The organism is Stenotrophomonas sp. SI-NJAU-1 (genome assembly GCF_020883215.1).
GTDB lineage: Bacteria > Pseudomonadota > Gammaproteobacteria > Xanthomonadales > Xanthomonadaceae > Stenotrophomonas > Stenotrophomonas indicatrix.
This window is the reverse complement of the sequence record NZ_CP086598.1, coordinates 2,314,779-2,545,464: the sequence shown is the minus strand read 5'-3', so window position 1 is coordinate 2,545,464 and position 230,686 is coordinate 2,314,779. Positions and strand designations below refer to the sequence as shown.

Below are 230,686 nucleotides of genomic sequence, written 5' to 3'. Positions count from 1 at the left end.
GCTGGATGGTGCGCAGTGCGATCAGCCATTGCAGTTGCTGCGCACGCTGCCGTGGGCGCCGCTACGTTTGTTTGATGGCCTGCTGGGCGACGGCACGGACGACGCCAGCGTGTTCCTTGCGCGGCTGCCGCGTGACACGGATATCGACCGTTTCCTGCAGCGGGCGGCGGCGCACGCGCGCTCGCCGGGCCTGCTGAGCCTGATCGACACGACATTGAGCGCGGACGCGCTGCTGCAGCGCCTGCAGCGGCGCCTGGACGCCAGCTACCCCAATGGCAAGGAGTTCCTGGCGCGCTTCTTCGATGCCCGGGTCCTGCCCTGGTGGGTGCAGGTCCTCGATGCGCCACAGTGCCGTTCCTTCCTGGCGCTGGGAGAGCGCTGGTGGTACCTGCGGCATGACCTGCAATGGGCGCACCTGGAGCTTGAGGACACCGCGCTGGATCCGCACGACCCGCCCTGGGTGCTGGCGGCGCCACAGCGGCGCGGACTGATCGACGCCAGCTATCCCTACACCCTGATCGACCACTTCCAGCTGACCGACCCCGAATTGTTGGCGCGATTGCCGCGCGCGCGCTGGTACACCTTCTTCCGGCGCGTGGTGGCGACGGCCGCTGCGGCCGGCATTGAAGACAGCCGTCGTGTGGTGATGGTGGCAACCTGGTCGCTGCTGGCCGGTGTGGATCTCGGCGAGGATCCGGCATGGCGACTGCGCCTGCAGGAGTTCGCCAGCGGGAGGCGCAGCGCGGCGGACATCGGCGACGAGGTCTGGCCATTGGAAGAAAGCTGGGATTGAACGGAGCGAGGCGGTGATGATGAGCAACAAGTACCTCTGGTGGATCGCGCTGGCGGTGATCGCGCTGCTGGTGACGGGCGTCGGCTGCAGCCGGGCGCTGGCGCGAGGCAAGACGCCGATCCTGTCGTTGTTCGCGTTCAACTACAGCCCGTACTACCTCGCCGATGTGCGGGTCGATGAGCAGTTTCTGGGCGGGCTGGACGGGTACACCAACGGTGGCTCCGGAATGGGGCCGCGCGCGCCGCGCGGCAAGGGACCGGACAGCGTGCGCGTGCGCTGGATCGAGGCCAACCGCTATGACCTGGCGACCAACCGTTATCTGAGCGAAGGCCACCGGGTGCCGCGCGAAGCCGTGGTATCGCTGAAGACGCCCTATCCGCCCAATCCGGCCACCTTGCTGCTGCACTTCTATCCAGACGGTCACGTCGAGGCCGAGCTGCTGGAAAAGGGAGTGAACAAGTGGGATGTGCGGCGCATGCCGGTACCGAAGGAGCACAAGGACCATGACCAGTACTGATCCGACCGCGATTCCCGGACAGGTCGATCTCGAACCGGGCACCCCCGATCCGATCGCCCGGGCCGAGGGCACCGCACGCACGGCGCGGTTGGCACGGGGCACGCGTCCGTTGAGTGATGCCGAGCGTCGCCGCCGCCAGGAGGCGATGTGCAAGACCGTCCCGGACAAGGAAGCGGCTACCACGGGCTGTACGCAAAGTCTGCACCTGAGCGTGTTCTTCGATGGCACCGGCAACAATCGCCAAGAGGAGCTGGCCAAGAGCGAAGGGGAGCGGGCGCTTTCCAACATCGCCCGGCTGTACGACGCGCATGTAAGGGATCGTCGCAACAGCAAGCGCCAGTATCTGTCCGGCGTGGGAACGCCATGCCCGGAGGTCGGTGACAGCGGTGGCCTGCTCGGGCTGTCGATCGGCAAGGGCGGGCGCGAGCGCATCGACTTCGCACTGCAGGCGCTGGACGAGCTGATCGATACCCAGCCCGAGCCGATGCGCATCCTGGTGGTCAGCGTGTCGGTGCTGGGCTTTTCGCGCGGTGCGGCCTCTGCACGCGGGTTCGCCCGTGATCTGGCCGCGCGCTGCCGGCGGCAGGCCGATGGCACCTGGCTGTACCGGGAACGCATCCCGTTACGTATTGGCTTCATGGGGGTGTTCGATACGGTGTGCTCGGTGTGGCCCAGCCTGGCAGCGGCAGCAGTGAACTACCGCAATGGGCATACCGGCTGGGCCGAAGGGATGACTGTGCCGGAGATCGTGGAACAGTCGGTGCACATGACCGCTGCACACGAGTTGCGCGGTCAGTTCCCCCTGGATTCAACCCGCGAGCACGCCCAGTACCCCGCCAACACGGTGGAGATCTGGTTCCCAGGGGTGCACTCGGACGTGGGGGGAGGCTATGACCCCCAGCATCAGGGGCGCCGGAACAGCATCGCGCGCTTTGCCCTGAACGAGATGTACGACATGGCGCAGGCCGGTGGCGTGCTGCTCAACCCGGTCAGCAGCCTGGAAGATCAGGTGAAGGCCGAATTCGACAAGCAGGATCCGGAGCTGCAGGCAGTGTTCAATGCCTACCTGCAGGCGGTGCGCGTCAAGCGCGGGCGCATGGAAGACGTGCAGGCTTCGCATATGGAACTGCTGTATCGCTGGATGCGCGTACGCGTTGCGCGCGGCGACAGGCTGCCCTCGATGCAGCGCCTGGCCGCACGCGAAGACGCGCTGCGCGAGCAGGTGCGGACCCTGCGACGCCGCCAGTCGCAGCTGCCGTCGCCGTGGGACAATGACAACCTGCATCTGGCTGACCAGGGCAATGCGGACAAGACTGCCGAATGGAACCGGGTTTCCGATGAGCTGAAGGCCCGTGACGACGAGCTCTCGGCCGTTCGCAAGCAGCGCCGCGGGCTGGAGAAGGAGAACGATACGATGCTCGGCAAGATCGTGAGCCTGCGCCGGCGCCGCGAGCGGGGGGCGACGCTGACGATGGCCGAGCGGGTGACCCTGGAGTCCTGGGACAACACCACGCTGTTGCCGCCGGAAGTGGAGACCTTCTTTGATGGCTACGGGCATGACTCGGTGGCGCACTGGTTCATCGGCAACCTGAGCCAGTGGCGCGTGTTGTACTTCGGCGCGACCAAGTACACGCCGGGCAAAGTGGAGGACAAGGCAGAGGCCGGAGCGCTGGAGGCGGTGCCTGGCTGAGCGGGCAGGCTACACTGCGCGGCGCGGCCGTTGGCCGTGCCATCGAAGTGAGTACCGTGCCCCGCCTGTTGCCGTTGTTCTGTCTTTCACTGTCCCTGTCTGTTCTGGCCGGCTGCGCCAGTGCGCCGCCTGCGCGCTCCGATGCGCTGTGGCGGTTGATCGAACGTGACTGCCGTGGCCCCGATGCTCCGCGCGGCGCCTGCCTGCAGGTGGAGACGGCGGCGGACCGGCGCAATGTACTGGTCAAGGACGCGCACGGCCACTACCAGTTCCTGCTGATGCCGATCGACAAGGTGAGCGGCATCGAGAACCCCGGTCTGTACCGGCGCGGCGCACCGAACTACTTCGCCGCGGCGTGGAAGGCGCGCCGCCTTACCGAGCAGGCCTTGGGCCAGACGCTACCGCGCGAGGTCGCCAGCCTGGCGCTCAATTCACCCCACGGCCGCTCCCAGCACCAGCTGCATATCCATGTCGACTGCCTGCGCGCGGACGTGCTGGAGGCGCTGGATGCGAACACTGCAGGGCTTGGCCAGAGGTGGGCGCCGCTGCCGGTACTGTTGCGGGGGCATCGTTACCAGGCGCGCGTGCTGCCGGGTGCAGAACTGACCGCCAATCCGCTCAATCTGCTTGCCTACGACCTCAGTGGCGTGGCGGCGGTCGGCCAATGGAGCCTGTTGGTGGCAGGCCGGGCGGACGTGCAGGGCGCGCCGGGATTCATCCTGCTGGCCACGCAGCTGGATCCCGGCAGCGACAACGATGCCAGCGCCGAGGAGCTGCAGGACCATGCCTGCAGCGTGTTGACCGGCGCGGATGCTTCGCTGGAGCGCGTGCGCTAGTTCTGCGCTGGCTGCCGCTGCCGCCAGACAGGGGCTGTCAGGGCGTAGAGCTGGCGATCCTGCCAGCCCTCGACATCCAGATGGTGATCGCGCAGCAGACCTTCGTGCTCGAAGCCGACCGACTGCAGCGTAGCGACAAGTCCGCTGCCTGCATCGCACGGCAGCAGAACGTACAGGCGACGGATCCCCACCTGTTCGAAGAGGAACGTGCCCAGCGCCTGCAATGCAGGGCGCAGCAGCCGCTGCTCGGGGCAGCCCGCTGCATGCAGCCAGTGCAGTTCAACGCTGCGGGCATGCGAACAGCGCAGGTGCAGGCTCACCTGGTCCAGCAGTTCACCGGCGGCATCGAAGCTGCCCAGCAGCAGACGATCGTTGTCGTGCTGCAGCTGCGATCGCTGCACCGCGCAGAGGAAGCTGGCTTCGGCATCGAAATGCGCAGGCAGGTTGCAGGCGCGCTCGATCCGCTGATAGTGGCGCCGCCAGAGCGCGAGGTCCGACCGCTGCAGAGGGCGGAGCACGACGGGGCCGTGCTGGAGAAGCAGGAGATGGCGGCGCAGCACGGGCCGCAGCGGAGGCAGGAGAGTCGGGGAGTACAGGTGCATGGGGAGGACGATGACCCACGCCGGCGAAGTGGAACAATAAAAGAAGTTGCAAAGGTGATGCGGTCGCTGGCTGCGGTCTGATTCGGTTCAGGCATAACGCCATCAAGCCTGGTCATTTCCGTTGCAACCATCCGTTCAGGACACTTTCGTTACGGGATCGTTATGCGCACACCGTCGCCAGCGCCCCGGACCACCCGCCCAACTCCCCCAGGAAGCCCATGTCCGCCTCTTCCCTGGCGCTGCGCCCGCGTCCGCTGGTGCTTGCCTTGTCGTCCCTGATGCTGGCCTCGTCGCCGGCCTTCGCGCAGGAAAGCGCACCCACCTCATTGCAGGAAGTGAAGGTCACCGGCTCGCGCATCCCGCGTGCCAGCGTCGAGGGACCGTCGCCGGTTACGGTGATCAGCCGCGAGCAGATCGATGCGCAGGGCTACCGCAATGCATTCGATGCGTTGAGCGCGCTCACCGAGAACACCGGCAACGTGCAGGGCGAGGACTTCGGCAATACCTTCACCCCGGCGGCGAACACCATCAACCTGCGTGGCCTGGGCCCGAACCGTACGCTGGTGCTGGTCAACGGCCGCCGCCAGGCCGACTATCCGCTGGCCTACGAAGGCTCGGTGAACGTGGTCAACCTGGCCAACATCCCCAGTGCGCTGATCGAGCGCATCGAGGTGCTGGCCGCAGGGGCATCTGCGGTGTATGGCTCCGATGCCATCGCCGGCGTGGTCAACATCATCCTCAAGGACCGCTTCGACGGTGTGGACGTCAATGTGCGTGCCGGCGGCACCCAGCAGGGCGGTGGTGACAACCAGCGCGTGCAGGTAGTGGGCGGCAGCTCGGGCGAACGCTGGGAAGGCCTGTTCGGCTTCGAACTGGACGTGCGCAAGGCGATCCATGCGCGCCAGCGCGATTTCATGGATTCGCTGGACGATGACCCCACCGGCAAGGCGCCGCAGCCGACGGCCGTCGCCTATCGTCGCAATGCAGCCACCGGTCGCAACATCGATCCGGGCACCGCCGGCTGCGATGCGGCTTCGTCCATCTACGGTGGCAGCGTGCTGCGCGCCAACAACCCGCGCCAGGGCTGGTACTGCGGCAGCAACGAAGCCGCTGCCAGTTACTGGACCGTGCAGACCGAGAAGCGCAACCTCAACGGTTACGGCCTGCTGACCTTCCACGTCAACGACACCACCGACCTGTTTGCGGATGTCGCGCTGGGCAGCGCACGGATCAACAACAATACCCGTGCGCCCACCTGGACCTCGTCACGCAACTACTTCTACAACCAGAACACGGGCAACCTGGAGAGCTGGTACCGCCGCTTCGCGCCGGAGGAAATCGGCGGCCTGCCGCGCAACGCCAACCGCTTCCTGGAGAGCTCGTGGTCGTTCAACGTCGGTGCGCGGGGCCAGATCGGCGACAGCGGCTGGGACTACGAGGCCGTCTACAGCCGCTCGCGCTACGAGAACCGCACGCGCCGCCCGGTGCTGCTGGCCGGCATCAACGAGTACCTGCTGGGCCCGCAGCTGGGCGTGCGCAACGGTGTGGAGGTCTATGCACCAGACCCTGCGCGCCTGTTCCAGCCGTTGACGCCCGATGAGTACGGCCGCCTGTCCGACTACCAGGAGAGCCGCAATGCGGCGTGGCTGCAGACCTTCAGCGCGACGGTCAATGGCCGCCTGTTCGCGTTGCCAGGTGGCGATGCCGCATTGGCCGCAGTGGTCGAGGCGGGCAGCCAGGGCTACCGCAACCGCCCGGACCCGCGCTTGGGCACCGGCGAATTCTGGAACACCAGCGCCGGCATCGGTGCCGGTGGCGAACGTGACCGCTACGCGGCCGGTGTTGAACTGCAGCTGCCGTTGCTGCAGTCGCTGACCACCACCCTGGCAGGTCGCTACGACCAGTACCGCGCCGGCGGCGAGCATATCGGCAAGGCGACCTGGAGCTTCGGTGTCGAATTCCGTCCGATCGAAAGCCTGCTGATCCGCGGCACCGCGGCCACCAGCTTCCGTGCGCCGGACATGAACTATGTGTTCGCCACCGAGACCCGAGGCTACAACCCCGGCATGACCGACTACTGGCGCTGCCGCACCGCCGGCCAGTCGTATGACAACTGCGACTACAACGGCCTGTCGATCGACTACAGCAACCGCGCCAACCCGCAGCTGCAGCCCGAGTCGGCCAAGTCGTATGGCTTCGGCGCGGTCTGGTCGCCACTGTCCGGGCTGGATTTCAGCGCCGACTACTACGACATCCGCATCGACAACGAAGTGACCAGCCTCGACACCAGCCGCATCCTGCGTGATGAGGCCGATTGCCGACTGGGCCGCACCCTCGGTGGCGAATCGCGCGACATCAGCTCGTCGCTGTGCCAGGACGCGTTGTCGCGGGTGATCCGCAACCCCTCCACTGCCACTGTGCAGCCGGACCAGGTAACCCGCGTACTGATCAACCCCATCAATGCGGCGTCCGAATCGGTGCGCGGCATCGACCTGAAGGGCAACTGGCGCTTCGATGCGGGCCGCTATGGCCGCTTCACCACGCGCCTTGCCTACACCCTGGTGCTGGAGCATGAGTACAAGCAGTTCGCCGACGACGAAGTGCGCGACATCCGCAATTCGCTGGATGACTACCAGTGGCGCAGCAAGGCCAATGGCAGCATCACCTGGAACCAGGGCGACTGGACCACGACGCTGTATGGCAACCGTTTCGGCTCGCTGCCCAAGACCGATGGCAGTGGCCGCATCGCACCGTACATGACCTACAACGCCAGCGTGTTTCGCCAGTTCGGCGAAAACCTGTCGGTGGGCGTGATCGTCAACAACCTGCGCGACAGCCGCCCGCCGGCAGACAAGAACGGTGGCGGTTGGCCGTTCTATCCGGTCGGCAACTACGACCCGTATGGCCGTCAGTTCTGGGTGCAGCTGGATTACCGGTTCCGTTAAGCGATGCAAAACGAAAGGCCCGGCATTGCCGGGCCTTTCTCTATCTGCGGGTGGATCAGGGCAGTGCCTGTGTGAGGTACGACTCGATGACATAGCTGAAAGGCTGCTGCTGGCGGTCGCGCAGCAGCGCGCGCACTTCCAGGATCACACCATGGTCGCCTTCGCCGCGCGGCGGCCAGAACGTCTGGTCGGTCACGGTCTGGCGCTGGAAGCCGAGCGGACCGACCACGCGGCCGAATGGCTCGTCGGTGGTGTCGAGCACCTGGTTCATGGCCGGGCTGAGATGGTCGGGCAGGTACCAGTTGTCGGCCTCGGACAGCACGCGGCTGCCGCAGGCCAGCTGCACGCGCCGGTAACGCAGGGGCGTGGAGGCAGTGGCGCCCAGGGCCTGCAGCACGTCGGCCGGCGCGGCCTTGTCCTGGCCGTGCACACGCACGGCACGGACCCGGGCCTGCTCGGCCAGGCCGTGCTCGGCGCACCAGCTTTCCAGGGTGGCGGTGGCGCTCTGGCCGGCCAGCACGCGCTGGTGCAGTACCTCCACCAGCGCGGCGGAGGCAATCCGCTGCTGGCCCGGCGGCGCCTGCAGGGGCGCGCTGGCGCTGGCATCGGTGGCGGACAGGCTGGCGATCGGGGCAGCGGCCAGCAGGGACGCGGCCTGCCAGCGGCGAAGACGATCGTGGCGGTCGGACGGGCCCATGCGGCATCACAGCGGAAACAGGCGCCCATGTTACCCGTTCAGGCGTGTATCCGGCGTCCCTGCGGTGCATGGGCGCGGACGGGATTCATCGTGCCGGTGAATGCATGGCATGCAGATATTTCGTTGGCCGATGGACGCGGCGGCGGGCAGGATGGCGCCAGTGTTGGCTTTCCGGGATAACCTGATGACCCTGCAGTTCGTCCATGGTGGCGTCGATCGCGACGGTGCCCCGCTGCATTTCCACATCCGTGATGGGCGGTTTGTCGGCATCAATGGCGACGATGCAGCCGTACAGGGAGCCGAAGGCGTCGATCTGACCGGCTTTACCGTGCTGCCTGGACTGGTCGACGGCCATATCCATCTGGACAAGAGTTTCGTCGGCGACCGCTGGCATCCGCATCAGCCGGTGAACAGCCTGCGCGAGCGTCTGGCGGTGGAAAAGGCCGCGATTGCCACCGCCGCACCCATGGCCGATCGTGCCGAGGCCCTGATCCGCCAGTGCAGCGGATTCGGTACGGTGGCGATGCGGTGCCACGTCGACATCGATGGCAGCACCGGCCTGCGTCACCTGGAGGCGGTGCGTGAAGCGGCGCTGCGTTGTGCTGACATCATGCGCATCCAGTGGGTGGCATTCCCACAGGCCGGCGTGATGTCGTGCCCGGGTACGGCGGCCATTCTGGAACAGGCGATCGCTGCCGGGGTGGAGGTGCTTGGAGGCATCGACCCGAGCACGCTGGACGGGGATGCCGAAGGCCAGCTTGCGCTGTTGTTCGGGCTGGCCGAGCGCTATGGCGTGCGTCTGGACATCCATCTGCACGAGCCGGGCGAGACCGGGCTGGCGCAGCTGCTGCGGATCGCCGCGCGCACACGCGCGGCGGGCCTGCAGGGCAGGGTGGCGGTCAGTCACGCCTATGCGCTGGGCGAGGTGCCGTTGGCGCGGACGCTGCAGGTGGGTGAGGCCTTGGCTGCCGCAGGCGTAGCGATCATGAGCAATGCGCCGGGCGACCATCCGTTCCCGCCGCTGCGTGCTCTGCACGACGCTGGTGTGCGCGTGTTTGCCGGCAACGACAACATCCGCGACTGCTGGTGGCCCTATGGCAATGGCGACCTGCTGCAGCGGGCGATGCTGCTGGGCTATCGGTCGGGCTTCTACACCGACGCGGACCTGATGCTGGCGCTGGACATGGTCACCACCCATGCGGCGGAGGTGATCGGGTTGCCGCAGTACGGCATTGCAGAAGGTCGTCCGGCTACCTTCGTGGCGGTGCGTGCCGACCATGGCCCGGCGGCGGTGGCCGCAGTGCCGGCCGAGCGACGCGTGGTGGTCGACGGCCGTTGGCTGTAGCGGCCGGGCCGTGCCCGGTAGCACCTGGTAGTGCCGGCCGCTGGCCGGCTACTTCAACAGCAACAGCCGAAGCAACAGGGGCATTCTGAGGTAGGGCGGTGCGGTGTCGGATTGCGGGGACGCCGCAAGTACCCCTCCGGGGCCCGGCCCAGCCGCTGGCGGCTGTGCGTTCGGGCGCTTGCGAAGCAGTGCTTCGCAAACAAAGCGCCCTCACCCCTGTAGGCTCAGCCGCGCCATCCATGGCGCGGATGCCCCGCAATCCGACACCGCACCGCCTTCGACAGTTTTCCCGGAAACTAGTAGATCCACGCCATGCGTGGATGAATCTCCATTGGAAATCGAATATCTCGAAAAGCATCCACGCGTGGCGTGGATCCACCTGTCGACCAAGGTCGACACCTACCAACAGCATCACAGAGCGCCGTCCAACGGAATGCCAGCTTCTGCTGTTGCTGTTGCTGCTGCCGTTGAGGTTGCCGGCCAGCGGCCGGCACTACCAATGCGGTGCAGGGCGCAGCCCTGCCGACTATTCCGGCTCGCGCTGCACCTGGCGCCACAACTCGCTGGCCAGCGCACGCACCGCATCATCGGCATCGGCGCGATGCAGCAGGCCGATCTCGTAGTTGTCGACAAGGGGCAGGTCGCGCTGCCCATCGATGATGCGGTGTTCGCGGTTGACCGCGCGCCGTGGCAGCAGGCTGATGCCGATGCCGTCGGCCACCGCGCCCTGGATGCCGCTCAGCGAGGAACTGGTGAACGCGATGCGCCAGCGCAGGCCCAAGGCCTCGACGGCCTGGATCATCTCGTCGCGGTACAGCCCGCGCGGCGGGAAGGTGACCAGTGGCAGCGGGTCCTGCTGCAGGCTGCTGCTGCGCAGGCTGTCGATCCAATGCATCGGTTCGCGCCGGCAGTGCACGGCCTGGCGGGTGTTGCGACGCTGCTTGACCAGCACCAGGTCCAGCTCGCCATGGTCGAAGCCATGGGCCAGATCACGGCTGAGGCCGCTGCTGATTTCCAGCTTGACCTGCGGGTGGCGGCGACTGAAGGCGGCCAGCATGCGCGTGGTCTGCGGGTTCACGAAGTCCTCCGGCACACCGATGCGCACCGCGGTCTCCACGGTGGCGCCGGCCAAGGCCTGGGCCAGTTCCTCGTTCAGATCCAGCATGCGCCGGGCATAGCCCAGCAGGGTGTGCCCGGCGTCGGTGGGATGCACGTCGCGGTGGCCGCGTTCAAGCAGGCGGTGGCCGGCAAGCTCCTCCAGGCGGCGGATCTTCTGGCTGACCGTGGACTGGGTTGAATGCAGGCGGGTAGCCGCGGTGGTGAAGCTGCCACAGTCGGCGACCATCACCAGGGCCCGCAGCAGGTCCAGTTCGAACACTGTTCTATTCGATTTGGCACTGTCTTGCATTTGAACATTTCACTTCTGGATACCCGTGCCGACTTCTACCATGCAGGGCAGGGGCCGGCAATGGCCGGCGCCATTGCGCATGAGGAGAGTCACGATGCACCACCCTCGCTCCCGGCAGCGCCGTTCGGCATTGGCCCGCATGCTGCTGATGTGCCTGCTGGCCATGGTCATCCCGGCGTGTACGGCGACGTCCCGAAGCGGCGCCGATGCGCAGCTGCGCGATGCCGCCAGCCGCGGTGACGCCCGGGCCGTGCGCGAGGCACTGGATGCGGGTGCCGATCTGGAGGCGCGTGACGGCCAGGGCCGCACGGCCCTGCTGCTGGCCACCCACGGCAACAACGTGGATGTGGCGCGCGAACTGATCGAGGCCGGTGCCGATGTCAACGCCAAGGACGCGTTGCAGGACAGCGCGTACCTGTATGCCGGCGCGCGCGGCCTGGATGAGATCCTGGCGCTGACGCTCGCCCACGGTGCAGACCTGCGCAGCACCAACCGCTATGGCGGTACCGCGCTGATTCCTGCCGCCGAACGCGGCCATGTCGCCACCGTGCGTACGCTGCTGCGCGCCGGCGTGGCCGTGGATCATGTCAACCGCCTGCACTGGACTGCACTGCTGGAGGCGATCCTGCTTGGCGATGGCGGCCCGCGCCACGTGCAGATCGTACAGCTGCTGCTGGACGCCGGCGCCAACCCCGAGCTTGCCGATGGCGACGGCGTAACGCCGCTGGCGCATGCCAAGCAACGCGGCTACACCAACATCGAAACCCTGCTGCGCCAGCATGGCGCGACGCGCTGACACCCGCCCCTTCCACCCGCACGCTGCCGTGCCCACCAGGATGCCGTCCATGTTCCGTTCCCATCCGTTGTCCCTTGCCGTCCTTCTTGCCGTTGCACCGCTGTCGGCGTCTGCCGCCGAGCGCGCCGATCTGCTGATCCGCAACGCCACGGTGGTCGACGTCGAGCACGCACGCAGCGTGCCCGGGCAGAGCGTGGTCATCCGTGGCGAGGACATCGTCGCGGTCGGTCCCGATGCGCAGCTGCGCAGCCAGTGGAGCGCCAGCCAGCAGATCGACGCCAAGGGCAAGTACCTGATTCCAGGCCTGTGGGACATGCACGTGCACTTCGGTGGTGGTCCGGCGCTGGTGGAAGAGAACAAGGCGCTGCTGCCGCTGTACATCGCTCATGGCATCACCACGATCCGCGATTGCTCAGGTGATCTTCCGCAGCAGGTACTGCAGTGGCGCGGCGACATCGCCAACGGCACGCTGTTCGGTCCGCGCCTGCTGACCTCCGGTGCGAAAATCGAAGGCATCAAGCCGGTCTGGAAGGGCACCATCGAAGTGGGCAGCAAGGCCGACGCGGACAAGGCGATCGAGCGCCTGCAGCACGACAAGGTCGACTTCGTGAAGATCACCGACAGCACGCTGACGCCGGAGCTGTTCCTGTACTCGGCCAGCGCGGCGCGCAAGGCGGGTCTCAAGGCCTCGGGCCACATTCCGATGGCGTTGACGGTGGAGCAGGCCGTGGATGCGGGCCTGGCCTCGATCGAGCATCTGGACTATGCCTTCAAGGCTGGCAGCAAGGACGAGGCGCAGATCGCGGCCGATTTCGGCGCCGGGCGCATCGATCGAGCCGAAGCCAACCGCCGGCTCGACGCCAGCTTCGATCGCGAAACCGCGCTGCATGCCTACCGTGATTTCGCCAAGCGTGGCGTATTCGTGACGCCGACCCTCAACGGTGGCCGCATCCTCGACTTCCTCGACCAGAACGACCACGCCGATGATCCGTATCTGGCCTATATCGGCCCGGGCCTGCGCGCGACCTATACCTGGCGCATCGAGCGCGCGGCCAAGGCCACCCCGGCCCAGATCGAGGCGCGCCATGCGCAGTACCACCAGGTGGCTGCGGTGCTGCCGCTGCTGCAGGAAGCGGGAGTGACGATCATTGCCGGTACCGATGCCGGCTTCCTCAATTCGTTCAACTACCCGGGCATCGGCCTGCACCAGGAACTGCAGCTGTTCGTGAAGGAGGGCCTGAGCGCAGCGCAGGCGCTGTCGGCCGCGACCCGATCGGGCCCGGCCTGGTTCGGCCAGATGCAGCGCTATGGCGGCGTCGCCACGGGCAAGGCGGCCGATCTGGTGTTGCTGACCGCCAACCCGTTGCAGGACATCGCTGCCACCGAAAAGATCGACAGCGTGATCCTGCGCGGTGATGTGTACGATCGCGCAGCGCTGGACAGGATGCTTGCCGACACCAAGGCCAGAGTCGCTGCATGGAACGCCGAATCAGCGGCCACGTCCGCGCCATAACCGGTTTCCGGCAGCACGCCAGTGGGGGCGGGATGCGGCGTGTAGGCACGCGCGCATGCCCGCCTCTTTTGTGCACTGCGCAATTTCGACCGGGCCGCGCAGCAACCTTGCGTTGGCGGGCTCAGTCAAGGCGTGACGCAATTCACACAACTGATGTGAAGTGCTCTGGATACACGCGCTCTACACGGAATTTCCATGCGGCGTTCACCTGTCTCCCATGTAAATCGACTTCATCGGGCGGGGGAAATGATGGTCGACGTCCGACAGCCCTGACCGCGTTTACACACGCGCTTCGGTGATTCCAGACAAGAGGATTGTCGTACATGCATTTCGACCACGCGCCCAGACCGTAATCCACCTTGGGGGCCTCGCCGGGCGCGCACGTTGCTGCCTCCGGACCCCAGCCTTTCCTGAAGTTCCGTTCGACCAGTCGCGCTCTGCGCAGGCTGCGGGCGGCTTCGTCCAGACATTCATCGAACTGCCGTGTCAGCGCCATCGCTGTGCGTGTCGTTGTTCTGCGCATGGCGGGGCCCCATCGATCAGAGGACCGTCCCATGGCTATCCGCGTCAAGGTTGTTCCGGTCAGTGAAACCATCACCGCCACCACCCCGGCCACCACTGTTGCCAACAACGTGGTGGTGTTGCAACAGAGCAGTGACGTCGCACTGGACATCGACCCGGACCAGGTGGCCGGCTACGTGAAGGATGGCCAGGATCTGGTGGTCCAGCTCAAGAACGGCGACAACGTGCGCATCGCAAATTTCTATGTCGATGGCCAGGCCCCGAGCCAACTGTTCCTGGTCGACAAGGAAAAGCTCGTCGCCGTTGACCTTCCAGCAGCAGCCAGTGACGGCCCGTTGGCCGCGAGCTACCTGCCGCAGGACACCCTTGCCGGATTCGATTCGATGACCGCTGCTGGCGCTGCCACGACCGCTGGCGGTGTCAGTGGCGCGATGATCCTGGGCGGGCTTGCGGCGGTGGGTGCGGCGGTCGCTCTGGCCAGCAGCGGCGGCGATGGCGGCGGTGGCGGCGAAACATCACCTCCTCCGCCCGCGCCACCGCCGCCGGACACCACTGCACCTTCGGCACCGACCGCACTGGCAGTCAGTGCGGATGGCCGCACCTTGACCGGGCGCGGTGAGGCGGGCACCACCGTGCGTGTGGACAGCAACGGCGACGGACGACCGGATACGACCGGCACCGTAGGTGCCGATGGCCGCTTCAGCATCACGCTGTCGCCGCCGCTGACCAACGGCGAGCAGATCACCGTGACCTTGGCCGATGCGGCTGGCAACGTGAGCGGACCCGGGCAGGTGACCGCACCGGATACTACGCCGCCTGCGGCTGCCACCAACGTGGTGGTGTCCGACGACGGCAGCAGCGTCAGTGGCAATGGCGAGCCCGGCGCGACTGTGGGTGTGGATACCAACGGCGATGGCCAACCGGACATCACCGGTGTGGTGGGCAGCGATGGTCAGTTCACGCTTCCGCTGGACCCACCGCTGACCAATGGTGAAACCGTCAGCGTGGTGGTTACCGACCCGGCCGGCAACAGCAGTCCGCCGGTTTCGGTGCAGGCGCCGGACTACCCGGACGCCCCGCTGCTGGACGCCAGCAACGGCAGCGTCATTTCCGGTACGGCCGGCGCTGGGCTGACCATCGTGCTGACCGACGGCGATGGAAATCCGATCGGTCAGGCCGTGGCCGATTCCAATGGCGACTGGAGCTTCACGCCGTCCACACCGCTGGCCGATGGCACGGTTGTGAACGCGGTTGCACAGGACAGCGCGGGCAACAGCAGTCCGGTGGCCTCGATCACCGTGGACGCCGTGGCCCCCGCTGCGCCGGTGGTAGATCCGAGCAACGGCGTGACCATCAGCGGTACGGCCGAAGCCGGCGCAACCGTGACGCTGACAGACGGCGGCGGCAACCCGATTGGCCAGGTCACCGCCGATGGCAGTGGCAACTGGAGCTTCACGCCGGGCACGCCGCTGGCCGACGGCACGGTGGTCAACGCCACCGCGACCGACGCGGCTGGCAATACCAGCGGGCCGGGCAGCGCTACCGTGGATGCGGTGGCGCCGCCCTTGCCGACCGTCAACCTGAGCAACGGCAGCAGCCTGAGCGGTACCGCCGAACCGGGCAGCACCGTGACCCTGACCGACGGCAGCGGCAACCCGATCGGGCAGGTGACCGCTGATGGCAGCGGCAACTGGTCGTTCACCCCCTCCACACCGTTGGCCGATGGCACGGTGGTGAACGTGGTGGCCGAGGATGCGGCCGGCAACACCAGCCCGCCAGCAACCGTGACGGTCGACGCCAGCGCGCCGGCGGCACCGGTGCTCAACGCGAGCAATGGCACTACGATCAGCGGCACTGCCGAAGCGGGCAGTACCGTGACCCTGACCGACGGCAGCGGCAATCCGATCGGCCAGGTGACGGCCGACGGCAGCGGCAACTGGAGCTTCACGCCAGGCACGCCGCTGGCCAATGGCACCGTGGTCGTCGCCACGGCCACCGATCCCACCGGCAACACCGGCCCTCAGGCTGCCACCACGGTGGACGCGCTGGCACCCGCTGCGCCGGTGGTTGATCCGAGCAACGGCGTGACCATCAGCGGTACGGCCGAAGCCGGCGCAACCGTGACGCTGACAGACGGCAGCGGCAACCCGATTGGCCAAGTCACCGCCGATGGCAGTGGCAACTGGAGCTTCACGCCGGGCACGCCGCTGGCCGACGGCACGGTGGTCAACGCCACCGCGACCGATGCGGCTGGCAATACCAGCGGGCCGGGCAGCGCTACCGTGGATGCGGTGGCGCCGACCTTGCCGACCGTCAACCTGAGCAACGGCAGCAGCCTGAGCGGTACCGCCGAACCGGGCAGCACCGTGACCCTGACCGACGGCAGCGGCAACCCGATCGGGCAGGTGACCGCTGATGGCAGCGGCAACTGGTCGTTCACCCTCCACACCGTTGGCCGATGGCACGGTGGTGAACGTGGTGGCCGAGGATGCGGCCGGCAACACCAGCCCGCCAGCAACCGTGACGGTCGACGCCAGCGCGCCGGCGGCACCGGTGCTCAACGCGAGCAATGGCACTACGATCAGCGGCACTGCCGAAGCGGGCAGTACCGTGACCCTGACCGACGGCAGCGGCAATCCGATCGGCCAGGTGACGGCCGACGGCAGCGGCAACTGGAGCTTCACGCCAGGCACGCCGCTGGCCAATGGCACCGTGGTCGTCGCCACGGCCACCGATCCCACCGGCAACACCGGCCCTCAGGCTGCCACCACGGTGGACGCGCTGGCACCCGCTGCGCCGGTGGTTGATCCGAGCAACGGCGTGACCATCAGCGGTACGGCCGAAGCCGGCGCAACCGTGACCCTGACAGACGGCGGCGGCAACCCGATTGGCCAGGTCACCGCCGATGGCAGTGGCAACTGGAGTTTCACGCCGGGTACGCCGCTGGCCGACGGCACGGTGGTCAACGCCACCGCGACCGATGCGGCTGGCAATACCAGCGGGCCGGGCAGCGCTACCGTGGATGCGGTGGCGCCGACCTTGCCGACCGTCAACCTGAGCAACGGCAGCAGCCTGAGCGGTACCGCCGAACCGGGCAGCACAGTGACCCTGACCGACGGCAGCGGCAACCCGATCGGGCAGGTGACCGCTGATGGCAGCGGCAACTGGTCGTTCACCCTCCACACCGTTGGCCGATGGCACGGTGGTGAACGTGGTGGCCGAGGATGCGGCCGGCAACACCAGCCCGCCAGCAACCGTGACGGTCGACGCCAGCGCGCCGGCGGCACCGGTGCTCAACGCGAGCAATGGCACTACGATCAGCGGCACTGCCGAAGCGGGCAGTACCGTGACCCTGACCGACGGCAGCGGCAATCCGATCGGCCAGGTGACGGCCGACGGCAGCGGCAACTGGAGCTTCACGCCGGGCACGCCGCTGGCCAATGGCACCGTGGTCGTCGCCACGGCCACCGATCCCACCGGCAACACCGGCCCTCAGGCTGCCACCACGGTGGACGCGCTGGCACCCGCTGCGCCGGTGGTTGATCCGAGCAACGGCGTGACCATCAGCGGTACGGCCGAAGCCGGCGCAACCGTGACGCTGACAGACGGCGGCGGCAACCCGATTGGCCAGGTCACCGCCGATGGCAGTGGCAACTGGAGCTTCACGCCGGGCACGCCGCTGGCCGACGGCACGGTGGTCAACGCCACCGCGACCGATGCGGCTGGCAATGCCAGCGGGCCGGGCAGCACCACAGTGGATTCCCTTCCGCCCGCCGCGCCGGTGGTCAACCCGACCAACGGCAATGTGCTCACCGGCACTGCGGAGGCGAACAGCAGCGTCACCTTGACCGACGGCAGCGGCAACCCGATCGGCCAGGTCATCGCTGATGGCAGTGGCAACTGGACGTTCACTCCGGCGACGCAGCTGGCCGACGGCACGGTGGTCAACGCCACCGCGACCGACGCAGCCGGCAACACCAGCCCTCCCGGCAGCACTACGGTCGATGCTTCGTTGCCGTCGATCCCGCAGGTCGATCCGAGCAATGGCGCGGTCATCAGTGGCACGGCCGACGCCGGCAATACGATCATCATCACTGATGGCGGTGGCAATCCGATCGGGCAGGTTACCGCCGATGGCAGCGGCAACTGGTCGTTCACCCCGGGAGTACCGCTGCCGGACGGCACGGTGGTCAACGTGGTGGCGCGCAGCCCCGGCGGCACTGACAGTGCGCCGGCGGTGATCACGGTCGATGGTCTGGCTCCGGCCGCGCCGGTGATCGACCCGAGCAACGGCGCGGAGATCAGCGGCACCGCTGAAGCGGGTGCCACCGTGATCCTGACCGACGGCGGCGGCAACCCGATCGGCCAGGCCGTCGCCGATGGCACTGGCAACTGGAGCTTCACGCCGGGTACGCCGTTGGCCGATGGCACGGTGATCAACGCGGTGGCCCAGGACCCGGCCGGCAACACCAGCGGCCCGGCCAGCGTCACCGTTGACGCGCTCGCACCTGCGGCACCGACCATCAATCCCAGCAATGGCGTGGTCATCAGTGGTACCGCTGAAGCCGGTGCGACGGTGCTGCTCACCGATGGCAGCGGCAACCCGATCGGCCAGGCAACTGCCGATGGCAGTGGCAACTGGAGCTTCACGCCAGGCACGCCGCTGGCCGATGGCACGGTGATCAACGCAGTGGCCCAGGATCCGGCCGGTAATACCAGCGGCCCGGTCAGCACTACGGTGGATTCGGTTGCGCCGGCCGCGCCGGTGATCGACCCGAGCAACGGCGCGGTGATCAGCGGTACCGCCGAAGCGGGTGCCACCGTGATCCTGACCGACGGCGGCGGCAACCCGATCGGCCAGGTGACGGCCGACGGCAGCGGCAACTGGAGCTTCAGCCCAGGCACGCCGCTGGCCGATGGCACGGTGATCAACGCGGTGGCCCAGGATCCGGCCGGTAATACCAGTGGCCCGGTCAGCACCACGGTCGACGCGCTGGCACCCGCTACGCCGGTGATCGACCCGAGCAACGGCACAGTGATCAGCGGCACCGCTGAAGCGGGTGCCACCGTGGTCCTGACCGACGGCGGCGGCAACCCGATCGGTCAGGCCGTCGCCGATGGCACGGGCAACTGGAGCTTCACGCCGGGTACGCCGTTGGCCGATGGCACAGTGATCAACGCGGTGGCCCAGGACCCGGCCGGCAACACCAGCGGCCCGGCCAGCGTCACCGTTGACGCGCTCGCACCTGCGGCACCGACCATCAATCCCAGCAATGGCGTGGTCATCAGTGGTACCGCTGAAGCCGGTGCGACGGTGCTGCTCACCGATGGCAGCGGCAACCCGATCGGCCAGGCAACTGCCGATGGCAGTGGCAACTGGAGCTTCACGCCAGGCACGCCGCTGGCCAACGGCACGGTGATCAACGCAGTGGCCCAGGATCCGGCCGGTAATACCAGCGGCCCGGTCAGCACTACGGTGGATTCGGTTGCGCCGGCCGCGCCGGTGATCGACCCGAGCAACGGCGTGGTGATCAGCGGTACCGCCGAAGCGGGTGCCACCGTGATCCTGACCGACGGCGGCGGCAACCCGATCGGCCAGGTGACGGCCGACGGCAGCGGCAACTGGAGCTTCAGCCCAGGCACGCCGCTGGCCGATGGCACGGTGATCAACGCGGTGGCCCAGGATCCGGCCGGTAATACCAGTGGCCCGGTCAGCACCACGGTCGACGCGCTGGCACCCGCTACGCCGGTGATCGACCCGAGCAACGGCACAGTGATCAGCGGTACCGCTGAAGCGGGTGCCACCGTGATCCTGACCGACGGCGGCGGCAACCCGATCGGTCAGGCCGTCGCCGATGGCACGGGCAACTGGAGCTTCACGCCGGGTACGCCGTTGGCCGATGGCACAGTGATCAACGCGGTGGCCCAGGACCCGGCCGGCAACACCAGCGGCCCGGCCAGCGTCACCGTTGACGCGCTCGCACCTGCGGCACCGACCATCAATCCCAGCAATGGCGTGGTCATCAGTGGTACCGCTGAAGCCGGTGCGACGGTGCTGCTCACCGATGGCAGCGGCAACCCGATCGGCCAGGCAACTGCCGATGGCAGTGGCAACTGGAGCTTCACGCCAGGCGCACCGCTGGCCGATGGCACGGTGATCAACGCAGTGGCCCAGGATCCGGCCGGTAATACCAGCGGCCCGGTCAGCACCACGGTCGACACGGTGGCGCCAACGGCACCGCTGTTGAGCATCAGTGCCGATGGCGCACTGCTGACCGGCACCGCCGAACCCAACAGCCAGGTACGCATCGTTGTGAATGGCGACACCGCCAACGCGGTCACGGTGAACGTCGACGGCAGCGGCAACTTCACCCTGCCGTTCACGCCAGCGCTGGTCACCGGCGAACTGATCGTCGGTGTCGCGGTGGATGCTGCCGGCAACATCAGTGGTCCGGCAACCCTCAATGCCCCGGACCTCGCACCGCCGGTCATCAGCGTGCCCGAGTCCGTCGACACCTGGATCAACGCCGCTGAAATCGGCGACGGGATCCAGGTGGATGTCACGGTGCGCCCGACGATGCAGGCCGGGCAGGTCGTGACGGTCAGGTTCGCTGGCCAGAACGGCTACGAGGCCGAGGTCAGTCACACCCTGACCGCCGGTGATATCGCGGCCGGGACGGTGACCCTGACCCTGACCCCGCCCGGCGGGCAAGGGCCGTTCCCGCAAGGGGCATCGACGATCACCGCCGATATCAATGGCGGTGCCGACTCCACGCCGGTGGCGTTCACCATCGACACCGTGCCGCCGGCCACGCCGGTGCTGTCGCTGGTGGGCAACCTGCTGACCATCTCCGCAGAGCCCGGTACCGAGCTGACCGTCACCGTGAACGTGGGCGGGGTGACCGCAACCGCCACGGTCACCGCCGACAACAGCGGATTGGCGTCGCTCAATCTGCTCACCGACCTGGACATCGACTTCGGTTGGGACCAGCTGCTCAATGCCCAGGTCGGCGTGGTTGGCCGCGATCCGGCCGGCAACCCGAGCAATGTCGCCAGCATCGGCGTGGGTACCAGCATCGAGCAGCCGGTCACGATCGGCAACTTCGGTGTTGATGTCAGCCTCAACCCGCTCAACCCGCGGTTCGGCTTCAGCGGAACCACCGAACCCAACTCCAGCGTGGTGATCCGCGTGATCACGCCAGCGTTGAATGTGGAGCTGCTGCCGATCCAGGCCGACGCGAGCGGGAACTTCTCGTTGAACCTGCTCAGCCCGACCGTGCTGACCCAGCTTGGGTTGAACATCACCGACATCCTCAACCTCGGCTCGCAGATTTCGTTCAATCTGGTGTCCACCGATACCAATGGCAACGACAGTGCCGCCTATGGCATCACCCTGAGCCCGAACGGGCTGTCGTTGAACATCGGCGAAATCGACGTCAATGGCACCTCCGGCGACGATGTGCTGTCCGGTGCGGACGGCAGTTCGGAGCAGATCAATGGCGGCGCCGGCAGTGACCTGGTCTTCAACGTGGGTACCGGTGACCAAGTAGTGGCGGGCACGGGCAACGACACGGTCCAGATCACCGCGACCAACTTCGTCAGCATCGACGGCGGCGACGGGTTCGATACGCTGCTGCTGGCCAACGGCATCGACCTGGACTACAACGCGGTCGGCGTCGGCACGCTCAGCAACATCGAGCGCATCGATCTGGGCACGGGCGATCCGGGCAGCGTGCTGACCCTGACGGCTGCAGAGGTGGACGCCATTACCGACGGCAACAACACCCTGCAGATCACCGGCGAGAGCAATGACACCCTGAACGTGGCCGGCGCAGTGGACACCGGTACCACACAGCTCATCAACGGCATTACCTACGACGTGTACACCTTTGGCAGCACGACGCTGCTGGTTGAAGACAACACGGTGCAGGTGGTGGCCTGATGCAGCAACGCCGGTGTGGGAGGCGGTGGGTGGGAGGAGCGTTCGCGCTCCTCCTGCTGGCGGGGGTTCCCGCAGGAACCTGTGCAATGAGCGTGGAGCAGGCAGTACAGGTGGGGCTGGCGATCCATCCCAGGGTTCGCGCAGCGCTGAGCGAGGCCGAGCGTGCCGGGACCGATGTCAAGATCGCGCGTGGCGGCTATTTTCCCGCCCTGCAGGTGTCGGGCGGCCCGCAGGCCGGGCACATGTCGGAAATGGTGTATGACGTGACGCTGTCGCAGATGCTGTTCGATTGGGGACGCACCCGCAGCCAGGTTGCTGCAGCTTCGGCCACCGAGCGGCGCCATCTGGCGGCGCTGGAGGTTGCCCGCGACGACGCGGCGCTGGACATCATAGAAACGTATCTGGACGTCCTGGTCGCACGTGAACGGGTAGCGGCGGTGCGCGGTTTCCTGCAGCGCATCGAGGGCGTGCGTGGCATGGCCCGGGATCGCAGCGGCAGCGGCTATGCTGACCGCACCGAGCTGGACAGGGCCCAGCTGGAATTCGCGCGTGGCCAGGACCAGCTCGCGCTGGAAGAGGGCGCACTGCGCGATGCCGACAACCAGCTGGCGTTGCTGCTGGGGCAGCCCCCGGGGCAGCTGCAGGTGCCGGTGCTGCCGGCAGGCGCTCGCCCCTGGCAGCAGGAACTGGAAGCGGCGATCGATGCGGCGCCACTGCTGCGCGAGTCCAGCGAGGACGCCGCCGCGGCCGAGGCGGAACTGGCAGAATCGCGCGCCGCGCTGAAGCCGCAGTTGAACGTCGAGGCGTCGGCGCTGCGCAGGGAGATCGGCGGCCAGATGGAGAACGACTCGGTGGTCTCGCTGCGGCTGCGGATGGACGTGGTGAGAGGATTCAGCAATTTCCAGCGGCCGGCGGCGGCGCGGCAGCGCCTGGAAGCGGCGCGCTGGTCGGCCGATGCCACCCGTCGCGACCTTCGCCGCAAGATGCGCACGTTGTTCGACAACGCAGATGCGCTGGGGCTGCGTGAGCAGGCACTGCAGCAGCAGGTGGACGAGTCCAGCCGTATTGGAACCCTTTACCACGATCAATTCCAGGTCGGGCGTCGCGACATCATCGATCTGCTCAGCGTGCAGCGTGAGCGGATGGAAGCCGAACGCCAGCTGGCCACACTGCGCATGGAGCGCGTCCGCATCGATTACCGCGCGGCGGCCCAGGTCGGGCAGCTGGGCGAACTGCTAGGAGGGAGGACCCATGCAGACGCCGCGCATTGAGGTGGCTGGTGGCAGCAGCAACCTGCCACGCGACCCGCTACAGGATGGCCTGTTGCTGCTGTGCGCGCGGCTCGGACGACCGCTGGGGGCCGCAGAACTGGTCGATGGCATTGCCCTGGAACAGGGGCGCCTGCCGCTGCCGCGGGTGCCGCGTGCGCTGCGTCGCGCCGATCTGAATGCCCGCGTCGAGGCGTTCGACCTGGCCGACATTGACGATTACCTGCTGCCGGCACTGCTGCTGTTGAACAACGGCAACACCGTGCTGCTGACTGCGCTGGAAGGCGGCCAGGCGCGAGTGGAGGTACCACAGGCCGACGGCGGTGCGCAGGCAATGGCAATGCCCGCGCTGCAATCGCTCTACAGCGGTACGGCCGTGTTCGCCAAGCCGCGCTTCCGCTCCGACGGACGGGTCGGCGGTTTTGCCGCCGGTGATGACCAGCACTGGTTCTATGGCCCGTTGCGGCAGTTGTGGCGCTCCTATGCGGAAGTGGGTGCTGCCGCGTTCGTCGCCAACCTGCTGGCCATCGCCACGGCCATTTTCGCCATGCAGGTCTACGACCGCGTGGTACCCGTGGCAGCATTCGACACGCTGTGGGTGCTGGCCAGTGGCGTTGCCGTGGCCGTGGTGATCGAAGGCGTGCTGCGGGTACTGCGCGGCCAGTTGCTGCATGTGCTGGGCAAACGCATGGACCTGCAACTGGGCACGCTGTTGTTTGCCCGCGTTCTGGGTACCCGTGTGGCTGCCAAGCCCGCTTCGATGGGTGCGTTCAGCACCCAGGTGCGCGAGTTCGAGGGCGTGCGCGACTTCTTCACCTCGTCCACGGCGGCCTTGCTGAGCGATCTGCCGTTCGTGTTCGTGTTCCTGCTGCTGATCGCCCTGATCGGCGGCCACGTGGTCTGGGTGCCGATCGTGGCCTGCGTGCTGATGGTGTTGCCGGGTTTGCTGGCGCAGCGGCGGCTTGGCGAACTTTCCCGGCAGAACCTGCGCGAGGGCGCGATGAAGAACAGCGTGCTGCTGGAGGCCTTCGAGCACCTGGAGACGGTCAAGGCCACGCGGGCGGAAGGCCGCAGCCTGAAGCACTGGGAATCCCTCACCGCACAGTTGGCCGGTACGGCGCTGAAGTCCAGCACGCTCACGGCCAGCATCAGTCATGGCGCTGCGGTGGTGCAGCAGCTGTGCTATGTGGGCGTGGTTGCCTTCGGCGTATACCGCATCAACGACGGTGCGATGACGGTGGGTGCACTGGTGGCATGCTCGATCCTGGCTTCGCGCGCCATCGCGCCGCTGTCGCAGGTGGCGGCCGTGCTCGGCCGCTGGCAGCACACCAAGGTGGCCATGGAGGGGCTGGACCAGTTGATGGGCGCTGAACAGGAACGGCCACAGGGTGCCCGCTTCGTGCACAAGCCAAGGTTGCAGGGGGCCTACCAGTTGCACGAGGTGCGGCTGGCGTTCGGCGAGGGGGCCTGGGTGGTGGACGTTCACGGGCTCTCCATCGCGCCGGGGCAGCGGGTGGCGTTGCTCGGCGGAAACGGCGCCGGCAAGTCCAGCCTGTTGCGTCTGTTGTCGGGCCTGGTCACGCCGCAGCAGGGGCGGATGCTGCTCGATGACGTGGCGTTGTCTCAGATCGATCCGGGCGACCGTGCACGCAACATCGGCTACCTGCCGCAGGATGTGGCGCTGTTCCATGGCACGTTGCGCGAAAACCTCAATCTGGAGGGGGCTGCCTGGCGCGACGAAGAGCTGCTCGAGGCGCTGGACGCGGTTGGCATCGGGCCGTTCGTGCGCGGCAACCCGTTGGGCCTTGACCAGATGGTGCTGGGCAACGGCAGCCTCTCCGGTGGCCAGCGCCAGGCGATCGGCCTGGCCCGGGTGATCCTGCAGGACCCTCCCATCGTGTTGCTGGACGAACCCACCGCCGCGTTCGACCAGCAAAGCGAAACGCACGTCGTGCAGTTCCTGCAGCGCTGGCTTGGTCAGCGCACGCTGGTGCTGACCACGCACAAGCGCAGCATGCTGGCGCTGGTGGAACGGGCAGTGGTGATGCGTGATGGCAGGATCGTCATGGACGGGCCGTTGGACCAGGTAGTGCAGGGCAACCAGGTTCAGCCGATCGCCGCCGTCGCCGGAGGACACCATGGCTGATCACGCGAAGAACGCGCAACGGCTGCGCCGTGACCTTGCCGACCCGCTGCTGGCGGCCACCCATCCGGTGTATCGGCCACTGCTGTGGGTGCTGCTCGCGACCGTGGCGATCGCCGTGCTGTGGGCGGCGCTGGCCCAGCTGGACCAGGTCACCCGTGGCGAAGGACGTATCGTGCCGTTCAGCCGCATGCAGAAGATCCAGAGCCTTGAGGGCGGCATCCTCGATCGCTTGCTGGTGAAGGAAGGCGATCTGGTGGTGGTGGGACAACCGCTGGTGCGGCTGGAAGAAACCCACTTCCGCACCAATTACGAAGAGTCGGCCAATCAGTCGCAGGTGCTGCGCGCGGCCATCGCCCGCCTTGAGGCCGAGGTGCTGGGCAAGGGTACCATCGCGTTTCCGGCTGACATCCCAGGCGACAGCGCGCTTGCAAGATCCGAACAGGAGCTGTTCCAGTCGCGTCGCGCCACACTGCACCAGAGCTCGGCCGCCATCGGCCAGCAGCTGGCCATTGCCCGCGACCAGCTACGCATCGTCCGTCCCCTGGTTGCACGCAACGCGGTCAGCCAGATGGAGGAACTCAAGCTTGCGCAGGAGATTGCTACGCTCACCGGCAAGCTCAGTGAGCTGCGCAACACCTATTTCCAGGATGCTTATACCGAAAGGTCCAAGCTGAAAGCGGAGCTGTCATCGCTGGAGCCCATCGTGCACCAGCGCCAGGACCAGTTGCGGCGCACCGAGATCCTGTCCCCGGTGCGTGGGCGGGTGAACACGGTGCTGATCAACACCCGCGGAGGTGTCATCCCGCCGGGAGAGCCCATCATGGAGGTGATTCCGGTGGAGGAGCGGCTGTTGGTGGAGGCGCGCATCAAGCCGCGCGATGTGGCCTTCCTGGTCCCGGGCATGCAGGCGAAGGTCAAGATCACCGCCTACGACTACACCATCTATGGCGAGCTCAGTGGCACTGTCGAGCAGATCAGCGCCGATACGATCGAGGAGGACACGCCACGCGGCAAGGAGTCCTTCTACCAGGTGCTCATCCGCACCGACGGCAGCCAGTTGCGGCGGCATGGCGAGGTCCTTCCGATCATTCCCGGCATGGTGGCCGACGTGGATATCCTGACCGGCAAGCGCAGTGTGCTGAACTACCTGCTGCGACCGCTGATCAAGGCAAGGCTGAACTAGGCGGCAGCTTCATGCGCCGGCAGGCTGTCACTTTGCTGCCGGCCGCATCCCATGCAGCTGCGGCAGCGTGGTTTTCATCGCGTCGATGAAGGCGCGCAGGCGCAACGGTTGCTGGCGCGCAGCCGGGAACACCAGATGCACCGGCAGTGGTGGTGCCTGCCAGTCCGGCAAAAGCTGCACCAACCGACCTTCGGCCAGGTCCTCGGCTACCAGCCAGGCCGACACCACTGCGGCCCCCAATCCCGCACGTGCGGCCTGCTGCACCACGAACAGGTTGTCACTCAGCAGGCGTGGCGTGATCGACAGCGTGTGCGCACGGCCCCGCGCGTCGTGCAGCAGCAGACGTTCGCGGTAGTAGGTGACCAGCGAGATCCACGGCAATGCCTGCGCCTGCTCGGGCGTGGTGACCGACTCCGCATGGGCCAGTGACGGTGCGGCCACTACAATGCGCGGCACTTCGGCCAGCGGCAGGGCGACCACGCGCGGTTCATCGACCGGGCCGACCCGCACCGCGCAGTCGATGCCTTCGGCGATGAAGTCCGGGCGGCGGTCCTCGAGAATCCACTCCAGGCTCAGTTGTGGATGCTGGGCCAGGAAGTCGAGCATGGTGGGCAGCAGCTGCGCCTGGCCGAACGCATGCGGCACCATCACCCGCAGGCGGCCGCTGAGCCTCTGTGTCTGCCCATGCAGCTCGGCCTGCAGCGCTTCCCATTCGTCCACCACCCGCTGCGCATGTCGTTGGCAGCGCTGGCCGTCCTCGGTCAGCAGCAGGCCGTGGGTAGACCGCTGCAGCAGGCGCAGGCCCAGCTGCCGTTCCAGGGCTTGAAGCCGACGGCTGACGGTGGGCTGGGTCGTGCCCAGCTGCACAGCGGCAGCAGAAAGGCTGCCGCTGTCGACGATGCGCAGGAAGGTACGCAGCAGGTCCAGGCGGTCGCCGCCCGATGCAGGATCGTTCATGCGAATGGCGTATGTAAAGTATGTAGGTGAGCCTACTACAGACGTCTGGCGAATGCGGGCACGCTACGCTTCAATTCCCTCCCTGGTGCCCTCCATGCCCACTCCCTCGCTCTCAACCGTCGTCTCTGCGCCCAGCGCTGCGCCCGCCCCATCCCTGGTGCTGGCCATGGCCGCTGGCGCGGGCTTTTCGGTGGCCTCGCTCTATTACAGCCAGCCGATGCTGGGCCTGATCGCGCAGGATCTGGCTGCGGGCGAGCGTGCCGTGGGCCTGGTGCCGACCCTGACCCAGCTGGGTTATGCGCTGGGCATCCTGCTGCTGGCTCCACTGGGCGACCGCTTCGACCGGCGCAACCTGATCCTGCTGAAGTCGGTGCTGCTGGCGTTGGGCCTGGGGGCGGCGGCCCTGGTCGGCCAGTTGCCGGGGCTTCTTGTTGCAAGCCTGCTGGTGGGGCTGATGGCCACGCTGGCGCAGGACATCGTGCCGGCCGCCGCGGTGCTGGCACCGGATGCGCAGCGTGGGCAAGTAGTGGGCAGGGTGATGACCGGCCTGCTGCTGGGCATCCTGCTGTCGCGCGTGGTCAGCGGCGTGGTGGCCGAAGCCTGGGGCTGGCGCGTGCAGTTCGGCCTCGCAGCATTTTCGGTGCTGGCGATGGGGGCGGTGATGGCGCGCGCACTGCCGCACTTCGCTGCGACCAGTACGCTGCGTTATCCGGCGCTGCTGGGTTCGTTGCTGGCGCTCTGGCGCGAGCAGCCGCAGCTGCGTCGCGCCGTGGCCAGCCAGTCGCTGCTGGCGGTGGGTTTCAGCGCGTTCTGGTCGACCCTGGCGCTGATGCTGCACGCCCGGCTGGGCCTGGGCAGTGCCGCCGCGGGTGCGTTCGGTATTGCCGGTGCTGCGGGTGCATTGGCAGCACCGGTTGCCGGTCGTTTTGCAGACCGGTTGGGCAGCCCTGCGGTCGCGCGGTTGGCGATTGCTGTCGCTCTGGTTGGCTTTGCGCTGTTGCTGGTCGATTCGTGGCTGCCGGCCGTGGCGCTGCTTCCGCTGCTGGTGATCAGCGCACTGCTGTTCGACTTCGGTTTCCAATCGGCGCTGGTTGCGCACCAGACGCTGGTCTACGGCCTGGTGCCGCCGGCGCGCAGCCGCCTCAATGCACTGCTGTTCACCGGCATGTTCATCGGCATGGCCGGCGGCGGTGCCTTGGGCAGTATGGCGCTGGCGCAGTGGGGGTGGCACGGCGTGGCGTGGCTGGCGACGATCTGTGCCGGTGGCAGCCTGCTGATCCGTCTGCGTTGAGGGTGGTTCGGCAGGGCTGCGCCCTGCACCTGCCGTAGTGCCGGCCCGCTGGCCGGCAACCGCAACAGCAACAGCTACAGCGGGTATTCCGTGGGGGGCGGGGCGGTGTCGGATTGCGGGGACGCCGCAAGTACGTCCTTGTAGGTTCAGCCGCGCCATCCATGGCGCGGATGCCCCGCAATCCGACACCGCCCCGCCTTCGACAGTTTTCCGGTGTCTGATGGATCCATCCCATGCTGGATGAATCTCCATCAAAGTCCAATATTTCGACAATTGAACGTAGAGCATCCACGCATGGCGTGGATCTACGTGTCGACCAAGGTCGACACCTACCAAAAGCAGGCCATGTCATCCAGACAGATTGCGGAGATCTGTCGAAGGCGGGGTGGGTCCGGTGGCAGGGGCGTGAGCCGCATGGATGCGGCGACCGAGCTTACATGGACGTACTTGTAGCGGCCCCGGCCACCGGACCCACCCCGCCATCCCGCAGAAAACCCGCTGTTGCTGTTGCAGTTGCCGTTGCTTCGGCCGTTGATTCGGCGGGTGCCGGGCGCAGCCCGGCCGAAACCCTTCACTCCTGACCGGTGTCTTCCAGGCTGATGATTCCGCGGCGCAGCGCCTGGGTTACCGCGTGCGTCCGGTCGCCAACACCCAGTTTTTCCATCAGGCTCTTCATGTGGGCCTTCACCGTCTGCTCGGAAATCTGCAAGCGTTCGCCGATGCGCTTGTTCGACAGGCCGCCGGCCACATAGCGCAGCACTTCGGTTTCGCGTGGCGACAGCCGGTCTTCCACCACGTGCGCGGCGATGCTGGCCGCCACTTCCGCCGGTATCGGTGCGCGGCGGCCACTGGCCACGGTGCGGATGGTGGCCACCAGTTCGTGGCGCAGCATGTCCTTCAGCAGGTAGGCGCTGGCACCGGCCTGCAGCGCGCGCACGGCGCGCACGTCGCCGCGGTAGGTCGTCAGCACGATGATGCGCGCGCGGGGATCGAGCGCGCGGATCCGCACGATTGCTTCCACGCCATCCATGCGTGGCATCTGCAGGTCCATCAGCACCACATCCGGGCGCAGCTGCTGGTAGCGGGCAAGGGCTTCCTCGCCGTCGGCGGCTTCGCCGAGCAGGCGCAGGTCGGCATGTGCGCCGAGCAGTGCGGCCAGGCCATCGCGCAACAGCGGATGGTCATCAACCACCAGCACGCCGATGGGAGGAAGGGATTCAGTCATGGGCGGTTCTGCTCCAGGGCCAGCGCCAGCGCGGTGGATGTCGGTGATACAAGCGACGGGCCGGCACGGACAGCGCGACTTCGGTACCCAGGCCGGGGCGAGTCCACACCTGCAGCTCCGCACCCAGCCGGTGTGCGCGCTCGCGCATGCCCTGCATGCCCCAGTGTCCGCCGCCGGCGTTGTCATTGGCGATGCCGACGCCATCGTCGCGCACATGCAGCAGGAAGCCGCGGGCACCGTAGGACAGCTCCACTTCGATGGCACTGGCCTGCGCATGCCGCAGCGCATTGCGGATCGCTTCACGCCCGATCAGGAACACTTCCTCGGCGGCTTCGGCCTGCAGCGGCGGCGGTGTGCCTTCCATGGTCAAGCGCAGTGGATTGGTGCCTTGGCCTGCATATTCGGCATGCACGTCGGCCAGCGCAGAGGCGAGATCGCGGCCGGCAAACGGTGCGTCGCGCAGCGCGTTGACCCGTTCACGGCCTTCGGCCAGATTGCGCTCGGCCAGCAGCATCGCCGACTCCAGCTGGGTGCGTACCGGCTCTGGTGTCTGTGCCGATTGGCTGATGGCGTGCAGGCGCAGGATGAGTCCCTGGCTGCCCTGCAGCAGGGTGTCGTGCAGATCGCGCGCAATGCGCTCGCGCTCGCCGTTGCGTTCCTGCAGGCGGGCGCGGAACAATGCCGCCAGCTGCCGGCTGCGGACCCGCACGGCCAGCGCCAGCGCAGCCATCACCAGGCAGACGCACAACAGTTTGAACCAGGCGGTCTGCAGGAACGTCGGTGCGATGTGGAAGCTGCGGCTGGCTGGCGTGCTGCTCCAGATGCCATCTTCGTTGGCTGCTTCCACCTCGAAGCGGTAATGGCCCGGTGCGAGGTTGGTGTAATAGGCGCGCGTGCTCGCGCCGGCCTCCTGCCAAGCGTCGTCCACGCCGGACAGTCGATAGCGGTAGCGGTTGCGCTCCGGCCGCGCCAGCGACAGCGCGACATAGTCGATCTGCAGCTGGGTAGTGCCGGCCGGAAGGCGCAGTCCCTCCTGCAACGGGGCCTGGGTACTGCCATACAGCACGTCACCGATGCGCACGCCAGGCGCCATGGTGTTGATGTGCGACTGCCGCGTGTCCAGCCACGCCAGGCCTTGATTGGTGGCAAGCCACAGCAGGCCATCAGCCGCCAGTACCGCAGTGGGGATGGGGCCGCTCTGCAGGGCGATGCCCGGCATGCCGTCAACCGCGTCGAACAGGCGGGGGGCTATCGCCTGGTCGTTGCGCAGCGCGCTGCGCAGGGTGGCAACCTGCAACCGCACCAGGCCGCGGCTGCCATTGAGCCAGAGCAGCCCGTTCGCATCGGCGACCATGCCGGTGATGCCTTCCAGTACGCCGGCCATGTCGGTGCGCACCGGCAGGAAGCGGCCGTTGCCGGAACGCGCGGCCAGGCCGGCCTCGCCGGCGACCAGCAGCAGGTCCTTGTGCTGCAGCAACGCGGTTACCGGGCCTACCGACAGTCCTTCGGCGGCGCCGAAGGTGTTGACCGTGCCGCCGTGCAGGCGGCGCAGGGTGCCATCGGCGTAGCCCAGCAGCAGCGCACCGTCATCGGTACGCGCCAGCGACGAACAGGCCTGCTCGGGAAGCCGGGTTTCGCGTCGCCAGCGGTTGTCCGTGTAGTGCAGCACCGCGCGCTCGCCGGCGCAGGCCCAGGCCTGGTCCGCATCGGCAAACAGCAGGGCGTGCAGTGGCTGCCCGGTGAACGGTGCCGGCAGTGGTATGAGGGTGGTGTGGCCGCTGACGGTACGCGCCAGATTGATCCAGTCGAACTGCCACACCGGCGTGGGTGCCTGCCGTGCCGCGGCCTGCAGCTGCGCAGCACTGCCGTCCAGCAGCAGACGCCGCAGGTCGAACAGCTTCAGGTCTTCGCCATAGCCATACACCCGGCCATCACTGGCGCGTACCAATGATCGGTACGGATCGGTAGGGCCCACGGCCAAGGTCTGCACACTGTGCGCGCGGAAGCGGTTGAGGCCGAGGTTGGTGCCTACCCAGATGTTGCCTTCGCGATCGGCAAGGACCGGCACTGCCGACGTCGCGGTCAGGCCCTGCGCGGCATCGAAGCGCTCCATGCGCACAGCCTGTTGGCCGTCGAAGGTGACCCGGGCCACGCCACCGTGCGGGCTGAGCGTGGCCCACAGGGCCCCGTCGGCCGTGAACTGCAGGCGCGAGGCGACCAGCCCGGGCAGCCGCCGTGCTTCACGTTCCTCGGCGGGCAACAGGCCATGCGCGTTGGCCAGCGGCGACGTGCCGCGCACGCGGTCGGCCAGCCAGATTTCGCCGCGCGGGCTCTCCACCAGCGAGGCCATCTGCGAGACCGCGATGCCGGTGGCTTCGAAGCGGGTCGCGCCAGGAGGGCGACGCCATATCTGCAGGTCCGCCAGCACCCAGAATGTGCCGTGGCGGTCCTGCAGTACCCATTGCACGCGTCTCTGCGGCAGGCCGAAGGAAGCCGGCGGCTCCTGCCAGCGATGTCCATCGAACCAGCGCAGGCCGCCATTGACGGCAGCCCACAGGCGGCCGTTGCGGTCATGCGCGAAGCGTGGGACCACCCCCACCGGCACGCCCTGCGGGCGGCCGAAGCTGCGCAGCCGTTCCTGCGTGAACTGGCTGATGCCTGCCTGGAAGTAGCCGATCCACAGGCCACCGTTGTCGCCATCGAGGCCGAGGGTGACCATGTTGGTGGAGGGAAAACGGGCGCCTGCCGGTGCGGCCTGCCGCTCGAAACGCCGGCCGTCGAAGCGATACAGGCCCGAACCCGTCGCCAGCCACAACATGCCTTGGCGGTCCTGGGCGATATCCCAGATATCCCCCGGGGCGCCCTGGCCGACGCGCCAGGCGGTGTGCTGATAGCCGGGCATGCCATCGCTCACTGCCGGCTGCTGCACGGCGAAGACGGGCAGGGCAGTCAACAGCAGCAGGCACGACAGCAGCGCCGGCAGGCGACGCAGGAAGGGGAAGGGGCGGCCACGCATGCGGTCATTCTGGCAGGTGCGGGGCAGGCCTGGGTGACCCGTTCGGGGTAGGCGTACCGGTTCGGTGTCCGCTATCACGCCGTGATGGATGACGGAGCCCGGCGATGCAGCGCTTGTATGTGATGTTCCCTGACCGCGGCCCCGGCCTGGGACTGCTGTGGCTGCGCCTGTGCGTGGCAGGGGGGCTGTTGGCGGGCGCAAGCCCGGCCGCTGCGCCCGGACTGTTGTGCCTGGCGGCAATCGGCCTGCTGCTGCCAGGCCTGCTGACCCCGCTGGCAGTGCTGCTGGCAGTGTCGGGTCTGTACGGGCAGGGCGCGGCGCTGCCCTGGCTGCTGCTGCCGTTGGCACTGCTCATGCTGGGGCCGGGCGCGTATTCGCTGGATGCGCGGTTGTTCGGCCGCCGCCTGCTGCAGCGCCGGCCTCCCCCGAACGGGTGAGCGCCGGCCTCGACCGACGGGGGTACGGCGATCGCAGCCGGCGGCACACCATGGGGGCTCCCGTCGCGGCGCTCCTTCATGGCTACCGTCCAGCCTCCTGCCCTGTCCGCAACCTCGTTGGCACCGCACCAGCGGGCCGCCCTGCAGCGTGCACTGCGCTATATCGACGAGCACCTGTCGCAGCCGCTGCGGGTGACCGAGCTGGCCGAGGTCGCCTGCGTGAGCCGTTTCCATCTGGTGCGGCTGTTCCGTAGTGGCACCGGTGCCAGCCCCCTGCGCTACGTGCGCCGTCGGCGTATCGAGCGTGCCCGGCAGTTGCTGCCGGCGGCCGCGCAGTCGATGACCTGCCTGGCCCAGCACCTTGGCTTCTTTGACCAGAGCCACTTCGTCCGCAGCTTCCGCGCCGAGACCGGCTGCAGTCCCGGCCAGTATCTGGCCGATGGCGCGGCCCGTTCCCAGCCCCCTGTTGTTTCCTCCACCGGAGTCCACCCATGAGCCTCGCCAACGCCACCCCCGCCAAAGCACTGCTGTCACCGGCCGACCACGCCCTGATACTGATTGACTACCAGTCGCAGATGGCATTCGCCACCCACACCATCGACATCTCCGCGCTGCGCAACAACGTGTCGTTGATCAGCAAGGGCGCCAAGGGTTTCAAGGTGCCGGTGCTGCTGACCACGGTGGCCGAGAAGTCGTTCTCCGGCCCGATGTTCCCGGAGCTGCCGGCGATCTTCCCCGGCCAGGCGGTGTTCGATCGCACGTCGATGAACACCTGGGAAGACCAGCCGGTGATCGATGAGGTGAACCGCATCGGCAAGCGTCGGCTGGTGCTCGCCGGTTTGTGGACCAGTGTGTGCATCGTCGGCCCGGCGCTGTCGGCGCTGGAGCAGGGGTTTGAGGTCTACGTGATCACCGATGCCTGCGGCGATGTGAGCGAAGAGGCGCACGAACGTGCGATCGCCCGCATGGTGCAGGCCGGTGCCGTGCCGATCACCAGCGTGCAGTACCTGCTGGAACTGCAGCGCGACTGGGCGCGTTCTGAAACCTACGACCTGACCACCGGCATCGCCCGTGACCATGCGGGTGGCTATGGCGTCGGCATCCAGTACGCCAAGACCATGTTCGGCGCGCAGGAAGGCGGGCACTGAGCGTGCGCGATGGCCATGGTCTCGACCTGGCCTTGTTGATCCTGCGTGTGGCGGCGGGAGGATTCCTGCTGCCGCATGCGCTGGGCAAGTTGTTCGGCTGGTTCAACGGGCCGGGCCTGGCAGGTTTTGCCGGCGAACTGCGTGGCTTCGGTCTGCCGTCGTCGGCGCCGCTGCCACTGCTGCTGGCGCTGCTGCAGGTGGTGGCCGGTAGCGCTGTGATGCTGGGCTGGCAGGCCCGGATCGCTGCGCTTGTCGCCGCCGCCTTCATCGCCTTCACCGCCCTGCTTGCGCTGCGCAACGGGTGGTTCTGGATGCGCGGCGGTGCCGAGTATCCGTTGTTGTGGACGCTGGCACTGCTGGCCATCGCCCTGGCCGGGCCCGGTGCATGGGCGGTGGATGGTCTGCTTCTTTCTGGAGACATCGCGTGAACAACGAACCTCTCGATCCTGGCCGCCGCAATGTGGTGCTGGCCACCGGTGCCGCGCTGGCGCTGGGCCTGGCTGGCGGTACCGCCGCGGCCATCCAATCCCCTTCCAAGGAGCGTCGCATGAGCACACTGGTCATCCGCAACGCACGCATCACCACGCTTGATCCGCAGCAGCCGCATGCGCAGGCACTGGCCGTGCAGAACGGCCGTATCGTTGCCGTGGGAAGCGACGAGGACATCATGCGCGGTTGGGGCAGCGAAGCCACGATCGTCGATGCGCAGGGGCGGCGCATCGTGCCCGGACTCAACGACAGCCACACCCACCTGATCCGCGGTGGCCTGAACTACAACCTGGAACTGCGCTGGGATGGCCTGCGTTCACTGGCCGATGCGATGGCCATGCTGAAGGCGCAGGTTGACCGCACGCCCGCGCCGCAGTGGGTGCGTGTGGTCGGTGGATTCACCGCGACCCAGTTCACCGAAAAGCGCCTGCCGAGCCTGCAGGAGCTGAACGACATCGCTCCGGATACGCCGGTGTTCCTGCTGCACCTGTACGACCGCGCGCTGCTCAATCGCGCCGCGCTGCGTGCCTGTGGCTATACCAAGGAAACGCCGGACCCGCCCGGCGGACAGATCGTGCGCGATTCGCTGGGCAACCCGACCGGCCTGCTGCTGGCCAAGCCGAATGCATTGATCCTGTATGCGACCCTGGCCAAGGGGCCGAAGCTGCCGGTCGAGTACCAGGCCAATTCAACCCGCCATTTCATGCGCGAGCTGAACCGCCTGGGCATCACCTCGGTGATCGACGCCGGAGGCGGTTTCCAGAACTACCCCGAGGACTACCAGGTCATCGAGCAGCTGCATCGCGATGATCAGCTGACCGTGCGCATTGCCTACAACCTGTTCACCCAGAACAAGGGCAGCGAGGTCAGCGATTTCCGCGGCTGGAGCGAGATGCTGCAACCGCGCCAGGGCGATGACCTGCTGCGCCACAATGGTGCCGGCGAGATGCTGGTGTTCTCTGCAGCCGACTTTGAACTGTTCAACGAGCCGCGCCCGGAACTGCCACCGGAACTCGAGCCGGAGCTGCACGATGTGGTGAAGCTGCTGGTGGAGAAGCGCTGGCCGTTCCGCATCCATGCGACCTACGACGAAAGCATCAGCCGCATCCTCGACGTCTACGAGCAGGTCAACCGTGAGGTGCCGTTCGATGGCCTGCACTGGTTCATCGACCATGCCGAGACCATCACCCCGCGCAACATCGAGCGTATCCGCGCACTCAACGGCGGCATCGCCGTGCAGCACCGCATGGCCTACCAGGGCGAGGCATTCGTGCAGCGCTATGGCGTGCAGGCGGCGCGGCACACGCCACCGGTGAAGCGGATGCTGGCCGAGGGCGTGCCGGTCGGCGCCGGCACCGATGCTACCCGCGTGGCCAGCTACAACCCGTGGGTGGCGCTGTCGTGGCTGGTGACGGGACGCACCGTCGGCGGCCTGGCCCTGTACGGTGATGAGAACCTGCTGGAGCGCGAGCAGGCCCTGCGCCTGTGGACACAGGGCAGCGCCTGGTTCTCCGGCGACGAAGCGGTGAAGGGCACGCTGAAGGTGGGCCAGCTGGCCGACTTCATCCTGCTGTCGGCCGACTTCTTCCGTGTCGATGAGCAGCAGATCGCCGACATCACCAGCCTGCTGACCGTGGTGGGTGGCCGCATCGTGCATGGCGACGGCGACTACGCCGGGTTGGCGCCGCAGCTGCCTCCGGCGATGCCGGACTGGTCGCCGGTGAACCGCTTCGGTGGTTACCACGTCGGAGGAGCGGCGACCGGATTGGCTGCGGCGCACCGTCATCACCACCATGGTGTGGCCTGCAGCACCCACGGTGCGCATGGCCACGCAGTCCGTCATCCGGCGCCAACCGATGACCTGACCGCGTTCTGGGGCGCGATGGGGTGTTCGTGCTTCGCGTTCTGACCTTGGCATCGCTGGTGTTGCCGTCGTTGGCGCTGGCCTGCGACGGTGGCGCCTGTACCACGGTCGGCGACGGCCAGTTGCAGTGGGATGCATCGCTGCGCCTGCGTGGCATGTACTACGCACCGACCCGGTTTGGCGTCGGTGCTGGCGACGATGGCTACGGCCTGCTGCGTGCGCTGGCTTCTGCCTCCTTCGCGCAAGGTGACTGGCAGGCGAAGCTGCAGCTGGGTACGCATGCCGAGCGCGGCAAGGCCGGTGGCCCAGGTCGTACCGATCGCGGCGCGCTGGACGTGCAGCAGGCGTACTGGCGCTGGGCCGGCGCTGGCATGCACGTGCAGCTGGGCCGGCAGGAAGCGGGCTATGGCAGCTCGCGCCTGTTGTCGGTGCGCGACGGGCCGAACATCCGCCTGGCCTTCGATGGTGCGCGGGTGGGGTGGCAGGGCAGGCTGGGCGCACTGGACCTGATGGCGCTGCGCCCGGTCGAGAACCGCCCGGGTGCTTTCGATGACCGCGGTGAGCGCGGTGCACACCTGCTCGGCGCGTATGCGACCACGGCCAAGGGCGCGGGCATCAGCCAGTGGGACCTTTACCTGCTCGACTATCGTCGCGAGGGCGCGCGCTTCGCCGCGGGCAGCGGCACCGAGCGGCGGCAGACCCTGGGCGCGCGCTGGTTCGGCCAGTCGGGTGCGCTGGACTGGAATACCGAAATGGTGGCGCAGGGCGGTGAACTGCGGGCTGTGACCGGCGATCTGGACATCCGCGCCTGGACCCTCGCCACCGATACCGGTTGGCGCTGGAGTGCGCTGCCGCTGCAACCGCGGCTTGGCCTGAAGGCCGACATTGCCAGCGGCGACGCAGAACCAGGTGATGGTCGGCTGGGTACGTTCAATGCGTTGTTTCCCAAGTCCGCCTATTTCAGCGAAGCCAGCCTGTTGGCACCGGCCAACCTGATGGATCTGCAACCGACACTGGCACTGCGCCTGCATCAGGCGGTGACGACCGAGCTGGGTGTGCAACTGGCGTGGAAGCATCGGCGCGCCGATGCGGTCTATACCACGCCGGCACCGTTGGCAGCGTTGCCCGGCAGTGCCGGAGGCGCACGCCGCATCGGTACCCAGTACAAATCCGAAACCCGCTGGCAGGTCAATGACCACTGGCAATGGCAGCTGCAGCTGGCCTGGGTCGACGCGGGTCCTGCACTGAAGCAGGCTGGCGGCCAGGACACGTTTTTCGCCTCGATCGTTGGAGCATGGCAATGGTGAACGCATCCGCGTCACAGCACGCATCCCAGGCCGCAGGTGCCTGGTCCCCTCTGAAGATCCGCATGTTCCGCTCGATCTGGCTGGCGATCCTGGCCAGCAACATCGGTACCTGGGTCAACGACGTGGCTGCGGCCTGGGTGATGGCCGAACGCACCGGTTCGGCGTTGATGGTGGCGCTGGTGCAGTCGGCCACCACCGTGCCGATCGTGCTGCTGGCGCTGGCGGCCGGCACCCTCGCCGACATCGTCGACCGCCGCAAATACCTGCTGTTCACCCAGGGCTGGATGCTGCTGGTGGCGGCAGCGACCGCCGTGCTCACGGCATTGGACCTGCTGACCCCGCAGCTGCTGGTACTGCTGACCTTCTGCATGGGCTGCGGTGCGGCGATGGCGATGCCGGCACAGGCCGCGATCGTCTCCGAGCTGGTTCCGCAGCCGATGCTGGCCTCGGCCGTGGCACTCAACTCCATCGGCATCAACATTGCCCGTTCCATCGGGCCGGCCATCGGCGGGGTGATCGTGGCCCAGCTGGGTGCGGTGTGGGCCTTCGGGTTCAACGCCATCACCTTTGCCGCCATGCTGTTCGTGGTGTGGGGCTGGAAGCGTGATCCGAAGGCGTCCAGCCTGCCGCCCGAAGGGTTCGGCGCTGGCCTGAAGGCGGGTCTGCGCTATGCCAGCCGTGCCGGTCGCCTGCAGGCGGTACTGATCAAATCGGCCGGCTTCTTCTTCTTCGCCGCGGCGATGAACGCGATGCTGCCGGTGGTGGTGCGCGGGCAGATGCAGGGCGGAGCGGGGCAGTACGGCGTGCTGCTGGGTTGCATCGGCATCGGTGCGGTAGGTGGTGCGTTGCTGCTGCCGAAGCTGCGGGCCAGGCTTGATCGCGACCTGCTGGTGCTGCTGGCCACCCTGTCGCTGGCAGCAAGCCTGGCCGGCCTGGCGCTGACCCGCAGCTGGTACGTGTTGCCGCTGGTGATGCTGGTCAATGGCTTTGCCTGGATCACCGTACTGTCTTCGCTGCAGATTGCAGCACAGACGGCGGTGCCGGCCTGGGTGAGGGCGCGTGCGCTTGCCCTGTACATCATGGTGTTCTCTGCCGGCATGGCGGCCGGTGGCCTGAGCTGGGGTGCACTGGCGCAGCGCACATCGCCCGAGCTGGCACTGCTGGTGGCTGCTGCAGGTGCGGTCATCGGCGGCCTGCTGGTGTGGCGGGTACGCATTGCAGGCGCCGAAGATCTGAACCTGAGCCCGGCCGGGCACTGGCCCGCACCGGAACTGTCGGTGCCGGTGTCGAATGATCGCGGACCGGTGCTGGTGACCATCGAATATCGCATCGATGCCGCCGACCGCGCCGCGTTCCAGGCGCAGATGCGCACGCTGGGAACGATCCGTCGGCGCGATGGCGCCGTGGTCTGGGGCGTGGTCGAAGATGTGGCAACCCCGGGCATCCATCTGGAGTATTTCGTCGCAGCATCGTGGTTGGAGCACCTGCGCCAGCATGAACGCATCACCGCTGACGACAAGGCGATCCAGGAGGCGCTGCGCGCGCTGCATCGCGGCGAGCGCGCGCCGGTGGTGCGTCATTTCGTCGGTGGGCACGATCCACTGCCGGCGGCGGCGCCGCATCACCACAGCGATATCTGATGGTCCTGTGATGGAGCCGGCCGCTGGCCGGCTCCAGGCAGGAGCGGCGGCGCCGGGGCGCCGCCGCGATACGTCATCTGCGTGCGAATGCCAGCAGGTCGGCGTTGAACTGATCGGCATGGGTCAGGGTGAGGCCGTGCGGTGCACCGGCGTACACCTTCAGTTCTGCGTTGCGGATGATCTGCGAGGACAGCTTGGCCGAGGCGTCGAACGGCACGATCTGGTCGTCATCGCCATGCACCACCAGAGCCGGCACGTCGATCTTCTTCAGGTCGTTGGTGTAGTCCACCTCCGAGAATTCGTGGATGCAGTCGTACTGGCCCTTCACGCCGCCCAGCATGCCCTGCAGCCAGAACGAATCACGCATGCCTTCGGTGACGTTGTTGCCATCACGATTGGCGCCGAAGAACGGCGTGGCCAGATCCTTGAAGAACTGCGAACGATCGCCACCGGTGCCCTTGCGGATGCCGTCGAACACTTCCAGCGGGGTGCCGGCCGGATTGCCTTCGGTCTTCAGCATCAGGGGCGGCACCGCGCCGACCAGCACCACCTTGGCCACGCGCTTGCTGCCATGGCGGCCGATGTAGTGCGCCACTTCGCCACCGCCGGTGGAATGGCCGACCAGGATCGCGTCCTTCACGTCCAGCGCATCCAGAACGGCAGCCAGGTCATCGGCGTAGGTGTCCATGTTGTTGCCGTCCCAGGTCTGGCTGGAGCGGCCATGGCTGCGGCGGTCATGGGCGATCACGCGGTAGCCGTTCTGGCCCATGAACAGCATCTGCGGGTCCCAGGCATCGGACGACAGCGGCCAGCCATGGGCGAATACGACAGGCTGGCCGGTGCCCCAGTCCTTGTAGAAGATGCGGGCGCCATCATTGACGGTCACGAAATTGCTCATTGCAGGTTCCTTGGCGGAAGGGAGGGAAGACGCCTGCGGGTTGGCCGGCGCCTGCGGCAGTACAGCGCACGATGGGCCATGTGCATTGCACGGCTGTGCCGGATTGGCGTGGTCGTCGCGCTGACGCGACTCGCTCTGGCGGGGAGCCCGTGCCGATGGCAACCATGGCCATCGGACGCGCGAGGGCCAGTCATGAAGATGCCGGGATGGGGAGTGCTGCCTGCACTGCTGTTGGCTGCTGTGGCGACGGCACAGACCAACGTCTACAAGTGCACCGGAGGTGAGAATCCGGTCTACCAGCAGACGCCCTGCCAGGGGCGTGCGGAGTGGCGCTGGGAAGTGCCCGGTGCCGAGTCGGAGGCACGCGGACCCACACCTGCAGTCGTGCAGCCTGCCCGCAACGGTAGCAGGCGGACGCCACGGCGCGGGCGCGCACAGGGCGCGCTGATATCGATCACGGCTGACCCGCGTGGCTGCGAGCGGGCGCGGCAGCGGCAGGTGGCAACGCTGGCCAGGCCGCGCAGGCTCGACTACCTGCAGCGCAGGCAGCTGGATGACGCGGTACGCGAGGCCTGTCGTTGAGCACAACGAAAAACGGCACCCGAAGGTGCCGTTCTGGTCTACAGGCCCGGAAGACCTCAGCGGCCGTCGCTGGCGGCCGCCGGTGCCGTCGCCGCATCCGGCTTGGGCAGGCTCAGCTCCGGGTTGCCCTGTTCGGCCTGCAGGATCTGGATCCGTCGCTGCAGCGCATCGAGCTGGCTGTTGGTGCTCTGCACATCGGTGCTCAGACTGACCGCCTGCTGCTGTGCCTGCTGCAGCGCTGCGCTGACCTGCGCCGACTGCGCCTGCTGCTGTTCCATTTCCTGCTGCAGGGTGCGCAGGCGTTCTTCGTTGTAGGCCACCAGGCGCTCGGTGTAGCGCTTGCCGGCTTCCAGCCGGGTGGTGTCGATGTAGACCTGCGCCAGCTGTTCGGACTGCTGGGCGAAGGTGCGGTAGACACGCTCGGCGTTGTCGACGGCATCGGTCTTGATCACCCGCCAGAAGTTCTTCTCCTGGAACAGCGCCACGTAGTAGGTCAGGGTATTGGCATTGAACAGCAGGCTGGCACCGTAGTTGCCGTTGTAAGTGGTACGCAGCTCGGTGAGCTGCTGCGCATCCATCAACTGCTTGAGTTCGTCGACGGTGTTGCGTACCACCGGTGCGCCCTTGGCCGGTTCGACCGCGGCAGTGCGATCACCACGTGCGGCCAGCGCCGACGGCGCCACCGCCATCATGGCCACGGCCAGCAATGCTGCGCCGCGGCGATACCGGGCGAAGACGGTGCCCCCTGAAGTTTCTCGCATGTCTAGACCATCCACGGATGTAGTGTGGGTTGAGTTGAAAGTGGTTCCCCGCCGCGAGTCTAGCATGGGCACGGACGCCGCCAAGCGGCGCCCGCGCGGGTCAGAAGACCAGCTGCGCCGAGCTGCACTGGATCGACTGCATGCTGACATCGGTGCGGCCCAGTTCCAGCCCGAGCAGGCTGGCCAGGGTGTTGGTCAGCAGGGTGCCGACGCTGTTGAGCACGGGCTTGAGCGCCGCCAGCACCGGGTCCAGCAGCGCACACAGCAGCCCGCTGCAGGTGACGTTGCTGCCGGGGGTGGTCACGCCGCCGCCGTTCTGGCCATCAAGGAATCCGTCCGGGGCGGTCTGGATGTAGGAGGCCAGGTTGTTGCGCACGCAGCCGTTGTAGTCGATCAGGTTGCCCAGCAGGCTGTCGCAGCGGTTGATCAGCAGGCCGCCGACCAGCGAGCCGAGCAGGCCATCGAGCAGGCCCAGGCCCTGGCCGGTCACGGTGGTGCGATAGCCCGTCCACACCGAGCCATCTTCCCAGCAGGTGGTCAGGCCAAGCAGGCAGGGCTTGGGTACGCCTTTGGTAACGGTCCAGTTGCCCAGCGGTGCGAGGTTGCGTGACGGATCGCCATCGCGCAGCAATGGAATCACCTGGTCCACGTTGTAACGCCCGCCGCTGGGGAAGGCCGCCTGCAGGTAACGGTCTGCCAGAGCTTTGGCGGTGTCATTGGCGCTCATGCCCTGCTTGGGTGAACTGAGCATGCCTGACAGCACCCGCAGCAGTTCGTTGACCAGGTCCGACACGGCGGTGCCGACGGCCAACGGGTTGATCCGGGTCGAGCCGGTCTCGCCTGCGGCCAGGGTCAGGCTCTGCGTGCTGGTCAGCGCCGGCAGGGTGACCTTGTCGTTGATCAGGGGCTGCCCCAGCAGCTTCAACAGCTGCTCGTTCTGCAGGGTCGCGTCACAGACGTTGCTCTTGGAGAAGCGATCGGCCGCGTTGACCTTGCCGACGCAGGCGCGCAGTACCGAGGAATCGACCTGGACGGTGGCCGTCGGCGGCGCCGCACCGCACTGGATGCTGGTCAGTGTCCCCATCGCATTGGCCACATCCACGTGCAGTGGCAGATGCAGGCGGGTGCCGAGCAGGTTCAGCAGCGGACCAATCGCGAACAGGCGGTCGCTGTCGACGTCCAGCATCAGCCGCACCTGCGCGTTGTATGCGCGTGCGCCGACGCCACCGATGGCGATCGACGGCGGCTCCACCACGCCGGCCGTGACGTCGATGCCCAGCAGGTTCAAACCCTGCACCTGCACACCATTGCCATCGTTGGCGATGGAGATCGCGGCGGTGACAAGATCCAGCACGTTGACCCTCGATTCCAGTGCGCTGCCGATGGTGCCGTCCGGTGAGATCACCTGCGCGAACAGCCCGCCGCCGCCGTTCTGGCTGCCCAGCAGAATGTTCAGCTGGTTGATGTCCAGCCGGGTGCCGACCAGGTTGGACAGCGCCTGCAGCTGTACGCCGACGGCGGTCTCGCGGCCCACCACCGTGGCAGTGGCATTGACCAGCTGTGCCAGTGATATGCGGTTGACCGACAGCAGCCGGTTGAAGTCGGCCACGCTGAGGTCGGCGGTGACCGGGATGCCCAGTGCCGCCAGCAGCCCCGACGGGGTGACGGTGGCCTGTGCCAGGCCGTCGTAGGACAGCACGGTTGCGTTGGTGACGTCCAGGCCGACCAGCCGAAGGGTCGCCATCAAGGGGGAGTTGCCATTGGTGCGCAGCAGCTGCGAACCCACTGCAAACACGGCGCTGGGTTCCGAACGCTTGGCCACCGCCTGCACGCGCAACGTGGGCAGCGTGCTGTTCTGGCCGAAGAACGGCAGCACGCCGCGTTCGGCAATGACCCGCACCGCGTTGCGTGGATTGCCTGCGTCCACGCTTGGGCTGAAGTGGTCAGCCGTTCCGCGGGTGGCATTCCAGTTGCCGCACTGGATCTGCACCTGCCCAGGGAAGGTGTTCTGTGCGAGCGCGTTCTGCCGGGCCGCGCTGTTGTCGGCGTTGTCGGGCCGGCACAGGTCCAGCCGTTGTGCGCCTGCCAGCGCAGCCAGATCGACCACCTTCTGCGCATCGCGCTTGGCCCAGAACAGGAAGCCGATCTCGATCAGGCCGAGCATGGCCAGCAGCGCGATCATCACCAGCATCATGGTGACCGACATACCGCCGCGCGGGCGACTGAAGCTGATGTGGCGTGCTCGGTTCATGGCGGGCCTCAGCGTCCGGATCGGGAGGATCCTGCGGACTTGGCGACGTCGGTTTCGAAGAATTGCGGAATGTCGTACTGGAAGCTCTTCAGGTAACGCGCGTAGCTGGATGTGGCCTGGTCGCCGAGGATCGGCAGGCGGGCACCGGCCACCTCGCCGGACGCCTGCAGGCGGAACAGGCTGCGAGTGGTGTCGCCGATCTGCGAGGTGTTGGGTCGCAGCGGAGTGCCACCGGAATCAGGCCTGGTTTCAGGGGCTGCGGGGGCTGCGATGGGCGCTGCGGCTGGTGGCGGCGATACGTCCACGGTAGCCACCGGCCCGCTGTGCAGGGGAGCGGCTGCCGGCGCGGGCGCGGCACCACCCAGCATCTGCCCGGTCAACGGTTGCTGCGGCGTTTGCGCCTGCACAACCGCAGCGAAAGACAAGCCGGCAAGCACCGGCAGCAGGCAGCGGATCAGCGGCGTCGAGGTCATGGCGTGTTCCCGGTGGGATGGTCGGTGGAGCCAAAGCGTTCCAGCATCGAGGGCGGCAGTCGTGGTGGGTCGCGTTGGTCGCGGCCATCGCGGCGCGGTTCGGCGGCCAAGCGTGGGCCTGCGTTGGCGGGGGTGGCAGCTACCGAAGCAACTGGCCGTGCCGCTGCCGCCGCTGCAGCAGTGGCAGCGGCCTGGCGTTGCTGCAGCCGCGCGCGGATCTGCTGCGCCTGCTGTTCCACGCTGCGGCGGGTCTCCTCGCTGAAGCTGGCCTGCTGGGCCAGCCGTTCGACGGTGGCAGTGTCGCCACGCAACAGCGCCCACAGGGCAAGATTGGCGGTGGCCTTGGCATTGCCTGGCGACAGTTCCAGCGCCTTGGCCAGTGGCTCGCGTGCCTGTTCGAAGCGGCCGGCACGAAGCCGTGCATAGCCCAGGTCGCCGAGGTAATCGGTGTTCAGCGGGCTCAACTGGGTGGCACGTGCCAGCGCCTGTTCGCCGCCCTGGTCGTCGTCGCGGAGGGCAGCGATCAGGCCCATGCCGTGTGCAGCGGCCGCGGCCTGCGGGCCATTGCCGAGTTCGCGGTACAGCGCCAGCGCCGCATCGATCTGGCCGGTCTGGCGCAGTGCGTCGGCCTGCAGCAGGCGCAGTGCCGGGGTATCGCCGTAGCGTTGGCGGAACGCATCCACGTGCGCCAGCGACGCGTACCAGGCGCCCTGCTGCTGCATCCGCTGGATCAGTTCCAGGTAGGCGTTGCGGCTGTCCTGCGGGGCCGGCGTCGGCTCGGCCAGGCTCGGCGCACGCAGGTACTTCGGCGTGGTGGAGCTGCAGCCGGCAGCGGCGGCAACCAGGGCAAGCAACAGGCAGGCAGGGCGCAGGACAGGCATGAAGGTCATCCCATTTTCGACAAGGTAGTGGCCAGCGCGACCAGCGCCGGTCCGGCCAGCACCAGCATCAGTGCCGGCAGCAGGGTCAGCATCATCACCACGGTCATCTTCACCGAGAGCTTGCCGACCTTTTCCTTCAGCGCGTTGCGGCGCTGCTCGCGCAGGCGGACGCTGAACTGGCGCAGCGGTTCCTGCACGGCACCGCCGTGGGCGTGCACCTGCAGGATCAACTGCACAAGGCTGGACAGATCGTCATCTCCGTACACATCGCTCAGCCGTCGCAGCGACTGCGCGCGCGTGCGCCCATGGGTGTAGGACACATTCGCTTCCTGGATTTCCCCACCCAGCACCGGCAGTGCGTCGCGCAGCTTGTCGCCCAGTGTCTGCAGGCTCTGATCCATGCTGTAGCCCACGCCCTGCAGCAGGCGCAGCAGGTCGATCAGCAGCGGCAGCTCATTGTTCACCGCGCGTCGCCGCCGCTTGACCCACGCACTGAGCGCGAACTTCGGCAGCAGCAGGCCAGCAGCCAGCGCGCCGATCACCACCATGATCCTCGACAACCCCGTGACGTCACTCAGCGTCAGCGCAATACCCAGTACCAGCACCGCCAGCAGCAGCCGCAGGCCGAGGTAGATGGAGGTGCCGCGGCGGGTGTTCCAGCCGGCCAGGTCCAGCAGCAGGCGATCCTCACCGGCCAGCAGCGCCGCTTCCAGGCGTCCGCCACTCAGTCCGCGGCCGAACTGCTCCAGCCAGCCGAGTGAGTCCTTGCGTGCGTCGGCCGCTGTGTCTTCGCTTTCGCGCGGACGTAGCGCTGTTTTCAACGTGGCCTCGCTGCGATCCTCGCGATGGCTGCGCACCCAGCTGCCAAGTCCCAGCAGGGCCACGCCGGCGGCCAACACCAGCAGGGCAGCCACGAACCAGATGCTGGCGCTCATTGGATGCCTCCTGCGTGGACGGGGATGTTCATAGTGATTTGGCCAGGCGGTACAGCAGGAAGGCGCCGGTCAACTCCAGCGCCAGCGCGATCAGCAGGATCTTGTGGCCCAGTGGGTCGTGCAGCACCGGCTGGAAGAATTCGGGGCTGGAGATCGCCATCAGCACGGCGCTGGCCGGTGGCAGAAGGCCCAGTACCCACGCCGACATGCGGGTTTCAGAAGTGGTTGCGGCCAGTTCCTGCTGCGCCTGTTCCAGGTCACGCATGAAGTCGCCCATGCGCTGCAGGATCTGGTCGGCACGGCCACCGATGCGCACGCTCACGCCCATCACCACCGCCAGCACCTTCAGCACCTCCATGCGGTAGGGCTGTGCGGCCAGGTTGAGCGCACGGTCAAGGTCCATGCCGCCACGTGCATAGCGCACCGTGGTGTCGAGCAGGCCGCGCAGCGGCGCGTTGGTCTGCGTCGACGCGACCTGGAAGGCGGCCTGCAGGCTGTTGCCGAGCGCGGTAAGGCGCACCAGGTTGTCGAGGAAGTCCGGCAGCTGGTGCAGCAGCTGCGCCTGCAGCTTGCCGATACGGCGCATAAGCCACAGCCAGCAGCCCAGCACGTACAGCAGCAGGGTCAACGGGAACATCCAGAAGGTGCCCAGGCGCAACACCGCGAACGCGGACAGGGCGATTCCCGGCAGCAGCATCAGCAGCGGCAGCTTCCAGCCCGGTGCCAGGCCGGCACGCTGCAGCAGCCCGTTCCAGGGCAGGGTGCGGCGATCTGGCGCAGGCAGCGGCGCCTGCCGTGCCGTATCGGCCGGCGTGGCGGCAGCGCCGGTGCCGCGCGCCAGCTGCTGCTCGGCATGCTGCAGCGAAGCCTGGCGCTGTTCTCGGCTGCCGGCCGTCCCCCACAGCCACACCGCCAGCGCCAGCAGCACCGACACGATGCTCAGCACACCCAGCAGCAGGCCGGTACCCATGCTCAGAAGTCTCCGTACAGGGATTCGCGCAGCAACTGCCGGAACGGCTCCAGCTTGTGCGAATGTGGCTGGAAGCCGAGGCCGATCCAACGGTCGATTTCCTTGCCGCTGCCATCGATCTGCACTTCGTGGCGGAACATCTCCTGGGTGGTGATCAGGTTGTCGCTGACGCCGGTGATTTCAGTGATGGACACCAGCACCCGGCGGCCGCTGCCCAGGCGCGAGATCTGCACGATGAAGTCGATGGCACTGGCGATCTGCCGGCGCAGGCTGTCTTCGCTGCCCTGGAAGCCGGCGAAGCCGGCCAGCATCTCAATGCGGTACAGGCAGTCGCGCGGCGAATTGGCGTGGATGGTGGCCATCGATCCGTCATGGCCGGTGTTCATCGCCTGCAGCATCTCCAGCACCTCGGCGCCACGCACTTCGCCGACCACGATGCGGTCCGGGCGCATGCGCAGGCTGTTGCGCACCAGGTCGCGGATGCTGACCGCGCCCTGGCCTTCGGCGCCACCGATGCGGCTCTCCAGGCGCACCACATGCGGGTGGTTGAGCGAGAGCTCAGCGGTGTCTTCCACGGTGATGACGCGTTCGTTGGCCGGCACATAGCTGGCCAGCGCATTGAGCAGCGAGGTCTTGCCCGAGCTGGTGCCACCCGACACCAGGATGTTGCAGCGGCCCAGCACCATCGCCTTCAGCAGCGCCTGCATCGGCGCATCGAAGGTGCCCTTGGCCAGCAGTTCGTCGGGGGTGAACGGATCCTTGCGGAACTTGCGGATGGACACCATCGGCCCGTCCACCGCCAGTGGCGAGATGATCGCGTTGAGGCGGCCACCATTGGGCAGGCGTGCATCGACCATCGGATTGGAATCATCCAGGCGGCGGCCCAGCGGGGCGATGATGCGGCGCAGGATGCGCAGCAGGTGGGTGTCGTCGGTGAAGCGCTGTGGCGCGCGTTTGAGCTGCCCGCCCTGGGAGACATGCACATCCTTGAAGCCATTGATCAGGATGTCTTCGATGGTGGGGTCATGCAGCAGGTCATCGAGCGGGCCGAACCCGGTCAGCTCCTTGATCAGGCCTTCGGCCACCACCTGCATTTCTTCTTCGTTGATGGGAATGCGCCATTCCTGGATGAAACTGACCGTCTGCACTTCCACCCAGCGGGCGATGGTGTCGGGGGCCCAGGAATCGATGTCGATGCGCTCGTCTTCGATGCTGTTGAGCAGATGCTCGTGCGCGGCCGACAGCACCTTCTGGTACTGCTCGGTCTGTGCGAACGGCAGGCTGCCCGGTGCATGCTCCGGCACCGTGCTGCGGGCGACAACGTGCGGGAACGGGGTCACTTTGTCTTCCATTGCGATCCACCCAGGGCAAGGGCAAGTCTTTCCCGCAGGCCGTGCGCCTGGACCGGGCAGGCAGCCGGATCCAGGCGTTGCACCAGCGGGGCGAGGGCACGCAGGTACGGGTCGCGCGGCGCATCCTGCAGCAGCAGATGGCCATGGCTGGCGGAGGCGCGTACCCGCGACCGCTCGGGCAGGGTGGCCAGCAGCGGCAGCTCGAAGCGGCGCGCGATCTGTTCGGGGCTCATGCCACTGTTGTCGTCGTGGCGGTTGATCACCAGCTGCAGTCGCTTCTCGCGGTCGCGCTGGCCGGAAAGGTGCTTCAGGGCGTGGTCCAGCGACACCAGGGTGGCGATCGATGCGTCGGCCACCAGCCAGATTTCATCAGCCTGGTCCAGCAGCAGCGGCGGCAGCTGCCGCAGCGGGCAGCCACCGGCATCGCACAGTACGCTGGAAAACACGCCGCGCAGTCGTTGCAGCAGCGCACCAGGATCGGACGGCGGCAGGGCGTCGCTGCCGCTGGCACGGTCGAGCAGGACCAGCCCGCTGGTGTGCCGGGCCATCGCCGTGCGGGCCAGGGTGGCATCGATGCGGCTGGCATTGCGCAGCGCGTCTTCGTAGTGGAAGCGGCTGTCCAGGTTGAGGTACAGGGCGAGGTCGCCGGCCGGCTGCGCCAGCTCCATCAGCAGCCCGTCCTGCACGGCGGCATCGCCCTGGGCCAGGGTGCGGGTCTGCTGTGCGAGCACCGACAGGTGCGCGGCCATCGTGCTGGTGCCCACGCCGGCGCGCACGCCCAGCAGCACGATCAGGCGCGCCTTGTGCGCCTGCTGTGCGCTTGCGGCCGGGCGCGGTGAGAGGGCGCGACGCAGGGCGGCTTCGATGCCGGTGTTGTCACTGTCCAGGTCCAGGACATCGCGCAGGCCGGCGCGCAGCGCCATCACTACGCCTTCCACCTGACCGGCGCTGGTGGCGCCCACGGCCACCAGGGTCAATTCGGGTTGGGTCTGCTGCAGCTGCTGCGCCAGTACCGTCGATGCCGAGGCATGCTCCGGGCGGAAGTCCAGCAGTACCAGGTTCTGCGGGCCACGCTGCAGGTCCTGGGCCGAGGTCGGCTCGCTGCTGTCCTGCCAGTGCAGTGCCGTGGCCGGCGGCAGCTTGGCAGCCAGGCGCGGCAGCAGTTCACGGTCGATCCCGTACAGGACCAGGTTCATCGGTGGTCCTTGCGGGTGCAGCGGCAGGGCAGTGGCGTAGGGCATGGGCGTAGTACCGGAGACGTCATGCAGGTCAGCGCGAGAAACCGGGAACCGGATCGCGGCTGATCGGGCCAAGCAGCCACGCGCCCCATTCGGGCATGTTCGGCTTGGCTTCGCGATCGCCGGGCAGCGGCAGTTCGGTATTGCGGGCAATCGGCTGTACCAACCGCGGGGTGACGATGATCACCAGTTCCTTGTCCTGGCGCTTGTAGTCGAAGTTGCGGAAGAACGTACCGATGATCGGCAGATCGCCGAGCAGCGGAATCTTGTTGACCGTCGAGGCCACGGTGGAGCTGACCAGACCGCCGATGACGAAACTCTCACCATCGCCTAGCTCGACGGTGGTGTCGGCGCGGCGGGTGGTGATCGAAGGGATCTGCACGCCGTTGAGCGCGATCGCATTGGTGTAGTCCAGGTCGCTGGCTTCCGGGGCAACCTTCAACGCAATGCGGTTCGGTGAGAGCACCGTGGGGGTAACGGTGAGGCCGATGCCGAAGGGCTTGTAGGTGACCGTGGTCGTGCCGAGCCCCTGCGGCTCCAGGATCGGCAGTTCGCCACCGGCCAGGAAGCTGGCGCTCTGCCCGGACAGCGCGACGAGAGTGGGCTCGGCCAGCACGCGCGCCATGCCGTTGGCCTGCAGCAGGTCGACATCGGCGTTCCACAAGCCCTTGGTCGAACCGAACACCAGCCTGAACGCCGAGGAGATCGGTGACTCGCTTTCGTTGCTCGACTCACCTTCCTTCATGCCAGGCAGGATGCCGGTGTTGCCGGGCAGCTGCCCGCCCGGCCGCGCGAATCCATAGGCGAAACCACCGTTGCGGTTCTGGAAGCTGATGCCGATCTGCTTCAGCGCGGTCTTGTTGAACTCGACCACCTTCACCTCGACCTGCACCACGCCGCCGCTGCTGATGGTGGAGGCATCGGCCAGGCTGCCGTCCTTGCCAAGCGCCATCACCGCGGTCTTCTGCTCCTGCATGTGCGCCAGCACGCTGTCGCTGCTTCCCTGCAGCAGCCCCTGCTGGTCCTGCTGGGTGAACACCAGTCCGCTGGAGCCGGCATCGGCGGCGCCCTGCACGGCACTCTGCACCCGCACCTGCACGCGCTGCGGTTCGCTCTGCTTGCGATGCCAGAGCAGCAGGGTGGTGGTGCCGGGGGCCTTGCCTACCAGCAGCGCCTGGCGTGCGCCGCGCAGCATCACGATGTCAGCTACGCCGGGGTCGGCGATGGCAACCCGTTCCAGGTCGGCTGGCAGCGTCCACGGCCGCTGTTCGCGGGTCTGCAGCAGCAGATCGTCGGCAGCCACGCTCGCACCGGGTGCCAGCAGCACCAGCAGCAGGGCCAGCCAGCGCTGGCGGACAGTGGAGCGTAGGCGGTGGCGACGTTCAGTCATGTGCGCTCTCGGCAAGGGTCAAAGGGAGCCACGGGGGGCAGCAGTGTCACCGCGGATGATTTCGATGCCCGCCGGTCGCGGCGTCGAGCGACGCTGCACCGGTGCACGCGCCGGCGTTTCGTGAACGCTGCGCTGCACGCTGCGGCTGCGGCCAGCCAGCGCATCGCCATCCAGGCCGGCGTAGGCGTTGTTCTCCGGTCGCTGCAGGGCCTGCTGTTGCTCATTGTCCAGGCCGCGCACCGGGTCCAGCACGCCGCGCGCCTGTGGGAACAGCGCCACATCCGGCAGGCCGGTATCGGCGGGATTGCGCAGGGCGAGGAACAGCTTGCCCTGCTGTGCGCCGAGCAGCAGGCGGTTGGCGTCGGCCACCGGCACCGCCAGCACCGCGGTGCGCGCCGGCTGCGTGGCATCGCTACCGTTTGCGTTGCTGGGGGCGCTGCTGGAACCGCTGGTGATATCGGCTGCACGTGAGTCGTTGCCTGCCGTGGCCGGGGCCTGGCCCTGGCTGCTCGTCGGGGCTGCCGCGATGTCCTGCTGTCCGTAGCTGAGCACGCGCAGGCGTGACAGCAGCAACCGCGTCTGTGCGATGTCCTGCTGGCCGTTGTAGCTGGTAGCGGCGCTGCGCAGGTTGAGGAAGACGTCGACGAAATCACCGGGCAGGATGCGGTTGCCTGCCGCGACCAGCTCATCGACCGGCACCGCCAATGCCCGTTCACCCGGCCGCAGCTGCAGCGAGAAGCCCTGTGCCAGCAGGCTGGCAGCAATCGCGCTGCCTTCGCTGATGTCCTGCACCGGCACCTTGCCGACCACCGCTGCCAGGTCGGCAACGGCCCCCGGCACTTCTGCGGTGCGTTGTGTCAGCCGCACGCCATTGGCGCTGATCGGCTCGCCGGCGGGTAGCCGCGCGGTGGCTTCAACGACACTGAAGGTCTGCGCATCGGCCTTCACGATCGTGCTCGGGTTGTCCGCCGAGGCCGCAGGCTTCCGCCCGATCACGAAGGCGACCACGGCCAGCAGCACGGCGAGCGCGATCAGCGCGATGGCGGCGATGCGGGTCAACTTGAGCATGAAAATCGTCTCCTGTACCGATCGTCAGTTGCTGCCGAGGTCCAGCTGGGCGACCGCGACGCTGCGGATGGGGGCCTGCATCACCCAGCCATAGAGCGTGGCGGTGCCGGGCAGGAAGGGATGGGACGCATAGTCGTAGCTCACCGTCACGGTCATGCATTGCACTGTCGCCAGGCCGGCGCAGGGCGCCTGCGGCGAGACCACGATGGCGCCGGTGCCGCCGCCGCTGCAGTCCGGGTTCTGCCCGGAAAACTGCAACAGCCATTGCATGGAGCGGCGGGCCGCCAGGCAGGCGGCGGTGCGCCGCTCGCCGGCGTTGCCAAAGCGCAGCGAAGCACGCGCGCCCTCGGCCGACGCCGTCGCCAGCGTCTGCTGCGCGGCCATGATCAGCACGCCGGAAAAGGTGAGCAGCAGCAGCGGTACCAAGCCGAGCAGCAGCATCAACGCGAATTCGATGCTGGCCACGCCGCGTTGGCGTTGGCGCGCGAACGCTTTCATGCGACGCCTCCATAGGTGGTTGCCAACACCCAGCCGATCGCCGCGAAGGCCAGGTAGGCTGCGTAGGGAATGCCCTGTCGCCCCTCGCGCGCGGCATGCAGTTCGCGCAGGGCGGGGTGACCATTCAAGTGCGCGCTGGCGCGGTTTACCTGCATCTGCAGGCGCAGCGGCAGGTGGCCGGCCAACTGCCGTCCAGCCAGCACCAGCACGGCGTGGGCGCCTGCGGCCAGGCTGGCCAGCACCCAGGCCGGCAACAATGCCTTCCAGCCCAGCAGCAGGCCGAGCACGGCGAAGAACTTCACATCGCCGGCGCCCATCCAGCGCACCGCATAGAACGGCAGCAATGCCAGCAGGCCAAGGGTTGCGCCCAGCAGGTGTGCCGCCCAGGCCATGCGCGTGGCATTGAACTGGCTGGCGATGATCAGGGGCAGGGCGATTGCGCACGCAGCCAGCAGCCAGGAGTTGGGCACGCGGCGGGCATACAGATCGCTGATCGCAATCCGCAGGCACACTCCCATGGCCAGCAATCCCAGCAGTGTCATCGCACACCCTCGTTGTCCGTCACTGGACAGTTGCAGAACCCCTCATCAGCCACCGCGGCCGCCATCGAAGCGACCGCAGGTGCTGCACCCTGCGCGCTGCCTAGGTGGTGGTGGCGTCGGTGGCAATGGCCTGCAGGCGGGTGAACAACGTGGTGAAGAACGCGGTGATCTGGGTTCTGCCCACCACGATCAGGATGCCGGCGATCACGGCGGCCAGCAGCCCGTACTCGAGCGCGGTCACGCCATCTTCTTCTTTCAGGAACTTGCGGATCGATGCGTTCATGACGGTTGTCTCCCTGTACCTGTCAGTTGCTGCAGTAAACCTGCATGGCCGGTGGCCCGGCTCCGCCGGGACCGTCCGTAGGCCCCCGCCATCCTGGCGGAGGAGGCACGGCGGGCAATCCCGCTGCGCTCAAGCAGGGTGATCATTCCCGGGCAGGACAGAGGCCGCGCAACCACGACCACTTGGCGCCATGCCGGTGGCCGAAACGGTATCCCGTAAGTGCATGCTCATGCTGTCCCCCTGGGGTGTGGCCGCCACCTGCGCGCCCGATCACCGCGTATCCCGACTTTGCCTGAATGGCGGTTCCCTGCAACCGGAACCTATATGCAAATTCGGCAGATTCGATCAATTCCTGAATATTCCAATGCTGATCTGTGACCAAAATCCGTTCCTGCACAAAACGATTCATGGTCGTGCAGATAATGTGAGATCGTTCTGCGCGCATGCGAAAACCGTGCCATTCATGCGAACACTTTCTTCACGCGGTTGATAATTCGACAGCGTCGAAACATCCTGTTTACGACTGCAGATTATCGGGCATACTCGCATTCAAGGTTTTGCATTTCAGGGGTGGGCGCGTGCTTTGCAGCGGCCATCACGGCAATGGACGATGCTCTTGGAAGCGGCGTGCGCCCTGTCAGGCAGTGGGGGCGGGGTCGTGTGGCAGACCAAACGGGGGACGACACTGTCATGGTCGATGGTGGGGTGGAAGACAGCGACGACGGCGATCTCAGGTCGATCGACCTGGCCACGCTGAGCGGCGTGCTCCGCGTGTGCGACGTGGAACTGTTGTTGTTGGATGGCAATGGTCCGCGCGCGGCATTCGCTTCGCGCGTTCACGAGGAAGCCCTGTTCTGCAGCATCACCTGTGGCTTCCACTGCCGCGGCCGTTTCATGCTGCCGCCGGACTGGGCAATGCTCGGCTACCTGCACACCACCGATGATGCATTGAGCTGGTGCCATGGCGTGCCGCTGACGCCGAGCATGGCCTTGACCGTGATGCCCGAAGGCATCAGTGAATTCACTCTCAGCCCTGGTACCCAGATGACGCTGATGCTGGTGCCGGTCGCGCGCGTGCAGCGCAAGTTGACCGAGCTGAGCCTGCGCAGCACGCCACCGGCGGGGCAGGCGCTTTCACTGTTCAACCTTGGCGATGATGCGATGCCGCTGGTACGCCATTACCAGCAACTGCACGCGCAGCTGGGGCAGGGTGGTGGGCTGCAGCCGGAAGAAACCGAGCGCCTGCTGCACGAGCATGTCCAGGCGCTGCTCGGTGCCGGCCCAGCCGATCGGCCCAGTTGCAGCCGCGCCCGCCGCACGCATTACCTGATCGCGCAGCGGGCGGAGAACTTCATGCGCCTCAATCTTCGCCGCAATATCTACATGAATGAAATCTGCGACGCCGCCGGCGTCAGCGAGCGTGGCCTGCGCTATGCGTTCGAGGATCTGTTCGGCACCTCGCCCAATCGCTACCTGTCGATGCTGCGGCTGTGCGCGGCCTGCCGCAGCCTGTCGATGGCCGATTCCAACCGGCGCTCGGTCAAGGCCATCGCCCTCAGTTGCGGGCTGTGGGATCTTTCCCGCTTTGCCGACAACTACCGGAAAGTGTTCGGCGAACTGCCGCGTGACACGCTGATGCGCGCGCCGGCACAGCTCGGCCAGCCAGCCTGAGGGGTGTCGGCCGGGCTGCCGCCCGGCGCCCGCCAAAGCCAAAGCCAAAGCCAAAGCCAAAGCAACAGCCGGCGCTGGGCTTTCTGTGGGTTGGCGGGGCGGTGTGGGCTTGCAGGACACGCCGTAAACCCCTCCATGGGGGCTCGATGGCGCCATCCATGGCGCCAACGGTCCTGCAAGCCCACACCGCCCCACCCCTGACAGTTTCCCGAGGGCGGTGGGATTGGGCGTCATGCATTCACCCTGAGCGTAGTGAAACTTCGATTTTCAGTGATTATTTCGATCTAAATCGAAATTGATGATCCGACTTTCCCCGGTCGGGCCTGGCCGGGCGCTACATCTAAAGTGCGCGGGAAACTGTCGAAGGCGGGGTGGGTCCGGTTGCGGGGGTGTCCGCGGCATGGATGCCGCGGCCAAGCCCCCAAGGATGGGTTTACGGCGTCCCCCGCAACCGGACCCACCCCGCCATCCCGCAGGAAACCCGCTTTTGCTTTCGGCTGTTGCCGTTGCCGTTGCCTCTGCGGGTGCCGGGCGGCAGCCCGGCCAGCCCTCCCTGCCGGATTTGCATATGTGGCTGCCGAATCCGGCCGTGGATTTGCCGGAATGCGCGATTGCCCTGCCGGAATGAAGTGCTCAGCCCTCGCTGAAAGGCGCGAAATGTCAGTCACCTGCCTAACGGCAAGTCCACTGACATTCAAGTTGTCCGCCTACGGGGGAAATGCTCATGAACCGCATCTACCGGCGTGTATGGAACCGCCAGCTCAATGCTCTGGTTGTGGCCTCGGAACTGGCCACCGGCGATGGCGGTGGTACCGCACCGCGCGACCGTCGTGCCAGCCTTCTGGTGCCCAGCACCCTGGCCATGGCACTGCTGTGCGTGCTGGCCAGCGGACCTGCGGCGGCGACAGAGGCCAATCAATCGCTGCGCGACCTGCAGGCGCTGGCGGCCAAGTACACCCAGCCGATGCCGGTGAAGGTCGATGCTGAAGTGGCGCTGGCCGCAGCTGCACGACAGGCCCAGGCGAACCCGGCGATCAGTGCCAACGCACGCGTCGGCCTGCAGCTGAGCACAACGTCATTGCCGGTGGTGCGAGACGTGCTGCCGGCCACCGTGCAGGTCAAGCTGGCGGCCGGCGCCGCGCCGCGCCAGGTGCCTGCACCGGCGCTGGGCGCAGACGTGCGCGCCAACATAGGTGTTGGCACTGCAGCCGCTACCCGTGTCGATGCCGCGCTTGCGGCGAACGTCGCACCGGCCGCACAGGCGCCGTTGGGTCTGGCCGCCAACGCGGCAGCAAAGGCCGATGCCGGCATCGCCGGCAAGCCGGTTGCCAGCGTTGACGCCGGCACCCAGGTTGCCGCGGCAGCGGGTGTAACGCCGTCCGGCTTGAAGGCGGCCGTGGATGGCAAGGTCGATGCGCAGCTGGTCGTGGCCGGCAATCACATTGAAGGCCAAGGCCAGGCCGGGGCCACCGCAGCGGTCACACTACCGGCCAAGGAAGAGCTGCCGGGTGACACCGATGACCGCGCGATCACCGCAGCGTTCGATACCGGCGTGGCAGGCAAGGTACGGGTGCAGGGCAAGGACGGCGAGGAAATCGTCGCCGATCGCAATCTCAAGCTGGCCAGCACCGCAGCCGTCGCCGCGCAGAACAGCGCGCTTGGCCTGGGCGGCCTGCTCAACGGCGTCGGCACTGCGCTCAACGGCGTTGGCAGCGCGGTCGGCAGCCTGCTCAATGGTGACCTCAACGGCACCGTCGGCAACCTGACCGGCGCCGTCGGTGGCCTGGTCGGCAATACCCTGGGCAGCCTCGGGCTGACCTCGCCGTCGGCCATTCCGCCGACCAGCCCGAAGGCGCCCGCCGCTGCCGACCCGAACGCGGGCCTGGTGATCGGTACCGGTGGCCTGGTGGGCGGTGTCACCGAACTGCTCGGCCCGACCACCGCCAGCCTGTTCGGCGGCACCGGCTACCTGTCCAACGGCAACCTGAAGCTCAGCACCGCCAACGTCATGCAGACCTATTCCACGGTCAACGTGCTCGGCCTGCCGGTGGTCAATGCAACGCCGGTCGGCACCACGCTCAACGGACTGGGTGGCGCGGTCACCGGTGGCAGCTCGCACCTGACCCTGATCGGTGGCGTCACCTCCGACAGCTACATCTACAACATCAACAACGGCAACCCCGGTGGCCTGCTCGGCCTGCTGCTGCCGACGGACTCGCCGGCCTGGGCGGCCAAGTGCCTGGACATCGCGCTGGCGGACATCTCCTGCTGGGCGGTCAACGCAGCTCAGGACTACCAGGTGCTGATGGGCGATGGCGCCTATGCCAACGGCTCCAAGGAAGTGGTGATCGGTGCCAACGCCCGCCATGAACTGCCCAAGGTCGATGCCAACGTCGCCTTCCCGGGCGCGGGCGCCAATGATCCGAGCGATCCGACCGGCGTTCCCACCGCCGACTATGCAGCACGCATGGGGCACTCGGTGGTGGTCGGCGACAGTGCCAGCGGCACTGCCAACGGGCAGACCCTGCTCGGCGCAGAGAGCACCTCCAACCAGGCCAACTCGGTGGCGCTGGGCTATCGCTCGGCTGCACTGCGCGGCGCGCAGGCCAGCTACAGCGCTTACGGCCTGACCACCGCACAGGTGTCGGCGGGCGAAGTGTCGGTGGGCACCGCAGGCGGTGGCGAGCGGCAGATCACCAACCTGGCGGCCGGCAGCGCCAACACCGATGCCGTCAACGTGGCCCAGCTGAAGGGTGCGATCAGCCAGATCGATGCGGTCGGCGCGGCGGCGGTCACCTATGACCTGGATGGTGCAGGCGACCCCGACTACCGCCGTGTCACCCTCGGCAATGGCACCGGCACCACCACCATCGGCAACCTGGCCGCCGGCGCGGTCAGCGCCACCAGCAGCGAGGCGGTCAATGGTGCGCAGTTGTTCGCCAGCAACGACACGATGGCAAAGTTCTTCGGCGGACGCGCAGCGTTCGATCCGCTCACCAGCACTTTCACCGCACCGCTGTTCGAGATCAGCACCATCTCCACCGGTGGCGCCGTGGCCCCGGGGCTGTATGACAACGTCACCGACGCCTTCGATGCGGTGGATGGTTCGCTGGTCAACCTCAACACCCAGATCAACGACATCCGCAACACCGGCACCCGCTACCTGCGGGTGAATTCGACCGGTGCCGACGCCGTGGCCAGCGGCGCCGAAGCGATCGCCGTCGGTGCCGGTGCCAGCGCAACCGCCGCCAACAGCATCGCGGTCGGTGCCGGCAGCCTGGCCGACCGTGCCAACAGCGTGTCGATCGGTGCCGCGGGCGCCGAGCGCCAGGTCACCAACGTCGCCGCCGGCACCGCCAGCACCGATGCGGTCAACCTGGGTCAGTTGCAGGCTTCAGAAGAGGGCGCGCTGCGCTACGACCTCAACGGCGACGGCAGCGTCAACTACGCAAGTGCGACGCTCGGCCAGTCCGGCACCGCCACCACGCTGCGCAACCTCGGCCCGGGCCAGATCAGCGCGGCCAGCAGCGAAGCGATCAACGGTGCACAGTTGTTCGCGGCCAACCAGACGGTGGCCACCCACCTCGGCGGCGGCGCTGCAGTGGATGCCAGTGGCGTGGTCACCGCGCCGACCTACACGCTCAACAACGTCGCCGCCAATGGCACGGTCAGCCAGGGCAGCTACAACGACGTCGGCACGGCTTTCGATGCGGTCAGCAATTCGCTGGCCAATGTGGCCGAGCAGACCGATGACCTGGACGCACGCGCCGTGAAGTACGACGTGGACGGGAGTGGCAACGTGGTCGATACCGTGACCCTCAGCGGCACCGGCGGTGCACCGGTGAAAGTCACCAACGTGGCCGCCGGCAGCATCCTGGCGGGCAGCAGCGATGCCATCACCGGCGACCAGCTGTTCAGCACGCACCAGACGGTGGCCAGCTACTTCGGTGGCAGCACCGTGTACAACGGCAGCACCGGGCTGTGGACCGCGCCGACCTTCAACATCTCCACCATCGCCACCGATGGCACCATCACCGGCAACGACTACAGCAACGTCACCGCTGCGTTCTCTGCAGTGGACGGCTCGCTGCGGGTGCTCAACCAGCGCATCAGCAGCGGCGGCGGCAGCCCGTACCTGGCGGTCAACTCCACGGCTGCCGCAGCCACGGCCACCGGTGCCGAAGCACTGGCGGTCGGCCCGCAGGCCAGCGCAGCCGGTGCGGGCAGCGTAGCAGTCGGCAACGGTGCCAATGCCAGCGCGGGCAACAGTGTTGCGCTGGGTGCCGGTTCGGTGGCCAGCGTCGGTGCGCAGACCGGCTATACCGGTGCCTATGGCCAGGCTGGCGCCAGCAACTCGTCCGGTGAAGTGGCGGTGGGCAGCAGTGGCAGCGAGCGCAAGATCACCCACGTGGCCGATGGCTCCGACGACCACGATGCGACCAACGTCGGCCAGCTGAAGAACGGCGTGAACTACGCCATCGACCAGTCCAAGGCCTACACCGACCAGAAGATCCAGAACATCACCAACGTTGCCGGCAGCTTCCGCGCCAACAACAGCAACAACCTGGCCGATCCGGCCGCCACCGGCGCCAACTCCGCCGCGGGCGGTGCCGGCTCCACTGCGGCCGGGGCCAACTCGACCGCATTGGGCAACGGCTCGCAGGCGCAGGCAGACAACTCGGTGGCGCTGGGTGCGGGCTCGGTCGCCAACCGCGCCAATACGGTGTCGGTGGGTGCAGCCGGTGCCGAACGCCAGGTGGTCAACGTGGCCGATGGTTCGCAGGCGACCGATGCGGTCAACGTGCGCCAGCTGCAAGCTTCGCAGCAGGGCACGATCCGCTATGACACCACCACCAACGGCACCACCAATTACAACAGCGTGACCCTGGGCAGCACCAGCAGCGGCCCGACCACGGTGCGCAACGTCGCTGCCGGCACCGCCGGTACCGACGCGGTCAACGTCGACCAGCTGAAGTCGGGCATGGCGCAGACCCTGGACTGGTCCAAGGCCTACACCGATGAGCGCATGGGCGGCTTCGAACGCGACCTGCGCAAGACCGACAACCGCGCCTCGGCCGGTATCGCCTCGGCGATGGCAACCGCATCGCTGCCGCAGCCCAGCGAGGCTGGCCGCAACATGGCCTCGATCGCCGCCGGCAGCTACAACGGCGAATCCGGCGTGGCCCTGGGCATCTCCGGTGTCTCCGAGGGCGGTCGCTGGATCTACAAGTTCAGTGGTTCCACCAACAGCCGCGGCGAGGCCGGTGTGGCCGTCGGTGCCGGCATCCAGTGGTGATCGCCTGCGCCGGGTCGCATTCGCGGCCCGGCGCAGCGGGCAACGTCTACAGGGGGAATGACATGAAACCGCATCGCATCGCTCGCAGTGGCCGCGTCGCCGCCACGCTGGGCCTGATCCTGGCCGCGGGGCTGCTGGTTGCCTGCCGCAGCCACGCACCGGCCGCCGACGGCCCCGCCGACAGCACCGCCGTCACCTTCCCGGAGGCCAGCAAGGCATCGCTGAAGGAAGGCATCTATCCGGATATCGCCGACCTGCGCCGGTTCGCACCGGGCATGAGCAAGCGCCAGCTGTACACGTTGCTCGGCACCCCGCACTTCAACGAAGGCATGTGGGGCGTGCGCGAGTGGAACTACCTGTTCAACTTCCGCACCGCACAGGGCGCGGAGTACTTCACCTGCCAGTTCCAGGTGCGCTTCGACAACAAGGGCATCGCCCAGGGCGGCTACTGGAAGCCTGAATCGTGCGCAGCGGTCCTCGACCCGCCGCGTCCGCCGCCACCGCCGGCGCCCTTGCCGGAGCAGCCGCTGCGGCTGGCTGCCGATGCACTGTTCGGCTTCGACAGTGCCGTACTCAGTGCCAGCGGCCAGCAGGCCGTGCAGGGTGTACTGGCGCAGGTGCGTGAGGCCAGCCAGGTGCAGTCGATCCAGGTGGTCGGCTACACCGACCGCATCGGCAGCGCTGCCTACAACCAGACGCTGTCGCAGCGACGTGCCGAGGCGGTGCGCATGGCGCTGGTACAGGGCGGCGTATCCGCAGCGAGCATCAGCGCTGAAGGGCGGGGCGCGGCCGAACCGCTGGTGCAATGCGACCAGCGCAACCGCCGCGAGCTGATCGCCTGCCTGGCGCCCAACCGCCGGGTGCAGATCGCGGGCGTAGCCCGATCACACTGAATCCCCGCGCCGGGGCGTGCCCCGGCATCCCGAGTCCCCCCTGTTCTGCCGGCAGGACGTGGAAACGTCTCCCCCGTTTTCCACGCCTGCCGGTGGGCAGGTCTGTTCCCTGGTGCACCTGATGAATGCCCAATTCCTGCCCCTGTCCATGAAGACGGAAGCCACTCTCAGCGTGTACGGCCAGCTCGGCAACCATGCGGTCGTGCGCATTCCCGGGCGCCGGCTGCCGGGCCTCATCCTGCAGGCCGACACCGTTGCCGGCTTCCTCACCCAGCTGCAGGAAGCACAGGCGTCCCTGCGCAGCGGCCGCGCGCAGCGTGCCGACGCCGAGCTGGACATGCTGGTCGACATGCTCGAGCAGTGGTACGCGCTCATCGAATCGCGCCTGGCTGATGCCGGCGAGGCCTTGTAGAGAAAAGAGGGGACGGAGGGGATCAGGTCGTTTCCCGCACAACCGGGGCATGAACGACTTGATCCCCTCCGTCCCCTTTTCTGTTGCTATGCGCGGGCGCGGATCATCCAGCAGGCGGTTTCCACCCGCACACGATCACCGTCGATGAACGGTGCGAACGCGGTCAGCGCCTGCTGCAGCAGCGCTTCGGCGCGTGCGGCCGGCAACGCACGCAGGGCCAGACCCACAGGTCCGAGCTGGCCGACGTAGCTGGCCAGCGCATCACGGCTGAGGAAACAGGTCAGGTCCAGCGGCGCGATGTCCACGTCCTGCCATCCGGCACGCTGCAGCAGCTGGCGCACCCGTTTGCCATCGGCGAAAGCGAACTGCCCCGGTGCACCCGGTACCCGCGCCGGCAGCACCAGCTGGTCTGCAAGGGCGCGCTCGGCGGTGGTCATGAACGGATTCTCCTGCGCGCTGCGCCAGGCGATGCAGCGCAGGCCCGCGCCCGTTCGGGCGGCACGGTGCAGGTTGGCGAAGGCGGCCTGCGTGTCCTCGAAGAACATCACCCCGAAACGCGACTGGATCCAATCGTAGCGCGCCGTTGCGAAGGGATGGCGCTGGGCATCGGCAACGATGAAGTCGATCCCGCGCCCGATCGCTGCGGCGCGCTGGCGGGCCAGGTCAAGCATCGGTGCGGAGATGTCCACGCCCGTGCAATGGGCGTCAGTGCGTGCTGCGGCGGCGCTCAGCGTACTGGCGCCGGTGCCGCAGCCCACGTCCAGCAGTTCCGTGACGGCAACCGGCAGCTCGTCGCGCAGGGCATCGGCCATCGGTTGGAACAGGCCGTCCAGCAGGGTCTGCTGCGCGACCCAGTTCTCGCCGGCGGCGCCGTTCCAGAGCGTGTTCTGATCGAGCGGGAGTGAATCGTCCATGGGCTTGCCTTGCGCGGGGAGTGCGGCCATGGTGGCGCTTGAAGCCCACTTGAGGTCAAGCGCGATGCAGGAACTGGATATCGGTGAGGTGGTCCGCCGCAGTGGCGTGCCGGCCTCGACGCTGCGCTACTACGAGCAGCTCGGCCTGTTGCAGGTACTGGGGCGTCGCGGCCTGCGCCGGCAGTACCACGAGCAGGTGCTGGAACGGCTGGCACTGATCGGCCTGGGGCAATCGGCAGGCCTGTCGCTGCAGCAGATCGGCGCAGCGATGCCGCAGGGGGCAGGGCTTGCACTGGATCGCACGGCATTGCTGGCCCGGGCCGATGCGCTGCAGCAGCAGATCCGCAGATTGCAGCGGGCGCAGGATCGGCTGCGGCGGGCTGCCGCCTGTCCACACGCCGAGGATGCTCGGCGCTGCGTGTCGTTCCGCAGGTTGCTGCGAGCGCAGCAGCGCGTAGCGCGCGGATGAACTGCCGACACCCGCTCAATCGCGGGTGCTGACTTCCCAGGTGGCATGCAGCACGCCCGGCACCTGTTCCATCCGCGCCAGCACCACGTCCAGTTCGTCGGCGCTGACCGCGGTGCTGACCAGCACTGCGATCACATCAGTGGGGGCATCGGCGTGCTCCACCAGTTGCACGTCGCCAACGGGGTACTGCGCGGCTTCCAGCGCATCGACCAGGCGCTCGCGCACGCGCGGCACCGCGTCGGCATCCACGCTCAGGCGCACTTCGTAGGTCGCTTCGCTGGCGGCTTCGTTGATCGGGATGCGGTTGATCGCGTTCACCAGTGGCCGCAGCAGGGTGTTGCCGGCGATGATCAGTACGGTCAGCAGCACGCCTTCGGCCAGCATGTCCGCGCCGGTGCAGCTGCCCACGGCAGCCGAGCACCACAGCGTCGCGGCGGTGTTCAGGCCGCGCACGTTCATGCCTTCCTTCATGATCACGCCGGCGCCGAGGAAGCCGACGCCCGAGACGACGTAGGAGATGACCCGCACGGCCTCGGCGCTGCCGGCGATGCGCATGCCCAGGTCAACGAAGGCGGCAGCGCCGACCGCCACCAGCACGTTGGTGCGCAGGCCAGCGGTGCGTTGCCGGTACTGGCGTTCGGCGCCGATCAGGGTGCCGAGCACGAACGCCGCCAGCAGGCTGACCACGGTGTCGGCGAAGGGGCCGGGCTGGAAGGTTTCAATGAAGCGCATGGCCGCAGTCTACCTCCCGCAGGTGACAGTAGATCCACGACACGCGTGGAGGGGCAGGGGACCTCATCCGCGCATGGCGTGGATCTACTCGTCGACGCGCTCGCCCATCATTTCGCGCTGGCGCTTGTCCAGCTCCTCCGCATAGCGCTTGCGCACGAATGCTTCAGACACCACGCCCAGCACCTGGCCATCATCGGCCACCACCGCCAGCTCGTCGGCCTGGGTCTGGTCAAACCGCTGCATCACGCTCACCACGTCCGCGCTGGCGGCAAGGGCCACGTCGCGGTTCTCGGCGAACGTACCCACGACGTCCTCGGGCTTCACGCCGTCGCCGAACAGGCGCGGAATCTGCACGATGCCGGCGTAGTGGCCTTCACTGTCGATCAGGATCGCCCGGCTGCCCGAGCCCAGCGGGAAGCGCTGGCGGAAGGCGGCGGCATCGAGGTCGGCCGGGGCGGTGGCCACGCCCTTGCGCATCATCCGCCCGGCATTGAGGTTGTGCACCCAGCCGATGTCACGCGCGCTCTTGATGGTTTCCCCGCGCAGGTGCATGCGCCAGGTCGAGAAGGAATAGCCGAACCACTGCCGCACCAGGGTGCTGGACACCAGCACGGCGCTCATCACCACGCTGGTCAGCAGGAAGTCGTGGGTGCCTTCCAGCACCAGCATGGCCATGGTCATCGGTGCGCCAACCACCGCCGCGGCCAGTGCAGCCATGCCTGCCAGCGCTGCCGAGGTGGCGTCGACCACCGGGACGCCGGTGGCCATCGCCAGCAGCCCGGCAAACAGCGTGCCGACCAGGGTGCCCATGAACAGCGAGGCGAAGAACAGGCCGCCGCGGAAACCGAAGCCCAGCGAAATGCCGGAGGCCAGGCATTTCAGCGTCAGCAGCCCGCCGATCCAGATCAGCGGCAGATGGGTGGTCAGGTCCAGGTGCAGCGCTCCGTGGCCGGACGACAGTACCTGCGGGCTGGCCAGCGCCAGGGGAATCAGCAGCAGGCCGCCCACCACCGGGCGCCCCCACAACGGCAGCGGGCTGCGCTTGACCGTGCCTTCGATGGAGGCGATCAGGCGCATCACCACGATGCCGACCATCGCACAGCAGCAGCCGAGCAGGCCGTAGATCGCATAGTCGGCAGCGCGCACGTCGATGGTCGATGCCGCCGGCAACAGATAGGCCTCCACGCCGGCCTGGTCGGCAACGAAGGCGCCGGCCAGCGCGGCCACCGCAACCGGCGCCAGTGCCGCCGGCGTATAGGCACCGATGACGATCTCGAAGGCGTAGAACGCCCCGGCCAGCGGTGCACCGAAGGCCGCGGCGATCGCACCGGCGGCACCAGCACCGACCAGGATGCGCACGTCGTTGCGGCGCAGGCGCATCACCCGCCCGAGCTGCGAACCGCTGCCGGCGCCCATCTGCGTATACGACGCCTCCAGTCCGACCGAAGCACCGCAGCCATTGGAGACCAGGGTCTGGGTCAACACGATCAGGTTGTCGCGCATCGACATGCGGCCGCCATGCAGTGCATTGGCTTCCACGGCATCCAGCAGGGGGCGTTTCAGGCGCGTGGCAGCCAGGCTGACCAGGCCCACCACCAGGCCACCCAGCGGCAGCACCAGCAGGGCAGTCCAGGTCAAAGCGGGCAGCGAGCTCAGGCGCATGCCCTCGTCCAGCCCATACAACGCCGTCTGCAGGGTGCGTGCCAGCCCAGCCTGCAACAGGGTCAGGCCGCCGGCGATCAGCCCGACCACCAGCGCCAGGGCGATGAACCACAGGTCGCTGCCGCGCAGGCGCAGGCGCAGGCCCTGGAAGGCCAGATGCAGGCGCGATGGCGAAGCGGTGGAGGACATGGTGGCGGCATGATACGCCGCCACCGTGAGCGCTACCGTCACCGCATCGGGCGGTTGCCATGCTCAGAAGCGGTAGCGGCCCTGCACGTAGAACGTGCGCGGCGCGGCCACCATGCGCCCGGCGTTGCCATCCACGTTGCGGGTGTACCAGCGCTTGTCGGCCAGGTTGTTCACGCCCACCGCGACCTCGCTGTCGGCCAGCCAGGGCAGCTGCCAGGCGGCCTGCGCGTTCCACAGGCGTACGCCGGGTACACGGCCTACGCGCGCGTCGGCGGCTTCTTCCCAGGTGTTGGCGGCATCGGAGAACTGGCCGCTCTGGTGGGTGCTGGACACGTTGAAGGTCCAGCCGGCCAGCGCATAACGGGCGCCGACGCTGTCGGTATCGCGCGCATAGAACGGCACATCCAGGCCGCGGTTGTCGCCGGACTGCTGGATGGCCTTGGTCCAGGTGTAGTTCGCGTACAGTTCCAGCCCGGCCAGCGCGCTGCTTTCGGCAAAGCGGTACTCGATCGCGCTTTCCACGCCCTTGTGGTCGGTGGCGCCGATGTTCTGGAAGGTGGGCGGGGTGATGCCCGGCACCTGCAGGATCTGGTTGTCGAAGCGCATCTTGAACACGGTCACTTCCGCACGCAGCGCGCCATCCTGCCAACGCGCGCCCAGCTCGGTGGTCCTGGCGATTTCCGGGTTCAGCGGATTGGTCGCGCTCTGCGAGTTCAACTGGATGTTCTGCACCGGCCCGAACGAGGTGGTGTAGTTGCCGAACACGGTCAGCTGCGGGGTCAACAGGTAGGCGACGTTGAGCGAGGGCAGGGCCTTGTCGTTGCGGCTGCTGAAGGTCGCGCCGCCGCCGGCCTGGCGGCGGTCCATGTCGATCCACTCCATGCGCACGCCGGGCGTGATCCGCCACCGACCGATGGCGATGCGGTCATCAAGGTAGAACGAGTGCGCATCGGTGGCGTTGTCGAAGCGGGTGGCCGCGCCGGTCGCACCGGTACGGCGGGTAACGGTGTAGCTGCGGTCGTTGCCGCGCTCGCGCAGGAAGCGGTAGCCGGCGGTGATGTCGTGCGCGCTGCTGCCCCAGTGCAGGCGCTGGGTGTAGCGTGGCTCGATGCCGAGCACACGGTAGTCGCGCGGCTGCACCGTGATCTGTGTGTTGGCCGCGTTGATCAGCGAACTGGCCCGGTTGCTTTCGTTGTAATACGCCAGCACCTCGAACTCGCTGTTCTCCGACAGCGTGTTGGTGTAGCCCAGGTCGATGCCGGTGCGATGGCCCTTCCAGAAGTCGGACGGGCGGGTGTTCTGGAACGGATCGGCCTGGTACTGGGCACGGGTCACGCCGCCCGGAGTCAGGGAGCGCACGTCGTAGTACGACAGCTTGGCGCGCAGTTCCTGCTGTGCGTCGATGGCATAGGCGAACTTCAGCGCCAGATCATCGAAGCGGTCATCGCTGCCCTGGCGCCAGCCGCGGCCGTCCTGCCCCGAATACAACAGGGCCATGCCCAGGCCGTTGTCGGCGGTGCCGCCGAGGAACGCGTTGTACTGGGTGCTGTCGCCGCCGCCGTGGTCGTAAGCGCTGTAGCGCACGCCGGCCTCACCATGCAGGCCAGCCTCGGTCGGAATCGCGCGGGTACTGAAGTTGATGATGCCGCCGACATTCTGCGGCCCGTAGCGCACCGCACCGCCGCCGCGTACCACGTCGATCGACTCGATGTTGGCCAGGCTGGCCGGGGCGAAGGAGAGCTGTGGCTGGCCGTACGGCGCAACTGCCAGCGGTACCCCGTCCAGCAGGACGGTCGAGCGCGGCGAGTAACGGCCGGTCAGGCCGCGCACGCCGATGTTGAGCGAGACCGAGCTGCCAGCGGTGCCGGAGTTGTCGGTGACCTGCACGCCGGGAATGCGGCGCATGGCATCGCCCAGGCTGGCGGCGCCGCTGGCCTCGATGCGCTGGCGATCGACCACGGTACGCGCGCCAGCGAAACTCTTGACGCTGTCGTGCAGGCCGGTGCCCAACCAACTGCCCGACACCTGGATGCTGTCGAGCGTGGTGGCGCTGTCCTGCGCGAGCGCGCTGGTGACCGGAAACACGCACAGGGCGAGGGCGGCAGCCAGGGGCAGGTGGGCCGGTTGCGGGGCAGGAATGGGCATCGGTGCAGAGTGTGGAAGGCCGTAAATGAGAATTATTGCTGATTCCATTCGCCATTGGAATCGGTCCTCCGTTCAGCGCTTTTGCCCGGTGGTAAAGTGGCCGATTGCCTCCTGACCCGCTGAGAACTGCCATGTCCACTGCTGCTTTCTACCCCGTCGGTACCCCTGGCCAGCCGTGGGGCGTTGCGGAAAGGGAGCAGTGGCGTGCGCGCCAGCAGCGCCTGCGCCGTTACGACGAGGAGGTGCTGCCGCGCATCGATGCACTGGCCGGGCACTTCGACAAGGTGGCCTACGGCCAGCTCGACTATGCAGGCGAGACCTACACGCTGTTCGCCCTGCGCAGCCACGACTGGAACCCGGCGTTGCCGGCCGCGCTGGTGACCGGCGGCGTGCATGGCTACGAGACCAGTGGCGTAATGGGCGCGCTGGAGTTCCTCGAAAAACATGCCGCCCACTACGCCGGCAAGGCCAACCTTCTGGTCGCGCCGTGCGTGAATCCGTGGGGCTTCGAGCGCATCAACCGTTGGAACTTCGATGCGATCGACCCGAACCGCAATTTCCGCGCGGACGGCCCGGCCCGTGAATCGACGGCGCTGATCGAACTGATCGCACCGTTGAAGGGCCAGTTCGTGCTGCACATCGACCTGCACGAAACCACCGACAGCGACGAGAGCGAGTTCCGTCCCGCACTCGCCGCGCGCGATGGCAAGCCGTTCGAACCGGGCCTGATTCCCGATGGCTTCTACCTGGTGGACGACAGCGGGAATCCGCAGCCGGCCTTCCAGCAGGCCGTGGTCGCCGAAGTGGAGAAGGTGACCCATATCGCACCGGCCGACGACAAGGGCGAGATCATCGGTTCGCCGGTGGTCGCGCATGGTGTGATCGAGTACGCGCTGGTGCAGCTGGGCCTGTGCGCCGGCATCACCGGGGCGAAGTACACCACCACCACCGAGGTCTACCCGGACAGCCCCCGCGCGACGCCGCAGCAGTGCAACGACGCGCAGGTGGCGGCGGTGTGCTCGGCGCTGGATTACGCGCTCGCCCATCGTTGATCGGTAGTGCCGGCCGCTGGCCGGCAACCACGGGGCAAGGGGATGCCGGCCAACGGCCGGCACTACCTCACCCCAACGCCTGGGCCCACCACAACGCTGCCGGTCCCGGTGGCGTATCGCGGCGCCACACCAGGTCGCTGTGGATGCGGCGCGGCCAGCCCGGCACGCGCAGTTCCAGCAGGCGGCCCCGGTCGTAGCGCTGCACCAGCGCACGCGGCAGCTCGGCCCAGCCGATGCCGTCCTCGGCCATCTCCATCACCATCAGGTAGTCCGACGCGGTCCATGCCGGCCCGCTGATCGGCGGCGCGTGGTCGACCAGCGCGCTCAGCCGCACCTGCCGATGCCGGGCCAGTTGCGCCGCTGCGCGCACGCCCGCCTGTGCAAGCGGATGATCGCTGGCCACGTACACCGCCAGTTCGCTGTGGTGGGCTAGGGGCTGGGCCACCAGCGCATCGGGGTACTGCGCCTGGCGCGGCAGCAGGCCCAGCCCGGCGCGGCCAGCATCCACCAGTTCCAGCACGTCGCGCCCCTCGGCATCCAGCCATTCCAGCTCGATCTCGGGAAATGCGTCGGCAAACCGCTGCAGCACACGTTGCGCCGGATCGAGCTGGTAGACATCGGAGAACACCACGGTCAGGCGTGGCTCCACGGGTGCGGCCAGGCGCACGCTCAGTTGCTGCAGGCGCGCGTCGGCGGCAAGGATTTCCTGCGCGTGGCCCAGCACCTGCCGGCCGGCGTCGGTCAGCTGCGGATAGCGGCCGCTGCGGTCGAACAGAACCATGCCCAGGTCCGCTTCCAGATGGGCAATGGCAGTGCTGACCGTGGACTGGGTCTTGCGCAGCCGGCGGGCGGCCGCCGAGAACGAGCCCAGCGCGGCGGCCTCGACGAAGGCCTGCAGGGATTCGGGAGAATAGGGCATTGATCCATCGCTCATGTCGATGGAATCCATTTTGATACCACCGTAAAAGACGATGATACTGGCCGCCGTCGCCCCTGTCTGCGGGGGCGTTCCGGATCATCCACGCACGGCGTGGATCTACTGGCGACGGGGCGCGGTACCCGTTGCGCAAGGAGCTTCACATGTCCCGACCTGTTCCCGCCCGTGGCGCCTACGTCGCCTGGGCCTGCCTGACCGTGGCGATCGTCGCCGAAGTGGTCGGCACTTCCTTCATGGCCCATGCCGCCCGCGATGGCGGCTGGACCGGCTATCTGGTGATGGCCGCCGCGCTGGCGCTTTCCTATTACTTCCTGGCGCTGTCGGTGCGCCGCATCGCCGTCGGCGTGGCCTATGCGGTGTGGGAAGGCCTCGGCCTGACCCTGCTGACCGTGGTCGGCATCAGCGTGTTCGGTGAGAGCCTGTCGCTGCAGCAGCTGGCCGGCCTGGTGCTGGCGGTGGTCGGCATCGTCTGTGTCACCCTCGGGGAGGCGCACTGATGAACATGATGGCCCTGTTTTTCGTGATCTGCTCGGCGCTGATCGATGTGGCCGCCAACATGATGGTGGCCAAGTCCGATGGCTTCCGTCGCTGGCGTTGGGGTGTCGGCGCCATCGTGCTGGTCTGGATCGCCTTCGCCCTGCTGGGCCAGGCCGTGCGCTACATGGACCTGGCGACCGCCTATGCGATGTGGGGCGCGATCGGCGTGATCGGTACGGCCACCTGCGGTCGCCTGCTGTTCGGCAACCGCCTGCGCCCGATTGGTTGGATCGGCATCGGCCTGGTCACGGCGGCCGTGCTGCTGCTCAGTACGGCGTGATCCCGGCTTGATTGCGGCGATCAGTGAGGTGGCCGACACTTGGGCTTTCCCGCAACGGAGTGCCCGCATGTTCAGTCACGTCACTGTCGGAACCAACGACATGGCGGCTTCCCGCCGCTTCTACGATGCCTTGTTCACTGCCATCGGCGGTCGCGCAGGCGTGTTCGATGACGAGGGCAAGCTGGTCTATATCAAGGATGGACGGATGTTCATGGTCATCCCGCCCATCGATGGCGAGGCGGCGTGCCATGCCAACGGCGGCACCATCGGCTTTGCGCTGGCAGACCCGCAGGCGGTGCATGCCTGGCAGGAAGCGGGGGTCGCCCACGGCGGTACCGCGGTGGAAGACCCGGCCGGCGTGCGGCACAAGGCCGGGCGCCAGTTGTACCTGGCCTACCTGCGTGATCCCGACGGCAACAAGCTGTGCGCCGTGCATGTGATGGGGTGAATCGTCGGTGCCGGACGCGGCGTGTCGTAATCGGACCAAAGTGACAACGCCGCCCGGCACGCCCGCCGGTCTGCAGGCGCGCGCGTAGCACGGAACACCGGCCGTTCAAGCCTGCGCGGTGCCACGACTTCATCCTGTGTCCACTGCGATTCAGCCAGAATCGGTCGGCTTACTCTTTGATCGATCCGGAGATGGCTGCCCATGGAAGCACTGGAGCCTCAACATCAGCCGGTGCGAACCCTGCGGCCCGTCTTCGCCTTCGCGGCGATCGTTGTCGTTGCCTTCGCACTGTTCGTCAGCCTGTATCCGATCGGCGCCGGTCGCCTGCTGGTCAAGGCGCAGGACTGGGCCGCGCTCAACGTCGGCTGGTACTACCTGCTGGCGATGACCCTGTACCTGGTGTTCGTGGTCGGCGTGGCGTTGTCCAAGTACGGCGGCATCAAGCTCGGTGCCGACCATGACGAACCGGAGTTCAGCTACCTCTCCTGGGCCGGCATGCTGTTCGCTGCAGGCATCAGCATAACCCTGTTCTTCTTCTGCGTTTCCGAACCACTGACCCACTACCTGCAGCCGCCACAGGGTGATGGCGCAGCGGGCGAGGCCGGTGCGCGCCAGGCAATGCAGCTGCTGTTCCTGCACTGGGGCCTGCATGGCTGGGGCGTATTCGCGCTGGCGGCGATGGCGATGGCCTACTTCGCCTACCGGCACAACCTGCCACTGGCGCTGCGCTCGGCGCTGTATCCATTGATCGGCAAGCGCATCAATGGCCCCATCGGCTACACCGTCGATGCCCTGGGCATTGTTGCCACCGTGTTCGGCATCGGTGCGGACATGGGCTTCGGCGTGCTGCACCTCAACGCTGGGCTGTCGCACCTGTTCAACGTGCCGCACTCGAACATGGTGCAGATCCTGCTGGTGGTGGCGATGATGGGCGCGGCGGTCGCGGTGGCCGTGTCCGGCGTGGAGAAGGGCGTGCGCTGGATGGCCAACATCAACATGCTGCTGGCGATTGCGCTGGTGCTGTTCATGCTGTGCGCCGGCCCCACCCAGTACCTGCTCAGCACGCTGATGCAGAACCTGGGCGACTACCTGGGCAGCGTGGTGGGCAAGAGTTTCGACGTATACGCCTATGGCGGCCGGCCGGAATGGCTGGGCGGCTGGACGGTGTTCTACTGGGCCTGGTGGATCGGCTGGGCGCCGTTCGTCGGCCTGTTCATTGCGCGCATCTCGCGCGGCCGCACCATCCGCGAGTTCGTGTTCGGCGTATTGCTGATCCCGCTCGGCTTCACCCTGGCGTGGCTGTCGATCTTCGGCAACAGCGCGCTGGACCAGGTGCTGCACCATGGCCAGCAGCAGTTGGCGCAGCTGGCGGTGGACGACCCACCGACGGTGCTGTATGCGTTGCTGGATGGCTACCCGTGGAGCAAGGTGGTGATCGGGGTGACCGTGCTGGTCAGCTTCATCTTCTTCGTGACGTCGGCCGATTCCGGGGCGGTGGTGCTGTCCACGCTGTCCTCGCATGGTGGTGCGCCGGAGGACGATGGCCCGCGCTGGCTGCGCGTGTTCTGGGGCACGGTGATCGCGGTGCTGACCGCCGGCCTGCTGCTGGCCGGCAGCATCGATGCGCTGAAATCAGCGGTGGTGCTGGCCTCGTTGCCGTTCTCGGCGGTGCTGCTGTTGATGATGTGGGGCCTGACCCGCGCCTTCAGTGACGAGTCGCACCGCAAGCGCGCGCAGCAGTTCAGGCCATCGCCGCTGATCGGCGATGACCGCCACCACCAGGGCTGGCGCCAGCGCCTGACCCAGGCCATGCACTTCCCGGTACGCGACCAGGTGTACCGCTTCATGGATGACACGGTGAAGCCGGCGATGGAGGCGGTGGCCGAGCAGCTGCGCGAGCAGGGCTGGGACGTGCAGACGCGGTTCGAAGCGGGCGACATGGAGTTGTCGGTCAACCACGGCGAGCAGCAGGACTTCCAGTATCGGGTGATCCTCAGTGGCTACCTGACCCCGTCCTTTGCCGCGCAGCAATTGCGCAACCAGCGCTACTACCGCGCCGAAGTGCATCTGTACGAGGGTAGCCAGGACTACGACCTGGTCGGCTACAGCCGCAAGCAGATCATCAACGACATCATCAGCCAGTACGAACGGCACCTGCAGTTCCTGCACTTGAGCCGTTGATGCAGCCACGCCGGGCATGGCCCTTGTCTTTGGAGGGTGCGGACCGTTGGTCCGCACCCACCTGCACGGTCAGAGCCCTTCCCTTTCGGAAAGGGATCCGACCCCGTTGGCATCACGCGCGCAGCAGCACCTTGCCATTGCGGCCCGAACCGGCGCCGGCTTCTGCCGCCTGGGCAATGTCGTCCAATGCGAAGATCTGCTCCACCGGCAGGGTGAGTTCACCCCCGGCCGCACGCTTCAGCAGTTCACCCACCAACCGCCGCTTGTCTTCCACCGCCATTGCCTGGCTGACCTTGCTGCCCCAAAAGCCCTTCACCGTGGCTTCCTTGTAGATCAGGCCACCGGCGGGAATGCGCATCGGTTCGCCGCTCATCACACCGAAAGAGACCAGGGTGCCGTGGTGGCCGAGCAGGTCGACTAGGTCGCCGCTGGCATCGCCACCGATGGAGTCGACTGCAGCAGCGGCCTGCGCTTCGCCGGTGGCTTCGCGCACGCGGTCCTTCCAGCCGTCCACCGAGGTATCGAACACGTGATCGACGCCCAGTGTCTGCAGTTGCGCCACGGCCTCGGCATTGCGCACCAGGTTGGCCACGTGCACGCCGCGCGCCTTTGCGAGCATCGCCAGCGATTTGCCGACGGCACCGTTGGCGGTGTTCTGCACGATCCACTGGCCCGGCTCGACGTGCAGGAATTCCAGCAGCATCAACGCGCTCAGCGGCATGGCGATCAGCTGTGCGGCCGTTTCATCGGCGATCGCGTCCGGCATCGGGATCACCATCCGCGCCGGTGCGATGAACGCTTCGGCCCAGGTGCCGTGCACCGAGGCGGCGGCAACCCGCTGGCCGATCTGCAGGCCGTCGACGCCTTCGCCGAGCGCATCGACCACGCCCAGTGCTTCGCTGCCGCCGATCGCCGGCAGCGTCGGCTTGTAGCCATACAGGCCACGCACGGTCAGCAGATCGTGGTTGTGGATCGAGGCCAGCATGGTGCGGATGCGTACTTCGCCGGGACCGGGTTCGGGCAGGGGGGCATCGGCAACGGCGAGGACCTGGGCTGGATCGCCGAAGGAGGGGTACAAGGCAGCGCGCATGGGCGGTGTTCCAATGAAAGTTGACGTTGTACCGAACTGGGGATGCGCCCGGCGTCGACAAGGCCGCGCACGTGCAACACGGCATCCTGCGACCGATGGTCGCGTTGGCGCGCGATCACCGCATCTTGTGTTGACGTCTCGGAATATCCCCACTATGTTGTGGCTGTCACTCCCGGTCAGCCGCCGCCGCCGGACATGCAGCAAACGTCCCGCGGCCCGCCCCTGAAGGCTTGCCGTGTCGACGCGGCCGCCACCGTGCGGACGCAGGTCGCCCCCACGGCCCGGATACCGGCCGCAGGCGCAGGCAGATGCCGACGACCTGTGTTCCCGCCCCTTGGCACTTCACCCGTTCGCCCCGTGCGCCGGTATCGCGTGCAGGGCCGCCATGGCATCGGGCGCCGACGCGCGCACGAGCCTGGAGTTCCACCACCATGACCGACAGTACCTTCCGCGTGGCCGACCTGGCCGGCGCCGGCGACGCCATGCGCGCCAGCGGCGAGCGCGTGCCGACCTGGATCACCAAGGAAGCCGGCAATCGTCGCCTGCCGTTCGATGCGGCGCGCCTGCTGCGCAGCATCGATACCATCCACGCCGAGCTGCCGCAGCTGGATGTGGCCGACTATCGCCGCGTGGTGCTGGCGATGGTCGAACGCAAGCCCAGCATCAGTGCCGATGATCTGGTGGACCTGCTGATCCGCGAAGCGGAATCACGCGTCGACCTTGTCGCGCCGCAGTGGGAACAGTTCGCTGCACGCCTGTACCTGCGCCGGCTTTACAAGCGCGCCAGCCGCAACCGCTTCTACGATGTCAGCCTGAAGTACGGTTCCTACGTGGGCCTGCAGGAAAGCCTGGCCGACCGCGGCATCTACAGCAACGACATCCTGCGCTGCTATTCGAAGGAAGAGCTGCAGCAGGCCGGCGAGATGATCGACCCCGAGCGCGATCGTCTGTTCGCCTACAACGGGCTGTACCTGCTGGCCACGCGCTATCTGGCTACCGATCGCAGCCGCGAGGTGTATGAGCTGCCGCAGGAACGTTGGCTGACCATTGCCCTGTACCTGATGCAGAACGAGGGCGGGGCTGGTGAGAGCGGCCGCGTGCGCCGCATGCAGCTGGTGGGCGAGGCGTACTGGGCGTTGTCCAACCTGTACATGACCGTGGCCACGCCGACGCTGGCCAATGCCGGCAAGGTCGGCGGCCAGCTGTCGAGCTGCTTCATCGACACGGTGGACGACAGCCTGCAGGGCATCTATGACTCCAACACCGATATCGCCCGCGTGTCCAAGCACGGTGGTGGTGTGGGTGCGTACCTGGGGTACGTGCGCAGCAGTGGCGCGCCGATCCGCGGCGTGCCCAACTCGTCCGGCGGCGTGGTGCCGTGGATCAAGCAGCTCAACAACACGGCGGTGTCGGTCGACCAGCTCGGCCAGCGCAAGGGTGCAGTGGCGGTGTACCTGGACATCTGGCACCGCGACATCGAGGCGTTCATGGACCTGCGCCTGAACAACGGCGACCAGCGCCTGCGTGCGCATGATGTGTTCACCGCCATCTGCGTGCCGGACCTGTTCATGGAGGCCGTCGAGCGCCGTGCCGACTGGTACCTGTTCGATCCGCACGAGGTGAAGCAGGCCAAGGGCTGGTACCTGCAGGATTTCTACGACGAGAAGCGAGGGCAGGGCAGCTTCCGCGACCGCTACGCCGAGCTGGTGGCCGACGAGCGCATCAGCCGTCGCACGGTGAAGGCGATCGACCTGTTCAAGCGGATCATGCTCAGCCAGCTGGAAACCGGCAACCCGTTCCTGTTCTACCGCGACGAAGTGAACCGGAAGAACCCGAACAAGCATGCGGGCATGGTCTATTCCAGCAACCTGTGCACCGAGATCCTGCAGAACATGAGCCCGACGCGGATGATCCAGGAGATCGTCAGCGGCGACCAGATCGTCACTACCCGCCGCGCGGGCGACTTCGTGGTCTGCAACCTGTCGTCGATCAACCTCGGCCGTGCCATCACCGCCCCCGAGGATCTGCTGGCCAAGGATGTGCTGGAACGGTTGATTCCGATCCAGGTGCGCATGCTCGACAACGTGATCGATCTCAATGCGCTGCCGGTGCCGCAGGCCACCATCACCAACCGCAAGTACCGCGCCATAGGCCTGGGCACGTTCGGCTGGCACCACCTGCTGGCACAGCAGGCGATCCATTGGGAATCGCCCGAGGCCGAGGAACTGTCCGATCGCCTGTTCGAGCGCATCAACTTCCTGACCATCCAGGCCAGCGCGCAGCTGGCCAAGGAGAAGGGCAGCTATCCGATGTTCGCCGGCAGCGACTGGCACAACGGCAACTATTTCCGTGACCGCGATTACAGTGGCGCGGCCTGGGACAGTCTTGCGCGCGAGGTGGCGACCAACGGCCTGCGCAATGGCTGGCTGCTGGCGGTGGCGCCGAACATGAGCACCGCGCAGATCGCCGGCTCCACCGCGTCGATCGATCCGATCTACAGCGCGTTCTACTACGAGGAAAAGAAGGACTTCCGACGACCGGTGGCCGCGCCTGGCCTGTCGCTGGACACCTGGCCGTACTACGAGAAGGGTGCCTACAAGGTCGACCAGTTCGCCAGCGTGCGGCAGAACGCACGCCGCCAGCGCCATGTGGACCAGTCGATCAGCTTCAACCTGTACGTACCGAGCACGATCCGCGCCAGCACCCTGCTGGAGCTGCACCTGAGCGCCTGGCGGGAAGGGTTGAAGACCACCTACTACGTGCGCTCCAACGACATCGACATCAGCGAATGCGAGTGGTGCTCGAGCTGACCAGCCCGACCCCTCGGTGGTAGTGCCGGCCGCTGGCCGGCAACCCGTCAGCAGCAGAACGAAGGCAGAAGACCATGGCAACACCCCTGGACCGCATCAAGATCCTCGAACCGCGCCACCCCAACCGCAGCACCGGCATCATCAACGGCCGCACCAGCGGCATCCTGAACTGGAACGACATTCCGTACCCGTCGTTCTATCGCGCCTACAAGGAGCTGTCGACCAACTTCTGGATCCCCGACGAAGTGGACATGAAGGTGGATGCACGCCAGTACGGCGAGCTCAACGCGCGCGAGAAGAACGCCTACGATTCCATCATCGGCCTGCTGGCCACGCTGGATTCGCCGCAGACGCGCTTCATCTACAACGTCGCCGAGTACATCACCGATCCGGCCGCGCACGCCAACGCGGCGATCATCGGCCAGCAGGAGGTGATCCACAACGAGAGCTACAGCTACGTGCTGGCCTCGATCACCGACCTGCCCAACCAGAACCGCATCTTCGAGATCGCCCGCACCCATCCCACCATCATCAAGCGCAACGCGCCGATCATGGGGGCCTATGACGATTTCATGCGCGAGAAGACTGCCGAAACCCTGCTGAAGTCGTTGATCCAGTCCTCGATCCTGGAAGGCATCAACTTCTATTCCGGCTTCGCGTACTTCTACAACATGGTGCGGCAGAACCGCATGAACGGCACCGGCAAGATCATCAGCTTCATCAACCGTGATGAGCTGGCCCACACCAAGTTCATCAGCGAGCTGATCCGCGCCATCATCGGCGAGAACCCGGAACTGCAGACCAACGAGCTGACCGCCTACGTGCACCAGTCGTTCGAACACGCCATTGAACTGGAAACCCAGTGGTCGGCGGAGGTGCTCGATGGCATCGATGGCATCGACGTGGACGAGATGGTGCGCTACGTGAAGTACCGCGCCAACAAGATGGCCGGCATGCTCGGCATCGAGCGCCTGTACAGCGACACCACCGACAACGTGATGCCGTGGATCAAGGCCTACGCCGACAACTTCACCGAGACCAAGACCGACTTCTTCGAGATGCGCAATGCAAGCTACAAGAAGACCAACGTCGACAACGGCTTCGACGACCTCTGAGCGCGGCCCGGCGCTGCGCATCCTGATCGTGGTGGCGTCGCTCAGCGGCAACACCCGTGAGCTCGGCCGCCACATCGCCGCGCGTTGCCGGGCCGCAGGCCACGCCGTGCACTGGCAGGAGGCCGACGACCTGCGCCAGGGCCCGCCGCTGCCGGTGGACGAGGCCGACCTGGTGCTGCTGGGCTGCTGGACCGACAACGCCGGGCGCACGCCATCGGAGATGAAGGCCTGGGTGGCAGGCATCGCCGAGCGCGGCCAGCGGCCGCGGCAGGTGGCGGTGTTCGGCACCGGTGAAACGCAGTGGGGGCAGGAGTATTACTGCGGTGCAGTGCACCGGCTGATCCGCTATTTCCACAGTGGCTACCCGCCGCTGGAGATCGAACAGATGCCACATGGTCGGCGGCATGCCGCGGCCATCGATACCTGGACCGATGCGGTCCTGGATCACTACTGGAGTACCACCGATGCAGATCATCGACGCCACCACGCCTGAGCAGTTCCAGCAGTTGCTGGCCGACCATCCACGCGTGCTGGTGGACTTCCACAAGGACCAGTGCCCGGGCTGCCGGATGCTGGACATGTCGCTGCAGCGGGTGGCCAGCGGCACTGCAGGGCAGGGCACGACCCTGCTGCGGGTGCAGCTGGAGGTGGTGGGCGAGGCGTTCTTCCGCGAGCTGGGCCTGCGGCAGACCCCTACGTTGTCGCTGTTCCTGGACGGTGACGAGCGCATGCGCATGCCGGGTTTCCAGTCGCCGCAGCAGATCGAAGCGGCCATCGCGGAGTTCCTGTAGCGCCGTAATGCCAAATCCAGGCATGGCGTGGATCTACTGCAGGTCGCCAGCGGTAGCGCCGGGCCATGCCCGGCGGATTCCCACCGCGCGGATCAACCGGCTGCGAACGTATCCACCAGCAGCTTCACGTTCAGCACCACGATCACCAGCGCGATCACCCACGCAATGCCGCCCAGCCAGCGCGGTGCCACCAGCGCGCCCATCGTCACCTTGTCGGTCACGATGCGTACCAGCGGGATGATCGCGAAGGGCAGCTGCATGGACAGCACCACCTGGCTCAGGACCAGCAGCTTCACCGCGCCCTGGTCGCCGAACAGCATGATGACCACCACCACCGGAATGATCGCCAGCGCGCGGGTGATCAGCCGCCGCAGCCACGGCGGCAGGCGCAGGCGCAGGAACCCTTCCATCACGATCTGCCCGGCCAGTGTCGCGGTCACCGTGGAGTTCAGGCCGGAGGCGAGCAGTGCCACTGCGAACAATGTCGAGGCCAGGCCGACGCCCAGCATCGGTGCCAGCAACTGGTGCGCCTGCTCGATGTCTTCCACGTCGAAGCGGCCGTTGGCATGGAATACCGCCGCCGCCAGGATCAGGATGCTGGCGTTGATGAACAACGCCAGGGTCAAGGCAAAGGTGCTGTCGGTCACCGCCCAGCGCAGCGCGCTGCGACGGCCTTCATCGGTGCGTGGATAGGCACGGGTCTGCACGATGGAAGAATGCAGGTACAGGTTGTGCGGCATCACCGTGGCACCGATGATGCCGATGGCGATGTACAGCGCGTGCGGATCAGTGACCACCTGCGCGCGCGGAATGAAACCGCCCAGCACCTGCATCACCGGCGGCGCGGCCAGCGCGATCTGCACCATGAAGCAGCCGAAGATCACCAGCAGCAGTGCGATCACGAAGGCTTCCAGCGCGCGGAAACCGCGGTTCATCAACAGCAGCACCAGCAGCGTGTCCAGCGCGGTGATCACCGCGCCCCACAGCAGCGGCAGATCGAACAACAGTTTCAGCGCGATGGCCGTGCCGATCACTTCGGCCAGGTCGCAGGCGATGATCGCCGCTTCGCACAACGCCCACAGCGCCAGGTTCACCGGCTTGGGGTAGCGCGCACGGCAGGCCTGCGCCAGGTCCATGCCGGTGGCGATGCCCAGCCGTGCCGACAGCGCCTGCAGGATCACCGCCATCAGGTTGGAGATCAGGATGACCGACAGCAGCAGATAGCCGAAGCGTGAGCCACCTGCGAGATCGGTCGCCCAGTTGCCCGGATCCATGTAACCCACCGACACCATGTAGCCGGGGCCCAGGAAGGCCAGCAGCCGGAACCACCAGTGGCCCTTTTCGGGTACGGCGATCGACGCGTTGAGCGCACCCAGGCTGGCCGCGGTGGAGGCCGGAGAGTCGGTGGGCGCGACAGTGTTCATGGCCGCCAATATAGCCACTGCTATATCGCATAGCAATATGAAACAATCGTCTTTACTGCGTCACTGGTCCAGAATTCAGGTTCGCACCCGGATGACAACTGCAGGACAGGCACACGCGTGGGCAAGACGGACGATTCGACATCGCTGAAAAGCACCCCCTTGATCGAGGCCGAGCGCCAGGTCGAGAGCTTCCGGCAAGTGCGCGAAGCACACCGGATGGAGCTGGTGGAGGATTATGTCGAGCTGATCTCCGACCTGCTGGCCGACGGCGGCGAGGCCCGCCAGGTCGACATCGCCACCCGCCTCGGTGTGGCCCAGCCGACCGTGGCGAAGATGCTGCGCCGGCTGGCCCGCGATGGCTGGGTGGTGCAGCGCCCGTACCGCGGCGTGTTCCTGACCCCGGAGGGCGAGGCGCTGGCCCATGCCAGCCGCCAGCGCCACCAGACCGTGGAGCGCTTCCTGCTGGCGCTGGGCGTGGACCCGGATACCGCGCGACGTGATGCCGAGGGCATCGAGCACCACGTCAGCGAACAGACGCTGGCACTGTTCGACGCATTCGTGCGCAAGGCCGAGGGCGGTTCCGCCGAACGGTAGCGCCGGGCCATGCCCGGCGGAGGCGTTGCCGTCTCACGCATTTCGCCGGGCATGGCCCGGCGCTACCAGGGTTGAACGCCTGGCGCTGGGCGTGGACCCGGATACCGCGCGACGTGATGCCGAGGGCATCGAGCACCACGTCAGCGAACAGACACTGGCACTGTTCGGCGCATTCGTGCGCAAGTGCCGAGGGCGGCTGAACCAGGTTTGCTGGGGAGACCAGCCAGGCGCGGCCTGGCTCTACGTTACAGCTGACTCGACATTACACGGTGCGCACACAACTGTGCCGGTGGTCATGCACCGGAAGCGGTCAGCCGCGGCGGAAGGCGGCGGGAGTGCGCGCGCCGACGATGATCATGCGGATCATCGTGGAGATCTGTTCGACCAGTTCCGGATCGTTCTCAGGGGGCTGGTCCATGGCCGAAGCGCCCATCGCAAACACCAGCCGGGTGATCGCCATCGACACCAGTTCCGGCTTGTACAGCACCGCGCCATCCAGTGCGGCCAGGCGCACCAGGTCATGCTGCAGTTCTTCTTCGAAGTAGTGCAGTTCGCGTTCGACTGCGTGCTTGAAATCGTCCGAGCCGACCGCGCCTTCGCGCAGCAGTACGTGCAGCAGCTTGTCGTCGGCACGCAGCTGTTCCATGAAGGTTTCCACCGACACGCGTACCACGCTGGTGGCGCTGGACGTAGCGCGCTGGCGGGCTTCGCCGATGATGGTGCGCAGCGAGCGCCCAGCCACGTCGATCAAGGCGACGGCCAGTTCGTCCATGTCGCGGAACTGGCGGTAGAAGCTGTTGGGTGCGATGCCCGCCTCGCGTGCGACTTCGCGCAGGCTGAGGGTGGAGAGGCTGCGATGCGGGCCGATCAGTTTCAACGCGGCGGCCAGCAGATCTTCGCGGCTCACCGTACGGCGGGCCGGGCTGCTGGCATCTTCAGGCGGAGACAGAACGGTGGCGGCGGCCATGGTACTTCCGGAGGGGCAAGGCTGAATCATACCCAATCCGGTGCAATATACACATGTATACACAGCTGTGTGTGCGGCCGTATAGTGCATCCATGAGCGCTGTCGTCCGTCCTTCCCTGTTTTCCCCGTACCGCTGGCTGTCGCCGTCGCTGTTCGACTTCTGGGCGGGCCAGCTGAATCCGTTGTGGACCCTGCGTGAGCCGATGGCCCGCCTGGTACGGCGCGAGCCGGCCGGCGAGGGCGCCGCTACGCTGGTCCTGCGCTGCAACCGGCACTGGGCCGGGATGCGCGCCGGCCAGCACGTCACCTTGGGCGTCGAGCTTGAGGGGCGTGTATTGCGCCGCAGCTACAGCCCGACCCGCCTGGGCCGTCGTGAGCTGGCCATTACCGTCAAGGCGGTGGAAGGCGGCAAGGTCAGCCAGCATCTGGTCGCGCATGCCAAGCCGGGCGACCTGTTCCGGCTGGATGCGGCCTTCGGTGATTTCCACATGCCCGCCGCAGCGCCGGTGCTTCTACTGGCCGCCGGCAGCGGCATCACACCCATGCGCAGCCTGCTGCGCGACGCCTGCCAGCGCCCGCTGGCTGCGCCCGTCGACCTGTTCTACTGGGAGCGCAGCGCCGCAGCGTTCCAGTTCCGTGATGAGTTGCAGGCGCTGGCCGCAGCGGACCCGAACCTGCGCGTGCATCTGCTGACCACCCGCGAAGGCGAGGTGCCGGCCGCGCGCATCGACAGCCACACGTTGGCCGTTGCCGGTGACGACACCCCGCTGGCGCAACGCCATGTGCTGGCCTGTGGCCCGGATGGCTTCGTTGCCGCTGCGCGCACGCGGCTGGCGCAGCAGGTGGCCGGATTCCAGGCTGAAGCCTTTACGCCGCCTGCGGCACTCAGTGATGCCGACAGCCTGGGTGAGGTCGCCTTGACCCTGGCCCGCAGCGGCCGGCGGCTGATCGTGCCGCGTGGCCGCTCGCTGCTGGAAAGCCTGGAGGCGCAGGGCATCGCGCCCAAGCACGGCTGCCGCATGGGCATCTGCAACAGCTGTACCTGTGAACGCGTCAGTGGCACCACCCGCCACCTGCGCACCGGCGATACCCAGTCCGAAACGGCCGTGCCGGTACGGATCTGCGTGAGCGCGCCGACCACCGACCTGACCCTGGATCTCTGAGGACTCCGCTGCCATGACCCGCGCTACCGACCGTGCCCTGAGCCCTGCCGAGATGCAGACGTTTGGTGAGGAACTCGATGCGATCCGCGACCGTGTGATCGGCAGCCTCGGCGCCTCCGACACCCGTTACATCCGCCGCGTCGCAGCGGCTGTGCGCTGGTCCGGCGTGCTCGGCCGCAGCCTGCTGTTCCTGGGCGCGTTCTCTCCGTTGTTCTGGGCGCCGCTGCTGTGGCCGGCCTGCATCGCCGGCACGCTGCTGCTGGCGCTGGCCAAGATCCTGGAAAACATGGAACTGGGCCACAACGTGATGCACGGCCAGTACGACTGGACCGGCGATCCCAAGCTCAACGGCAACACCTACGAATGGGACATCGTTGCCACCGCCGACAACTGGCGCAAGACCCATAATTTCCGCCACCACACCTACACCAACGTGCGTGGCATGGACGATGACATCGGCTATGGCCTGCTGCGCATCTTCCCGGAACAGCGCTGGAAGCCGTTCTACCTGCTGCAGCCGATCATCGCACCGATCTTCGCGCTGCTGTTCCAGTGGGGCGTGGCGGCGCAGGACCTGCGCCTTGGGCGCTGGTTCAAGGGCCGCATCAGCAGCCGTGCGATGTGGCTGCAGACCCGTCCGGTGGCCCGCAAGATGATCCGCCAGGTGCTGAAGGACTACGTGTTCTTCCCGCTGCTGGCCGGTCCGTTCTTCCTGCCGGTGATGCTGGGCAACATGGTGGCCAACGGCCTGCGCAACATCTGGACCTACGTGATCATCTTCTGCGGCCACTTCACCGCCGAATCGGAAACCTTCCCGAAGGAATGCCTGCGCAATGAATCGCGTGGCCACTGGTACCTGCGCCAGCTGCGCGGTTCGTCCAACATCAGCGGTGGTTTCGTGATCAACGTGCTGTCGGGCAACCTCAGCCACCAGATCGAGCACCACTTCTACCCGGACCTGCCGGCCAACCGCTATGCGGCCATCGCCAAGGAAGTGAAGGAAATCTGCCGGCGCTACGGCCAGCACTACAACAACGGCTCGCTGCCGCGGCAGTTCACCCAGGTGGTCTGGCGCATCCTGCGCCACGCGTTCCCGAGCAAGCCGCGCCGCCTGCCGATGCCGGACATCATGCCGGCACCGGCGTCGGCCAACGCCGGCTGAGTCTTCAGCCGGCCTTCGCCAACAGCGCAGGTGAATCGCGATCGAGCCTGCGCAGGAACACCTGCATTTCCTTGCGGGCCTGCTGGTCGCCCTTGCTGCCGGCTACGCTGAGCCCGCGCTGCCACGCTTCGCGCGCCGCCTGCGGCTGGCCACCAGCCAGCCAGGCCTTGCCCAGCAGCTTCCACGCCGCCGAATAGTCCGGGTCCAGCACCACGCAGCGGCCCAGATGGGTGGCTGCGCGCACCGGGTCGCCGGCATCCAGCCAGCTCTTGCCCAGGCCGAAGCGCAGCAGTGCGCTGTCCTTGCCGGCGGCAAGCATCCTCTCCAGCGTTTCGATGTCCATCAGCGCACCTCCAGCAGGGTTTCCACCGGTCCCGCCTGGAAGCGGCCGCGATGGAACAGCAGTGGTGCACCGCCTGCTTCCTGCACATCGACAATGCGCCCGGCCAGCAACAGGTGATCGCCGACCGGCCACTGCGCGTGGCGGGTGCAGGTGAGGTGGATCACGGCGCCGGCGATACGCGGTGGCGTGTCTTCGCCGTCGTCCAGCAAGGGCACATCGGTGAATCGATGGCGCACCTGCGGATCGGCGAACCGGCGCGCCAGGGCTTCCTGGCCGGCGCCGAGCACGCTGATCGCAAAGCGGGTGGCGCGCTGGAACGCGGACAGGCTCTGCGCATGCAGGGCGAGGTTCCACAGCACCAGTGGCGGCTGCAGCGAGATCGGCACGAACGAGTTGATGGTCAGGCCCTGCGGTTTTCCCTGTGCGTCGCGGGCGCAGACGATCGCCACGCCGGTAGGGAAATGGCCGAGCAACCGCCGCAGCGCACGCGGCGGCAGACTGACCGATGGCACCGGTGCCGGAGCGGGGAACACCCCCGCCCACGGCCCGGCGTATGCACCGGAGTCCGCGTTCATGCGGCCCTGGCCTGGCGGTAGCGCCGGCCGACCTCGGCCCAGTTGATGAGGTTGAAGAACGCGCCGATGTAGTCCGGGCGACGGTTCTGGTAATGCAGGTAGTAGGCGTGCTCCCAGACATCCAGGGCAAGGATCGGGGTGTTGCCGGAGGCGCCCACCGCCGCGCCCATCAGCGGGCTGTCCTGGTTGGCGCTGCTCTCGACCTGCAGGCGGCCCTGGTGATCGACGGTGAGCCACGCCCAGCCGCTGCCGAAACGGGTCTGCGCGGCTTTGCTGAAGGTTTCCTTGAAGGCGTCGTAGCCACCGAGGTCGCGATCGATGGCCGCGGCAAGCTCGTCATCGGCGGTGCCGCCATTGGCGCTGAGCACGGTCCAGAACAGGCTGTGGTTGGCGTGGCCGCCGCCGTTGTTGCGCACTGCACCGCGGATCGATTCGGGCAGGGCGTCGAGGTCGGCGATCAGGATTTCCACCGGCTGTGCCGGCAGGGCCGCCTGTTCCAGCGCGGCATTGAGGTTGTTGACGTAGGCCTGGTGATGCTTGCTGTGATGGATTTCCATCGTGCGCGCATCGAAGTGCGGCTCGAGGGCGTCGTAGGCATAGGGGAGGGCGGGAAGCGAGTACGGCATCGAGACAGTCTCCGTGGGGAAGGCCAGGGGTATGGCCGTGGGGAGACTGTTATCGCACCTCAACATTGGTTGAGGTCAAGCGGGGTGGTTGAAAAGAGGGCGCTGTCGGCGCGTTGACTGTCCCGGGATCGCGTGGGCGGATGGGCCCATGCAGGTCCGCCCACGCAGGACAGGTCCACGCGCCGGCGCGGAGGCGACGTCAAAGGCGACATCAGAAGCAGCAGGGTAGTGCCGGCCGCTGGCCGGCAGCGGGTGATGGTCGGGGCTGCCGGCCAGCGGCCGGCACTACCTGTATCCGTCGAATCCTGCGTCTGGCGTCAGCTCAACCATTCCCTGCAACCGCTATCAACCTGCTCACCACAGGCCGCCTGCATCCGCTGCTGCAGCCGCGCCAGCGTGTCCGCACCCTTGTGCTTGGCGCTCCACGCCTGCAGTTGCCCGGCCAGCCGTTCGAAGCGCTGGCGCGTGCGCTGGTGGTAGCCGGACGGCTGCTTGTCCAGCTCGGCGATCAAGGCCTCGGTGGCCTGCTCGATACGCGGTGCATCATCGGGCGCCAGCCGTAGCAGGCCTTCCACGTACAGCACGCCCCACTGCACGCGCGTGGCAGGGCCCTGCGCGCCTTCATAGGCACGCTTCAGCCATTCCAGGGCGCCGGCGGTATCACCACGCTGCTCGGCCAGCTCGGCCAGCTCCGGCATGTAGTAATAAGGCTGCTCGCTGCGCTTCAGCTCTGCCAGCAGCAAGGCCTCGGCGCCTGCATCATCATCGACCTGACGCAGCGCGTAGACGGCACTGCTGATGGTGGCCTGGCGCGCGTGTGCATCGGTGGCTGCGGCATCGGCGGCGGCCACGCGCTGCTTTACGCGCTGCACCAATGCTGCCGGCAGCGCGCCTTCAGGCTGCTGCTGGCGTGCCAGCGCCAACTCGGTCAACACACGTGACAAGGCATCGTCTGCGCGATCACCACGCGCGGCGTCGGCACGTTCCAGCGCGACCAGCAACTGCTGGCCGAGGGCATTGCTGCTGGCCGGACCAGCGCTGGCCTGCTTGACCAGCCCGGCGCCGGCATACCCCAGCAGTTCGCGGTTGCGACGTACCTCCGCCGGTTGTGCCAGCACCGCCTGCAACAGTTCGCGTACCTGGGTGGGCGCTGCCGTCGGCTTCTCGGCGGTAGCCAACGCGAGCAGCGCGAAGCGACGCTGCAGCCCAGGCTCGGGTGCGGCCTTGGCCAGCTGCTGCAGCACGTCCTGGGCGCTGCGCTTGCCAGCCAGGCGGTTGGCATCCACCTCCCAGCCGTAATCGCCCAACACCTGCCAGTCTTCGGCGCCGAGCGTGGCCGGCGTCGCCAGCGCGGTCGCAAGTGTTTCGGCGACAGCGCTGCGGCGGCTGGCGGCGACGGTCAGGGCCCGGGTCAGTTCGGCCGCGTCGTTGCCGCCGGCCACGCGGGTGATTTCGTTGCGCTGCGGGTCGAGCACGATCAGGGTTGGATAGCCGCGCACGCCGAAGCGTTCGCCCCATGCCTGCGCGCCTTCTTCGTCGCCGTCCAGGTAGACCGGCACGAATTTGCCGGTCAGTGCGATGAAGGCAGGATCCTTGAACAGCCCCGCCTTGAGCTGGTTGCACGGCGGGCACCACACCGCGCCCCAGTACAGCAGCACCGGCTTGCCACTCTCGGCGGCTTCGTTGAACGCATCATCCACATCGCCCTGGCGCCAGGCGATGGCGGAGGCCGGGGCGGTCGATGCCGCCTTCGCCGTCGGTACCGGCGCGGACGCGGGGGAGCAGGCGCTCAGGGCCGAGGCCAACAGCAACAGGGAAAGCGCGACGCGCATCGGCAGCATCTCGAAGGACAGGGTGGTGGGCCATTGTAGGAACGGTCGGGGTGCTGGCTGATGCAGTTTGCTTATGTCGCACGCGCAGCACGGCATGTGGGCGGGGTATCAGTGCGGACTAGGGGGCGCAGCCACCTCAGCGGGCACCGCCAACACCAACGGCTGGTAGATCAGGCCGTGGTACTCGCCGACGTCGCCATCCAACACGAACCCATAGTGTTCGTAGGCCGGCACCGCGTTGAGCGAGGCGCGCACGGTCATCTGCGGGCCGCGTACCTGCGGCAGCACCGCCTGCAGCAGGGCACGACCGATGCCTTGCCCCTGCAGCTCCGGCGCGACGAACAGCATCGCCAGGTGCTGGCCCGCCTTCAGTTCCACCACGCCGACCACACGGCCCTCCTGTTCGGCCACCAGGATGTGGTTGTCGCCCTGCAGGCGCTCGGCGAACGCGCTGGCTGCGGCCACGTTGCCGAAGGTGGCGATGCCCTCGGCGGTAAGCATGGGCGCAACGGCTGCAGTGAAGGCGGCCATGCACACCGCGCTGATCGCGGGCAGGTCATCGACGTGGGCGGGACGGATCTTGGGCATGCGCTGTACTTCCTGTTGTGGGACGCCATCAATGCCCCACGCTAAGCTGGCGGCATGACTGATTTCAATCCTGCCCATGCACGTCTGTTTCCAGAGCAGGGCTTGAGCCTTGGCCTGATGACGCCGGTGGCCGCACATGGCCTGGCCGATCCGCATGAGGCGCGCCGCGTCGCGCGGCTGGCCGACGATCTGGGTTTTGCCGCGTTGTGGACCCGCGATGTGCCGTTGATGGTGCCGCAGGGGCCGGATGCAACCGCCAGTGCGTTGGATGATCCGTTCCTGTGGCTGGGGATGCTGGCCGCGGCGACCGAGCGCATCGCGATCGGCACTGCGGCCATCGTGCTGCCGTTGCGGCAACCGCTGCAGGTGGCGAAATCGGCGCTGACGCTGGACCGGATCAGCGGTGGACGCTTCGTGCTGGGGCTGGGCTCGGGTGATCGACCAGAAGAGTTCGCGGCCTTCGGCGAAGATCTACAGGGCAGGGCGGGCACCTTCCGCGAGCGCTGGTCGCTGCTGCGTGCGGCGCTGTCCCCCGAACCCTCCGAGCGCGCGCCGGTGTTGCAGGCAACCGGTGGATACGACGTACTTCCCGCGCCGGCAAGGCGCATTCCGATGCTGGTGGTCGGTACTGCGCGGCAGAGCCTGCAGTGGATCGCACGCGAGGCCGAAGGCTGGGCGACCTATCATCGCGAAGAGACCGCGCAGGAAGGGCGCATCGGTCTGTGGCAGCAGGCGCTGGCCCAGAGCGGCGGCGCGCCCAAGCCATTCGTGCAGTCGATGCTGCTGGACCTGCAGGCCGATCCAACTGCGCCGGCGGAGCCGCTGCCGCTGGGCCTGAAGGTGGGCCGCGATGGCCTGCTCGCGTACCTGCAACGCGTACACGCGCAGGGTGTGGCGCATGTGATGTTCAACCTGGTGGACAACGGCCGGCCGGTGGACGACGTACTGGGCGAGATCGGCGAGCACGTCCTGCCCGATATGCTTCGGTAGGTGTCCACCTTGGTGGACACGCCGCAGGTATCCGGCATGTTCGCATCTGCGTATCATTCGCATTTGATATCCAGCGCTGGAGCCCTGCGTGACCCACCGTAACCCGCTGCACCCGACCGGGCGCCTTTTCGCCGTCGTCGCCTTCATCGAGGCCATCACCTGGGCCGGTCTGCTGGCCGGCATGTGGCTCAAGTACGGCCCGCAGGCCAACGTGGCGCTGGTGAAGCTGTTCGGGCCGCTGCATGGCGTGGCGTTCCTGGTCTACGTGGCGGTGACTCTGTTTGCGGCGCTGCGCCTGCGCTGGCCATGGTGGGCAACGGGGCTGGCCTTGCTGGCTGCGATTCCGCCGCTGGTGACCCTGCCGCTGGAGTGGTGGTTCAAGCGTCGCGGCCTGCTGTCGGTGCGCGCAGGGCAGTGATGCACCCGCAGGTGCGTGCCCGTTAAGCGAATGGGTATCAAATGCAAATGCGAGCCGTTATCATTTAAGGATGGCGTCGCCGCCTGACAGGGCGACGTCGCGCGGGGTGCGGATGCGCCCGGCGTTCCCTCCTTGGTTACGGTTGGTGTTCCATGCATGCACGTCCCGTGGTTCCCGGCTTGCCGGCGCTGGTGTTGGCTGCCCTGATCGGCACCATGGCGATGATGTCCTTCGTCGCCGTCATCGGCCCGGTGGTCCGCCTGCTGGGCCTGTCCGAATGGCATGCCGGTCTATCGGTGACCGCTGCAGGCGTGTTGTGGATGCTGGCCGCTCGCCCCTGGGGCCAGCTCAGCGACCGCATCGGCCGCAAGCGCGTGCTGATGCTGGCGATGAGTGCCTACACCGTGGTCTACATCGCGCTGGCGGTGTTCATCGATGTCGCGCTGCAGACGATACCGCCGGTGCTGGTCTCGGTGCTGGTGCTGGTCGGTGCGCGGGGCCTGATCGGCCTGTTCTACGCGGCTGTGCCGCCAACCGCTGCCGCGCTGATCGCCGACAAGGCACCCACCGGCCAACGTGCGAAATTCCTCGCCCGTCTTGGCAGCGCCAACGCGCTGGGAATGGTGCTGGGTCCGGCTGCTGCCGGATGGCTTGCCTACAAGAACCTGCCGCTGGCGCTGTATGTGGCTGCGCTGTTGCCGCTGCTCGCGCTGGGCCTGCTGGCCTGGCGCCTGCCGGCCACGCCGCCGGTGGCCGCCGCACACAGCCGTAACCGCGTACCGCTGTCGCGCCTCGACCCGCGGCTGCGCCTGCCGCAGATGGCCGCGTTCGTGGCGATGGTGTCGGTGACCATCGCCCAGGTCACGGTCGGCTTCTTCGCCATTGATCGTTTCGGCCTGGATGCAGCCGAAGGTGCGCGCATGGCCGGCATCGCACTGACTGCAGTCGGCGTGGGCCTGATCCTCGCGCAGGGGCTGGTGATGAAACTGGAGGTGCATCCCCGGCGCTGGATCATCCTCGGCGCACTGATCGCAGGCATCGGCTTTGCGTCGGTGGCGGCGGTCCAGCAGACCTGGCAGTTGCCGGCGGCCTACGCGCTTGCAGCGTTCGGCATGGGCTTCGTGTTCCCCTCGTTCCAGGCGTTGGCCGCCGATGCGGTGCAGGCGCACGAACAGGGCGCGGCGGCCGGCACCGTCGCGGCGACGCAGGGGCTGGGCATGGTGGCCGGGCCGATGCTCGGCACCCTGTTGTATCGCGGCGGCGCCAGCCTGCCTTACCTGCTGGTCGGCGTGCTGCTGCTGGTGCTGTGCGTGCTGGCAGCAGCGTATCGGATGAAGGAGACCCCATGAACGATTCCCTGATGCAGGGCGCGTGGCCGGAGGCTGCGTGGTTGCTGCCCGAGCCCACCGCCGAAGCGTCGCTGTTCCTGCTGCGGCAGGCCGATCAGCAGATGCACGCGCGCGGCTGCCGCGCACCCTTGCCGACCGGTGCGCTGGCGACGCTGGCCGAGCGCGTGGCGACGTTCTTCGCGCAGCAGCGCGGTGGGCCGGGCCTGCTGGTCGGCGCGGTGCCGTTCGAGCCGCGCGCCGATGATGCGTTGTACCAGCCCGAGCGCCTGCTGCCGGCGTTGCCCGTGCAGTCGCAGGCGGCGCCGACGCTGTCCGGAGCGCTGACTGCCGAGCCCTCGGCGCAGGCGTATGCAGCGGCCGTGGCCGACGCGGTCAGCGCGATGCGCGCGCCGGACCCGGAGCTGCACAAGGTGGTACTGGCGCGCAGCCTGTTGGCGCACACGCAGCAGGCGCTGTCACCGGAAATGCTGCTGGCCCGCCTCGGCACCGATCCTTCGGTGGCGACCTACGCCGTGCCGCTGCCGGTGGACGTTGGCCAGGCGCCGGCATGGCTGGTGGGGGCGACACCGGAGCTGCTGCTGCGCAAACGCGGTGCGCAGGTGCTGTCGCATCCGCTGGCCGGTTCGGCCAGGCGCAGTGCCGATCCGGTTGCGGACGAGCGCGCCGCGCAGGCGTTGCTGGCATCGGCGAAGGATCATGACGAACACCGGCATGTGGTCGACGCCATTGTCGATGGCCTCTCGCCCTGGTGCAGCCACATCGAAGCGCAGCCGCGCCCGGTGCTGCACGCCACCGCCAGCATGTGGCATCTGGGTACGCGCATCCACGCCACGCTGAAGGACGATGCTACGTCGGCGGCGACCCTGCTGGCCGAGCTGCATCCCACCCCGGCCGTCTGCGGTACCCCGCGGCTGCAGGCACTGCAGCGCATCCGTGCGCTGGAACCGGTGCCGCGCGGCTTCTATGCCGGCGCGGTGGGCTGGCTGGATGCACAGGGGGACGGCGACTGGTATGTGGCGATCCGCTGCGCGCGCCTGCAGGGCACCCAGCTGCGCCTGTATGCCGGCGCCGGCATCGTCGCCGACTCGCAGCCCGAGGCCGAAGTGGCCGAAACCGCCGCCAAGTTTGCTGCCCTGCTCAACGCATTGGGTGTGCAGGACCCGCTGTCCCTGATCGAGGTATCCGCATGACGCCGTCCACCGTTGATTCGCGCCTGCCGCTGCAGCAGCAATGGCCTGAAGCGCTGGTCGCGCGCTATCGGGCCGCAGGTCATTGGCGTGGCGAAACCTTCCCGGGTTTCCTGCGCGAACGCGCCGAGCGCCATGCCGATGACATTGCGGTGGTGGCTGGCGATGTGCGCCTGAGCTATGCGCAGCTCTGGCATGAAGCCGGGCGCATCGGCGCCGGGCTGCTGGCGCTGGGCCTGCAACCCGGCGAGCGCGTGCTGGTGCAGCTGGGCAATACGGCCGGTTTCATCGCAACGGTCTGTGGCCTGTTCCGCGCCGGGCTGGTGCCGGTGTACGCGCTGCCGGCACATCGCATCACCGAGCTGGCCCACTTTGCGCGCAAGGCCGAGGCCAGTGCCTACATCAGTACCGATGTCCATGAAGGCTTCGATCATCGTGTCCTGGCGCGCGCGCTGCAGGCGGAAGTGCCGGCGGTACGCCACGTACTGATCGACGGCGATGCGGCCGAGTTCGTCGCGCTGGAATCGCTGCAGGGCGATCGCAGCCAGCTGCCGGCCGATCCTGATCCGCAGTCGGTGGCGTTCCTGCAGATCTCCGGTGGCAGCACCGGGCTGTCAAAGCTCATTCCGCGCACGCACGACGATTACATCTACTCGTTCCGCGCCAGCAACGAAATCTGTGGCATCGACCGCGACAGCGTGTACCTGATTGCGCTGCCGGCAGCACACAACTTCCCGATGAGCTCGCCGGGTTTCTTCGGTGCGCTGTACGCCGGCGCCCGCGTGGTGCTCAGCCCGGGCCCTGGCCCGGATGCGGCATTTCCGTTGATCGCGCGCGAGAAGGTGACCTGCTGTGGTCTGGTGCCGCCCCTGGCGCTGCTGTGGGCGCAGGCGGCGGCGACCAGCAGGCACGATCTGTCCAGCCTGCGGGTGCTGCAGGTCGGGGGAGCGAAGCTGGTGCCGGAAGCCGCGCGGCGGGTCATCGATGGCCTCGGTTGCACGTTGCAGCAGGTGTTCGGCATGGCCGAAGGCCTGGTCAACTACACCCGGCTGGATGACCCGCAGGAGCTGATTGTCGCTTGCCAGGGCAGGCCGATCAGCGAGGATGATGAAGTGCGCGTGGTCGACGACCACGACCAGCCCGTTGCCGAAGGCGAGGTTGGTCATCTGCTCACGCGCGGTCCGTACACCATCCGCAGTTACCACAATGACGCGGCGGCCAACGCGCGCTCGTTCACCGACGACGGCTTCTACCGCACCGGCGACCGCGTGCAGCAGCTGCCCGGCGGCTATCTGGTGGTGCAGGGCCGTGCCGGCGACCACATCAACCGGGCGGGCGAGAAGATCTCCGCCGAGGAGATCGAAGACCATCTGCTGGCCCATCCCGGCGTATTCGACGCCGCCGTGGTCTCCATTCCTGACGACTACCTGGGCGAGCGCAGCTGTGCCTTCGTGATCCGGCAGGGCGAGGCCATCAAGGCGCCGGCGCTGAAGGCGTGGATGCGCGGGCGTGGCCTGGCCGCGTTCAAGGTGCCCGATCAGATTGTTTTCGTGGACAGTTTCGACACTACGGCGGTTGGCAAGATCAGCCGCCGCGAACTGCGCGCGCAGCTGCGCGCGCGTCATCTGCAACAGACAGGAGGAACGCGCTGATGGCGCTGCCCCGCATTACCCCGTATTCCCTGCCGACCGCTGCGGAACTGCCGCAGGCGCGAGGCGCCTGGCGCCCCCGGCGTGATCGTGTTGCCTTGCTGGTACACGACATGCAGCGCTATTTCCTCGCCGCATTCGACGCCGGCAACGCGCCGCTGCAGCCGGCGGTGGACAACATCGCGCGCCTGCTGGGACATTGCCGTAGGCACGGCATTCCGGTGTTCTACACCGCCCAGCACGGCGACCAGGACCGCCGCGACCGCGGCCTGCAGGCAGACCTGTGGGGCCCGGGCATGGGCCGGCGTGCCGACCACGAGCCGATCATCGACGCACTCGCGCCGCAGCCGGGCGAGCATGTGCTGGTCAAGCACCGCTACAGCGCGTTCCAGCGCAGCAATCTGGAAACGCTGATGCGCGTGCGCGGCCGCGACCAGCTGCTGATCACCGGCGTCTACGCGCATATCGGATGCACCGCGACGGCGGTGGAGGCATTCCAGCGTGACATCGAGACGTTCATCGCTGCCGATGCCGTAGCCGATTTCTCGCGTGCCGAGCATGACCAGGCGCTGCACTGGATCGCCCGCACCTGTGGCGTACCGATGACCACCGACCAGCTGCTGGAGGCAATGTGATGAACGCGACGACCGAAACCTTGACCCTGGAGCGCATGCGCGCCGACGTCGCCCGCGTGCTGGATTGCCACGCGGCGGACATCGGCGATGATGACAACCTGATCGATCTGGATCTGGATTCGATGCGCATGCTGGGGCTGGTGCTGGCCTGGGGCAACACCGGGCTGCCACTGGAGTTCGCGCAGCTGGCTGAGCACACTACGCTGCGCCAGTGGTGGGCGGTGGTGCAGCAGCTGCAGGCCGCGCAGACGGCATGAACGGATCGCCGCTGCCGCTGACCGAGGCGCAGGCAGGGCTGTGGTTTGCCCAGCGGCTGGCACCGCAGAATCCCGCATTCAATACCGCACACGCGGTGTGGATCGAGGGTTCGCTGGATGTGCCGGCGTTCACCGCTGCCGCCAACCAGGCCGCCGTCGAGGCCGAGGCGCTGGCGTTGCGTTTCGCCGAAGCCGAGGACGGCCAGCCCGTGCAATGGCACGAGCCCGCGGGGGTGCCATTGCTGCAGCTTCGCGATGTCGCCGCGGCCGACGATCCCCAGCAGACGGCGCGTGCGGCGATGCTGGCTGATCGCTCCAGCGCGGTCGACCCGACCCGCGACCGGCTGAGCCAGCAGGTGCTGTTCGACCTGGGTGACCAGCGCTGGGCCTGGTACCTGCGCGTGCATCACCTGGCCACCGATGGCTATGGCATGGCGCTGTTCACTGACCGCGTCTGCGCCCTGTATGCGGGCCGCACCGGTAGTGCGCTGCCAGGGTTGGCGGGCGTGCTGGCCGATGATGCCAGCTACCGCAGTGATGCGCGCCGCGACGTCGACCGGCAGTGGTGGTTGCAGGCATTGCAGGGCGCCCCGGCCTCCACCGGCCTGGCCGGCACCGCCGCGGCCAGTGACGATGCACTGCGCTGGGTGCAGCCGGTGGACCCCGCCTTGCGCGAGCGCCTGCTGCAGGTCTCGGCATCGTGGCTGCAGCCGTGGCCGGATGTGCTTGCCGCGTTGGCCGCCGAGTATGTGCGTCGCATGAGCGCGTCCGAGGAAGTCGTGCTCGGCGTGCCGTACATGGCGCGGCTGGGCAACGCGGCGGCGCGGGTACCGGCGATGGTGATGAACGTGCTGCCGCTGCGGGTAGCGGGCGGCGAGGGCGGCGTCGAGGAATTCTGCCGGCGCATCGGGCGCCAGCTCAGCCAGAGCCGCAAGCATGGGCGCTACCGTGGCGAACAGCTGCGTCGTGACCTTGGCCTGGTCGGTGCACAGCACCGTCTGCATGGGCCGTTGATCAACGTACAGCCGTTCTACAAGCCGCTGGCGCTGCCAGGTGTGCAGGCCTCACTGGAAGTGCTGAGCACCGGCCCGGTTGACGACCTGACACTGGGCTTCCGTGGCGATGGACAGACCCTGCTGGATCTGGAGATTGAAGCAAACCCGGCCCTGTATGGGCTGGATGACATGAAGGCGCATGCCCGGCGGCTGCTGCATTTCGTGTCGGCCGCGCTGCTGGCCGAAGACATCGCGACGGTGCCACTGGCCACGCCGGAAGAATCGAAGCAGGTCGTGCATGGTTTCAATGCCACCACGCATGCGCTGCCTGACACCACCCTGGTCGAACTGCTGCAGCAGGGCATGGACCGCGATCCGTCGGCAGCGGCGCTGGTGTTCGGCGATACGACGCTGGACCATGCTGCGCTGGAGGCCCGCAGCTTCGCCCTGGCCGCGCAGCTGCGCTCGCTGGGCGTGGGCCCGGGCACGGTCGTTGCCGTGGCGCTGCCGCGTTCGCTGGAACTGGTGATTGCGTTGCTGGCGGTACTGCGTGCAGGCGGCGCGTACCTGCCACTGGACCTTGCCCATCCCGCGGAGCGCCTGGCGCGCATCCTGGCGTCGGCGCAGCCGGTCTGTGTGCTGGCAGAGGCCAGCGTGCAATCCCGTCTTTCAGATGTGCCGGTGCTGCCACCGGAGCAGTGGACCGACGTAAGCTTTGCCGCACCCTGGCCGGGCCCGATGGGTGGCGATGCGGCCTATGTGATCTATACCTCCGGTTCGACCGGTGAGCCCAAGGGCGTGGTGATCGAACACCGCGCCATCGTCAATCGCCTGCTGTGGATGCGCGAGCACTATGGCATGGGTGCCGACGACCGGATTCTGCAGAAGACCCCGGCAACGTTCGACGTATCGGTCTGGGAATTCTTCCTGCCACTGCTGTGTGGCGCGACGCTGGTGTTGGCGGGGCCGGACGCACACCGCGACCCGACCGAGCTGGCGCGGTTGATCCGCGTCCATGGTGTCACCACCGCACATTTCGTACCGTCGATGCTGGATGCGTTCCTGGCTGCACCGGCCTCACAGAACCTGCGGCTGCGGCGCGTGTTCACCAGTGGCGAGGCGCTGGATGCCGCGCTGCGCGACCGCTTCCATGCGCAGGTGCATGCCGAACTGCACAACCTGTATGGGCCGACCGAAGCGGCAGTGGATGTGAGCTGGTGGCCAGCCTCGGCCGATGACCGCTCGCGCCCGGTGCCGATCGGTTTCCCGGTCTGGAACACCCGCCTGTATGTGCTGGACGCACGGATGCAGCCCGTGCCGGTGGGCGTGGCCGGTGACCTGTACCTCGGCGGTGTGCAGTTGGCGCGCGGCTATCTCGGCCGCGACGACCTGACGGCCGAGCGCTTCCTGGCGGATCCGTTCCTGCCGGGTGAGCGCATCTACCGCACCGGCGACGTGGCACGCTGGCGGGGCGACGGTGCTGTCGAGTACCTGGGGCGCAGCGACCATCAGGTAAAGCTGCGCGGCCTGCGCATCGAACTTGGCGAGATTGAAGCAGCGTTGCGCGAGCTGCCTGGAATGGACCGGGTGGAAGTACTGTTGCGCGATGATCTACCCGGCGAGGCGCGGCTGGTCGCCTATGTGCCGACGGCGCTGCTCGATGCAGCGGCGCTGCGCAGCCATCTGCTGACGCGGGTGCCGGACTACATGGTGCCGTCTGCGTTCGTGGGCGTGGATCAGTGGCCGGTGACCGCCAATGGCAAGCTGGACCGGTCTGCGCTGCCGAAACCGCCGCAGCAGGACGTTGTGGGGCGGGCGCCGCGCACGCCGCTGGAGCAGGAACTGGCCGGGCTGTTCGCGCAGGCGCTGGGGCGCGAATCGCCGGTGGCCGTCGACGTGGATTTCTTCAGCATCGGTGGCGACTCCCTGTCGGCCGTGCACCTGCTGTTGGCCATCGAGCAGCGCTGGCGTTGCGAGCTGGGCCTGGGCGCGCTGTTCGCGCAGCCGACCGTAGCCGCGCTGGCGGCACGCATCGCCGAGCCGCCCGCACGCGCCGATCACGCGCTGGGGCCGGTGATTGCGCTGTCGGCATCCGACGAGGCAACCGCAGCCCCCCTGTTCGTGCTGCACCCGGCAGGCGGCATTGCCTGGAACTATCGCGCACTGGCCCGGGCGCTGCAGCCAACGCGCGCGGTGTACGGGCTTCAGTCACCCGCGCTCGATGCCACGCAACCGCTGCCAGGCAGCATCGAGGCCATGGCCAATGACTATGTGCAGCGGGTGATCACGCTGCAGCCACAGGGGCCGATCCATCTGCTCGGCTGGTCGGTGGGGGGCATCCTCGCGCAGGCGATGGCCGTGCGCCTGCATGACATCGGCCGCGAGGTCGGCGAACTGGTGCTGCTCGATGCCTATCCCAGCGAATGCTGGCGTGCCGAACCGGAGCCCGACCCGATCGCGGCGCTGCGGGCGCTGTTGGCCATCGCCGGGCATGACCCGGACGCGCATCCGGAACTGGACGATCGCGAGCGCATCCTCGCCTTCCTGCGGCGCGGCGGCAGCGCGCTGGGCAGCCTGCCCGAGGTGGTGCTCGACGGCGTGGTACGGGCGGTGACCGGGACCAATCGACTGATCCGCGAACACCAGCACCGACCCTTCGTCGGAACGCTGGCGCATGTGCGGGCCGGACGCGATCATCAGGCACGGCCGCAGTTGCAGTCCGCGCTGTGGAAGGCACATGCGCTGCAGGTGGATGCCATCGAGCTGCCGTTCCTGCACGCCGAACTGACCGGGCGCGATGCGGTGGCGCAGCTGGCACCGTGGTTGTCGGCGCGGCTGCAGCAGTGGGACAGGCAACAGGAGAGTGCAACATGCAGCTGACGGGTTTTGAAGGAAATGTGGCGCTGGTGACCGGCGCAGCGGGCGGTATCGGTGCGGCGCTGGTCGGGCAACTGCTGGACGCAGGGTGCCGGGTCGTGGCAACCGATCGCGAGCGACCTGCGCTGGTGACCGACGATGGGCGCGTGCAGGCTTTCGCACTGGATGTCACCGACGGCGCAGCCGTGGACGCACTGGTAAACCAGGTGGAAGCCACGGTGGGACCGATCATGTTGGCGGCCAGCGTGGCGGGCGTGCTGCATGTCGGCGAGGTCGTGGACACCCGTGACGAGGATTGGCGCAGGGTGTTCGCGGTCAATGCCGATGGTGTGTTCCATGTCGGCCGCGCATTGGCACGGGTGATGTCGCCGCGCCGGCAAGGTGCCATCGTGACCGTCAGTTCCAACGCGGCGGGCGTGCCACGGCATGGCATGGCCGCCTATGCCGCCTCGAAGGCGGCGGCGACGATGTTCACCCGCTGCCTGGGCCTGGAGCTGGCGCCGCTGGGCATCCGCTGCAACATCGTTGCGCCGGGCTCCACGCTGACCCCGATGCAGACCGGCATGTGGGAAGACGAGCAGGGCGCGGCACGGGTGATTGCCGGCAATCCGGCCACCTACAAGGCGGGCATCCCCTTGCGCAAGCTGGCCACGCCGGAGGACATCGCGCAGGCGGTGATGTTCCTGCTGTCCGAGCAGGCCGGGCACGTGGCGATGAGTGACCTGTATGTGGACGGTGGCGCCACGCTGCGCGGGTGACGGGGCCGGGCACACCGCCGGGCGGGGTTCATGGGTTGCCGGCCAGCGGCCGGCACTACCACGGGGCGGACGTGACGGGCTCTGCGTTGGGTAGTGCCGGCCGCTGGCCGGCAACCCCAGCAGACTGTCAGCAACATCCTCATGGAATCTCGCGCTGTTCTCCGACAGCCAGCGATGTCTGCCTGATCCACGATGGGCCATGAGCAGCGATCTCCTGCGCCACGGGCGGCGCTCCATCATCGGTCAGGTATATGTGCTGACCACGACAACATGCCAGCGCCGCCGACGCTTTGAATGCGGCGCTACCGCAGGCTGCGTCTCCAGCCAGTTTGAGGAACTGGAGCGACAAGGCCTGGTCCAGTCACTGGCATGGGTGGTGATGCCGGATCATGTGCATTGGATGTTGCAACTGCGTGCGTCGGAGCTGTCGGGCATCGCCCGTCGGTTCAAGTCATCCAGCGCGTTGGCCTTGAATCGGCTGGTCGGTCGTCGCGGCGTGGTCTGGCAGTCCGGGTACTTCGATCATGCGGTCAGGGCAGAGGAATCGTTGCATCGCCAGGCCCTGTATATCCTGGGAAATCCCATTCGGGCGGGCCTGGCCAGGGAGATTGGCCAGTATCCCTATGCGTGGTCGATCTGGTAGTGCCGGCCGCTGGCCGGCAACCAGGCGGTGTTTCCGGAGATTCATGAGGCTGCCGGCCAGCGGCCGGCACTACCATGGGGCAGGCGCGCGGGACTTTCCTGTCGGGTAGTGCCGGCCGCTGGCCGGCAACCAGGCGGTGCGTCGGGAGGTTCATGAAGTTGCCGGCCAGCGGCCGGCACTACGGCAGGGTGAGCCGATACACCAGCACCCGGTTGTCGTTGTCGTACGCACTGTCGCAGTGCTCGCCCTGCATGCGGCAGTTGCGGGCGGTGAAGTCGTTGTCGTTGCCGATCAGCAGCAGTACGTCGTTCGGGTGCTCTGGATCAAGCGCCGGCAACACGTCCATTGCTTCCCACTTCTCCGACAGCAATCCCGGGTGAGGGCCACGCCCTGTGTCCAGGTCCAGCCCGGCCCGGGCCAGCTGCGGCCGGTCGAGCAGGTTCAGCACCTCATTGACCTTGGCGGGCACGATGCCGGTCTTCAACATGGCGTCAGCGGGATCGGCCAGCACCGATGCCGTGCCGGTCTCATAGGCCGTATCCACCAGATTGGAGGCCTGCGCCACGTTCACCAGCAGCACCGACTTATAGACGATCGGGTCGTCGCCCTCCTTGCCCAGTCCATTGCCATCGCGCGCCAGCATCAGGAAACGCTCGTTGTCCAGCGCACGCAGCTCGCTCTGTGCAGCGGTACGGTCGAGCTTGCCTTTGCCGTCGTGGGCGTAGGCGGGCAGGATCATCACATGGTGGCCCACCGGTTGCGTCGGCGTCGGGTTGGCAGACACGTCGTAGACCAGCACGCGGGTGTTGATGCGGCCGGCGGCATTGCCCGCCGCGCTGTCCTGCATCAGCGCGCTCTGCAGGGCAACGAACAGCCGTGTGCCGTCGGGCGACAGGCCCATGCCTTCCACGCCCTGGTTGTTGCGGCGCCCGGTCTGCGGCGGGGCCAACGATCCAAAGGCAGGCTTGCCATCACGTTGTGGCTGGATCGCCCGCGGCGGCACGATCACGCCCTGCAGCTGCCCCTGTGCGTTGAAGTAATAGACGTTGGCGGTGTACTCGTCGCCGATGTAGAAGTGGCCGTCCGCCGCGAACTGCAGCGATTCGGCATCAAGTGCGACCTTGCCGGCCCCCGCGCCCACGGCGGGTGAGGGCAGCACCACGTCACGCTGGATGATGGTGTGATCACCTGGGTCGGCACCGGTGAATGGCTGGCCGTTGTAGTCCTTCAGCACCAGCCCCTTTTCCGGCTTCATCGTCAGCGTGCCGAAGCTCTCTGGCTTGTCCGCGGGCCAGTCGATGCGCAGCTGCATGCGCTCCAGGCGGCCAGCGTAGTCGTAGAACAGGCCGGCTTCCGGATCGTTGCGCCCGCGGTCGGGCAGGGTCCACACCACCCCTTCATAGCCATGCGCGGTACGCCGCCACGTGCCCGGCTGCACCGCCAATGACGAGAACGAACCCAGCGTATCGCCGAGGAAGTCTACGGTGCCGGCCGGCAAACGACCGGCGGCGACCAATCCCTTGTCCACGTAGGTAAAGCCGGCCATCTGCACGATGCGGGGTGGTGCGCCGGTGGCTTCATGCGGTGCGTTGTAGCCGCTGACAGCAAGCGCAGCCAACAGCAGGGCAGTAACGGACATCAATGGACTCCTCGGCCGGCGATCAGAAGCGGACGTCGATGGTACCGAACACCTGGCGGGGTGCCGACGCATGGAACACATGCAGCTTGCCCGGTGGGTCGCTGGGTGCCAACACGCTCGAGTCCAGCTTGCTGGCGAAGCCAACCTGACCCAGATCGTAGCCACCGGCCAGGTCGAACACGGTGTAGCCCCAAAACCCCTGTGGTCGGTACAGGCCTGGAAGCGTTCGCCGGTGTACTTGCCGTGCAGGCTGGCCCAGCCGTTGTCGCGCCAGGTGATTTCGGTGGCCAGCAGCTGTTCGAGCAGATGAAAGGGCAGACATGCGATGCGGTCTCGGGCGCCTTGGGCGCCGCGCGATCAACGTGAATAGGGTGCACTGGACAGATGACTGTCTGGTGACATGGTCATCTGCGGACATCACGCGCGGGTAGTGCCGGCCGCTGGCCGGCAACTGCGGGATGCTGCGGAGGGTTCATGAGGCTGCCGGCCAGCGGCCGGCACTACCGGTATCGGTCAACCCGCGTTGCTGCGTGTGCACGTTAGCGTCGCATCCTGCAATGCCCGCAGCTTCATCTGCGGACATACGGGCGGGTAGTGCCGGCCGCTGGCCGGCAACTGCGGGATGCCGCGGAGGGCTCATGAGGCTGCCGGCCAGCGGCCGGCACTACCGTTATCCGTCAACCTGCGTTGCGCGGCTTGCGTGTGCGTTTGGGTTTTGCTGCATCACCGCCGCTGGCGGCACCATCCTGCAACGCCTGCAGCCACGACAGCGTATCGACATAGTCGATGAAGTGGCGCAGATACCCGGGGCTGGTCGCCTGCATCGTGTCCAGCATGCGCTGCACCAGCACCGCCGAGTTCAGCGGGCCGCCGTCGGCCGGGGCTTCGGTGCGCAGCGAGCGGCGCACCTGCAGTTCGCTGCGCAGCTCGGACCACTCGCGGCGCACGTCGTCCAGCATCGGCACCTGCGGGTAGTGCAGCAGCGATCGCGACCCGGTGTCGAGGTCGCGCACCAGGGCACGCAATCCCTCCAAAGGCGAGGACTCAGCTGCCATTGCCGTTCTTCTCGCCCGGCGCAGCAGCCTTGGGCTTGGGAATCGGCGCGATCTCCACACGGCGGTTGCGCGCGCGGCCATCTTCGTTGGCATTGGAGCTGACCGGCTGCTCGCTGCCGAACGCGGCGGCGAACACCGCATCGGCCGGTACGCCGTCGGCGATCAGGGTACGGGTCACCGTCAGCGAGCGCTGCGCGGACAGCTCCCAGTTGTCGGCAAAACGGCGGTTGCCTTCCCGCACCGGTGCGTCATCGGTGAAACCGCTGACCATCAGGATCTCTTCGCGCGTGCCGAGATAGGCCGCCAGCGGCGCGGCCAGGCTGCGCAGCAGCTCCTGGCCTTCCGGCTGCAGCTGGTCGGAGTTCAGCGCGAACAGTACGCTGCCGCTGATGCCGATGCGGCCATTCACCAGCGTCACCCGGCCGGCGGCGAGCGGGCCGGCCAGCGCCTGCTCCAGCGTCTGCAGGCGCTTGGCTTCGGCCTGGCGCTGCTTGACCTCCTGGTCCAGGCGCTGCGACAGCTCCAGCTGCACGGCGACCACGCCGACCAGGATCAGCACGAACGCGCCCAGCAGCACCGACATCAGATCGCCGAATGCCGCCCAGATCGGGGCGTGTGAGCCGCCGTCGACCTCCAGCTCGTCGCTCATGCGCTGCCGGCCTTGCCGCGGCGCGCGGCCAGTTGCTGCAGTTCTTCCATCACCTGCTTCTGCGACAGCAGGCTGAGGTCGACCACCTCGCGCGCCTGCGCCACGTAGTACGCCAACTGCTCATCGCTGCGCGCCAGCGAGGCATCCAGCGCACCGCCAATCTGCTCCAGGCGCCCGGAGAGCTCTGCCGAAGCGGTGCCGAACTGCTCGACGGCAGAACCGAAGGTGCCGGCCAGCTGGCCCACTTCACCGGCACTGCCATTGAGCAACGTGGCGATGCCATCGAGCTTGCCGGTCTCGGCCGCGATATGGTCGCTGAAACGGTTACCGACGCGTTCAAGCAGTTCGGCCGAGCCTCCGACCAGTGCATCCACAGCGGTGCGCTGCTCGTGCGAGGCGTGGTTGATCGCGTCCAGCAGGGTCTGCACGGTGGCCAGCAGGTGGCCGCGTTCTTCCAGCATCTTGTTGTCGCGCACCAGGCTTTCGGACAGGGTGCTGCGCAGTTCGTTGATGACCTCGGCGGCGGCCTTCGGTGCCGCGGCCGCAGTCTGCAGCAGGGTGGACACTTCGGCCAGCGTGGCGCTGGCCTGGGCACGGCCGTTCTCGCCGATCTGCTGCGCGGTCTGTGCCAACGTGTCGCAGACCTGCTGCTGCTGTTCGGCAAGGCGCTGGCCATTGGCCTGCAGGCGCTCGGCCAGATCGGCCGAAACGCGCTGCAACGCATCGCTCCAGCGCTGCAGGCGCTGTTCGTCGCCTGCCAGCAGCTGGGCCTGCAACGCCGCGTGCGCCTGCTGCAGCTCGGTACTTGCCGCGTCCCAACGCAGCTGGCGCTGCTGTTCGCGTGCATCCAGGCCCGCCTGCAGTTCGGCATGCGCCGTGGCGGTGGCGGCCTGTGCGGCCTGCCAATCCTGCAGGCGCTGTTGCTCGTGTTCCTGCAGCAGCGACTGGCCGGCGGCGTGGCGCTCATCCAGTGCCTGCAGCAGCGCCTGCCCACGGTCATCCAGGTGGCTGCTGGCATGCTGCAGCGCCTGCTGCTGGCGCTCGAGCAGTTCACTGTTCAATGCATGCTGCTGTTCGGCAGCAGCGCGCCAGGCCTCGGCGTTGCTGCTGGCATCGGCCTGCAGGCGCTCGCCGATGCGTGCCACCAGGGCTTCAGCCTGCGTGCTCTGGCCTTCGCTGAAGGACTGCAGATGCTGGCGCAGTTCGGCAACCAGCGCCTGCTGCGCGCCGGTCTGCTCGGCCACTACCTTGGCCCAGCTCGCTTCGGTCGCCACGCGGCTGCGCTCGAAGCCCTCGGCCAGACCATTCAACTGCTGCTGCACGGCCTGTTCGACACGCGAATGCAGCGCCTGGCCGTGGCTGGCCAGGCCGGCCAGGGTGGTTTCGGCCATCGGTTGCAGCGCGCCACCAATGGCCGCAGCACTGGCTTCGGCCCCCTCGCGCAGCGACTGCTGCAGCGAGGTGGCCAGGCGTTCCTGCAACGCCTGGCTCTGCGTCAGGAACTCGGACTGACCGGCCAGCAGGCGCTCATTGGCGGCCGCGCTGTGCTGTTCGAAGGTGCTGGTCATCGCCTGCAGGCGATCGATCAGCGCAGGCAGCGCCGCAGACTGCGACTGCAGCAGGCGCAGCGACTCGGCACGCTGCCAGGCTTGCGAATACGGATGCAGCTCAGTGGCGATGGCGCGGTCCAGCTGCTGCACCACCTGCAGGCGGTCGCGGCGCAGCAGTGCCGACAGCAGGCCCAGCATGGCCGAGCTGGCCACGCCGGCGATGGACGTGCCGAAGGCCACCGCCAGGCCCTGCACCGGCGAGGCCAGCGAGCCGCGGATGGCCGCCATGTCGGTGGCGCTCTGCAGCGCCAGGCCGGTGCCGCGCAGGGTGTCCATCATGCCCAGCAGCGTGCCGAGCATGCCCAGCAGCACCAGCAGGCCTACCAGATAGGGCGTCAGCACCGGCGAGGGCAGGGCGGTGCGTTCGCCTTCCACGCGCAGGCGCACGGCATTGCGCAGGCCCAGCGGCACACGCTCCAGCCACGGTGCCAGGCTTTCCTTGGCCAGCGAAAGGTCAGCCAGTGCGGCGCGCAGGCCATTGCTGGCCTGGCGGTAGCGGTACAGCTCCACGCCACCGGCGATGTAGCAGGCTGCGATGATCGCTGCCACGGCTGCACCCAGCGGGTGCACCGAGACATAGCCGACGCCGATCCAGCACACGGCCAGCAGGCCAGCAAGGAAGACAAGGACGTGGAAAACAGTTCTGGACATGGTGTTCCGGTCAGTGTGAGCGCAGGGCGGCAAGCAGCCCCTGGATCGGGTGGAAGCGCAGTTGCAGCTCGGCGAGCAGCAGCGTGCGCATGTCGTGGCGGAAGGACGCGCGCCAGCCGGGCTGGCCGTGCACGCGTTCGAATCGGGCACCCAGCACCGCCGGGGCGGTGGCAAGCAGGCTGTGCTCGCGCGGGCTCAAGGTCTGCTCCATCACCGCATCGACCTCGGCCAGCCGCGCCAGCTCCGGTGACGCCTGCACCAGCTGGTCGCGCAGGCGGCCGCGCAGGCGGCCGGTAGCGGTCTGGATGGCCTGCTGCAGCACCCGGTAGCGCTGCCGCAACGAAGCGAAGTTCGGCGCGGCGGCGGCCTCGGCCAGGTCCAGCAGGCGCTCGGCCTCGGCATCCTCGCTCAGCGAAGCCAACAGGCTCGCTTCGGCCTGGGCGCAATCGGCGAGCAGGTCATCCAGCGCTTCGGCGGCCTCGGCCGGTTCAGCCAGGCGGCCATCCAGCGCCCCGGCAAGGGCCACGGCACGGCTCCAGTCCACCCACTGGCCGAGGCGATCGGTCAGGGCGGGACTGGAGGCCGGCATCGCGCCGTCGCTGAGACGGGCGAGCAGGCGGAGGAAGTCCGGTCCATCCACGACCGGCTGCGCTGCGTTCGCCATCAAGGGGGTGGGGGCCAAAAACCGTTGATTTTACAACCAGATGAGGCCGGCCGTATGAAGGCGGGGGCGAGGGGCAGCACCGATCGGGCCACAAGGCTTAAAATGGTCGGCTGTACCACCGCACCCCGACTTCTGGAGCTTGAGATGACCGTTGCGCAGTTCTACCCGATCGGCACCCCCGGACAGCCCTGGGGCGACGCCGAACGCGCGCAGTGGCGGGCCCGCCAGCAGCGGCAGCGCAGCTACCACGAAGACGTGGTGACCGCGCTGGAGCGGCTGGACGAGCGCTTCGACGTGGTGCAGTACGGCCAGTTGGACTACGCCCCGGACCACTACCCGCTGTTTGCGGTGGTGAACCACGACTGGAACCCGGCCCTGCCGACCGCGCTGGTCACCGGCGGCGTGCATGGCTACGAAACCAGCGGCGTGCATGGCGCCCTGCAGTTCCTGGAGCAGCACGCCGAGCGTTACCTGGGCCGCTTCAACCTGATCGTGGCCCCGTGCATCAGCCCGTGGGGCTACGAGCGCATCCAGCGCTGGAACCCCAATGCCATCGATCCCAACCGTAGTTTCCGTGACGCCGGCCTGATCGAGGAAGCCGCCTCGCTGATGCGCTGGGTGGCCGAACGCAAGGCCAACATCCGGGTGCACCTGGACCTGCACGAGACCACCGACAGCGATCTGCACGAGTTCGACCCGGCCCGCTGCGCCCGCGATGGCAAGCCGTTCGAGCGCGACACCATTCCCGATGGCTTCTATGTGATCGGCAACAGCGAAGACCCGCAGCACGAATTCCAGAAGGCGCTGATCGCCGCCGTGGCGCCGATCACCCACATTGCCCCGGCCGACGCCGAAGGCAATCTGGTGGGCATGCCGCTGCAGTCGCTGGGCGTGGTGTGGGGTGAGTCGCGTTCCATTGGTGCATGTGCCGGCTTCACCGATGCGCTGTATGCCACCACCACCGAGGTGTACCCGGACAGCCCGCGCACCAATCCGCAGGAATGCAACGACGCCCAGGTGGCGGCGGTGTGCGCGGGGTTGGATTTCGCTCTGGCCAACTGATCGAGTACCGCATTGCGGCGCCGGGCCTTTGCTCGGCCGCTGCGGTGCGCAGCCGGGCCGGTCAGGTCCTTCTGCCCGCTGACGACGACTGTTGGACGCGTCGACCAAGCCGGGCACCGACGCCAGCGGGCAACCGCGCAGAGGTGCGGTCTTCGCCACGGCAGGCTTCACGGCCCGCGAGCGATGCAATCGCGATGATGTTCTCTCCAGCGAAGCTGCGTGAGACACCATTGGGAATGCTCCAGAATCTGCTTCACCTTGCACCTCTGATCACCGCTGCCATGACCTGCGTAACGGCGCTGATCTGGGTGGTCTATCTGAGCGTGTTCCTGCGCAGCTACCGCCGCCAGCAACGGCCATCCATTCTGATCACCTCCGGTGCGGGCAAGCATCTGGATGCGCACTGTTTTGTGACCAACCTTGGGTTGGAGCCGGTGTATCTGCTGGATGTGGTCATCGATCTGATCGAGCCGGGCGGCAAGGTCGTCCGCGCAGTCATTCCCGAGCGCACTGAACATTGGAACAACGCTGTCCCCGGAGAGGAGGAGGACATCCGGCGCGCCACCAACGTGGGGCCGCTCAGCAGCGGCGGAGAACGCGACCTGGGCCGCTTCCGCACGCTCATCGACCGTGCCGGCACTGAGAACCCGGACATCAAGGCGGATATCGCCTTCACCAGCCTGGAGGTGACCGTCGTCATCGTGACCGCCAGCCAGGCCGAGCTCTGTGGCGCCTCGCGCTGCTACCACATCGACCACACCGTGGAAGGCGCGCCCTGCCTCATGGCCAAGACCATCAAGGCCAAGCAACTGCAGGGCTGGTTGGCACGCAGGACCCTGACACGTCTGTTGAGTGCCCAGCTCAGGGCCAGCGGCGAAAGCTGAAGCAGCGCCCCTCCGCCTGGAGACCCGATCGCGGCAACTCTCCGCTCTTCAGCGCATCATGATTCTGTGAACATCCTCACGACGCGGCACGCACCTTGTTGAACCGTTCACTGCCCCAGCGCCAGGCGATGCATCCGGCCATCGGCTTGCGGCGTATGCCCTCATGCACGCAACGCTTCTTCCCTGCTGCTACGGATGCCCTGCATTCCCGCATGGCTGCAAGGTGGTGCAGTGACGGCAGCGAACGCTGCGTATTTCCCAGCCCGGTTGGGCTATCAACGAGGACACGAACATGCGTACCCAGATCCAGCGCCTGACCCTTGCCGCCACCGTCGCGGTTGCCTGCGCAACTGCCCCGGCCGCCTTTGCCGCCGACAACCCGATGGTGGGTGGCGTGCCGATGTACGCGAACAAGACCATTGTCGAAAACGCCTCCACCGCCCAGAACCTGAGCACCCTGGTGACTGCGGTGAAGGCGGCCGGGCTCGTTGACACGCTCAGCGGCAAGGGTCCTTTCACCGTATTTGCTCCCGACAACCAGGCGTTCGCCAAGCTGCCCGCAGGCACCGTGGAAACGCTGCTGAAGCCTGAAAACAAGGCCAAGCTGACCCAGGTCCTGACCTATCACGTGGTACCGGGCACCTACACCTCCACCCAGCTGACCACAGCAGCGCGCAGCCACGGCGGCAGCAGCACGCTGAAAACAGTGCAGGGTGAAGCGCTGACGGTGAAGCTGCAGGATGGCAAGGTCTGGGTGGTCGACGCCAAAGGCGGCAAGTCTGCAGTAACCACGGCCGACGTAAGGCAGTCCAACGGCGTGGTGCATGTGGTCGATTCGGTGCTGATGCCGAAGTAAGCCCAGGGCCGCAACATCGATGGCAGTGCGGGAGCGGCTGGTTTCACAGGCCAGCCGCTCACGATTGAGCGCGGTTCAGCGATCAAGCGCGTCGGGCGTTGTGCCTGCCGCCCAGCCCCCACCCAGCGCCAGGAACAGATCCACCTGACGATCCCCCAGCTGCGCGCGCGATGCTGCCAGCGCGGACTCTGCATCGGCCAGCGCGGCCTCGGCAGACAGCACGTCGATGAAGTCGATCCTGCCGAACCGGTACAACTGCCCGGCCTGATCGCTGGCATGTGCCGCGTCGTCGCGGGCGAGGGAAAGGCTGTGCTCGCGATCGATCTCCTGTGCGTAGGCCGACAGCACGGTTTCGGTCTGCCGCAGCGCGTCCAGCACCACGCCATCGAACGATGCCAGCGTGGCATCGGCGTTGGCGCCGGCCGCATCGATCCGCGCCCGGGTTGCGCGCCGGTTCGGCCAGCGCCAGGACAGCAGCGGTCCGATGGACGCGCCGACGCTGTCGCTGCTCAGCAGCTGCTTGAATGACCCTGCCGTGCCGGTGGACGCGCCGATGCTCACCTGTGGGTACAGGCCTGCCGTTTCCACGCCGATCATCGCGGTGGCCGCCGCGAGGCTGCGCTCGGCCGCGCGGATATCCGGGCGGCGCTGGATCAGCTGGCCACCGTCGCCGACCGGAACCGGTTGCTGCAGGCGCGGCGGTTGTTGGCAGTTGGCGACGTCCTGCGGATAGTCGGCTGGTACGCGTCCCATCAGCGCCGCCAGCGCGAACAGGGCCGCCTGCCGTTCGGCAACCAGATGCGGCACCGCCGCCGCACTGCGGTTGGCCGCCGCGCGTGCCCGGCTGACGTCGAACTCGGTTCCGCGTCCGCCGGCCGCCAAGCGGGTGGTGGCGTCCAACGTAGCGCGCTGCGTAGCGAGCACCCGCTGCGTCGCCGCCAGGGTGAGGTTGGTCGAACAGATGCCGACATAAGCGCGGGTGACAGCGGCGGCGACCACCACCCGCACCTGGTCACGTGCTGCAGCGACAGCCTCTGCATCGGCGCTGGCTGCTTCGATACCGCGGCGGATGCCACCTGCCAGATCCAGTGGGTAGGCCAGGTGGATGCCGAGCGCATACACCTGCGGTGGTGAGGTGGGTGAGGTATATCCCCCGGCATGGGCCAGCGTGGCCGATGCATCTGCGTCGGTGCTTGCCGAGCCCTCGGCCCGGTACTGCAGCACCATCGCCGTGGCGCGGCGCAGGTTGGCATCGGCCGCGCGCAGATCGGTATTGGCCCGCAGCGCTTCGCTGACGTAGGCATCGAGCCGTGGATCGTCATACAGCTGCCACCAGCGGTCCGGCAGCTCGGTCTGTGCGTAGGCCGCCTGGTGGCTCGATACGAATGCGCGGCGGGCTGCCGGCGCGGCGGCAACCGCGTTGGCCGGCAGCGTGTAGTCCGGGCCGGACACGCAGCCGGCCAGCGACAGCGCACAGGCGAGTACACCCACGCGTGATACGGTGCCGATCACTTGCAGGCTCCCTGCGCGCGCGGCGTGATGGTCACGCTGGCGGTTCTGCCGACGATCAGGCGTGTATCCGGTGCCACGTCGTCCAAGTGGATGCGCACCGGTATCCGCTGCGCCAGCCGCACCCAGGTATACGTTGACGCAACCGATGGCAGCAGGTTGTGGGTGCTCGCGCGCTGATCGTCGGCAATGCCGGCGGCGATGCTCTCCACATGCCCATGCACGCCGCGGCCATCGCCCATCAGGCGGGCGACAGCGGCATCGCCTTCGTTGATGCAGTTGAGCTTGGTTTCTTCGAAATAGCCTTCGACCCTGAGGCTGGCGCTGTCGATCAGCGCCAGCGCCTGGGCACCCGGTTGCAGGAAATCGCCCGGGTGCAGGTCGAGGTTGGTGACGATGCCGTCGGCGCTGGCGCGCACTTCGGTGCGCTGCACGTTCAGCAGCGCCACCCGCCTCTCCGCTCGGGCCTGTGCAAGGCTGGCCACTTCGGTATCGACCTTGGCGGCATTGCGCTCCCGCGTTTCCGAAGCCACCAGGTTGCCCAGCGCGATGTCCCGCTTCGATTCACGGCGGGCAAGGGCAAGCGTGGCCTGCGCGCTGTTCACTGCGGCATCGGCCTTGTCCAGCGCGGCGGCGTAGCGCGGCTGGTCCAGCACCAGCAACAGCTGCCCGGCTTTCACCCGCTGGTTGTCGTGCACCAGCACCTGGGTGACCAGCCCGCCCATGTCCGACGCCACGCGGATCACATCGGCGCGCACGCGGCCGTCGCGCGTCCACGGCTGCGCTTCGTAGCGGTTCCACAGGGACAGCGCCGCGATCACGGCAACGGCGAACAGGCAGAGCGTTGCGCTCCAGCGGCCAATGACACTCAACAGGTGCTTCATTTCAGTTTCTCAAGCAGGGGCGCGAGCTGGATCAGCAGCTCCGCCAGGATCACGAACAGCGAAAGGCCCACCAGCGGGCGATAGGCGAACAGCCGGTACAGGCCGAGGCTTGCCAACAGCCGCGAGGCCATCATCGACAGCGCCAGCGCGATGAGTGCCACCGCCAGCAGGCCGGGAACGAAGACGCCGTCAATGGAGATATCGGAGAACATCGACTCAGTCCCCATGTACGATCAACGGAGCGATCAGGTCGCGGCGCAGGCCGCAGAGCAGCGGAAGAACACGTTCGGATGCGCCGTTGTTGCCAGCGATGATCACCTCGCGTGTGCGCTCGAGTGATTCCAGCAGCGGCGTATCCACTGTGCGGCATGTGGAGGTACGGATACGGAAGTGGGCGGACGCGCTGTGCAGCAACTGGGCCAGGCAGTCGTGGCTGCGGCGGTCAGTGAACGCCCCGCCAATTACGCGCAGTTCGGCCACCACACTGGCCGCGCGCATGTCCGCAAACAGCGTCCGCAACGTGGGGGCTGCATCCGGATGGCCGCGCAGGCGAGGGGCAAGCAGCGCAAGCCGATCCACCATGCGGCTTGTCCAGTCGCTGGCATTTCGCACCTGCCCGGCGGCGCGGCGTGCGATGTCCCGCTGGATCACATCCTGCAGACGCGCGCGGCTGCGGTTGCTGTCCAGCGTCTGCAACAGCGACATGCTGCACAGCGCCGCCGCCGTACCCACGAACAGCGCTACGCTGCTGTTGAGCGCGCCCGCGATGTGGGTGGCATTGGTGGCGCCCAACCCGGCGATGAGGGGGAAGGTGAGCACTACCCCCAATGCGCCCATGATGAACGGCGGGCGGGAGAGGAACGAGCCACACACCAGCAGTGCCGGCGCCAGTGCCATGGCCAGGCCGACGAAATCGGACAGACCCGGAAAGATAACCAGCGCGTAGAACAGCCCGATGACCACGCCGATGGTCGACCCGATCAGATAGCGCATGACATGCCCGGCAGGTGCCTCGGTGGTCCCGAACAACACGCAGGCCGTGCCGATGATGGAGACGGCGGTTGCACCATCGGACCACGCGGTAATGATCCACAGCGCGCAGGCCAGTGCGATGCCAACGAAGGCACCCAAGGCGCTGCGCAGGGCGATCCGGTGGTCGCGATGCAGCACATGACCGTTCGCCTTCCTGGCAAGGTGCGCGGGCACATGCCGGCGCCAGTCCGGGCGGGCAGCGTGCAGCTGCGCTTCCAGCAACCGGCAGTCGTGATGCGCAGCATCGAGTTCGGCCTGACGTGCGCAGAGATCTGCACGCATCAATTCCTGCCATGTGGTGTGTGCCGTGCCAGCGGGCTGCGCGCGCAACTGGGCCAGTGATTCGTCCACGGCGCTGGACAGCATCAGCACATCGAGCATCCGGTCATGCAGTGCGCGCAGGATCTGCACCTGGGCGACGCCGTGCACACTGTCGAACGGCAGGTGGATGGACAGCGTGTGCAGTTCGAGGAGATCTGCGGCTACCTTGGAGCGATCCGCAGCCAGTACCGTTTCGTTTGCGCCAGCGCGCATGTCCCGCGTCCAGCGCTCCGCATCGGAGAGGACCGATGCCACGCGCGCGTGCACACGCGGTGAGACCCGGCGTGGCCACAGCAGGCCATGGACCAGCGTCGCCGCAAGAATGCCGATGGAGATTTCCTGCACGCGGGTGACGGCGATGGTGAAGACGTCATCGGGCGCCATCACCGCCGGGAAACCAATCAGGCTGGTGGTGTACCCGGCCAGCAGGAAGGCGTACGCACGCGGTGTGCGGTCGAGCATGGCCAAATACAGGCACAGGCCCATCCAGGCGGCCAGTACCACGCTCAACACCATCGGCGCGTTGACGAACCGCGGCACCAGCAGCACCGTAGCAACCGCACCGCCGACCGTTCCCAGCAGGCGGAACAGGCCACGGCTGAGTGTCGCGCCGGACATCGGCTGCGACACCAGGTAGACCGTGCCGATCACCCAGAACGGGCGGGTCAGGCCGATGCGTAGCGAGACATACAGCCCGAGGATCGCGGCGAGCAGGCATTTGAGCGAGAACAGCATCGCTTCGCGGTCGACCTTCCATGCGGGCGACGTCAACAGCTCGATGGGGCGCGAAAGCCAAGAGCGGGTGGGGGTGAGGATCTGCATGCCGCCATCGTATTCAGCGAGCCCCGTCGCCGAATTTCGCTAGAATGTCAGCCTATCGCTGAATCCGGTCATTGAGAATGACTCGCATTTCACTGCCTGGCTTTGATCTGGACCCGGACGCGACGGATCGGCCGGCAGTGGCCAGCCGCCTGCAGGTGGCCGACCACGATGCCGAGATTCCAGTGCATGACCACCGCAAGGGACAGCTGATCCTGGCACTTCATGGCGCGGTGACCTGCGAAGTGGCCAATGCGCTGTGGATCGTGCCGCCACAGTGCGGCGTGTGGATTCCCGGCAGCATGCCGCACAGCAACCGGGCCACCGCCAACGCCCGCCTGTGCTATCTGTTCGTCGAGCCGGGCGTTGTCGACCTGCCACTGCATTGCGTGACGCTGTCGATCTCGCCGATGGTGCGCGAGATGATCCTGCACCTGGCCGATGCACCGCAGGACTACCCGCGCGGCGGGCACACCGATCGACTGGCGCGTGTGCTGCTGGACGAACTGGTGCAGATGCCGGCCGAGCGGTTGTACCTGCCGGTGAGTGACCACCCCAAGATCCGTGCGCTGGCTGCGGCGCTGTCGGCCAATCCGGCCGATCGCAGCACCATCAGTGAATGGGCCAAACGCCTGGCGTTGGGTGAGCGTACGTTGACGCGGCTGATTGATCGGGAAACCGGACTGTCGTTCGGGCGCTGGCGGCAGCAGCTGCATCTGCTGGTTGCCATTCGCGAGCTTGCAGGCGGCGCGGCGGTGCAGCGGGTTTCTGAAACCCTGGGCTATGAATCGGTGACGGCGTTCATCACGATGTTCAAGAAAGCGCTGGGGCAATCGCCTACGCGGTATTTTGCGGCGCGGTTGCGTGGACAGGATTCAGCTATGCGTGGTGGTTGATGGTGACTGGCTGACGTTGCTTGGCTGAAGCGGAGCATCAGCTCTCTGCGGGACTGCGTTTGTCACGTATCGAATAGATTACTGAAAAGATCTTCCAGCCCCGCTCGGTGCGGACCAGCTGCCACATTTCCCGGCCCCAGTTTGCCTTCACGCCGTTGGCATGGAAGCTGTAGTCGAACGACACCGATGCCACATCGCCATCTGTATCGATTCTGGTGTTGAAGAACTTCTCCTCCCGTGGCTCTGCCGTGGCCACTGCCTCATCGATGAGCGAGATGAAGTTGTTCGACGGAATATTGCGTGCCTTGATCGCATCGGTCTTGACCCTGCGGATGTCTGCCAATCGCCGGTCCTCGGACACGAACTGCCAGCCGATGTCTTCAGGCCTGTCCGAGAAGAACAAGCTCATGTAGGTCGGTTTGTCCTTGTTGAACAGCGAGGTGCGGAAGGACTCGATCACCTGTTCGATCGCCTTCACATCGGCGGGCGTGCTTTGCTCTGCGCAAGCCGGAAGGCTGGGCAACAGGCAAAGGGCGAGGGTGGTGACGACCGTTCGTGGAGTGTGCATCTGTAGTGCCTGGTTGAAGGGGGGGAACTCCAGCGTCCGGGCGGCGGCGCGAAGGCGCTGAACACCCCTTCGCGCAGCCCCACACGGCACGCATCTTCTGCCATGCCAGCAGTCGGAGCAATGGAACGGGTGCGCGGTGGGTGTGGCGCCAATGTGGTGTCTGGCCCAGCTCTCAGCGGCTACTGATCGCTCACCTGCAACCGCCCCACAGCCTGCGCACTCAACGCCAGGCACGCCAGCATCAGCCCCTCCATCACCCGGTCGCCCACATAGTCCTCGGGCTCGCCGTTCTGCCGGGTTCGCTCCGCCGCCAGCAGCACTTCCTGTACCACCCGCAAGCCGGCCAATGCGCAATCCGAATCGGCAAGCGCCATGCAGCGCCCGGGCAGCTGATGCCGCTCCGGCCAGGGCTGCCCGTCGGCGGCGGCGCCTTTGCCGATGCGCTTCAGGTTGGCAATCAGGGTATTCGTACCCGCAGTGGGCACAGCCTCTGCCAGGTCATCGGCGTTGGCCGGGTCACTGTAGGCGTGCAGGTGGGGCAGGTCAGATCCGTTCATGGCGAGGCTCCGTGCAAGGCAATCGGTAGCCGCCACACAGAGGTGGCGGACGGTACGAGGTTCGAACACCGGGTTGATCCCAAGCCGGCGGGCACAGGGCCCCCACGTACCGCCCGCCATAGCCGGCAGACGGATTGCCAGCCGGCGCCACGCAAGGTGACGCCGACTGGCAAGCGTAATCACTCAGGAACAACACGGGTGTTCGACGCCCGGCCACCCGTTTTCGGTGGCACGCCATCTGAGCCCGCGTCGCTATGCAATGCCAATCAGAAGAGTTGCAAATAGCTCACGATTGGAGACGCTTTCGGCATTGAACCACGCTGTTAAGTACCGGCACTGCTGGCTGCCGCGATGATCCACCCCGATCAGGCAATCTGCGACAGGGGTCGTGGTTGTAGGGGATGCGCGGGATGTGTGAGCGGGTTGATGGCGACAAGCCATGGGTAGCGCTGGACCATGCCCGGCCAGCAACGTGGTGTGGCGCACGGATGCACTCCGCCGGGAACGGCCCGGCGCTACCGATTCCGTCGCGCCTTGACGTTCCCAGCCACCAAGCGCAGGCTTGCCCAGCACGTTTCCTAACCAGAAGGAGACTTATGACAGCTACCGCGTCTCTGCATCCCACGCCCGACACCCAAGGCCGTTCACGCCTCTGGAACGTCTTCTGGCTGCAAGGGGTCATCCCCAGCAACATGCTATGGGCCGTTGCCCTCTGGGCCCTCGCCAACCAGCGCACCACACTGGTGCTGGCGATGTTTGCCGTGCTGCTGCTCTATACCGGTTGGATCATCCCCGCAGTCTGGCGCGCGGCGCCCACCGCGCGGACCCCGAACCTGGGTGTTGCCGCGCGCGGGCTGACCGTAGCCTGGGGCCTGAATACGGTGCTGGTGATCTTCTTCCTGACCCTGCAGCTGGTGACTCAATAGAACTGGATCGGCTCACCGCTGCGGTCGAAGGCGGCGAAGCGGCCGATCTGGCCGTCGTTGATGGCGTTGACCATCAGCCGCAGCGGGCGGGTGGCCTCGTCGGTGCTGGGGGCGAAGCCTGCACGCCCATCCATCGCCGCCACGAACACCATGTCCCACTCCACGCCGGTGGTGGTGGACTCGCTGGCCAGTGCCTGGAAGCTCGGCACCTCGGCCGGCAGCTTGTCCACGCACAGCACAGGCGACAGGGTGCCGCCCTCACGCCGGTCATGCCGGTCGCGCTGGTCGTCGGTGGGCGATTCGGGCAGGTCGGCGCGGGCGAATACGAACAGCAGGCGTTGCGGTTCGGCCTGTTCGCTGGCGGCCTGCAGCAATTGCTGGAAATCATTCATCATCATGATGGCTGTCACACGCACGCTGCACGGAAAGCCGCATGCTGCCATAACGTCCGGGCGGCGTGGCCGGCGGCGATTGATTTAAGTCATCCCGCTGCCAATGCCTGCCGCGTAGGCTGGCGTCAGTCTCAGCAGGCGAGGGTATCCGGGCCGTTCCGGGCACAGGCAAGACGGTGGAACAACAAGGTGGACCAGCCATGAGCCAACTCACCGACGGATTCGGGCGCAGCTTTCCTTACCTGCGCCTGTCGTTGACCGAGGCCTGCAACTTCCGTTGCAGCTACTGCCTGCCCGATGGCTACCGGGCCGACGGCCGCCCGCGCTTCCTGGCGGTGGACGAGATCGCGCGCCTGGTGCGCGCCTTTGCCATGCTGGGGATGACCAAGATCCGCCTGACCGGTGGCGAGCCCAGTCTGCGCAAGGACCTGGACGAGATCATCGCCACGGTGGCGGCCGTGCCGGGCATCCGCAAGGTGGCCATCACTACCAACGGCACGCTGCTGCCGCGTCGCCTGCCGGGCTGGCACCGCGCCGGCCTGACCGCGCTGAACGTAAGCATGGACAGCCTGCAGCGCGAGCGCTTCAGGACCATCACCGGCCACGACCGCCTGCCGGAAATCCAGCAGGGGCTGGAGATGGCGCAGGCACTTGGCCTGCCGGCCATCAAGCTCAACGCGGTGCTGCTGCGCGGCCTGAACGACGACGAGCTGCCGCAGTGGATGGACTTCCTGCGCGACCGTCCCTTCAGCGTGCGCTTCATCGAACTGATGCGTACCGGCGACAACGAAGCTTATTTCCAGCGCCACCATCTGCGCGCCGACGTGGTGATCGAGCAGCTGCTGGCCGCTGGCTGGCACGAGCGCCCGCGCGCGGCCGATGCCGGCCCGGCACGCGAGTTCAGCCACCCGCAGCATCGCGGCACGGTGGGCATCATCGCCCCGTACTCGCGTGACTTCTGCAAGGGCTGCAACCGCCTGCGGGTGACCGCCAAGGGTGACCTGCGGCTGTGCCTGTTCGGCGAATTCGGCGTGCCGCTGCGCCCGCTGTTGCAGAGCGACGACGACCAGGACGCGCTGCTGGCACGCATCACCACACAGCTTGGCCTGAAAGCGGCCGGGCATGGATTGCACCAGGGCCAGACCGGGTTGACCCCGCATCTGGCTTCGATTGGAGGATGAGGAACACGATGAGTGGTGAATTGACTGCGGCCTTCCACATGGCCGATGTGCGCGACAAGCGTATTACCCGCCGCCGCGCGGTAGCGGTGGGCGAGCTGCATGCCGGGCCAGTGGCCTACCCGCTGATTGTCGAGCGCCGGTTGCCCAAGGGCGATGCGCTGGTGATGGCCGAGATTGCCGGGCTGCAGGGCGCCAAGATGGCCTCGATGCTGATGCCGCTGTGCCACCCGTTGCCGCTGGAACTGGTGCAGGTGTACTGCGCGCCGGTGCCGGAGCGGCAGGCGATACGCGTGTGGTGCGAGTGCGCCAGCGAGGCCCGCACCGGTGTGGAGATGGAAGCACTGGCCGGCGTCAACGCCGCACTGCTGACCCTGTACGACCTGAGCAAGCCGGTGGAGCCGGCGCTGCGCATCGAGGGCATCCGCCTGTTGTTCAAGGAGGGCGGCAAGCGTGGCCTGTGGCTGCATCCCGACGGCATGGACGAGGGCGAGCGCGCGCGCTTCAGGCCGCGCCCGCCCAAGGGCCTGAACGGCGCGGCCTGCGCGGTGATCACCCTGAGCGATCGCGCCAGCGAGGGTAGCTATGCCGACGAGTCCGGCCCGAAGCTGGTGAGCGGGCTGCAGACGCTCGGTGGCGAGGTGGTGGCTGCCGAGGTACTGCCCGATGGCATCGAGCCGCTGGCGGGCCGGCTGCGTGCGCTGGCGGGCGAGGGCGTACGCCTGTGCCTGTGTACCGGCGGCACCGGGCTTGGCCCGCGTGACCTGACCCCGGAGGCGCTGCGTTCGTTGAGTGCGCGACCGGTGCACGGCCTGGCGCAGATGGTGCGCGCGTTGAGTGCGCAGCACACGCCGACGGCCTGGCTGAGCCGGGCCGAGGTGGTGCAGCTCGATGACATGCTGGTGTTTGCGCTGCCGGGCAGCCCGCGTGCGGCCGCGCAGTGCCTGGACATTCTGGCGCCGGTGCTGGGCCACGCGGTGGCGATGGTCGACGGCGGTGGCCACGCATGATTGCCTACAGCGAAGCGCTGCAGCACCTGATGGAAGCGGCTGCACCGCTGCCGGCCGAGCGGCTGGCATTGCATGAGGCTGCGGGTCGCATCCTGGCCACGGACATCATCAGTGGGCAGTCGTTGCCGCCGTTCGACAACTCGGCGATGGACGGCTTCGCGTTGCGCGCCAATGGCACGCCGTTCGAAAGCGATACGGAATTTGTGGTGCAGGGCTGGCAGGCGGCGGGCGACGCCGGTGCCGAGGGCGGCGACGGTGCCTGGGAAATCATGACTGGCGCGCGCATGCCGGTTGGGCTGGATACGGTGGTGCCGATCGAGAACGTGGAGATCCTTGCCAGCGAGCAGGGCCGCCCGACCCGCATTGCGTTGAAGAGCGGGGTGAAACCTGGCCAGCACGTGCGCCTGCGCGGACAGGACGTGGAAGAAGGCGAGCGCGTGCTGCAGGCAGGGCAGGCGCTGGACATCAATGCACGCACCCTGCTGCACGCCATCGGCGTGGCCGAGGTGGCGGTGGTGGCACGGCCGAAGGTCGCGGTCATTGCCACCGGCAAGGAGCTGGTGACCGAAGCGGCGCAGGCGCTGGACTCCGGACAGATCCGTGACAGCAACCGGCCCTACCTGATCGGCCGCCTGCAGGCTGCCGGTGCCGAGGTGGTGTGGCAGGGCACGGTAGGCGATGACGTGGCTGCCTTCGATGCGGTGCTTGACGACGCGCTGGCTGCGGGTGCGAAGGTGCTGATCAGCACCGGCGCGGTGTCGGCCGGCCGCTACGACTTCATCCCCGATGCGCTGCGCGCCCGCGGCGCCCGCATCGTGTTCCACAAGGTGGCGATCCGCCCGGGCAAGCCGCTGCTGTTTGCAGTGCTGCCCGATGGCGCGTTGTATTTCGGCCTGCCGGGCAACCCGGTGTCGGCGGCGGTGGGGCAGCGTTTCTTCGTTGAACCGGTGCTGCGTCGCCTGCTGGGCCTGGCCGCAGAGCCGCTGCTGCAGCTGCCGTTGCAGGCCGATGTGCGCAAACCGCCGGGCCTGCGCTTCCACGCGCGTGCGCGGGTGGACGTGGACGCGCAGGGGCGCTTGAGCGCGCGCGTGCTGTCCGGGCAGGAATCGTTCCGTTTGAAATCCATGCTGCAGGCCAACGCCTGGGTGGTGCTGGAGGGCGAGGGGGACCTCGTCGCGGCCGGCACACCGGTGCGCGTGCAGGGCTGGGGCCACCAGGACCCGCTGCAGCTGGCAACCCAGGAGTCATGATGAAACAGGTGAATCTGCAGTTGTTCGGTGCGTTTTCCGATCTGGATGACAGCCGCGAGATTGCGCTGGAGGTGGCCGGTGGCACCGTGGCCGACCTGCGCCAGGCGCTACGAGAGCTGTTGCCGGTGCGCTTTCCCGGTTTCCGCGCCGGGTTGCTGGACTATTCGGCCTTTGCCGACCAGCAGCGCGTGCTGCGTGACCACGAGGCGCTGCCTGCCGATGGCAAGGTGGCGATCCTGCCGCCGGTGAGCGGGGGCTGAGCCATGAGCAGCAACGTGACGGCAAAGGTGGTGGACCGTGCGCAGCGCGCCATCGACCCGGTCGAAGGCATCGCGGCAGTGTCCGACCCGGCATTCGGCGGCATCGATGTGTTCATCGGCAAGGTGCGCGACTTCAATGTGGGGCGGCCGGTGACCGGCATCACCTATGACCTGTTCGAACCGCTGGTGCTGAACGAGATCCAGCGCTTGGCGGCGGAGATCGAGGCGACGTTCGGGCCGAAGCTGAAGCTGTATGTGGCGCATGCCAAGGGCCGCTTGGGCATTGGCGATGTGGCGGTGGTGGTGGCTGCGGGCAGCCCGCACCGTGATGAAGCGTTCCGCGCGTGCCGGCAGTTGATCGAGGCGGTGAAACACCAGTGCCCGATCTGGAAGCAGGAACATTACGAGGACGGCGACAGCGAGTGGAGCGAAGGCTGCACGCTGTGCCACGCCGACGGTGAACCGGCGCATGATCACCACTGACGGCAGTAGATCCACGCCATGCGTGGATGGCGCCTTCCCCTCGCGCTTGGCAGAAGCAGCCACGCATGGCGTGGCTCTACTGAGGCGTACCTGCACGGTTGCTCCATGCGTGGATGGCGCCTTCCCCTCGCGCCCGACAGGAGCGGCCACGTATGGCGTGGTCGGGTTTCCCGCGTGACAACGCCCATTGCCGGCATCGTTCTGGCCGGCGGCCTGTCCAGCCGGATGGGCCGCGACAAGGCATTGCTGCCCTGGCAGGGGCGCACCCTGCTGGAGCACATGCGCGGCACCTTGCGGCTGGCCGGGGCAGACCGGGTCTGGGTGAGCGGGCGCTACCCTGCCTTCGGCGGCATACCCGACCAGATCACGCGTTGCGGGCCGCTCGGAGGCCTGTTCAGCGTGGCGATGCAGATGCCCGATGGCCCGGCTTGGGTAGTACCGGTGGATACGCCCCGCTTGACCCCGGATCTGCTGCAGCAATTGCGTGACGGGCATCGCAGCGCTTGCACGATCTTTGACGGGCATCCGCTTCCGATGCTGTTTAATGTGGACAATGAAAGTCGCACGATCCTCGAAAACATGATCCACGATCCCCTCGGCCCGCGTTCCCTGCAGGCCTTGCAACACCGGCTGGACGCGCAGACGCTGCGCCTGGCCCACGCTGATGAAAGCGCCCTGATCAACTGCAATACCCCCACCCAATGGGAGGACGTTGCCTCATGAAGGTGCAGTTGCAACAACAGACAATGCGTCTGCGCCTGGACGAGGCCGAATTGGCCCGGCTGCTGGCCGGTGAAACGGTGGAGAACCTGACCCGGTTCGGCGGCAGTGGTGGTTGGGGTACCGCCGTTTCGCTGCATGGTGGCGAATCGGCCGTGCTGCTCGACAGCGGCACCGATTGCCGCCTGGTATTGCCCCGGTCTTCCGTGGAGGACCTGGCCGGGCGCCTGCCATGCCGCGATGGCCTGGCCTTTGCGCTGTATCTGGACGACGGCACCACGCTGCAACTGCAGTTCGATGTGGATGTGCGCGACAGCGTGCGCCAGCGTGGCGTGACCCGCCGCGGTTCCGCGTCACCGGTTTGACATTTGTCAGGGGCAGGCTGAAAACCCGCCCCTGATTGATCCAGATCAACCCCGTCGTTGCTGCTGCACGGCCTAATGGCTGCATGACGACGGGTTACAACTTGAAAGCAGTACCCACGTCATTCCACAGCCTTGGAGCCATGTATGACCGTCGGTAGCGATCCTGTTGTCCGCAGCTCTGCCAGTCCCGGTCGCGTCATCAGCGACTGGACGCCGGAAGATCCCGGCTATTGGGAGCGCACCGGCAAGCGGGTCGCCACGCGCAACCTGGTCATCTCCATTCCCTCGCTGCTGCTGGCCTTCTCGGTCTGGGTACTGTTCTCGGCGGTGACCATCAGCCTGCCGAAGATCGGCTTCGGCTTCAGCACCGATCAGTTGTTCTGGCTGGTGGCACTGCCCAGCCTGTCCGGCGCGACGCTGCGCATCTTCTATTCGTTCGTGATTCCGATCTTTGGCGGTCGCCGCTGGACGGCGCTGTCCACTGCGTCGCTGCTGGCTCCGACGGTCTGGCTGGGCTTTGCGGTGCAGAACCCGGCCACGCCGTACTGGGTGTTCGTGGTGATCGCGATCCTGTGCGGCTTTGGTGGGGCGAACTTCTCCTCGTCGATGTCCAACATCTCCTTCTTCTATCCCAAGCAGAAGCAGGGCCTGGCGCTGGGCCTGAATGCCGGCCTGGGCAATGTCGGGGTGTCGGTGGCCCAGGCGGTGATTCCGCTGGTGATCACGGTGGGCGTATTCGGTGCCCTCGGTGGTGCGCCGCAGCCGGTGGTGGAGGGCGGTGCACCGCTGTACCTGCAGAATGCCGGCTTCATCTGGGTACCGGCCATTGCGATCTGCGCCGTGGCGGCCTGGTTCGGCATGAATGACCTGACCAGCGCGCGCTCCTCGTTCGCCGAGCAGGCGGTGATCTTCCGCCGCAAGCACAACTGGCTGATGTGCTGGTTGTACATCGGCACCTTCGGTTCCTACATCGGCTTCTCTGCTGGCTTCCCGATGCTGGTGAAGAGCCAGTTCCCCGCCGTGAACCCCCTGGCCTACGCCTTCATCGGCCCGTTGCTGGGTGCGCTGATGCGCTCGGTGGGCGGCAGCATGGCCGACCGCTGGGGTGGTGCGCGGCTGACGTTCTGGGTGTTCGCGCTGATGATCGCAGCGGTGTTCGGCGTGCTGCATTTCCTGCCCAGCGACGGCCAGGGCGGCAACTTCTACGGCTTCCTCTTCAGCTTCATGGCGCTGTTCGTGCTCAGTGGCATCGGCAACGGCACCACCTTCCGCATGATCCCGGTGATCTTCCGCACGCTGCATGAGCGCCTGTCGGCAGGGGCCAACGCTGAAGGCAAGGCCGCGTCGGCGCACCAGGCCAGCATCGAGTCGGCTGCGGTGGTGGGCTTCTCTGGTGCGATCGGTGCCTACGGCGGCTTCTTCATTCCCAAGAGCTATGGCTCTTCGATCACGTTGACCGGCAGCCCCGATATGGCGCTGTACGGGTTCGTCGTTTTCTACGTCACCTGTCTGGCCGTGACCTGGTGGTGGTACTACCGGCGCGGCGCTGAGACGCCCTGCTGACATGAAAACGCACCGCAGCCAGATGACACACACAGCCACGATGCAGATGTCCGCAAAGGGAGACCCTCGATGAGTTATTTTCTTGATCGCTTGCAGTTCTTCAAGCGTGACCCCCAGCCCTTTGCCGATGGCCATGGGTTTGCCAAGAGCGAAGGCCGTGACTGGGAGAACAGCTACCGGCAGCGCTGGCAGTACGACAAGATCGTGCGCTCCACCCACGGGGTGAACTGCACCGGTTCGTGCAGCTGGAAGATCTACGTCAAGAACGGATTGGTTACCTGGGAAACCCAGCAGACCGACTACCCGCGCACGCGCCCGGACCTGCCCAACCACGAGCCGCGTGGCTGCCCGCGTGGCGCCAGCTATTCCTGGTACCTGTACAGCGCCAACCGCCTGAAGTATCCGCTGATCCGCGGCACGCTGCTGCGCCTGTGGCGCGAAGCACGCAGGACCCAGGGGCCGGTGGATGCCTGGGCCAGCATCGTGGAGGACAAGGAAAAGGCGCGCTCGTACAAGACCCGGCGCGGCATGGGCGGTTTCGTGCGGCTGAACTGGGAAGAAGCCAACGAGATCATCGCAGCTTCCAATCTGTACACGGTGAAGCAGTATGGGCCGGACCGCGTGGTCGGTTTCTCGCCGATTCCGGCGATGTCGATGGTGTCCTACGCCGCCGGCGCGCGTTATCTGTCGCTGCTGGGCGGCGCCTGCCTGTCCTTCTACGACTGGTACTGCGATCTGCCGCCGGCCTCGCCGCAGATCTGGGGCGAGCAGACCGACGTTCCCGAATCGGCCGACTGGTACAACAGCCGCTACATCATCGCCTGGGGCTCGAACGTACCGCAGACGCGCACGCCGGATGCGCACTTCTTCACCGAGGCCCGCTACAACGGTACCAAGACGGTCTCGATCTGCCCGGACTATTCCGAGCTGGCCAAGCTGACCGATCATTGGCTGCACCCCAAGCAGGGCACCGACGCCGCGTTGGCGTTCGCCTTCGGCCACGTGATCCTGCGCGAGTTCCATGTGGATTCGCCGTCGCAGTACTTCCAGGACTACTGCCGCCAGTACTCGGACATGCCGATGCTGGTGCGCCTGGAGCGCCGCGCCGATGGCCGCCTGGTGGCCGGCCGTTTCCTGCGTGCCAGTGAGCTGGGAGGGTTGGGCGAAGCCAACAACCCGGACTGGAAGACCCTCGCTTACGACGAGACCAGTGGCCAGATCGTGGTGCCGAACGGTTCGATCGGTTTCCGCTGGGGCGAGAAGGGGCGCTGGAACATCGAGGAGAAGGCCAGCAACGGTGCGGAGACGCGCCTGCGCCTGAGCCTGTCCGAGGCCAACGATGGCATCGAGGCGGTCAGCTTCCCGTATTTCGGTGGCATCGAGAGTGACGGCTGGACCGCCGCCCCGGCCGAGGAAGTACTGGATCGCAACATTCCGGTACGCCGCCTGGCGCTGGATGATGGCAGCCAGACGCTGGTGGCGACGGTGTATGACCTGCTGCTTGCGCAGTACGGCGTGGACCGCGGTTTCGGCGGCGCCAATGTCGCCAGGAGCTTCGATGAGAACGTGCCGGGCACGCCCGCCTGGCAGGAACGCATCACCGGCGTGTCGCGCGGGGAAGTGATCGAGATCGCCCGCGAGTTCGCGCGTACCGCCGACAAGACCCATGGCCGCTCGATGATCATCGTCGGTGCCGGCATGAACCACTGGTTCCACAATGACATGAACTACCGCGGCCTGATCAACATGCTGATCATGTGCGGTTGCGTGGGCCAGACCGGCGGCGGCTGGGCGCACTACGTGGGCCAGGAAAAGCTGCGCCCGCAGACCGGCTGGCAGCCGCTGGCGTTCGGCCTGGACTGGAGCAAGCCGCCACGCCATATGAACGGTACGTCGTTCTTCTATTTCAACACCGGGCAGTGGCGTTACGAGAAGCTGCAGGTGGACGAACTGCTGTCACCGCTGGCCGACGCCAGCAAGTACAGCGGCAGCCTGGCCGACCTGAACCTGCGCGCGGTGCGCATGGGCTGGCTGCCAAGTGCGCCGCAGCTGGACCGCAACCCACTGCAGCTGGTGCGCGAAGCCGAAGCGGCGGGCGTGGCACCTGCCGACTACGCACTGGGCAAGTTCAAGGACGGTTCGCTGGACTTCGCCTTCGCCGACCCGGATGCCAGCCAGAACCACCCACGGATGATGTTCATCTGGCGCTCGAACCTGCTGGGCTCTTCGGGCAAGGGCCATGAGTACATGCTGCGGCACCTGCTGGGAACCCGCCACGGCCTGCAGGGCAAGGACCTGGGCGAGATGGGCGCAGTGAAGCCGGAGGAGGTGAAGTGGCGCGACGAGGCGCCGGAAGGCAAGCTGGATCTGCTGGTGACGCTGGACTTCCGCATGTGCACCACCGCGCTGTACTCGGACATCGTGCTGCCCACCGCCACCTGGTACGAGAAGGACGATCTCAACACCTCGGACATGCACCCGTTCATCCACCCGCTGTCGAAGGCGGTGGACCCGGCGTGGGAATCGCGCAGTGACTGGGACATCTTCAAGGAGGTGGCGCGCACCGTGAGCGAGATGGCGCCCGGCGTGCTGGGCGTGGAGAAGGACCTGGTGCTGGTGCCGACCCTGCACGACACCCCCAACGAGCTGGGCATGCCGTTCGGCGTGGCCGACTGGAAGAAGGGCGAGTGTGAGGCCATCCCCGGCCAGACCATGCCGTCGATGACGGTGGTGGAGCGCGATTACCCGAACCTGTATCGCAAGTTCACCTCGCTGGGCCCGTTGCTGGACAAGCACGGCAATGGCGGCAAGGGCATGAACTGGGATACGAAGCATGAGGTGGAATTCCTCGGCAAGCTGAACCATACCGTGCGCGAGGAGGGGGTCAGCCAGGGCCGGCCGGCCATCTCGACGGCGATCGATGCGGCCGAAGTGATCCTGCACCTAGCCCCGGAAACCAATGGCCATGTGGCAGTGAAGGCGTGGGAGTCGCTGGGCGGCTTCACCGGCCGCGAGCACACCCATCTTGCGGTGGGCAAGGAGCACGAGGCGATCCGCTTCCGTGACATCCAGGCGCAGCCGCGCAAGATCATCTCTTCGCCGATCTGGTCCGGGCTGGAAGACGACAACGTCAGCTACAACGCGGGTTACACCAATGTGCACGAGTTGATTCCGTGGCGCACAGTGACCGGCCGCCAGCAGTTCTACCAGGACCACGAGTGGATGATCGACTTCGGCGAGGCCTTCATGAGCTACCGGCCACCGGTCAATACCCGCACCATCGAGCCGCTGCTCAACCAGCGTTCGAACGGCAACAAGGAGATCGTGCTGAACTGGATCACCCCGCACCAGAAGTGGGGCATCCACAGCACCTACAGCGACAACCTGATCATGCAGACGCTGTCGCGCGGTGGCCCGATCGTGTGGCTCAGCGAGGACGATGCGCGCAGTGCCGGCATCGTCGACAACGACTGGATCGAGCTGTTCAACGTCAACGGTGCGATCGCCGCGCGAGCGGTGGTCAGCCAGCGGGTGATGCCGGGCATGGCAATGATGTACCACGCCCAGGAACGCATCATCAACGTGCCGGGTTCGGAGATTTCCGGCACCCGCGGCGGCATCCACAACTCGGTGACCCGCATCGTGCTCAAGCCGACCCACATGATCGGTGGCTACGCGCAGCTTGCCTACGGTTTCAACTACTACGGCACCTGCGGCACCAATCGCGACGAGTTCGTGATCGTGCGCAAGATGGACAAGGTGGATTGGCTGGACGATGAACAGCCCGCTGGTGCCTCGGCATCGGCCAGCAAGGAGGTGGTGTGATGAAGGTCCGTGCACAGATCGCGATGGTATTGAACCTGGACAAGTGCATCGGCTGCCACACCTGCTCGATCACCTGCAAGAACGTGTGGACCTCGCGCGAGGGCGTCGAGTACGCCTGGTTCAACAACGTGGAAACCAAGCCGGGCATCGGCTACCCGAAGGAATGGGAAAACCAGGAGAAGTGGAATGGTGGCTGGGTGCGCACCGGCAGCGGCAAGCTGGTGCCGCGCGCCGGTGGTCGCTGGCGGATGCTGGCCAAGATCTTCGCCAACCCGGACCTGCCGCAGATCGACGACTACTACGAGCCGTTCGATTTCGACTACCAGAACCTGCACACCGCCAAGGACAGCCAGCACCAGCCGACCGCAAGGCCGCGCTCCCTGGTCAGTGGCGAGCGCATGCAGAAGATCGAATGGGGCCCGAACTGGGAGGAGATCCTGGGCTCGGAATTCAGCAAGCGCTCGCGCGACTACAACTTCAATGAAGTGCAGAAGGAGATCTACGGCGCCTTCGAAAAGACCTTCATGATGTACCTGCCGCGCCTGTGCGAGCACTGCCTGAACCCGGCGTGCGTGTCGGCGTGCCCGTCGGGCGCGATCTACAAGCGCGAGGAAGATGGCATCGTGCTGATCGACCAGGACAAGTGCCGCGGCTGGCGCATGTGCGTGTCGGCGTGCCCATACAAGAAGATCTATTACAACTGGAAGAGCGGCAAGTCGGAGAAGTGCATCTTCTGCTACCCGCGCATCGAGATGGGCGAGCCGACGGTATGTTCGGAAACCTGTGTCGGCCGCATCCGCTACCTGGGCGTGATGCTGTACGACGCCGACCGCATTGCCGAGGCCGCGTCGGTAGCTGCCGAAAAGGATCTGTACCAGGCCCACCTGGATATTTTCCTGGACCCGCATGATCCGGCGGTGATTGCTGCTGCGCGCGCCGAAGGCATTCCGGACAGCTGGCTGGAATCGGCCAAGCAGTCGCCGGTGTACAAGCTGGCGATCGACTGGAAGCTGGCGCTGCCGCTGCACCCGGAGTACCGCACGCTGCCGATGGTCTGGTACGTACCGCCGCTGTCGCCGATCCAGTCGGCGGCCGAGCGGGGCCGCATCGGCATGAGTGGCGAGCTGCCGGACGTGGCCTCGCTGCGCATTCCGGTGCGCTACCTGGCCAACATGCTGACAGCCGGTGACGAGGCGCCGGTGGTGCGTGCGCTGGAACGCCTGATGGCGATGCGCGCCTGGCGCCGGGCCAAGAACGTGGACGGCGTGGAAGACACGGCGGTGCTGGACCAGACCGGGCTGACCGTGGCCCAGGTTGAAGAGATGTACCGCTACCTGGCCATTGCCAACTACGAGGACCGTTTCGTGATTCCGACCGCACACCGCGAGTACGCCAACGATGCCTTCGGCGAGCGCGGCGGCTGCGGTTTCACATTCGGCAACGGCTGCAACGGCGACAGCCCGGCCGACCTGTTCGGGCAGCGCAAGAGCACCAGCTTCGTGGTGAACAACGGCCCGAACCACCGCCGCAAGGAGGTGGTGTGATGAGCGTACTGAAGCTGGTGGGGGTGCTGCTGGACTACCCCCGCGACGAACTGTGGCAGCACGGCGAGGAACTGCTGGCGGCGTGCGATGAGGCGGCACTGACACCGGCGCGGCGCAGGCAGTTGCGTGGTTTCGTACAGCAGTTGCTGGACAGCGATCCGTTGGATGCGCAGGCCGCCTGGCTGGCGACCTTCGACCGCGGCCGCTCGATGAGCCTGCTGCTGTTTGAACACATCCACGGCGAATCGCGTGACCGTGGCCAGGCCATGGTGGACCTGGTGGAGACCTACCGCCGCAACGGCTTCGAACTGGATGCCCGTGAGCTGCCGGACTACCTGCCGCTGCTGCTGGAGTTCCTGGCCCACCAGCCGGAGACCGAAGCGCGCGAGTGGCTGCACCATATCGGCCACATCGCCGGGATGCTGGCCGCGCGCGCCACCGAGCGTGAGCTGCCGCACGTGCCGCTGCTGGAGATCCTGGTGGAAGCTGGTGACGGCAAGGTCAACCTGGAGGCGCTGCGGCAACGCGCCAGTGAGGAACCCCGCGACGATACGGCCGAGGCGATGGACCGGTTGTGGGAAGAGGAAGCGGTGCGTTTCGGTGCCGAAGCGCCCGCTGAAGACTGCAAGCCACCGACGCGCTCGCCGGCCCGTCCTGTGCATCGTGAGGTCCAGCCATGAACTACTACCTGCATCAATTCGCCTTCCAGTACTACCCGTACATTGCCGTGGCGGTGCTGCTGATCGGCAGCTGGGCGCGCTATGACAAGGCCATGTACACCTGGCGCACCGGTTCCAGCCAGATGCTGTCGGACAAGGGCATGCGGATCGGCAGCAACTGCTTCCACATCGGTATCCTGGCCATCCTTGGCGGCCATCTGGTCGGCCTGCTGACCCCGCACGCGGTGTATGAGCACTTCATCACCTCCTCGCAGAAGCAGATGCTGGCGATGGTGGTGGGCGGCGTGTTCGGTGCGCTGTGCTTCATCGGCATCAGCATCCTGCTGGTGCGTCGCCTGACCAATGCCCGCGTGCGCGCCACCGGCAGCTTCGGTGACACCCTGGTGCTGGTGCTGCTGTTCGCCCAGCTCTGTCTTGGCCTGTACAGCATCCGCATATCGTCCGGGCATCTGGACGGTGGGGTGATGGTGCAGCTGGCCGAATGGGCGCAGCACATCGTGACCTTCCGTGCCGGTGCTGCTGACTACATCGAGGGCGTCAGCTGGGTCTACAAGATGCATATCTTCCTGGGCCTGACCCTGTTCCTGATCGCGCCCTTCACCCGGCTGGTGCATGTGTGGAGCATTCCGGTCAGCTATCTGTGGCGGCCGTACCAGGTGGTGCGCCGTCGCCAGGCGGCGCTGCGCTACGGACCGCGGGAGTAAGCCATGGGCAACCTGCCGAAGTTCCTGCCGATCACCGTGATCGATTTCGCCCAGACGGTCCCGGCCGAGGCCCACCAGCACCAGCATGACGGGGCAGGGGAGGGGCCGCGCTCGCTCGGGCAACCGGCACCGTGCCGGTTGTTCGTGGAGGACACGGCGATAAGCGAGGCCGACATCGCCCGCGAGATGCAGCACCATCGGGCACTGCGCCCGGAACAGTCGCGCGCCGAGGCGGCGCGCGCACTGGTGGTGCGTGAACTGCTGCGGTTGGAAGCGCAGCGCCTGGGCCTGCTGGCGCCGGCAGGCGGCCGGGTCAGCGATGAGGAAGTGCTGATCCAGCAACTGCTGGAAGACGCGATCGAAGACCGCGTGCCGACCGACGAGGACTGCCAACGCTACTTCGAGCAGAACCCGGAGCGATTCCGCTCACCGGATCGGGTACGGCTGCGCCATATCCTGCTGGCCGCGCCGGCCGATGATGTGGCCGGGCGGCTGGCCGCACGCACCGAGGGCGAGCGTCTGGCCAATGAACTGAAAGCAGCGCCGCACCTGTTCGCCGACTTCGCCCTGCGTCATTCGCGCTGCCCGTCCAGCAGTGACGGCGGTGACCTGGGCTGGCTGCAGCGTGGGCAGACCACGCCGGAGTTCGATCGCCAGGTGTTCCGCCTGCGCGAGGGCCTGGCTGGCTTCCCGGTGGAATCACGCTGGGGCTACCACGTGGTCAGCATCGATGGGCGCGAGGAGGGGCAGCCGCTGCCGTTTGCAGCAGTGCTGCCACAGATCCGGGACTACCTGGAGCTGCAGGTGCGCCAACGCGAGGTGCAGGCGTACCTGCTGCAGCTGCAGGAGCGCTACCCGGTGCGCGGACTGGATGAGATCGAAGCTGAAGCCGAGGTCGGCTGACCCACTCTTGAGGAAGGAGATTGCATGAACCAGGCCCTTGCCCCCGCCAGTGCCGGGCAGCAGCAGCGTGCGCTGTGGCTGAGCACATTCGCCTTCACCGTGTGCTTTGCGGTGTGGATGATCTTTTCCATCATCGGTATCCAGATCAGCGAGCAGCTGGGATTGACCGACACCCAGTTCGGCCTGCTGATCGCCACCCCGGTGCTGACCGGCTCGGTCAGCCGCGTGTTCCTCGGCATATGGTCCGACCAGTTCGGCGGCCGCAAGGTGATGGTGCTGGTGATGCTGTGCGGCGCAGTGGCTACCTGGATGCTGACCTATGCCCACACCTACCCCCAGTTCCTGTTCGCCGCGCTGTGCGTGGGTATTGCCGGTGGCAACTTTTCGGTGGGCGTGGCCTATGTGTCCAGGTTCTTCCCGGCCAGCAGGCAGGGCACCGCCCTGGGCATCTTCGGCGCCGGCAACATCGGCTCGGCGGTGACCAAGCTGCTGGCGCCTTTGGTGATGGTGGCCGCGGGCTGGACCATGGTGGCCAAGGTGTGGGCGGTCGCGCTGGCGGTCACCGCCGTGCTGTTCTTCCTGTTCAGCAAGGAAGACCCGTCGCTGGAACAGCGCCGCCGTGACGGGGTGAAGCCGGTGCCGTTCTCCGAGCAGATGGCTCCGCTGAGGAACCTGCAGGTGTGGCGGTTCTCGTTGTACTACTTCTTCGTGTTTGGTGGTTTTGTGGCACTGGCGTTGTGGCTGCCGCATTACCTGGTGGGGGCGTACGGCATGGACGTCGGCACCGCCGGCATGCTGGCAGCCTGCTATTCGATTCCGGCCAGCCTGTTCCGCGTGGTGGGCGGTTGGATGTCCGACAGGATGGGGGCTCGCCGGGTGATGTACTGGACATTCAGTGTGTCGGCCATCTGCACCTTCCTGCTGGCCTACCCCGATACCGAGTACGTGGTGAAGGGCATCCATGGCCCGATCCACTTCCACCTGGCCATCGGCGTGGTGATGTTCACCGTGCTGGTGTTCGTACTGGGCTTCTTCATGTCGCTGGGCAAGGCTGCGGTCTACAAGCACATCCCGGTGTATTACCCCAGGCACGTGGGTGCGGTGGGCGGTGTGGTGGGCATGATTGGCGGCCTGGGTGGCTTCATCCTGCCGATCGTGTTCGGTGCGCTGAACGATGTCCTGGGCATCTGGAGCAGCTGCTTCATGTTGCTGTTCGTGGTGGTGTCCGCTGCCCTGGCGTGGATGCACTTCGCGATCCGCCGGATGGAGCGTCGACACTTCCCGCAGATCGATCGGGAGACCGATCTGCCGGAGGCCATCGATGCGGCTGCCGCGGAACGGGCACGCGGCACGTGAATGGCAGTGCCGGCCGCTGGCCGGCACCTCAGCGCAATACGTCACGCTTGATTTCAATCAGGGCTACGCGAAGAGGATCGCGCGAGGATGACAGCCATGAGCTTCCACGTTGATGCGAGCGAGGACACAGCGCTGCAGGCCGCATTGCTGCGGCAGCCGCGCCATGTGCTGTTTCCACCGGCCGGCCATTTCAGTGCCGGCTTCGGTGAAAGCGGCTGGCGTACTGCCGTGCAGGCCAGCAACGAGCACCTGATTCCACGTGGCCTGACGCTGGGCTTCCAGACCGGGCGCATGGGGACCGATGTGCCGGCCGAACGCTATCTCGACACATTGCTGGCCGCGTTGCGCCTGCAGGCAGATGCCTTGGCCGAGGACCGCGAGGTAGTGGCGATGGTGCTGCAGCTGGGTCTGGCCGAGGCACTGCCGCCGGTTCTGCTGGGGCAGCTGCTGGATGCGGTGCCGCAGTACCTGCGCACCGTGGCCCGGCCGCAGGTGGAGGCACGGCTGGATGCCGGCAGCGGCTTGTCGCCTGCACAACTACGTGCAGTGGGTTGCACGCGACTGAACGTGATCGACCGCGCCGATGCGCCTGGCCCGGCAGTGCTTGCGCAGGCGCGCGACGTCGGCTTCACTGCCCGCTACTACCAGCTGCGTGTGCCCGCTGCGGAGGATGCCGGATTCATCGGGCGCCTGCAGACCGTGCTGGCAGATGCGCCCGAACGCGTGCTGTTGCCGGCGCCGTGTGCGCTGCCAGAGCATCCCTCATCGGAACGCTGGCTGCAGGCATGGCGATTGCTGCGCGAGGCAGGCTATGTGGGTATCGGCGGCGACCATTACCAACGCGGGGACCTGCCGGACCCGAACGGCCCGCGTGACGGCCAGCGTCATTGCGATCTGGCAGGCGTGCCCCGCCGCGATCGCAGCGATTTCATCGGCATCGGCCTGGCGGCGTGCAGCCAGATTGGCGAGGTGTTCTGCCGGACGGAGGATGACCTGGAGCGCTGGCAGGCACGCCTGCGGGCAGGGCATGTGGGCGTGGCCGCTGGCCTGATCCTGTCGGAGGAGGAGCGGCTGGCTGCGGAGGTCGCGCAGAGCATCGCCTGCGATCATGCGCTGGATGCTGCTGCCTTCGAATGGCGCAATGATGTTCCGTTCGATGAATGCTTTGCCGAGACCCTGCCTGCACTCGCACCGCTGCTCGCGCGGGGCTGGGCGCGCTGGGACGGCCGCGTGCTTCGCCTGGCCGAGGAAGGGCGGTTGCTGTGGCGTATGATGGCCGCATGTTTCCGGCCGGCGGCCGCCATCGCTTGAGTGCTGTCCCGATGTCTTCAACTCCGCCCTCACAGGCCCGGCCCGGCCGGACCACGCCGAATCCTGCCGCCGCCGATGATGGCGACGCGCTGCATTTCTGCAGCACCTGTGCCTTCTCCGATGCATGCATGTCGCAGGGCTATGACAAGACGGCGCTGGGCGAACTGCATGTGCTGGTCGACCACGTGGGGCCGTTCCATGCGGGGGAATACATCTTCCGTGCGGGTGAGGCCTTCGATTCCATCGCCGCTGTGCGCGCAGGCATGGTCAAGACCTTCGTCGACGACAGCCAGGGCAACGAGCAGGTGCTGGGCTTTGCTCTGCCGGGCGAGGTGATCGGGCTCAATGCGATTCACGGTTCGCGCTTCCCCTGCAATGCGGTGGCACTGGATACGGTGCACCTGTGCCGCATTTCGTTTCCCAAGCTGAGCCTGCTGGCCACCCGCATGCCGGGGCTGCAGGCCAAGCTGTTCAGCCTGCTCAGCGCGGAGATCGGCAAGGTCGCCACGCTGGCGGCCAACCACCGCACCGAGGAGCGGATGGCGGCGTTCCTGCTGGATATGTCGGCGCGTTACGCGCGGCGTGGTTTTTCCGCGACCCGCTTCAACCTGACCATGGCCCGCACCGAGATCGCCAATTATCTGCGGATGGCGCCGGAGACGGCCAGTCGCGTGCTGCGGCGGCTGAGCGATGAGGGTGTGATTGCAGTCAACCAACGTGAGATGCTGCTGCTGCAACCCGAGCGGCTGGCGGCGCTGGCCGTGGCCAGGGATTCCGAACCGGACTGAACACGGCCAGGGAGTCGACGATGAAGCGATGGGCAATGGTGTTTCTGGGCCTGCTGGCCACGCTGCCTGCGTGGGCTGGCAACCTCACGGTGTCGGCGGCATCGAGCCTTACCGAAAGCTTCCGCGAGCTGGGCGCAGCCTATGAGAAGGCGAACCCGGGCAGCAGGGTCGACTTCAATTTCGCCGCTTCCGGCGTACCGCTGCAGCAGATCGCGCGCGGCGCGCCGGTGGATGTGTTCGCCTCGGCCGATGAAGCAACGATGGACCAGGCTGCGCAGCAGAAGCTGCTGGCGGCCGGTACGCGTGAGGTCTTCGCGGTGAACGCGTTGTGGGTGGTCGTGCCACCGCAGGCGAAGGCGCCGCCGCGCGCACTGGCCGATCTGGCGGGTGCCGGCGTGCAGCGCATCGCAGTGGGCAACCCGGACAGCGTGCCGGTGGGCCGCTACGCGCGGGGAGCGCTGCAGGCCGCCAAGCTGTGGCCGGCCGTGCAGGGCAAGGTGATCAGTACGCAGAACGTGCGGCAGTCGCTGGATTACGTGGCGCGGGGCGAGGTGGACGCGGGGTTTGTCTACGCCACCGACGCGCAGGCAATGCCTGATCGCGTGCGGCGCGCGTTCCAGGTTCCGGTTGCCGGACGCATCGCCTATCCGCTGGCGGTGGTGCAGGCCAGCACGCAGCCGGTGGAAGCCAGGCGCTTCGCGGCGTTCGTGCGCTCGGCGCAGGGCCAGGCGATCCTGCGCAAGCACGGGTTCGGCAAGCCCTGACGGATGGACCTGGACTGGAGCGCACTGGGATTGTCGTTGAAGGTGGCCGGCTGGGCCACGGCGATCAATCTTGTTGCCGGCGTGGCACTTGGCGCGCTGCTGGCGCGGCGGCGCTTTCCGGGTCGGGAACTGCTGGATTCGATACTGACCCTGCCGATGGTGCTGCCGCCGACGGTGCTGGGCTATTACCTGCTGGTGCTGATCGGGCGCAATGGCCCGATCGGCGCCTGGTTGCAGTCGTGGTTCGGCATCAACCTGGTGTTTACCTGGCAGGCGGCGGTGATCGCTGCTGCGGTGGCGTCGTTTCCGCTGGTGTTCAAACCGGCACGCGCTGCATTCGAGGAAGTGGACGGTCAGTTGGAGCAGGCCGCGCGCACGCTGGGTGTGTCCGAAGCGGCGGTGTTCTTCCGCGTCACCCTGCCGCTGGCATGGCGCGGGATTCTGGCGGGCCTGCTGCTGGCGTTCGCACGGGCGATGGGTGAGTTCGGCGCCACGCTGATGGTGGCCGGCAGCATTCCGGGCCGCACGCAGACGCTGTCGATCGCCATCTATGAAGCGGTGCAGGCGGGGCAGGATGGCAAGGCCAATGCGCTGGTGATCCTGACGTCGGTGGTGTGCATCGTGATCCTGCTGCTGGCCGCGCGGCTGGTGGGTGGGCGCCGTCGGGAGCTGCGCGATGTGGCTTGACCTGCAGGTACAGCGGCGATTGCAGGCGTCCGGCCTGACGTTCGAGCTGGACGTTGCACTGCAGTGCACGCAGCGGCAGGTGGTGCTGTTCGGGCCGTCCGGTGCCGGCAAGAGCCTGACGCTGAAAGCGGTGGCCGGCCTGCTGCGCCCGGAGCATGGGCATGTGCGCCTGCACGGGCAGACACTGTTCGATGCGGGAGCAGGGGTCGATCTGCCACCGCAGCGTCGTCGCCTGGGATATGTGTTCCAGGACTACGCGCTGTTTCCGCACCTTAGCGTGCGCCAGAACGTGGCGTTCGGGCTGCAGCGGGGCTGGTCGAATCCACCGCGCGGCACCCGTATCGAGGCAGTGGAGCAGTGGCTGCAGGCATTCCGGATCGAGCACGTGGCGGATCTGCTGCCGTCGCAGGTATCGGGCGGACAGCGCCAGCGCACGGCGTTGGCGCGTGCACTGGTGACCCGGCCGCAGGCGCTGCTGCTGGACGAACCGTTCGCAGCGCTCGACCACGACCTGCGCCAGCACCTGCGCCAGGAGCTGGAAACCGTGCTGGATGAAACCGGTATTCCGCTGCTGCTGATCAGCCACGACCCGCAGGATGTGGCAGTGTTCGGCCAGCAGGTGGCGCGCGTGGTGGACGGGCGCATCGTCGGCGGATGACGCGCGGCGGTCGTGCCGGGCCATATCCTGGCGCGCCGTGTATCCACGCGGGTAGTGCCGGCCGCTGGCCGGCAGCGTCGTAGGGACGGTTCAATACAGCTCGCAGTGGGTGCGACCCTCACTGCGCAGGGCATCCCAATGGCCTTCGCCGCCGATCGCGTCGATGGCTTCGCGCATCGCACTTTCCAGGTGGCTCTTGTTGCCACACAGGTAGATGTGGCCGCCACGGGCCAGCACATCCCGCATCTGCGTGGCCTGCTGCTTCAGCACATGCTGCACATAGACCTTCTGCGCAGCATCGCGCGAGAACGCGGTGTGCAGGCTGGCCAGTACGCCACGCGCCTGCCAGTCCTGCAACTGCTCGCGGTACAGGAAGTCATGCTCGCGGTGCTTCTCGCCGAACACCAGATGGACCTCCCGCGCATCGCCGGTGGCCTGCAGTTCCTGCATCAGGCCCATCAGCGGCGCGATGCCGGTACCGGTGCCCACCAGCAGCAGAGGTGCGTTGCCGCCTTCGGGCAGGTGGAAGCCCGGATTGGAGCGGCAGTACACACGCGCCGTGTCGCCGCCGTGCAGCAGGCTGCCGGTGGCGGTGCCGAAGCGTTCGCGGCCACGCAGGGTGTAGCGCACTTCGCGCACGCACAGGCTCAGCTGGTCATCGCGCGGATGCGAGGCAATCGAGTAGGCGCGCGGCAGGCAGGGTGAGAGCAGCTCGCGCAATCGCGCCAGCGGAACCGACTGTGGGGTGGCGTGGTCCTGCAGCACGTCCAGCAGGTCCAGGCCATGCAGGTAGGTGTCCAGTTCGCGTTTCTGGCTGATCTTCAGCAGGCTTTTCAGTGCGTCGCTACCCCCCAGTCTGGCCAGTTCGCGCAGTACGCCCTTGCTGAGCAGGCGCAGTTCGCGGTCGCGCAGCGCGTCGACGGCGCTGGAATCGCCATACCAGCTGGCCAGGGCCTGCAGCAGCGCAGGATCGTTTTCCGGAACCAGATGCAGGGTGTCGCCGGCCCGGTAGGCCATGCCGCTGCCCGCGATGTCCAGCTGCAGGTGCCAGGCGGCGGGGGTGCTGTCATTCAGTCGGCGCCGTTCGACAATGCCGGCGGCGAACGCGTTGTCTTCGCCGTAGGCCGTCACTTGCAGGCGCAGATCCTGGCCGGCGGTCGCATCACCGTCCAGTACCTGGCCCAGCACCGGCCGCCACTGCTGGAAGAACTGCTCGTAGCCGAGGTCGGCGTCGACACGGTGCAGTAGTGGCTGCGCCTGACGATCGCTCAACGCTGCATCCAGCGCCTTGGTGAATCCGCAGAAGCTGGGGTAGCCGGTATCCCCCAGGCCGAACACCGCGTAGCGCAGTCCGGGCAGGGCGGGCGCCTGTCGCAGCGATTCGAAGAAGCGCTCGCCATTGGCCGGTGGCTCGCCGTCGCCGAACGAGCTGGAGATGGCCAGCAGCACATCGCCGTGGCCGAGGCTGGCCACATCGATGTCATTGAACGTCAGGACCTGCGGTCCATGCGGCTGCAGGTCCGGGTCCGCACCCAGGCGCTGGGCCAGGGCGCGGGCGTTGCCCGACTCGGAGGCGAAACCCACCAGCAGCCGGCTGATGGGCCTGCGTGTGGGGATGGCGTTCACGCAGCCTCGTAGAAGTCGTCGAACTTTTCCTTGCTGAACTCGACCAGGTCGTAGTTCTGCATCAGGTCGTTCACCACGCGGCGGATGCTGATGTACGAGGTGATGTTGCCATCAGCGTCGAACAGCGGCTGCACGGTGGTGTCGACCACGTAGAGCACGCCGCCCTTGCCAAGGTTGGGCACGATGCCGGTCCAGGTCTTGCCGGCCTTGATGGTGTCCCACATGTCCTTGTAGACGGCCTTGGGTACGTCAGGATGGCGGACGATGCTGTGCGGCTGGCCGATCAGTTCCTCGCGCGCGAACCCGGTGAGCGTGCAGAACAGGTCGTTGGCATAGGTGATGTTGCCCTGCAGGTCGGTGGTGGAGATCACCATCACGTTCTGCATGGCGTTGAGCAGCTGGGCGTTGTCGGGGGTGTAGCTCATCGCAGGTCCTTTGGATGCCGGTGACGCCGGCGTATTGGGTTCCTGCATAGAGATACGCGCCCGTGGCGTGGAGCGGATTGATATAGGTCAAGCGTGTGCCCGGAGGGGGCTGCGACCGGCTGTCGCAGGGAGGGGCGGCGCTAGTGGGCGATGGCGGGGAACCCGATGGTGTGGTGGCAGTGCCGTAGCAGTGCGCGCCCTTCTTCGTCATCGCGTTGGATACGATCCCCGCTGAAGAATGCCTGCAGCGACTGGCCCATCGCGTTGCCGGCATTTCCAGAGCGCTGTGCAGCCGCCGGCAGCAGGCTGTCAGCGCGGGGATCATGGCGGCCAGGTAGCTGCTCGCGCCGAAGCTCACCTTCAATCGCCAGCAGCGCACATGCTCCGGCGAGGTAGGCCTCCGGTTCCCGGTGCGCGCCCCATCGACGCTGGCCTGCCATCGCGGTGGCGATATGGTGGAACTCGTGCGCGGTGGTGGAGATTACGCGCGCACGCAGTGCAGCAGCGTCGTCGCCAGCGGGAAACCAGAACGCCACCACCAGTTCTGGTCGGACTGGCCTGGCAGGTTGTTGCCAGATGCCGCCGCCGTCGCTGACGATCGTGACCTGGTAGCGGACCGGTGTATCGTTCAGCCTCACTGTTTGAAGTGCGAGCCGGACGGCATGTGTAGCATCAGTGCATATCCGTGCAAGCTGATCTGAAACGGGGTCCTGCCCAACCCAACCTATATGGGTTTCTACCGGCCCGTTCGCGCATTCCAACGATCGCGCCACTTTTGCTGTGCTTTCCGAGCCCGGCAATACCGATAGCGTACCGACCTGCAAGCCATGTCCTCTGCCCGATAGGACAGTTGCAAAGGCACCATCTGCGCTTATGAGATCACGTTGCGGTAGCTGGACGGACTGGCAGGCGCTGATTGAAAGAGCCAGAGCGGCCGGCCCGGCTCCACCGGATAGCATCCGACGGGCAGCGGTGAAGCCAGGCCAGCGCTTTTGCATCAGGGAGTCATTCCGCATTGATAGGGAGAGGGATACTTTGTACAGACTTGGAAGTCGGAGACCGAGGCCGCCTTGGTTGCTCCCTGATATCGTGATGAAGCTGCGATTGTGTTGGGCCCGGGAACAGCGCCAACGTCGAAAGTTGCAAGGTCGTATCTCAGCTCGTCTGCCGTCCCGGCTGCACTGGCCGCCCAAGCATTCACTTCATCGGGATTGCTCAACCTCAGTGAGTTCCCACTTCTTTGCCAGTGGAACTGTCGGGCTGCGGTAGCGGCGCCTAGTCGACTATCAAACAGCAGAAGAGTGACTAGCCCATTGGCCGGAAAGGCGACAGATGAGCCTGATACGTCAATATCGAATTGTGCTGCATCGGGAATCTCGGAACTAGAGAATCTCAGAACACGCTCGTGCCATGGAACGCCTGAGCGCTCGCCGCCTCCGATCTTTCCACCGATCTTTCCCTCAATGCGACACTTCTTCGTTTCTTCGCAGGATGCACTGACTTGCCAATCGACTGGGCCGCATCCAGCTGTGCCAAATGCAATTCCAACCGCTGCCATGATCATTCGCAGATTCTGCATCGGTATTCTCCGCATATCTATTTGAAGGGGCCGACCAGCTCAAGCTCCTGCATCGGCCACTCATCGATAGCGACACGCGTAGAGTTGGGCAATCGGAATCGTTGCAAACTCCTAGAGTTGCGATACCTGCACAACAAATCGCGCAATTTGAGCGGGTGTGTGCTTCGTCCACGACTCCATTGCAAACAGGCGACGAATGTCCTCTGGCGCTCACCCCATCACATACCGCAGCACACCCGCCGATACCACGCCGATCAGCACCGTCGGCAGCATCGACAGCCGCGTGGCCGCAAGCAACGTGATCGCCAGTGCGGCCAGATCGGCCGGCTTGTCGGCCACGAAATCCGGGGCGATCACCGAGATCAGCACGCAGCCCGGGGCGGCTTCCATCACCGTCACCGCGCGCTTGCTCAGGGTGCGGTTGCGCAGCGCGAGGAAACCGATGATGCGGGTGAGATAGGTGGCGGCGGCCATCAGGATGATGGTCAGCACCGAGGTCCAGTGGATCAGGCCGTTGAAGATCATGCGGCGTCCTCGGCCAGCAGCCACGCAGCGGCCAGACCGGCCAGCGCGCCGCTGGCGACGTACCAGGCGCCGGGCACCAGCAGGTAGGTGCCCGCTGCCACCACCAGGCTGACCAGCCATGGCCGGGCGGCGCGCATGCCTTGCCACATGCCACGCAGCAACACCAGGAACACGGCGGGGAAGGCCATGTCGAAGCCATAGGCGTGGATGTCACCGAGCAGTGGGCCGACGATCGCGCCCAGCGCGGTGCACAGTACCCACACGGTGTACAGGCCGGCCGACACGCCGAGGTAGTAGGACAGGCTGAAGCCCAGTGCGCGCCGGCGCGCATCGGCCACGCCCAGTGCCCAGCTTTCATCGCACATGAAGAACAGCGCCGGCAGCACGCGACGGCGCGGCAGGTGCTGCAGGAGCGGCGCCAGGCTGGCGCCCATCAACAGGTGGCGGCTGTTGACCAGTGCGGTGATCGCTACGATCAGCGCGATGTGTGGCGGCGAAGTCCACAGTTCGACCGCGGCGAATTCAGACCCACCGGCAAAGTTGAGGCCGGTCATCAGCGGCACTTCCAGCGCCGACAGGCCCTTCTGGGCGGCCTGGGCACCGAGCACCAGGGCGAAAGGAATGAAGCCGATCATCACCGGCACGGCGGCGCGCAGGCCGCGCAGGAATTCGGCGCGCGGTGCGGTGTCGCACGCGGGATCAGGCAGGGGCAGGGTGGTTCGGGCGTGCATGGATCAACAACGGGTGGGGGTGGCCCATGCTAACGGTCCGATCACGAAATCGGGTTGCGTTGATGCCATTGAGTCGACGGAATGTGGAATATCATGCGCCCATAGGCCTGATGGGTGAAATTTCATGCAGTACCAGCTCGACAACCTGGATCGCCGCATCCTCGACGCCCTGCAGCGCGATGGTCGCCTGCAGAACCTGGAGCTTTCGCGACAGGTGGGGCTGTCGCCGTCCGCCTGCCTGCGCCGGGTCCGCCTGCTGGAAGAGGGCGGCTACATCGATCGCTACGTGGCCCTGCTCAACGCGGCCAGGATCGGGCGTGGGTTCACGGTGTTCGTCCGCGTGTGGCTGCGTGGCCAGGACGAAGACACCACCAACTACTTCATCAACAGCATCAAGTCCTTCCCGGAAGTGCTTGAATGCCATCTGATGGCGGGCGACTGCGACTTCCTGCTGCGGGTGGCCGTGGCCGACCTTGATGCGTACCGGCAGTTCCAGATACAGCACCTCAACCGGATCGCCGGGGTGCAGAACACCAAGACCGAAATCCCCATGCAGCGGATCAAGCAGACCACTGAACTGCCGGTCTGAACGGCCCGGCGCGTCCCCTGCGCGCCGCCGTCATCGCAATGACACGTGACGCCGCTACGGTTTGACCCGCTTGCCGGCCGTGCGCAGGTCGACCCGCCTGGTCGCACCGCGCTTCGCCGCTGCAGCTGATGTCGCTGCCGAGGGTCATGTGTTCTACGTCAGGGGGCTGAATGGACAGCATGCGATCAGACGTTGGAGGGTGGCGGCCGCCGCCGGGTTGCTGTTCGCCTTCGCTGCCGCCGCACAGGACGACATCCGCGCCTATGACATTCCCGCGCAGCCGCTGGAACAGGCGGTCGAGCGCTTCAGCGTCGTCAGTGGCTGGTCGGTGATGTATCCCGGCGATCTCGGCACGGGCCGCAGCAGCCATCCGCTGCAGGCCAGCCTGCCGCCACTGCAGGCGCTGCAGGTGGTGCTGCAGGATACGGGTGTCGAGGCCGAGCTGATCGGCGCGCAGCGCGTGGTCCTGCGCCGCGCCGCACACGCCGCTGCCGAGGCCTCTGCGACCGGTGTGGCCAACGACCTCGGGCAGCGTCGCCGCTTCGGCGACCTGCAGCAACGGCTGCGCACTGCGTTCTGTGGCGACCCTGACCTTGCACCGGGCGCCTATGCGGCGACGCTGCGCTTCCGCATTGCCAACGACGGCCAGGTGCAGGAACCCGAACTGCTTGCCGGCAGCGGCAGCCCCCGCCGCGATGCGCGTCTTCTGCAGGCGATGCAGTCGCTGCGGGTGGACGCCGATGCTGCCGCGCTGCCGCAGCCGGTGACCCTGCAGATTCGTCCTTCCAGCGCGGGCCACGACTGTGGTCGGCGCCCGCCCCAACCATGACGTCAAGGAATCGAACATGAGCAACAGCACGGCTGGGGCGGTGGACCTGATGGACCATCTGCTGGGCGCGTACGACGAACTGAAGCGCCGCCTGGTGCGCAAGCTGGGCTCGGAAGAGCTGGCCGGCGACGCGCTGCAGGACACCTGGATGCGCCTGAGCACGCGTCGCGATCGCCTGGACCCGGTACAGAACCCCGCGGCGTACCTGCTGCGCATGGCGATGAACACCGTGATCGACCGCCAGCGCGCCGACCATCGCCTGCTGAGCCTGGAAGAAGTGGATACGTTGATGGACATGGCCGATCCCGGCCCGGGGCCGGCACAGGCGGCCGAGCAGGAGATGGCGCTGGAAGACATGGTCGGCCTGCTGCAGCGGATGCCCGAGCGCCGCCGCCGGATACTGCTGGCGATCCGCGTGGACGGCCTGCAGCAGCGCGATGTGGCCGAGCACCTGGGCGTGTCGTTGCGGCTGGTGCAGCGTGAGCTGAAAGCCGCACAGGATTACCTGGCCGAACGCAGCGGGCAGGGACGGCAGGTGCGGTTCTGAGGCACGGCATCCGTCTACACTTTGACGCCGAGCAGAACCCCGCAACGTGCGAGGACGGCAAGAGCCCTCATGGACGCTGACGACCAACCGCACCGCCCGCTCGACGCCGTGGAGCGCCAGGCCCACGCGTGGGTGGTACGGTTGACCTCGGGCGAAGCCACTGCGGCCGATGCCAGGAAATTCCGCCAATGGTGCGAGGCCGATCCCGGCCATCGGCACGCCTTTGCGCGCGCGAAGCGGCAATGGGAACAGGTACGCCTGGCCGGTGAGCAGCTGCCTGCCGCTGCGCGCCAGCCGCAGCCTGCAACCCCGGCACAACGCTGGAGCCGGCGTGCATTCCTGGGTGCGGCCGTGGCAGCGCCGGCGGGCCTGGCCGTGGTGGCTGCGCTGCACCCGCCACTGGGCCTGTGGCCTTCGGTGACGGCGATGACCGCCGATTTCCATACCGGTACCGGCGAGCGGCTGCAGATTGCGCCGACGCCGCACCTGAAGATCGAGCTGGATACGCAGAGCAGCCTGCGCCGGCGCAGTGATGCCCAGGGTGAAGGCTTCGAGCTGGTGCAGGGACAGGCGGCGATCGAGGCCGCTGCGGGAGCGCGCCTGGCGCTGTTCGCCGGGCCGGGTTGCCTGGTGGCCGACGAGGGCGCAGCACGCCTGGATGTGCGCAACACCGATGGCCAGGTGCGCGTGACCTGCCTGCACGGCAGCGTGCGCATCGAGCATCCGCAAGGTCGCCTGCAGCTGCAGGCCGGCCAGCAGACGGTGTATGACGAGCGCCTCAGTGGCGTGGTGGCCGAAGCCGTGGCGGCCGAAGTCAGCGCGTGGACCGAAGGCATGCTGGTGTTCCGCCGCGCGCCGCTGCGTGAGGTGGTGGCCGAGATCAACCGCTACCGGCGCGGCAAGGTGCTGCTGGGCGAATCCGCATTGGCGCGGGCGCCGGTCAGTGGTCGCTTCCGCATTGATGATCCGGATGCCGCACTGGAGCAGCTCGGGCAGACGCTGTCACTCGGCCTGCGTCGCTTTCCCGGTGGAATTGCCGTCTTGGGGTAAGACCCTGGCTGCGCGCGACGCGCACGCCCGCTGCATGCATGGAGAGGCCAAGGATGCGCAACGAGACCATCGGTGTGTTGGATCTGCGCCGCAATCTGTCGGCGCTGCTGGAAACCACCCAGCGGCGGCCGCTGATGGTGCACCGCTATGGCGCGCCGTGGGTATGCGTGGTGTCCGACCCGCAGTGGCGGCAGCAGGCGGTGCTGCTGGAGTTCGAGCCACAGGACCATCCGTTGGCGATGCTGCTGCGGTTGCAGCGGCAGGCGCTGCCACTTTCGGAATCGGGAATGCTGCCTGCCGCTGCACTGGCACGTGCCTTGTTGCTGATGGCCATGCACGGCATCGAGGGTCTGGCGGCACTTCACGATCACGTGCGCTACCACCGGTTGTGGCACTGGTTCGTGGCCGCCAGCGATGCACAGATGGAGGGATGGCAGCTGCCACTGCTGCAGGCGGCGACGGCGGCGCTGCTGGATGACGCGGACGCGATGCACGCGCTGGCGGCATTCGCGCAGCGCAGCGACGTTGTCGTGCTGGCCCGGCGGTGTGGCGGAGAGGCGCCGCGCCTGGACCTGCAAGCCTGCAGGAGGATGACGTTGCGGTGACATTCCCGCGATGCTGCCACGCACTGCTCAACATCGCATTCGTGCTGTCGCTTCGGCTGCCTTGCTGACGTCTTCTGCAGAGTACGACGCTCCCGCGTCGCGGAGCGCAGGCGACGCCGATGAACGACAGTCGCAGGATCAGCATGCTGGAGCTGGACCGCCACCTGAGCCAGTCGCTGGAGCAGGCGCGGCACGCCCCAGTGAATGTGCAGCGCTATGGGCAGCCGTGGGTGTGGATGCTGTCCAGCGATGCCTGGGCCGATGCGGCAAGGTGGTCAGCGCTGGATGTCAGCGGCCATCCGTTGATGCTGCTGCGGCAGGCGCTGGACGCATGCCTGCAGCCGTGGCCTGAAGCGGCCTTGGCCACGCTTGCGCAGGAGAGCGCGGAGGTGCGCATGGTGCAGCGTGCGGTGCTGCTGATCGCGCTGTGCGCCCCTGGCAGCGTGCAGCGCCTGCACGACGATCTTCGCTATCACCAGGTGTACCGGCAATTCATCGGCTTCGATCATGGCATGGCCTGGTCTCCCCTGCAGTGCATGCGCCTGCTGCAGGCGTGTGCCGCGCCACTGCTGCAGCACTGCGTGGAGGAAACGCTTGCGCGCGTTCCGTCGTCACTGCTGGACGCTGCCTGCGTGGGGAATGCGCGCCGTGTGGGTGATCGGCTGCAGGAACGGCCGATTTCCGCAGGATGTTTATCGTACTGACACATGCGCCGCTGACCATGGGGCGGCGGTCTCTTCCAGGATGATGAGGGCGGAACAATGGCAATGCAGATGGGTGGTCGCAGGGCTCGGCAGCAGGGCTTCAGCCTGATCGAGATCATGGTGGTGGTGGTCATCATCGGCATTCTGGCTGCACTGATCGTGCCCCGGTTGATGGATCGCCCCGACCAGGCCCGCGTGGTGGCGGCACGCCAGGACATCGCCGCACTGATGCAGGCCATGAAGCTGTACCGGCTGGACAATGGGCGTTACCCCAGTGCCGGGCAGGGGCTGCAGGCGCTGCTGAAACCGCCGCAGGGCAGCGGCGCGATGCCGGTCACGCCGTACCTCGACCGCCTGCCGGATGATCCGTGGGGGCACCCCTACCAGTACCAGAACCCCGGAACCCACGGCGATATCGACGTGTTCTCGCTGGGTGCAGACAGCAAGCCCGGCGGTGAGGCCGGCAACGCGGACATCGGCTCCTGGCAGTTGTGAGGCCGGACAATGGCACGCCGGAACATTCCAGGTGCGTTTGCCCGCCAGCAGGGCATGGCGGTGATCGTGGCGATGCTGGTGGTGGCACTGGTGGCGGTGATCGCCACTGCGCTGCTGTCCCGCCAGTCGGCACAGCTGCGTGCGGTACGCAGCGACCAGCTGCGCATGCAGGTACGCATGGCGGTGGACGCCACGCTGGAACGCGCGGCGCAGCAGTTGCGTGACGACGCGCGCGAGCAGTTGACTACCGTTGGCAACGGGCGCTGGGCGCGGCCGGTGCAGCTGCAGGCGCCACTGCCGGTGCACCTGCAGTTGGTGGACGCGCAGTCGAGGTTCAACCTGCGCACGCTGCTGGCTGACGGCCAGCCTGCCGCAGAGGCACTGCGTGCGTTCACTTCGCTGTGTGTGGGGCAGGGGCTGCCCCGCGCGGCCTGTGCCAGCGCCGCAACGCAGGTCCAGTCGCGCCTGCGCGATGGCGATCGGCAGGCGCGTGCACCGTTGCCGCGTGAGTCGCTGATCGAGCAGGTGCTGGCAGGCGCCGATCCGGTGGCGATACAGGCACTGGCGCGGCGTACGGTGGTGCTGCCAGCGCAGACCCTGGTCAACGTCAATACAGGTGACATCGCCGTACTGCAGGCGGTTGCACCGGGGGTGGATGCCGGGCGCCTGCAGGCGCTGCTGGGCGAGCGCGATCGTGGCCACTGGCTGCTCAACCGCGGTGACATCGCCAACCGGCTGCAGCTGAGCAACGAACAGATGGCGCTGATGCCGCTGGGTATCCACAGCGAGTGGTTCCTGGCGGTAGGCCAGGTACAGGCAGACGGTGCATCGGTGGATTTCCGCGCATTGATCTGGCGCGAATACCGCGACGACAGCGTGCGTGTGCAACGGGTATGGACAAGGATCGGTGCATGAGCCTGCAGCTGAGAGTGCGCCTGCCGGCGTTGGAACGATTGGATGGTGACAGCGCGGTTGAGTGGGCGCAGCTGCACAAGGACCGCGTGCTGGCCACGGGCAGCGACCCTCTGTCGACGCTGGGCCAGCGCTTTGCGCAGGCGAGGGTGCATGCGGGCCTTGACCCGCAGGACCTGATCCTGCTTGAGCTGCAGCTGCCGCCGCTGCCCGGGCGACGCCTGCAGGCGGCCCTGCAGGGTGAAGTGGAAGCGATGCTGCTGGATGATCTGCAGGAGGTGGCGCTGGGCCATGGCACCCAGGCGGCCGATGGCACGGTGGCGGTGGCGTGGCTTGGCCTGCAGGCGATTGCGCGCGTACAGCAGCAGTTGCACGAGTGCGGGCTGCAGTTGCAGGCGCTGCACCCAACGCCGCTGCTGCTGCCGTGGGCGGTGGGCCAGGCCACCCTGCAGCTGTGTGGTGAGCAGGTGCTGGTCCGCTGTGGCCGCGATCGTGGCTTCGTGCAGTGGTGCGGTGGGCGTGACCTGGCCTCGGTGATGCAGATGCTGGCCGTGCGATTGCAGCAGGCCGGGGTGCAGGCAGTGCAGTGGATCGATGCCGTGCCGCCCGCGTGGGCCGAGCATCTGCCGGCGAGCGTGATGACGCAGGCGGTGCAGTGCAGCGGTCCGCTGCCTGGCTGGTCACTGCCGTTGCCGGCTACCGGTGCAGGTGCGCCACGCCTGGCCATCGGTCTTGCGCTGGCGGCCGCGGTGCTGGCTGCGCTGGGCCTGCAACTGCAGGTGTCGCGCTGGCACAGCGAGGGTGAAGCCCTGCAGCATGACATGGCGCGGCAGTTCAGCACGCACTTCCCCGAGATCGACGATGTGGTCGATCCGGTGGTGCAGGCGCGGCGGGCACTGGCGGTGCCGGCAGCGCCGCGGGCACTTCCTGCCGTGCAGCAGCAGGTAGCCGGCGTGCTGCAGGCCATACCTGAGTTGGCTGGTCAGGTTCGCAGCCTGCGCTATCAACCGGGCCAGCTGGAGATGGAGCTGGATGCCGACGCGCAGGCCTTGGCCGAGGACGCGCAACGGCTGGAGCGCTGGCAGCAGGCGATGCAGGCACAGGGGTTGCAGCTTGCGCACGAAGCCGGTGGCCGCTTGCGGATCAGCCGCGGGACTGCGCCGTGACCGCATCGGAACTACGGCCGGCGGGCTTCGTGCGCGGACTGTCGCAGCGTTGGCAGCGGCTGGCGGCGCGCGAGCGCGCGATGCTGCTGTTGATGGCTGTGGCGATAGCGGCGGCCGCACTGTGGCTGGGCTGGCTGCAGCCGCTGCTCAAGCAGCGCAGCCATTGGCAGGCTGAGCTTCCACGGCTGCAGGCGCAGGCGGCAGCACTTGCACCGCTGCTGCGCGCCCGTGAACAACAGCAGCAGGCGCAAGGCCGGCGGCCGACACTTGCAGGCCTGCGCCAACAGATCACCGCTGCCGGCCTGGCCGGCAGCCTGCATATCGAAACGCGCGACGGGCGCTGGCACCTGCAGGTAAGCAGTGTGCCCGCCGATGCGCTCTGGAACTGGCTGCTGCCGCTGCTGGCCGATCCGGCCATCGAACTGCAGCAACTGCAACTGCAACGCACAGGGGACGCGAACATGCCGGCGGCACGGATTTCCGGAAACATCGTGATGGCCGCCCAGGGCGGTGGCCATCCATGAAGGCGATGCGCAGCCTGGGCTGCAGCGCGGCATTGGCACTGGTGGTGGGCCTGGCCCATCTTCCGGCGCCGGTGCAGGCGCAGGACGCCAATGGCGAACCGGTGCAGCTGAACCTGGTGGACACCGACATCGGTGGGGTGCTGCGCATGGCGGCACGCTTCACCGGCCGCCAGTTCCTGGTCGACCCCCGGGTGAGCGGCAAGATGACCGTGGTCTCCGATGGGCCGGTCAGCCGCGTGCAGGCTTACCAGCTGCTGCTGGGTGCATTGCGCATGCGCGGTTTTGCCGTGGTCGAAAGCGGGGGCGTCAGCCGGGTGGTGCCGCAGGCCGATGCCAAGCTGCTGGGCGGCCGCGTTGGTGCCGGTGGCGCGGGCGGCGAAATAGCCACGCGCACGTTTGCCCTGCGCTACGAGAGTGCCGCGGCGCTGGTGGCGGTGCTGCGGCCGATGATCACCGCGGACAATCCGATCACCGCCAACCCCGGCAACAACACGCTGGTCATCACCGACTACGCCGACAACCTGGAGCGCATCGCGCGGGTCATCGCCAGCGTGGATACGCCGGCCGGCATGGACACCGACGTGGTGAAGCTGCAGCAGGGCATTGCCGTGGACGTGGCGGCGATGGTCGCACCGCTGCTGGATGCGCAGGGCGCGGAGCCGGCGCAGAAGGTGGTGGTGATGGCCGACCCGCGCAGCAACAGCGTGCTGCTGCGTTCCAGCAGCCCGGGCCGCACGCGCCTGGCGCGGCAGCTGGTGGAGAAGCTGGACAAGGCCCAGGACGAGTCCGGCAACCTGCATGTGGTGTACCTGCGCAACGCCCAGGCCACCCAGCTGGCCGGGGTGCTGCGGGGCGTGGTGGCAGGGCAGAGCGATGCGCCGGCAATGGGCAGCAGCGACGGCATCACTGCATTGCCGGGCGAGACCAGCCGCAATGCCAGCCCGCCGGCGCAGCCTGCACAGGGCAAGAACAAAGGCAATGCGCTGGAATCGCCGCGGCTTGATCCCGGCCGTCGCGAACCGATCGATGCCGGCAGCACCGGCTTCAGCCAGAACGGCATTTCGGTGCAGGCCGACATCGCCACCAACACCTTGCTGATCTCTGCCCCGGAGCCGGTGTACCGCAACCTGCGGCGGGTGATCGACCAGCTGGACCAGCGTCGGGCGCAGGTGCTGGTGGAGAGCCTGATCGTGGAGGTCAACCAGACCGACGCCGCCGAGCTGGGCGTGCAATGGATGCTGGGCAACGGTCGCACCTTCGGTGGCACCCACTTCGGCGGCACCACCGGCGGCAGTGGGCTGAACACCACCGCGCGCACCACGCTCGACGTGCTGCCGAAAGACGGACTGAACATCGGCGTGATCGACGGCACGATCAACCTGCCGGGCGTGGGCCAGATCCTAAACATGAAGGCGCTGGCCAATGCCCTGCAGAGCAAAGGCGGCGCGAACATCCTCTCCACGCCGAACCTGATGACGCTGGACAACGAGGCGGCCAGCATCATGGTCGGGCAGACCGTGCCCTTCGTCAGTGGCCGCTATGTCACCGATGGTGGTGGTGGCAGCAACAACCCGTTCCAGACCATCGAACGCGAGGACGTGGGCCTGAAGCTGCGGGTGCGCCCGCAGATTTCCGAGGGCGGCACGGTGAAGCTGGACATCTACCAGGAAGTCAGCAGCATCGATGCGCAGAGCTCGGGCAGCGCCGGCATCATCACCAACAAGCGCGCGCTGGACACCAGCGTGCTGCTCGATGACGGCCAGATCATGGTGCTGGGCGGCCTGCTGGAAGACAGCGTCAGCCATGGCCGCGATGCCGTGCCGGGGCTGGGGAAGATCCCGGTGCTGGGCGCGCTGTTCCGCAGCGATACGCGCAAGCGGGCCAAGACCAACCTGATGGTGTTCCTGCGCCCGCACGTGGTGCGCGACCCGGCCGCCGGACAGCGCCTGACCCGCGACCGCTACGACTACATGCGCAACGCCCAGGCCGCTGCACAGCCGGTACAGAGCTGGGCGTTGCCGGCACTGTCGGCACCGCAGCTGCCGCCGCAGGATCTGTCGGTGCTGGGCCAGGGCAATGCACGTGATGGCCAGGGCCAGCCGCTGCAGAACGGCAGCCTTGCGGCGTTGTATCCGGCCAGCGAGGGCACTGTGCAGGTGGTGCAGTTCGCGCAGGGGCTGGATGCAGCGCGTGCCACGCAGGCCGTGGCACAGGTGCGCGCGCTTGGCCTGCAGGCCTATGCCGAAACCACGCCGGGCGAAACCGGACAGCGACTGCGGGTGCGGGTGGCACGCGACCCGGCCACGCTCGACCCGGCGCTGCAGCAGCTGCGCGGGCTGGGCTACACCCCGGAACTGGTCATCGACCCATGAGCGTGGCCACGCCACCGCCAGCGCTGCCGTATGCCTGGGTGCGCAGCCACGGCGTGATGCTGGCCGAAGCAGGCGGCGCGCCGGTCCTGCTGGGAACTGCCGAGACCGCCGCCTGGGCGGTGGCCGAACTGCGCCGCCGGCACGGGCCGCTGCCGTTCCAGGTGCTGGATGCGGCGGCCTGGCAGCAGCGGTTGGGCGAGCAGTATCGTGACGGTGGCGATGCCGCTGCACTGGTCGGCGCGGCCGAAAGTGAAGTCGATCTCGACCGGCTGATGCAGGACATGCCCGAGGTGACCGATCTGCTGGATGCACAGGACGACGCGCCGGTGATCCGCATGATCAACGCCCTGCTGGCACAGGCCGCGCGTGACGGTGCAAGCGATCTGCACATCGAACCTTTCGAAACCCATTCGGTGGTGCGCTACCGCGTCGATGGCACCCTGCGCGACATGGTGCAGCCACGGCGTGCGTTGCACGCGGCGCTGGTCTCGCGCATCAAGATCATGGCCCACCTGGATATCGCCGAGAAACGCCTGCCGCAGGATGGGCGCATCGCGATCCGCGTGGGTGGCCGGCCGCTGGACATCCGCGTCTCCACCGTGCCCACCGGGCACGGCGAACGGGCGGTTTTGCGCCTGTTGGAAAAGGATACCGGGCGGTTGCAGCTGCAACGCCTCGGCATGGCCGAAGATACGCTGGCCACCTTTACCGGGTTGATCCGCCAGCCGCATGGCATCGTGCTGGTGACCGGGCCGACCGGCAGCGGCAAGACCACATCGCTGTATGCGGCACTGGGGCAGCTCGACAGCAGCACCAGCAACATCCTCACCGTGGAGGACCCGGTGGAGTACGACTTCGCCGGCATCGGCCAGATCCAGGTCAACGCGCGCATCGGCATGAGCTTCGGCACGGCATTGCGCGCGATCCTGCGTCAGGATCCGGACACCATCATGATCGGCGAGATCCGTGACCTGGAAACGGCGCAGATCGCGGTGCAGTCGTCGCTGACCGGTCACGGCGTGCTGGCATCGCTGCATACCAATGATGCGATCTCGGCTGTGACCCGCTTGGCCGACATGGGCGTGGAACCGTTTCTGATGGCCTCATCGTTGCGTGGCGTGCTGGCGCAGCGGCTGGTGCGCAGGCTGTGCCTGCAGTGCCGGCGCGCGGAGGTGGATGCCGAGGGCCGCACCGTGTGGCGGGCCGTAGGCTGCCCCGCCTGCGCGAACAGCGGCTACCGCGGGCGCACCGGTATCCACGAACTGTTCGTGGTGGATGAGCGCGTGCGGGCCTTGATCCATGAAGGGCAGGGCGAGCCCGCGCTGCGTGAGGCAGCGCGACGTGCCGGCATGCGCACCCTGCGCCAGGACGGGCAGCGCTGGGTCGACAGCGGGGTGACCACGCTGGAGGAGATCCTGCGCGTGACCGGCGACGACTGAGGCGGGCATGGCACTGTTCGACTACCAGGCCGCCAACGCACAGGGGCGCATGGAGAAGGGGCAGCTGGACGCGGACAGCGCACGCGGCGTGCGCCAGCAACTGCGTGGGCGTGGGCTGACACCGGTACAGGTGTCGGCCGCACGCAGTGCCGGCGGTGGCTGGGGCGCGCGCAGGCTGTCGGCCAGCGAACTGGCCTGGGCCACCCGACAACTTGCCAGCCTGCTGGCCGCCAGCCTGCCGCTGGAAAGCGCATTGAGCGCGGTGATCGAACAGGCCGAACGGCCCCATGTAGCGCAGGCACTCACTGCGGTGCGCGCCGATGTGCGCGCCGGCCAACGTTTGACCGTGGCGCTGGCGGCGCGGCCGCGCGACTTTCCCGCGATCTACCGCGCCCTGGTGGGGGCCGGCGAGGACTCCGGTGATCTGGCGCGGGTGATGGAGCGCCTGGCCGACTACATCGAAGAGCGCAACGCGCTGCAGGCGAAGGTGCTGACGGCTTTCATCTATCCGGCAGCGATCAGCCTGGTGTCGGTGGCGATCGTGATCTTCCTGCTCAGCTACGTGGTACCCCAGGTGGTGACAGCGTTCGTGCAGGCGCGGCAGACGTTGCCGGTGCTGACCCAGGTGATGCTGGCGGCCAGTGCTTTCGTGCGCGCGTGGGGGGTATGGACGGGGATCGGCATCGGCGCGCTGGTGGTGTGCTGGCGGCTGGCCCTGCGGCGGCCGGAGCTGCGCCTGCGTTGGGACAGCCTGCTGCTGCGCGTACCGATGGTGGGTCGCTTCGTGCTGGGCGTGAACAGCGCACGCTTCGCATCGACACTGGCGATCCTGCTTGATGCCGGCGTGCCCTTGCTGCGTGCACTGGACGCTGCACGACAGACACTGGGCAACGCGCTGCTGGCGCACTGTGCCGATGACGTGGCCGCGCGTGTGCGCGAAGGCACGGCGCTGGGTGCGGCGCTGAAGGTGCAGAAAGTCTATCCGCCGATCCTGGTGCACCTGGTTGCCAGTGGCGAGAAGACCGGATCATTGGCACCGTTGCTCGACCGCGCTGCACAGACCATCTCGCGCGAGATTGAACGCCGTGCAATGGCACTCACCGCATTGCTGGAGCCAACGATGATCCTGGTGATGGGCGGCGTGGTGCTGACCATCGTGCTGGCCGTGCTGATGCCGATCATGGAAATGAATCAATTGGTGCAGTGATGCGCGAAGCGCATCACGGGTAGCGACGGGCCATGCCCGGCGAGCGCGCAGCGCGGCAGGCCTTCGATTCTCCACACAATCCTCCACACCTTTTCTCGATCTTCCACAGGTTTCTTAAGCGGCCTGTCATCGGCACGGACCAGCATAGCCACGTCGTCGCAGAGCGGGCTGGGAGGCCCCTGGCGACAGCAGGCGTGCAATGACCGTTCCTCCCTTGGTGTTTCACCTTCGCAGTAAACCCTTCAGGAGAAGATCATGACCAAGTACAAGACCCTGGCCGCGCTGGTTGCCACCGCGCTGCTCGCTACCGTGGGCGCCGCCTCGGCGCAGACCGTTACCGGCGGCGGTGCCTCGCTGCCGGCCGACCTCTACAAGGGTTCGGCCGACAGCATCCTGCCGACAAACTTCAGCTACGCCGTGACCGGTTCGGGCACCGGCAAGAAGGCGTTCCTGGAGAACAACTCGGCGCTGTTCTCGACCACCGGCACCGTGCATTTCGCCGGCAGCGATTCGGTGCTGAGCAGCACCGAACTGAACACCTACACCACCAATTTCAACCAGCCGACCAATGCCAACCGCTACGGCGCGCTGATCCAGGTGCCGTCGGTGGCCACCTCGGTCACCATCCCGTTCAACAAGGCCGGTTCGGCGGTGGACCTGAGCGTGGCGCAGATCTGCGGCGTGTTCTCGGGTGCGATCAGCGACTGGTCGGCCATCGATGCCAACCGCAGCGGCCCGATCCAGGTGGTCTACCGCCCGGAAAGCAGCGGCACCAGCGAAATGTTCAGCCGCTTCCTGACTGCGGCCTGTGCGGCTGAGAACGCTGCCACCTCGAACCTGGTGGGCGGCAAGTTCGCCATCAAGTCGACCTTCGCCGACCTGTACAAGCGCGATGCCAACGGCAACCTGCCGGCATTCCTGGTGGCCGCCCCGGCCACCGGTGGCACCTCGCTGTACAACGCCGTGTACGCGCAGGCCGGCCGCATCGGCTATGTGGGTCCGGACGTGATCCCGAGCCTGACCGATGCCACCAAGGTTGCAAAGGTCAAGGGCTTCTCGCCGGACCAGGTGAGCGTGCAGGCCACCCTGGACACCGTCGCTCCGCCGACCGGCGCCGATGCCGAGAACCCCGCCAACTGGGTGCCGGTGTTCGGCAACCCGTCGGCCGGCTATCCGATCGCCGGCTACACCAACCTGGTGATCGGCCAGTGCTACAAGGATTCGAGCGTCGCCACCAGCCTGCGCGGCTTCCTGGCCCGCCACTATCCGGCGACCTACACCGTCGCGTATGAGAAGTCGATCACCGACCACGGCTTCATCCCGCTGACCAAGGCCTGGCGCGATGCGATCCGCAACCGTTTCGTGCTGGCCAGCAGCACTGCCGGCCTGAACAACCCCAGCACCTGCGCTGGCATCGGCCGTCCGCTGTAATCCGCGGCACCGGTTGAATCCTGTTTGACCCGACGCCGGCCGCTGGGCCGGCGTCGCCATTTCCGCGACGGTGCTGCCGCCGCAGTGTCTCGCTGTCGGCTTCGTGTCACGTGAACCGTCTATCAGGGGCAGGGCATGCGTTGCGCGTGCCTCCCCGATCGTCGCCGCAGCCGCGGCCCACCAGGTTGATGAGGTTCCGATGTCGCACCCGCTCCCGTCCGCTGTTCATCCGGCCGCGCCGATGCGCCGCAATCATCCGATGGCGTGGGCCATCGCGGTCGCCCTGGGCAGCATGGTGGCCCCGGCCAGCCAGGCGCAGCAGGCCTTCAGCCCGGGCTGGTTCGCCGACCGCGGCGCGGCCCAGGGCAGCGCGGCACAGAGTGGCCGCATGCCCAACGGCGTGCCGATCCAGTTCCAGTTGCCGGCCCAGCAGCAGGACGCAGCACGGCAGAAGCTGCAGCAGTCGATCGACAATCTCGGCACCGCGGCGCAGGCGATCACGCTGCAGCAGCGCCTGCAGGAGCAGGCGAGGCAGGCGCGCCGCGAGGCTGGCTTCATCGTTGCCGATGGCCTCGGCAAGGATGGCCTGAGCGTCGACCAGAATCCGCTGACCCGTGGCTGGCTCAATGCGCGCGAGGCGATCCAGTCGCAGGGCAGCGACGGGCGGGTGCAGGTCACGGTCGAGCAGACTGCGGACAAGGCGATCCTGAACTGGGAGACCTTCAACATCGGCGGCAACACCACGCTGAACTTCCTGCAGAACCCGGACTGGGCCGTGTTGAACCGGGTCAATGACCCGGCTGCGCGGCCCAGCCAGATCCAGGGGCAGCTCAACGCCAACGGCACGGTGTTCGTGGCCAACCGCAACGGGGTGGTGTTCGGTAACAACAGCCAGGTCAATGTACGCAACCTGCTGGCGGCCGCAACACGGATCAGCGATGCGCAGTTCCGCGACAACGGCCTGTACAGCCCCGACGCCAGCAGCAGCGCGCTCAGCGATGCGTTCGGCAAGGTGATGGTGGAGCAGGGCGCCCGCATCGCGACCCATGAGCCGACCAGTGCGACGCGCGGCGGTGGCTACGTGCTGCTGGCCGGGCACAGCGTGGAGAACGCCGGCCAGATCGAGGCGCGCCAAGGGCAGGTGCAGCTCGCTGCCGGCGACAGTTTCGTGATCCGGCGCGGCGTGGGTACGGCGACCAATACCAGCTCCACCACCCGCGGCAATGAAACCGCGCCGCGCTTCATCGCTGGCAGCACGGCTGGCAGCGTGCGCAACACCGGCCTGCTGCGCGCCCGCGAGGGTGACGTGACCCTGGCCGGGCGCAGCGTCGAGCAGGCCGGCGTGGCCGTGGCCAGCACCACGCTTGCACAGCGCGGCACCGTGCATCTTCTGGCTTCGGCCAGTGATGCCGGCAGCAGCGTCACGCTTGCCGATGGAGCCACTACGGCGGTGCTGGTCGAGGACGACGGCAAGGCCAAGGTGCTTGATACGCAGCGCGACAGCCTCATCAAGGAATCGGCGGAGCAGGACGCGATCCGCGCCGGTGCGCGCTCGGCAACCTTCGACAATCTGTCCCAGCACAATGATCGCCGGGACCAGTCGCGGGTGGAGATCGTCTCCGGTGGCAACATCCATTTCAGTGCGGATTCGCTGACGGTTGCCACGGGCGGCCAGATCATCGCCGATGCGGCAGCCCGCAGCTACGTAGACGACGCGGCACGCGTGGACGTGTCCGGCGCAGTGGGCGTACAGGTGTCGATGGAGAGCAACAATGTCCAGGTCAAGGTGCAGGGCAACGAACTGCGCGATGCCCTGGACAACCGCGATAGCGGCAAGCTGACCAGCAGCGAGGTCTGGATCGACCGCCGCAGGCTGGTCCACGTTCCGGCCGGTACCGGGGGCTACGAGGGGGAGCGCTGGTACGCGGCGGGTGGACTGCTGGAAGTGGGCGGATACCTCGACAACCAGGGGCACTCGATCGGCGAATGGGCCGCGCAGGGAGGCACTGTCCTGCTGGGCGGCAGGGAAGTGGTCACGCATGGCGGCTCACGCATCAACCTTGCCGGTGGCAGTCTGGATGTGCAGAGCGGCGTGATCCGGCAGAGCTGGGTGCGCGGCGTCGATGGCCAGGTCTACCGCCTTGATGATGCGCCGGCGGAGATGCTGTTCGATGGGCTGTACAGCGGCCATGAAGTGAAGCAGGAGCGCTGGGGCGTCACCGAGACCTTCCGTGATCCGATCGTATTCGCGGCGCAGCGTGTCGATAACGGGTATACGGTCGGCCGCGACGCAGGCCGCCTGATCGTCTCCGCACCGACCGCGGTGCTGGATGGGCAGGTTGAGACTGCCACCTTCCAGGGCGCGCAGCAGAACCGCAGGCCGGATTCCGCGCTGGAGGGTTATGCGCAGGCGCAGACGGCGGCCGCGCGTAATGCGCAGCTGTACCTGGGGCGCTACGACGGCCAGGGCCGCAGCGGTGTGTTCGGCTCGGAGGTGCGGCTGGATGACAAGGCTCCGACGAAGGCGGCGTGGTCGCTGCTGGCGCCGGTCGACGAGGAGCGGCGTGACACGGTGTGGCTGGATATCGCAGCGCTGAGTGCCCAGCAGTGGGGACGGATCGACCTGGCGACCGCCGATGGCATCCGCGTCGACGGCAGCCTTCGGCTGCAGGCAGGCGGACAGCTCAACCTGACCGGCAGCGAGGTGGAATTGGCAGGCGACATCGGCATTGCCGGCGGCCAGCTGTCGGCGGGCAACCTGCTGGATGTCCAGGGCCGGCCGACGGCGCTGCTGCACGATGGCCGCGCCCGCACCGCCATTGCCGACGGCACGCGGATCGATCTCTCCGGTGAATGGAGCAATGCGTCACTGGAGATGCCGCTCGACGCCAGCGGTGCCTGGACGGATGGCGGCCGCCTGAGCCTGAGCAACAGTCATGACGTGGTCGTGGGCGCCGAGGCAACGGTTGACGTCGAGGCCGGCGCCGCGTTGGACCTGCGCGGCAAGGGCCGCATCGGCAAAGGGGGTGGCGTCAGCCTGCAGGCGAACAGCAGCACGGTTGCGACCGACGGCAGTGGCCGGGTGCAGCTGGGCGAGGGGAGCCGGTTCAGTGGCCGAGGACAGGGCAGTGGTTCCTTCTCGCTGGGAACCGGTGGCCACGTTCGGGTGGGCGATCCGGACCCGGCGGGCACGTCGCTGCGACTGGACCCCGGCCTGTTCGGCAGTGGCTTTGCGCAGTACGACATCAATGGCCACCAGGGCGTGGAGGTGGCCGATGGCGCCCGGCTGGTCGCGGTCCTGCCGGGCCTGCGCTTGACCCAGGGCGCGCGGATGGCAACCGATCGGGCGTCCGCACTGGCGGCGTGGGATGCGCCGCTGTACAGCGCCGATCCGTCGAGTGGGCGCGTCAGCCAGCGCGCGGGCGCGAGCATCAGCCTGCGTTCGGACCGCAACAGCGTGGGCGGTGACCTGCGGGTCGGCACGGATGCGCTGGTGGCGGTCGATCCAGGGCAGACGATCTCGCTGCTTGGGGCAGGCAACATCGATGTTGAAGGCACGCTGCGCGCCAAGGGCGGCCGCATCCTGATCGACGATGTGCGACCGGAAAACGCTCTGTACGCCGGGCAGCGCACCGAACGCACCTGGCGTTTCGCCGAAGGCGCGCTGCTGGATGCCGATGCAGACGTGATTTCGCTGCCCGATGCCGGCGGCCACCTGCGCGGGCAGGTGCGCGCGGGTGGACGCATCGAGATTGGCGGGGCGCTGGACTGGGAGACCACAGCATTCGTCGACAATCGACCACCGGAAGCCTTCGTGGTGGTCGAACGCGGTGCGCGCCTGCAGGCGCGGGGCGCGTCGGCCGAACTGGACATCGACGGTCAGGGCCGTGTGCGCGTGGACAGCGACGGCGGGCAGATCGTGCTGCGCTCGGCCAATGCGCTGTACCTGGACGGCGGGATGGACGCGGCCGCCGGTGGTGCCGGCGCACGCGGTGGCACGCTTGGCCTGGCCTTTGGCGGCAGCATTCACGCACGTGGCGCCAGCGAGGAGGTACTGCGGGCGCGTGCGATCAGCCTCAGCCAGCACAACGCACCGGCGCAGCCACTGCCGGCCGCATTGGAGTATGGCCACGCGGCGTTGTCGGTCGAGCAGCTGCAGGCCGGCGGCTTCGACAACCTGTCGGTGTTCGGTGACATCCGCGCGGTCGGCGATGTCGACCTGCGCCTGGCCCAGAGCCTGCGCATCCACGGCCAGGGTACTTCGAGCCTGGGCATGGCCGTGGATGCCGGGCCGTCCTCGGGGCTGCGACTGAGTGCGCCCTACGTCCGCCTGGCGCAGGCACGCTGGCGCCAGATACCGGGCGAGAACCTGCTGGTCACGGCCGAAGGTGCCTCGGCAGCGCCGGACCAGCGTGCGCTGGCGGTGCAGGCCGAGCTGATCGACATCCGCGACGTCACCTGGCTGCCCGGGTTCGAACACGTGGCGCTGGAAAGCCGCAGTGATGTGCGCCTGACCAACGGCATTGCCAGCAGTGGCAACACCAGCGCGTTGATCACGGCCGGTTCGATGGACGTGACCGCTGCCCGCCTGTACCCCACCACGGGGGCGGTCGGCACGCTGGTGGCCGGCGCTTCGGCGCAGACCGTGGATAGCGCTGATAACTGGGCCGATCCGGGCGCCGTGCTGCGCATCCACGGCATCGGTGGAGGCACGCAGCCGGTGCCGGAATCGGCGCTGGGCAGGCTTCGCCTGGTGGCCGCCACAGTGCAGCAGGGCGGTAATGTGCAGGCGCCGATGGGCTCGCTGCAGCTGGGCGGCCTGATCCAGAACGGAACCGTCGGCAGCCGGGTGGAACTGCTGCCGGGGAGCGTTACCTCCACCAGCGGTGCCGGCCTGTCGCTGCCCTACGGTGGCACCGTCGATGGTGTTGACTGGCGGGTCGGCACGCGCAGCGTGAGTTCGCTGACGCCGGCCGGCATCTCCTCGATGGGGGTGACCCTGAAGGCGAACGAGATCGAGGTGGCGCCGGGGGCACTGCTGGACATGTCCGGCGGTGGTGAGTTGACTGGTGCGGCCTTCGTGTCGGGGCGCAGTGGCTCTGTAGACGTGCTGCGCGCGGCGTTGGCCGACGCCAATCCGCGCTATGAATTCAGTGCGTCGGGCAACCCGGTGTACGCGATCGTGCCGGGACGCGCCGGGACGTTCGCCCCCAGCGGCGAGGAAGGATTCGCCACACCGGCGGTGGGCCAGCAGATCACCGTGCCGGCGGGCGTGCCTGGCCTGGCGGCAGGCACCTACACGCTGATGCCGGCCAGCTATGCGCTGCAGCCCGGTGCATTCCGGGTGGAGCTGGGCGCCACCGGCACCTCGGGCATCGTGCAACCCATCGCGACCGGCACCGGCACCTGGCGTGTGTCCGGGCAGCAGCGAACGGCGCTCGGCGCGGCAATCTCGCCGTTGCTCACCGACATCCTGCTGACCCCCGCCGCAGTGGTACGCCGGCACTCGGGCTACAACGAAACTTCCTACAACAGCTTCGCGCAATCGGTGGCCGACCGACGGGGCGAGTCGCGTGGCTGGCAGACCATCGATGCGCTCGGGTTGACCCTTGCGCTGGGTGAAGGCGCAGGTCGTGCAGCAACGCCTGCCATCCGCTTCGCCGGCACCGCGCGGTTCGGCGCCGCCGCCGACAAGGGGCGCGGCGGCACGTTGTCAGCCACGTTGGCCAGCCCGGCGGTCGGTTCGCTGGAGATCGTTGATGGCGGCGCGCAATCGCAGGCGCATGATCGCGGTGCCACCTTCAGCGACGACGCGCTCAATGCCTTCCTGCCGGCGCGGATGATGATCGGCGGGCAGTTCAACCAGGAGGCCTCGCAGGTGGCGGTGACCGGCCAGGCGCGCAGCGTGGCGATCCGTTCCGGCGTCACCTTGAACGCACCGGAAGTGCTGGTGGCAGCGGCCTCCGGTGGCAGCGGCGTCCTGGTCGAGGCCGGTGCGACCCTCGATACACTGCCCTTCGCATCCGCCAACGCGAATGCCAGCGCGACCCTGCCTTACCAGGTCTCCGGCGGCCTGCTGGCGGTGTCCAACCAGCGTCTGAACCTGATCACCGGTACCACCGGCGTGGAAGCCGGCCCGGTAGCGATCGACATCGGGGGGTGCCAGACGGCGTGCGATGGCCAGACGCTGCTGGTTTCCGATGGCAGCATCGCGGTAGCGACCGATGGCACGCTGCAGATGCGCGACTCGGCCAGCTATGGCACCCGCCAGCTCGGCCTGAGCATGGCGGCGCTGAACCTCGGCAGTGCCGAAGCGATCGCCCAGGCCGCTGCGGCAGGGGCGCTGCCCAGTGGCATGACCATGAACCAGTCCGTGCTGCAGCAACTTCTGCGCGGCAATGATGCCTCCGGCGCGCCGGCGCTGGACACGCTGAGCCTGGTCGCGCGGGATTCTGTCAACGTGTTCGGCAACGTCGAGCTGGACGCGCGCGACAGTGCCACCGGCCGCAGTGGCCTGCAGACGCTTGTCCTCGGTGCGCAGGCCATCCGCGGCTACGGTGCGGCGACCGACCGTGCGCGCATCCTGGTGGACACGCTGGTCTGGGACGGCTCATTGGCGGCGAGCCAGGCGCCGGGCAGCGACGCGTCGGTGCCGCCGGCCGATCCGATGGTGGACCGGCTCGGCGCCGGGCAGCTGGACATCTTCACCCGTCAGCTGCAGCTGGGGCGGGCGCCATTCAGCCGTCCCAGCTCTGAAGTACCTGCGAACCGGCAGGTACTCGGATTCAGTGCGCTGAACCTGAGTGCTTCCGAGCAGCTGTCGTTCTCCGCGCAGGGCACGCTGGACGTGTTCCAGCAGCGCGGCCACTATCTGGCCGACAAGGGCTGGCAGTACAGCGGAGGCAGCCTGGGTATCGATACACCGCTGTTGACCGCCGATCCCTCCGCGCAGCTGCGCGTGCACACCGGCGGCGACTTCCGCCTGCAGGGGGGCGTCGGCAAGGCGGGTGGCGATGCACTGGGCAGTGAGCTGAGCATCGACGCCAACCGGATCACGCTGGACAGCACGATCGCGCTGGCGTCCGGACGGCTGTCGGCGAACGCACGCGAGGGCATCACGCTTGGCAGCCGGGCCGCGCTGGATCTGGCCGGGCGCAAGGTCTCGCTGTACGACGTGGACAAGTTCAGCTGGGGCGGCGATGTCCTGCTGTCCACCTACACGGGTGACATCCGCGCCGATGCTGCCTCACGCATCGATGTTTCCGCCCGCAACAACCGCGGCGGGCGCCTGACAGTCACCGCAATGGCCGGTCAAGCCGATCTGGCCGGTGTTCTGCAGGGTGCCGCCAGTGGTCGCTACGATGCCGGTGGCACGCTGGTGCCCTACGACGGTGGCGAACTGGTGGTGCGGGCACGCCAGCTGCAGGACTTCACCGGCCTCAACCAGCGATTGACCGCCGGCGGCGTCGTCGGCGGTCGCAGCTTCCGGATCGGTGAAGGCGATCTGCGGATCGGCGACGAAGTGAAGGCGCGCCGGGTCGACATCAGTGTCGATGCGGGCAGCCTGACCGTGGCTGGCCGCATCGATGCCAGCGGCGAGCAGGTCGGCAGCATCCGCCTGTATGCCCGCGATCAGCTGCAGGTGGACGGCACGCTGGACGCGCACGGCACCGGCCTGCGCGTGGACAGCCATGGCAAGATCATCGACAGTCCCAACCGGGCTACGATCACGCTGGGCAGCGCCGAAGGTGCCGTCGGCCTGGGCAGCGCGGCGCAGCTGGACCTGCGTGCCGGCAGCGACGTTGCCGTCGGTGAAGGTCCAGGCCAGAACGATGGCACGCCGCGCGGCACGCTGAAGATCGATGTGCCGCGGCTGGGCAGCAACGACGCGGCGATTGCCGCAGCCAACGGCCTGCGCATCGACGGCGCGGCCGACATCCAGCTCAATGGTGTCCGCCGCTACGACGATGCGCCCCTGGCCACCACTGCTGATGTGCGCGGCAACCGCGCGCAGCTGGTCACCCAGCAGTGGCTGGGCCAGGTGGTCGATCCGCACAGCGTGGCCTGGATCGATGGCGCGCTGGCCAATCCGGACCTGCAGCAGCGCACGGCCGCGCTGGGCGATGTCCGCCTTCGTCCCGGCGTACAGGTGGTGGCGCGTCGCAGCGACGCCAACCCGGAGGGCGACCTGACCATTGCCGGCGACATCGATCTGTCCGGCTACCGTTACGGGCCCGATGCCAACCGCGCCGATCCATCGCGGCGTGGCTTCGGCGAGTCGGCCTCGCTGGTGCTGCGCGCCGAAGGCAACATCAACGTCTATGGCAGCATCAACGATGGTTTCGCACCGCCGCCGTCCACGCCGGACGAGGGCGGTTGGCAGCTGTATGAGGGTCGCAATGGCAGCGCGGGGCACACCCCCTTCGGTGGCGGCCTGGTGGTGCCGGTGGACGGGGTGAAGCTGCAGCCGGGCACCGAGTTCCAGGCCGGCACCCGCCTGAACTATGACGTGCCGGTCGAATCGGCAACGCTTCCGGTCGGCACCGTGCTGCCCGCGCCGATGGTGATCTCGCAGACCCTGAGCCTGCCCGCGGGCACGGTGCTGGGTGCGGCGGTGACCACCGACGCCGGGCAGACGCTGGCGGCGGGCACCGTGCTGCAGGAGCCGCTGGTGCTGGCGGCCGGTGCGCGGCTGGGCGCCGGCTTCCGCCTGCGCAGCGCGGTCCAGATGGCGGCACAGGAGTGGCCCGCCGGCGCGGTGCTGCCGGTTGCGCTGCGGCTGGCGCGGGAAGTCGAGCTCAAGGTGGGCGCGTACATCCCATCGTTGACCAAGGTGGAGCTGGCCGGCGACGCGCCGGTGAATCTGCGGCCGGCCGACGCCAACGGCAACCAGGGACGCAACTGGGCGCTGGCGCCGATGCTGGCCGAGGGCACCACCTCCTGGGACCTGACCGTTGTTGCCGGTGCCGATGCCGGTGCCGCCGATCCACGCAGCCGACGCTGGGGCAGCGAAGGCAGCGTGGTGCTGGCCGATACCCACCAGGGCTCGATCGGTACGGTCAAGACCGAAATCATCTGGGTGGGCGATCGCGCGTTGACCGAGCAGGCATCGCTGGACTGGATCGGCGACACCTCCTATGCGGGCCGTCCGATCGCGGAGCTGGCCGACATGTTCGGCTTCACCGAAGACGAGTTCTGCGCGATGTCGGCCGACTACTGCGGCCCGGCACCCCGCCAGGTGGCCGCACAGGGCTCGCTGGACTACTGGGGCGACGAGTCCTACGTGGGCACCCCTGCGAAGGACTTCGCGGCGATGTTCGGCATGACCGAAGACGAGTTCTGCAGCACCGCACCCACCTACTGCGCCGGCGGTGGCACGCAGACCGAAGTGACCACCTACGGCAAGCGCGCGGGCACGCCGGCCTGGAGCGTGCTGCGCACCGGCAAGGGTGACCTGGAACTGCTCGCTGCCGGTGATGTCGTGATGAAGTCCGGCTTCGGTGTATACACGGCGGGCACTCCCACCACGCTGGGCGAGGGCCGCGACGCTGCCTTCAATTCGCCCCGCGCAGCAGCCCCCAGGAACACGGCACTGCTGGGTCCGAACCTGGTGCCGGGCAGCTATGACGCCGCGTTGGCCGGCTACCAGGCCTGGTATCCCGATCATGGCGGCAACCTGCGCGTCGAAGCCGGGCGCGATATCGTCGGTGACGTCTGGACCGGGCGCGCAGAGTCGGGCACCAGCGAGCGCGACTGGGCGCTGTACTCCAGTGCCGCGGTCGGCAATTGGCTGTGGCGGCAGGGAACCGGCAGCACCACCGGCGTGGAGCCGGTGCCGACCAGCTGGTGGGTGAACTTTGGCGCCTACACCAACGTGTCCGCTGCCGCTGGCGCCTCTCCGCGGATGGTCGGCTTCACCGGCTTCGGTACATTGGGTGGCGGCAACCTGACGCTGGAGGCCGGGCGTGACGCCGGCGTGCGCGATGCGATAGGTGATGCGCTGGGCTCGATGATCGCACCGCGCTCGGGTGCGATCATCGCGGCGGTGGGATCGACCGGCCGGGTCAGCGATGGCCAGCTGCACCTGACCGGCGGCGGCGACCTGCAACTGCGTATCGGTGGCGCACTGAATCCGAATCTGCGGGCGACGTTCTCCAGCCTCAATGCCTCCAGGGCGGGACAGAATCTCGACCTCAACGGTACCTTCAGCAATCTGCGCGGCAGCCTGCAGCTCGACGCGGGGCGCATCGGTGCAATGGGCGTCACCCTGGAAAGCTACGCGACGCTGGGTCAGCAGCGCGCGGCAGACCTGTTTGCGCCCGACGCCGCCCGCGCGATGGGCGGGCCGGTGCTGGTGCTGGGCGACGCCGCCGCGCAGCTGCAGGCACGGGGCGATGTGGTGCTCGGCGGCGTCGCCGATGCTGGCCGGGTTCCGCTGGCCAACTACAGCGCGGTGTTGCAGGATGATGGCGCGCGCGCTGCAGGCAGCACGTGGTTCTCCCTGTGGACCGCCAACACGGCCGTGGATCTGTTCAGTGCCGGTGGTGACCTCGCGCCGGGCCTCGCCGGGCCGGAAAACGTGACGGGCAGCAATCTGTGGCGCGAACAGGTCCAGCTTGTTGTGCGCGGTGGCGATGATCTGCTGAATTACTGGCTCTATCCTTCGCGCTTCAGTGCCGTTGCTGCGCAGGGCGACATCAAGCTGGACCGGATCAGCGCCACGCTGGGGACGCAGGATGTGATCCTGCTGGCACCCTCGGCGACAGGACGGCTGGACGTCCTGGCCGGTGGCGGCGTCTTCGCCCAGCGTGGTGCGACCCAGATCGCGCGCTCCGCCAGCGACGCGCGCCTGCCGGGACCCTTCGATCCGGCATTCATGGCCGAGCAGCGGGATTCCAGCGGCAATGTGACCCGCTCGCGGCACAACCTGTCGGTCGACGGCAACATTGCATCGCCGGACGCGTCGCTTCCGCTGTTCGCGTTCGGTCCGAATACTCCGCTGTCCACCGTGTCTGCGGCCCTGGCGCCGAGCCGTTTCTACGCGGTGCAGGGCGACATCATCGGTCTGGCCACCGGCGCCCGGCGCACGCTGAATCCCAACGGGGGGCAGCGCACGCAGCTGAACTGGTTCGAGGCCGCCGGCGCCGTGCAACTGCGGGCAGGCCGGGATATCCTCGGGGTGTCGATGACCGCGTTGAACACCGCGCCCGCCGACATCACGGTGGCGGCGGCGGGCCGCGACATCGTGCATCTGGACGCGACCATCGCCGGCCCCGGCAACACCGAGATCAGTGCCGGCCGCCAGCTGCGCCAGGAGGATGCGGGCAGCATCGTCAGCCTCGGCGGTATCGTGCAGGGTGACACCCGGCCCGGCGCCAGCATCGCGCTGACGGCCGGCAACCAGCAGATCGATTTCGCAGCCCTGCGTGCCCGCTATCTGGACCCAGTCAACCTTGCCGATTCCGCGCAATCGCTTGCATCGCAGCCCGGCAAGGCGGTGAAGATCTATGACAAGGAACTGAAGCAGTGGCTGCAGCAGCGCTTCGCTCTGGCTGCCGATGGCGCCGAGGCGCTGGCCGTGTTCGACGCATTGCCGAAGGAGCAGCAGCGCATCTTCCTGCGCCAGATCTATTACGCCGAGCTGCGCGAAGGTGGACGTGAGTACACCGATGCGGAAGGGCCACGCTTCGGCTCCTACCTGCGCGGGCGCGAGGCGATCGCCACGCTGATGCCGGACAAGGATGGGACTGGCGCAACCATCAACCGCGCTGGCGATATCGTGATGTACGGCAGTTCCGGCGTGCGCACCGAAGCGGGTGGCAACATCGAACTGATGGCACCGGGCGGACAGATCGTGGTCGGCGTGCAGGGCGTGGTGCCTCCCGCAAGTGCGGGCCTGGTCACCCAGGGGCAGGGTGACATCCGTCTGTTCAGCCAGGACAGCGTGCTGCTGGGCCTGTCTCGGGTGATGACCACCTTTGGCGGTGACATCCTGGCGTGGTCGGAGCAGGGTGACATCAATGCCGGTCGTGGTTCGCAGACCACGCTGCTGTACACCCCGCCGCGCCGGGTCTATGACACCTGGGGTAACGTGATCCTGTCGCCGCAGGCACCGGCCAGCGGCGCCGGCATCGCAACGCTGAACCCGATCGCCGAAGTGGCGCCGGGCGATGTCGACTTGATCGCGCCGCTGGGCACCATTGATGCCGGCGAGGCGGGTATCCGCGTGTCAGGCAACATCAACCTGGCGGCATTGCAGGTGCTCAACGCCGCCAATATCCAGGTGCAGGGCGACAGCAAGGGCCTGCCGGTACTGGCATCGGTGAACGTCAACGCGCTGGCGTCGGCAAGCGCTGCGGCCAACAGCGCCAGCCAGGCCGCACAGGACGTGATGCGCAAGAGCCAGGACGATGCGCGGCGCAACCAGCCGTCGGTGATCAGCGTGCAGATCCTGGGCTTCGGCAGTGCCAGCAGCAGCATCGATCCACCAACGCGCGGAAACACGGCCGCCGCCACGGGCTACGACGTCAACAGCGCCTTCCAGTTTCCGCAGGCGCGCGCAGACGCGGGCAAGCAGCAGGTGCAGTAGATCCACGGCATGCGTGGATGCAGGAACGGTGCGGACCAAGGTCCGCACCCACGGGGCGCAGCACACAGGATCGGGCCAGCTGCCAGGGAGCGGTGGCGGCCCCAGCCAGGACGGCACCGAGGGCAGGGAGCAGCCATCAGCGGTGAGGACCACCTACACGGCGCCGCCGGGCGCGGGACAGCGCCCGGCGGCAGGCGGGCCATAGATCCACGGCATGCGTGGACGCATCTCAGTAGATCCACGCCATGCGTGGATGTCGTCCAGTAGATCCACGCCACGCGTGGATGCCTCTCAGTAGATCCACGCCATGCGTGGATGCCTCTCAGTAGATCCACGCCATGCGTGGATGGCTGGGTCAGCTTTCAGTGCCGACCAACGGTCGGCACCCACCAGAGCAGGCTTGGCAGCAAAGCAGGCCTGGCAGTAGATCCACGCCACGCGTGGATGCCTCTCAGTAGATCCACGCCATGCGTGGATGCAGTCCAGTAGATCCACGCCATGCGTGGATGGCTGGGTCAGCTTCAGTGCCGACCAACGGTCGGCACCCACCAGAGCAGGCTTGGCAGCAGAAGCAGGCCCGGCAGTAGATCCACGCCATGCGTGGATGCCCCTCAGAGCGCCAGCACCCGCCGGTAACTCAACGGCCCGCGCGCATCACGCAATCCCAACCGCAACTCCAGACCGGTCGCCGGCAAAACGTCCCCTTGGCCTGGCAGCATCGCCCAACCCACCCCGGGCTGCCACGCCCGCACCTCGAAGCGCTGCACATCACGCGCCACCAGCAGCCCGCGGGTCGGCTCGGGCGCCGGCAGCGGATAGCGATCCGACGGCGTACCGCTGGCGCGCCACAACGTGCTGCCCTGCCGCCACCAGCGAACGCGCTGCCACTGCAGCCCATCACTGCCGACGCTGCGGGTGATCTCCAGCGTGAAGCCACCATCGGGGTGACGCTCACTGGTCAACGACGGCGGCAGCAGCCTCGCGGGTTGATCGGCCGGTCGCACCGCGCCGTTCATCAGCGCATCGTCAGCGCGCATCTCGATATCGCGCTGGAACTGCTGCAGTACCCGTATCGCCGTGCTGGTCTCGGCATCGGCCTGGCGCAGGCGCTGGTCAGTGTTGGCCACGCTGTCCAGGGCGCGCCAGCAGATCACCGCCAGCACGCCCATGATGGTGATGGCGATCATCACCTCGATCAGGGTGAAGCCACCCGCCGCGCGTTTCATGGCGCCGCCGTCCACGGCAGCTGCAGGCGCGCCAGCGATTGTTTCGGCGCATCTTCGGCCACCACGCTCAACTCCAGCTGTGGTTGTCCGTCGGTGCCAGTGCCCAGGTGCTGCTGCACCAGGAAGCGGGTGCGCCCCTGCAGGCACAGCAGGCGAGCATCGCGGGGTGGCTGTGCGGACAGACGCAGCTCCTGCCAGCGGTCCTGCGCGCACAACAGGGCCAGCCGACGGTCCCGCAGGCGCGACTGGTCATCGGTCGCCACCGCCACCGAGCGCATCACCGCCGCCAATGCGACGGCCACGATGGCCAATGCGATCAGCACCTCGATCAGCGTGAATCCGTGTTGCGTCCGCTTCACTGCAGCACCTGCAATTGTCCACTGCCATCATCACGAAGACGCAGTCGACGACCGTCCAGCGACAACGCCAGCTCCCACGGCACACCAATCCATTCGGGGCTCAGCTCGATGGCAGCCGTGGGTTGCACGGTGATGCCACGGGTCTGCCACTGCTGGGGCCGCAGCAGGTCGTCGCGCCGCAGCTCGACCCAGCCCTGGCTGTCGCGGCGGCTGAAACGGTAACCCTCCGCAGTGGCCTGCCAGCGGATCGGCCGACCATCGATGCGTGCTTCATCGCGAGCGACCTGAAGGCGCTGCGCCAGCCGCTCCGATTCCTGCCGTAGCTGCCGCGCAGGGTCGAACAGGCTACCCAGACCGAGGCCGATACCCGCCGTGCAGATGCCGATGATGACCAGCACCACCATCAGTTCGATCAGCGTGAAACCGCGTGGCCTGCGTTGCATCGGACATCGCCTCCCGTCCTTGCCGATACCTGCCAGCGTAGGCGCGGATGATGAAACAAAAGCGTCAGCGTCAGCTGCTAGCGTGGCCGCACAGGAACCTGGCGAAGGTGCGGAACATGGACGGCAGGCGTTGGGATCGCAATCGCACGTTGACCCTGCTGGCGGCCGTGCTGCTGCTGACCGTGGCGGGATACTGGAGCATGGCCCTGTTCATGGCGCCGGCTCGCGTCGCCGCCACCCCGGTGCCGGTCGCCGTACCCGCTGCCCCGGCGTTCGACGACGGGGCGAGCGTACCGCTGGTGCGGCTGCTCTCGCCCGGTGCGGTGCAGACCGACGTGACCGTGCTGGGTGTAATGGCTGGGCAGCAGGCACCGTTGGCACTGCTGTCGGTAGATGGGGCGCCTGCCCAGGCCTATGCACCGGGCCAGCGTCTCGGCCCATCCACGGTACTGGCAGCAATCAGCGCGAACGCGGTTGAACTGCAACAGGCAGGACAGCCGCGCTCGCTGCCCGTGCCCGAACTGCCGCCCATGCCTACCGATGGCATCGTTCCCGCCGCCGTGGGGCGGCACTGAACACGGCTCAGTGCGCTGGGCGCTGTGGCACCACCGAACGCCCGAACGCATCGCCCATGCGTTGCCGCGTGCCTTCCAGGTTGTACTGCAGCAACTGGTTGCCGGGCTTGCGCATCAGGCGTTCGGCCTCGGAAAGGCTGGGGCGGGTGGCCGTGCCTGCTGCCGGCGCCAGCTTGCGTTGCAGGCAGTCCCAGGCGGGAATGCGCTCGCCATTGACCTGTACTTCGATGCATGGCGCTGCATCTGCCTGTTTGGCAGCCTGGTCGGCCCGCGCCCAGGGCGAAGCCAGAGCCAGAACCAACGTCAGGCAGAGGGCGGGGCGGCTTGGCGTAAGCAGAGTGGCGTGCATCCTGAATCTCCCGGGGCAGCAAGCGCTTTGCAATGAAGACGTGTGCCAGGCGAAGTATCCGCCCGCGCGTGCTTCGGCATCGTCCACAGATGACAGAGGTGTCACAAAACTGTTGGCGGTTTTGACGCGGCCTGCACGTCCTGTTGGTAGACCCACGCGCCGCTCCCTGGCCATTCCCTTCGATACGACGCGATGCCTTCGATGACTCCCGTTCCGTGCCGTGCCGTTCGCCTTCCGCTGCGCCTGCATCCCTTGCTGCTGGCCCTGGCGTCGCTGCCGTCTCCAGCGTTCGCGCAGGACACCGCGCCAGCGCCCACGGTGAACATCAACGAGTACATCGTGCGCGGCAACACCGTGCTCGATGCGCGCCAGATCGAACGCGCGGTCGAACCATTCCTTGGCCCCGGCAAAACGCTCGCCGATGTCGAGAAGGCGCGCGATGCAGTCAACGCGCTGTACCAGCAGGCCGGCTACCAATCGGTCTATGTGGAGCTGCCCGAGCAGCAGGTAAACGCGGGCGTGGTGCTGCTGAGGGTGCAGCAGACGCCCATTGGCCAGCTGCGCGTGGTCGGTGCCCGCCATGACTCACCCGAGCGCATCCGCGAGCGGGTGCCGTCGTTGGCTGAAGGGCGCGTGCCCGATTTCGACCAGGCACAGAGGGAACTGACGGCGCTGAACGAAGGGGGCCGCCGCCAGGTGATGCCATTGGTGCGCGAAGGCCAGGTGCCGGGCACCATGGATGTGGACCTGCAGGTGGAAGAGAAGTCGCCCTGGCGTGCCAGTGCGGCGCTCAACAACGACCACAGCGCCGATACCGAGAAGCTGCGCCTGAGTGCCTCGCTGGCCCACGACAACCTGTGGCGGCGCGGCCACAGCGCGAGCATCGGCGTGTTCATCGCGCCGGAAGACACCGACCAGGCCAAGGTGTTCTCCGCGTCCTACACGGTCCCCTTCGAGGGCACGCCGTGGAGCCTGGAAGCATCGGGCTACACGTCCGACAGCCGCGTACTCAATGCCGGAGGGCAAGGCGGCGCAGGCGCGGGCACCGGCACCAACGTGATCGGCAACGGTTATTCCATTGGTCTCAAGCTCAACTACCGCCTGCCGGGCAGCAGCGCTTGGTGGCGCCAGCTCAGCCTCGGCGTGGACTTCAAGGACACCGAAGAAGACACGCAGATGGGCAAGGACAGCCTGAAGACGCCCTTGAAGTACGCACCGGTCACGCTGGCCTTCGTCGGCGTGCGCCAGGGCGAGCACGATCAGCTGAGCATCAACACGCAGCTGGTGGCGGGAACCCGGCGTCTGTTCGGTTACGGCAGCAACGCCACCGATTTCGGTCAGAAGCGCTACTGGGCCGATCCGAGTTTCGTGGCGTTCAAGGCCGATGTCTCCAACACGCACATCTTCGGCAACGACTGGCAGTGGTATGCGCGTGGCTCGCTGCAGGCGACCGATGCGCCGCTGGTCTCGGCCGAACAGTTCGCCGCCGGCGGCATGTACACCGTACGCGGCTACCTGTCGGCCGAAGCGATCGGCGACTACGGTGGCCTGGCCAACCTGGAATGGCGCACCCCGGCGTGGTCGCTGTGGAGCGGTACCGACCTGCGGCTGTACAGCTTCGCCGACGCGGCCTACCTGCGCCTGCGTCAGCCGCTGCCGGAACAGCGCGACAAGTACAACCTGGCGTCGGTCGGGCTGGGCGCGCAGCTGCGCCTGGGCGAACACCTGCAGCTGCGCCTGGACTACGCCTGGCCCTACGCCGATGGCCCGGTCACGCGCAAGGACGACCCGCGCCTGCATTTCAACATCAGCACCAGCTACTGACCCTTCCCTTGAGATGCGTTCTCCGGAGACCTTTTGCATGGACCGTCTGCTTTCCCGAATGTTGCTGCTGTTGGCTGCGCTGATCGCGCTGCCCGCGGCCGCGGCCGATGCCAACTGGTGGCAGGCCGAATGGAAGTACCGCAAGCCGATCACCGTCGACGCCGGCCCACAGGGCGCGGGGTTGGCCGGCAACCCCGGGCGTACGCCGCTGCTGCTGCGCCTGCATACCGGCAACTTCGGTTTTGATGGCATCCAGGAGGGTGGCAACGACCTGCGTTTCGTTGCTGCCGACGGTCGCACCGTGCTGGCCCATCAGATCGAGCAGTTCGACCCGAACCTGGGCCTGGCCCTGGTCTGGGTGGACGTTCCGGCACTGACCGCCAGCGCGCCGCAGACGATCTGGATGTACTACGGCAATGCGAAGGCACCGGCCAGCGGCAATGGCCAGCAGGTGTTCGATCCGGACTACACGCTGGTCTACCACTTTGCCGAAGCCAATGCGCCGGCGCGTGATACCACGGCCTACGGCAACACGGCCGGTGCGGTAGTGCCTGCGGCGGAAAGCACGGTGATCGGGCGTGGCGTGCAGCTGGGCGCTGGTCCACTGCCGCTGCCGGCCAGTGCTTCGCTGGCACAGGAAGCGGGTGCGCCGCTTACCGTTTCTGCCTGGATCAAACCGGGCGCGCTGACCACCGCGCAGGCGATCTATGCGCGCCGCGACGACAGCGCCGAGCTGGTGGTGGGTATCGACAACCGGGTGCCGTTCGTGCAGCTCAACGGTCAACGCAGCACGCCGGCGCAGCCGATTCCGGAAGGGCAGTGGGCGCATGTTGCGCTTACCGCCGAGAAGGGGTCGCTGCAGCTGTATCTGAACGGTCGCGTGGTGGCCCAGCTCAGTGGTGAGGTGCCGGCACTGACCACCGCAGCGGTGGTGGGGGCCGATGCGCCGGGTGCGGCGCAACCGCTGGCCAACTTCGATGGCGCGCTGGATGAACTGCGCATCTCACGCGTAGCACGCCCGGCGGCGCTGCTGCTGGCCGATGCCACCGCGCAGGGCGCCGATTCGCGCCTGATCAGCTACGGCGCCGACGAGCAGTCGGCCGGGCAGAGCCACTTCGCCTTCATCCTCAAGGCGATGCCGTTCGACGCCTGGGTGGTGGTCGCCATCCTCGGCCTGATGATGCTGTTGTCGTGGGCGATCATGATCGCCAAGAGCCGTCATTTCGGCCGCACCAGCAAGGCCAATGCGGTGTTCACCGAGAGCTTCAGCAAGCTCTCCGGCGTGCCGCTGCGCACGTTGTCCGAGATGGACCGGCAGGGCAAGGTGCCGACGGCGATGCACGACGGCTCGCTGTGGCGCATCTACCAGGTGGCCATCGATGAGATGCAGCAGCGTCATCAGCGCGATGGCAACTCCGGCTACCTGAGCGCGGCCACCATCGCCGCCATCCGCGCGTCGATGGATGCGGTGATGGTGCGCGAACAGGAAGCGATGGCGAGGCGCATGAACTGGCTGTCGACCACCATCGAGGGCGCACCGTATGTCGGTCTGTTCGGCACCGTGATCGGCATCATGCTGGTGTTCGTGGTGGCGGCGATGGCCGGTGCGGTGGACATCAACTCGGTGGCCCCGGGCATGGCGGCAGCGCTGCTGTGTACCGCCGCCGGCCTGGGCGTGGCGATTCCTGCGCTGTTCGGCTACAACTGGCTGGGGGCACGCGCCGAAGCGATCGGCGCCGACATGGCGGTGTTCATCGACGAGTTCGCCGCCCGCCTGGCCGAAGAGCAGGACGGGCGCGGCCCGGCCGTGGTCCAGGGCTGAGGGGCCGGCCATGGGCTACAAGGCGAAGTTCGGCATCAAGAAGCGCGAGAAGGGCATCAACGTGACGCCCTTCGTCGACGTGCTGCTGGTGGTGCTGGTGATCTTCATCCTGACCAGCAACGCCTCCATTCCCGGCATCGAGGTCAACCTGCCGAGGGCCAGCAACAGCACCGCACTGGAGAAGCCCAAGACCAAGGCGATCACCATCGACCCCAGTGGCCAGGTGTTCCTGGATGCCTACCCGGTGACGATGACCGAGCTGGAGGACCGCCTGCGTACCGAACGGGCAACCTCGCCGGATTTCCCGGTGATCGTGCGCGGTGATGCGCAGGTGCAGTACGCGCGCGTGGTCGAGGTGCTGGATCTGCTGCGCCGGCTGGAGCTGGCCCAGGTCGGCCTGGTCACCGGCAAGGCGCAGGGCTGAGGCATGGCCGGTCATCGACCACCCCTGCAGGAGCCCGGTACGCGCGGACGCCAGTTGCTGGTGACGATCGCGCTGGTGCTGGCGGCGCTGCTGGTACTGGGTGTTGCCGTGTGGTGGCTGCTGTTCAAGGACACCGCCAGCACCCGCCGGCCGGTGGTGCAACCGCCCATGTTGGCGTTGCCACCGCCGCCACCACCACCACCACCGCCGGAAAAGCCGCCTGAGCCGGAGACGCCGCCGGAAGAGACCGTGACCGAGCCGGAACCGCTGGACCCGCCCACGCCGGCCGAAGAACCGACGCCGACGCCGGACAACGCCGACCCGGTGACCATGGACGCCGATGCACAGGCCGGTGGTGACAACTTCGGCATCCAGTCGGGCAGCGGCGGTGGTTCGTCCGGCGTCGGCCGCGGTGGTGCCGGCAACGCGAGCTATGGCCGCTACCTGGGCTATCTGATGCAGCAAGCGATTTCGCGCGATGCGCGGGTCAAGCGCCTGGCGTTCCAGCTGCAGGTGAATGTCTGGCTGGCGCCCGATGGCCGCTTGGAGAAGGTCGAGCTGGTGCGTGGCAGCGGCAACGAAGAGGCCGACGTGGCCGTGCTTGAAGCACTGCGACAGATCGGCAGGGTCGACCAGATGCCACCAGCGTCGCTGGATTTCCCCGCGCGCGTGCTGATCCAGGGGCGCCGTCCCGGCGCGTGACCGATGACTTCCGTGATTTCCCTTCTTCCGATGAGAACCGTGATGAACGACCACGACCGCGCTCGAACCGCATCCCGCCGCCCACGGCCGGCCCGACGGGCGTTGCTGTGCTGCGCCGTACTGCTCAGCCTGGCCGTGCCGGCCAGTGCGATGGCTGCCGAAACCACCATGGTCAAGTTGATCAAGGGATTGATCGCCAGTGGCGCGCTCAAGCCCGAAGACGGCCAAGCCCTGTTGGTGCAGGCCGAAGCAGAAGCGGCGGCCGCGCAACGCGGTACCGCGGTCAGCGCAGCCAGCAGCGGCGGCGTGGCGCTGGAAGCCGGTGATGTGCGTGTGCCGTACGTGCCGCAGAGCGTGCGTGATGGCATCCGTGATGAGGTGCGCCAGGAGGTGATGGCGCAGGCCAAAGCCGAGGGCTGGGCCGCGCCGAACGAGGTGGCCGAGTGGACCAAGCGCATCAAGGTCAGCGGTGACATGCGTGTGCGCAGCGAATCGCGCTTCTACTCCGAGCGCAACAGCGACATCGAGACCAACTGGGCCTCGGTGAACGCTGGCAACGGCTTCGATACCAACAACAACACCAACCTGCAGCTGCCGCCGCTGCTCAACACCCGCCAGGACCGCCGCAACCTGTGGCGGATCCGCGCACGGCTGGGCATCGAGGCGACGATCGGCCAGCACACCACCGCAGGCGTGCGCCTGGCCAGCGGCAGCAGCAACGGGCCGGTGTCCACCACCGAACAGCTTGGCGGTGGCCTGGGCAAGAAGGACGTGTGGCTGGACCAGGCATGGCTGGCCTACAGCCCGGCCGACTGGGTGACGGTGCGCGGCGGACGCTTCGGCAATCCGTTCTGGACCAGCGACACGCTGTTCTCCAACGATCTGAACTTCGACGGCCTGGCGGCCAATCTCAGCTACGGCCTCGCCGAGGAGGTCGGCCTGTTCGGCAACCTGGCGGTGGTGCCGTTGGAGTACACCTCCGACAGCGCGCCCAGCCAGAGCCGGGTGAAGACGCCCAACGAGAACAAGTGGCTGTCCGGTGCGCAGGTGGGGGTGAGCTGGCGCTTCAACGATGACAACAGCCTGCGTGCGGCGCTGGGCTACTACGATTTCAAGAACATCAGTGGTCGCCTGTCGTCTCCGTGCGCGCTGTACGCTGGCGCGGTCGGTTGCGATACCGACTGGTCGCGGCCGGCGTTCATGCAGAAGGGCAACACCCTGATGCTGATCCGCGACATCGCCCGCAACCCGTTGGATCCGGCCAACACGCCCACGCCGCAGTATGTGGGCCTGGCTTCCGCCTTCCGCCTGGCGACCTTCAACCTGCGCTGGGATACACAGTTTGCGCAGGAGATCGGCATGCGCCTGGATGCGGACTACATCCGCAACCTGGCCTATGACAAGCAGGCCATGTTCGCGCGGGCCAACAACGGCATCGTCAACAACTACGGTGCCGGTGGCAGTGCCAGCATCGACACCTTCCGCAGCGGCGACACCGCCTGGATGCTGCAAGCCACCTTCGGCGCCACCGAGCTGAAGGAGAAGGGCCAGTGGCAGGCCCTGCTGGGCTACAAGCGGATCGAGGCCGATGCTCTGCCCGATGCCTACAACGATCCGAACTTCCACCTGGGCGGCACCAATGCGCGCGGCTACTACGTGGGCGGCGCCTATGCGCTGGACGCGCGCAGCTGGATCAGCGGCAAGTGGATGGCGGCCAAGGAAGTGTCGGGCCCGCCGTTGTCGATCGACGTGTTCCAGCTGGAGTTCAATACCGGTTTCTGATCGGACAGCGTGACCACAGTCACGACACGCGTGGCGGGGGTGCGGCAACGCGCCCGTCTAGGAAAGGAGACCACGCGTTGCACAAAGGAGGAGTGGATGAGCCGTCGCAAACTGTTCGAGAGTTCCGAGCCCGCCGCGCAGGCACTGGGCATCGGGCCGGCCTATGTCTCGGTGGAGGGGTTGCGCCAGCACCTGGCCGAATTCCTGCTGTATGCGGGGCGGCCGGTCGTCATCATGCGCGGGCGCAGCGAGGTCGGCTATTTCCTGCCGGCACGCTGCTGGCGCCAGCGCGAGGATGATCCGCTGGCTGCTGCCGCGGCCGATCAGTTGCTCGATGCCGCCGGCTTCCAGATCGAAGACATCCAGCAGGTCGAACAGGAATTCAACGCCATGCGCCAGCGCACCGTGCTGCATTCGCGGCGTTGAAACCAGGGCCGCCGGGCATGGCCCGGCGTTACCTGATGGCGCCAGGCTCCTCCGGTAGCGCCGGGCCATACGCGGCGATCAGGCAGTAGCCCCGCGCTCGCTGGTGATCCGTGCACCTTCGCGCATCACCAGTGTCACCGGGGTCTTTTCCACCACGTCCAGCAACCGCTGCCACTGCGCATCGCTCAGCTCGGCGGTGGTATGCAGCACGCGGTGCACATGGAAGCGTCCATCCGCATCACGTTCGGAACGCAGCTCGGCGTGGAACTCGCCCAGCTCCCAGCCCTTGCGCTGCGCGTACATGCGCAGGGTGATGGCGGTACACGCGGCCAGCGAGGCCAGGTACAGGTCGAACGGGGCGAAGCCCTTGCCCTGGCCGCCGAGCGAAGCGGGTTCATCGGCCGCGACATCGAAATGGCCGTTGCTGATGTGGTGCAGGTAGTTGTCGGTGGTCGAAACAATGCGTGCGTAGGCCATGGAAATCCCCGGTGGTAGGGCCGAGCCATGCTCGGTTGCAGGAAAAGGCGGCGCCAGCCGGAGCCGGAGCCGCCAAGGAATCACTCGGTACGATCGTACGAGAACTGGATGCCGGCCGTGCCACCGGTTTCGATGAAGAGATTCATGAAGGCCGGCACGGTCTCCGCCCGTACCCAGTCGCGCTGCAGTTCGCAGAACAGCTGGGTCACGCTGATCAACTGGCCGCCGGCCTGTTCGATGCGGCGCAGCGCGGCATCATGCGCGGCCAGCGACGTGCCGCCCACTGCATCGACCACCACGTAGACCTCATAGCCTTCCTTCAGCGCATCCAGCGCGGGGAAGGTCAGGCAGGCTTCGGTCCACAGCGCGGTCATGATCAGTTTCCTGCGGCCGGTGGCCTCCACCGCCTTGCGGAACTCGACATCTTCCCAGGAGTTGATGGTGGTGCGGTCGTAGGTCGGGTAGTCGCCCAGCACCTTGCGCAGCTGCGCGATCGGCGGCTTGTTCAGGCCGGTCTGCACGTTCACGGTCGAATGCACGATCGGCAGGCCGTAGGCGACCGCCGCCTTGGCAGTGCCGACGATGTTGTTGACCAGCAGCTGGCGGTCCATCGAGGCGATGGAGTTCACCTGTACCGGCTGGTAGTCGATGATGATGAAGGCGGAATTCTGCGGGGTCAGCAGGTGGTCGCTGACGGGGTCACGGATCGGTTCACTGGCCATGGGGGGTGTCCTGGTCGGGGTTGGCTTGCGTGGTGCCGGCGGCGTGCCGGCAGGCGGAAATCGCCGTGGATGCAGTGGCTCAGCTACGCTGCGAATCCAGCTGTTCGTGGTTCTTCTGCACGTCCTGCGCTTTCTGGTAGCTCTCGATCAGCAGCTGGTAGTTGGGGAAGATCTGCGTGTAGATCGCGGCCCACTGCTGGGCGTCCTCGCGGTTCCAGGTGCGCTGGATTTCCGAGGCGACCGCAGCGGTATCCATCGGCACCACACCGGCCTGCACCACGCGCGCCAGGGTGATTTCCTCGGCCATCTTCGAATAGGTGCCAGAGGCATCGACCACCGCGAACACCTGGTAGCCGTCGGCGACGGCGGCAATGGAAGGGAAGGCCATGCAGACGCTGGTGATGGTGCCGGCAATAATCAGCTGGCTGCGGCCGGTGGCCTTCACCGCGGCGACGAATTCGGGGTTGTCCCAGGCGTTGATCTCGCCGCGTCGCGCTACGTACTGCGCATGCGGTGCGGCGTCATGGATCTCCGGGATCAGCGGGCCGTTCGGCCCCTGCGGTACCGACGCGGTGGTGATCACCGGCATCTTCGCCAGCGTGGCCATCTTCGCCAGGGCGGTGGCGTGCGCGCGTACTGAAGTGAACGGCATGTCACCGATTGTCTGGAACAGGCCACTCTGGTGGTCGATCAGCAGCATCGCGGCGTTGTCCGGGTCGATCACCGGGCGGGCGCCGTTGAAGTTGGCGGGGGTACTCATGGTCAGTCTCCTGGGGAGGGGGCGAAGGCCCGGAATGCGGCGGGCGGTTGCCCGCCGCAATGCAGTGGATCAGTGCGCGATCTGGCCGAAGCGGCCGCGGTTGAAATCATTGACGGCCTGGCTGATCTCGGCCTGGGTGTTCATCACGAACGGGCCATAGCCCACCACCGGCTCGTCGATGGGTTCGCCGCTGAGCAGCAGCACGGTGGCGTCGCTGTCGGCGTCGATGAACACGTCTTCGCCGCTGCGGTCGAAGGTCACCAGCTGTGCTTCGCCGACTGCCTGGCCGCCGTTGATCCGCACCGTGCCCTTCAACACCACCAGCGCCAGGGTGCGGCCCTCGGCCACCGGCAGCTCGGCGTGCTGGCCCTGCAGCAGGCGGATGTCCCACACGTCCATCGGGGTATGCGTGCGGGCCGGGCCGGCATGACCATCGAATGTCCCGGCGATGACGCGTACGCGGCCGGCACCGTCGGGCAAGCCCACTGAAGGAATCTGCGCATCGAGCAGGGTCTGGTAGCCCGGTGCGCCCATCTTGTCCTTGGCCGGCAGGTTGACCCACAGCTGCACCATGTCCAGGGTGCCGCCGCGCTTGCTGAATTCCGGCGTGTGGAATTCCTCATGGAGGATGCCGGAGGCAGCGGTCATCCACTGCACGTCACCCGGGCCGATGGTGCCGCCGGCGCCGGTCGAGTCGCGATGGGCGACTTCGCCTTCGTAGACGATGGTGACCGTCTCGAAGCCGCGATGCGGATGCTGGCCGACCCCGCGCGGGGTCTCGCTGGGCGGAAAACTGTACGGCCCGGCGTAGTCCAGCAGCAGGAACGGGCTCAGGTGCTGGCCATGGGTGTTGTAGGAAAACATCGAACGGGCGGGGAAACCGTCGCCCACCCAGTGCGGGCGGGGGGCGCTGTAGGTACCGGTGACACGCTTCATGGCGATCTCCTGACCGGGGCAACCGGTCGCTGTTTTTCGTTGCGGAGACGATATCGGCGTGACAATGGGCCCGGTAGTCGGCAGAATTTGCCGTCATAGTCCTGTTTCGTGAACGATGCGGGCCCAGCAAGGGCCGCAGGAGATCGTCCCGTGTTCATCGCCGACATCCGCCGATGCGATCTGAACGACCTGTTCTACTTCGCCATGGTGGTCGAGCATGGCGGCTTCTCGCAGGCCGGGCGCGCACTGGCGATGCCCAAGTCCAAGCTCAGCCGCCGCATCGCCCTGCTGGAGGAACGGCTGGGTGTCCGCCTGATCCAACGTTCCACCCGCCGCTTCTCGGTTACCGAGATCGGCCAGGACTACTACCGGCACTGCAAGGCGATGCTGGTGGAAGCCGAAGCGGCCGAGGAGGCCATCGCGCTGTCGCGTGCCGAGCCACGCGGCACCCTGCGGCTGGCCTGTCCGATCGCACTGCTGCACGCGCGTGTTGGCGCCATGCTGGCTGACTTCCTGGCCCTGCATCCGCAGGTGACCCTGCAGCTGGATGCCACCAACCGGCGCGTGGACGTGGTGGGCGAGGGCGTGGATGTGGCCATCCGCGTGCGCCCGCCACCGCTGGAGGACAGCGATCTGGTGGTGCGCGTGCTGGCCCGCCGCATCTGGTGTACCGCTGCCAGCCCGGCCCTGCTCAAGCGCATGGGTACGCCGGAAGTGCCGGCCGATCTGGCGATGATGCCGACCGTGGACCTGGCATCGCCCGCCCAGCGGCATGCCTGGGAATACGCCGGGCCGGAGCAGGTGCAGGCCAGCGTGCACCACCGCCCGCGGCTGGTCAGCGATGACATGATCGCCCTGCGCAGCGCGGCAGTGGCCGGTGTAGGGGTGCTGATGCTGCCGCGGATGATGATCACCGACGAACTGGCCAGCGGCGCGCTGGTGCCGATCCTGCCGCAGTGGCAGCCCAGGCATGGCATCGTGCATGCCGTGTTCCCGTCGCGGCGCGGCCTGCTGCCGGCGGTCCGCGCGTTGATCGACTACCTGGCCGAGCGTTTCGAGGCGCTGGAAGAGCCGTAGATCGGCATCCGCGAGAACGGGGATGTACGGCAGACAGTGCATTTATCCCCAATTTGGCCAAATTGGGTATAGTGGGCCCATATCCTTCCGCTGGAGCCCTGCCATGACCCTCCCGCTCGACCTGCCCGGCCTCGACAAGGCCCCGGCGTCCTCGGTCAAGACCCGTGGCTGGCCCAGCCTGATGCGTACCGTGCGCGAGAAGCAGGCGCTGGTCATCACCAACCACAATCACCCCGAGGCGGTGATCGTGGACATCAGGACCTACCAGGAGCTGCTGGCCAGGGCCGGTGGCGGCGACATCGAAGAGCGCAGCGACGTGCTGTCGCGCCTGCGCAGCGAGTTCGACCAGGCTCTGGCCGGGTTGCAGCAGGGCCAAGGGCTGGGCAAGGTGATGGGCAAGCCGATCCGCCGCGGCCACAAGGTCGCGCTCGGCCGCCCGCTCTGAACCATGGGGCGGATCCTGGCGTTGGCCGGCGTCAACGGCGCTGGCAAGAGTTCGCTGCTCGGTACCTGGCTGGAGGCCGATGGACTGAGCTGGTACAACCCGGACAGTTTCACCCGGTGCCTGGTGGAGGCCGGCTGGCCGCTTGCCGAGGCCAACGCTGAAGCCTGGCAGGAAGGCGCCCGCCGGCTGCGCCAGGCGATCGCGGACGGCAGCGACTTCGCCTTTGAAACCACCCTGGGCGGCAATACCATCCCGCGCTTGTTGCGCGAGGCCTGCAACCAGCACCACGTGGCGATCTGGTTCTGCGGGCTGGCCACGGTCGAACTGCACGTGGCGCGCGTAGCGGCCCGTGTTGCCGCTGGAGGCCACGACATCCCGCAGGACAAGATCCGCGCACGCTTCGATTCCGCGCGCGAAAACCTGTTGGCATTGATGCCGCACCTGGCCGAACTGCATGTCTACGACAACAGCGCGCCGGCCGATCGCCACGGACGTGTTGCGCCCTTGCCGGTGCTGGCGCTTGACCGTCACGGCCTGCAGTATCCGGTGTCGGTGGTGGAGCTGCTGCACACGCCGGACTGGGCAAAGCCGATCGTCATGTGTGCGATCGAGCTGCATGCCGACAGCACGCCGTTGGCCGGGAAACCTTCGCGTTGATCTGCGCCGATGACGCCAGGGTGCACGTCGCCACCACGCCGCCCTGGTCGCAGCGACGAACAATGCTCGACTGCGGTGGGTAACCTCCGCGCTGCGTTGGACCGTGCAGACGGCAGCGCCAGGCAATGGCTGGCGCTGCCTCAGCCGACTCAGGCCGGGGTCACCGGTTCCGGCTCCGCCACGTCGGGCAACGGAGGCAGGGCGCGGTCCACCGTGACCGGTGCATCACTCTTCAACAGCGCAGCCGCCTCCTTGTCGCAGCCCACGGCCGGCGGCGAACCGCGCAGCGGCAGGCCGGCGGTCTCCTTCACGAAGATCATCGTGATCAGGCCGATCACTGCGGCGCCCATCAGGTAGTACGCGGGCACCAGCGGATCCCCGGTACGCTCCACCAGCCAGGCGGTGACCAGCGGCGTGGTGCCACCAAACAGCGACACCGACACGTTGAACGCAATGGACAGCGCGCTGTAGCGCACCGGCGTATAGAACAGCGCCGGCAGCGTGGACGGCATCGAACTGGTGAAGCACACCAGCGCCAGGCCCAGCAGCATCAGGCCAAGGAAGATCAGTCCGTCGTTGCCGCTGCCCACCAGCAGCAGGCTCGGCACGGCCAGCACCAGCAGCGCGATGCAGGCACCGATGATCATCGGCCGCCGGCCCAGCTTGTCGCTGAAAAGGCCGCCGACGATATTCAACGGCATCATCACCAGCATCACGATGATGATCAGCAGCAGGCCCTTGCTCTCGGCATATCCCATGGTCACGCTCAGGTAGCTGGGCATGTAGGTCAGCAGCATGTAGTCGGTCACGTTGAACACCAGCACCAGGCCCATGCAGACGATCAGCTGGCGGCCGTGCACGCGGAACAGGTCGACCAGGCCGGGGCGCTCATGGTCGCGCTTCTCGGCCTCTTCGGCGAACGCGCGGAACGCTGGCGTTTCCTCCAGCCGCATGCGCATGTACAGGCCCAGCAGGCCGAGTGGACCGGCCACCAGGAACGGAATGCGCCAGCCCCAGTCCAGCATCTGCCCGCTGCTCAACAGCATGTGCAGTGCGGTCACCGTACCGGCACCGGCGATATAGCCGCCCAGCGTGCCGAACTCCAGCCAGCTGCCCATCAGGCCGCGATTGCGGTCGGTGGAGTACTCGGCGATGAACGTCGCCGCGCCGCCGTACTCGCCGCCGGTGGAAAAGCCCTGCACCACGCGTGCGAGCAGCAACAGCACCGGCGCCCAGATGCCGATGCGTTCGTAGGAGGGAATCAGGCCGATGGCGAACGTACCCAGTGCCATCATGATCATGGTGAAGGCCAGTACCTTCTGGCGCCCGTAGCGGTCGCCCAGGGGCCCGAAGACCATGCCGCCCAGCGGGCGTACCAAGAAGGCCACGGTGAACGTGGCGAACGCTGCAATCACCTGCGCGGTGGGGTTGCTGGACGGGAAGAATACCTGGCCGATGGTGACGGCAAGATAGCCATAGACACCGAAGTCGAACCATTCCATCGCATTGCCCAGTGCAGCGGCGCCTACGGCGCGCTTGAGCATGGGCTTGTCGACAACGGTGATCTCGTCGACCTTCAGGTGGCGGCGGCGTTTGAACCAGCCGAAATGGGCATGGGCATCGGAGTTGTCCTGCATGGGGACTCCTTGGTAGGAAAGAAATGTGGATGGGCGCTACGGAAGTCCCGGAAGTCGGAAACGGCGATGCTGGCGCAGCAGGCGCAGGGGCATCGGATGGAAGGCCCGGAAGGGGCGAAAGGCGTGTGCGATGAAACGCCGCGCACGCAACACGCATTGCCCGCTGCCAGAACGCAGAACACTTGAATGGGTCCGATTACGTGTCAGTGCACGCGCGGTAGAGGCAGCCGCAGGCAACAGGCGGGGCAAGGCCCGCTGGCGTCATCCGCCGGGATCCAGCGCGAGGCGATGGAAAGGCGAGGGAGAGGCAATGATGGAAAGCGAAACGCCGGTCGGCAGTGCTTCCCGCAGGCCAGCAACAGCGGCTGACGTGCAGTGGGTCGTGTCGATCATGCCTTCATGATAACGATTACAGTGTGAGCGTGCCGAGAATCGCGCCCATACGAACGCAGTGTTCCATGGCGCCTGTTCATGACATGACCCACGCACATCGAATGAACATGTTGTGCTCGCCTCGCTCACGCCACGGCTTTTACGGTGGTCACGAACCAACGCAAGGAGTAACGCATGACCCGTCGCATTCCCGAAGGCACCCTGGTTATCGTCGCCGATGGTGGCTCGGCCCGCGTGTTCACCAACGTCGGCAACGAGCACAAGCTCACCCTGAAACAGGAAGGCGAGCTGCGCCTGCAGGACATCAGCGAGCAGGGTGTGTCCGGTCAGGGGCCATCCGGCGCGGTGCCCAAGGACATGTCGATCTCGCAGCTCAACGAGGCGACCTTCGCCAAGCAGGTGGCCGAGCAGCTCAATGAAGACGCGCTCAACAGCCGTTACGCGCATCTGGTGCTGATTGCCGATCCCACCACGCTGGGCCGCATCCGTCCGTTGCTGCATAAGGAGACGCAGGCGCGCTTGCTGGCCGATATCGCCAAGGATCTTACCAACGCGCCGCTGGAAGACATCCAGCGCACGCTGCAGGCGTAACCGGCATGCCCTTCATGCGTGACCATGTGGCAGCCGAGCCAGCCCGCGCGGAGGCCGAGGCGCAGGCCGGTTGGCTGTTGCTGGAATTCGGTGCGCCGTGGTGCGGCCACTGCCAGGCCGCGCAACCGGCGCTGCAGGCCTTCGTCGAGGCACATGATCTGCCGCACTGGAAGATCGAAGACGGCAAGGGCAAGCCGCTGGGTCGCTCGTTCCAGGTGAAGCTGTGGCCGACGGTGATCCTGTTGCGCGACGGTAAGGAAGTGGCACGCGTGGTGCGGCCGGTTGACGCTGCAGATCTTGCAACATTACAGAGCGCGCTGCCCGATTGACCGGTTGCTGAAGAGCCGAGTCGATGCTCGGCTCTGCCCTCATCAATGCAGCGTCACCGGCGCATGCGGCCCGCGCAGTTCGTGCAGCAGTCGTCGACCATGTTGGCTCAGCGCCATCATGGCGACGGTGATCTTCTGCACGGTGAAGCCCGTGTGCGGATGGGCCTGTGGTTCGGCCGGCGCGTTCCCGCTGATCATTGCCGCCAGGCACTCGGCGGTGTTCAGTGCGTGCTCGATGCGGAAGAGCAGGGATTCCATTTCCGGGGTCAGGATGGGCGGGTCATGCAGCATGCGATGCCTCCTTCAGGGACGTGGCCACCGGCAACGCGGTGGGCGATGCGGGGTTCCAATCCCGGCGGCGGTCATCCCGCTGCGTGGCCATGCTGCACACGTAACCCCGGTCTGTTCCACCAGGCACTGCCTCTGGAAGTCTCCAGTTACGGGCAGATTTTGTTCAGTAGTGCCCATTTGCGACAACCGCTGGCGCGTTTGCATCGAAATGGGACTGCCAGCCTTGGCAGGATCCCTTCAACGCCAGCGTCGATCCATCCATAGCGCTGCAGATGCTGGGTTGAAGGCGGCATCCGCACTGCAGCATGCGACACCACCACCCCGGTGCTAGGATCTGACCACCACCTGAATCGATCCAAATGCCGATGCCCACGCTGGACCGTCGTCTCCTGATCGCTGTCGCCGCTACGGCGATGTTCGCCTCCGGCCTGGCCGTGGCCGCCCCGGCCAAGACCGCCGCTGAGAAGGCCTATGCCTCGGTCGATCCGTTCATCGGCACCGGCGGCGAGGGGCACACCTACCCCGGTGCGACGGTGCCGTTCGGCATGGTCCAGCTCAGCCCGGACACGCGCATCCAGCCGCGCGAGAAGGCCTACGGCTGGGCGGCGGGCTACCGTTACGACGACAGCAGCATCGTCGGTTTCTCGCACACGCACTTTTCCGGCACCGGTCATTCCGACCTGGGCGATATCCTGCTGATGCCGTTCACCGGCAACCCTGGCCTGGAGCGCGGCGACCCCGAAAAGCCACGCAGCGGTTACGCCTCGCGTTTCCGCCACGATGACGAGAAGGCCGAACCGGGCTATTACGCGGTCACCCTGGACGACTACAAGGTGCGCGCCGAGCTGACCACCAGCGCGCGCGTGGGCGTGCATCGCTATGCGTTCCCGAAGGGCAGCGAAGCCAAGGTGCTGCTGGACATGCGTACCAGCATGTATGACTACCCGGGCAAGATCCTTTGGTCGCGGGTACGCGTGCGTGGCGATGGCACCATCACCGGCTTCCGCGAGACGCGTGGCTGGGCCGCCGGCCGCCAGCTGTATTTCGCGATGCGCTTCTCGCGGCCGCTGGCCAGCCACGCGCTGCACAACACCGAACAGGACATCGTCTACAAGGGCTTCGCCCCCCCGGGCGAGAAGGACCCGGCGCAGCGCGCGCAGATCGAGGGGCGGCAGCTGGTGGGCACCTTCGACTTCGGCAAGCTGGATGCACCGCTGGTGGTGAAGGTGGCCATTTCGCCGGTCAGCGAGGCGGGCGCCATCGCCAACCTCGATACCGAAGTGGCCGACTTCGATTTCGACCGTGTGCGCGCGCAGGCGCGGCAGGAATGGACGCAGGCGTTGTCGGTGCTGGATATCGACGCACCGGAACACGCGCGTCGCAGCGCATACACCGCGCTGTACCACACGCTGCTGGGGCCGACGCTGTTCATGGATGCCGACGGCCAGTACCGCGGTGCGGACAACGCCGTGCACCAGGCCAAGGGCTACACGAATTATTCAACGTTCTCGCTGTGGGATACCTACCGGGCGCTGCATCCGCTGCTGACCCTGGTGCAGCCGGAGAAGCGCAACAGCGATTTCGTCAATTCCATGCTGGCCCATCACGAGCACAGCCCTTACGGCATGCTGCCGGTGTGGTCGTTCCACGGCCTGGAAGACTGGTGCATGATCGGCTACCACGCGGTGCCGGTGATCGCCGATGCCTACGTGAAAGGCATTCGTGGCTTCGACGCGGACAAGGCCCTGAAGGCGATGGTGCAGACCGCCAACTACGGCCCCTACGATGGCATCGCCCAGTACCGTGAGCTGGGCTACGTGCCGATCGACGAGGAAGGCGAAGCAGCCAGCAAGACGTTGGAATACGCGTTCGATGACTGGACCATCGCGCGCATGGCGCAGGCGATGGGCAAGACCGATGTAGCCGCAACCTTCGACAAGCGCGCGGGCAACTGGCGCAACGCCTTCGACAAGGACACCGGCTTCATGCGTGCGCGCAAGCGCGATGGCAGCTTCCGTACGCCGTTCGACCCCAGTGCCAGCGGCTACGGCACCGACTACACCGAAGGCAATGCCTGGCAGTACTCATGGTACGTGCCGCAGGATGTGGCCGGCCTTGCCGCAGCGCATGGTGGCAGTGACAAACTTCTGGCGCGCCTGGATGAAGTGTTCAACGCGAAGGTCGATCCGGCCATCTTCGAGCACATGGAAGACATCACCGGCCTGATCGGCTGGTATGCGCATGGCAATGAGCCCAGCCACCACGTCGCCTACCTGTACTCGCATGCCGGCCAGCCGTGGCGCACGCAGGCACGCCTGAAGCAGATCATGGACACGCAGTATGCCGATCGGCCCGATGGCCTGGCCGGCAACGATGACGTGGGCCAGATGTCGGCGTGGTACGTGTTCACCGCGCTGGGTTTCTACCCGGTAGCGCCGGGCTCGGGCGAGTACATCCTCGGCCGCCCGTTCCTGCCGAAGACCGCACTGCGGCTGCCCAACGGCAAGACCTTCACCATCGTGGCCGAAGGGCTGGACGACAAGCACACCTATGTCGGCAGCGTGACCCTCAACGGCACGCCGTTGCAGCGCACGTTCCTGCGCCATGATGAGATCCTGGCCGGTGGCGAGCTGCACTTCACCATGCAGGCCGAACCGAACAAGGACTGGCCGGGGCAGGGCGCGCAGGCACCGTATTCGATGAGCCGGTGACACCCACGGTAGCGCCGGGCCATGCCCGGCGGTTGAGGGGCGGCGCCAACCAAGGTTGGTCTCTACCGGAACCGTGCACACCGCATTGAAGCGCCCCTGGTAGGTGCCAACCTTGGTTGGCATGCCGCGCGCCCACCAAGGTGGGCGACTACCAATGTGGCGTGATCTGGTAGATGCCAACCTTGGTTGGCACGCTGCTACACCATCCCACCATTGGCCCGCAGCACCTGGCCATTGATCCAGCCGCCATCGGCACCGGCCAGGAATGCCACCGCGCCGGCGATGTCTTCCGGCGTACCCAGCCGCTCCAACGGATTCATCTTCGCCAGCCGATCGATCAGTTCCGGCGACTTCCCGTCCAGGAACAGATCGGTGGCGGTCGGCCCGGGCGCCACCGCGTTCACGGTGATGCCGCGCCCACGCAGTTCCTTGCTGAGAATCGCGCCCATGGTCTCCACCGCGGCCTTGCTGGCGGCATACACGCTGTAGTTTTCCAGCTTGATGCCAACCACGCTGGTGGACAGGGTGACGATGCGACCACCATCGCGGACGCGCCGCGCGGCCTCGCGCAGCACATTGAATGCACCCTTGAGGTTGATGCCGATCACGCGGTCGAACAGGGCATCATCGCTGTCGGCCAGGGCGGCCAATTGCAGCACGCCGGCACTGTTGACCACCACATCGATGCCACCGAAGCGTGCTTCGATGGCGTCGAACAGCGCGTGCACGGCCTGCGGGTCGGCGACATCGGCCTGCAGGGCGATGGCGTGCCCTCCGCTGGCGGTCAATTCGGCAGCCAGTGCTTCGGCCTCATCACGGCGCCCGGCATAGTTGATCACCACGGCATGGCCGTCGGCGGCCAGACGGCGCGAGATGGCCGCGCCGATGCCACGGGAGCCCCCGGTGACCAGGGCGACAGAGCGGGAAGCAGAGGAGGTCATGGCAGATTCCAGAAGGGCGCGCCGGCATGGCGCACGGCCATCTTCGTCTCTCCGCCGTCGCGGATAATCATGGATAATCCGGAAACATCATCCGGCTGCCCGAACAATGGACAGATTCACCGCCCTGCGTGCGTTCGTGCGGATCGTCGAGCGCCGCAGCTTCAGCCGTGCCGCCGAAGACCTGGGGCTGCCGCGGGCCACGGTGACCGACGCGATCAAAGCACTGGAGCAGCGTCTGGGTGTGCGTCTGCTGCACCGGACCACGCGCGTGGTGGTGCCGACGCTGGAAGGCGAGGCCTTCTACGGCCGCTGTCTGCGCCTGATCGCGGACATGGACGATGCCGAAGCCGCGTTCCGTGACGTGCCGCCACGCGGGCCGCTGCGCATCGAGGTGCACGGTACGCTGGGGCGCCACCTGTTGTTTCCGCATCTGCCGGATTTCCTGCAGCGGTACCCGGACATCGAACTGGAGGTCAGCGAGGGCGACCGCTATGTCGACCTGCTGCGCGAGGGGGTGGACGGGGCCATCCGCGTGGGCACACTGGCCGACAGCGATCTGGCCGCGCGGCGCCTGGCGTTGCTGCGCGAGGTCACGGTGGCGTCGCCCGCTTACGTACAGGCACACGGGCGGCCGGAAAGCATCGCGTCGCTGGCGGCGGGACACCAGATGGTCGGCTACCGTTCCAGCGCCACCGGCCAGCTCATTCCGCTGGAGTTCCAGCAGGGCGGGCAGGTTCGCTACGTACCACTGCCGGCACGCGTGCGGGTGTCCGGTGCCGACGCCTTCCTCGGTGCCGCGCTGGCCGGGTTGGGCATCATCCAGGCACCGCGTTACCGGATGGATCCTTACATCGCGCGCGGGCAGTTGCTGGAGCTGTTGCCCGGGATGCCACCCACACCGAGCCCGGTCAGCCTGGTCTATCTGCGCAACCGCACGCCATCGCCGCGGCTGCGGGTGTTCATCGACTGGGTGGCGGCTGTGTTCGAGCTGAGCGGCTAGCCCCCAGCGCCCGCCGGTTGCGCAGATGTGCGGTGGCCAGCATCACCCCACCACAGGCGGTGGCAGCGCCGTGCCAGAGCAGCGATTCCTTCAACGGCAGGTACAGCGAGGCGGACAGCAACAGGATCGCGCCTGCCAGGGCCACGCACAGCGGCAGGGCGCGTCGATGGCGGCGCTGGCCGGCGGCGGTGCTGAACGCTGAGGGCGCCCGTCAGGCAGGCGGATGCCCGTGCAGGCCATTCCCCTGCAGCCGCTCCGGGTGGGTATACACGTTGAAGCCCTCTTCGCGGGCGAAGCCCACCAGGCACAGGCCGGCACTGCGGGCCAGGTCGATGGCCAGCGCAGTGGGGGCCGAGACGGCGGCCAGTACGCTGGCACCGGCGCGCGCTGCCTTGCTGACCATTTCGTAGCTGGCACGGCTGGATACCACCAGCAGGCCGCCATCGATGCTGTGTTCGTTGTGGTGCAGTGCACCGATCAGCTTGTCCAGCGCATTGTGGCGGCCGACGTCTTCGCGCACCCAGCCGATGCGGCCACTGGCATCGGCCCAGGCCGCGGCATGGGTCGAACCACTGGCTGCATTCATCGGCTGGCGTAGGGCCAGCCCAGCCAATGCCCGCTGCAGTGCAGCCGTCTGATGCGTGCGGCGGTCCTTTACCGGAGGCAGCGGACGCAGCACGTCCTCCAGCTGGCGTGCACCGCACAACCCACAGCCGCCGCGACCCGGCAGCAGGCGCCCGTTGTCAGGATCCAGTGCGGCGGCGGGGGCGTCGGTGGACACGCTCATATTCAGCTCGATGCCCTCCAGTTGTGGCTGCACCTGGAGGGACAGCAACTGATCAGGACGCTCGATCAACCCTTCGCTGAGCGAGAAGCCCAGCGCGAAATCCTCCAGGTCGCATGGCGTGGCCATCATCACCGCGAAGGCCGCGCCGTTGTAACGCATCGCCACCGGTACTTCTTCGGCGATCGTATCGACCCGTTGCTCCTGCCCCGTGCTGCGCCAGCGCTGCAGCGTGCGCAGGGCCGTGCCGGCGGGCGGGGGCGAAGGCAACGTCGATCCGGGCATGCGGCACATCCTGGGTAAAGCAGAAGGGCAGGCTACGCCCGGAGGATAGCGCAGCCATCCAGTGAAGACGCGGGGGTAACCGTTGCCATGGCAGCCTGCTGTACCCGGGCTGGGCCATGGCGTTGGGGTTGCCGGTGTGCTTGACTGGCCACGGCAGCCGGGCGCGGGCCCGGCACTGCTGGCAGGCACTCCACCAACGCAGGTTCCCGACCATGTCCGAACAGAAGCCGCCGCGTTACAAGCCCTACAACCAACCGGCAGGCGGCTGGGGGGCCGCCGGGGCGACCGCCAAGGTGCTGCTGCAGCAGAGCGTGATCGGCAAAGGATCCAAGGCACTGCTGGCGATGAACCAGCCGGGCGGATTCAAGTGCCCCAGCTGCGCCTTCCCCGATGCCGACCACCGCAAGAAGCTGGAATTCTGCGAGAACGGTGCCAAGGCCCTGGCCTGGGAAGCGACCCAGCACCGGGTGACCCGTGAGCTGTTCGCCCAGCACACCGTCACCGAGCTGATGGCGAAGACCGATTACTGGTTGGAGCAGCAGGGCCGGCTGACCGAGCCGATGCGCTACGACGCCGCCACCGATCACTACGTGCCCTGCGAATGGGACGAGGCGTTTGCACTCATCGGTCGCCATCTGCAGGCGCTGGACAACCCCGACCAGGCCGAGTTCTACACATCCGGCCGCACGCCCAACGAGGCGGCGTTCCTGTATTCGATCTTCGTGCGCGAGTTCGGGACCAACAACTTCCCGGACTGCTCGAACATGTGCCACGAGCCGACCAGCCGTGGCCTGCCGCCGGCGATCGGCGTGGGCAAGGGCACCATCGTGCTGGATGACTTCGAACACGCCGAGGCGATTTTCGTGATGGGCCAGAACACCGGCACCAACTCGCCGCGGATGATGAGCAACCTGGTGGAAGCGCGCAAGCGCGGCGTGCCGATCGTGGCGGTCAACCCGATGCCGGAGCGTGCCTTGATCCGCTTCACCGAACCGCAGGACGTGGTGCAGATGGCCACGTTCGGTTCCACCGAGATCACCAGCGAGTTCGTGCACGTCCGCATCGGCGGCGACCTTGCGCTGATCAAGGGCATGATGAAGGTGATGTTCGAGCGCGAGGCCCAGGGTGAGCAGGTGCTGGATCATGCCTTCCTGGCCGAACACACCGTTGGCCTGGAGGCGCTGCGCGAGGACGTGCTGGCGCAGGACTGGGACGAGATCGTGCGGGTGTCGGGCATCGCGCAGGAACAGATCCGGCGCTGCGCGGAGATCTACATCCGCTCGCGGGCGACGGTCATCTGCTATGGCATGGGCCTGACCCAGCACCAGCAGGGGTCGCGGCTGCTGCAGCAGGTGGCCAACCTGTTGTTGCTGCGCGGTAATTTCGGCAAGCCGGGCGCGGGTATCGGTCCGATCCGTGGCCATTCCAACGTGCAGGGCGACCGCACCGTCGGCATCGACGAGAAGCCGACGGCGCGCTACCTGGATCGCGTGCAGCAGGTGTTTGGTTTCGATCCGCCGCGCGAGCACGGCCACCATGTGGTCGAGTCGATCGCGGCGATGCTCGATGGCAGCGCCAAGGTGTTCATCGGCATGGGCGGCAACTTCATCCATGCCGTGCCCGATACCGAGCGGGCCTACCAGGCCATGCGCAGACTGGAACTGACTGTGGGCATCGCCACCAAGCTCAACCGGGGGCATCTTGTGCACGGTCGCGACGCGCTGATCCTGCCGGTGGTGGCGCGCTCGGAGTGGATCCGCACGCCGAAGGGCGAGCAGTTCGTCACCATCGAAGATGCGATGTCCAACGTGACGGCGTCGCGCGGCGTGCTGGAGCCGGCCAGCGACCACGTGCTGCCGGAGGTGGAGATCGTCTGCCGGATGGCGATGGCAACGTTGCCGGACAGCAAGGTGGACTGGGCCGCGTACATGCACGATTACGGCCCGATCCGCGACCTGATCGCCGCCGTCTACCCGGACATCTATGCCGGCTTCAACGAGCGCATCCAGGCACTGCACGGTTTCCACCTGGATATTCCGCCGCGCAGGCGCGTGTGGCCGACGCCGAACGGCAAGGCCAACATCCTCGTCATGCCGGGCCTGGAAGTGAACACGGTAGTCGATGACCCGGAGATGCTGCGTCTGGCCACGGTGCGCTCGCACGACCAGTACAACACCACCATCTACAGCTACAACGACCGCTACCGGGGCGTGTACAACGACCGCATGGTGGTGTTCATGAACATCGAGGACCGTCTGGCGCGCGGGCTCGGCAAGGAAGCCCTGGTAAGCCTGGAAACCATCAGCGACGACGGCGTGACGCGGCGAATCGAAGGCCTGACCGTGCTTGACTACCCAATGCCGCGCGGGGCGCTGGCGGGCTACTACCCGGAGCTGAACCCCCTGCTGCCGCTGGACTACTACGATCGGATCAGCGGTACACCAGCAGCGAAATCCATTCCGGTACGGATGCGCGCGCAGGTCGACGTGTCCGCATGAAACCCCGTTCCTGCAATTGCCCGTTGTCGTTCAGCACGATGCTGCCATCCAGCAGCACCGTTACCATCTGGGTCCAGCCCTTGGCGTTGTAGTCGAGGCTGACGCCGGTCGAAGGCGGGAAGCGTTCGCAGCCGCGTCCCGCTTACCTTCCAGCGCTCATGGGTGTCGTCATCATCGGCGCTGGACTACATGGTCCATTGGCGTTCGCCTGCCATCACCGGATGGCTGAGCAACGCGGACAGCAGGAGGGCTGCAGGGGCGAAGCGGGCCGGCATGGAAAGGCTCCAATGAACGTCATGCATGATGACAGCAGGCAGCGGCGACGGGCGCATCGTGCGTCGGCTATCATCAGCCCGTGGATATATCCGGCCTGCTGCTGCGACTGATGCTGCTCCTGACCCTGGTGCTCAATGCACCGGCGCTGGCGCTTGCCTCGGCCGGCATCAACGGTCAGCCCGGCGGTGGTCATTGCGATGGCTCCCACGAGATCGCCGACGCTGCGATCTCTGTCACGCCCGCCTGCTGCGATGAACGGAACGCAGCCGCGTGCAGCAGCGAGGGGTGCGAGTGCGTGCCGGCGAGTGTGGCCATGCTGCCGTCGGCGGCAAGCCTTGCTGCATGGCCGCTGCGTGCAGTGCCCGGCGACGCGCTGCCGCCGGCTCATCCCGCGCCTGCGCTACCTCACCTGATTCGTCCGCCGATCGCCTGATCGCGCGCAGGTTGCGTACCTGCCGTCCTGCAGTACCCCTCATCTACTTGACCCACGCGCATCCGTCGCGTGGATGGCAGGCGCTCGCGCCTGCGATTGCAAAGGAAAACCTGATCCATGAACCGCATTCTTTCCCTGAGCCTGTTGCTCACCCCCGTTCTGCTGGCCACCGCCTGCGCGCGTGCCTCCGAAGAGGCTGTGTCCTCGCCCGCAACCGCAACCACCTCGGCGGTCGAGGCGACGGCCGGAGCGACGATCGACCGGGAGCTTCCGTTGGCCATCGTGTACAAGACGGCCAGTTGCGGTTGCTGTGGCGTGTGGGCCGACCACCTGAGGGCCGCCGGCTTCGCGGTTGAGATACGCGATACCGATGACATGCATCCGGTCAAGCAACGGCTTGGCGTACCGGCCGGCAAGGCGTCCTGCCATACCGCCGAGATCGGTGGCTATGTGGTGGAAGGCCATATTCCGGCCAGCGACATCAAGCGCCTGCTGAAGGAAAGGCCGACGGCACGTGGCCTGGTGCTGCCGGGAATGCCGGCCGGATCACCGGGCATGGAAATGCCTGATGGCCATGTGCAGTCGTATACCGTGGAGCTGGTGCTGGCCGATGGCAGCACCCAGCCCTTCGCACAGCACGGGCAGGGTGGCTGACAAGGTGTAGCGGGCGCGGCGGCGGATCGCCGCCGCGCCTGATCAGCGCTGCTTTTCGCGTTGCTTCTTCAACTGCGCGTCGAAATTGCGTTCGGCCGTGTCGGCGTAGTCCTGGCAGGTCATTGCCTTGGCTCCTGCCGATGTGCCCGCTGCGTAGTTCCAGCCGCTGGCGCCGGGATGCGGGGTCAGCAGGACGTCGCAGGGCAGGGCGCGCACCGTGGCGAAGCTGCGGCGATAGTCCTCGATCAGGTGCGGGTAGCGCGGGTTGGCCTGCAGCTGATAGCCCGGCGCACTCAAACTGTCGGCGTAGACCATGCGCACCGGTTTGCCGCCCCGGGTGTCGGTCCAGGTCCAGGCGGTGCTGCCCGGGGTATGGCCGGGCACGAAGTGCGCGGTGAAGTCGACGCCACCGAGCGAGACCACCTCGCCATCCATGATGATCCTGTCCGCCGTTGCCGGCGGATAGGTGATGTCATCGCCGAAGTGCAGGTCGTTGCTGCCGCCACGTGCCAGCAGCACCGCAGATTCGGCATTTGCGACGATCTGCGCAGCGGTACTGCGCTTGAGCGCAGCAACCGGGCCGGCGTGATCGGCGTGGGCATGGCTGAGCAGGATCAGGCGCAGATCCTGCGGCGCAACGCCGCGCGCTTTCATGTTGCGCAGCAGGTGGTCGGCCATCTGCGGCATGCCGCCATCGAGCAGCACCGCGCCCTGCGGCGTCTGCACCAGCAGTGCGGTCAGGTCTTCGGTGCCTATCTGCCAGGTGTGGTCGGCAATCTGCAGCGGCGCCATCGGCTGCAGCCAGGAGGCATCAACGGTGTAGGCACGCAGTTGCGGCAGCGCTGGTTCGGCGGCAGAGGCCGCAGCGGGAAGCAGGGCAGCGAGCGTGATGGCGAGGGTCTGCAAGCGCATGGGAGGGCACCGATGAAGGAGGCCCAGAAACTAGCATGGGCCTCCTTCGTCGCGTCACGCATAGAATTCATGGCACCCATAAGGGCGCCGCAGCTCAGTAGCGGTACTGCCATCCCAGCGTAAGCACTCGCCCACGCCCGGCGAAATAGCTCGGGTTGGATGGCGTGGTCTGCGAGTAGTAGGTGATGTACTGCTTGTTGGCGAGGTTCTGCACGCCCAGGGTGAAACTGCTCTTGCCCAGCGCATAGCGGGCGACCAGGTCGACCGTGGTGTAGCCCTTGAAGCTGGCCACCGGCACGCCGCGCAGGTCGAAGTCGCGATCGAAGGCATGGCTGGCCTGCAGACGGGTGCTGAGCTGCGACGTCCAGCCCTGTTCCCAGAACGCGGTCAGACGGTTCGGGGCGATGTTGACGCCTGCCAGATCGCTTTCCAGACGACCATCCAGGTCGGCGTCATAGCGGCCATTGGCGCGGGCATAGCCCATGCCGAGGTGGCTGTCACCCAGGCGCAGGCGCAGGTTGGTCTCGAAGCCTTCCACCCGCGTGGCCTGGCGCTGCACATTGTAGGCATCGATGCCGGCGTCATAGACCAGTACCGAACCCAGCTTGGATTCGGAGGTGTAGTACGCGATATCGCCGCTGAAGCGGCCGTCGTCATACTCCAGCCCGATCTCGCGGTTGTCCGTCACCACCGGCGACAGGTCCACCAGGTTGTCCACGCGCTGGCCATCGCGATTGATCGCGCGCAACACGCGGCCAACATCGGCCACGGTGTAGCCTTCCGAATACGACGCGTAGGCATTGAGACGGTCATTGATGTACCAGACCGCGCCGAAGTTCGGCAGCGTCTCGCTCATCGTCGGTTTGCCGCCGGCCACCTTGCGTGCGCCGTAGCGGGGCAGGGTGGTGTAGTCGCCCACCTCCAGCTCGCCCTTTTCGTAACGCAGGCCTGCGGATAGCATGACGTGGTCGGTGGGCCACCACTGCAGTTGCAACAGCGGCGACAGGCTTTGATAGGTGGTCAGCGGCACCCAGTTCAGGCCGCTGGCCAGCAGCACCTGATGAGTGCGGTCGCGCAGGCCATCCAGGCCCAGGGTCACGTCCAGCGAGGTGTCGCCGATGCGACGCCAGCTCTGGGTTAGTTTGAAGCCGCGTTTGTCTGATTCATTCTGGGACTGGTCCCAGGCGGCGTTGGCACCCGTGTTGCCCCATGGGTCCCACTGGCTGGCGCCGTAACGCCCTTCGAAATCGACCGCGAAGGCCTGCGCCAGGAACTGGCCACCGAACAGATCGGCATTGCTGTAGTCCAGGGTCAGCGAGCGCGAGCGGTTCATCGGCGGATCGAGCGGCGTATCGCCGGGCACCGACGTGGCCGGGCGACCGGTGCGGAAGTTGCCATCCACAGGCAGGTAGTTGTCCAGCCCACGCAGTTCGTAGCGATTGGCCATCAACTGCACGCGCTGGCCTTCGGCGATGTTCCAGCCAATCTTGGCGAAGATGTTGGTCGAGGTCGAATCCATCAGTTCGCCCTGCGCGTTGGTGCCGATCGCACGGCCATCGCCGTCGTAGTACAGGCCCTGCCGTTCATGGGCAAGTCCGGCCACGAGGTCGAACTGTTCGCCGCGGATGCCCACCAGTGCCGAAGCGCGCAGGCCGTCATCATCGCGCCGGCGCGGCGAGGCGGCGGTGAGCGAAAGGCTGCTGTCCAGCAGGAAAGCACCCGGTTCGCTCGGCGCACTGCGGGTGATGATGTTGACGATGCCGCCGGTGCCGCCGATGCCCTGCAACGCGTTGGCACCGTGGATCACTTCGATGCGTTCGATCATCGCCGCATCGATGGTATGCGAATCACGCGAGCCGTCGCGCAACGGGGTTGACTGCGGCACGCCGTCGACCATGTACAGGATGCCGCGCCCGCGCATGCTTTCGCCATAGTTGGACATCTTCTCGCGTGCCGGAGCGAAGGCCGGGATCTGCGAGGACAGCACGCGTGACACATCCGAGCCCAATGCCAGCTGCTGCTGGACGTCCTCACGGGTGAGCACGGTGATGGTGTTTGGCATGGCGGTCTCGCCCTGCGGCATGCGGGCGGTGGACGCCGACACAGTCACTCTGCCAAGCGAGGTTGCGGCTGCCGGCGCTGGCGCAGTGCGCGGGCGGTCCGTGTTTGCCGCCGCAGCTGCCGTAGCGAGCGCGCTGCGGATCACGAACACGCCCGGCGAGCGTTCCTCAACGCTCAGGCCCTGGCCGGCAATCAGCCGTTGCAGTGCCTCGCGCGGGGCATAGCGGCCGTCCAAGGCGGGCGCCTGGCGGCCGGCAACGCTGTCCGCAGCGAACAGCAGCTGGATGCCGCTCTGCCTGGCCACCGCATTGAGTGACTGTTGCAGCGGGGCGACCGGAAGATGGACGTCCACCGCCGTGGGGGTGGGCTGCGCCGCCGCCGGAAGGACGGCGCACAGGCTGACGGCAAGTAGGGCAGGTGTCAGGAGGCGCAGGGCGGCGGGCAGGGCAATGCGGGTCATGCGGGGTCCTTCAGAGGGGTTCATGCAGCAGCCGTATGGGCAGGGCCGTATTCCACCCTCGGTGCCGAATTCAATAGTAATGGGAATTGTTCGCATTTGCTATCGGATGAGCGACGACGGGATTGTTCGCGGTCCCCGGAAGGTGAATCCACGATCACCCTCTGCAGCGCACACTTGGCCGCAGATAGGCTGCATGGCAGCCATCGGGGAGAGTGACCATGCACGTGCTTCTGGTGATCGTCGGCGGGTTCCTGCTGCTGGGTGTCTTCGCGCTGTTCGGCAGGCTCTGGAGCACAGGTGGTTCGCAGCTGCCAACGGCGCTGCTGGCCTTCATCGGCACCTGGCTTCTGGTATCGGTGGCCAACATGTGGGTGGGGGTCAGCCGGGCAGGCTATACGGTGCGCGAGGAGTTGCCGATCCTGCTGCTGGTGTTTGCCGTGCCGGCGCTGGTGGCCGGTGTCATCTTCTGGCGGCTGGGCCGCTGAACCGAGGATCCGTGATGCCGGCAATGCCCCGTCTTCCTGCCCTGCGTCGTCGCGACGGCCATCATGCACGGGTGACCTACGAAGAACTGTTCTTCGACCTGGTCTATGTGTTCGCGGTCACCCAGCTCAGCCACCACCTGCTGCACCACCTGGGCCTGCTGGGCGTGCTGCAGACGCTGGTGCTGTGGTTTGCGGTCTGGCTTGGCTGGCAGTACGCGTGCTGGGTCAGCAACTGGTTCGACCCGGAGGCGCCGCGTATCCGTGGCCTGTTGTTCGTCACGATGCTGCTGGCGTTGCTGATGTCTTCGTCCATCCCGGAAGCCTTTGCCGGTCGCGCCTGGATATTCGCCGGTGCCTACGCCACGATGCAGGTAGGGCGGACGCTGTTTGTGCTGCTGGAAGTAGGGCGCTCGCACCCGCTGGCCGCCAACTTCAGGCGCATGCTGGCCTGGGTCAGCGTTTCGGCCTGTTTCTGGCTGGCCGGTGCGGCGGTCGAGGGCAATGCGCGGCTGGCACTGTGGGCGGTGGCGGTCGCCTGCGAGTACATCTCGCCGATGTTCGGCTTCGCGTTTCCGGGCCTTGGCCGTTCGCGTACCCGCGAGTGGACCATCGAAGGCGGGCACCTGGCCGAGCGCTGCCAGTTGTTCGTGATCGTCGCATTGGGTGAGACGTTGCTGGCAACCGGCGGCGTGCTGAGCGAGGTGGAGCACTGGAGTGGCGCGGTGGTGTCGGCGGTGCTGGCGACCTTTGCCGGTACGATCGCGATGTGGTGGCTGTACTTCGGCATCTCCAGCCGCGACGCCACCGACACCATCACCCGTTCCGACGACCCGGGCCGCATCGGCGCCTACTTCCACTACGTTCACGCGCTGCTGATCGCCGGCATCATCGCCACCGCCGTCGGCAACGACCTGGTGATGGACGAACCGGAGGCGAGGGTGACCCTGCCGTATGCCGCGATGCTGGCAGCGGGGCCGTTGATCTACCTGCTGGGCAGCGCACTGTACAAGCGGGCGGTCTACGGCCGCGTGCCGCGCTCGCACCTGGTGGGGGCAGGGGTTCTGGTCGTGCTCGGCTTCGCGCTGCCATGGATGCACCTGCTGGCGGCAGGGTGGCTGACCAGCATCGTGCTGTTGGCGGTGGGGTTGGCCGATACACGGCTGAAACGGAACATCGCAGCGGCGCGCGGGTAACGACCCCGGCTCAGTGAAGGGCAGCGGCCATCATCACCAGCTTGCCCACGGTGTGCGCGCAGGCGTGAATCGGCCATGCCATCGCCGCAATGGATGGAACAGCTCGCTGGTATCGCCGACATTGACCGCGCGCAGCAGGGCCACGCAGGCGGTCATGGCGCAGCGGCCTGCAGCCGGTCGTACATGCGCACCAGATCGACCAGCGTGCGTGCTTCCATCTTGCGCATGACCTGCGCGCGACGCACCTTCACGGTGATCTCGCTGACCCCCAGGTCGGCGGCGATCTGCTTGTTCAGGCGACCGCGCGCCACGCCGCCAACCACCTCGCGCTCGCCGGCGCTCAACGTGCCCCAGCGCTGTTGCAATGCGGCCAGCAGGTCACCCTCGCGGCGTTGCAGGCGATCGATCCCGATGCCCCTGTGGATCGCATCCAGCAGTTCCTGGTCACGGAACGGCTTGGTCAGGAATTCGATGGCGCCGTCCTTGATCGCATTGACGCCCATGGCGATGTCGCCGTGGCCGGTGATGAACACCACCGGCAGGTGCAGATCGTGGCTGGCCATGCTGCGATGGAAATCCAGCCCGCTCTGCCCGGGCATGCGCACGTCCAGCACCAGACACGAGGGAGCATCGTCCCTCGGGTGGGCAAGAAATTCCCTGGTGGAGGCGAAGGCCCGCACCTGCAGGCCCATGGAAGCCAGCAGGTCCTCCAGTGCGGCGCGCACCGAGGCGTCGTCGTCGATCACGTAGACGATCGGTGCCGGTTCCACAGGTGTTGTGGTGGGTTTACGCATGCGCAGCCTCCGTGGCCGTGGGCAGCTCGAAGATGAAGCAGGCGCCGCCACCGGCCGGTCGTTCGGCGCGGATATGGCCGCCGTTGGCCTCGATCATCGAGCGGCTCAGGCTGAGGCCCAGGCCGAGGCCGTTCGCCTTGGTGGTCCAGAATGCATCGAACACGCGGTCAGTGTGCTCCGAGGGCAGGCCGACGCCACGATCACGCACGCTCAGGCTGACGTGGCCGCGGCCATCGTACGCGGTCAGCAGGGACAGCCTGCGCTCGCTCGCGGGCGTGTCCGACATCGCATCGACGGCGTTGAGGATGAGGTTGCCGATCACCTGCTGCACCTGTACGCGATCGGCAAGGGCAGGGGGAAGCTCATTGCCCAGCACCAGCGCCACGGTCACACCATGCTGTTCCAGTTCGCTGCGCGAGAGTGCCAGCATTTCCTCGGTGGCCAGATTGAGGTCGAAGGCCTGGCGCTCTGGCGCGGCGCCTTGGGTCAGGCCGCGGATGCGGGCAATCACGTCACTGGCGCGATGGGCGTCGGCGACGATGCGGGCGATGGTCTGGCGCGCCTTGTCCAGGTTCGGCGGTTCCTGGGCCAACCAGCGCTGGCTGGCTTCGGCGCTGCTGGCGATGGCCGCCAGCGGCTGGTTCACTTCATGTGCGATGGAGGTGGTTAGCTCGCCGACGGTGGAGGCGCGGGCCACCCGCAGCAGTCGCGCCTGTGCATCCTGCACCGCGGCCTTGGCCGCTTCCATCTTCAATGCCAGGTAGGTGGTGATGCCGATCACCAGCATGCCGATCGCTGAATTGACCAGGCCGATACGGTAGGTGCCGAAGCGGGTCAGGAAGAAGCTGAGGCCGGTCAGGCCGATGCAGACTGCCGCAAGGGCGATGAGCCCGCGTGCGGGCAGCCGCCGCGACGCTGCCAGGATCACCGCCGCGTAGAAGCAGGCAGCAGCAACGGCGTAGTCGGTAACCGTATCGACCAGGAAGATGGCCGCCATCACGATGATCAGGGCCAGCACGACCAGTGGGCGGCGGGGCGACAACGATGGCATCGGGATAGCTCCCTGGCGTGGGTGGAAAGGATAGCAAAGCCGCCTTCGGTGGATGCCGGGCAAGGTCGGCAGGCGCTGTCCGCGGTCATGGCGCCTGACGGACTGTGCCGACCAAGGCGGTGCACGGTAGCGCCGGGCCATGCCCGGCGGAATGCATCCATCAGCGGCCGGCACTACTCCTCCAGGCTGGCGTTCCAGAATCCCTGCAGCACGCCCGGCGTGGCGGCCAGCGTTGCCAGCACCGCATCCAGTTCTGCGCCATCGACCGTGGTGGCGTACAGCACCGCTTCGATCTCGACATCGCGCTCGCCGAACGGCCGCTGGTCGACCGCGCGTACCGGGTACTGCGCCTGCTCCAGCAACAGCAGCAGCCGGTCCAGCACCTCGGCCTGCTGCTCACGCTGGCAGACCACGTTGATGGCATAGATGGCCTCGCTGAACGCTTCCGGCAGCGGTTGCCGCTGGATGCGGTTCACCACCGGCCGCAGCAGGGTATTGGCAGCCAGCACGAACACCGCAGCCAGTACCGCTTCAGGCAGCAGCTTGATGCCGGCACAGGCGCCGACCGCCGCCGAACCCCACAGCGTGGCGGCGGTGTTCAGGCCCGACACCTGGGCGCCATCCTTCATGATCGCGCCGGCACCGAGGAAGCCGACGCCGGAGATCACGTAGGCCACCACGTGCAGTGGCGACGGCGGCCCGCCGTACAGGTCGTGGAAGCGCACGGCCAGGTCGACGAACACCGCTGCACCCACCGCTACCAGCGTATTGGTGCGCAGGCCGGCAGTGCGCTGGCGGAACTGCCGCTCCAGGCCGATCAGCGCACCCAGCACGAAGGCGACGGACAGGCTGATCAGCGAGCTGAGGGTGGCGCCCGCGTTGAACGCGGGCAGGTGTGGGTTGAAGTCCATGATGCGTCTCCCTGCGGCGGCGCGCTTACTGCCAGCCGTAGCGGCGGATGTAGAGCTTCTTCAGCGCGGTGGTCAGCACCGCATAGCCGAACAGGATCGCCACCAGGAACGGCCAGTAACCGGCAGGCAGTGCCTGCAGCTTGAAGTAGCCGGCCAGCGGGCTCATCGGCAGGATCACGCCGATGGCCATGATCGCCCCGGTCATCAGCAGCAGCGGCGGTGCGGCGATGCTCTGCAGGAACGGTACCTTGGGCGTGCGGATCATGTGCACGATCAGGGTCTGGGTCAGCAGCCCGACCACGAACCAACCGGACTGGAACAGGCCCTGGTCGGTCGGCGTGCGCGCATCGAACACGTACCACATCAGGGCGAAGCAGCTGAGGTCGAAGATCGAGCTGATCGGCCCGAAGAACACCATGAAACGGCCGATGTCGGTCGGGTTCCACCTCAGCGGCGTGCGCACCAGCTCCTCATCCACGTTGTCGAACGGAATGGCGATCTGCGAGATGTCATACAGCAGGTTCTGCACCAGCAGCTGCAGCGGCAGCATCGGCAGGAAAGGCAGGAACGCCGAGGCCACCAGCACCGAGAACACGTTGCCGAAGTTGGAGCTGGCCGTCATGCGGATGTACTTGAGCATGTTGCTGAAGGTGCGACGCCCTTGGATGACACCTTCCTCCAGCACCATCAGGTTCTTCTCCAGCAGGATGATGTCGGCGGCCTCCTTGGCGATGTCCACCGCGCTGTCCACGCTGATGCCGATATCGGCGGCGCGCAGTGCGGGAGCATCGTTGATGCCATCGCCGAGAAAGCCGACAACCTTGCCCTGCGCGCGTAGCGCGCGCACCAGCCGTTCCTTGTGCAGGGGCGTGAGGCGGGCGAACACGCGATGCTCCTGCAGTGCACGCGCCACGGCAGCGTCGTCCATGCGCTCGATCTGCGGGCCGGTCACGATCGTGTCGGCGTCCAGGCCGACCTGGGCGCAGATCCGCGCGGTGACCAGTTCGTTGTCGCCGGTGAACACCTTCACTTCCACACCATGCGCGGCCAGTGCCTGCAGTGCGTGAGCAGCGGATTCCTTCGGCGGATCGAGGAAGGCCACATAGCCGACCAGGGTCAGATCCCGCTCGTCGGCCTGCGAGTAGACCGTCTGGTTGGCAGCGGTTTCTTTCATCGCCACCGCCACCACGCGCAGGCCCTGTTCGTTCAGTTCCTCGGTGGTCTGCCGCACCCGGTCCAGGCGCTGCCCGTCCAGCGGCATGTCCCGGCCGTTCTCGCGCACGGTGCTGCACACCGCGAGCATCTCCTCCACCGCGCCCTTGCAGATCAATTCGTGATGGTCCTCGCGCTCGGAGACCACCACCGACATCCGACGGCGCTCGAAGTCGAAGGGAATCTCATCGACCTTGCGGTAGTCCTGTGACAGGCGCAGCGAGCTCTGCAGCTCCACATGCTCCAGCACCGCACGATCCAGCAGGTTGATCAGGCCCGTCTGGAAGTGGCTGTTGAGGTAGGCGAAGGCCAGCACATCCTCCGAATCCTGCCCGAACACATCGGTGTGCCGCTCCAGCGCGATCTTGTCCTGGGTGAGGGTGCCGGTCTTGTCGGTGCACAGCACTTCCATCGCACCGAAGTTCTGGATCGCGTCCAGGCGCTTGACGATCACCTTGCGCCGCGACAGCAGCACCGCGCCCTTGGCCAGGGTGGAGGTGACGATCATCGGCAGCATTTCCGGGGTCAGGCCGACCGCCACCGACAGCGCGAACAGGAATGCTTCGGTCCAGTCGCCTTTGGTCCAGCCATTGACCAGCAGCACGAACGGCACCATCACCAGGGCAAAGCGGATCAGCAGCCAGCTGACACTGTTGACCCCGGCCTGGAACGCTGTCGGCGCGCGGTCGCTGGCACTGCTGCGCTGGGCGAGGGTGCCGAAGTAGCTGGCGTTGCCGGTGGCCAGCACCAGTGCTGTTGCCGTGCCGGACACCACATTGGTACCCATGAACAACAGGTTGGCCTGTTCTATCAGGCCGGCGTCGGCGGAGCCCGGCTGCACGAACTTCTCCACCGGCAGCGATTCGCCGGTCATCGCCGCCTGTGCGACAAACAGGTCCTTGGCGGCGAGCACGCGGCAGTCGGCCGGGATCATGTCGCCGGCCGACAGCACGATATGGTCACCCGGTACCAGAGCGCGGATCGGCAGGTCCAGCAGCCGTGCCGGCCGACGGCTGTGCAGCTGTGCGCCGAAATACTGGTCGGCCACCTCCGCCGCCTCGGTGCCTGCAGCGCGGCGCAGCACGCGGGCGGTGTTGCTTACCAGCGCCTTCAGCCGTTCGGCAGCGCGGTTGGAACGCCCCTCCTGCACGAAGCGGATCAGGGTGGACAGCACCACCATCGCACCGATCACCACCGTCGCCTTGGCGTCTTCGGTCAGCCAGGACACGGCCGCCAGCACCGTCAGCAGCAGGTTGAACGGGTTGCGATAGCACTGCCACAGATGGCGCCACCACGGCAGCGGCTTCTCGTGATCGACCTCGTTGGGACCGAAGCGCAGCAGGCGCTCTTCGGCCTCGTGCGGGCTGAGACCGTCGACATGTGACTGCAGGGTGGCCAGCGCATCGGCTTCGCTGCCCTGTGCAAGCGCGAGCAGTCCAGCAGTGAGCGCGGTGGGCGCGGCCTGTGCGCTGCCACGGCCGTACCCGGCTTCGGGCATCGCGCGACGACCGAACAGGTTGCCCGCGCGACGGCTGCGCAGGAAGGCGTTGAACCAGGCGTTGAGCAGGCTCATGGGAAGGTCCTCTTGGAGCGGCGCCGGGCGCAGCCGGCGCGTGGAGCGGAAGGGGTGGTATCAGGCGTGCCGCATGGCCAGCACCGACGGCGACCAGGGCTGCATGCGCAAGCGTTGGCTGCCGCCGATGCACAGCGGCTTCATCGCATCGCGCAGCGGGTAGGGCAGGTGGCGCAGCACGTTGATGCGCTCGCTGATCGGCAGCAGCGACAGTGCGTCGGCCACCACCCGTGGCGAGCCGAGGGCCAGCGAACGGGCGAACAGGACAGGGCCGTGCTGCAGCAGCAGGCTGCGCAGGGCGGAAACATCGCGCTCACCGATGAGGCGGCGCACGGTGATGTAGAGAATCTTGTAGGACATGGGATTCCTCCGGGCAGGCGCTGCCCGGGGCTCCCATCGCTTACACGGACAGGAGCCGGCCGTCAGTCGCCAGCAGTGAACAAGCAGGCAGGCAGGGGCGCGCGTTGCGCCCGGCAGGGTCGGGATCCATCTGCGTCTCCGCGTGGGGCGGCCAGTCGCTGGCCAGTGGCGCTATTGTCCGCGCTCGTATTCAGCAGGCCTAGAGGCCCGTGGGTTAGCCCGGCTATACCTTGGTATAGAAAAAGGGGCCGTTGGCCCCTTCTGTTCAGCTGCGGTCCGCGAAAGCGTCGGTGGCCCGCACCAGGGCATCGGTCGTGGCCGCTTCGTTGGCACTGTGGCCGGCGATGACCATCTCCAGTCGGGCTTCCGGCCACGCCTGTGCCAGGTCCCAGGCACTGCGCGGCGGACAGATGATGTCGTAGCGCCCCTGCACGATGACCCCCGGCAGATGGCGGATGCGATCGATGTGGCGCAGCAGCTGGCCGTGCTCGAGGAAAGTGTTGTGGCGGAAGTAGTGGGCCTCGATGCGTGCCTTGGCCAGTGTATCGAGCGGATCGGTAGCGGACACCGCGTCGACGTCATGCCGCAGCGTGGCGGCGTTGTCCTCCCACCCCAGCCACGCCTGTGCCGCGGCGATGCGGATGGCTTCGTCGGCGTGGTCCAGGCGCTTCCAGTACGCGTCGAGCATGTTGCCGCGCTCGTCCTGCGGGATGTGGGCCTGGTAGCGATCCCAACGCTCCGGGAAGATCCAGCGCGCACCGCCGTTGAGCTCGGCGAACCAGCGGTTCTCTTCCTCGCGCCCCAGGAACACGCCGCGCACGATCAGCCCGGTGGCGCGGTCGGGATACGCCTGTGCATAGGCCAGCGACAGCGTTGAGCCCCAGGAGCCGCCGTAGACCAGCCAGCGCTCGATGCCCAGATGTTGGCGGACCTTCTCGATGTCGGCCACCAGATGCTGCGTGGTGTTGTCGCGCAGCTCGCCGAAGGGCGTGGAGCGGCCGCTGCCGCGCTGATCGATCAGCACGATGCGGTAGCGCCTGGGGTCGAAGAAGCGGCGGTGGGTGGGCGAGATGCCAGCGCCCGGGCCGCCGTGCAGGTACACCACCGGAATGCCATCGGGCGTGCCGCACTCCTCGACATGCAGGGTGTGCAGTTCGCTCACCGGCAGGGTGTGCTCAAGGTAGGGCTCGACGGGTGGGTACAGGCTACGCATGACAGCTCGCTCACAGGCGGGGCCTGCCAGCATACGCCCGCACGGACTGCTTGGCAGATACGCTGACGTGCACGGGGATCGAAGTGTGCTCGCAGATGCGCAGCAGCGACGGCGATCACGGGGGCGGCGAACTGCTCCCGGCTACGTCGCTGGAGTACTGCAGGACCTTGTCTTCGCGCTGCAGCGCAATGACATCCACCGGCTGTCCTCGCAACACCGCGCGCAGGCAGCGGATCGCCTCGGCGGAGTAGCCCAGCTCTGCAGGTGGCAACGACAAGGCAACGCGGCCATCGCTGTGCTGATGCACCACGTATCGTGACAACGGCAGCGCAGCCAGCGCATGGGTCAGGTCGATGTTGTTGATCCACTGCTGGTCGGCAGTCAGATAGCGTACCGGACGTCGCCCCTGCAGGCCGACGATCATCGGCGTATCGCCGGCCATGGCCAGCGCGCCGCGGTCGCCGGTGCGGTAGCGCAGCAACGGCAGGCAGAAGTTGAATCCGCCGCTGAGCGTGATCTCACCGATCTCCCCGGGCGGCAACGGCACCCCGTCGGGCCCGAGAATTTCCACATACATGCGCGGCTGCAGCAGTACGTGGCCGTCGGCAGCATCGTCATGCACGGCCAGCGGGCCCGCTTCGTTCATCGAATACAGATCGAGCACCGCGCAGCCAAAGCGCGCGGCCAGGGCCTGGCGCAGGCCCGGAGACAGTGCCATCGATACCGACAGCAGCGCCTGCGGCCGGTGTCGTACGGGCAATTCCAGCAGCGCTGCGAAGGAAATCGGATCGCCGGCGATCACTTCCGGCTGCATCTGGTCGATGTAGCGAGCGCGGTCCTCAGGATGGCGCCAGTCATCGGGATGCAGGTTGATCTTGGCCAGGCCGGATTCGTCCATCGTCGGTGTCACCGAAACATAGGTGAAGCACCGCTGCTGCATGCCCAGCAGCATCACCCCCATCTGGCCGCGGCCGTGCGCCAGGGTGATGCCGAAGCGCTGCAAGGCGCGCTTGTGATGGGCCAGATAGCGTGCCGCCACCACCGGATGCGATGGCAGTACCAGTGGATGGCCGGTGGTGCCGGTGGTGCGGAAATTGATCATCCGCTCCAGCGGTACCGGGTCCGGCACGAAACGGGCGATGTCCGCTGCGAGGTCGCCACGGTGGACCGGTGCAATGTCGGTGAAGGCGGCTGGCATCGCCTGGGCGCGGTAATACGGCACCTGCGCGAATACCTCGGTCACATGCGCCTGCAGCCACGGTGGCGGTTGATCTGGCGTCCACTCGAAGCGCGCGCAGGTGATCTCCCGTTCGTAGCCACGCAATGCCGTCACCTCATCGGCAAGCAGGCGGTTGCCGCTGGCATTGCGGAAGATCGGCGCCGCCGGGTGCTCGCGCATCTGCTGCAGCATCGCCAGGCCCGCCGCGCTCAGCGTGGGATAGCGATCGGCATCGGTCGGCTCGCGGCTCACTCGCGGGTCCACTTGTCCGCAGACTCTTCGGCCGCCTTGCGCGCCAATGCCTCGCGGATGGCACGCGCGCGCGCTTCAGCGGCGCGGCTGGCATCGAGCAGGCGCTGCCGTTCCACGCCGCTGACCCGGGCCAGGCGATCGGTCGCCTGGGCCGCTGTTTCACCCTGCGGCAGCAGGCCCAGCCGGGCCACCACGGTGCGCACCAGTTCTTCGCGGCGCTCCGGATCGAACACGAACCGGTCTGCGCTGGTACTGGCCGCCAGCGCTGGCACTGCTTCGGCGAACAGGGGCATCCACGCCTCCGGGGCGATCTCCAGTGCATTCCAGTACGCATCTGCCATCAGCCATGCGGTCACCGCTGAAAGCGAGAGCTGGTTTGCATCCACGCCGGCCAGATCACCCGACAGCGTTGCCCGCAGTGCAGGGGGCAGGGGCAGCGAGCGTGCGGCGAACACATCGCCCACCACCGCCGCGACGTGCAGCCGACCGCTGCCGACGCGGCGCGGTGGCTCGAGGAAATCGGGCGGCATGTCCAGCAGGCGCCGCAGCAGAACGTCAAGGGAGGGGCCGGAGAGCATGGTCAGGGTCCAGACTTGGCAAATACCTGGGTGAAAGGGCAATCGTCAGAGGTGCGCGGGCGCAAGGCAGAGCACGATCATCGCTGCACCCGCATGCCGCCAGGGCCGTAGTGCTGCTGGCTGAAGGCGCGCGCGAACTGCAGCAGGTCGGCCATGTCGCGCACCACATGGATGTTCCATCCCGCGTCGCGTGCGCGCAGCAGATCGCCGGTCCATCCCGCGTTGCCGGCATCGGCGATGCGGGACGGCAGCGGGCTGAACAGGTTCAGCGCCATGGTGCCGCCACCGCCGGCCACACGCAGCGCTCTGGCGGCCACGTCCCAGCCACTGTTGCCGCGCTCATCCTTGTCGAACATCGTGGTGATGCCGTCGTCGGAGATGTGCAGGATATGCACCGCCCGTGCATGCGGCGGACGCTCGGCGTAGGTGTCACGCAACCGGTGGATCGGAAACGCGGTGGCGCCACCGAAGTAGCCGGTAAGCACCTTGAGGATGTCGTCTTCCGAACGCACGAAGCCGTCGGTGTGCAGGTGCTGCCCGGTGCCGCTCCACAGCGTGGCCTGCACGCGTGCACCCACGCGCAGCGCCGACAGCGCGATGATGGCGCCGGCCAGCGTCAGGAACGAGGTCCATGCCTGCGGGTTGGGCATCGAACCGGAACTGTCCACGTACAGATCCAGGTCCACCGGTTCGGCAGCGGGTTCACGGCCGGGTGCCAGCCCGTGTACACGTTGTACCGTCGTCAGCCCGGGAATCACATGGGGGGACTGCAGCACCGATTGCAGCCAGTCCACTGCGTCCAGTGCATCGCCGGCTTCCCAGGGCTGCAGCCCTTCCGGCAGTGGCTCCAGGGCCTGCGGCTGCGGCCGCGACGGGTAGCGGATCAGGTGTGGCAGCGCGCGCTCGCGGTAGTAACGCACGGCGATCTGATGGTCATCCAGGTCCAGGCCGGCCGCGCGCAGGATCTGCCCGTACTCGAACGGCTCGCGCATCTGTCCTGGCGAGTGCGCAGGGTCCCCAGCGAGCGCATCCGCAGGCAGATCGCTCTTCTGCTGTGCGTCGCCGCCGTGCTCATCGCCAGTGATGCGTGGGTCGGATGCAGGGTGCGGCGCCGGCGCCAGCTCGTCGTCCTCCAGTTGCCCAAGGCCGACCGGTTGGCTTCCCTGGCCGGCGTGCCGGGTATCCATCAAGGCATCCACCCGCGCATCCTGCTGTGATTCCAGCAGCCAGGGCAGCAGCAGCGTGGCGAAGCGGCCAGCGCCGATCATCCAGTCGCTGGCGTAGACGCGCACGACGCGTGCACCGAGCCAGGCATCGCCCTGCAATGCGCTGTCGTCGGTCGAGCCGCCCAGCGTGCCGCGTGGCTGCTGCCACAGTTCCTCGTAGATGCCCATGTACAGCTGCCAGACCGGCGAGCTGGCCTGCGCCGGTTGTGCGGCCAGGCGTCGATAGATCGCATCCATGCGCAGCCCGCTCTGGCGCTGCAGGCGATCGTTGATGAGCAGGTCGGTGTAGAGGTTGGCGACCATCGGTGCATGCGCTTCCAGCGTCGGCAGCGCACGGCGGATGCGCGCCAGCAGACGTGCATGGTCGCTGGCGGTGGCAGGCGCCAGCACGTGGTGGCCGATCTCGTGGGCGAGGATCTCCAGCGCGTAGGGTTGCAGCTGCAGGCGCTGTACTTCTTCCAGGTCGATGACGATGCGCTGGTCGGCGAGGCGGATGGCCGCGAAGCTGCCGGTCAGGCCCTCGGCAGCCGCCTGCATGCGCGAATGGCACAGCTTCGGGTCCTGCAGCCGGGTGAAACGGCTCCATGTGGCCAGTGCCTGTGGCCAGGCCTCGCGCCAGGGCTGCAGCGGATCAGCGACCGTGGCACTCATTGGGGTGGCAACACGTGCACATGGTGCGACCACGGCGAGAACAGGGCGATGCCCGACGCACCGGAGACGGCACACAGGTCGTCCTTGGACAACGCCGGCGCCATCCACTGCACACCCAACCGGGCGGTCACATCCGGCGCCGGTCCACTGCTGCTGCCCGCTGCGTACTCGGCGGCGCTGGCAGGCAGCAGGACAGCACCGAAGGCATCGGCGAGCAGCAGGAAGTACCCGCCTGCACTTTCGACCACGAAGCCCTCGGTTGCTGCACGCACCTGTGGCGGTGCCGGAAACGCGCCGTCCAGGCCGCTGAAGCCGCCGACACGATGCCCGCGCAGGTCGACGCTGCCCTGCCGCGGATTCCACCAGCGGTCCTGCTCAAGCTGGACCCGGACCGAGGCCAGATCGCCCGCATCGATGCCCAGCACGGCGGCCACCGTATTCGCGGGCAGGGCATCGATACGGGCAAGGGCAGGGCGGCGCAGCTGCACCATCCCCGCCTGCCAGGCACAGAGCGCCCCGATGTCGCGCAGTTCCGGCAAGGATGTGCACCCGCCTGCATGCGCGGCCATCGCATCGATCCATTGCGCGACGCGAATGTCCGGACTGGCGCCCAGCCGCACTACCGCATTGCTGATGGTGCCGAGGGTCTCGCGCGGAGCGTGGGTCAGCAACGGGACGAGGGCCGGGGCCAGCGAGCGCCAGGCCTGCTCGACCCACGGGAGACGCGCCTTGGGGCCGGCATGGCCTTGCGCCACCAGCTCCAGACCGATCTCGAAGGCGGCCTCGCAGGTGCTCTGCGTTGCCGACGGTTGGTGGCGCTGGATGGCCTGGCAGAGGGGGTCGATGGTCTGGGTGACGAACGCGCTGAAGGCGGCCATGTCCAGGCCGGGCCAGCGGTGGCGGGCATCGACCACGGCCTGGTTCAGCACGGAACGGCGCGCGGCCAGCAGCTCGGCGAGAACGGCGGAAACCACGATCAGCGTGCCCGCAGCCAATGCAGGTAGTTGGTGTAGCGCTGGTGCAGGTACTTCAGCTTCAGCAGGTCGTCGTACAGATGGCCGTACAGCTTGCGTCCCTTCACCCGTTCCTCCACCAGACGCTCGATGCGGGTCAGGCGCTTGCGCGTTTCCGTCTCGGTCATCCCATCCAGGCCCCGCTGGAACTGTGCCGACAGCTCGCCCACCGGATCGTCGCGATCCAGATCCAGCCGGTCATATTCGGCATTGGAGGCATCGAGCAGCCAGCGCAGCCAGCTGAGCCGATCGCTGCGATAGGGCGCATTCTCCGGCAGGGCGAAGAAGGGAGCATCAAGGTCCGGTTGCAGCTTGTCGTTCAGCACGAAGGGCAGTACCTGGCGCACATCCTCCAGGGCAACGGCAGGGCTGCCGCGGAAGTACGCCATGGCCTTGGCGAACATCAGCAGGGTCATCAGGTTGCGCACCGACAGGCCGTTGCGGGTCTGGCAACCCAGGTCCTTCATGCGATCGCGGCCGCTGTCGGCAGCGGTTGCCTGCGCCCATTCGGTGCCGGCCAGGCGCACGGTGTCCTTGGTCAGGTACTCGAACTGGGCACCGGCGGTTTCCATCAGCTCGAACTGGCTGCTGAAGAATTCGATGCGGCGGCGTACGTCCTGCGGTACGTCGACCGCGCGGATCTCCTGCAGCAGCTGGTCGCCCTCGGCCTCGCTGAAGATGATGTCACGCGGCACGACCTCTTCCGGGCGGATGTCCTGCTCGATGCGCAGCAGCATCTCTTCCAGGAACCGCGGGTTGAATGCCAGTGCCTGTACCACCACGTCGATGCGATCGCGCAGGGCTTCGATCACCTGGTAGGTGCCGCCACCGCGATCATCGTTGGCGGTCAGGTACCACGCCGATTCCGGGCATTCGTAGACGTGGTTGAGGATCTCGGCGTAGTTGTCGCCCATCACCGTCAGCAGCGCGCTCTGGGTGCGGGTGGGAATGCGGTTGTATTCGTCGATGATCTTCACCCGCATGCCCAGCCACGACCGCCAGGCAATGCGGATGTCCGCCATGTCCTGCGCGGCCACCAGGTCGGCGGGCAGGGGGTTGCCGAGCAGATCGGCGATGGTCATCTGCGGGTGCCCGTGCTGCATCGCCCGGCGCACCTCGCGGACCGGATAGCCGGCCAGGACGCCCATCAGGATCGCGCTGGCGGTCTTGCCGCGCCCTGGCCCACCCACGAACAGGCACTTGCGGCGGGTGGCGAAGGTCAGCAGCGGCAGCAGCACGTAACTGGAATAGCTCTGCGCCGATGGCAGGGTCAGCGGCCGCCGTGTGTCACCCACCGCGAACGAGGCGGAGGGGCCTTCGTGGTACTCGATGTCGTAGTGCGGGCTGATGATCGCGTTGTTGACGATCCAGAAGTAGGCCTGGCGCAGTTTCTCGTCCAGCCGCAGGGGCGCTGCGATTGCGTCGTCCTGCAGGCGCACCGGCCCTTCGTACAGCTCGGCCACGTCGAACGTGCGCGGCGCAGTGTCGGTGCGCGGGTTGGTCGGCGCCTGCGACAGGCGCTGGAACAGGTTGAACGGTGGCACGCGATTCCCTTGGCTGTGGCCTGCTGGGAAGATTGTAAGCGGCGGGCCAGCGGATCCGGTGCGCCTTGCGCGGATGACGTCCTGCAGCGGGGCGGCCGGCAGTCCTACAATCGACCCATGCCGACCTCGCCGACCCTCGATGATCTGCGCCGCTACGCCGTAGCCCGCACGCTGTTCACGCCTACCACGCTGCTGACGGCGATCCGTCGGCTGGGCTTCGTGCAGGCCGACCCCATCCGCGCGCCCGCACGTGCCCAGGACCTGACCCTGCGGCACCGGGTGAAGGGCTACCGGGCCGGGGACCTGGAGCGCCGCTACAGCCGACTGCCGATCGAGGAAGACTTCCTCGTCAACTACGGCTTCCTGCCGCGCGAACACCTCTCCCTGATGCATCCCCGGGTGTCCCGGAGGCCATGGGACGCGAGCACGCGGCGCAAGGCGGCCGAGGTGCTGGCATTCGTGCAGGAGCGGGGTGCGGTGCATCCGCGCGAAGTCGACCAGGCGTTCGCGCATGGCCGGGTGACGAACTACTGGGGCGGCACCAGCAATGCCAGCACCCACCTGCTGGATGGCATGCACTATCGCGGCATGCTGCGCATCCATCGTCGTGACAGCGGTACCCGAATCTATGCTGTTGCGGCACATGCACCGGCCGATGGCGGCAAGGCTGCACGCCTGCAGCGCGCCACCGCACTGATCGATCTGGTGGTACGCAAGTATGCGCCGCTGCCTTCGGCAAGCCTCACCTATCTGGCGCGGCTGCTGGGCTACGGCGCACCGCATCTGGCGGAGGAGATCCAGCAGGCACTGCGGTTGGCGCGCGAGCAGCTGGCGGGCTGCAGCATCGATGGAACCACCTGGTACTGGCCGGCCGACGAGAACCCCCGTTCGCGGCGCTACCAGGCCGATGAACAGGTGCGGCTGCTCGCGCCGTTCGATCCGGTGGCCTGGGATCGGCGACGGTTCGAACTGCTCTGGGGCTGGGTGTACCGGTTCGAGGCCTACACCCCGGCGGCCAAGCGTCGCTTCGGCTACTACGCGCTGCCGCTGTTGTGGCGCGACCAGGTGATCGGCTGGGCCAATGTCGCGGCGAAGGATGGGCAGCTGCAGCCCAGCTTCGGTTATGTCGACGGCAGGGCACCAAGGGGCGTGGCATTCAGCAATGCGCTGGAGGACGAGCTGGAGCGGATGGCGAACTTCCTGCCAGGGACGGGCCCGGCAACGCCGTGATCGTGCGTGCGGCGTCCTCCACGCTGCCTGCATGCCGCCTCGCCGATACTGCAGGCCCGCCGCTCGGGTACTTCCGCGATGGCTCGCCGCAAGACACTGCGCATTGCCACGTTCAACGTCAATGGCATCGGCACGCGCTTGCCGCATCTGCTGTCCTGGTTGCAGCGTGAAGCGCCCGACGTGGTGGCACTGCAGGAGCTGAAGGCGGTCGATGCCGCTTTTCCGGTCGACGCGCTGGAGCGGGCAGGGTATGGCGCACTGTGGCTGGGTGAGGCGCGCTGGAACGGGGTGGCGATACTGGCCCGCGATGCCATGCCGATCGAAAGCCGGCGCCGCCTGCCCGGCGAACCGGCCGATACGCAGAGCCGGTACCTGGAAGCTGCCGTGCATGGCGTTGTGGTTGCGGCGCTGTACCTGCCCAACGGCAATCCCCAGCCGGGGCCGAAGTTCGACTACAAGTTGCGATGGATGCAGCGGTTGATCCGCCATGCGCGCACCCTGGTCGATCTTCCGCACCCGGCACTGCTGCTGGGGGATTTCAATGTCATTCCAGACGATGAGGATGTGTACGACCCGGCCTCGTGGCGGCGCGATGCGCTCATGCAGCCGGAGGTCCGCGATGCCTTCCAGCGGCTGCTGGCCCAGGGGTGGACCGACGCCCTGCGCACGGTGCACGGCGACCAGCGCATCTACACCTTCTGGGACTATTTCCGCCAGCACGCCGAACGCGATCGCGGCCTGCGCATCGATCATCTGCTGCTGAACCAGGTACTGGCCAAAGGGCTTCAGGATGCGGGTGTCGATCGTTGGGTGCGGCTGCAGGAAAAGGCCAGCGATCATGCGCCTGCGTGGGTCACCGTTACCCGCTAGTCGGCGCTGCCCTGCGGACGCATCTCGCGACGTACCCGGGCCCGGGTGCGATACAGCCGGCTGTCGGCCTTGTGAATGGTGTCGGCCACGGGTTCGCCGGGGACGTTGATGGCGGCGCCCATCGAGAACGCGGTGGGAGCACGCGCGGCGTTGCCCGCATACCAGGCTTCCAGCGCAGCCAGCCGCCCGGCCGCCGGTTCGATCAGCGCCACCAGGAACTCGTCGCCGCCCAACCGCACTGCCGCCTCATTGGCCTGCAGCGGCGCGCGCAGGAAGTCGGCGAACTCGACCAGCACCGTGTCGCCACGACGGTGCCCCAAGGTGTCGTTGACCTGTTTGAAGTGATCCAGGTCGAACACCAGGCAGGCCCACGACCGTGAGGCGACGTCGTCGAGCCGATGCAGGTATCGGCGGTTGTGGCACTGGGTCAGCGGATCCTTCAGCGACAGTTCGCGCAAGCGCTCTTCCTGCAGGCGCAGCGCGGTCACGTCCTGGGCGTGGCCGAGCACGAACGGGGGATCGGTCTCGGTGTCCAGTACGTTGTTGTAGGCCCAGTAGCGGCGGGTGCCATCGGCGGCGAGGAGCTCGATCACGCCCGCGTCGGTATGGTTGGCTTCGATGCGCCGCAGGTAGGCCTTGAACGCCTCGCGCTTTTCCGGCGGCATCAGGTCGCACAGGCTGCGGCCAACCATCTCGCTTTCCGGGTAGCCCAGCGACTGCACGGCTGCCGGATTCACCGATGTCACGGTGCCGTCCAGCATGTGCGTGCAGATCAGGCCCAGGCTGTAGTGGAAGAGACGGCGATAACGCACCTCGCTGGCTTCCAGCGCGTCCACCACCGCGCGTTCTTCGGTGATGTCCTGGATGGCACCGACCAGCCGTGGCAGGCCCTCCACCTGTTGCCGGGTGCCCACCACGCGGGTCCAGATGCTGCGGCCATCGGCGGTGGTCATCGGCAGCTGCACTTCCCAGGGCGTGCCCTGTTCGCTGCAGCGCTGCACCGCCGCCTGGATGATGCTGCGGCTGTCCGGACGATAGAACGACAGGGCCGATTCGAATGTTGGCTGGTAGCTGGAACGCACGCCGTGGATCTGCTTGGTCTCGCGCGTCCAGCGCACTTCGCGGGTGGCCAGCTCCAGCTCCCAGCCGCCGACCTTGGCGGCAGTGTTGGTACGCTCCAGGAAGTCCTCGCTGCGCTTGAGATCGCGATGCAGCGCCTGTGCCTGGTCGATCTGCCGCAACAGCGCACTGCGCTGCTCCAGCACCTGGGTGGTAACACGGCCAAGATGGACCATCAGCTCACGTTGCGACGGTGACAGCACGCCAGGCAGGGTGTCCAGCAGGCACAACGTGCCTATGCGCGCGCCATGGGCAGTGGCCAGAGGGATGCCGGCATAGTGGCGCACCCTGGGCCCGGCGGTGACCAGCGGATTGTGGGCGAAGCGCGGATCCTGCCGCGCATCCGGAATCTCCAGCAGCGCGTCCTGTTCGATGGCGTAGGTACAGAACGAGATGGAGCGCGGCGTTTCGCTGGCATCGCCCAGGCCGATGCTGGATTTGAACCATTGCCGGTGCTCGGCAACGATGGAGACCAGGCCGATGGGCATGCCGGTGGCGGCGCGCGCGGCGGCGACGATGGCATCGAACACCGGCTCGGGCGGCGTATCCAGCACGTCCAGCCGTTCGATTTCGCGAAGTCGGGTGGCCTCATCCATGGCTGCCCACGCTAATACCCGGTCTGTTAGCGCCCTGCGTACGGGAGTGATGCCGTCGTGATGCGCCGGCTCATGGCTGTTGCAGGGACGCCTGCAGGGCGCTGGCCAACGCGGCGTCACCGGAGACGAGGTCTTCCCAGCGCAGTTCCAGGCCCTTCCGCCGTCCCTTCTCGACCAGCTTAAGTCCGCTCGGGTCCAAGGTCAGCGTATAGGCCTGGCCGGCGATGGTCAGTTCACGGCGCAGCGGTTTGTCGAGAGGTGTCATCGGGGGCTCCTTCGCGTTGAGGCGCGGGCAGGGCGCACTGAAACGTGACGATGATCGCGAACATGCCAGCGCCAAGGGAAATCCACTGCCCGGGTGATGCCGATGCGTGGGCCCACCACCGGATCGTCGGGTGGCCGCGTGCCGTCATCGACGAGGGTGATGCCGTGGCTGGCGGTGACCAGATCGGCGCCATCAACGCGCCGGTCCAGGCCGAACGCCTGCGACAGTTTGCCGGGACCGCTGGCGAGGTCGTGATCGTGGCGGGCAGCTGGCCGCAGCGGGTACATCCGTTCCTGTCCGGCCACTGGCTCTGCCGCGCGCAGCAGTACCGCAACACCCTCGCCGACCTCGCCGCAGACCACATTGCTGCCCCAGTGCATGCCGTAGGTGAAATACACATACAGGTGCCCGGCCTCGCCAAACATGCTGGCGTTGCGTGCGGTCCTGCCGCGATACGAATGCGCAGCCGGATCCTCACTGCCGGCGTAGGCTTCGACTTCGACGATACGCGCTGCACGGCCGTCGCTGCGCACCAGCAGCTTGTTGAGCAGGTCCGGTGCTACCACCGTCGACGGGCGCCGGTAGAAGGTGCGGGGTATCGGTATCCAGGTATCCGGCAGCCAATCCATCATGTTGCGGCAGTGCTCGCTTCCCAGGCCTGCTTCAGTGTGGCGTGCAGCGGGTGAAGCCGCCGCCATCGATTCACTCCGGGTCAGCCAGCGCCGCGCGCCGCCTGGCGAAGACTTCCGGCGTCTGTGGCTTCACGAACAGCGCCACCAGTTCCGGGAACTCCTGCTTCACCGCACCCTCGATGCGGGTGATGCAGGCTTCGATCTGCGGGGTGGTGCGGTCGTCCTCGAATTCGGCGCTGAGCATGGCCACCACCTGTTCCGGGCCCATCTGCATGGTGGTCACGCCATTGGCACGGCGCAGGTCCGGATCGGTCACGGCCACCGCCATGATGCGTTGGGCAACGGCCGGGTGCGCAGGTTCGCCCACCAGCAGGCCCTTGGTTTCCCGCGCCAGCAGGAATGCGGTCAGCGCCAGCACGCCGGCAATGCACAACGAGGCGACCCCATCCAGTACCGGCATTTCCAGCAGCTGCGCGGCCAGCAACCCGACCAGGGCAAAGCCGAGGCCGAGCAGGGCGGCACTGTCCTCCAGCAACACGGTGAAGGTGGAGGGGTCCTTGCTGCGGCGGAACGCCTCGAAATAGCCCAGCGTGCCCTTGCTGCGCCGGAACTCGCGCAGCGCAACCCACCAGGAAGCGCCTTCGAACAGGATGGAAATACCCAGCACGCTGTAGCTGATGGCGTGGTTGGTGGCCGGTTCCGGCCGGCGGATGTGCTGGATGCCCTCATAGGCCGACACCCCGGCGCCGGCGGCAAAGACCAGCAGGGCGACGATGAAGCTCCAGAAGTACAGCTCGCGGCCGTAGCCGAACGGGTGCAGGGTGTCGGGGGCCTTTTCGGCACGGCGCAGACCGTACAGCAGCAGCACCTCGTTGAGGGTATCGACCAGCGAATGCACGCCTTCGCTGAGCATCGCCGAGCTGCCGGACAGGCCGGCGGCGATGAACTTGGCAACGGCGATGGCGAGGTTGCCGGCCAGCGCGGCGTAGATGACAAGGCGGGAGCCTGAGGGTGCGGCCATGTGCGGGAATGCTGGCAGGTAGCGGGCGCTCAATCCTGCGCGGCGGAGCGTCCGCGCAGCGTGTATGCCGAGCGCCCGCGCAGCGCGGCCTGGCCAGTTCAACTGCCGCCTTCAGGCGGACGCAGGATCCAGCCAGCCGAGCGCGCGCGCGCGGCGCAGGTCCTCGGGCGTATCGATATCGCATTCCCGCCCGGCGCCGGAGCAGCGCGCAATGCCCTCGGTCTGCCGCAGCCGCCGGCCAAATCCCCCGTCTGCAGGTTGCAGTCCTGTGCCGGCAAACCAAGTGCCCGGCACCACCGCCGGCACGCCGATGGTGTCGCCCAGTACCGTGGCGGCGCAGCCGGACGGTGCAGCGGTTGCCGCGCCCAGCAGCGCGCGCAGGTGCTCCACGCGCAGCGTCGGTTGATCGCAGATCATCACCAGCACCCTGGCGGCGCTGTGCACGTGGGTGGCGGCCAGCGCCAAGCTGCCGCCGATGCCGAGCCCAGGGTTGGGATTGCGCAGCCGCTGTGCCGGCAGGCCGTGCAGTTCTTCTTCGAAGCGGGGATGCTGGGGCAGTACCACCACCAGCGTGTCTGGCGATGTTTCCAGCGCCAGCCGCACGCTGCGTCGCAACAGCGTCTCTCCGCCCGCGCGCAGCAGCTGCTTGGGCTGCCCCAGGCGCTGGCTGCACCCGGCTGCGAGCACCACGGCCGCATGCCCGGTCATGGCGTGGCCAGGGGCGTTCCGTGCCGCCATGCCTGCAGCTGCGCGGCAATGCTCAAGGCAATCGCTTCGGGACCACGTCCGCCCAGTGGCAGGCCGATCGGTGAGCGCAGGCGCGGTTCCAGCGCACGGCGCGTGTGGCTATCCAGCACGCTGAAAAGATCGTCCTTGCGACGGCGTGGCCCCAACAGCCCGATGAAGGGTACGCGCGAGCCTGCCAGCCGTTCGAGCGCGTCACGGTCGAGCTCGAAATTGTGATGCATCACGAGTGCGGCATCGGCCACGCCGGCGGCAGCGGAAGAACAATACGAACCCGCGGCAAGGGGCAGATGCTCGCGCCAGCGGAGTCTCGGTTCTTCGACATGCGCGCACCAGCCCAGATGGTCCAGCAGGGGCAGCAGAAGCGCCGCCTCCGGGCCTGCTCCGTGCACGTGCACGATAGGCGACCGGTGCCACTGCAGCCGCCAGCGGTGGCTGCCGTCCGGCGCCTGCGGGGCGGCCGGGGGCACCGTGCGGGTGAAGGTGAAGTCGGCGCAGCGGGCGTCCAGCCGTCCATCAGCCTGCAGTGCCAGGTGCAGCGTATGCGGCCCTTGCAGCCAGGCATCGAGAAGTTGTTCGATGCCGCCGAGCTGCGGCAATGGAAGCAGTGCCAGCCACTGGCGACCCCGGCATCCGGTGGCATTGCCGGAGAACAGCGCAGCGTCGTCGCGGTTGTCGATCTCCATCCATGCGATGCGCTCGGCATCCACCGCGTTGGCGGCCTGTCGCGCCAGCTCCGGTTCCAGGCAGCCGCCGCTCAGCCAGCCCACCTGTCGACCCGGTTCGAACAGCGCACAGGTGCCCGCGCGGCTGTAGCTGGACCCTTCCGTCTGCAGCACCACTGCCAACGCGGCCGCGCGACCGGTACGCGCCGCGTCGGCGGCGGCCTGCAGCACCGGGCGCGGGTTGCCGCCGTCCAGATCCAACGGGGCAGGGCAGAGCGCACTGGTCATGCGATGTCCGGCAGGCCGGCGAGCAGCTTGTCCAGGGTCAGTGGATAGTCGCGCACGCGGATTCCGGTCGCGTTGTACACCGCGTTGGCCACTGCCGCGCTTACGCCGCACAGGCCCAGCTCGCCAACGCCCTTGGCCTTCATCGGCGACGACACCGCATCGCTTTCATCGAGGAACACCACCTCCTGGTGCGGCACGTCGGCATGTACGGGTACTTCGTAGCCGGCCAGGTCGTGATTGACGAAGAACCCCAGCCGCCGATCCACCACCAGTTCCTCCGACAGCGCTGCGCCGATGCCCATCGTCATCGCGCCGATCACCTGGCTGCGCGCGGTCTTCGGGTTGAGGATGCGGCCGGCTGCGCACACGGCCAGCATGCGGCGGATCCGGCTTTCGCCCGAGGCCACATCCACGCCCACCTCGACGAAATGCGCGGCGAAGGTGGACTGCTGGTACTTCTCCTGCAGCGTGTCGAACTCGATGCTGTCTTCGGCCACCAGCTCGCCTGCCTGAGCGGCATCGGCAAGGGCGCGGCTGTGGCCTCCGGCGGTCACCTTGCCGACGTCGAACTGCGCTGCCGCCGGATCCATTCCCAGCGCCTGTGCGACCTTCGTACGCAGTGCCATGCATGCGGCGTAGACGCCCGCGGTGGAGCTGTTGGCGCCCCACTGGCCACCGGAACCGGCAGCCACGGGATAACGGGAATCGCCCAGCTTGACCGTGACCTGCTGCAACGGAACGCCGAGCATTTCCGCGGCCGTCTGGCCGATGATGGTGTAGCTGCCGGTGCCGATGTCGGTCATGTCGGTTTCCACGGTGACCTGGCCATCAGCGGCCAGGCGGACGCGTGCGCCGGATTTCATCACCAGGTTGTTGCGGAAGCCTGCCGCCACGCCCATGCCGACCAGCCAGCGTCCATCGCGCACGGCGCCCGGGGTGGCGCTGCGCCGCTGCCAGCCGAATCGTTCGCCGCCCGTGCGCAGGCACTGCACCAGCTGCCGCTGTGAAAAGGGGCGCTCGGGATTGGACGGGTCGACCTGGGTGTCGTTGCGGATACGGAATTCGATCGGATCCAGGCCGAGCTTGATGGCCATTTCGTCCATGGCGATTTCCAGCGCCATCAGTCCCGGCGTTTCGCCCGGCGCGCGCATGGCATTGCCTTCGGGCAGGTCGAGGGTGGCAAGGCGCAACGCGGCCAAGCGGTTGGGCCCCGCATACAGCAAGCGCGTCTGCTGCACCGCTTCCTCCGGCGAGCCCCCTGGCAGGTTGCCCGACCATGATTCGTGACCGATGGCGGTCAGGCTTCCTTCCGGCGTTGCGCCCAGCCGGATGCGCTGCAGCGTGGCCGGGCGGTGCGTGGTGTTGTTGGCGATCAGCGGCCGCTGCAGGGCCACTTTCACCGGCCGCTTGGCAGCGCGTGCGGCGAGCGCGGCCAGCAGCGCATCGGAGCGCAGGAACAGCTTTCCGCCAAAGCCGCCGCCGATGTAGGGCGACACCAGCCGCACCTTGTCCTTGGCGATGCCCAGGGTGCGGGCCAGATCGGTGCGGCCCCAGTCGATCATCTGGTTGGAGGTCCACACCGTCAGCTGGTCGCCTTCCCAGGCGGCCATCGTCGCGTGCGGCTCCATCATTGCGTGCGACTGGTCCGGGGTGTGGTAGGTCGCATCGAGCGTAACCGCCGCCTGGCTGAAGGCCTTCTCGAAATCGCCGACGCGCGCATCGGGCTCCGGTGTCTGCAGGGAAGCGCCTGCCTGCTTGGCGTCCGCCAGATCGAAGTGGCCGCGCTGCGGGGCATAGCGGATGCGGATCTGTCCGGCCGCAGCCCGGGCCTGTTCGAACGTTTCGGCCACCACCACCGCCAGTGCCTGGTGATAGTGGTGCACCTTCGGACCACCCAGCAGCGGCGCGGCGTTGCGCTTGACCGGATGCAGCGGCCCGGCGGTGTCGGCGGTGACGATGGCCAGAACGCCGGGCGAGCGCCGCGCCGCCTCCAGCTCCATGCGGGTCACGGTGCCGGTGGCAATGCCCGCGCCGACCACGACGCCATAGGCGGGGGCGGAAGGCGTGGCGTCATGCCATTCGTGTGCGTAGGTGGCCTTGCCGGTGACCTTCAACGGGCCGTCGATGCGATCGTGCGGCTTGCCGATGACGGTCTGCGCATCGATGGGATTGCGGCCTGCGGGGGTGTCGAATTTCATGCCTCGGCCCTCACGTCCTGCAGGATGGAAGCCAATGTGCGTTCGGCCAGCGCCAGTTTGAAGGCGTTCTGTGCGGTGGGCGCAGCACCCTGCAGCAGCACCGACATCACGGCGGCGGCGCCCTGCGGCAGGGCTGCATCGGCCGCAGCGCTGTGCCACGGCTTGTGCGCGACACCGCCAAGGGCGATCCGGCCGCTGCCATCGGGCCGCAGGATCGCCGCCACCGACACCAGGGCGAACGCATACGATGCGCGGTCGCGCACCTTCCGGTATACGTGCACGCCACCCAGGGGCGGCGGCAGGACCACGGCGGCGATCAGCTCGCCCTTGTCCAGCACGGTGTCGATATGCGGCGTACGGCCAGGAGCGCGATACAGGGCGTCCAGCGCGATGTTCCGGCGCGATCCGTCGGCGCGGACGGTCTCCACCGATGCATCCAGCGCCATCATCGCCACCGCCATGTCGCTGGGATGGGTGGCGATGCAGTGCTCGCTGGCGCCGATCACGGCCAATTGCCGGCTGAAACCATCGCGCGCGCCGCAGCCACTGCCGGGCAACCGCTTGTTGCAGGGCTGTGCGGTGTCGTAGAAATAGGGGCAGCGGGTGCGTTGCAGCAGGTTGCCGGCGGTGGTGGCCTTGTTGCGCAGTTGACCCGATGCGCCGGACACCAGTGCGCGGGTCAGCACCGCATAGTCGCGCCGGATGCGCCGGTCGGCCGCCAGATCGGTATTGCGTACCAGCGCGCCGACGCGCAGGCCACCCTCGCTGGTGGGCTCGATGGTGTCCAGGTCCAGCCCGTTGACGTCGATCAGGTGGGCGGGCGTCTCGATCTCCAGCTTCATCAGGTCCAGCAGGTTGGTGCCGCCGGCAATGAACCGAGCGCCCTGGGTACGCGCCGCTGCCGCTGCCGCCTCGGCGGGAGAGCGGGCGCGCTCGTAGCTGAAAGCTCTCATGCGCTGGCCTCCCCGACGTCCTGGATGGCCTCGATGATGTTGGAATAGGCACCGCACCGGCAGATGTTGCCGCTCATGCGCTCGCGCAGTTCTTCGGCAGTGAAGGCGCTGGGCTCGTCCAACGCGGCGCTGACGTGGCTCGGTATGCCGGCCTTGATTTCCTGCAGCACGGCGACGGCCGAGCAGATCTGCCCAGGGGTGCAGTAGCCGCACTGGAAACCGTCATGCTTGACGAAGGCCGCCTGCATCGCATGCAGCCGGTCTGGCGTGCCGAGGCCTTCGATGGTGGTGATCTTCGCGCCCTGGTGCATCACCGCCAGGGTCAGGCATGCATTGATGCGCCGGCCGTCCACCAGCACCGTGCAGGCACCGCACTGGCCGTGGTCGCAGCCCTTCTTGCTGCCGGTCAGATGCAGGTGCTCACGCAGGGCGTCGAGCAGGGTGACGCGGGTGTCCAGCCGCAGCGATCGCGCTGTTCCGTTGACCTCGAAGTCCACCTGCATCAGTTCCGGTGCCCGTGCACCTGTCCGGTCCGGCTCCGCCGCAGCGACCACGGCAGGCAGGGCCATGGTGGTGGCCGATCCCGCGCTCAACTTCAGCAGTTCCCGGCGCGAAAGGGGAAGGTGTGACGGTGGGCTCATCGTGGCTCCTCGCTGGCTGCGGCAGGCTGGCTGGCGGATTCAATGCCGGGACAGCATGGCGGTGCCGCGGTAGGCATGCGGTGAAGCATGACCCGGTCGCGCATTCATCCGCTGCCGGCTGCGGCGCAACCTGCGTGGCGGCCTTCAGCCATCGCCGGCCAGCGCGATCCTTACCCGCGAGGCCAGTTCGCCGATGGTGAACGGTTTGCCGATCAGGTGAACCTGCGCATCCAGCACGTTGTTGTCGACCAGCGCGTTGCGGCTGTTGCCGGTGGCGAACAGCACCTTCAGCTGCGGATGGCGCGCGCGTGCCTGCTCGGCCAGCTGCCGTCCATTGACCTCGGGCATCACCACGTCGGTAAACAACAGCGCGACCTCTGGATGGGCCTGCAGCAGCGCCAAGGCGCTGGCGGCGCCATCTGCGGCCAGTACCCGGTAGCCGAGTTCAGTGAGGGCATCGACCGAGAACGCGCGGACGGCCGCATCATCGTCCACGACGAGAATGTGCTCGCGCCCACCGTGCAGGGGCGGCGCATCGTCATCCGACGCGGCAGCGGGCATGTCGACGTCGGCCAGCAGCCGCGGCAGGTAGACCTGTACCCGCGTCCCTTTGCCGGGCGCGGAATCGAGTTTCACATGCCCGGCCGATTGCTGGACGAAGCCATACACCTGCGACAGCCCGAGCCCGGTGCCCTGGCCGACCTGCTTGGTGGTGAAGAACGGATCGAACGCGCGCGCCATCACCTCCGGCGTCATCCCGTTGCCGTCGTCGGTCACCGCGATCACGACGTAGTCGCCTGCAGGCACGCCCGCATGCGCCGATGCGGTGTCGAGGTCGACGCGCTGGTTGCGGGTCTCGATCTTCAATCGGCCGCCGGAGGGCATCGCATCGCGCGCGTTGACCGCCAGGTTCAGGACCACGTTCTCCAGCTGGTTGGCGTCGGCATGGGTCCACCACAGGCCCGCGCCGAGTGCGGTTTCCAGGATGATGCTGCTGCCAAGGGAATGCACCAGCAGGTCGGTCATGCCGGCCACCAGGCGGTTGGCATCCATCGCCACCGGCTGCAGCGGTTGCTGGCGCGAGAACGCAAGCAGGCGCTGGGTCAGCTGGGCGGCGCGCTGCGCGCCATCAAGGGCCATTTCAATGTACCGGCTGGCGCGCGCGTCGCTGTCGCCGAGGCGCAGCGCCAGCAGGTCGAGCGGCCCGATCACCGTCGCCAGCATGTTGTTGAAGTCATGGGCGATACCACCGGTCAGCTGGCCGACCGCCTCCATCTTGCGGCTCTGCCGAAGCGCCTCTTCCACCCGCAGGCGCTCGGCGACTTCGGCCCGCACACGTGCCTCCAGCTGCCCGTTCAGCTCCTGCAGGCGCGCATCGGCGGCCTTCCGCGCGGTGATGTCGATGGCCACGCCCAGCACGCGCACGCACCTGCCGAACTCGAAGATGCCGCGGCCCTTGGCGGCGACCCAGCGGACGATGCCGTCCTCCTTGCCGACGGTGCGGTATTCCACGTCATAGGTCTTGCGTTGCTCGGGATCGCAGGCGGCGGCGAACGCGGCCAGGGTTGCCGCGCGGTCGTCCGGGTGCAGCCCAGCACGGAAGTCGTCCATGGTCACCGACGCACCGGCGGAGATGCCGAACATGGCCTTGGTGCGCGCCGGCCAGATCAGCACATCCTGCACCATGTCCACGTCCCAGAACCCTTGCTCGCCTGCTTCGGTGGCCAGCCGCAGGCGCTCTTCGCTGTCGGCCAGCGCCGCTTCGGCGGCCTTCCGCCCGGAGAGATCCAGCATGGCCCCGATCATCCGCAGCGGGGTGCCATCGGCGTCGCGCAGGACCGTTCCGCGATCCAGCACCGACGCATAACTGCCATCCGCGCGCTGGAAACGGTACTCATCCGTCCAGCCGCTGCCGTTCCCGTCGATCACGGCGTGGATGCCGTGATCGATGCGCGCGCGGTCATCGGGATGGATGTGCTGCAGCCACCATTGCGCGGTCGTGTTCTTCTCCGTGTGGCCGAACAGGCTGGCCAGCGCTTCGTTCCAGATCACCTGGCCATCGGCGATGCGCCAATCCCAGATGGCATCGTTGGTGGCCTGTGCGGCCAGCCGGTAGCGCTCTTCGATATCGCGACGCTCGGCTTCGGCGGCCTTGCGGTCGGTGATGTCCAGCGACGTACCGACCAGGCCGATCACGGCGCCATCGGCGTCGCGCAGCGGCGATTTGGTCGACAGCCACCAGGCCCGGCGACCATCGGGGAAGCTCACTTCCTCCTCCAGCTGCTCACTGTTGCCGCTGGACATGATGCGCTCGTCGGTCGCCATCACCGACGCCGCCTGCGCGGGGTCGCCCAACAGCTCGGCATCGGTGCGCCCGATATATTCTCCCGGCGGCAGGCCGATCAGCTTGGTGGTGCCGTGGTTGCCGATCAGCAGCCGGCCTTGCCGGTCCTTGGCATACATCACGCCCGGTGCCGCCTCCACGAACGAGCGCAGCAGCGCCTGTGCCTGGTCGCGCTCGGCCTCGACGCGCAGGCGTTCATCGATGTCGATCAGCACACCCGGGAAACCCAGCGCACGGCCCTGCCCATCCAGATCGACCCTGCCGATGCTCTCCAGCCAGTGGTAGCTGCCATCGGTGGCGCGCGCGCGGTACTGGTGGGCAAAGCGCCCGCCCGTCTGCACGGTCTGTTCAATCGCCGCCGACAGCGCGGGCAGGTCATCGGGATGCACGGCGCCCAGTACGTCCTGCAGCTGCAGTTTGCGCTGCGCCATTGCCGGGTCCAGGCCGAAGGCGCGGGCCAGGGCTTCATCGACCGTGAGCTGGTCGGCCTGGACGTCCCAGAACCAGGTGCCGACGATGGCCCCGGCGGCCAGTGCCATGTTGACGCTGTCGGTGGCCCGGCTGTCGCGGGTGGCAAATGAGGGCAGGGACGTCACGTTGATCTCGAGCGGGAGGAGGGGTGCTGCGCCAGCGTGGCAGGATCAGCACGGGCGAAGGGGCGCAAGTCTAGGCAGCGCCGCGTCACGGCTGCGTGGTGCCGGCGCCCGACGGGGAGCAGGCTACACTGCGGCTCCCATCCCGGCAGGGAACATCGATGTCCGCAGCAGAAGCCGGCGAGGCCTTTCGCCAGAGAGCGCTGCATGAGTGTGCCGCGATCGCTGCGGCGCTATCGTCGGCATCCGACCCGCACCCGGCCATCCATTCCGCGCGCAAGGCCATCCGCCGATTGCGGTCCCTGTTGGCGCTGCTGCAGCACGCAGCGCTGGACGTCGAGGCTGCCGACCTGGGATTGAAGCGCCTGGGTGATGGCCTGTCCCGCCTCCGTGATGCGCATGTGGTGGTCGAGGTCGCCCGGCAACTGCAGGAGCGGGTTGCCGATCCTCGATGGAGCGGCGTCATCCGGATGCTGGTCCTGCGTCGTGAGGGGCTGCTGCAGGCGACCCTGCAGCGTGACCCGGGGTTTGCACGCCGCCTGCGTGTCCTGGCAGCGGTGCAGCAGCAGTTGGCGGTGCAACCCTGGCATCAGCTGCGGCGTGGCCCGCTGCGCCAGAATCTCGAGCGTAGCTGGCGCCGCGTGGACAAGGCTGCCGCACGGGCGAAACGCGACGGCGGTGCCGCGGCGGTCCACCGCTGGCGACGACGCGTGCGCAGGCTGCGCATGCAACTGGATATCGCCTGCGACCTGCAGCTGCACGTGCCGCACAGCAGGTCGCTGCATGCCCCGGGGCATCGTTACAAGGCGCTGCATCGGCTCAGCGACGAGCTTGGCCGGCAGCAGGACCTGCGGCTGCTGCGCAACCTGGTGCGGGCGATGCCTGCCGGTGACGACAAGCGCTCAGTGATGCAGCAGATCAACGGAGAGGTGGCGCCGGACTGAATCCATGGGCATCGGGACGTACGGCCACCTGACGTTCCGGTCTGCTTCGAAGGCTGGGATGGTCCCAGCCCCGAAGCGCTGGCGGAGCGTTCAATCGTCTCCGCTGCTCACCCGCGCCACCCGCTTTCGATACTCATACACGTTGTCGCCGCGGATCCGCTTTTCCTGCGTGCCCGAGATCGAATCGACCCGGCGATCCGAGCCGGTCACCGGCTTGGCATCGATCTCGGTCTCGTGCTCGAACGAATGCGATTTGTCGGTATTGCGGTAGAAGCGGTACAGCGCCCAGTACAGCGCAGTTGCGCCGGCCGGGCCTGCGGCCA

Annotated in this window: 197 protein-coding genes and 4 pseudogenes (2 of these 201 only partly in view); 112 read left to right on the top strand and 89 right to left on the bottom strand. The window is 67.3% G+C overall.

Annotation, left to right across the window (positions count from 1 at the left end; all coding sequences use genetic code 11):
* The 4 genes in view from LMF57_RS11660 to LMF57_RS11645 are tightly spaced (at most 56 nt apart) and all read left to right on the top strand, a layout consistent with a single transcriptional unit that may run on beyond the window.
* On the top strand, positions 1–793 hold the 3' portion of the coding sequence (locus LMF57_RS11660; protein WP_117310637.1) for a DUF4123 domain-containing protein. It extends 17 nt beyond the left edge of the window; the window shows 793 of its 810 coding nt (coding positions 18–810); the start codon falls outside the window, past its left edge; its stop codon occupies positions 791–793.
* A gap of 19 nt (positions 794–812) precedes the next feature.
* A complete protein-coding gene (locus LMF57_RS11655) occupies positions 813–1,310 on the top strand; it encodes a hypothetical protein (protein WP_208082468.1) in 498 nt (165 codons plus the stop codon).
* Positions 1,297–3,000 (top strand): DUF2235 domain-containing protein, encoded by a 1,704-nt coding sequence (locus LMF57_RS11650; protein WP_162887661.1) that lies wholly within the window; start codon positions 1,297–1,299, stop codon positions 2,998–3,000. The genes LMF57_RS11655 and LMF57_RS11650 overlap by 14 nt, the downstream gene beginning before the upstream one ends.
* A 56-nt stretch (positions 3,001–3,056) precedes the next feature.
* Positions 3,057–3,836 (top strand): CDP-diacylglycerol diphosphatase, encoded by a 780-nt coding sequence (locus tag LMF57_RS11645; RefSeq protein ID WP_117310634.1) that lies wholly within the window; start codon positions 3,057–3,059, stop codon positions 3,834–3,836.
* Here LMF57_RS11645 and LMF57_RS11640 read toward each other — a convergent pair.
* Positions 3,833–4,354, bottom strand: coding sequence for a GNAT family protein (locus tag LMF57_RS11640; RefSeq protein ID WP_229289896.1), 522 nt, complete (start codon positions 4,352–4,354; stop codon positions 3,833–3,835). The two genes, LMF57_RS11645 and LMF57_RS11640, sit on opposite strands and share 4 nt — an antisense overlap.
* A gap of 302 nt (positions 4,355–4,656) precedes the next feature.
* Between LMF57_RS11640 and LMF57_RS11635 the strand changes: the two genes are divergently transcribed.
* Positions 4,657–7,383: a TonB-dependent receptor gene (locus LMF57_RS11635; RefSeq protein WP_229289895.1), complete on the top strand. Its 2,727-nt coding sequence runs from the start codon at positions 4,657–4,659 to the stop codon at positions 7,381–7,383.
* A gap of 55 nt (positions 7,384–7,438) precedes the next feature.
* Here LMF57_RS11635 and LMF57_RS11630 read toward each other — a convergent pair whose 3' ends face one another.
* The gene (locus tag LMF57_RS11630) at positions 7,439–8,080 is read right to left on the bottom strand and encodes a hypothetical protein (RefSeq protein ID WP_229289894.1); all 642 of its coding nucleotides are present in this window, start codon (positions 8,078–8,080) and stop codon (positions 7,439–7,441) included.
* 184 nt (positions 8,081–8,264) lie between these two features.
* Between LMF57_RS11630 and LMF57_RS11625 the strand changes: the two genes are divergently transcribed.
* Complete coding sequence (locus LMF57_RS11625; RefSeq protein WP_229289893.1) at positions 8,265–9,425, top strand: amidohydrolase family protein; 1,161 nt, start codon at positions 8,265–8,267, stop codon at positions 9,423–9,425.
* Between the two features lie 526 nt (positions 9,426–9,951).
* Here the strand turns inward: LMF57_RS11625 and LMF57_RS11620 are convergent.
* A complete protein-coding gene (locus LMF57_RS11620; protein ID WP_032975274.1) occupies positions 9,952–10,833 on the bottom strand; it encodes a LysR substrate-binding domain-containing protein in 882 nt (293 codons plus the stop codon).
* Between the two features lie 94 nt (positions 10,834–10,927).
* On the opposite strand from LMF57_RS11620, the gene LMF57_RS11615 reads away from it, so the two are divergent.
* The 8 genes and pseudogenes from LMF57_RS11615 to LMF57_RS11580 all read left to right on the top strand — a co-directional run bounded on the left by LMF57_RS11615 (position 10,928) and on the right by LMF57_RS11580 (position 26,203).
* Positions 10,928–11,629 carry an ankyrin repeat domain-containing protein gene (locus tag LMF57_RS11615; protein WP_229289892.1) on the top strand — a complete coding sequence of 234 codons (702 nt, stop codon included), beginning with the start codon at positions 10,928–10,930 and terminating at the stop codon, positions 11,627–11,629.
* A gap of 49 nt (positions 11,630–11,678) precedes the next feature.
* Positions 11,679–13,142: an amidohydrolase family protein gene (locus LMF57_RS11610; protein WP_229289891.1), complete on the top strand. Its 1,464-nt coding sequence runs from the start codon at positions 11,679–11,681 to the stop codon at positions 13,140–13,142.
* Positions 13,143–13,663: 521 nt separating this feature from the next.
* Positions 13,664–16,054: pseudogene (locus LMF57_RS11605) on the top strand (Ig-like domain-containing protein); the annotation flags it as partial.
* Between the two features lie 25 nt (positions 16,055–16,079).
* Positions 16,080–16,790 (top strand): annotated as a pseudogene (locus tag LMF57_RS11600) (Ig-like domain-containing protein); the annotation flags it as partial.
* A gap of 25 nt (positions 16,791–16,815) precedes the next feature.
* Positions 16,816–21,606 carry an Ig-like domain-containing protein gene (locus tag LMF57_RS11595; RefSeq protein ID WP_229289890.1) on the top strand — a complete coding sequence of 1,597 codons (4,791 nt, stop codon included), beginning with the start codon at positions 16,816–16,818 and terminating at the stop codon, positions 21,604–21,606.
* Between the two features lie 86 nt (positions 21,607–21,692).
* Positions 21,693–22,877: a TolC family protein gene (locus tag LMF57_RS11590; protein WP_229289889.1), complete on the top strand. Its 1,185-nt coding sequence runs from the start codon at positions 21,693–21,695 to the stop codon at positions 22,875–22,877.
* Positions 22,858–25,020: a type I secretion system permease/ATPase gene (locus LMF57_RS11585; RefSeq protein WP_229289888.1), complete on the top strand. Its 2,163-nt coding sequence runs from the start codon at positions 22,858–22,860 to the stop codon at positions 25,018–25,020. The genes LMF57_RS11590 and LMF57_RS11585 overlap by 20 nt, the downstream gene beginning before the upstream one ends.
* On the top strand, positions 25,013–26,203 hold the full coding sequence (locus tag LMF57_RS11580) for an HlyD family efflux transporter periplasmic adaptor subunit (protein ID WP_229289887.1): 1,191 nt from the start codon (positions 25,013–25,015) through the stop codon (positions 26,201–26,203). Before LMF57_RS11585 ends, LMF57_RS11580 begins: the two co-directional genes overlap by 8 nt.
* Before the next feature lie 27 nt (positions 26,204–26,230).
* On the opposite strand, the gene LMF57_RS11575 is transcribed toward LMF57_RS11580, so the two are convergent.
* Positions 26,231–27,160: a LysR family transcriptional regulator gene (locus LMF57_RS11575; protein WP_229289886.1), complete on the bottom strand. Its 930-nt coding sequence runs from the start codon at positions 27,158–27,160 to the stop codon at positions 26,231–26,233.
* A 94-nt stretch (positions 27,161–27,254) separates the two neighbouring features.
* On the opposite strand from LMF57_RS11575, the gene LMF57_RS11570 reads away from it, so the two are divergent.
* Positions 27,255–28,451 carry an MFS transporter gene (locus LMF57_RS11570; protein WP_324255939.1) on the top strand — a complete coding sequence of 399 codons (1,197 nt, stop codon included), beginning with the start codon at positions 27,255–27,257 and terminating at the stop codon, positions 28,449–28,451.
* Between the two features lie 571 nt (positions 28,452–29,022).
* Here the strand turns inward: LMF57_RS11570 and LMF57_RS11565 are convergent.
* Together LMF57_RS11565 and LMF57_RS11560 are read right to left on the bottom strand one after the other, a co-directional pair.
* Positions 29,023–29,676 carry a response regulator transcription factor gene (locus LMF57_RS11565; RefSeq protein ID WP_229289884.1) on the bottom strand — a complete coding sequence of 218 codons (654 nt, stop codon included), beginning with the start codon at positions 29,674–29,676 and terminating at the stop codon, positions 29,023–29,025.
* Complete coding sequence (locus LMF57_RS11560; protein ID WP_229289883.1) at positions 29,669–32,692, bottom strand: sensor histidine kinase; 3,024 nt, start codon at positions 32,690–32,692, stop codon at positions 29,669–29,671. Before LMF57_RS11560 ends, LMF57_RS11565 begins: the two co-directional genes overlap by 8 nt.
* A gap of 104 nt (positions 32,693–32,796) precedes the next feature.
* On the opposite strand from LMF57_RS11560, the gene LMF57_RS11555 reads away from it, so the two are divergent.
* The 7 genes from LMF57_RS11555 (at position 32,797) to LMF57_RS11525 (ending at position 39,577) form a co-directional block, all read left to right on the top strand.
* Positions 32,797–33,129 (top strand): hypothetical protein, encoded by a 333-nt coding sequence (locus LMF57_RS11555; RefSeq protein WP_229289882.1) that lies wholly within the window; start codon positions 32,797–32,799, stop codon positions 33,127–33,129.
* Positions 33,130–33,207: 78 nt separating this feature from the next.
* Complete coding sequence (locus LMF57_RS11550) at positions 33,208–33,624, top strand: AraC family transcriptional regulator (protein WP_229289881.1); 417 nt, start codon at positions 33,208–33,210, stop codon at positions 33,622–33,624.
* A complete protein-coding gene (locus tag LMF57_RS11545) occupies positions 33,621–34,277 on the top strand; it encodes a hydrolase (protein WP_229289880.1) in 657 nt (218 codons plus the stop codon). Before LMF57_RS11550 ends, LMF57_RS11545 begins: the two co-directional genes overlap by 4 nt.
* A gap of 2 nt (positions 34,278–34,279) precedes the next feature.
* A complete protein-coding gene (locus tag LMF57_RS11540; protein ID WP_025878529.1) occupies positions 34,280–34,705 on the top strand; it encodes a DoxX family membrane protein in 426 nt (141 codons plus the stop codon).
* Positions 34,706–34,824: 119 nt separating this feature from the next.
* Complete coding sequence (locus tag LMF57_RS11535) at positions 34,825–36,675, top strand: amidohydrolase (RefSeq protein ID WP_229291388.1); 1,851 nt, start codon at positions 34,825–34,827, stop codon at positions 36,673–36,675.
* Positions 36,654–37,937, top strand: coding sequence for an alginate export family protein (locus LMF57_RS11530; RefSeq protein ID WP_117310616.1), 1,284 nt, complete (start codon positions 36,654–36,656; stop codon positions 37,935–37,937). The genes LMF57_RS11535 and LMF57_RS11530 overlap by 22 nt, the downstream gene beginning before the upstream one ends.
* Entirely contained in the window at positions 37,931–39,577 is a 1,647-nt protein-coding gene (locus tag LMF57_RS11525) for an MFS transporter (protein ID WP_117310615.1), read from the top strand. The genes LMF57_RS11530 and LMF57_RS11525 overlap by 7 nt, the downstream gene beginning before the upstream one ends.
* 73 nt (positions 39,578–39,650) lie before the next feature.
* On the opposite strand, the gene LMF57_RS11520 is transcribed toward LMF57_RS11525, so the two are convergent.
* A complete protein-coding gene (locus tag LMF57_RS11520; RefSeq protein ID WP_208083191.1) occupies positions 39,651–40,475 on the bottom strand; it encodes an alpha/beta hydrolase in 825 nt (274 codons plus the stop codon).
* Between the two features lie 192 nt (positions 40,476–40,667).
* On the opposite strand from LMF57_RS11520, the gene LMF57_RS11515 reads away from it, so the two are divergent.
* On the top strand, positions 40,668–41,057 hold the full coding sequence (locus LMF57_RS11515; protein ID WP_324255938.1) for a hypothetical protein: 390 nt from the start codon (positions 40,668–40,670) through the stop codon (positions 41,055–41,057).
* 56 nt (positions 41,058–41,113) lie between these two features.
* On the opposite strand, the gene LMF57_RS11510 is transcribed toward LMF57_RS11515, so the two are convergent.
* The 14 genes from LMF57_RS11510 to LMF57_RS11445 all read right to left on the bottom strand — a co-directional run bounded on the left by LMF57_RS11510 (position 41,114) and on the right by LMF57_RS11445 (position 54,144).
* Positions 41,114–41,818, bottom strand: coding sequence for a DUF2968 domain-containing protein (locus LMF57_RS11510; protein ID WP_208083192.1), 705 nt, complete (start codon positions 41,816–41,818; stop codon positions 41,114–41,116).
* Between the two features lie 100 nt (positions 41,819–41,918).
* Positions 41,919–44,069: a TadG family pilus assembly protein gene (locus tag LMF57_RS11505; protein WP_229289878.1), complete on the bottom strand. Its 2,151-nt coding sequence runs from the start codon at positions 44,067–44,069 to the stop codon at positions 41,919–41,921.
* An 8-nt stretch (positions 44,070–44,077) separates the two neighbouring features.
* Positions 44,078–44,542: a DUF3613 domain-containing protein gene (locus tag LMF57_RS11500; protein ID WP_229289877.1), complete on the bottom strand. Its 465-nt coding sequence runs from the start codon at positions 44,540–44,542 to the stop codon at positions 44,078–44,080.
* The gene (locus LMF57_RS11495) at positions 44,539–45,423 is read right to left on the bottom strand and encodes a tetratricopeptide repeat protein (protein ID WP_229289876.1); all 885 of its coding nucleotides are present in this window, start codon (positions 45,421–45,423) and stop codon (positions 44,539–44,541) included. The genes LMF57_RS11500 and LMF57_RS11495 overlap by 4 nt, the downstream gene beginning before the upstream one ends.
* 5 nt (positions 45,424–45,428) lie before the next feature.
* The gene (locus LMF57_RS11490) at positions 45,429–46,358 is read right to left on the bottom strand and encodes a type II secretion system F family protein (RefSeq protein WP_208083195.1); all 930 of its coding nucleotides are present in this window, start codon (positions 46,356–46,358) and stop codon (positions 45,429–45,431) included.
* A 28-nt stretch (positions 46,359–46,386) separates the two neighbouring features.
* Positions 46,387–47,328, bottom strand: a complete 942-nt coding sequence (locus tag LMF57_RS11485; protein WP_229289875.1) for a type II secretion system F family protein — start codon at positions 47,326–47,328, stop codon at positions 46,387–46,389.
* A gap of 2 nt (positions 47,329–47,330) precedes the next feature.
* Complete coding sequence (locus tag LMF57_RS11480; protein ID WP_229289874.1) at positions 47,331–48,680, bottom strand: CpaF family protein; 1,350 nt, start codon at positions 48,678–48,680, stop codon at positions 47,331–47,333.
* Positions 48,665–49,921 carry a fimbrial protein gene (locus LMF57_RS11475; protein ID WP_324255937.1) on the bottom strand — a complete coding sequence of 419 codons (1,257 nt, stop codon included), beginning with the start codon at positions 49,919–49,921 and terminating at the stop codon, positions 48,665–48,667. The genes LMF57_RS11480 and LMF57_RS11475 overlap by 16 nt, the downstream gene beginning before the upstream one ends.
* A 28-nt stretch (positions 49,922–49,949) precedes the next feature.
* A complete protein-coding gene (locus LMF57_RS11470; protein WP_229289872.1) occupies positions 49,950–51,308 on the bottom strand; it encodes a type II and III secretion system protein family protein in 1,359 nt (452 codons plus the stop codon).
* Positions 51,309–51,326: 18 nt separating this feature from the next.
* Entirely contained in the window at positions 51,327–52,376 is a 1,050-nt protein-coding gene (cpaB, locus tag LMF57_RS11465) for a Flp pilus assembly protein CpaB (RefSeq protein ID WP_229289871.1), read from the bottom strand.
* Positions 52,377–52,400: 24 nt separating this feature from the next.
* On the bottom strand, positions 52,401–52,874 hold the full coding sequence (locus LMF57_RS11460) for a TadE/TadG family type IV pilus assembly protein (protein WP_025878545.1): 474 nt from the start codon (positions 52,872–52,874) through the stop codon (positions 52,401–52,403).
* On the bottom strand, positions 52,871–53,416 hold the full coding sequence (locus LMF57_RS11455) for a prepilin peptidase (RefSeq protein ID WP_229289870.1): 546 nt from the start codon (positions 53,414–53,416) through the stop codon (positions 52,871–52,873). Before LMF57_RS11455 ends, LMF57_RS11460 begins: the two co-directional genes overlap by 4 nt.
* A 100-nt stretch (positions 53,417–53,516) precedes the next feature.
* Entirely contained in the window at positions 53,517–53,699 is a 183-nt protein-coding gene (locus tag LMF57_RS11450) for a Flp family type IVb pilin (RefSeq protein ID WP_025878547.1), read from the bottom strand.
* 142 nt (positions 53,700–53,841) lie between these two features.
* Entirely contained in the window at positions 53,842–54,144 is a 303-nt protein-coding gene (locus LMF57_RS11445) for a hypothetical protein (RefSeq protein ID WP_229289869.1), read from the bottom strand.
* A gap of 245 nt (positions 54,145–54,389) precedes the next feature.
* Here LMF57_RS11445 and LMF57_RS11440 point away from each other — a divergent pair, with 245 nt between their 5' ends.
* From LMF57_RS11440 to LMF57_RS11425, 4 genes are all read left to right on the top strand, one after another.
* Positions 54,390–55,370, top strand: coding sequence for a helix-turn-helix domain-containing protein (locus tag LMF57_RS11440; RefSeq protein WP_229289868.1), 981 nt, complete (start codon positions 54,390–54,392; stop codon positions 55,368–55,370).
* Positions 55,371–56,094: 724 nt separating this feature from the next.
* Complete coding sequence (locus LMF57_RS11435) at positions 56,095–60,666, top strand: YadA-like family protein (RefSeq protein WP_229289867.1); 4,572 nt, start codon at positions 56,095–56,097, stop codon at positions 60,664–60,666.
* 62 nt (positions 60,667–60,728) lie between these two features.
* Complete coding sequence (locus LMF57_RS11430) at positions 60,729–61,559, top strand: OmpA family protein (protein ID WP_229289866.1); 831 nt, start codon at positions 60,729–60,731, stop codon at positions 61,557–61,559.
* 121 nt (positions 61,560–61,680) lie between these two features.
* On the top strand, positions 61,681–61,971 hold the full coding sequence (locus LMF57_RS11425; RefSeq protein WP_229289865.1) for a hypothetical protein: 291 nt from the start codon (positions 61,681–61,683) through the stop codon (positions 61,969–61,971).
* A gap of 86 nt (positions 61,972–62,057) precedes the next feature.
* Here LMF57_RS11425 and LMF57_RS11420 read toward each other — a convergent pair whose 3' ends face one another.
* Entirely contained in the window at positions 62,058–62,885 is an 828-nt protein-coding gene (locus LMF57_RS11420) for a class I SAM-dependent methyltransferase (protein ID WP_229289864.1), read from the bottom strand.
* A gap of 64 nt (positions 62,886–62,949) precedes the next feature.
* Here LMF57_RS11420 and LMF57_RS11415 point away from each other — a divergent pair, with 64 nt between their 5' ends.
* Positions 62,950–63,354, top strand: coding sequence for a MerR family transcriptional regulator (locus LMF57_RS11415; RefSeq protein ID WP_032975300.1), 405 nt, complete (start codon positions 62,950–62,952; stop codon positions 63,352–63,354).
* Positions 63,355–63,369: 15 nt separating this feature from the next.
* On the opposite strand, the gene LMF57_RS11410 is transcribed toward LMF57_RS11415, so the two are convergent.
* The 3 genes from LMF57_RS11410 to LMF57_RS11400 form a co-directional block, all read right to left on the bottom strand.
* Complete coding sequence (locus LMF57_RS11410) at positions 63,370–64,086, bottom strand: MgtC/SapB family protein (protein ID WP_025878554.1); 717 nt, start codon at positions 64,084–64,086, stop codon at positions 63,370–63,372.
* Positions 64,087–64,170: 84 nt separating this feature from the next.
* Positions 64,171–65,937, bottom strand: a complete 1,767-nt coding sequence (locus LMF57_RS11405; RefSeq protein ID WP_229289863.1) for a chloride channel protein — start codon at positions 65,935–65,937, stop codon at positions 64,171–64,173.
* Positions 65,938–66,000: 63 nt separating this feature from the next.
* The gene (locus LMF57_RS11400) at positions 66,001–68,082 is read right to left on the bottom strand and encodes a TonB-dependent siderophore receptor (protein WP_208083131.1); all 2,082 of its coding nucleotides are present in this window, start codon (positions 68,080–68,082) and stop codon (positions 66,001–66,003) included.
* A gap of 131 nt (positions 68,083–68,213) precedes the next feature.
* Between LMF57_RS11400 and LMF57_RS11395 the strand changes: the two genes are divergently transcribed.
* Positions 68,214–69,134, top strand: coding sequence for a M14 family metallocarboxypeptidase (locus tag LMF57_RS11395; protein ID WP_208083132.1), 921 nt, complete (start codon positions 68,214–68,216; stop codon positions 69,132–69,134).
* A gap of 67 nt (positions 69,135–69,201) precedes the next feature.
* Here LMF57_RS11395 and LMF57_RS11390 read toward each other — a convergent pair whose 3' ends face one another.
* The gene (locus LMF57_RS11390; protein ID WP_208083135.1) at positions 69,202–70,053 is read right to left on the bottom strand and encodes a LysR family transcriptional regulator; all 852 of its coding nucleotides are present in this window, start codon (positions 70,051–70,053) and stop codon (positions 69,202–69,204) included.
* Between the two features lie 161 nt (positions 70,054–70,214).
* Here LMF57_RS11390 and LMF57_RS11385 point away from each other — a divergent pair, with 161 nt between their 5' ends.
* From LMF57_RS11385 to betT, 4 genes are all read left to right on the top strand, one after another.
* Entirely contained in the window at positions 70,215–70,568 is a 354-nt protein-coding gene (locus tag LMF57_RS11385; RefSeq protein WP_208083133.1) for an SMR family transporter, read from the top strand.
* The gene (locus LMF57_RS11380; RefSeq protein WP_025878560.1) at positions 70,568–70,888 is read left to right on the top strand and encodes a multidrug efflux SMR transporter; all 321 of its coding nucleotides are present in this window, start codon (positions 70,568–70,570) and stop codon (positions 70,886–70,888) included. Before LMF57_RS11385 ends, LMF57_RS11380 begins: the two co-directional genes overlap by 1 nt.
* Before the next feature lie 67 nt (positions 70,889–70,955).
* On the top strand, positions 70,956–71,336 hold the full coding sequence (locus LMF57_RS11375) for a VOC family protein (RefSeq protein ID WP_025878561.1): 381 nt from the start codon (positions 70,956–70,958) through the stop codon (positions 71,334–71,336).
* A gap of 201 nt (positions 71,337–71,537) precedes the next feature.
* Positions 71,538–73,517 carry a choline BCCT transporter BetT gene (betT, locus tag LMF57_RS11370; RefSeq protein WP_208083134.1) on the top strand — a complete coding sequence of 660 codons (1,980 nt, stop codon included), beginning with the start codon at positions 71,538–71,540 and terminating at the stop codon, positions 73,515–73,517.
* A 112-nt stretch (positions 73,518–73,629) separates the two neighbouring features.
* Here the strand turns inward: betT and LMF57_RS11365 are convergent, their stop codons facing one another.
* Entirely contained in the window at positions 73,630–74,607 is a 978-nt protein-coding gene (locus LMF57_RS11365) for a zinc-binding dehydrogenase (RefSeq protein WP_208081514.1), read from the bottom strand.
* Positions 74,608–75,089: 482 nt separating this feature from the next.
* On the opposite strand from LMF57_RS11365, the gene LMF57_RS11360 reads away from it, so the two are divergent.
* The 4 genes from LMF57_RS11360 (at position 75,090) to LMF57_RS11345 (ending at position 79,323) form a co-directional block, all read left to right on the top strand.
* Positions 75,090–77,417, top strand: a complete 2,328-nt coding sequence (locus LMF57_RS11360; RefSeq protein ID WP_223482692.1) for a ribonucleoside-diphosphate reductase subunit alpha — start codon at positions 75,090–75,092, stop codon at positions 77,415–77,417.
* Between the two features lie 74 nt (positions 77,418–77,491).
* On the top strand, positions 77,492–78,532 hold the full coding sequence (locus tag LMF57_RS11355) for a ribonucleotide-diphosphate reductase subunit beta (RefSeq protein WP_025878567.1): 1,041 nt from the start codon (positions 77,492–77,494) through the stop codon (positions 78,530–78,532).
* A gap of 13 nt (positions 78,533–78,545) precedes the next feature.
* Positions 78,546–79,025 (top strand): flavodoxin, encoded by a 480-nt coding sequence (locus tag LMF57_RS11350; RefSeq protein WP_046987068.1) that lies wholly within the window; start codon positions 78,546–78,548, stop codon positions 79,023–79,025.
* The gene (locus LMF57_RS11345) at positions 78,997–79,323 is read left to right on the top strand and encodes a thioredoxin family protein (protein ID WP_032975313.1); all 327 of its coding nucleotides are present in this window, start codon (positions 78,997–78,999) and stop codon (positions 79,321–79,323) included. The genes LMF57_RS11350 and LMF57_RS11345 overlap by 29 nt, the downstream gene beginning before the upstream one ends.
* Positions 79,324–79,415: 92 nt before the next feature.
* Here the strand turns inward: LMF57_RS11345 and LMF57_RS11340 are convergent, their stop codons facing one another.
* Complete coding sequence (locus tag LMF57_RS11340) at positions 79,416–80,747, bottom strand: Nramp family divalent metal transporter (protein ID WP_025878570.1); 1,332 nt, start codon at positions 80,745–80,747, stop codon at positions 79,416–79,418.
* 117 nt (positions 80,748–80,864) lie between these two features.
* Here LMF57_RS11340 and mntR point away from each other — a divergent pair, with 117 nt between their 5' ends.
* Both mntR and LMF57_RS11330 read left to right on the top strand, forming a co-directional pair.
* Entirely contained in the window at positions 80,865–81,341 is a 477-nt protein-coding gene (gene mntR, locus LMF57_RS11335; RefSeq protein WP_025878571.1) for a manganese-binding transcriptional regulator MntR, read from the top strand.
* 79 nt (positions 81,342–81,420) lie between these two features.
* Positions 81,421–81,525, top strand: a pseudogene (locus tag LMF57_RS11330) (transcriptional regulator MntR); the annotation flags it as partial.
* A gap of 126 nt (positions 81,526–81,651) precedes the next feature.
* Here LMF57_RS11330 and fabR read toward each other — a convergent pair.
* Positions 81,652–82,308, bottom strand: coding sequence for an HTH-type transcriptional repressor FabR (gene fabR / locus LMF57_RS11325; protein ID WP_025878574.1), 657 nt, complete (start codon positions 82,306–82,308; stop codon positions 81,652–81,654).
* A 92-nt stretch (positions 82,309–82,400) separates the two neighbouring features.
* On the opposite strand from fabR, the gene LMF57_RS11320 reads away from it, so the two are divergent.
* Together LMF57_RS11320 and LMF57_RS11315 are read left to right on the top strand one after the other, a co-directional pair.
* Positions 82,401–83,471, top strand: a complete 1,071-nt coding sequence (locus LMF57_RS11320) for a ferredoxin reductase (RefSeq protein WP_229289860.1) — start codon at positions 82,401–82,403, stop codon at positions 83,469–83,471.
* A gap of 13 nt (positions 83,472–83,484) precedes the next feature.
* Positions 83,485–84,633 carry an acyl-CoA desaturase gene (locus LMF57_RS11315; protein WP_025878576.1) on the top strand — a complete coding sequence of 383 codons (1,149 nt, stop codon included), beginning with the start codon at positions 83,485–83,487 and terminating at the stop codon, positions 84,631–84,633.
* 4 nt (positions 84,634–84,637) lie between these two features.
* On the opposite strand, the gene LMF57_RS11310 is transcribed toward LMF57_RS11315, so the two are convergent.
* From LMF57_RS11310 to LMF57_RS11290, 5 genes are all read right to left on the bottom strand, one after another.
* Positions 84,638–84,976 (bottom strand): tetratricopeptide repeat protein, encoded by a 339-nt coding sequence (locus LMF57_RS11310; protein WP_033831318.1) that lies wholly within the window; start codon positions 84,974–84,976, stop codon positions 84,638–84,640.
* Entirely contained in the window at positions 84,976–85,551 is a 576-nt protein-coding gene (locus tag LMF57_RS11305) for a flavin reductase family protein (RefSeq protein ID WP_208081512.1), read from the bottom strand. The genes LMF57_RS11310 and LMF57_RS11305 overlap by 1 nt, the downstream gene beginning before the upstream one ends.
* Complete coding sequence (locus LMF57_RS11300; protein WP_208081511.1) at positions 85,548–86,177, bottom strand: superoxide dismutase; 630 nt, start codon at positions 86,175–86,177, stop codon at positions 85,548–85,550. The genes LMF57_RS11305 and LMF57_RS11300 overlap by 4 nt, the downstream gene beginning before the upstream one ends.
* A 317-nt stretch (positions 86,178–86,494) precedes the next feature.
* Positions 86,495–88,018: a thioredoxin family protein gene (locus LMF57_RS11295; protein ID WP_208081499.1), complete on the bottom strand. Its 1,524-nt coding sequence runs from the start codon at positions 88,016–88,018 to the stop codon at positions 86,495–86,497.
* A gap of 99 nt (positions 88,019–88,117) precedes the next feature.
* A complete protein-coding gene (locus LMF57_RS11290) occupies positions 88,118–88,597 on the bottom strand; it encodes a GNAT family N-acetyltransferase (RefSeq protein WP_208081498.1) in 480 nt (159 codons plus the stop codon).
* A gap of 54 nt (positions 88,598–88,651) precedes the next feature.
* Between LMF57_RS11290 and LMF57_RS11285 the strand changes: the two genes are divergently transcribed.
* The 10 genes from LMF57_RS11285 to LMF57_RS11240 all read left to right on the top strand — a co-directional run bounded on the left by LMF57_RS11285 (position 88,652) and on the right by LMF57_RS11240 (position 100,355).
* Positions 88,652–89,587 carry a TIGR03571 family LLM class oxidoreductase gene (locus LMF57_RS11285; RefSeq protein ID WP_208081497.1) on the top strand — a complete coding sequence of 312 codons (936 nt, stop codon included), beginning with the start codon at positions 88,652–88,654 and terminating at the stop codon, positions 89,585–89,587.
* A gap of 88 nt (positions 89,588–89,675) precedes the next feature.
* Positions 89,676–90,005 carry a DUF3817 domain-containing protein gene (locus LMF57_RS11280; protein ID WP_223485807.1) on the top strand — a complete coding sequence of 110 codons (330 nt, stop codon included), beginning with the start codon at positions 89,676–89,678 and terminating at the stop codon, positions 90,003–90,005.
* 152 nt (positions 90,006–90,157) lie between these two features.
* Positions 90,158–91,354: an MFS transporter gene (locus LMF57_RS11275; RefSeq protein WP_208081496.1), complete on the top strand. Its 1,197-nt coding sequence runs from the start codon at positions 90,158–90,160 to the stop codon at positions 91,352–91,354.
* The gene (locus LMF57_RS11270) at positions 91,351–92,544 is read left to right on the top strand and encodes an isochorismate synthase (protein ID WP_208081495.1); all 1,194 of its coding nucleotides are present in this window, start codon (positions 91,351–91,353) and stop codon (positions 92,542–92,544) included. The genes LMF57_RS11275 and LMF57_RS11270 overlap by 4 nt, the downstream gene beginning before the upstream one ends.
* Positions 92,541–94,193, top strand: coding sequence for an AMP-binding protein (locus tag LMF57_RS11265; RefSeq protein ID WP_208081494.1), 1,653 nt, complete (start codon positions 92,541–92,543; stop codon positions 94,191–94,193). The genes LMF57_RS11270 and LMF57_RS11265 overlap by 4 nt, the downstream gene beginning before the upstream one ends.
* A complete protein-coding gene (locus LMF57_RS11260; protein ID WP_208081493.1) occupies positions 94,193–94,825 on the top strand; it encodes an isochorismatase family protein in 633 nt (210 codons plus the stop codon). The genes LMF57_RS11265 and LMF57_RS11260 overlap by 1 nt, the downstream gene beginning before the upstream one ends.
* Entirely contained in the window at positions 94,825–95,082 is a 258-nt protein-coding gene (locus LMF57_RS11255; RefSeq protein ID WP_088100136.1) for a phosphopantetheine-binding protein, read from the top strand. Before LMF57_RS11260 ends, LMF57_RS11255 begins: the two co-directional genes overlap by 1 nt.
* Entirely contained in the window at positions 95,079–98,957 is a 3,879-nt protein-coding gene (locus LMF57_RS11250; RefSeq protein WP_208081492.1) for a non-ribosomal peptide synthetase, read from the top strand. Before LMF57_RS11255 ends, LMF57_RS11250 begins: the two co-directional genes overlap by 4 nt.
* Positions 98,948–99,712 carry a 2,3-dihydro-2,3-dihydroxybenzoate dehydrogenase gene (locus LMF57_RS11245; RefSeq protein ID WP_117310576.1) on the top strand — a complete coding sequence of 255 codons (765 nt, stop codon included), beginning with the start codon at positions 98,948–98,950 and terminating at the stop codon, positions 99,710–99,712. The genes LMF57_RS11250 and LMF57_RS11245 overlap by 10 nt, the downstream gene beginning before the upstream one ends.
* 199 nt (positions 99,713–99,911) lie before the next feature.
* The gene (locus LMF57_RS11240) at positions 99,912–100,355 is read left to right on the top strand and encodes a transposase (protein ID WP_025878591.1); all 444 of its coding nucleotides are present in this window, start codon (positions 99,912–99,914) and stop codon (positions 100,353–100,355) included.
* Between the two features lie 178 nt (positions 100,356–100,533).
* On the opposite strand, the gene LMF57_RS11235 is transcribed toward LMF57_RS11240, so the two are convergent.
* The 6 genes from LMF57_RS11235 to LMF57_RS11210 form a co-directional block, all read right to left on the bottom strand.
* Entirely contained in the window at positions 100,534–101,994 is a 1,461-nt protein-coding gene (locus tag LMF57_RS11235; RefSeq protein ID WP_208082572.1) for an esterase-like activity of phytase family protein, read from the bottom strand.
* 22 nt (positions 101,995–102,016) lie between these two features.
* On the bottom strand, positions 102,017–102,175 hold the full coding sequence (locus LMF57_RS11230) for a hypothetical protein (protein WP_229289859.1): 159 nt from the start codon (positions 102,173–102,175) through the stop codon (positions 102,017–102,019).
* Positions 102,176–102,671: 496 nt separating this feature from the next.
* The gene (locus LMF57_RS11225) at positions 102,672–103,049 is read right to left on the bottom strand and encodes a DUF2894 domain-containing protein (protein WP_033831301.1); all 378 of its coding nucleotides are present in this window, start codon (positions 103,047–103,049) and stop codon (positions 102,672–102,674) included.
* Positions 103,039–103,698: an OmpA family protein gene (locus LMF57_RS11220; protein WP_025874313.1), complete on the bottom strand. Its 660-nt coding sequence runs from the start codon at positions 103,696–103,698 to the stop codon at positions 103,039–103,041. Before LMF57_RS11220 ends, LMF57_RS11225 begins: the two co-directional genes overlap by 11 nt.
* Positions 103,695–105,959: a DUF802 domain-containing protein gene (locus LMF57_RS11215; RefSeq protein ID WP_208083357.1), complete on the bottom strand. Its 2,265-nt coding sequence runs from the start codon at positions 105,957–105,959 to the stop codon at positions 103,695–103,697. Before LMF57_RS11215 ends, LMF57_RS11220 begins: the two co-directional genes overlap by 4 nt.
* A 10-nt stretch (positions 105,960–105,969) precedes the next feature.
* Positions 105,970–106,623 carry a DUF3348 family protein gene (locus LMF57_RS11210; protein ID WP_032975341.1) on the bottom strand — a complete coding sequence of 218 codons (654 nt, stop codon included), beginning with the start codon at positions 106,621–106,623 and terminating at the stop codon, positions 105,970–105,972.
* A gap of 144 nt (positions 106,624–106,767) precedes the next feature.
* On the opposite strand from LMF57_RS11210, the gene LMF57_RS11205 reads away from it, so the two are divergent.
* From LMF57_RS11205 to LMF57_RS11195, 3 genes are all read left to right on the top strand, one after another.
* Entirely contained in the window at positions 106,768–107,685 is a 918-nt protein-coding gene (locus tag LMF57_RS11205; protein ID WP_099784425.1) for a M14 family metallocarboxypeptidase, read from the top strand.
* Positions 107,686–107,879: 194 nt separating this feature from the next.
* Positions 107,880–108,569, top strand: coding sequence for a hypothetical protein (locus tag LMF57_RS11200; protein WP_208083356.1), 690 nt, complete (start codon positions 107,880–107,882; stop codon positions 108,567–108,569).
* A gap of 292 nt (positions 108,570–108,861) precedes the next feature.
* Positions 108,862–109,425: a fasciclin domain-containing protein gene (locus LMF57_RS11195; protein WP_099844329.1), complete on the top strand. Its 564-nt coding sequence runs from the start codon at positions 108,862–108,864 to the stop codon at positions 109,423–109,425.
* Between the two features lie 75 nt (positions 109,426–109,500).
* On the opposite strand, the gene LMF57_RS11190 is transcribed toward LMF57_RS11195, so the two are convergent.
* From LMF57_RS11190 to LMF57_RS11175, 4 genes are read right to left on the bottom strand one after another with little or no spacing between them, the layout of a single operon-like run.
* Positions 109,501–110,937: an efflux transporter outer membrane subunit gene (locus tag LMF57_RS11190; protein ID WP_229289858.1), complete on the bottom strand. Its 1,437-nt coding sequence runs from the start codon at positions 110,935–110,937 to the stop codon at positions 109,501–109,503.
* Positions 110,934–111,818, bottom strand: coding sequence for a biotin/lipoyl-binding protein (locus LMF57_RS11185; RefSeq protein WP_208083355.1), 885 nt, complete (start codon positions 111,816–111,818; stop codon positions 110,934–110,936). Before LMF57_RS11185 ends, LMF57_RS11190 begins: the two co-directional genes overlap by 4 nt.
* Entirely contained in the window at positions 111,815–112,030 is a 216-nt protein-coding gene (locus LMF57_RS11180; RefSeq protein ID WP_025874327.1) for a DUF1656 domain-containing protein, read from the bottom strand. Before LMF57_RS11180 ends, LMF57_RS11185 begins: the two co-directional genes overlap by 4 nt.
* Before the next feature lie 4 nt (positions 112,031–112,034).
* Positions 112,035–113,906, bottom strand: a complete 1,872-nt coding sequence (locus LMF57_RS11175; RefSeq protein ID WP_208083361.1) for an FUSC family protein — start codon at positions 113,904–113,906, stop codon at positions 112,035–112,037.
* A gap of 164 nt (positions 113,907–114,070) precedes the next feature.
* On the opposite strand from LMF57_RS11175, the gene LMF57_RS11170 reads away from it, so the two are divergent.
* Entirely contained in the window at positions 114,071–114,886 is an 816-nt protein-coding gene (locus LMF57_RS11170; RefSeq protein WP_140224969.1) for a helix-turn-helix transcriptional regulator, read from the top strand.
* 37 nt (positions 114,887–114,923) lie between these two features.
* Here the strand turns inward: LMF57_RS11170 and LMF57_RS11165 are convergent, their stop codons facing one another.
* Together LMF57_RS11165 and LMF57_RS11160 are read right to left on the bottom strand one after the other, a co-directional pair.
* Complete coding sequence (locus LMF57_RS11165) at positions 114,924–115,454, bottom strand: nuclear transport factor 2 family protein (protein WP_229289857.1); 531 nt, start codon at positions 115,452–115,454, stop codon at positions 114,924–114,926.
* A gap of 179 nt (positions 115,455–115,633) precedes the next feature.
* Positions 115,634–116,011, bottom strand: a complete 378-nt coding sequence (locus tag LMF57_RS11160; protein ID WP_229291387.1) for a hypothetical protein — start codon at positions 116,009–116,011, stop codon at positions 115,634–115,636.
* 596 nt (positions 116,012–116,607) lie between these two features.
* Between LMF57_RS11160 and LMF57_RS11155 the strand changes: the two genes are divergently transcribed.
* Positions 116,608–116,937, top strand: a complete 330-nt coding sequence (locus LMF57_RS11155) for a hypothetical protein (protein WP_025874336.1) — start codon at positions 116,608–116,610, stop codon at positions 116,935–116,937.
* Here LMF57_RS11155 and LMF57_RS11150 read toward each other — a convergent pair.
* Complete coding sequence (locus LMF57_RS11150) at positions 116,931–117,335, bottom strand: hypothetical protein (RefSeq protein WP_025874337.1); 405 nt, start codon at positions 117,333–117,335, stop codon at positions 116,931–116,933. The genes LMF57_RS11155 and LMF57_RS11150 overlap by 7 nt on opposite strands.
* 194 nt (positions 117,336–117,529) lie before the next feature.
* Here LMF57_RS11150 and moaA point away from each other — a divergent pair, with 194 nt between their 5' ends.
* The 19 genes from moaA (at position 117,530) to LMF57_RS11055 (ending at position 137,378) form a co-directional block, all read left to right on the top strand.
* Positions 117,530–118,510, top strand: coding sequence for a GTP 3',8-cyclase MoaA (gene moaA / locus LMF57_RS11145; protein ID WP_117310564.1), 981 nt, complete (start codon positions 117,530–117,532; stop codon positions 118,508–118,510).
* 8 nt (positions 118,511–118,518) lie between these two features.
* Positions 118,519–119,517, top strand: a complete 999-nt coding sequence (gene moaCB, locus LMF57_RS11140) for a bifunctional molybdenum cofactor biosynthesis protein MoaC/MoaB (protein ID WP_229289856.1) — start codon at positions 118,519–118,521, stop codon at positions 119,515–119,517.
* Entirely contained in the window at positions 119,514–120,767 is a 1,254-nt protein-coding gene (gene glp, locus LMF57_RS11135) for a gephyrin-like molybdotransferase Glp (RefSeq protein WP_229289855.1), read from the top strand. Before moaCB ends, glp begins: the two co-directional genes overlap by 4 nt.
* Entirely contained in the window at positions 120,767–121,027 is a 261-nt protein-coding gene (locus LMF57_RS11130; protein WP_025874341.1) for a MoaD/ThiS family protein, read from the top strand. The genes glp and LMF57_RS11130 overlap by 1 nt, the downstream gene beginning before the upstream one ends.
* A 3-nt stretch (positions 121,028–121,030) precedes the next feature.
* Positions 121,031–121,510: a molybdenum cofactor biosynthesis protein MoaE gene (locus tag LMF57_RS11125; protein WP_025874342.1), complete on the top strand. Its 480-nt coding sequence runs from the start codon at positions 121,031–121,033 to the stop codon at positions 121,508–121,510.
* Between the two features lie 225 nt (positions 121,511–121,735).
* Positions 121,736–122,233, top strand: coding sequence for a molybdenum cofactor guanylyltransferase (locus LMF57_RS11120; RefSeq protein ID WP_229291386.1), 498 nt, complete (start codon positions 121,736–121,738; stop codon positions 122,231–122,233).
* Positions 122,230–122,595 carry a hypothetical protein gene (locus LMF57_RS11115; protein ID WP_025874344.1) on the top strand — a complete coding sequence of 122 codons (366 nt, stop codon included), beginning with the start codon at positions 122,230–122,232 and terminating at the stop codon, positions 122,593–122,595. Before LMF57_RS11120 ends, LMF57_RS11115 begins: the two co-directional genes overlap by 4 nt.
* Before the next feature lie 144 nt (positions 122,596–122,739).
* A complete protein-coding gene (locus tag LMF57_RS11110) occupies positions 122,740–124,158 on the top strand; it encodes a NarK family nitrate/nitrite MFS transporter (protein WP_117310561.1) in 1,419 nt (472 codons plus the stop codon).
* A gap of 69 nt (positions 124,159–124,227) precedes the next feature.
* Positions 124,228–127,983: a nitrate reductase subunit alpha gene (locus LMF57_RS11105; RefSeq protein ID WP_117310560.1), complete on the top strand. Its 3,756-nt coding sequence runs from the start codon at positions 124,228–124,230 to the stop codon at positions 127,981–127,983.
* Positions 127,983–129,527 carry a nitrate reductase subunit beta gene (gene narH / locus LMF57_RS11100; protein WP_117310559.1) on the top strand — a complete coding sequence of 515 codons (1,545 nt, stop codon included), beginning with the start codon at positions 127,983–127,985 and terminating at the stop codon, positions 129,525–129,527. Before LMF57_RS11105 ends, narH begins: the two co-directional genes overlap by 1 nt.
* Positions 129,527–130,207 carry a nitrate reductase molybdenum cofactor assembly chaperone gene (narJ, locus tag LMF57_RS11095; protein ID WP_025874348.1) on the top strand — a complete coding sequence of 227 codons (681 nt, stop codon included), beginning with the start codon at positions 129,527–129,529 and terminating at the stop codon, positions 130,205–130,207. The genes narH and narJ overlap by 1 nt, the downstream gene beginning before the upstream one ends.
* On the top strand, positions 130,204–130,911 hold the full coding sequence (narI, locus tag LMF57_RS11090) for a respiratory nitrate reductase subunit gamma (RefSeq protein WP_025874349.1): 708 nt from the start codon (positions 130,204–130,206) through the stop codon (positions 130,909–130,911). Before narJ ends, narI begins: the two co-directional genes overlap by 4 nt.
* A 3-nt stretch (positions 130,912–130,914) precedes the next feature.
* Complete coding sequence (locus LMF57_RS11085) at positions 130,915–131,814, top strand: peptidylprolyl isomerase (protein WP_229289854.1); 900 nt, start codon at positions 130,915–130,917, stop codon at positions 131,812–131,814.
* Positions 131,815–131,838: 24 nt separating this feature from the next.
* Positions 131,839–133,170: a nitrate/nitrite transporter gene (locus LMF57_RS11080; RefSeq protein ID WP_025874351.1), complete on the top strand. Its 1,332-nt coding sequence runs from the start codon at positions 131,839–131,841 to the stop codon at positions 133,168–133,170.
* Positions 133,171–133,266: 96 nt separating this feature from the next.
* Positions 133,267–134,481 carry a coproporphyrinogen III oxidase gene (locus tag LMF57_RS11075; RefSeq protein WP_229289853.1) on the top strand — a complete coding sequence of 405 codons (1,215 nt, stop codon included), beginning with the start codon at positions 133,267–133,269 and terminating at the stop codon, positions 134,479–134,481.
* A gap of 11 nt (positions 134,482–134,492) precedes the next feature.
* Positions 134,493–135,269, top strand: a complete 777-nt coding sequence (locus tag LMF57_RS11070) for a helix-turn-helix domain-containing protein (protein ID WP_229289852.1) — start codon at positions 134,493–134,495, stop codon at positions 135,267–135,269.
* A gap of 20 nt (positions 135,270–135,289) precedes the next feature.
* A complete protein-coding gene (gene modA / locus LMF57_RS11065) occupies positions 135,290–136,033 on the top strand; it encodes a molybdate ABC transporter substrate-binding protein (RefSeq protein WP_229289851.1) in 744 nt (247 codons plus the stop codon).
* Positions 136,034–136,036: 3 nt separating this feature from the next.
* Entirely contained in the window at positions 136,037–136,720 is a 684-nt protein-coding gene (gene modB / locus LMF57_RS11060; RefSeq protein WP_208083345.1) for a molybdate ABC transporter permease subunit, read from the top strand.
* Positions 136,710–137,378 (top strand): ATP-binding cassette domain-containing protein, encoded by a 669-nt coding sequence (locus LMF57_RS11055; RefSeq protein ID WP_208083344.1) that lies wholly within the window; start codon positions 136,710–136,712, stop codon positions 137,376–137,378. Before modB ends, LMF57_RS11055 begins: the two co-directional genes overlap by 11 nt.
* Positions 137,379–137,468: 90 nt before the next feature.
* On the opposite strand, the gene LMF57_RS11050 is transcribed toward LMF57_RS11055, so the two are convergent.
* The 5 genes from LMF57_RS11050 to LMF57_RS11030 all read right to left on the bottom strand — a co-directional run bounded on the left by LMF57_RS11050 (position 137,469) and on the right by LMF57_RS11030 (position 142,264).
* Positions 137,469–139,004 carry a sulfite reductase flavoprotein subunit alpha gene (locus LMF57_RS11050; RefSeq protein WP_208083343.1) on the bottom strand — a complete coding sequence of 512 codons (1,536 nt, stop codon included), beginning with the start codon at positions 139,002–139,004 and terminating at the stop codon, positions 137,469–137,471.
* On the bottom strand, positions 139,001–139,429 hold the full coding sequence (locus LMF57_RS11045; RefSeq protein WP_005409905.1) for a PAS sensor domain-containing protein: 429 nt from the start codon (positions 139,427–139,429) through the stop codon (positions 139,001–139,003). Before LMF57_RS11045 ends, LMF57_RS11050 begins: the two co-directional genes overlap by 4 nt.
* Before the next feature lie 140 nt (positions 139,430–139,569).
* The gene (locus LMF57_RS11040) at positions 139,570–140,253 is read right to left on the bottom strand and encodes a hypothetical protein (protein WP_229289850.1); all 684 of its coding nucleotides are present in this window, start codon (positions 140,251–140,253) and stop codon (positions 139,570–139,572) included.
* Between the two features lie 965 nt (positions 140,254–141,218).
* Positions 141,219–141,533 (bottom strand): AzlD family protein, encoded by a 315-nt coding sequence (locus tag LMF57_RS11035; protein WP_033831264.1) that lies wholly within the window; start codon positions 141,531–141,533, stop codon positions 141,219–141,221.
* Positions 141,530–142,264 carry an AzlC family ABC transporter permease gene (locus tag LMF57_RS11030; protein WP_229289849.1) on the bottom strand — a complete coding sequence of 245 codons (735 nt, stop codon included), beginning with the start codon at positions 142,262–142,264 and terminating at the stop codon, positions 141,530–141,532. Before LMF57_RS11030 ends, LMF57_RS11035 begins: the two co-directional genes overlap by 4 nt.
* A 124-nt stretch (positions 142,265–142,388) precedes the next feature.
* On the opposite strand from LMF57_RS11030, the gene LMF57_RS11025 reads away from it, so the two are divergent.
* The 15 genes from LMF57_RS11025 to LMF57_RS10955 all read left to right on the top strand — a co-directional run bounded on the left by LMF57_RS11025 (position 142,389) and on the right by LMF57_RS10955 (position 168,723).
* Positions 142,389–142,853, top strand: coding sequence for an Lrp/AsnC family transcriptional regulator (locus tag LMF57_RS11025; RefSeq protein ID WP_208083339.1), 465 nt, complete (start codon positions 142,389–142,391; stop codon positions 142,851–142,853).
* A gap of 148 nt (positions 142,854–143,001) precedes the next feature.
* Positions 143,002–143,682, top strand: a complete 681-nt coding sequence (locus LMF57_RS11020; protein ID WP_117311919.1) for an STN domain-containing protein — start codon at positions 143,002–143,004, stop codon at positions 143,680–143,682.
* Positions 143,683–143,698: 16 nt separating this feature from the next.
* Positions 143,699–144,229 (top strand): sigma-70 family RNA polymerase sigma factor, encoded by a 531-nt coding sequence (locus tag LMF57_RS11015; protein WP_025874363.1) that lies wholly within the window; start codon positions 143,699–143,701, stop codon positions 144,227–144,229.
* 69 nt (positions 144,230–144,298) lie between these two features.
* Positions 144,299–145,279: a DUF4880 domain-containing protein gene (locus LMF57_RS11010; RefSeq protein ID WP_229289847.1), complete on the top strand. Its 981-nt coding sequence runs from the start codon at positions 144,299–144,301 to the stop codon at positions 145,277–145,279.
* A 53-nt stretch (positions 145,280–145,332) separates the two neighbouring features.
* On the top strand, positions 145,333–145,884 hold the full coding sequence (locus LMF57_RS11005; protein ID WP_229289846.1) for a hypothetical protein: 552 nt from the start codon (positions 145,333–145,335) through the stop codon (positions 145,882–145,884).
* A 119-nt stretch (positions 145,885–146,003) separates the two neighbouring features.
* Positions 146,004–146,588, top strand: a complete 585-nt coding sequence (locus LMF57_RS11000) for a hypothetical protein (RefSeq protein ID WP_127563311.1) — start codon at positions 146,004–146,006, stop codon at positions 146,586–146,588.
* 57 nt (positions 146,589–146,645) lie between these two features.
* On the top strand, positions 146,646–147,083 hold the full coding sequence (gspG, locus tag LMF57_RS10995) for a type II secretion system major pseudopilin GspG (RefSeq protein ID WP_033831258.1): 438 nt from the start codon (positions 146,646–146,648) through the stop codon (positions 147,081–147,083).
* Between the two features lie 54 nt (positions 147,084–147,137).
* On the top strand, positions 147,138–147,998 hold the full coding sequence (gene gspK, locus LMF57_RS10990) for a type II secretion system minor pseudopilin GspK (RefSeq protein ID WP_117311918.1): 861 nt from the start codon (positions 147,138–147,140) through the stop codon (positions 147,996–147,998).
* Complete coding sequence (gene gspL, locus LMF57_RS10985; protein WP_229289845.1) at positions 147,995–149,161, top strand: type II secretion system protein GspL; 1,167 nt, start codon at positions 147,995–147,997, stop codon at positions 149,159–149,161. The genes gspK and gspL overlap by 4 nt, the downstream gene beginning before the upstream one ends.
* Positions 149,158–149,685, top strand: coding sequence for a type II secretion system protein GspM (gene gspM / locus LMF57_RS10980; RefSeq protein ID WP_229289844.1), 528 nt, complete (start codon positions 149,158–149,160; stop codon positions 149,683–149,685). The genes gspL and gspM overlap by 4 nt, the downstream gene beginning before the upstream one ends.
* Positions 149,682–152,057 carry a type II secretion system secretin GspD gene (gene gspD, locus LMF57_RS10975; RefSeq protein ID WP_229289843.1) on the top strand — a complete coding sequence of 792 codons (2,376 nt, stop codon included), beginning with the start codon at positions 149,682–149,684 and terminating at the stop codon, positions 152,055–152,057. Before gspM ends, gspD begins: the two co-directional genes overlap by 4 nt.
* Positions 152,054–153,496 carry a type II secretion system ATPase GspE gene (gene gspE / locus LMF57_RS10970; RefSeq protein WP_229289842.1) on the top strand — a complete coding sequence of 481 codons (1,443 nt, stop codon included), beginning with the start codon at positions 152,054–152,056 and terminating at the stop codon, positions 153,494–153,496. The genes gspD and gspE overlap by 4 nt, the downstream gene beginning before the upstream one ends.
* A gap of 7 nt (positions 153,497–153,503) precedes the next feature.
* Complete coding sequence (gspF, locus tag LMF57_RS10965) at positions 153,504–154,703, top strand: type II secretion system inner membrane protein GspF (protein WP_208083332.1); 1,200 nt, start codon at positions 153,504–153,506, stop codon at positions 154,701–154,703.
* Positions 154,704–154,958: 255 nt separating this feature from the next.
* Positions 154,959–156,134: a substrate-binding domain-containing protein gene (locus LMF57_RS10960; RefSeq protein ID WP_208083331.1), complete on the top strand. Its 1,176-nt coding sequence runs from the start codon at positions 154,959–154,961 to the stop codon at positions 156,132–156,134.
* Between the two features lie 199 nt (positions 156,135–156,333).
* A complete protein-coding gene (locus LMF57_RS10955; protein WP_229289841.1) occupies positions 156,334–168,723 on the top strand; it encodes a filamentous haemagglutinin family protein in 12,390 nt (4,129 codons plus the stop codon).
* A gap of 611 nt (positions 168,724–169,334) precedes the next feature.
* On the opposite strand, the gene LMF57_RS10950 is transcribed toward LMF57_RS10955, so the two are convergent.
* From LMF57_RS10950 to gspH, 3 genes are read right to left on the bottom strand one after another with little or no spacing between them, the layout of a single operon-like run.
* Positions 169,335–169,949, bottom strand: coding sequence for a prepilin-type N-terminal cleavage/methylation domain-containing protein (locus LMF57_RS10950; RefSeq protein ID WP_229289840.1), 615 nt, complete (start codon positions 169,947–169,949; stop codon positions 169,335–169,337).
* Entirely contained in the window at positions 169,946–170,308 is a 363-nt protein-coding gene (gene gspI / locus LMF57_RS10945; RefSeq protein ID WP_117310541.1) for a type II secretion system minor pseudopilin GspI, read from the bottom strand. Before gspI ends, LMF57_RS10950 begins: the two co-directional genes overlap by 4 nt.
* A complete protein-coding gene (gspH, locus tag LMF57_RS10940; protein ID WP_117310540.1) occupies positions 170,305–170,751 on the bottom strand; it encodes a type II secretion system minor pseudopilin GspH in 447 nt (148 codons plus the stop codon). Before gspH ends, gspI begins: the two co-directional genes overlap by 4 nt.
* 116 nt (positions 170,752–170,867) lie before the next feature.
* Between gspH and LMF57_RS10935 the strand changes: the two genes are divergently transcribed.
* The gene (locus tag LMF57_RS10935) at positions 170,868–171,326 is read left to right on the top strand and encodes a general secretion pathway protein (protein ID WP_229289839.1); all 459 of its coding nucleotides are present in this window, start codon (positions 170,868–170,870) and stop codon (positions 171,324–171,326) included.
* A gap of 7 nt (positions 171,327–171,333) precedes the next feature.
* Here LMF57_RS10935 and LMF57_RS10930 read toward each other — a convergent pair whose 3' ends face one another.
* Positions 171,334–171,675, bottom strand: a complete 342-nt coding sequence (locus LMF57_RS10930; RefSeq protein ID WP_208083328.1) for a hypothetical protein — start codon at positions 171,673–171,675, stop codon at positions 171,334–171,336.
* A gap of 201 nt (positions 171,676–171,876) precedes the next feature.
* On the opposite strand from LMF57_RS10930, the gene LMF57_RS10925 reads away from it, so the two are divergent.
* The 6 genes from LMF57_RS10925 (at position 171,877) to LMF57_RS10900 (ending at position 178,655) form a co-directional block, all read left to right on the top strand.
* Positions 171,877–173,499, top strand: coding sequence for a ShlB/FhaC/HecB family hemolysin secretion/activation protein (locus LMF57_RS10925; RefSeq protein ID WP_229289838.1), 1,623 nt, complete (start codon positions 171,877–171,879; stop codon positions 173,497–173,499).
* A 37-nt stretch (positions 173,500–173,536) separates the two neighbouring features.
* Positions 173,537–175,321, top strand: a complete 1,785-nt coding sequence (locus LMF57_RS10920) for a MotA/TolQ/ExbB proton channel family protein (RefSeq protein WP_229289837.1) — start codon at positions 173,537–173,539, stop codon at positions 175,319–175,321.
* Positions 175,322–175,331: 10 nt separating this feature from the next.
* The gene (locus LMF57_RS10915) at positions 175,332–175,745 is read left to right on the top strand and encodes a biopolymer transporter ExbD (RefSeq protein WP_229289836.1); all 414 of its coding nucleotides are present in this window, start codon (positions 175,332–175,334) and stop codon (positions 175,743–175,745) included.
* A 3-nt stretch (positions 175,746–175,748) separates the two neighbouring features.
* Complete coding sequence (locus tag LMF57_RS10910) at positions 175,749–176,447, top strand: cell envelope integrity protein TolA (protein WP_229289835.1); 699 nt, start codon at positions 175,749–175,751, stop codon at positions 176,445–176,447.
* Positions 176,448–176,489: 42 nt separating this feature from the next.
* The gene (locus LMF57_RS10905) at positions 176,490–178,229 is read left to right on the top strand and encodes a putative porin (RefSeq protein WP_229289834.1); all 1,740 of its coding nucleotides are present in this window, start codon (positions 176,490–176,492) and stop codon (positions 178,227–178,229) included.
* Between the two features lie 96 nt (positions 178,230–178,325).
* The gene (locus LMF57_RS10900; RefSeq protein WP_093818477.1) at positions 178,326–178,655 is read left to right on the top strand and encodes a hypothetical protein; all 330 of its coding nucleotides are present in this window, start codon (positions 178,326–178,328) and stop codon (positions 178,653–178,655) included.
* Positions 178,656–178,733: 78 nt separating this feature from the next.
* Here LMF57_RS10900 and LMF57_RS10895 read toward each other — a convergent pair whose 3' ends face one another.
* From LMF57_RS10895 to LMF57_RS10880, 4 genes are all read right to left on the bottom strand, one after another.
* A complete protein-coding gene (locus LMF57_RS10895) occupies positions 178,734–179,132 on the bottom strand; it encodes an OsmC family protein (protein WP_229289833.1) in 399 nt (132 codons plus the stop codon).
* Positions 179,133–179,212: 80 nt separating this feature from the next.
* The gene (locus LMF57_RS10890; RefSeq protein WP_099784337.1) at positions 179,213–179,854 is read right to left on the bottom strand and encodes a hydrolase; all 642 of its coding nucleotides are present in this window, start codon (positions 179,852–179,854) and stop codon (positions 179,213–179,215) included.
* 79 nt (positions 179,855–179,933) lie between these two features.
* Complete coding sequence (locus tag LMF57_RS10885) at positions 179,934–180,614, bottom strand: hydrolase (RefSeq protein ID WP_025874388.1); 681 nt, start codon at positions 180,612–180,614, stop codon at positions 179,934–179,936.
* Between the two features lie 69 nt (positions 180,615–180,683).
* Positions 180,684–181,550 (bottom strand): pirin family protein, encoded by an 867-nt coding sequence (locus tag LMF57_RS10880; protein WP_229289832.1) that lies wholly within the window; start codon positions 181,548–181,550, stop codon positions 180,684–180,686.
* Positions 181,551–181,700: 150 nt separating this feature from the next.
* Between LMF57_RS10880 and LMF57_RS10875 the strand changes: the two genes are divergently transcribed.
* The 3 genes from LMF57_RS10875 (at position 181,701) to LMF57_RS10865 (ending at position 183,729) form a co-directional block, all read left to right on the top strand.
* Complete coding sequence (locus tag LMF57_RS10875) at positions 181,701–182,627, top strand: LysR family transcriptional regulator (RefSeq protein WP_229289831.1); 927 nt, start codon at positions 181,701–181,703, stop codon at positions 182,625–182,627.
* Positions 182,628–182,730: 103 nt separating this feature from the next.
* Complete coding sequence (locus LMF57_RS10870; protein WP_208083242.1) at positions 182,731–183,072, top strand: type II toxin-antitoxin system prevent-host-death family antitoxin; 342 nt, start codon at positions 182,731–182,733, stop codon at positions 183,070–183,072.
* 3 nt (positions 183,073–183,075) lie between these two features.
* Positions 183,076–183,729: a hypothetical protein gene (locus LMF57_RS10865; protein ID WP_229289830.1), complete on the top strand. Its 654-nt coding sequence runs from the start codon at positions 183,076–183,078 to the stop codon at positions 183,727–183,729.
* A 149-nt stretch (positions 183,730–183,878) separates the two neighbouring features.
* Here the strand turns inward: LMF57_RS10865 and proP are convergent, their stop codons facing one another.
* Entirely contained in the window at positions 183,879–185,366 is a 1,488-nt protein-coding gene (gene proP, locus LMF57_RS10860; protein WP_117310526.1) for a glycine betaine/L-proline transporter ProP, read from the bottom strand.
* A 567-nt stretch (positions 185,367–185,933) separates the two neighbouring features.
* Between proP and LMF57_RS10855 the strand changes: the two genes are divergently transcribed.
* On the top strand, positions 185,934–186,350 hold the full coding sequence (locus LMF57_RS10855; RefSeq protein ID WP_117310525.1) for a host attachment family protein: 417 nt from the start codon (positions 185,934–185,936) through the stop codon (positions 186,348–186,350).
* A gap of 5 nt (positions 186,351–186,355) precedes the next feature.
* Positions 186,356–186,679 carry a thioredoxin family protein gene (locus tag LMF57_RS10850; RefSeq protein WP_208083244.1) on the top strand — a complete coding sequence of 108 codons (324 nt, stop codon included), beginning with the start codon at positions 186,356–186,358 and terminating at the stop codon, positions 186,677–186,679.
* A 42-nt stretch (positions 186,680–186,721) separates the two neighbouring features.
* On the opposite strand, the gene LMF57_RS10845 is transcribed toward LMF57_RS10850, so the two are convergent.
* Complete coding sequence (locus LMF57_RS10845; protein ID WP_208083245.1) at positions 186,722–186,970, bottom strand: hypothetical protein; 249 nt, start codon at positions 186,968–186,970, stop codon at positions 186,722–186,724.
* Between the two features lie 359 nt (positions 186,971–187,329).
* Here LMF57_RS10845 and LMF57_RS10840 point away from each other — a divergent pair, with 359 nt between their 5' ends.
* Positions 187,330–189,681, top strand: a complete 2,352-nt coding sequence (locus LMF57_RS10840; protein WP_208083246.1) for a GH92 family glycosyl hydrolase — start codon at positions 187,330–187,332, stop codon at positions 189,679–189,681.
* Positions 189,682–189,878: 197 nt separating this feature from the next.
* Here LMF57_RS10840 and LMF57_RS10835 read toward each other — a convergent pair whose 3' ends face one another.
* Complete coding sequence (locus LMF57_RS10835; RefSeq protein ID WP_099784313.1) at positions 189,879–190,622, bottom strand: SDR family oxidoreductase; 744 nt, start codon at positions 190,620–190,622, stop codon at positions 189,879–189,881.
* A 106-nt stretch (positions 190,623–190,728) separates the two neighbouring features.
* Here LMF57_RS10835 and LMF57_RS10830 point away from each other — a divergent pair, with 106 nt between their 5' ends.
* Positions 190,729–191,622, top strand: coding sequence for a LysR family transcriptional regulator (locus tag LMF57_RS10830; RefSeq protein WP_208083247.1), 894 nt, complete (start codon positions 190,729–190,731; stop codon positions 191,620–191,622).
* Here the strand turns inward: LMF57_RS10830 and LMF57_RS10825 are convergent.
* Together LMF57_RS10825 and fdhD are read right to left on the bottom strand one after the other, a co-directional pair.
* Positions 191,582–191,815: pseudogene (locus LMF57_RS10825) on the bottom strand (MerC family mercury resistance protein); the annotation flags it as partial. The gene LMF57_RS10830 and the pseudogene LMF57_RS10825 sit on opposite strands and share 41 nt — an antisense overlap.
* 18 nt (positions 191,816–191,833) lie before the next feature.
* Positions 191,834–192,691, bottom strand: coding sequence for a formate dehydrogenase accessory sulfurtransferase FdhD (gene fdhD, locus LMF57_RS10820; RefSeq protein ID WP_208083248.1), 858 nt, complete (start codon positions 192,689–192,691; stop codon positions 191,834–191,836).
* A 212-nt stretch (positions 192,692–192,903) separates the two neighbouring features.
* On the opposite strand from fdhD, the gene LMF57_RS10815 reads away from it, so the two are divergent.
* The 3 genes from LMF57_RS10815 to LMF57_RS10805 all read left to right on the top strand — a co-directional run bounded on the left by LMF57_RS10815 (position 192,904) and on the right by LMF57_RS10805 (position 196,552).
* Positions 192,904–195,189 (top strand): FdhF/YdeP family oxidoreductase, encoded by a 2,286-nt coding sequence (locus LMF57_RS10815; protein WP_208083249.1) that lies wholly within the window; start codon positions 192,904–192,906, stop codon positions 195,187–195,189.
* Between the two features lie 385 nt (positions 195,190–195,574).
* Positions 195,575–195,898: a hypothetical protein gene (locus LMF57_RS10810; protein WP_208083250.1), complete on the top strand. Its 324-nt coding sequence runs from the start codon at positions 195,575–195,577 to the stop codon at positions 195,896–195,898.
* Positions 195,899–196,015: 117 nt separating this feature from the next.
* On the top strand, positions 196,016–196,552 hold the full coding sequence (locus tag LMF57_RS10805; protein ID WP_208083251.1) for a DUF411 domain-containing protein: 537 nt from the start codon (positions 196,016–196,018) through the stop codon (positions 196,550–196,552).
* Positions 196,553–196,594: 42 nt separating this feature from the next.
* Here the strand turns inward: LMF57_RS10805 and blaL1 are convergent, their stop codons facing one another.
* Positions 196,595–197,464 (bottom strand): L1 family subclass B3 metallo-beta-lactamase, encoded by an 870-nt coding sequence (gene blaL1 / locus LMF57_RS10800; RefSeq protein ID WP_208083020.1) that lies wholly within the window; start codon positions 197,462–197,464, stop codon positions 196,595–196,597.
* A 94-nt stretch (positions 197,465–197,558) separates the two neighbouring features.
* Entirely contained in the window at positions 197,559–199,985 is a 2,427-nt protein-coding gene (locus LMF57_RS10795; RefSeq protein ID WP_229289829.1) for a TonB-dependent receptor, read from the bottom strand.
* A 218-nt stretch (positions 199,986–200,203) separates the two neighbouring features.
* Between LMF57_RS10795 and LMF57_RS10790 the strand changes: the two genes are divergently transcribed.
* Positions 200,204–200,470 carry a hypothetical protein gene (locus LMF57_RS10790; RefSeq protein WP_117310512.1) on the top strand — a complete coding sequence of 89 codons (267 nt, stop codon included), beginning with the start codon at positions 200,204–200,206 and terminating at the stop codon, positions 200,468–200,470.
* A 23-nt stretch (positions 200,471–200,493) separates the two neighbouring features.
* Positions 200,494–201,663 (top strand): low temperature requirement protein A, encoded by a 1,170-nt coding sequence (locus tag LMF57_RS10785; RefSeq protein WP_229289828.1) that lies wholly within the window; start codon positions 200,494–200,496, stop codon positions 201,661–201,663.
* Between the two features lie 152 nt (positions 201,664–201,815).
* Here LMF57_RS10785 and LMF57_RS10780 read toward each other — a convergent pair whose 3' ends face one another.
* The 11 genes from LMF57_RS10780 to LMF57_RS10730 form a co-directional block, all read right to left on the bottom strand.
* The gene (locus LMF57_RS10780; RefSeq protein ID WP_208083017.1) at positions 201,816–202,457 is read right to left on the bottom strand and encodes a response regulator transcription factor; all 642 of its coding nucleotides are present in this window, start codon (positions 202,455–202,457) and stop codon (positions 201,816–201,818) included.
* Positions 202,450–203,508, bottom strand: coding sequence for an ATP-binding protein (locus tag LMF57_RS10775; protein WP_208083016.1), 1,059 nt, complete (start codon positions 203,506–203,508; stop codon positions 202,450–202,452). Before LMF57_RS10775 ends, LMF57_RS10780 begins: the two co-directional genes overlap by 8 nt.
* A 173-nt stretch (positions 203,509–203,681) precedes the next feature.
* On the bottom strand, positions 203,682–204,419 hold the full coding sequence (locus LMF57_RS10770) for an MgtC/SapB family protein (protein WP_025874436.1): 738 nt from the start codon (positions 204,417–204,419) through the stop codon (positions 203,682–203,684).
* A gap of 25 nt (positions 204,420–204,444) precedes the next feature.
* Positions 204,445–207,204: a magnesium-translocating P-type ATPase gene (gene mgtA, locus LMF57_RS10765; protein ID WP_208083015.1), complete on the bottom strand. Its 2,760-nt coding sequence runs from the start codon at positions 207,202–207,204 to the stop codon at positions 204,445–204,447.
* A gap of 60 nt (positions 207,205–207,264) precedes the next feature.
* Positions 207,265–207,564, bottom strand: coding sequence for a hypothetical protein (locus LMF57_RS10760; RefSeq protein ID WP_025874438.1), 300 nt, complete (start codon positions 207,562–207,564; stop codon positions 207,265–207,267).
* A gap of 265 nt (positions 207,565–207,829) precedes the next feature.
* On the bottom strand, positions 207,830–208,777 hold the full coding sequence (gene pip / locus LMF57_RS10755) for a prolyl aminopeptidase (RefSeq protein ID WP_208083014.1): 948 nt from the start codon (positions 208,775–208,777) through the stop codon (positions 207,830–207,832).
* 115 nt (positions 208,778–208,892) lie between these two features.
* Positions 208,893–210,248 carry an AMP-binding protein gene (locus LMF57_RS10750; RefSeq protein ID WP_208083013.1) on the bottom strand — a complete coding sequence of 452 codons (1,356 nt, stop codon included), beginning with the start codon at positions 210,246–210,248 and terminating at the stop codon, positions 208,893–208,895.
* A complete protein-coding gene (locus LMF57_RS10745) occupies positions 210,245–210,826 on the bottom strand; it encodes a hypothetical protein (RefSeq protein ID WP_208083012.1) in 582 nt (193 codons plus the stop codon). Before LMF57_RS10745 ends, LMF57_RS10750 begins: the two co-directional genes overlap by 4 nt.
* A gap of 77 nt (positions 210,827–210,903) precedes the next feature.
* Positions 210,904–212,703, bottom strand: coding sequence for a hypothetical protein (locus tag LMF57_RS10740; protein ID WP_208083011.1), 1,800 nt, complete (start codon positions 212,701–212,703; stop codon positions 210,904–210,906).
* Positions 212,700–213,677: a hypothetical protein gene (locus LMF57_RS10735; protein WP_208083010.1), complete on the bottom strand. Its 978-nt coding sequence runs from the start codon at positions 213,675–213,677 to the stop codon at positions 212,700–212,702. Before LMF57_RS10735 ends, LMF57_RS10740 begins: the two co-directional genes overlap by 4 nt.
* Before the next feature lie 2 nt (positions 213,678–213,679).
* On the bottom strand, positions 213,680–215,260 hold the full coding sequence (locus tag LMF57_RS10730) for an AAA family ATPase (protein ID WP_208083009.1): 1,581 nt from the start codon (positions 215,258–215,260) through the stop codon (positions 213,680–213,682).
* Positions 215,261–215,377: 117 nt separating this feature from the next.
* Between LMF57_RS10730 and LMF57_RS10725 the strand changes: the two genes are divergently transcribed.
* Both LMF57_RS10725 and xth read left to right on the top strand, forming a co-directional pair.
* Complete coding sequence (locus LMF57_RS10725; RefSeq protein ID WP_229289827.1) at positions 215,378–216,490, top strand: crosslink repair DNA glycosylase YcaQ family protein; 1,113 nt, start codon at positions 215,378–215,380, stop codon at positions 216,488–216,490.
* A gap of 78 nt (positions 216,491–216,568) precedes the next feature.
* On the top strand, positions 216,569–217,360 hold the full coding sequence (gene xth / locus LMF57_RS10720) for an exodeoxyribonuclease III (RefSeq protein WP_229289826.1): 792 nt from the start codon (positions 216,569–216,571) through the stop codon (positions 217,358–217,360).
* Here the strand turns inward: xth and LMF57_RS10715 are convergent.
* The 10 genes from LMF57_RS10715 to LMF57_RS10670 all read right to left on the bottom strand — a co-directional run bounded on the left by LMF57_RS10715 (position 217,357) and on the right by LMF57_RS10670 (position 229,422).
* A complete protein-coding gene (locus tag LMF57_RS10715) occupies positions 217,357–219,075 on the bottom strand; it encodes a PAS domain S-box protein (RefSeq protein WP_229289825.1) in 1,719 nt (572 codons plus the stop codon). The genes xth and LMF57_RS10715 overlap by 4 nt on opposite strands.
* A gap of 70 nt (positions 219,076–219,145) precedes the next feature.
* Positions 219,146–219,340, bottom strand: a complete 195-nt coding sequence (locus tag LMF57_RS10710; RefSeq protein ID WP_025874451.1) for a hypothetical protein — start codon at positions 219,338–219,340, stop codon at positions 219,146–219,148.
* A complete protein-coding gene (locus LMF57_RS10705) occupies positions 219,337–219,972 on the bottom strand; it encodes a DNA-3-methyladenine glycosylase (protein WP_033831185.1) in 636 nt (211 codons plus the stop codon). The genes LMF57_RS10710 and LMF57_RS10705 overlap by 4 nt, the downstream gene beginning before the upstream one ends.
* A 70-nt stretch (positions 219,973–220,042) precedes the next feature.
* Positions 220,043–220,993, bottom strand: coding sequence for a cation diffusion facilitator family transporter (locus LMF57_RS10700; protein ID WP_080148685.1), 951 nt, complete (start codon positions 220,991–220,993; stop codon positions 220,043–220,045).
* Positions 220,994–221,104: 111 nt separating this feature from the next.
* Positions 221,105–221,701 carry a nucleotidyltransferase family protein gene (locus tag LMF57_RS10695; protein WP_229289824.1) on the bottom strand — a complete coding sequence of 199 codons (597 nt, stop codon included), beginning with the start codon at positions 221,699–221,701 and terminating at the stop codon, positions 221,105–221,107.
* Positions 221,698–222,690 (bottom strand): XdhC/CoxI family protein, encoded by a 993-nt coding sequence (locus tag LMF57_RS10690; protein ID WP_208083004.1) that lies wholly within the window; start codon positions 222,688–222,690, stop codon positions 221,698–221,700. The genes LMF57_RS10695 and LMF57_RS10690 overlap by 4 nt, the downstream gene beginning before the upstream one ends.
* Entirely contained in the window at positions 222,687–224,888 is a 2,202-nt protein-coding gene (gene paoC, locus LMF57_RS10685) for an aldehyde oxidoreductase molybdenum-binding subunit PaoC (protein ID WP_208083003.1), read from the bottom strand. Before paoC ends, LMF57_RS10690 begins: the two co-directional genes overlap by 4 nt.
* Positions 224,885–225,841 (bottom strand): xanthine dehydrogenase family protein subunit M, encoded by a 957-nt coding sequence (locus tag LMF57_RS10680; RefSeq protein ID WP_208083002.1) that lies wholly within the window; start codon positions 225,839–225,841, stop codon positions 224,885–224,887. The genes paoC and LMF57_RS10680 overlap by 4 nt, the downstream gene beginning before the upstream one ends.
* The gene (gene paoA / locus LMF57_RS10675; RefSeq protein ID WP_208083001.1) at positions 225,838–226,482 is read right to left on the bottom strand and encodes an aldehyde dehydrogenase iron-sulfur subunit PaoA; all 645 of its coding nucleotides are present in this window, start codon (positions 226,480–226,482) and stop codon (positions 225,838–225,840) included. The genes LMF57_RS10680 and paoA overlap by 4 nt, the downstream gene beginning before the upstream one ends.
* 144 nt (positions 226,483–226,626) lie before the next feature.
* On the bottom strand, positions 226,627–229,422 hold the full coding sequence (locus tag LMF57_RS10670) for a PAS domain-containing sensor histidine kinase (protein WP_229289823.1): 2,796 nt from the start codon (positions 229,420–229,422) through the stop codon (positions 226,627–226,629).
* Positions 229,423–229,580: 158 nt separating this feature from the next.
* Between LMF57_RS10670 and LMF57_RS10665 the strand changes: the two genes are divergently transcribed.
* A complete protein-coding gene (locus tag LMF57_RS10665) occupies positions 229,581–230,363 on the top strand; it encodes a CHAD domain-containing protein (RefSeq protein ID WP_208083000.1) in 783 nt (260 codons plus the stop codon).
* Between the two features lie 90 nt (positions 230,364–230,453).
* Here the strand turns inward: LMF57_RS10665 and LMF57_RS10660 are convergent, their stop codons facing one another.
* On the bottom strand, positions 230,454–230,686 hold the 3' portion of the coding sequence (locus tag LMF57_RS10660; protein ID WP_025874461.1) for a hypothetical protein. Its footprint extends 28 nt past the window's final position; 233 of the gene's 261 nt are visible here — the last part of the coding sequence; the start codon falls outside the window, past its right edge; the stop codon is at positions 230,454–230,456.

Bases quoted from the DNA above. Each gene is read 5' to 3' on its own strand.
- LMF57_RS11500 (WP_229289877.1), bottom strand. From the start codon at position 44,542: ATGACCTCGACGCCGCTGATCCGCTGCCTGCTGCCGGTGCTTGCCGGC.
- LMF57_RS11235 (WP_208082572.1), bottom strand. From the start codon at position 101,994: ATGTCCGTTACTGCCCTGCTGTTGGCTGCGCTTGCTGTCAGCGGCTAC.
- LMF57_RS10955 (WP_229289841.1), top strand. From the start codon at position 156,334: ATGTCGCACCCGCTCCCGTCCGCTGTTCATCCGGCCGCGCCGATGCGC.
- LMF57_RS11240 (WP_025878591.1), top strand. From the start codon at position 99,912: ATGAGCAGCGATCTCCTGCGCCACGGGCGGCGCTCCATCATCGGTCAG.
- LMF57_RS11520 (WP_208083191.1), bottom strand. From the start codon at position 40,475: ATGAGCAATTTCGTGACCGTCAATGATGGCGCCCGCATCTTCTACAAG.
- LMF57_RS11165 (WP_229289857.1), bottom strand. From the start codon at position 115,454: ATGCACACTCCACGAACGGTCGTCACCACCCTCGCCCTTTGCCTGTTG.
- LMF57_RS11430 (WP_229289866.1), top strand. From the start codon at position 60,729: ATGAAACCGCATCGCATCGCTCGCAGTGGCCGCGTCGCCGCCACGCTG.
- LMF57_RS11185 (WP_208083355.1), bottom strand. From the start codon at position 111,818: ATGAAGCACCTGTTGAGTGTCATTGGCCGCTGGAGCGCAACGCTCTGC.
- LMF57_RS11385 (WP_208083133.1), top strand. From the start codon at position 70,215: ATGTCCCGACCTGTTCCCGCCCGTGGCGCCTACGTCGCCTGGGCCTGC.
- LMF57_RS11320 (WP_229289860.1), top strand. From the start codon at position 82,401: ATGAGCGCTGTCGTCCGTCCTTCCCTGTTTTCCCCGTACCGCTGGCTG.
- LMF57_RS11260 (WP_208081493.1), top strand. From the start codon at position 94,193: ATGGCGCTGCCCCGCATTACCCCGTATTCCCTGCCGACCGCTGCGGAA.
- glp (WP_229289855.1), top strand. From the start codon at position 119,514: ATGATTGCCTACAGCGAAGCGCTGCAGCACCTGATGGAAGCGGCTGCA.
- LMF57_RS11390 (WP_208083135.1), bottom strand. From the start codon at position 70,053: ATGCCCTATTCTCCCGAATCCCTGCAGGCCTTCGTCGAGGCCGCCGCG.
- LMF57_RS11585 (WP_229289888.1), top strand. From the start codon at position 22,858: ATGCAGACGCCGCGCATTGAGGTGGCTGGTGGCAGCAGCAACCTGCCA.
- LMF57_RS11200 (WP_208083356.1), top strand. From the start codon at position 107,880: ATGATGTTCTCTCCAGCGAAGCTGCGTGAGACACCATTGGGAATGCTC.
- LMF57_RS10795 (WP_229289829.1), bottom strand. From the start codon at position 199,985: ATGACCCGCATTGCCCTGCCCGCCGCCCTGCGCCTCCTGACACCTGCC.
- LMF57_RS11175 (WP_208083361.1), bottom strand. From the start codon at position 113,906: ATGCTGTTCTCGCTCAAATGCCTGCTCGCCGCGATCCTCGGGCTGTAT.
- LMF57_RS11220 (WP_025874313.1), bottom strand. From the start codon at position 103,698: ATGAGCGACGAGCTGGAGGTCGACGGCGGCTCACACGCCCCGATCTGG.
- LMF57_RS11655 (WP_208082468.1), top strand. From the start codon at position 813: ATGAGCAACAAGTACCTCTGGTGGATCGCGCTGGCGGTGATCGCGCTG.
- LMF57_RS11575 (WP_229289886.1), bottom strand. From the start codon at position 27,160: ATGAACGATCCTGCATCGGGCGGCGACCGCCTGGACCTGCTGCGTACC.
- LMF57_RS11110 (WP_117310561.1), top strand. From the start codon at position 122,740: ATGACCGTCGGTAGCGATCCTGTTGTCCGCAGCTCTGCCAGTCCCGGT.
- LMF57_RS10840 (WP_208083246.1), top strand. From the start codon at position 187,330: ATGCCGATGCCCACGCTGGACCGTCGTCTCCTGATCGCTGTCGCCGCT.
- LMF57_RS11000 (WP_127563311.1), top strand. From the start codon at position 146,004: ATGAACGACAGTCGCAGGATCAGCATGCTGGAGCTGGACCGCCACCTG.
- pip (WP_208083014.1), bottom strand. From the start codon at position 208,777: ATGCGTAGCCTGTACCCACCCGTCGAGCCCTACCTTGAGCACACCCTG.
- LMF57_RS10830 (WP_208083247.1), top strand. From the start codon at position 190,729: ATGGACAGATTCACCGCCCTGCGTGCGTTCGTGCGGATCGTCGAGCGC.
- LMF57_RS11310 (WP_033831318.1), bottom strand. From the start codon at position 84,976: ATGGACATCGAAACGCTGGAGAGGATGCTTGCCGCCGGCAAGGACAGC.
- LMF57_RS11480 (WP_229289874.1), bottom strand. From the start codon at position 48,680: ATGGAAGACAAAGTGACCCCGTTCCCGCACGTTGTCGCCCGCAGCACG.
- LMF57_RS11250 (WP_208081492.1), top strand. From the start codon at position 95,079: ATGAACGGATCGCCGCTGCCGCTGACCGAGGCGCAGGCAGGGCTGTGG.
- mgtA (WP_208083015.1), bottom strand. From the start codon at position 207,204: ATGAGCCTGCTCAACGCCTGGTTCAACGCCTTCCTGCGCAGCCGTCGC.
- LMF57_RS11445 (WP_229289869.1), bottom strand. From the start codon at position 54,144: ATGCGCGCAGAACGATCTCACATTATCTGCACGACCATGAATCGTTTT.
- LMF57_RS10705 (WP_033831185.1), bottom strand. From the start codon at position 219,972: ATGATGGATTGGCTGCCGGATACCTGGATACCGATACCCCGCACCTTC.
- LMF57_RS11420 (WP_229289864.1), bottom strand. From the start codon at position 62,885: ATGGACGATTCACTCCCGCTCGATCAGAACACGCTCTGGAACGGCGCC.
- LMF57_RS10725 (WP_229289827.1), top strand. From the start codon at position 215,378: ATGCCGACCTCGCCGACCCTCGATGATCTGCGCCGCTACGCCGTAGCC.
- LMF57_RS10935 (WP_229289839.1), top strand. From the start codon at position 170,868: ATGGACGGCAGGCGTTGGGATCGCAATCGCACGTTGACCCTGCTGGCG.
- LMF57_RS11380 (WP_025878560.1), top strand. From the start codon at position 70,568: ATGAACATGATGGCCCTGTTTTTCGTGATCTGCTCGGCGCTGATCGAT.
- LMF57_RS11545 (WP_229289880.1), top strand. From the start codon at position 33,621: ATGAGCCTCGCCAACGCCACCCCCGCCAAAGCACTGCTGTCACCGGCC.
- LMF57_RS11085 (WP_229289854.1), top strand. From the start codon at position 130,915: ATGGGCAACCTGCCGAAGTTCCTGCCGATCACCGTGATCGATTTCGCC.
- moaCB (WP_229289856.1), top strand. From the start codon at position 118,519: ATGAGTGGTGAATTGACTGCGGCCTTCCACATGGCCGATGTGCGCGAC.
- LMF57_RS11150 (WP_025874337.1), bottom strand. From the start codon at position 117,335: ATGATGATGAATGATTTCCAGCAATTGCTGCAGGCCGCCAGCGAACAG.
- LMF57_RS11460 (WP_025878545.1), bottom strand. From the start codon at position 52,874: ATGAAAGCGTTCGCGCGCCAACGCCAACGCGGCGTGGCCAGCATCGAA.
- LMF57_RS11245 (WP_117310576.1), top strand. From the start codon at position 98,948: ATGCAGCTGACGGGTTTTGAAGGAAATGTGGCGCTGGTGACCGGCGCA.
- LMF57_RS11125 (WP_025874342.1), top strand. From the start codon at position 121,031: ATGAGCAGCAACGTGACGGCAAAGGTGGTGGACCGTGCGCAGCGCGCC.
- blaL1 (WP_208083020.1), bottom strand. From the start codon at position 197,464: ATGCGCTTGCAGACCCTCGCCATCACGCTCGCTGCCCTGCTTCCCGCT.
- LMF57_RS10925 (WP_229289838.1), top strand. From the start codon at position 171,877: ATGACTCCCGTTCCGTGCCGTGCCGTTCGCCTTCCGCTGCGCCTGCAT.
- LMF57_RS11195 (WP_099844329.1), top strand. From the start codon at position 108,862: ATGCGTACCCAGATCCAGCGCCTGACCCTTGCCGCCACCGTCGCGGTT.
- LMF57_RS11440 (WP_229289868.1), top strand. From the start codon at position 54,390: ATGGTCGATGGTGGGGTGGAAGACAGCGACGACGGCGATCTCAGGTCG.
- LMF57_RS10880 (WP_229289832.1), bottom strand. From the start codon at position 181,550: ATGAAGCGTGTCACCGGTACCTACAGCGCCCCCCGCCCGCACTGGGTG.
- LMF57_RS10845 (WP_208083245.1), bottom strand. From the start codon at position 186,970: ATGCTGCATGACCCGCCCATCCTGACCCCGGAAATGGAATCCCTGCTC.
- LMF57_RS11410 (WP_025878554.1), bottom strand. From the start codon at position 64,086: ATGCGCTTCATTGAAACCTTCCAGCCCGGCCCCTTCGCCGACACCGTG.
- LMF57_RS11080 (WP_025874351.1), top strand. From the start codon at position 131,839: ATGAACCAGGCCCTTGCCCCCGCCAGTGCCGGGCAGCAGCAGCGTGCG.
- LMF57_RS11025 (WP_208083339.1), top strand. From the start codon at position 142,389: ATGCAGTACCAGCTCGACAACCTGGATCGCCGCATCCTCGACGCCCTG.
- moaA (WP_117310564.1), top strand. From the start codon at position 117,530: ATGAGCCAACTCACCGACGGATTCGGGCGCAGCTTTCCTTACCTGCGC.
- LMF57_RS11525 (WP_117310615.1), top strand. From the start codon at position 37,931: ATGGTGAACGCATCCGCGTCACAGCACGCATCCCAGGCCGCAGGTGCC.
- LMF57_RS10855 (WP_117310525.1), top strand. From the start codon at position 185,934: ATGACCCGTCGCATTCCCGAAGGCACCCTGGTTATCGTCGCCGATGGT.
- LMF57_RS11015 (WP_025874363.1), top strand. From the start codon at position 143,699: ATGAGCAACAGCACGGCTGGGGCGGTGGACCTGATGGACCATCTGCTG.
- LMF57_RS11415 (WP_032975300.1), top strand. From the start codon at position 62,950: ATGCAGGAACTGGATATCGGTGAGGTGGTCCGCCGCAGTGGCGTGCCG.
- LMF57_RS11495 (WP_229289876.1), bottom strand. From the start codon at position 45,423: ATGCCTGTCCTGCGCCCTGCCTGCCTGTTGCTTGCCCTGGTTGCCGCC.
- LMF57_RS11400 (WP_208083131.1), bottom strand. From the start codon at position 68,082: ATGCCCATTCCTGCCCCGCAACCGGCCCACCTGCCCCTGGCTGCCGCC.
- LMF57_RS11505 (WP_229289878.1), bottom strand. From the start codon at position 44,069: ATGAACCGAGCACGCCACATCAGCTTCAGTCGCCCGCGCGGCGGTATG.
- LMF57_RS11455 (WP_229289870.1), bottom strand. From the start codon at position 53,416: ATGACACTGCTGGGATTGCTGGCCATGGGAGTGTGCCTGCGGATTGCG.
- LMF57_RS11225 (WP_033831301.1), bottom strand. From the start codon at position 103,049: ATGGCAGCTGAGTCCTCGCCTTTGGAGGGATTGCGTGCCCTGGTGCGC.
- LMF57_RS11005 (WP_229289846.1), top strand. From the start codon at position 145,333: ATGCGCAACGAGACCATCGGTGTGTTGGATCTGCGCCGCAATCTGTCG.
- LMF57_RS11120 (WP_229291386.1), top strand. From the start codon at position 121,736: ATGGGCCGCGACAAGGCATTGCTGCCCTGGCAGGGGCGCACCCTGCTG.
- LMF57_RS11360 (WP_223482692.1), top strand. From the start codon at position 75,090: ATGCGCGCCAGCGGCGAGCGCGTGCCGACCTGGATCACCAAGGAAGCC.
- LMF57_RS11595 (WP_229289890.1), top strand. From the start codon at position 16,816: ATGGCAGCGGCAACTGGTCGTTCACCCTCCACACCGTTGGCCGATGGC.
- LMF57_RS10920 (WP_229289837.1), top strand. From the start codon at position 173,537: ATGGACCGTCTGCTTTCCCGAATGTTGCTGCTGTTGGCTGCGCTGATC.
- LMF57_RS11625 (WP_229289893.1), top strand. From the start codon at position 8,265: ATGACCCTGCAGTTCGTCCATGGTGGCGTCGATCGCGACGGTGCCCCG.
- fabR (WP_025878574.1), bottom strand. From the start codon at position 82,308: ATGGCCGCCGCCACCGTTCTGTCTCCGCCTGAAGATGCCAGCAGCCCG.
- LMF57_RS10700 (WP_080148685.1), bottom strand. From the start codon at position 220,993: ATGGCCGCACCCTCAGGCTCCCGCCTTGTCATCTACGCCGCGCTGGCC.
- LMF57_RS11255 (WP_088100136.1), top strand. From the start codon at position 94,825: ATGAACGCGACGACCGAAACCTTGACCCTGGAGCGCATGCGCGCCGAC.
- LMF57_RS10785 (WP_229289828.1), top strand. From the start codon at position 200,494: ATGCCCCGTCTTCCTGCCCTGCGTCGTCGCGACGGCCATCATGCACGG.
- LMF57_RS10715 (WP_229289825.1), bottom strand. From the start codon at position 219,075: ATGGATGAGGCCACCCGACTTCGCGAAATCGAACGGCTGGACGTGCTG.
- LMF57_RS10760 (WP_025874438.1), bottom strand. From the start codon at position 207,564: ATGTCCTACAAGATTCTCTACATCACCGTGCGCCGCCTCATCGGTGAG.
- LMF57_RS11290 (WP_208081498.1), bottom strand. From the start codon at position 88,597: ATGCCCAAGATCCGTCCCGCCCACGTCGATGACCTGCCCGCGATCAGC.
- LMF57_RS11375 (WP_025878561.1), top strand. From the start codon at position 70,956: ATGTTCAGTCACGTCACTGTCGGAACCAACGACATGGCGGCTTCCCGC.
- LMF57_RS10905 (WP_229289834.1), top strand. From the start codon at position 176,490: ATGAACGACCACGACCGCGCTCGAACCGCATCCCGCCGCCCACGGCCG.
- LMF57_RS10665 (WP_208083000.1), top strand. From the start codon at position 229,581: ATGTCCGCAGCAGAAGCCGGCGAGGCCTTTCGCCAGAGAGCGCTGCAT.
- LMF57_RS10960 (WP_208083331.1), top strand. From the start codon at position 154,959: ATGACCAAGTACAAGACCCTGGCCGCGCTGGTTGCCACCGCGCTGCTC.
- LMF57_RS11515 (WP_324255938.1), top strand. From the start codon at position 40,668: ATGAAGATGCCGGGATGGGGAGTGCTGCCTGCACTGCTGTTGGCTGCT.
- LMF57_RS10885 (WP_025874388.1), bottom strand. From the start codon at position 180,614: ATGAGTACCCCCGCCAACTTCAACGGCGCCCGCCCGGTGATCGACCCG.
- LMF57_RS11345 (WP_032975313.1), top strand. From the start codon at position 78,997: ATGCAGATCATCGACGCCACCACGCCTGAGCAGTTCCAGCAGTTGCTG.
- LMF57_RS11180 (WP_025874327.1), bottom strand. From the start codon at position 112,030: ATGTTCTCCGATATCTCCATTGACGGCGTCTTCGTTCCCGGCCTGCTG.
- xth (WP_229289826.1), top strand. From the start codon at position 216,569: ATGGCTCGCCGCAAGACACTGCGCATTGCCACGTTCAACGTCAATGGC.
- gspH (WP_117310540.1), bottom strand. From the start codon at position 170,751: ATGCAACGCAGGCCACGCGGTTTCACGCTGATCGAACTGATGGTGGTG.
- LMF57_RS11450 (WP_025878547.1), bottom strand. From the start codon at position 53,699: ATGAACGCATCGATCCGCAAGTTCCTGAAAGAAGAAGATGGCGTGACC.
- LMF57_RS11355 (WP_025878567.1), top strand. From the start codon at position 77,492: ATGGCAACACCCCTGGACCGCATCAAGATCCTCGAACCGCGCCACCCC.
- LMF57_RS11615 (WP_229289892.1), top strand. From the start codon at position 10,928: ATGCACCACCCTCGCTCCCGGCAGCGCCGTTCGGCATTGGCCCGCATG.
- LMF57_RS11610 (WP_229289891.1), top strand. From the start codon at position 11,679: ATGTTCCGTTCCCATCCGTTGTCCCTTGCCGTCCTTCTTGCCGTTGCA.
- paoA (WP_208083001.1), bottom strand. From the start codon at position 226,482: ATGAGCCCACCGTCACACCTTCCCCTTTCGCGCCGGGAACTGCTGAAG.
- LMF57_RS10950 (WP_229289840.1), bottom strand. From the start codon at position 169,949: ATGAAACGCGCGGCGGGTGGCTTCACCCTGATCGAGGTGATGATCGCC.
- LMF57_RS11405 (WP_229289863.1), bottom strand. From the start codon at position 65,937: ATGTCCTCCACCGCTTCGCCATCGCGCCTGCATCTGGCCTTCCAGGGC.
- LMF57_RS11590 (WP_229289889.1), top strand. From the start codon at position 21,693: ATGAGCGTGGAGCAGGCAGTACAGGTGGGGCTGGCGATCCATCCCAGG.
- LMF57_RS11215 (WP_208083357.1), bottom strand. From the start codon at position 105,959: ATGTCCAGAACTGTTTTCCACGTCCTTGTCTTCCTTGCTGGCCTGCTG.
- narI (WP_025874349.1), top strand. From the start codon at position 130,204: ATGAACTACTACCTGCATCAATTCGCCTTCCAGTACTACCCGTACATT.
- betT (WP_208083134.1), top strand. From the start codon at position 71,538: ATGGAAGCACTGGAGCCTCAACATCAGCCGGTGCGAACCCTGCGGCCC.
- LMF57_RS10780 (WP_208083017.1), bottom strand. From the start codon at position 202,457: ATGCGTAAACCCACCACAACACCTGTGGAACCGGCACCGATCGTCTAC.
- LMF57_RS10850 (WP_208083244.1), top strand. From the start codon at position 186,356: ATGCCCTTCATGCGTGACCATGTGGCAGCCGAGCCAGCCCGCGCGGAG.
- LMF57_RS11170 (WP_140224969.1), top strand. From the start codon at position 114,071: ATGACTCGCATTTCACTGCCTGGCTTTGATCTGGACCCGGACGCGACG.
- gspK (WP_117311918.1), top strand. From the start codon at position 147,138: ATGGCGGTGATCGTGGCGATGCTGGTGGTGGCACTGGTGGCGGTGATC.
- LMF57_RS11490 (WP_208083195.1), bottom strand. From the start codon at position 46,358: ATGAGCGCCAGCATCTGGTTCGTGGCTGCCCTGCTGGTGTTGGCCGCC.
- gspL (WP_229289845.1), top strand. From the start codon at position 147,995: ATGAGCCTGCAGCTGAGAGTGCGCCTGCCGGCGTTGGAACGATTGGAT.
- LMF57_RS10690 (WP_208083004.1), bottom strand. From the start codon at position 222,690: ATGACCAGTGCGCTCTGCCCTGCCCCGTTGGATCTGGACGGCGGCAAC.
- LMF57_RS10810 (WP_208083250.1), top strand. From the start codon at position 195,575: ATGCTGCTCCTGACCCTGGTGCTCAATGCACCGGCGCTGGCGCTTGCC.
- LMF57_RS11045 (WP_005409905.1), bottom strand. From the start codon at position 139,429: ATGAGCTACACCCCCGACAACGCCCAGCTGCTCAACGCCATGCAGAAC.
- LMF57_RS11635 (WP_229289895.1), top strand. From the start codon at position 4,657: ATGTCCGCCTCTTCCCTGGCGCTGCGCCCGCGTCCGCTGGTGCTTGCC.
- gspF (WP_208083332.1), top strand. From the start codon at position 153,504: ATGGCACTGTTCGACTACCAGGCCGCCAACGCACAGGGGCGCATGGAG.
- LMF57_RS10900 (WP_093818477.1), top strand. From the start codon at position 178,326: ATGAGCCGTCGCAAACTGTTCGAGAGTTCCGAGCCCGCCGCGCAGGCA.
- modB (WP_208083345.1), top strand. From the start codon at position 136,037: ATGGACCTGGACTGGAGCGCACTGGGATTGTCGTTGAAGGTGGCCGGC.
- LMF57_RS10890 (WP_099784337.1), bottom strand. From the start codon at position 179,854: ATGGCCAGTGAACCGATCCGTGACCCCGTCAGCGACCACCTGCTGACC.
- LMF57_RS10930 (WP_208083328.1), bottom strand. From the start codon at position 171,675: ATGCACGCCACTCTGCTTACGCCAAGCCGCCCCGCCCTCTGCCTGACG.
- LMF57_RS11340 (WP_025878570.1), bottom strand. From the start codon at position 80,747: ATGAACACTGTCGCGCCCACCGACTCTCCGGCCTCCACCGCGGCCAGC.
- LMF57_RS10915 (WP_229289836.1), top strand. From the start codon at position 175,332: ATGGGCTACAAGGCGAAGTTCGGCATCAAGAAGCGCGAGAAGGGCATC.
- gspG (WP_033831258.1), top strand. From the start codon at position 146,646: ATGGCAATGCAGATGGGTGGTCGCAGGGCTCGGCAGCAGGGCTTCAGC.
- LMF57_RS11265 (WP_208081494.1), top strand. From the start codon at position 92,541: ATGACGCCGTCCACCGTTGATTCGCGCCTGCCGCTGCAGCAGCAATGG.
- LMF57_RS11425 (WP_229289865.1), top strand. From the start codon at position 61,681: ATGAATGCCCAATTCCTGCCCCTGTCCATGAAGACGGAAGCCACTCTC.
- LMF57_RS11075 (WP_229289853.1), top strand. From the start codon at position 133,267: ATGAGCTTCCACGTTGATGCGAGCGAGGACACAGCGCTGCAGGCCGCA.
- LMF57_RS11475 (WP_324255937.1), bottom strand. From the start codon at position 49,921: ATGCCCTACGCCACTGCCCTGCCGCTGCACCCGCAAGGACCACCGATG.
- LMF57_RS11315 (WP_025878576.1), top strand. From the start codon at position 83,485: ATGACCCGCGCTACCGACCGTGCCCTGAGCCCTGCCGAGATGCAGACG.
- LMF57_RS11115 (WP_025874344.1), top strand. From the start codon at position 122,230: ATGAAGGTGCAGTTGCAACAACAGACAATGCGTCTGCGCCTGGACGAG.
- LMF57_RS11550 (WP_229289881.1), top strand. From the start codon at position 33,208: ATGGCTACCGTCCAGCCTCCTGCCCTGTCCGCAACCTCGTTGGCACCG.
- LMF57_RS11395 (WP_208083132.1), top strand. From the start codon at position 68,214: ATGTCCACTGCTGCTTTCTACCCCGTCGGTACCCCTGGCCAGCCGTGG.
- LMF57_RS11535 (WP_229291388.1), top strand. From the start codon at position 34,825: ATGAGCACACTGGTCATCCGCAACGCACGCATCACCACGCTTGATCCG.
- LMF57_RS10770 (WP_025874436.1), bottom strand. From the start codon at position 204,419: ATGGACTTCAACCCACACCTGCCCGCGTTCAACGCGGGCGCCACCCTC.
- narH (WP_117310559.1), top strand. From the start codon at position 127,983: ATGAAGGTCCGTGCACAGATCGCGATGGTATTGAACCTGGACAAGTGC.
- proP (WP_117310526.1), bottom strand. From the start codon at position 185,366: ATGCAGGACAACTCCGATGCCCATGCCCATTTCGGCTGGTTCAAACGC.
- LMF57_RS11300 (WP_208081511.1), bottom strand. From the start codon at position 86,177: ATGCCGTACTCGCTTCCCGCCCTCCCCTATGCCTACGACGCCCTCGAG.
- LMF57_RS11555 (WP_229289882.1), top strand. From the start codon at position 32,797: ATGCAGCGCTTGTATGTGATGTTCCCTGACCGCGGCCCCGGCCTGGGA.
- LMF57_RS11560 (WP_229289883.1), bottom strand. From the start codon at position 32,692: ATGCGTGGCCGCCCCTTCCCCTTCCTGCGTCGCCTGCCGGCGCTGCTG.
- LMF57_RS10680 (WP_208083002.1), bottom strand. From the start codon at position 225,841: ATGAGAGCTTTCAGCTACGAGCGCGCCCGCTCTCCCGCCGAGGCGGCA.
- LMF57_RS10740 (WP_208083011.1), bottom strand. From the start codon at position 212,703: ATGAGTGCCACGGTCGCTGATCCGCTGCAGCCCTGGCGCGAGGCCTGG.
- LMF57_RS10745 (WP_208083012.1), bottom strand. From the start codon at position 210,826: ATGCTCTCCGGCCCCTCCCTTGACGTTCTGCTGCGGCGCCTGCTGGAC.
- LMF57_RS11155 (WP_025874336.1), top strand. From the start codon at position 116,608: ATGACAGCTACCGCGTCTCTGCATCCCACGCCCGACACCCAAGGCCGT.
- LMF57_RS10910 (WP_229289835.1), top strand. From the start codon at position 175,749: ATGGCCGGTCATCGACCACCCCTGCAGGAGCCCGGTACGCGCGGACGC.
- LMF57_RS11305 (WP_208081512.1), bottom strand. From the start codon at position 85,551: ATGAACGCGGACTCCGGTGCATACGCCGGGCCGTGGGCGGGGGTGTTC.
- LMF57_RS11035 (WP_033831264.1), bottom strand. From the start codon at position 141,533: ATGATCTTCAACGGCCTGATCCACTGGACCTCGGTGCTGACCATCATC.
- gspD (WP_229289843.1), top strand. From the start codon at position 149,682: ATGAAGGCGATGCGCAGCCTGGGCTGCAGCGCGGCATTGGCACTGGTG.
- LMF57_RS11105 (WP_117310560.1), top strand. From the start codon at position 124,228: ATGAGTTATTTTCTTGATCGCTTGCAGTTCTTCAAGCGTGACCCCCAG.
- LMF57_RS11285 (WP_208081497.1), top strand. From the start codon at position 88,652: ATGACTGATTTCAATCCTGCCCATGCACGTCTGTTTCCAGAGCAGGGC.
- LMF57_RS11160 (WP_229291387.1), bottom strand. From the start codon at position 116,011: ATGAACGGATCTGACCTGCCCCACCTGCACGCCTACAGTGACCCGGCC.
- LMF57_RS11510 (WP_208083192.1), bottom strand. From the start codon at position 41,818: ATGCGAGAAACTTCAGGGGGCACCGTCTTCGCCCGGTATCGCCGCGGC.
- LMF57_RS10895 (WP_229289833.1), bottom strand. From the start codon at position 179,132: ATGGCCTACGCACGCATTGTTTCGACCACCGACAACTACCTGCACCAC.
- LMF57_RS11070 (WP_229289852.1), top strand. From the start codon at position 134,493: ATGTCTTCAACTCCGCCCTCACAGGCCCGGCCCGGCCGGACCACGCCG.
- cpaB (WP_229289871.1), bottom strand. From the start codon at position 52,376: ATGCTCAAGTTGACCCGCATCGCCGCCATCGCGCTGATCGCGCTCGCC.
- LMF57_RS11205 (WP_099784425.1), top strand. From the start codon at position 106,768: ATGACCGTTGCGCAGTTCTACCCGATCGGCACCCCCGGACAGCCCTGG.
- LMF57_RS11620 (WP_032975274.1), bottom strand. From the start codon at position 10,833: ATGCAAGACAGTGCCAAATCGAATAGAACAGTGTTCGAACTGGACCTG.
- gspE (WP_229289842.1), top strand. From the start codon at position 152,054: ATGAGCGTGGCCACGCCACCGCCAGCGCTGCCGTATGCCTGGGTGCGC.
- LMF57_RS10835 (WP_099784313.1), bottom strand. From the start codon at position 190,622: ATGACCTCCTCTGCTTCCCGCTCTGTCGCCCTGGTCACCGGGGGCTCC.
- LMF57_RS10775 (WP_208083016.1), bottom strand. From the start codon at position 203,508: ATGCCATCGTTGTCGCCCCGCCGCCCACTGGTCGTGCTGGCCCTGATC.
- LMF57_RS11295 (WP_208081499.1), bottom strand. From the start codon at position 88,018: ATGCTGCCGATGCGCGTCGCGCTTTCCCTGTTGCTGTTGGCCTCGGCC.
- LMF57_RS11630 (WP_229289894.1), bottom strand. From the start codon at position 8,080: ATGGGCCCGTCCGACCGCCACGATCGTCTTCGCCGCTGGCAGGCCGCG.
- LMF57_RS10865 (WP_229289830.1), top strand. From the start codon at position 183,076: ATGGGGCGGATCCTGGCGTTGGCCGGCGTCAACGGCGCTGGCAAGAGT.
- LMF57_RS10790 (WP_117310512.1), top strand. From the start codon at position 200,204: ATGCACGTGCTTCTGGTGATCGTCGGCGGGTTCCTGCTGCTGGGTGTC.
- LMF57_RS11030 (WP_229289849.1), bottom strand. From the start codon at position 142,264: ATGCACGCCCGAACCACCCTGCCCCTGCCTGATCCCGCGTGCGACACC.
- LMF57_RS11365 (WP_208081514.1), bottom strand. From the start codon at position 74,607: ATGCGCGCTGCCTTGTACCCCTCCTTCGGCGATCCAGCCCAGGTCCTC.
- paoC (WP_208083003.1), bottom strand. From the start codon at position 224,888: ATGAAATTCGACACCCCCGCAGGCCGCAATCCCATCGATGCGCAGACC.
- LMF57_RS11580 (WP_229289887.1), top strand. From the start codon at position 25,013: ATGGCTGATCACGCGAAGAACGCGCAACGGCTGCGCCGTGACCTTGCC.
- LMF57_RS10815 (WP_208083249.1), top strand. From the start codon at position 192,904: ATGTCCGAACAGAAGCCGCCGCGTTACAAGCCCTACAACCAACCGGCA.
- LMF57_RS10710 (WP_025874451.1), bottom strand. From the start codon at position 219,340: ATGACACCTCTCGACAAACCGCTGCGCCGTGAACTGACCATCGCCGGC.
- LMF57_RS11565 (WP_229289884.1), bottom strand. From the start codon at position 29,676: ATGACTGAATCCCTTCCTCCCATCGGCGTGCTGGTGGTTGATGACCAT.
- LMF57_RS11485 (WP_229289875.1), bottom strand. From the start codon at position 47,328: ATGGGTACCGGCCTGCTGCTGGGTGTGCTGAGCATCGTGTCGGTGCTG.
- LMF57_RS11435 (WP_229289867.1), top strand. From the start codon at position 56,095: ATGAACCGCATCTACCGGCGTGTATGGAACCGCCAGCTCAATGCTCTG.
- LMF57_RS11130 (WP_025874341.1), top strand. From the start codon at position 120,767: ATGAAACAGGTGAATCTGCAGTTGTTCGGTGCGTTTTCCGATCTGGAT.
- LMF57_RS11570 (WP_324255939.1), top strand. From the start codon at position 27,255: ATGCCCACTCCCTCGCTCTCAACCGTCGTCTCTGCGCCCAGCGCTGCG.
- fdhD (WP_208083248.1), bottom strand. From the start codon at position 192,691: ATGCCCGGATCGACGTTGCCTTCGCCCCCGCCCGCCGGCACGGCCCTG.
- modA (WP_229289851.1), top strand. From the start codon at position 135,290: ATGAAGCGATGGGCAATGGTGTTTCTGGGCCTGCTGGCCACGCTGCCT.
- LMF57_RS11650 (WP_162887661.1), top strand. From the start codon at position 1,297: ATGACCAGTACTGATCCGACCGCGATTCCCGGACAGGTCGATCTCGAA.
- LMF57_RS11010 (WP_229289847.1), top strand. From the start codon at position 144,299: ATGGACGCTGACGACCAACCGCACCGCCCGCTCGACGCCGTGGAGCGC.
- narJ (WP_025874348.1), top strand. From the start codon at position 129,527: ATGAGCGTACTGAAGCTGGTGGGGGTGCTGCTGGACTACCCCCGCGAC.
- LMF57_RS11055 (WP_208083344.1), top strand. From the start codon at position 136,710: ATGTGGCTTGACCTGCAGGTACAGCGGCGATTGCAGGCGTCCGGCCTG.
- LMF57_RS10695 (WP_229289824.1), bottom strand. From the start codon at position 221,701: ATGACCGGGCATGCGGCCGTGGTGCTCGCAGCCGGGTGCAGCCAGCGC.
- LMF57_RS11470 (WP_229289872.1), bottom strand. From the start codon at position 51,308: ATGACTGAACGTCGCCACCGCCTACGCTCCACTGTCCGCCAGCGCTGG.
- LMF57_RS10870 (WP_208083242.1), top strand. From the start codon at position 182,731: ATGACCCTCCCGCTCGACCTGCCCGGCCTCGACAAGGCCCCGGCGTCC.
- LMF57_RS11275 (WP_208081496.1), top strand. From the start codon at position 90,158: ATGCATGCACGTCCCGTGGTTCCCGGCTTGCCGGCGCTGGTGTTGGCT.
- LMF57_RS10805 (WP_208083251.1), top strand. From the start codon at position 196,016: ATGAACCGCATTCTTTCCCTGAGCCTGTTGCTCACCCCCGTTCTGCTG.
- LMF57_RS11270 (WP_208081495.1), top strand. From the start codon at position 91,351: ATGAACGATTCCCTGATGCAGGGCGCGTGGCCGGAGGCTGCGTGGTTG.
- LMF57_RS11210 (WP_032975341.1), bottom strand. From the start codon at position 106,623: ATGGCGAACGCAGCGCAGCCGGTCGTGGATGGACCGGACTTCCTCCGC.